We start from the raw sequence: 196,401 nt of genomic DNA on the forward strand, positions 1-196,401 counted from the left end.
CCTCCCGTGGTCCCGCCCACGCCCGATCCCGACCCCGAGCCTGAGAAGCCCGTCGAGCCCGTCGAGCCCGTCGAGCCGACGATCCCGACCGAGGCCCCGAGCTGGGCCACGGCGACGATGAAGTGGGAAGGCCTCCAGATCCACTACCTCGTGCCGATCACGGGTGTGCCGGGAACCACCGTCGAAGCGCTGCTCGACGACAGTCACGGTGGCGGCGGCAGGACCGTCCTGGATGAAGCCGGCCTCGGCGTGATCGACCTCCGGCCCGACATCTGGCAGTTCTTCGATCCTGCGGGCACGAGCGTCGTCTTCCAGTACGTGCTGGAGTCGGGTAGCGCTCCGATCGCCGACACGACGCTCCTCGCCCTCGAGCCCGAGGGCTGGTTCGATCGCGAAGAGCTGCCCTTCCCCGGTGAGGAGCTGCCCCTCCCGGGTGAAGAGCTCCCCCAGCCGGAAGAGACTCTTCCGGCACCGGGAGACGGCACGGGCGAAGAGCCGGTCGACACGACGATTCCGGCGAGCGATGTGGTGTCGGTCGTCGAAGCCCCGACTGTCCCTGCTCCCGCACCTGCACCTGCACCTGCACCTGCACCTGCACCTGCACCGACTGAGCCGACGCCCGCGCCGACCGCACCCGCGCCTGTGGAGCAGACCCCGGTCACGACGCGGGAGACGGTGCTCGCGCCGACCGTCGCCCCGGCCGAGGACGCCGCCACCGCCGAATAGACTGGATCCATGCCCTCGGATCCCGCCCCCGTCCCCGGTGTCGAACGCCCGGTCGTCACCGCCCTCGACATCGTTCGCGTCATCGTCCTGGTCGCCGCCGTGGCGTCCCTCGCGCTGTGGGGCTTCGCCAGCTGGGACCTGCCCTGGAACATCGTCATCGGGATCGGCGCACCTGTCCTCGTGATCCTGATCTGGGCGCTGTTCCTCTCGCCACGACCGGTGCTGCGCGTGCACCCGTTCCTTCGCGCCGCCGTGGAACTGCTGATCTACGTCGGTGTCACGATCGCCTGGTGGTCTCTCGGGCAGGCCCTGATCGGCACCGCCTTCGCCCTGGTCGCCGTCGTCGCCGGCGTCCTGAGCGGCCGCCGCGCCCTGTCGTGAGTATCCCGTCGTGAGCGCGCAGTCGAGCGTCCTGTCCCTGCTGCAGGAGTCGCTCGGGGCGCTCGTGGACGTCAGCGAGGCCGCACTCGACGGGGCCAGGGCCGATCGCTCCGGTCACTCCGCCGCCGGCCGTCCGCTGGCCGTCGTGCACGCGGAGAACGTCGAGCATGTGCAACAGACGATGCGCATCGCCACGGCGACACGCACGCCGGTCGTCGTGCGCGGTGCCGGAACCGGCCTCGCGGGTGGCGCCAACGCCGGAACCGGTGAGATCGTCCTGTCGATGCGGCGGATGACGGCGATCCTCGAGGTGCGCACGGACGACCTCCTCGCCGTGGTTGAGCCCGGCATCCTGAACGCCGACCTCAATGCGGAACTCGCCGGTCACGGCCTGTGGTGGCCGCCCGACCCGGCCAGTCGCGACATCTCCACCGTCGGCGGCAACATCGCCACCGGTGCCGGTGGTCTGCTGTGCGCCAAGTACGGTGTCGTGCGCGACGCGGTGCTCGGGGTCGACCTGGTGCTCGCCGATGGCCGCCTGCTGCACCTCGGGCATCGCAGCGTCAAGGGAGTGACGGGTCTCGACCTCACCGCGCTGGTCGTGGGGTCCGAGGGCACCCTCGGCGTGGTGGTCGGCGCCACGCTCAAGCTGCGCCGGCTCGTCCAGGGCGAGACCTGCACCGTCACCGCCACATTCCCCGCCGTCCGGGCCGCGGCTGCCGCTTCCGCCGCGGTGACCGCCGCGGGGGTGCAGCCGGCGATCATGGAGCTGATGGATGCCGCGAGTCTCGCCGCCGTGCACGCGCTCCTCGCCCTCCCGGCGCCGGCGCCGGGAGCCGCCCAGCTGACCATCCAGACCGATGGCCCGGCAGCCGGTGTCGAGGCCGACGCGATCGCCATGATCCTGAGCGCACACGACGGCATCACCGTGGTCTCGCACGATCGCGAGGAAGGCGAGCGTCTCCTCGCCGTCCGCCGCTCGATGCACGCGGCCATGGCCTCCCTCGGGACGACCCTGATCGAAGACGTCTCGGTGCCGCGCAGTGCGATGCCCGCGATGTTCGACGAGATCGCACGTATCGAAGACGAGTACGCACTCACGATCCCCACCGTCGCGCACGCCGGCGACGGCAACCTGCACCCGAACTTCATCTTCGAGGGGCCGGAGACGCCGCCACACGTCTGGGCCGCCGCTGACGAGCTGTTCCGCGCCGCGATCCGCCTGGGAGGGACACTGACCGGCGAGCACGGCATCGGAGTCCTGAAACGCCGCTGGCTCGCCGAGGAGCTGGGCGACGACCAGTGGCGCCTCCAACGTCAGATCGCCGCGGTGTTCGACCCGCTCGGCATCCTCAACCCCGGAAAGGTGTTCCGTCCCGATGCCTGACATCCATGTGAGCGCCGCGGTGATCATCGACGACGACGACAGGGTGCTCGTCGTCCGCAAGCAGGGCACGACCCGGTTCATGCAGCCGGGAGGCAAGCCGGAGGCCGGCGAGTCGGCCGCGCAGACGCTGATCCGCGAGTTGCACGAGGAGCTCGGTCTGCTCCTCGACGAGTCCGACCTCCGCCCCCTCGGGACCTTCGTCGCAGAGGCTGCCAACGAACCGGGGCACCGCGTCGTCGCCGCAGCGTTCGCCGCATCCGTCGATCCCGGCGCGGTCACGGTCCAGGCCGAGCTCGCCGAGCTGCGATGGATCACCCGGGCCGATGTCTCGACACTGCCGCTCGCACCGCTGAGCCTCGAGCATCTGCTGCCGCTCGCCTGGCCGACGCTCGCGGGGTGAGCCCGTCCGAACGCGTGTCAGACGGGCTCGACTCGCAGAACCTGCGTCAGATGCCCTGCCAGGCGGGCTTGTTGGCGAACGTGTAGCGGTAGTAGTCGGCGAGGGCGAGACGCGACGCCGCCGCCTCGTCGACGACGATCGTCGCGTGCGGGTGCAGCTGGATCGCCGAGCCGGGCAGGAGGGCGGTCAGCGGGCCCTCCACGGCCCCGGCGACGGCCTCGGCCTTCCCCTCGCCGAAGGCGAGCAGCACCAAGTGACGCGCCTTCAGGATGGTGCCGAGTCCCTGCGTGATGCAGTGCATGGGCACGTCGTCGATCGAGTCGAAGAAGCGGGCGTTGTCCTCGCGGGTCTGCTCCGTCAGCGTCTTGACGCGGGTGCGCGACGCGAACGACGAGCCGGGCTCGTTGAAGCCGATGTGACCGTCGGTGCCGATGCCGAGGATCTGCAGGTCGACGCCGCCGGCGGCATCGATGGCCCTCTCGTAGTCGTCACCCGCGTGCTGGATAGTCGCCTGGGCGCCGTTGGGCACGTGGATCCGCTGGGGATCGAGTCCGAGTGGCTCGACGACCTCCCGGGTGATCACCGAACGGTAGCTCTCCGGGTGCGTCGGGTCGATGCCGACGTACTCGTCGAGAGCGAAGCCGCGCACCTGGGACACGTCGCGGCCGGCGAGCTGGGAGCGGAGCGCCTGGTACACGGGCAGCGGAGTCGAGCCGGTGGCGAGGCCGAGAACCGCATCGGGTCGACGAGCGATCAGCTCCACGATCTCGGTGGCGACCAAAGCGCCGGCGGCCTCGGCATTCTCGACGATGACGACCTCAGCCATGCGGAACGATCTCCTTCTCGGTGATGGAAGCGCCGACCAGTGCGGCGCCGAAAGCGGCAGCGGGGGAACCCGCGGGAATCAGTTCGATTCTCTCATCCAGACGGAGCGACCGCATGAACGGTGACGCCTCGGCACCGGCGTGCAGCGCCGCGCGGATACCGCTCTCGAGCCGGTCCCCGAGGGCGGTGAGTCCTCCGCCGATCACGACGGTCTCGACATCGGCGGAGAGCACGAGCACCCGCACCGCCGCGGCGGCGCCGTGGAAGAGGTCGTCGCGGAGCGCGACCGCCAGCGGATCCCCCGCATCGGCCGCGTCGAAGATGTCCCTGATCGGCAGCGCGCCCGGACGCCCCCAGGCCTTGGCCAGGGCGCCTCCTCCGCAGAACGTCTCGACGCATCCGTGCTGTCCGCAGCCGCAGAGGCGTCCGCGCGGGTCGACGGACAGGTGACCGACCTCGCCGGCCGTCCCCCTCGAGCCACGCCAGATGCGTCCGTCGATCACGATGCCGGCGGCGACGCCGGTCCCGAGGTTGAGGTAGGCCATGGAACCGGCGACCCCGCTCAGCACGGCGGCGCCGAGGGCTGCCGCCTTCACGTCGTTCTCCACCCGGAACGGCACGCCGAGCGCCTGCTCGGCCCTCGCCGCGAGGTCCAGGGACTCGACACCGAGATTGACCGCGTGATCGACGCGTCCCGCCTCGGCATCGACGAGTCCGGGGATGCCGATCCCGACCGAGCCCACGTCGGAGAGCGGGAATCCGCTCTCCTCGGCCAGCGCGGCCACGGCCATCACGATGCTCTCGACGACCGCCTCATCGCCCCATCCCGTGGCACGGCGCAGTCGTCCGCGGATGTCGCCGGACGGATCGACCGCCACCGCGTCGATCTTGGTGCCACCGACATCGAGGCCCACTCGTACCCGCCGACCGGAGCGGTCGGCGATGCCTGCGCCCGTCATCGGATGCCGCTCCCGGCAGTTCCGGCGATGGCGGACGTGGCGATCACGAGACTCCCAGCTGTCCGGAGAGCACCATCACGGCGGCTCCGCGCAGGACGATGTCCTCCTGATGGGTGCGGCGCACGACGACGTCCTCGAACACGCCCTCGAGGGTGCGTGCGTGCAGGGTCTCGATCGCGGCGTCGATCAGGACGCCGTCGAGCAGGTCGGCCGGGCCGGAGAGCACGACCTCGGAGAGATCGAGGGCGGCCACGATGGGGGCGACGGCGATCGCCATGCGCGTCCCGGCATCGCGGAGGATATCCTCCCGCGCGTCGGGGTCCGCGTCGAGAGCCGCCCGCAGACGGCTGACGCTGAGCCATGCCTCGAGACAGCCGTCCTTGCCGCAGGCGCAGCGCGGGCCGCCGTCTGTTCCGACGACCACGTGCCCGATCTCCCCCGCGGCGAAACGGCTGCCCAGCAACGGCTGGCTGCCGGTGATGAGGCCGGCGCCGACGCCGCGGCCGATCTTGATGAGCATGAAGTCGGCTTTCGCGTCGCCGAAGGTGTACTCGGCGAGCACTGCGGCGTTCGCGTCGTTGCGCGCGAGGACCGGCAGATCGAGATCGACGCCCAGCTTCGCCTCGAGGGGGAAGTTCGTCCAGCCGAGGTTCGGAGAGCTGAGCACGACGCCATCGGGACGCACGACACCCGGGGTGCCGATGCCGACTCCCAGCAGCGGCTGCGTCGAGGCCTCCACCAGGCTCTGGGCGAGTCCGCGCAGAGCAGCGTACGCGGCCTCCCCGTCTGGCGACTCCGGCCGCGGCACTTCGCGTCGCTCGAGAACGTCGCCGTCGAGGCTCAGCACCGCGCCGGTGAAGGCGTTGGGTCCCGAGAGGTCGAGTCCCACGATCTGGTGGCCGAATCGATCGATGTCGATGAGGATCGGGGGCTTCCCCGGTCCCACGGCCTCGCGGACGCCCATCTCGATCACGATGCCGTCGGCGATGAACTCGGCGACCAGGTCGGAGATGGTGACTCTGGTGAGCCCCGTCTCCCGAGAGAGGTCGGCGCGGCTCATGGCCCCCGCGTGGTAAAGGGTCTGCAGCACCAGTGCGCGGTTGTGCCCGCGGGCGTGCTCGGGAAGGACCTTGGAGCGCGAGCGCAGGTGACGCCCGGGGCCGAAGGCGTGCGCATTCGCACCGACGTACTCTGACGGCGATGCGGAACGCTGTTCATCCGAAACGGACATGTTTGTTAGTAGACCTTACGAACAAAATTTACGCAACCTCCGCTCGCGGACGCGCGAGGAGGGTTACCGAAACGTTACATTACTTTCGATCGTCGGCGACGACCGTGTTCGAGCGCTCGATGAGACGCTCCACCAGCCCTGCGACGATCTTCTCCCGCGCCTCGATCGTGAGAGGCTTCCCCGGCACCCCGGAGCGGCGCTGTCCGGGCTCGGGCCCGTCCAGGGGACGATACCGCACCCCCGCGGCGGCGAGGCGGCGCAGGTGGGTCGGCAGACGCCGTCCGAAGTCGTCGTAGGGCGCGGGATCTCCGCCTTCCCAGAGCCGCTCGGCGATCGCCGACAGACGAGGGAACATGGCGAAGTCGACGCGGTCGCGCGTGGGCAGGTGCTCGCTCCAGACGTTCGCCTGTCCGCCCACCGCGCCGTCCTCGACACGCAGGGTGTACGCGCGCTCGATCGTCAACGGAGGGCCGACCCTGATGGGCTCCTCCTCCGACTCCGACTGGGGATAGTCGAGGTAGACCTCGAGGTCGGGACACGCGACGACCTCGATACCGCGCCGGAGGGCCTCGCGCATCGCCACCGGGCCGCGCCACGCGAGGATGCGGACGCCTTCCGGCACCTCGCCCTCGAGCACCTCGTCCCAGGCGAGAGCGGTGCGACCACGGGCACGGACATGCGCGACGAAGTGCGCCGTGAACCAGGGCTGCACGTCGTGCGGGGTGTCCAGACCGAGGTCGCTCATCCGCTCGGCGGCCGCGGCGCTCTGCGCCCACTCGGTCACCGGCACCTCGTCGCCGCCGATCCCGATCCACTCCGAGTCGAACACGTCGCACAGCGCATCGATCGCCGCGCGCCCGAATGCCAGCGAGGCGTCGGTCGGTGCGAGCGTGCGGGGGTTCACCCCGAAGCGCTCCCAGGCCGCGACGACCGGATCCCCGACATCGACGTTGCCGAGTTCGGGGTATGCGGCCAGGCCCGCCTGAATGTGTCCGGGGAGCTCGACCTCGGGGACGAGGGTCACGAAGCGCGCGTTCGCGTACGCGACGAGATCACGCAACTCCGCGGTCGTGTAGAAACCCTCGTGCACCCCCGGCTCCACCGTCGAGAGCGGCCCGTGACCGAGCTGGGTCGACTCCCGGCGGGCGCCGACCTCGGTGAGACGGGGGTAGCCCGGCACCTCGAAGCGCCAGCCCTGGTCATCGGTGAGGTGCAGGTGCAGGACGTTGAGGTGGTGATCGGCGAGCAGATCGATCAGACGACGGACGTCGTCGACGCTCCGGAAGTGCCGGGCGACGTCGAGCATCGTCCCGCGCCAGCCGTAGGCGGGAGCGCCTTCCCAGACACCCGCGGGGAGGAGAGACGTCTCCCCCTCCGACCCGCGGAGCTGACGCAGCACCGTCGCACCGCGGAACACGCCGACAGGGCTCGCGCCCCTGACCTCCACGCCGGCGGCGCTCACGCTCACCCGGAAGGCCTCCGCGGCGATGCGGCCGCGCGACGCGGCATCCGCGCCGAGCGTCTCATCGACCAGCAGACGGATCGGTGGCAGCCCGTCGTCCTCCCCGCGGCCTCCCAACCGGGCGGCGGAGGCTGCCAGTTCGGATGCCGCGAGGATCGGGGTCGCCTCGGTCCAGGCGAACCGGGGAGCGGACGGATCGATGCGAGAGGCGATGCGCGGCAGCGTCGCCCGATGAGCCGGCGGCGCCATCCGCAGCGCCCGGCCGGGGGCGGCCCCGGTCATGCCTGTCTCCGACAGCACCGGAACTCCGCCGACCAGCACCTCGACGATCCCCTGCGGGGTGGCGAAGGGCGCGTCGAAGGTCGCACCTGCCGCGATGGTCTCGGGATCGAACAGCACCAGGTCCGCGGTCGCCCCGGGCCGGATGATGCCGCGCGGAGCGTCGCCCCGGTCGAGGCCGAGGCGCCGAGCGGGCGTGCCCGCCAGGTGTCGCACCGCCTCCTCGAGGGTGAGGATGCCGAGTTCGCGGACGTAGTGGCCGAGGTAGCGCGGAAACGTGCCGCGTGCGCGCGGGTGCGGTCGGGCGCCGATCAGGATCCCGTCGCTCCCTCCGGCGTGCTGCGGGTGACGCATGATCGCGCGGACGTTGCCCTCGTCGCCGATGTGCATCAGGATGCCGGTCGCCCCGGCATCCTCGATCACGGTGTCGAGCACGACGTCGACGGCCCGACGTCCGCTCGTCTCGGCGATCTCGGCGACCGTGCGCCCGACGAGATCGGCGAGGGCGGGATTCGCCGTGCCGGAGATCTGGATCTGCGTCCAGTCGGCCTTCTCGCCGTGGAACCCGTCGCAGCCGACCTCCTCGAGCTCGACGCGCACGGCTTCCCTGCCGTCCTCGTCGAGCGCGGCGACGGCCCGCAGCAGGTCGCCCGTTCCCGCCAGCCGGCTCGGCAGCAGCGCGGCGAGCGTGGTGGCGCCCGGCAGGTACGGGTAGGTGTCGAGGGTGACGTCGACGCCGTCCGCGATGGCTTCGTCGATCAGCGCGAGCAGTTCGCCCGCGCGGCCCTGGTTCGGGACGAAGTTCATGGTGGCGTGCGTGAGGTGGATCGGGCAGCCGGTGCGCCGACCGATGTCCAGCGCCTCCCGATACGCGTCGAGCGCGCCGCCGCCGTAGCTGCGGGTGTGCGGCGCCCAGTACCCCCCGCGCTCCGCCACCACGCGGCACAGCGCTTCGAGTTCCGCGGTGTCGGCGTACATACCGGGCGTATAGGTCAGGCCGCTCGACATCCCGAAGGCGCCCGCATCCAGGGACTGCCCCAGCAGATCGGCCATCGCACCGACCTCGTCCGCCGTCGCCGGCCGGTTCTCGTGCCCGACGACCATCATCCGGAGATTCCCCTGCGGAACGAGCACGGCGGCGTTCGCGACGGCTGCGGCGTCGATCGCCGTGAGCAGATCGTCCATCGCGCGCCACGGGACGTCGTCCGGCGTCCCGTTCCAGCCGGCGATCTGTGCCGGGATCACGGCGGCGGCGGCATCGTCGAGCGGTGCGTAGCCGAGGCCGTCCTGTCCGAGGACCTCGGTCGTGACTCCCTGCCTGATCTTCGCGTCGTGCGAGATGCCGCGCAGCACGGCGAGATCGCTATGCGCGTGCATGTCGATGAAGCCGGGGGCGAGGACGAGGCCCGACGCCGCGATCTCGACGGTCCCCTCCGGGAGCTCGAGGTCGGCGGCGTCGGATCCGACGCCCCGGATCGCGACGATCCTGGCGCCCTCCACCGCGACGTCGGCCGTGTACCGCTCCGCACCCGTCCCGTCGACGACCGTCGCCCCGCGGTAGATCCGCACGAGCCCGGACGCAGCCTTCTCCGCACTCAGAAGCATGTCGCGACCGCTCCGATCACACGCGGGTCGACGGCGTCGGGGTCGTCGATCACGGCGACCACCCGCCACTTGTCGAAGGCCGTGCACGGGTGGGAGAGCCCCAGGCGGACGACCTCGCCCACCGCGACCGTCGCTCCCTCACCGAGGCGTAGGAAGGCGTGCTGATCGTTCAGGGCGGTGACCTCCCCCGCGACCGTCTGCGGGACCGGGAGATCGAGGTCGAAGGGCACGTCGCGTCGACCGGCATCGAGCAGCGCGAGTCTGTCCTCCGGCTGCGAGAGCACACGCGACCACGCGTGCATCGCCGAGCGGAGCGGCGCCGTTCCGGCCACCTGACCGAACGGCGACATCCGGGAGTAGAACCCGTCGTCGTGGATCTGGAACGCGCCGGAGCGCAGCACCACGTCTGTGTCATGGCCCTGCGTCGCGAGCACGGCCGCCACACGATCGGGGAATGCGCTGCCGCCGGCGCTGAGGACGGGCCGGAGGCCGGAGGCGTACACCAGGCGGGAGTGCAGCTCGATCAGCGTGCGGAGGTAGGAGTCGACCGCCGCGATCGAGGCGTCACCGCGATCCGGCCCGAACGGTCCCTCATATCCGGCCACGCCCGCGAGGCGCAGACCGGGGGCCGCCGCGATCGCGTGCGCGATCCGCTCCCCCTCGTCCACGGTGCGTGCACCGGTGCGCCCCTGTGCGCCGCCCAGCTCGACCAGGACGTCGAGCGGCCGTGCCGCACCGGCCATGGCCGCCGCGAGGATCGCCACTCCCTCGACCGAGTCTGCCCAGCACAGCACCCGCAGCCCCTCGTCGTCGGCGAGCATCTCTCCGAGTCGGCGCACCGCGGCGGGATCCGTGACCGCGTTGGCGATCAGCACCGTCGCGACGCCGGCGTCGACCGCGACCTCGGCCTGCCACGGAGTCGCCACCGAGATCCCCCACGCTCCGGCGTCGAGGAGCCGCTGCCACAGAGCAGGGGCCATCGTCGTCTTGCCGTGCGGCGCCAGCAGGACGCCCTGTTCCTGCGCCCAGGCGAAGACCGTTTCCTCGTTGTGTGCGAGGGCATCCTCGTGAACGGTCAGCACCGGCGTGGGGAGGTCCGAGAGGTGCAGACCGGCACCGGGGACGTCCGACAGGCGGAGGCCGGCGGCCCGCGCGGGGAAGCCCTTCGTCCAGGCGCCGAGAACGGGATCCGGAATTTGTAGAGGCATCTAACAAGGCTACTAGGCTGGCGGCATGACCGCGAAGATCCGAGTTTCCACCGACGCCGCACCCGCCCCCGCTCACACCTTCTCCCAGGGAATCCGCAAGGGACCCTTCGTGCAGGTCTCCGGACAGGGGCCCGTCGACCCCCAGACGAACGAGTACCTCTTCCCCGGCGACGTCGCCGCGCAGACCACCCGCACGCTCGAGAACGTCAAGGCGATCGTGGAAGCCTCCGGCGCGACGTTCGATGACGTCGTGATGCTGCGCGTCTACCTGACCAAGCGCGAGGACTTCCCGATCATGAACGACGCGTACGGCGCCTTCGTCACGGCCCACACCACGAGCGGCGTGCTCCCCTCGCGGACCACCGTCTTCACCGGCCTGCCCCGCGAGGAGATGCTGGTCGAGATCGACGGAATCGCCATCATCGACTGAGTCGCGGCCTGCGGGGAGGGACGATAGCACGGACCGTTGCCTCCCCGTTACCTGCCATCCCGTACCATTGAACGTCAGGACACGTTTGAGAGCCGGGGGGTGAAGTTCGTGACCGATCTGATTTCTGCGCCGGGCGCAGCAGCCGAAGCGCACGGTGACGACTCCACAGAGGTCGTTCCGCCGATCACCGGCGAGCAGCCTCTCGCTTGGGCGCCCGCCGAACCCGCTCCCAGGAAACGTCGTCTCGGCCTGTGGATCGGCCTCGGCGTCGGCGTCGTCGCCCTGGGTGCCGGTGCCGCCTCGATGGTCCTCATCGCCCCCGGCACCACCGTCGCCGGGATCCCGGTCGGATGGATGACGCCGGGTGCGGCCGCCGAAGCGGTCAACGCGCATCTCGCCGAGACCGAGATCACGCTCACCGGAGCGGGAGACGGCACCGTGCTCACGGGTGCCGACCTCGGCGCGACCGTCGATGCCACCGCGCTCGCGGACACCGCCTTCGCCGAGCACCCGCTCTGGAACCTCGGCGCGTGGATGGGAGATCCCGTTCCCGCCGAGATCGCGCTCGACGCGGAGAAGGCGTCGGCCGCACTGCGCGGTGCGGTGCCGACGAGCTTCGAAGACCCCGTGGACGCGGGTGTCGTCTTCGATGCCGCGAGCGGAACCTACGTCATCACCGCGTCCGAGACCGGCACAGGAATCGATGTCGCCGATCTCACCGCCGCCTTCACCGCTGCGGTCGGCGAGGGGAGCAAGACCCTCGAGTACCCCGGCGGTCCGGCCGAGGCTCTTCCCGCGGTGTCGGACGACGACGCCACGGCCACCGCCACCTCGCTCAACACCATGCTCTCGAACATCGGCTTCTACGTCGGCGGGGAGCGGACGGTGCCGATCGATGCCGCGGTCGCCGCGACATGGCTGACCGTCGTCGACGACGATGGCCAGCTGCGCATCGAGGCCGACCCGCAGGCGATCCAGGCCACCGTCGACACCCTTCCTGCGCTGGTCGACCGCGCGCCGGTCAACGCGACCAACATCGTCGACTCCGCCGGTACGGTGCTGCGCGCCGAGCAGGAGGGCGCCACCGGCCGAGCGGTCGGCGACACCTCGGGCATCGCCGAGCAGTTCTCTCAGCAGCTCGGCGCCGGCGACGGCGTCTTCGAGCTCACGGTCGCCGAGACGCCCTTCGAGACGGTGAACCTGTTCCGCCGTATCGAGATCGATCTGGGTTCGCAGCGGGCCTACCTCTTCGAGAACAACGCCGTCGTGAACTCGTGGGCGGTCTCCACCGGTCTGCCCGGCACCTTGACGCCCACGGGCAGCTTCAAGGTGTTCGCCCACACTCGCATCCAGGACATGGGCTGCTACGAGGGCGCCCCGTACTGCACAGAGGATGTGCCCTGGATCACCTGGTTCGCCCCGAACATCGGGTTCCACGGCACCTACTGGCACAACAACTTCGGCCAGCGGATGAGTCACGGGTGCGTGAACCTGCCGATCGATCTCGCCAAGTACGTCTACGACTGGTCGCCCGTCGGCCTCGAGATCTCGGTCTACAACTGACGTCGCCCCGTCCCCCGCTCATCGAGGCGGCCGGCGATGTTCGACGACGACCGAAACGGAGATCGGATGTGTCCGCTCCGGCGTGTTGCCGTGCGACGCGCCGCGAACAGTCTGCTTCGTCTCCGTTTCCGCGCGCCAGGCATTCGCCGGCGGGTACGAAGAAGGGGGCGGATGCCATGGCATCCGCCCCCTTCCGTCGGTTCAGCGCAGTGCGTCGACGATGCCGTTCAGCGTCGCGGAGGGACGCATGACGGCCTCGACCAGCGCGTCGTCCGGGCGGTAGTAGCCACCGATCTCCACCGGCTTGCCCTGCACCGCGTTGAGCTCGGAGACGATGGTCTCCTCGTTCTGCGCGAGGGTCGCGGCGATCGGAGCGAAGGCCGCGGCGAGCTCGGCATCCTTCGTCTGCGACGCCAGCTCCTGCGCCCAGTACAGGCTCAGGTAGAAGTGGCTGCCGCGGTTGTCGATCGTGCCCAGCGCGCGACCCGGGGAACGGTCCTCTTCGAGGAAGGTACCGGTCGCGGCATCCAGCGTCTCCGCCAGCACGCGGGCCTTCTCGTTGCCCGTGCGGTCGGCGAAGTGCTCCAGCGACGCTGCGAGCGCGAAGAACTCACCCAGCGAGTCCCAGCGCAGGTAGTTCTCCTCGACCAGCTGCTGCACGTGCTTCGGCGCGGAGCCGCCCGCACCGGTCTCGAACAGACCTCCGCCCGCGAGCAGCGGCACGATCGAGAGCATCTTGGCGCTCGTGCCGACCTCGAGGATCGGGAACAGGTCGGTCAGGTAGTCGCGCAGCACGTTGCCGGTGACCGAGATCGTGTCGAGCCCGTGGCGCATGCGCGCGAGCGTGTAGCGCGTGGCCTCTTCGGGCGCGAGGATCGTGATCGTGAGGCCCTTGGTGTCGAGCGTCGCCAGACCCTGGTGCACCTTGGCGATGATCTGCGCGTCGTGCGAGCGGTTCGCGTCGAGCCAGAACACGGCGGGGTCGCCGGTGGCGCGCGCACGGGTCACCGCGAGCTTGACCCAGTCCATCACCGGGATGTGCTTGGTCTGCGTCGCGCGCCAGATGTCGCCCTTGCCGACCGTGTGCTCGATGAGCACCGTGCCCTCGCCGTCGAGCACCTGGACGACGCCGTCTGCGGCGATCTCGAAGGTCTTGTCGTGGCTGCCGTACTCCTCGGCCGCCTGTGCCATCAGACCCACGTTGGGAACGGTGCCGATCGTGGCGGGGTCGAGCGGGCCGTTGGCGATCACGTCGTCGATCACGGCCTGGTAGACGCTCGCGTACGAGGAGTCGGGGATGACGGCGAGCGTGTCCGCCTCCTCGCCCTCCTTGCCCCAGAGCTTGCCGCCGTTGCGCACGAGTGCGGGCATCGACGCGTCGACGATCACGTCGCTCGGCACGTGCAGGTTCGTGATGCCCTTGTCGGAGTTCACGTACGACAGGCGCGGGCCCTCGGCGATGGCCTTGTCGAAGGCGGCGGCGATCTCCGCACCGTCCGCGACGTTCGCCAGACCCGAGAGGATCGAGCCGAGACCGTCGTTCGCGTTGAGTCCCGCAGCGGCGAGCCGGTCGCCGTACTCCGCGAACACGTCGGCGAAGAACGCCTTCACGACGTGGCCGAAGATGATGGGGTCGCTGACCTTCATCATGGTGGCCTTGAGGTGCACCGAGTACAGCACGTCATCGGCCTTGGCCGCCGCGAGCGTCTCGGCGAGGAATGCGTCGAGCTCGGCGGCGGAGAGGAACGTGGCGTCGATGATCTCGCGCGGGAGGACCTTGAGTCCCTCCTTGAGCACGGTGACCGTTCCGTCTTCGGCCGTGTGGCGGAAGCTCAGCACGTCGTCGTGTGCCGCGACCCACGAGCGCTCGTTGTGCTTGAAGTCGTCGTGCCCGAGGGTCGCGACGCGCGTCTTCGATCCCGCGGCGAACGGCTTGTTGCGGTGCGGGTGCTTCTTCGCGTAGTTCTTCACCGCGAGCGGAGCACGACGATCGCTGTTGCCCTCGCGCAGGACCGGGTTCACGGCGGAGCCCTTGATGCGGTCGTAGCGGGCACGGACGTCCTTCTCCTCGAGGGAGGTCGGCTCGTCGGGGAAGTCGGGGATGTCGTATCCCTGCTTCTGCAGCTCGGCGATCGCGCCCTTCAGCTGCGGGATGGATGCCGAGATGTTCGGCAGCTTGATGATGTTCGCCTCGGGGAGCGTGGCGAGCCCGCCCAGCTCGGCGAGCGCATCGCCGACCTGCTGCTCCGGTGCGAGCTTCTGCGGGAAGGCGGCGAGGATGCGGCCCGCCAGCGAGATGTCGCGCGTCTCGACCTCGATGCCGGCCTGGCCGGTGTAAGCCTGGATGATCGGGAGGAACGAGGCGGTGGCGAGCGCCGGTGCCTCGTCTGTGTACGTGTAGATGATGGCGTCGTCGGTCACCGGGAGGTACTCCGTTCGCGGGGAAATTTGTCTCGATACCAAGATACCTGAGCGGCTCCGACCCTGCGGCCCCCGCCCGGGCGCGAACGCCCCTCCGTCGTCGACGAGGAACGCCCCGGGTGAAATGTTCGTCCGAAACGTGTACCTCCCCGCGGGAGGGGTTAGCCTGGGAGCATGTCCGAACTGCGCATGGTCGAACTCTCCGCTGCGACGATCGTCGCCGTGAACAACCTGTCGCTCAAGCCCGGGCAGGAGCAGTTCCTCGCTCCCGTCTCCTACGGGATCGCGGCCACCGTCATCAACCCGCAGACGTCCTGGCAGCGGGTGATCCTCGACCGCAACGAGGTCGTCGGCTTCGTCAGCGCGAACTTCGACTCCGAGGCCCCGGAGGAGCACTTCCGCTCCGTGCTCTGGCGCATCAACGTCGACGCGGACGACCAGGGTCGCGGAGTGGGTCGCTACGCCGTCGAGGCTCTCGTCGAAGAGGCGCGCTCGCGCGGGGTCGACCATGTCGACGTGATCTACGAGGCCGGTGAGGGCGGGCCGGAGACGTTCTTCCACCGGGTCGGATTCACGCCCGTGGGCGAGACGGAGTACGGCGAGGTCATCGCCGAGATCCGCATCACGACGTAGACCGGCGGCGGGGTCTCGAATCCCCTCCCCCATCGAGACCTCGTCGCCCTCATCACGCTCGACGGGGAGCGCTCCCATCCCGGGCGGTCCGAAGCCGCTACGCGCCGTCGCGCGGCGGATTGCCGCCGTGAGGCGGAGTACCGTCACGCCCGCGCGTGGTCCATCGGGAGATGACGGATGCCGCGGCACCGGCCGCACGTTCGATGGCCTCGGCGGACCGCGTGATCGCGTCCTGGGCCGACTCCTGCCATGACGGCGACGGCGGCACCTCGCCCGCCTTCACCCTCGCACCGTGCTCTGCCACGTCGAACGCCGTCGCCAACGCCGCCACCGCGTCGCGATAGGCGCCGAACTCGGTCGGGGTCGGCCGCTCGCCCAGGCCCCGCCGGAGTTCGCTCGCGCGCTCCGAGGCGTGCAGGTAGGCGACCGTCGCCGGCTGTCTCACGTCGGTCATCTCGGGGTAGGCGATCTGCCGAGCAGGATCGGTCTCGTACTGCATCCACTTCGCGATCACGGCGTCGTGCTCGGCGCGCAGCCGGTCCAGCGGACGGGGAGCGGATGCGGCGGGGATGGCGACCCGAGCCGCCTGGAGGCGCGCCTGCTTGGCCTTCACGTCGGCCACGCCCGCCCTGACGTCGCGCTCGGCCTCGCGCAGCATCCTCCGGGCGCTCGCCACCTGCTCGGTGGACGCCCGCCCTGCTGCTCGTTCCGCGGCGACCCGCGCGTGCTCGGCACGTGCGATCTTGAGTGCCGCGCGGCGCTCGATGGCCGCGGACTGCGCGAGCCGCAGGTCGTTCCTCGCCGCGTCGTACGCGAGTCGACGGCCGCTCACCGTGCTCCGCCTGCGCAGTCCGATGGCACCGGCCGTTCCTGCCGCGGCCGCGGCAGGCGCGATCCACCACCACTCCGTGACGAGCAGCACCGGGTCCATGCTCCGATGCTACCCACGCATGCGGACCGTCGGTGCACCCGTGCCCGCCTTCCCCGCCCGGCGCTCCTCTCTGCGACCGCGGGTCGGACCCGGGGTCGCAGAGAGGCAGCCGTCCGCATCATCAGACCAGTGTCTCCTGCCAGGCCGCGTGCAGCTGGGCGAACTTGCCGGTGCCGCCGATGAGCGCGGCAGGAGTGTCGTCCTCGATGATCCGCCCGTGCTCCATCACCAGCACCCGGTCGGCGATCGCGACCGTCGACAGGCGGTGCGCGATGATGATCGCGGTGCGGTCCTTGAGCAGCGTCTGCAGGGCGTCCTGGATCAGCCGCTCGGACGGGATGTCCAGTGATGCCGTGGCCTCATCGAGGATCAGCACCGCGGGGTCGGCGAGGAACGCCCTGGCGAACGAGATGAGCTGGCGCTGGCCCGCCGAGACCCGTCCGCCACGCTTGTTCACGTCGGTGCCGTAGCCGTCGGGCAGCGACGAGATGAACCCGTCGGCGCCCACGGCGCGCGCTGCCACCTTGATCTCGTCGAGCGTCGCATCCGGCTTGCCGAGCGCGATGTTGTCGGCGACGGTCCCGCTGAACAGGTAGGCCTCCTGCGTGACCATGACGATCGCGCGGCGGAGGTCCTTCGGATGCAGCGAGCGCAGGTCGACGCCGTCCAGCGTCACGCGCCCCTCCGAGGGGTCGTAGAAGCGCGAGATGAGCTTGGCCAGCGTGGACTTGCCCGCGCCGGTCGTACCCACCAGAGCGATCGTCTGCCCCGCGGGGATGTCGAGCGAGAAGTTCGGGAGGATGGTCTTCTCGCCGTTGTAGCCGAAGGTCACCTCGTCGAACTCGACGTGGCCGCGGGATTCCCACAGGTCGACCGGCTTCTCGGGGTCCGGAACCGTCGGCACCTCTTCGAGCACGCCCGACACCTTCTCCAGCGCGGCGGTGGCCGACTGGTAGGAGTTCAGGAACATCGCGATCTCCTGCATCGGAGCGAAGAAGTTGCGCACGTACAGCACGGCCGACAGCAGCACACCCACGGTGAGCGCCCCCTCGGAGACGCGGATGCCGCCCCACAGCACGACGATGCCGAGCACCAGCGCCGCGACGCCCATGAGGCCGGGCTCGAACGTGCCGAACAGCAGCATCGAGCGACGGTTGACGTCGCGGTACTCGCCCGCGATCTCCTGGAACGCCTTGTCGTTGCGCGGCTCCTTGCGGAACGCCTTCACGGCGCGGATGCCGGTCATCGTCTCGACGAACTGCACGATCACCTTCGCGCTGATCACTCGCGACTCGCGGTAGACGAGCTGCGACCGGGAGTAGAACCACTTCATCAGGAAGAACAGCGGCACCCCGCCGATCGCGAGGATGAGGCCGGACTGCCAGTCCCAGACGCACAGCGCGATGAACGTGAAGAGTCCGAAGAGCACTCCGGAGACGAGCTCGTTCAGACCGCCGTCGAGGAGCTCCTTGATCGAGTCGAGGTCGCTCGTCTGCCGGGAGATGATGCGACCGGACGTATACGACTCGTGGAACTCCAGGCTCAGGCGCTGGGTGTGCAGGAAGATGCGCTTGCGCAGGTCGAGCAGCACCGCCTGCGTGAGCTTGGCCGCGATGATGACGTACCAGGCGATCAGGACGGCGGCGAGCGCACCGGCGAGCAGGTAGATGCCGCCGATCATGAACGTCGGCATCCAGTCGGCGCGCTTCACCGCCTCGGGCAGCGCGCGGTCGAGTCCGATGCTGATCAGGATCGGTCCTGCCACCTGCAGCGCCGTCGACACGATCAGCACCGCGGCGGCCAGCACGATCTGCGGCTTCAGCGGGCGGACCAGGGATCCGAGCAGCCGGAGGGACCGTCGACGGATCTGCCGGCTCTCCTCGCGGGTGTACTCGGAACGATCCTCGTCCTGGGTTCCGGTGATGGCGGAGCTCATCGCTGCACCTCCTTCTCGGTGATCGGGTCTTCGTCGGCGGCCGCCATCCCGAGGCCCTCGCGGACCTCGTCCTCGATCTCGGCCTGTTCATCGCGGATGATCGGGATCGCCCCGGTGCGTGCCGCTTCCTCCGCCTCGAGGCTGGAGATGACGTGACGGTAGTGACGGCTCGTCTTCAGCAGCTCGGAGTGGGTACCCACCGCGGTGACCCGGCCCGCCTCGAGCAGGGCGACGCGGTCGGCGAGCGCGACGGTGGACGGCCGGTGGGCCACGATCATGGCCGTGGTGTCGGCGAGCACATGCCGGAGGGCCTCCTCCACGAGCGCCTCGGTGTCGACGTCGAGCGCCGACAGCGGGTCGTCGAGCACGAGCACCTTCGGCTTCGCCGCGACCGCACGGGCGAGGGCGAGCCGCTGGCGCTGGCCGCCGGAGAGGCTGAGCCCCTCCTCGCCGATCACCGTCTCGACGCCTTCGGGCAGCGTGTCGACGAACGACGCCTGGGCCACGTCGAGCGCTTCACGGAGCACCCGCTCGCCCTCGTCACTGTGCACGTCGAGGTCGGCGCGGCCGAGCAGCACGTTCTCGCGGACGGTCGCCGAGAACAGCGTCGCGTCCTCGAACGCCATCGCGATGTGCTGACGGAGCTCGGCGAGCGGGAGATCGCGCACGTCGACGCCGTCGAGCGTGACCTTGCCGCCCGTCACGTCGTACAGACGCGTGGGCAGGGTGGTGAGGGTGGTCTTGCCACTGCCGGTGAGACCCACCAGCGCCATGGTCTCGCCGGGGCGCAGCACCAGGTCGATGCCGTCGAGCAGGTCGCGTTCGTGGGCGCCCGCGTCCTGGTAGCGGAAGTGCGCGTTCTGGAACGCGAGCTCTCCCCGCGGATGCGCGATGTGCACGGGATTCTCCGGGTCGGTGATGGTGTTGGTCTCGGAGAAGATGTCGAACACGCGGTCGGTCGCCGTGCGGGCGTCGAGCATGAACGAGAACAGGAAGCCGATCGACTCGATGGGCCAGCGGAGCACCACGGCCATCGCGAAGAAGGCGAACAGCTGCGCCTCGCCGATCTGACCCACGGAGATCAGCCAGATGCCGGACATCAGGCTGAGACCGAACGCGATCTGCGGCATGAGGTCGAGCCAGAACCAGATCGACGCGATCGCGCCGGCCTTGCTCATCTCGGTCTCACGCAGCGTCTCGGCCTGGCGGCTGAAGCGGCTGAGGGCGTGCTTGCCGCGTCCGAACGCCTTCAGCACGCGGATGCCGTGCACGCTCTCCTCGACGCTGGTCGCGAGGTCGCCGGCCTGATCCTGGCTGCGGCGGGTGAGGGCGCCGTAGCGCTTCTCGAACAGGTAGCCGCGGATCCACAGCGGGATCGCGGTCACCAGGAAGATCGTGCCCAGGAGCCAGTGCCACCGGAACAGCAGCACCGAGCCGATGACGATCGTGAGCAGGTTGACGACGAGCAGCACGAGACCGAAGGCGAGCCAGCGGCGGATGAGGCCGATGTCCTGCATCATGCGGCTGAGCAGCTGACCGGAGCCCCAGCGGTCGTGGAACGACACCGGGAGGGTCTGCAGGCGCGAGTAGAGCTCGGTGCGCATCTTGTACTCGACCTCGGTGGAGGGATTGAGCACGAACTGACGACGCAGCCAGACCATCAGCGCCTCGCCGAGGCCGAGCGCGAAGACGGCGAGCGCACCCCAGACGATCGCGCCGATCTCCCCGGAGTAGACCGGCCCGCTGATGATCTGTTCGAGGACGATCGGAATCATCAGGGCGATGATCGCGGCGATGAGGGCGCTGGCGGCACCGCCGGCGAGCCGCCAGATGACGGGCTTGACGAAGGGCTTCAGGCGCCACAGTGCGGCTGGAGTGGAAAGGGTCGATGAAGGGGAGGGATTCTGCACGGAAGGCGAGGAGGACATGTCTCTCAGACGAATTTCGTATGGACTGCGGTTGCGGAAGGGGACGGATGCGAGAGCGGACTCGCAGAGTCCGGCATCCGATGAAGAAGGGGCGGGGTGGCTCTAAATGAGCGGACGCGCCGGGGTCGAGCCGAGAGCTGCGATCCGCGCGGTGGCGATCGTGGTCATGGTGTCCTCCTCAGGGGCTCGGCGATGTCGTCCGGTTGGCGCGACAGCCCACCAGCCTATTGCTGTGAACCAGCTGAATGCAAGAGTCATTCCCGATCGATCTCGACGGATTCGCCGAGGGCGATGCATCCATCGAACCCGACCAATGCACGCCGGTGCGTTCGGTGGTTCCGACGAGCCCGTCGCGCCCGGCGCCCCGCAGTATGGGAGCCCCGGGGAACGGGCATGCCACAGCAAGGGAGCAGCGATGCCAGATCGCACCGCCGCGATGATCGCGGACATCCAGCACCTGGTGCGATGCGAGTCGCCGTCGGATGATCTGGACGCCGTCGCCCGCAGCGCCGACACGGTGGCCGAAATGGGTGAGCGCCTCCTCGGAGACGCCCCGGAGCGGCTCACGATCGACGGCCGCACCCACCTGCGCTGGCGGTTCGGCGACGGAGACGGCGTGCTGCTGCTCGGTCACCACGACACGGTGTGGCCGCTCTCGACGATCGTCACCCACCCCGCCTCGATCGAAGACGGCATCCTGCGTGGCCCCGGTTCGTTCGACATGAAGGCGGGCCTGGTGATCGCGTTCCACGCGCTCGCCGCTCTGCCCGACCGCGACGGAGTGACCCTGCTGATCACCGGCGACGAGGAGCCCGGATCGCCGACATCGCGGACGCTGATCGAGGAGGAGGCCCGGCGCTGCGCCGCCGCCCTCGTCCTGGAGGCAGCCGGCCCCGGCGGCGCGCTCAAGACCGCGCGCAAGGGCGTCTCCCGATACGAGGTGCACGTGCGCGGGCGCGCGGCCCATGCCGGCCTGGAGCCGGAGCAGGGCGTCAACGCGACCGTCGAACTCTCGCATCAGATCCAGGCCGTGGCCGAGCTCGCCGCTCCCGACCTCGGCACGACGGTGACGCCCACCCGCATGCGCGGCGGCACCACGTCGAACACGGTGCCTGCGCACGCCTCGTTCATGGTGGACGTGCGTGCGCGCACCGTGATCGAGCAGCAGCGCACTCACGACTCGATCCTCGCCCTCGTCCCCCGGATCGAGGGTGCCGCCGTGTCGATCGAGGGCGGCATCAATCGTCCGCCGATGGAGGCTGCGGCCTCCGCGGCCCTGTTCGCTCGCGCGTGCCGCATCGCGGAGCGTCTCGGCATCCGCGCGCTGGAGTCGATCTCGGTCGGCGGGGCCTCCGACGGCAACTACACGGCCGGGGTGGGCACCCCGACGCTGGACGGCCTCGGTGCCGTGGGCGGCGGCGCGCACGCCGACGACGAGCACGTGATCGTCGCAGAACTGCCCGACCGCACCCGGCTGCTCACCGCGCTGGTCGCAGAGCTCCTGGCCTCACCCGCGCCCTCCCCCGCGTCGGCGTCGGCCCCTGCCCCGGCGTCGGCGTCGGCGGCCCGGCGATGAGCACTCGCGAGGATTTCCGCGTGCGTGCGGAAGCCGATGCCGAGGCCGCACAGAGGGCGTCCGGCCTGCGCATCCGCCTCCTCGACCGCATCGAGGAGCACGCAGCCGTCCGCGCACTCATCGAGGAGGTCTGGCACGCCGGCGAGGGCGCCCCTCCCGTCACCGCCGACCTGCTCAGCGCGATCCGGGTCAGCGGTGGCTACGTCAGCGGCGCGTTCGACGAGCAGGGCCTCGCCGCAGCGAGTCTCGGGTTCTTCGGTCCGCCGTCGCAGCGCCGCCTGCACAGCCACATCACCGGAGCCCTCGCCCGCACCCGCGGCACCGGCATCGGTCACGCGATGAAGCTGCATCAGCGCGCCTGGGCGCTGCGCGAAGGCGTCGAGACGATCACGTGGACCTTCGATCCCCTCGTCCGACGCAACGCGTACTTCAACATCGTGAAGCTCGGCGCGTCCGTCACCGACTACCTGCCGGATCTGTACGGCGCCATGGACGACGCGATCAATCGCGATGACATCACCGACCGCGCGCTCGCGCGCTGGCCCCTGACGCACGCCGGTGTCGTGGCGGCCGCCTCCGGGCGGACGGCATCAATGCATCGCGCGGAGTTCGCCTCCGCCGTCGTCGCCCTGCGCCCCGACCCGTCGGAGAGCCCGGTGCTCGGCGACCGTGACGCCGACCTCGTGCTGATCGGGATCCCCGCGGACATCGAGTCGATGCGGGCCACCGACTCGGCGAAGGCCACGGCCTGGCGCCTCGCCGTCAGGGCGACACTCGGCACCCTGCTCGACGAAGGGGCCGTCGTGCGCGGCTTCGATCGAGACGGCTGGTACATCCTGGACAGAACGGAGACGCCGTGAATCTCGAAGGCGTGGAGATCCTGCACATATCGATGCCGCTGGTCGGCGCCTTCCGCACCTCGTTCGGCACGGAGGCGGTGCGGGACACGCTCCTGCTGCGCGCCGTCGCCGATGATGCCGAGGGCTGGGGCGAGTGCGGGGCGAGCGAGGCTCCGCTGTACTCCGGCGAGTACACGCAGGGCGCGGCGGACGTGCTCCGTCGCCACCTGATCCCCGCTCTGGCGGGAGTGCCCGATCTCGACTCGCACGGCGTCGCCCCGGCGCTCTCGCGCTTCAAGGAGAACCGACTGGCCAAGGCCGCGCTCGAGACCGCGGTCCTCGACGCCGATCTGAAGGCGCGCGGCGTCCCGCTCTCGCACGCGCTCGGAGCGGTGCGCCGCTCCGTCCCCTGTGGGGTGTCGGTGGGCATCGCCGACTCGATCCCCGTTCTCCTGGATGCGGTCGAGGAGTACCTCGCGGCCGGCTACCTCCGCATCAAGCTGAAGATCGAGCCCGGGTGGGACATCGAGCCGGTGCGCGCGGTGCGCGAGCGGTTCGGCGACATCATGCTCCAGGTCGACGCCAACGCCGGCTACGAGCGCGGCGACATCGACCACCTCCTGGCCCTCGACGCCTTCGACCTCTCGCTGGTGGAACAGCCGCTGCCGATGGACGACCTGCTCGGCCACGCCATGCTCGGACGTCGGCTCGCCGCGCCGATCTGCCTGGACGAGTCGATCGTCTCGGCACGCGCCGCAGCGGCGGCGATCGAGCTCAGCGCGTGCCGCATCGTGAACATCAAACCGGGAAGGGTCGGCGGCTACCTCGAAGCCCGGCGCATCCACGACGTCTGCGTCGCCAACGGGGTGCCGGTGTGGTGTGGCGGCATGCTCGAGACCGGCGTGGGACGGGCGGCGAACGTCGCCCTCGCCGCGCTCCCCGGATTCACGCTTCCCGGCGACACCTCCGCGTCGGAGCGGTACTTCGACGAGGACCTCACCGAGCCGTTCCGCCTCGTCGACGGACACCTCACCGTGCCGACCGGCCCGGGGATCGGTGTGTCCCCCGATCCGGACATCCTGGCCGGGGTCACGGTCTCCCGCGAGTGGATCCCGATCCGATGACGTCCGCGCCGTGTCGGCCACGGTGGAGAGGAACGGCTCCCCCGTTTCCCGGCGTCTGCGCGGTGCTAGCCTCACAAGAATGCGAGCCTCGATGAACCATCGGCCCCAGGCGAGTCTCGTCCACGTCATGGAAGAACTCGGCGGAACCCTGCTCGAGGTGATCGCCGGGGAGATCGGCGACGACCGCACGATCGAAGCGGTCGCGATCCACGATCCGCGCGACGAGCCGGAGGCCTCGCGCAACGCGATCGTCCTCGGGGTCGGCCTGCAGGAGAGCGCAGACGTCCGGCAAGTCCTGACCCGGCTCGGTCCGAGCGGGGCGACCGGGCTGGTGGTCCGCGCACCGTTCCTCGCCGACGACGAGGTCGTCGCCGCCGCGCAGCAGACCGGGATCACCCTCTTCTCGCTCGCCCGCGGCACCACCTGGGCGCACCTGGCGGGGCTGTTCCGCGCGCTGATGACACCGGGCGGCCACGACGACGCCCGACCGGTGACCTTCGGCGGCATCCTCGCCGGCGACCTCTTCGCGATGGCGAACGCGATCGCCGCCCTGCTCGAGGCACCGGTCACGATCGAGGACCGCAACTCCCAGCTCCTCGCGTTCTCTCACGCGCAGGAGAGTCAGGCTCCGGCGGCTCCCCGCGGCCGCCAGCTCCCTCCGCACTACACCCGGCTGCTCGAGGAGACCGGTGTGTTCCGTGAGATCACCCGCAGTGACGGCCCTGTCGTGGTTCCCGGCCCCTCGGAAGCTCCCGACGACCGGCGCACGGTGATGCCCGTCCGGGCCGGAGAAGAGCTGCTGGGCACCATCTGGATCGCCTCGCCGAGTCCGCTCAGCGAAGAGCACGTGCGGGTGCTCCGCGAGTCGGCCAAGCTCGTCGCCATGCACCTGATCTGGCAGCGCACCGATGCCGACGTCGAACGGCGCCTCCGCGCGGATCAGCTGCGCAGCGCCCTCGACGGAGGACCAGCGGCCGCGGAGGCCGCACATCGACTCGGTCTCCGCGACGAGCCCTCGATCGTGCTCGCCCTCTCACTGCACGCGCCCGCGACGGATCAGCTCCCCCACGCGGCACTGGCCGCCGAGCGCAAGCGCGTGGCGGATGCGTTCTCGGTGCATCTGATGTTCGCGCACCCCCGGGCGACGGTCGGGCTGATCGGCGAGGTCGCGTACGGTGTGCTCCCGGTCGCGACGACGCACGATGCCGAGGAGAGCGCCATGCGCCTCGCGAACGAGTTCCTCGCCAGGGTGCGCTCCTCACAGCGGCCCTTCATCGGCATCGGGACCATCGTCGAGGAGATGGCCCGGCTGCACCGCTCCCGTTCGAGCGCGGATCGCGCGCTGCGTGTGCTCCGCGCGCATGTCGTCGACCGTGCGGTCGCGCGCCTCGAGGACGTGCATGCCGAATCACTGCTGCTCGAGCTCGCCGCCCCCGCGGACGAGGTGCCCTCGGGACCTCTCGCCCGTCTGATCGCCTACGACGCCTCGCACCAGGCGAGCCTGGTGGACACGCTGCGCGCCTGGCTCGATGCGATGGGAGACGTCACACTCGCCTCGGCGGCGATGTTCGTGCACCAGAACACCTTCCGCTATCGTCTGCGGCGGGTGGCCGAGGTCGGCCGTCTCGACCTCGACGACCCGAACGCCCGCTTCGCGGTGCAGCTGCAACTGCGACTGCTCGCGATCAGATCAGAGCGGTGAGCTGCGCGGCGACGACGTGAGATCGAGCGCGGCCATCAGACACGCCAACCACTCGGCGTCCTGCTGCTGCAGCACTTCGGGGCTCGTCCCGGCGCCGTGTCCCGCGTTCTCGAAGACGTGCAGCAGGATGGGCTGCTCTCCGCGCTGCGATGCCTGCATCCTGGCCACGAACTTGCGTGCCTGCGCGGGAGGACACCGCGGGTCCGTGGCCCCCGCCTGCACGTAGACGAGGGGGAACACCGCGTCCGTCACGAGCTCGTACGGGGAGGAGCGCCGCAGCCGTCGCACGTCGTCGGCGTCGTCCGGGTCGCCCCAGGCCTTGCGGATCACGAACTCGAGGTACGGGATCCGGATCCCGCCGATGAGGTCGAGCAGCGGCGCGCGTGGGAGGACGGCGCGCCACAGCTGCGGATGCTCGATCACCGCGACCCCGCACATCAGCCCGCCGTCCGAGCCGCCGGTGAGCGCGAGCCGGTCCGGCGCGGTGAGGCGACGGTCGATCAGGTCGTGGGCGACGGCCACGAGGTCGCCGTCGCGCACACGACGGTTCTCCCGATCGGCGCCGCGGAACCAGTCGCTGCCGAACTCGCCTCCCCCACGGAGGTAGGCCTGGACCAGCACGCCGCCCGCCGCGACGAAGGCGGCGAGATCGGGCTGGTAGCGCGGCAGCGTCGGGATCCCCGCCGCGCCGTAAGCGGAGATCAGAGCCGGCGCGGGCTCCTCGGGCTCTCGCCCCGCCGGTCGCACCACGTGATAGGGGATCGGCGTGCCGTCTGCGGCGAGCGCCCGCCGGTATTCGACGGTCGCATCGACGGTGATCCGCGGGGCGAGCAGCTCGTCCACGAACGCGTCTCCCGGGCGATGCCGGTACACGCCCCACGACGTAGTGAGCGTGGAGAACGAGAACAGGAAGTCGCCGCTGCCGTCGTCGGGCGTGAGACCGGTGAGCGGGAAGAACGCTCCCCCGAGCGCACCGTCGGCGGGGAGCGGGACGGCGCCCACATCGGTGCCGTCGGCGCGCAGCACCCGCACGCGGGCGGCGGTCTCCTCGAATCCGGTGAGGTACAGGTGCTCTCCGACCGGGTGGATCGCACGCAGCACGGTCTCGCCCTCCGGGACCAGCACGCGCCATCGGTCGGGATCGTCGGGATGCTGCTCATCCAACGGGATCGCGACCACGCGTCCGCGCGCCGCCCCCTGGTCGGTGACGGCGATGTACTCGTCGCCGACGACGTGCCCGGCGACGGTGCCGGCAGAGCCGTCGACGAACGGTCGCCACGGTGTTCCTGCGCGCAGGTCGCGCACGGCGACGGGGACGGGCCGCCCCACACGATGACTCGCGACCGCCCACCGGCCGTCTGTCGAGAACTGCACGCGCGTGTACTCCCGCGACCCGGGCGGGAGGGGGATCTCCTCGAGCACGGACGGCCCCGACACGCCCAGATCATGCCGGTACACGACCTGGTGGAAATCGGCCGCGCCTCCGCGGAGCGCGAGGAACAGGAAGCCGGTGCTGTCAGGCAGCCACGACACCCCGCCTCCCCAGGCGCTGTGCAGCACCTCGGGCGGAGCGTCGTCACGAACGGCACCCGTCGCGACGTCGATCAGACGGACGGTGTTGTGTTCGCTGCCGTCCGTGCACACACCCAGCGCCAGTACCCGACCGTCCGGCGAGGGCGCGAACCACGACAGCACCGCCGGGTGGTCGCCCTCGTCGAACGCCGAGAGCGCGACGAGCGGGCGGCCGGCGAGGAAGGGCCCCGCGCTCATGACGATCGTCGCGCAGCCCTCATCGTCGTCGACGACGCGGAACCACGAGCCACCGGCATACCGGGGCAGATCAGGGCGCACGCCGACGTCGTGCTCCACCACGAGTGCGCGTGCGGCGTCCGTGCATCCCCCTGCCGTCACGGTCTCCGTGGCGAACGCCGCCTGGGCCCGCTGCCAGTCGCGGACCTCGTCGGTCTCCTCCTCGAGCCACCGGTAGGGGTCGGGGATGAGGATGCCGGCGACGTCTTCGACCACGTCGACGATGCGGCTCGACGGAGAGATGCGCCGGGACGGGGAGGGGATGCTCATCGCGTCGCCGTCCGCTCCGGGGCGTCGAGCTCGTCGCGCAGCCGCGCGAAGGCGCCGGGCACCGCGGTCACGCGGCGCAGGTGCACGAGGGCGTCGAAGCTCGCGGGGAAGTCCCCGACCTTCTCCAGGGCGCCGCTCGAGAACATCCCCTCACACCCGCCGAAGAAGCCGGAAGGCGCGAGGGCGAGGTCCACGAACGCGGTGTCGGCGCCGAGCGCGTCGAGCTGTCCCTCGAGCGTCTCCTCGATGCTGCCGGCGACCGTGCCACGCTCGCCGAGGGCGACATCGCAGTCGAACGGGCGCGGCGAGCGCGGGGTGAACGTCACGACGGGTCCGGTGCCGAAGGTCATCCCGATCACCCGGAGGTCATCTCCGAACTCCCGGTCGAGCAGGGCGCCCATCATGTCCCGACCGTCGAGCGGTGTGCGACGGACGTGCCCGTTGTGGGCGTAGAGCAGGATGCGGGCCTCACGCGCGGCGATCCAGCCCACCGTCCTCGCCATGTACTGCTCGCGGGGATACGGTCCGGATTCGCCGTCCCAGGCGAGTTCGCCGAGGAAGGCGTCGATCGAGTCGGCGCACCGTCGGGCGACCTCGTCACCGGCTTCGCGCACACGCAGGACGAGGTCGCGCAGCGCGGCGATGAGATGGTCCCGCTCCTCGGCGGTCATCGAGGCGTAGGCGACCGCGGCCTCCGTCCGTCCGCCGAGATCGCTGACCCGACGCAGCTCGTCGTCCGATCCCCGCGCGGGGATCCGGGCGAGGCATGCCTGCACGGCCGGCCCCGGCGACGTCGACGAGCCGGGGAGGTCCATCCCGTAGAAGCGGACGTCCCCGCCTCCGGCGTTCCATTCCCGCAGCCACGCGAGCTGGCGCTTGAGCTGCGCGGACTCGCCGAAGCCGTACGTGATGCCGGTGCGGGCGATGTCGTCGAGCTCACCCGGCCCGCCGTGGATCCACTCGTCGATGAGCAGGCCCTCGGCGAAGCCGGACTCCAGGACGAACGCGGTGACCCCGTGCTCCTGCACCAGGTGGCGCAGGAGGGCATCGCCGTATGCCGTGAACTCGCTGATGCTGTGTGCCCCCTCGCCGAGGGCGATGACACGTGCATCGCCGATGAGCGCGCCGACCTCCGCGGAGTCGGGGAACTCCGGCCGGGTGAGGTCGATCGCCGGGATCGGCCGCACGAACGGTCTGGTCTGCGCGCTCATCGATGTGCTCCTAGTCCTCTGGCTGCTTCTCGGTGAAGTACCACTGCTCCGGGGAGTAGCTGAACTTCAGCAGGGAGCGGAACGTCGACGGCGGTCCGGAGAGGGTGTCCTTCCAGACGATCAGGGTGTCCGGCGTCGGGAAGAACAGCACCGGGAGGTCCTTCGACAGCATCGTCACCTCGGCGCTGAGCGCATCGGGGGCGGAGCCGAACGTGCTGGCCTCCATCAGTGCGTCGGCCTCCGGGTCGGAGTAGCTGCCGAGGTTGAAACCGCCGCCGGTGTTGAAGGAGCCGTTACTCGTCGGGTAGGCCGTCTGGATGAACGGTCCGAAGTCCTGCATCGACCATTCGTTCGTCGAGGCGGGCGCGTAGCTGTTGCCGTAGTTGGCATACATGTGGTTGAGCGACTTCGTGACGATCTTCGCGTCGATGCCGAGCTTCTTCAGCTGCGAGACGAAGGCGAGATCGCGCGCGCCGACGTAGGCGGGCTCGTTCGCGGAGGCGATCGTGAAGCTGATCTTCTGTCCCTCGGGGATCCCCTCCCCGCACTCGTCCTCGCCGCTGCCGGGGCGTTCGCACACCGTGCCCCCTTCGGCGTCGACCTTCCAACCATGGTCGGTGAGCAGCTTCTCGGCGGCCTCGGGATCGAACGGGTACGGCGCCTTCTCGCCGAAGTCGGCCGGATACGCCGAGTTCAGGCCGCCCGTGCTGTAGTTCTCACTCGCGGTGCCGCTGTGGATGCCACGGCTCTTGATGTAGGCCGGCTGATCGATCAGATGCTGCAGCGCCTGGCGCACGTAGAGCTGACCGATCACCTTGTCGAAGTTGTCGACCGTGTTGTCGAAGTTCAGCACCAGGCCGTCGAAGCGCGAAGGCGCGGGCGCGCCGTACACGTTGTAGCCCTTCTCGCGCAGCTCGTCGATCTTCGACGCGTAGCTCGCGTCGAGGCGTCCGACGGTCAGCGTGCCCGCCTCGTACTGGTTGTAGATCGCCGCCGCAGAGGTGAAGGCCTTGAAGTCCACGCGCTCGATCCGCGCATCGCCCGGCCCCGTGTATTCGGCATTCGGGGTCAGGGAGAAGGAACCGGTCGACGGTTCGAACGCCGCGAGCTGGTAGGGCCCGTTGACGACCTGCCAGAGCGGGTTGGAGGCGAACGTCGACTGGTCCGCCGACTGACCGGTGAGGTAGGCGTAGATCGCCGCGGCGTTCTCCGGCTGCGAGGAGTCGAGGATCGGTCCCCCCGTCTCGGCGATGCTCCAGTCGGCCGACGGCATGACGTAGAGGAGCTGGAGCAGCGACACCAGGTAGGAGGGGTTGTACGCGGTCTCGAACTGCAGCGTGAGCGTGCCGGGCGCGGTGGCGACGGCCGTCACCCCGTCGGGGAACTGTCCAGGGCTGTAGAAGCTCCAGTTCGCGGGGCTCTCGGCGATCGCGGCCTTCAGCAGGTCGAACGAGAAGACCACGTCGTCGGCGGTGACCGGATTGCCGTTGGACCAGGTGTCGTCCTTCATGGCGATGGTGGCGGTGAGCCCGTCATCGCTGAACACCGGCGCCTCGGCGAGGCTGGTCCCCTCATCGAAGGGTTGCCCCTCGAGGCTCGTGCGGTAGAGCGCGCGCCACATCAGGTCATAGCCGATGGTCGTGCCGCCGACCGCGGCCGGCGGGTACGGGTAGATGTAGTTCGGAGTGAGACCGGGTGTCAACGCGATCGTGACGGTGCCGCCGTCGACGGGGGTGCCGCTCTCGTCGGGCAGGGCGTCGTACTTCGAGGAATCGACCGGTGTGCTCGTTCCGGTGCAACCGGTCACGAGCAGCGCGCCGGCTGTTGCCAGCGCGAGGAGGAGGCGCCCTCGCCTCCGCGGAACCTGCGACATGTGCTGTGCTCCTTCTTCGGGTTCAGGATGGGATCGGACGGATCGGGTGGTGCGTTCGTCCGATGCTCCGAGAGTGCAGCATCCCCATCCTGCGCCGTTCAGGGATCCCGACATATTCGTCTCGCACCATCCGTCGACGCCGACACAGGTCCGACATGGGCGCGCCGCTCACACGTCGCGGTGGTCGATGGCGTCGCGCAGCGCATCGCCCAGGAGGTTCAGCGCGAGCACCGTGAGCACGATGCACACGCCGACGGGGTAGATGAGCCACCAGTAGTCCGCCGCCAGGAACGACACGCCGCTGGAGAGCTGGCTGCCCCAGTCCGTGACGGGATAGCTGAGCCCGAAGCCGAGATACCCGAGCGCGGCGAGCACCAGGATCGAGTCGGCCACCTGGAACGTGAGATTGACGATGATCACGCCGAACGTGTTCGGGATGAGGTGGCGGAAGATGAGGCGCCGATTGCTCGCGCCCATCAGGCGGGCCGCCGACACGAACTCGCGCACACGGAGCGACAGCACCTCACCGCGGATGAGTCGCGCCGCGATCAGCCAGGAGAAGCCACCGATCACCAGGCTCAGGGTGAGCGGAGTGGGAGTGAACCGGGCGGCGATGATCAGCACGAAGAACAGGAAGGGGATCGACAGCAGCACATCGACGATGCGCATCATGACGCCGTCGACGACACCGCCGACGAGACCGGCGACCGCGCCGTAGAGCGTGCCGAGCGTCGTGGCGAACACCGCAGCGAGCAGACCGATCTGCAGCGAGATCTGTCCGCCCTGCATCAGCCGGCCGAGCACGTCGAAGCCGTTGCTGTCGGTGCCGAGCGGGAACCCGTCTCCCGGAGGGAGTGCGGCGTTGAGGAGGTCGACATCCGTCTGGTTGGTCGGATAGACGATCGGCCCCAGGAAGCAGAACAGCACGAGGACGACCAGGATGAGCACACCCGCCATGCCCTGCTTGCTGTGCCAGAGCGCACTCAGCACCGCGGACCGGGAGATCGGGTTGCGGGTGGCGAGGACCGGGAGCTCCTCCCCGGTGATCTCGGAACGTGCGGAGCTCACGCGCCCACCTCGATCCGTCGGTCGGCGCGGGCGACCACGAGGTCGGCGACGAGGTTGCCGACGACGGTGAGTGCCCCGCCGATGAGGGTGTACGCGAGCAGCACCGGATAGTCCTCTCGATGCAGGCTGTTCAGGAAGAGCAGCCCGAGTCCCGGATAGTTGAAGACCGACTCGACGATGAGGTTTCCGGCGAGCAGGGTCGGGATCAGCACACCCACCAGCGTGATGATCGGCGTGATGGCGTTGCGGAGCAGATGCCGGGTGAGGACGATCCGCTCGGACGCCCCCTTGGCGCGCGCCACCGTGATGTAGTCCATGCCGAGCTGTTCCAGCGCCGACGATCGCTGGTACTGGGAGAAGACGACGACGTTGGTCACCGCCAGCGTGATGAGCGGCAGCGCCATCGACCGCGGATCGGTGAACACCACCCACGGCGACGTGGACTGCGACGCCTCGGCGGGGAACAGCGGGATCGCCTGGCTGAACACGCCGATCAGCACGAGCGCGATCAGGAACGACGGCGTCGCGTAGAGCAGGTAGGAGACCGACGTCGCGGCCCGATCGACGAAGCGCCCGCGACGGACGGCCTGGAGGATCCCGAGCGGGATGGCGATCACGAGGGCGAGGATCAGGCCGGTGAGGGAGAGCACCGCGCTGCGCGGTGCGTTCTGCAGCAGCAGGGTGCTGACATCCTCGTTCAGCTTGTACGAGCGGCCGAGGTCGCCCTGCAGCAGCTGCCCGAGGTAGTCGATGTACTGGATCAGCACCGGCCGATCGAAGCCGTTCTCCTGGTTGAACGCATCGACGGCGGCTTGACTCGCCTGCTGACCGAGCACCGCGCGCCCCGGGCTGTCCGAGATGAGATGGAGCATCAGGAAGACGACGAGCGAGATTCCCAGGAGCACCACGATCGACACGAGGATGCGGCGGACGACGAACCCGATCACGAGAGCACCGGCTCTTCCGTCGCGACGCCCGTGGGGCGGGTCTTCGGCTGCAGCGGGAAGTGGCAGGCCACGTCGTGATCGGCGCCGACCGCCTCGAGCGTCGGCTCGACCGTCGCGCACAGCGCGGTCGCGAGCGGACAGCGGGTGCGGAAGCGGCACCCGCTCGGGGGATCGAGCGGGCTGGGCAGTTCACCGCGCACGCGCTCCGCGGGGGCGTCCGCATCGGGGTCGGCCACGGGGACGGCCGCCAGCAGGCCGGCCGTGTACGGGTGCGCGGGGCGGGAATACACCTCGGCGGTCTCGCCGACCTCGACCAGCGCCCCGAGGTACATCACCCCGACGCGGTCGACCAGATAGCGCACGACCGCGAGGTCGTGCGAGATCACGACGCTCGAGAGGCCGCGGTCGAGCTGGATCGTTCGCATGAGGTTGAGCACCTGGGAGCGGATCGAGACGTCCAGGGCGCTGACCGGCTCGTCGGCCACCAGCACATCGGGGTCGAGGGCGAGTGCGCGTGCCAGGCCGATGCGCTGGCGCTGGCCGCCGGAGAGCTCGTGCGGATAGCGCTCCAGGATCGAGGCGCCGAGCCCGACGCTCGTGAGGAGCGCGGTCACGTGTTCCTTACGCGCGGCCGCGGTGCCGATGCCCTGGATCGCGAGGGGCTCGCGCAGGATGTCGTCGATGCGCATCTTCGGGTCGAGGGAGGCATGCGAGTCCTGGAACATCATCTGCAGCTTCGCCCGACGGGGCCCGAGCTGTCGGGAACGCAGGCCGGAGATCGACGCTCCGTCAAGGAGGACCTGTCCGGAGGTGGGACGGTCCAGCGCGACGAGCATCCGCCCGAGCGTCGACTTCCCGCAGCCGGATTCGCCGACGAGTCCGAACGCCTCTCCCGCCCGAACCTCGAAGCTCACCCCGGCGACGGCCTTCACCGACCGCTTCCGCCCGAACAGCCCGCGCGCGGAGACGGGATGCTCCTTGCGCAGGTCCACGACCTGCAGGCGCGGCGGGGCGGAGATCGACGAGGCCGCCTCCGGATCGGGCTCGCGGAAGCGGCGCGAGGTGATCGTGACCGCCGTCTCCTGCGCCGGGTTCCAGCACGTGAACGTGTGTCCCTCCCCCGGACCGCTCGTGGAGACGGGTGTCTCGACCCGGCACCGCTCGGTCGCGGCGGGGCAGCGCGGAGCGAACCGGCACCCGACCTGTGGGGAGGCCGGGTCCGGCGGCGAGCCGGGGATGCTGAACAGTTCGAGGTCGCGGTCCTGGGCGAGCGACGGGATCGAGGACAGCAGCGCGTGCGTGTACTGGTGCCGCGTGTGGCGGAAGATGTCTGCCGTCGTCCCGGTCTCGACGAGTCGGCCGCCGTACATGACCCCGACCCGGTCCGCGTGCCTGGCGACGACCCCCATGTCGTGCGTGACCAGGATCATCGCCATGCCGAGCTGATCCTTGAGCCCGCCGAGGAGTTCGAGGATCTCGGCTTGGATGGTCACGTCGAGAGCCGTCGTCGGCTCGTCGGCGATCAGCACCCGCGGTTCGCAGATCAGCGCCATGGCGATCATGACGCGCTGGCGCATCCCGCCGGACAGCTGGTGCGGGAAGTCGCCCATCCGCTCGCGGGGGTGCGGGATGCCGACGAGCGCCAGCATCTCCTCGGCCCGCGCGCGGGCATCGCGCCGCGACATCGTTCGGTGCAGCCGCAGCGGTTCGGCGACCTGATCGCCGATGCTCCTGGTGGGGTTGAGCGAGGTCATCGAGTCCTGGAACACCATGGAGATGTCATTGCCTCGCAGCGCCCGATAGTCCGCGGCGCCGAGTCCGATGAGCTCGGTCCCGTCGAAATCGATCGAACCGCTGGTGACCGCGCTGCCGGCGGGGAGCATGCCCATCACGGCGAGTCCGGTCATGGACTTCCCTGACCCCGTCTCTCCCACGATGCCCAGGGTCTCGCCCCGATGCAGAGTGAGGTCGACGCCGGTGACCGGGCGCACGGTGCGGTCACCGCGGCGGATCTCCACCGACAGGTCTCGAATCGTCAGCATCCCGCGCTCCCTTGCGACTTCGTGGGCGTGCTCGCGGTCCCGGGTCGGGTCCGCCGCTCTCCCGATACTGCGCCACGCGTCGAGCGCAGCGTTCGTTGCGACTGTCGAACGACGACACCGCTGTTCGTCGAAGTCGACGAAGAGCGCGAATCGGACCGAACGCGTGGGGTTTCGCTCAGCCGTGGGCCGTGCGCGTGCCGCCGAGCTCCGACCGGAGGAAGCGCTGCACGTTGCCGCCGAGCACGGCGAGGATATCAGCCTCCGGCCAGCCGCGACGAAGCAGCGCCTCGGTCACGAGCGGGAGTCCGGTCGGCCCCTCGAGACCCGGAAGGTACCTGTCGGCGGGCACCCCCTCGATCGTCGTCTGCACGCAGCACGGTGCCGTGGTGTCGTCCAGCACCTCACGGACGAAGTCCGGCCCCATCCCGACGTGTTCGATGCCGGCGACCGACACCACCCGCTCGAAGTGGTCGATCAGGGTGTCGATCGTGTACTCGCTCGGGTGCAGGTAGGGAGCGAAGAAGTTGACGCACACGACTCCCCCACCCCGTGCGACCCCGGCGATCTGCGCGTCGGTGAGATTGCGGTGGTGGTCGAACAGCGCTCGCACCGACGAATGCGTCGCCATGACCGGACGTGTGGCGAGCTCGAGCACGTGATCGACGCCGCCCGCGCCCAGGTGGCTGATGTCGAACACCATCCCGATGCGCTCCATCTCGGCGAGTGCTCTGATCCCGGTCCTGGTGAGTCGACTGCCGGCGGCGTCCTCGCCGCTGCCGTCGGCGAAGGCGCTGCGCCCGAAGTGCGCGACCGACCCCACCCGCACGCCCAGGCGGTGCACCGTCTCCAGCAGCTCGACGTCGTCGGCGATGCCCGGCATGCCCTCGAGCGCCAGCACCAGCGCGATGCGCCCCTCGGCGATCACCCGATCGATGTCGTCGCCGTCCAGGCACAGTCCCACGGTATCCGCGTTGCCCTCGACCACCCGGTGGGCGGCCTCGATCATGCGCAGGGTGCGACGCAACGCCCCTTCGGGACGATAGACCTCGTCGATGAACACCGGCAGGATCTGCAGATCCACACCGCCCGCCTGCAGCTGCGGGAGCCACTGCGCGCGGAAGAAGTCCGACCACTGCTCCGAGGGGCGACTCGCCACCGCGCACAGCAGGTCGTTGTGCGCGTCCGCGACGACGGCGCGGTGGTGCAGGTCGAGGGCGTCGGCGCGGGTCATGCGTCCATTCTCCGATCGGCACGGCCGGTATGCAGGTACAGCGCGCGGCCGGTCCCGTCATCTCCGAGGAAGGCGACAGGCTGAGGAACGCCCCGTTCGGGTTGCACGGGCAGCAGGACGTCGTGGTGCCAGGCCACGAGCTCCGTACGATACGGCAGATCGCCGAGTTCGGCGACGACACCGTGCGGGGTGCGTTCGAGCAAGAGCCGCCCGTCTGCCGAGCGGCTGATCGTCGTGATCGCGGTGCTCGATGCGTAGCGGCCCACATACCGCTCGACCGCCGCGGGTGCGGGGCCGGTCGGCGTGGGCGTGACGCGCGGCGGGACGTCGGCGAGGTCGTGCAGCACGCGGTCGACGATCGTCGCGAACACCGGATGCGGAGCTCCGCCGTTCGCGAGGATCGCGATGACGAGATCGTGTTCCGGGACCAGCCTCAGCGATGCCGACTGACCGATGGTGTTGCCGTCGTGCCCGATCACCCGAGGACCGCCGCGGTCGAACAGCTCCCACCCGAGGCCCCACGCCGAGCCCTGATCGATGTCGGGGAGCCTGACCTGTCCACGCTGCATCTCGGTGACGGCCGCGGCGGAGAGGATCCTGGTTCCGCCGCGCGCGGTGCCTCCCCGGAGATGCATCCGCCCGAAGGACAGCAGATCTGCGGCGCTCATCGCGAGCACGGACCCGGCAGGGCTGCCCGAACGCTCCATCGCCCACACGCCCGTGGGTGCGAGGGAGCCCGCCTCGTCTTCGAGATGTCCGACGGCGGCCCGGTGCAGGATCGCCTCTGCCGCGTTCACGGCGCCGTGCCGCAGGTCGAGAGGATCGAGCAGGCACCGCCGGAGCACCCGGTCGTACGGCTCGCCGCGCAGCACCTCGACGATCCTGCCCAGGGTGGAGAAGCCGGCGTTGTTGTACGAGAACATCACGCCGGGTGCGAACAGCTGCGGTGTGCCGGCGAGGATCTCGACATAGCGTTCCAGACAGTCGTCACCCGGTCCCGTGTCGACGAAGACGTCGCCCTCGAATCCGGAGGTGTGGCTGAGCAGCTGCCGGATCGTCACCCGCTCGGACGCCGCCTCCTCGGCGACCCGGAACCCGGGGAGCACGTCGCGCACCGCGGCATCGAGATCGAGCCGACCTTCGTCGACGAGCTGCATCACGAGCGTCGCCGTGAACACCTTCGTCACGGAGCCGATCTGGAACACCGAGTCGCGGGTCGCCTCGACTCCGGTCGCCAGGCTGAGCGTGCCGCCCGCCCACGCGGCCACCTCGTCTCCCCTCCCGATCGCCAGGGAGAGCGCGGGAACGCGGTGCGCGGAGACGAGTTCCGGCACGCGCCGTTCGACCCACTCGCGGACGTCTTCGAGCTGCGGCATCCGCCCTCCTCCGTGTCTGCGGACGGGACGAGCCTAGGTCGCGATCACACGCCGGAGTTCGTCGGGATGCACCATCCCGACTCCTCGGGCTGGTGCATCCGGATCAACGAGCGGCGGCTTCGCGCGCCAGGAGGCTCTCCTTGACCTCGAGCCCCCAGGCGAATCCGCCGAGGGTGCCGTCGGTGCGGAGCACCCGGTGGCAGGGCACGAACAGGGCCGGCGCGTTGCGTGCGCAGATCGATGCCGCGGCGCGCACCGCGCTCGGATTGCCCAGCTGCGTCGCGAAGCCGGTGTAGGTGAGGGGCCCGCCCGGTTCGATCGCACGAAGCGCGGACCATCCCGCGAGCTGCAGCGCGGTGCCGGACTGCTTCACGGCGACGGCGTCGATCGCCGCGAGGTCGCCCGCGTAGTAAGCCACGACGGCCGCGGCGGCATCCGTCTCGCCCTCGCGCAGGTCTTCGGGGCGGGTCGCGGCGGGCAACCGTCCGAGGATGGCCTCGACGTCGGACGTCCAACCGGAGGACAGCACGCGCTGGCGCTCGTCGGTGAGGATCGTGAAGGCGCCGTCCGGCGTCTCGATGGTCTGGATGAGGGCGGTCATGAGGTCTCCTTCGTCGTGGTGTCTTCGATGAGGGCGGGGCGTGTCGCGGATGCCGCGCGCCGCGGGCCTGCAGGGCGCACCGGGGCGGCGCGCCAGAGGTGTGCGCTGAGATAGCTGCGCCAGGGTGCCGTGCGCTCCGCCCAGGCCGTGAGCGGTCTCGCCTCCCCGGGGAGCCCCGCGGACGCGGCACCGGCACGCAGCGCGACGTCGCCGGGGAGCAGGATGTCGGGGTCGCCGAGCACGCGCATGCGCACATAGTCGGCCGTCCACGGGCCGATGCCCGGCATCGCCAGTAGTGCGCTGCGCTGCTCGACGCCGTCGTCGCCGACCGTGAGCCGCAGCACGCCGTCGGCGAGTGCGGCGGCGGCACCGGTGATGGCACGGATGCGCGCGGCGGGGCCGCGGAGGACGTCGGCGCCGTGCTCCGCGATGGCCGCCATGGTGGGGAACAGCACCCCGTCTGCGGTGCGCTCCCCCAGCGCGTCTGTGAGAGCAGTGAGCGCGGTGCGGGCGGCGACCACCGTGATCTGCTGTCCGACCATCGCCCGGATGAGCATCTCGTGCGGGTCGGCCGACCCCGGCACGCGGATACCGGGTGTACGCGCCACCAGAGGGGCGAGCTCGGCGTGCGCGGAGAGTGCCTCATCGATCGCCAGCGGGTCGGCGTCGAGGTCGAAGATGCGACGGACGGTCGACACCAGCGGCGCCAGGTCACCCAGCCGTGCGACGCGGGCACGCAGATGGAGACGGCCCGCCTCGTCCTGGCTCACCTCGAACCAGGCGGGGCCGCCCGACATCCGCAGATGCCGGGCGAACGAGGTCACCGTCGTCTCCTCGACACCGGGAACGGCGCGCGCCGCCATCCAGGCGAAGATGCCGCTCGCATCGAGCGGGCCGCGGGAGGGCAGCACGAGGTCGATCGCGCCGGGGACGGCGGAGGCGGGCAGCCGTCGACGCGCCCTGAGCTCACCGGGAGTGAGGCCGAACACCTCGCGGATCGTGTCGTTGCACTGACGGATGCTGGCGAACCCGGCCGAGAAGGCGACATCGGAGATCGGCATGTCGGTGCCGACGAGCAGCATCCGCGCCGTGTGCGCACGGTGCGCCCTGGCCAGTGCGAGCGGTCCTGCACCGAGTTCGGTCGTGAGCAGTCGCGTGAGGTGCCGACTGGAGTAGCCGAGGCGTGCGGCGAGGCCGGGAACCCCTTCGCGCTCCACGACCCCGTCGGAGATCAGGCGCATGGCCCGCGCCGCCGTGTCTCCGCGGAGGTCCCAGGCGGGTGAGCCGGGAGCCGCCTCGGGCAGGCAGCGCTTGCAGGCCCGGTATCCGGCCTCATGCGCGGCGGCGCTGGTGGGATAGAACGTCACGTTCTCCGGTTTGGGGGTGCGCGCGGGGCAGCTCGGGCGGCAGTAGATCCCGGTCGAGCGCACGGCCGTCACGAACTGCCCGTCGAAGCGGGTGTCCCGCGCGCTGATCGCACGGTAGCGCTCGTCGAAGTCGATCACGGGGAAGCTCATGCCCCCACTCTGTCACGCGCCACCGACCTCGACTGGCGGAAATCGGACATCACCGTGGGTGCGTTCCGAGATCGCCTTCTCGCGCCGAGACCCCGACCTGCAGACGTGCGCAGGCCGGGGTCTCGGCGGTAAGCGGGGGTTTCGGCGGGGCGCCTCAGTGGAGGGCGCCTCAGTGGAAGAAGTGACGCTCCCCGGTGAAGAACATCGTGACGCCGGCCTTGCGGGCCGCGTCGACGACCTCCTCATCGCGCACCGAACCGCCGGGCTGCACGATCGCCGTGACGCCGGCATCGATCAGCACCTGGGCCCCATCCGCGAACGGGAAGAAGGCATCGGATGCCGCGACCGATCCGGCTGCGCGGTCCCCCGCGCGCTCGACGGCGAGCCGGCACGAGTCGACGCGGTTGACCTGGCCCATGCCGACACCAACCGTGGCGTTGTCCTTCGCGAGGACGATCGCATTCGACTTGACCGCGCGGCAGGCCTTCCACGCGAAGATCAGGTTCTCCATCTCCTCGTCGCTCGGGCGCTCACCCGAGACGAGCTCCCAGTTCTTCGCGACCGAGACGATGTCGTCCGGGAACCGGTCCGCATCCTGCAGCAGCAGGCCCCCGGAGACGAGGCGCACGTCCATGCGCTCCTGCTGCCAGTCCTGAGGCAGCTGCAGCAGACGCAGGTTCTTCTTCGCCTTGAACACCTCGAGCGCGGCCGGCTCGAACGACGGCGCGACGATGACCTCGGTGAAGATGTCCTTGAGGTTCTCGGCCATCTTGAGGGTCACGGTGCCGTTGGCGGCGATCACGCCACCGTATGCCGAGACCGGGTCGCACTCGTGGGCGCGCAGATGCGCACTGGCGATCGGGTCGAGGGCGTTCGGCGCGGTGGTCGCGATCCCGCAGGGGTTCGCATGCTTGATGATCGCGACGGCCGGCTTGACCATGTCGTAGGCGGCGCGCAGCGCGGCATCCGCATCGACGTAGTTGTTGTAGGACATCTCCTTGCCCTGCAGCTGCGTGGCCTGGGCGATGCCGTGTCCGCCGGCGCGGGTGTAGATCGCGCCGCGCTGGTGCGAGTTCTCGCCGTACCGGAGCGTGGCGAGGCGCTCGGCCTGGATGGTGAGGTGCGTGGGGAGGTCGCCCTCGTCCTGCAGCGTGCCCTCGGCGAACCACGAGGCGACGGCCGTGTCGTAGGCGGCCGTGTGGGAGAACGCACGGGCGGCCAGCTCGCGGCGCTGCGACACCGAGGTGCCGCCCTCGGCGATCGCGGAGATGATGCCGGGGTACGACTGGGGCGAGACGACGATCGCGACGTTGGCGTGGTTCTTCGCCGCAGCGCGCACCATCGCGGGTCCACCGATGTCGATCTGCTCGACCACATCGTCGCCGACGGCGCCCGAGGCGACGGTCTCGACGAACGGGTAGAGGTTCACGACGACGAGCTCGAACGGCGTGATGTCGAGCTCGGCGAGCTGACGCTCGTGGTCCTCGAGGCGCAGATCGGCGAGCAGACCGCCGTGGATCTTCGGGTGCAGCGTCTTGACACGGCCGTCGAGCATCTCGGCGACACCCGTGACGGCCGCGACGTCGGTGACGGCGATGCCGGCTTCGCGGATCGTCGAGGCCGTCGAACCGGTCGAGACGATCTCCACACCGGCCTCGGCGAGAGCTGCGGCCAGGACGAGCAGGTCGGTCTTGTCGCTCACCGAGACGAGCGCGCGCCGGATCGGCACGGTGTCGCGATCGCGGTAGAGCGTGGGGTCGTGGCGGGGGCCGGCCATGATGGGCTCCTTCGTGCGGGGCGTCGGGTGGGGGTCAGGAGGAAGGCTTCAGTGCGAGTTCGCCGGTGGCGATGCCGCGGACGACGTCGATGAGCAGTCGACGTTCGACAGGTTTGATGCGCTCGTGCAGGCTGTGCTCGGTGTCGCCGTCGAGGATCGCGACGCGCTCCTGCGCGAGGATCGGACCGGAGTCGACGCCGTCGTCGACGACGATCACGCTCGCACCGGTCTCGGTCGCGCCGGCCGCGAGAGCGTCGCGGACGCCGTGCGCCCCGGGGAACTCCGGCAGGAACGCCGGATGGGTGTTGATCAGGCGCGGCGAGTACTCGGCCACGAGCGCCGACGGCAGCAGACGCATGAGCCCGCTGAGCACCACGAGGTCCGGGTTCCAGACGGCGAGCTGACGCGACAGCTCCTCACCCCAGGCCTCGCGGCCGTCATGCTCGTGCCACGGCACCGTGAAGCTGGGGATGCCGAATTCCTCGGCATGGGCGAGCCCATCGGCTTCGCGGTCGGCACCGACGACGATCACCCTGGCGGGGAAATCGGGATGACGAGCGGCCTCGAGGAGGGCGCGAAGGTTCGAGCCGGTGCCCGAGATGAGAACGGCGACCGTGAGCACGCGCCCAGTCTACCGGGGCGTGCAGCCCGGTTCTGCCCGCCGGCCGCTGCAAGAGGAGCGCCGTCAGTCCCGCCGATCCCCCCGGCCGGGATCGGGCACGTCGAAGCCGCGCAGATCGTCCAGCGGTGCCGTGTCGTCGAAGGGCGAGGGGTCGGTGCGCGGTGCTCCGTCGAACGGCGATCCGCCTGCCGCGGCGGGTGCGACGCCCGCGTCGAACTCCGTCATCTCGGCGATCCAGCGGTCGGTGCGCTCCTCGGCCAGCTCGTCGCGATGGCGTGGGGAGAGCAGCAGGATCGCGGCGCCGAGGAGAACCTCCAGGCCGAGCGCGAGCATGAACGGCAATGCGGCGGGGCCGACGTCCGACAGTCGGCCGGGACCCATCGACCCGTTCGCGAGCACCGCGGCGAGGCCGGCGATGCCGGCGCTGGCACCCGCGATTCCGACGGCGATCGCGGCGCGCGGCAGCATGCCGAGAGGCGTTCCCTCCCAGACGAGACGCGAGCGCACCGCCCATCCGGCGAAGGCGCCGGCCGCGATCGGCACGAGCACGACGATCAGCATCCAGATCGAGCTGTTCTCCGGCAGCAGCCCGAACACCGGGATGCCGGGTACGACACCCAGCTGCGTGCCGGCCGGCGACACCGCGGTGCCCACGCCGACCGCGAAGCCGGGCCCGGCGAGCCACGACGCCGTCCACACGATCAGCGTCGGCAGATAGACGAGCTGGGCGAGGGTCATCACCGTCGCCCCGAGTGCATCGACGCGGGCGGCCTGGAACAGGGCGACGACCTCGCCGCCGCGGAACAACGTGGTGACGGCGAGCGCCAGCGCGGCGGCGCCGACGACCCCGACGAGGACGAACGCCGCGCCGCGCACGATCGCGGGCGCGACGGGCGCCCAGTCCTCATGCGCATCGAGCCGGTCATGCAGACGGTCGAGGATCCCGCCGTCCCCTTCGTCCCACGCGATCCGGATGCCCCCGCACAGGGCTCCGAAGAGGTAGACGGCAGCGGGGAGGAGGATCGCGAGCGGCAGCGGTGTCTGCACCGCATCCAGTCGTGCCGTCAGCGCCACGCCCGTCGAGATGGCCGCGAACACGACGGCGCCGGACAGCGAGCCGAGCAGCCATGCCCCGGCCGTCGCCGCCCGGCCTCCGGAGCGCGCCGCGAACAGGAGGGTGAAGAGCAGGAACGCCAGGGGCGTGATCGACACCGCGAAGGAGGCCGCCTGCGGTGGGATCGCGAGGGCGACGAGGAGCTCGTCCGGGATCGTGACGGCGAGCGGCACCCCGTGTCCGAACTCCCAGAGGGTGCCCGTGAGCGGCCAGAGCGCGCCCCAGTCAGCGGTGATGCCGAACGCGAGCGTCCACAGCAGCGTCAGCGGCGCCAGCAGCGCGACGAGACCGACCGCTGCCGCGATGGCGGCGTCGAAGGCGGCGAGGAGCGCGACGAGGAGGCGTTGCATAGCGTTTCGAGACTACGACGAGTTGCCGACGAAGCTCTGGGGGCGCGCGTGGGGGTCGGCGACACGATAGCGTTTCTCCGGAGGTTTCCCGATGACAACTGCCCCGCCCGCCCCGGCATCCACCGAGCCCAAGAACTCCCTGGACCGCTTCTTCGAGATCAGCAAGCGCGGATCCACGATCGGCACCGAGATCCGAGGGGGCCTGGTGACGTTCGTCACGATGGCGTACATCGTGATCCTCAACCCGATCATCCTCTCCGGCAAGCCCGATGTCGCCGGCGACATGCTCAGCTTCAACGCCGTGGGGGCCGCCACCGCGCTGACCGCCGGCGTGATGACGATCCTGTTCGGACTCGTCACGCGCCTGCCGTTCGGCTTCGCTGCGGGACTCGGCATCAACGCCTTCGTCGCGTTCTCGGTCGTCGGCCAGGTGACCTGGCCCGAGGCCATGGCGCTCGTGATGATCAACGGCGTCGTGATCGTGCTGCTCGCCGCCACCGGGCTGCGGAAGGCGATCTTCGACGCGGTGCCGTTCCAGCTGAAGATCGCGATCACGGTCGGCATCGGCCTGTTCATCGCATTCATCGGCTTCGTGAACTCCGGCTTCGTCACCGCGACCGGCGCGACGTCGCCGCCTGTCGGACTCGGCGTGAACGGCTCGGTCGCGACCGTGCCGAGCCTGCTCTTCGTGATCACGCTGTTGCTCACCGGCATCCTCGTCGCCCTCAAGATCAAGGGCGGCATGCTGATCGGCCTGATCGGCGGCACGGTGCTCGCGGTCATCGTCGAGGCGATCTGGCACATCGGAGCCCGCGGCTTCGACGACGAGGGCAACGTGGTCAACCCCGGCGGCTGGGGCCTCACGGTTCCCGCACTCAGCGGTTCGCCCGTCGGCATCCCCGACCTCAGCCTGATCGGTGCCGTCGACTTCAGCTTCGACCTGAGCAAGGTCAGCCTGGTCGCGATCGTGATGATCGTCTTCACGCTGCTCTTCACGAACTTCTTCGACGCCATGGGCACCATGACCGGTCTCGCCAAGGAGGCGAACCTCGCCGACGACAACGGTGACTTCCCCCGGATCAAGTCGGCGCTGGTCGTCGAAGGCGTCGGCGCGATCGCCGGTGGTGCGACGTCCTCCTCCTCGAGCACGGTCTTCATCGAGTCGGGCGCCGGCATCGGCGAGGGCGCTCGCACGGGGCTCGCGAACGTCGTCACCGGCGTCGTGTTCCTGATCGCGATGTTCCTGACCCCGCTGACATCGATCGTCCCGACCGAGATCGCCGCCGCTGCGCTGATCATCGTCGGAGCCATGATGATGGCGCAGATCCGCTACATCGACTTCACGGACTTCCGCGTGCTGCTGCCGGTGTTCCTCACCGTCTCGGTCATGCCGCTGACCTACTCGATCGCGAACGGCATCGGCGCGGGTTTCGTCAGCTGGGTGCTCATCCACGCGTTCTCCGGCAAGGCCAAGACCATCAGCCCGCTGCTGTGGGTCGTCGGCGCCGGGTTCCTGATCTTCTTCGCCCGAGGGCCGATCGAGGCCCTCTTCGGCGTCGGGATCTGACACCCGCCGTCACCCTCCCCCTGCCGGGCACACCTGCCCGCCGGCCACCTCCCCTGCCCCGCCCCGGTGCAGGGACAGGTGCAGGGGCAGGGGCAGGGGCAGATGCCGGTGCAGGTGCAAGTGCAGGTGCAGGTGCAGGTGCAGGACGAAACGCCAGATGTCGGACCGTATGCGAGAACGGGTCCGACATCTGGCGTTTCGGCGTCCCCGCGGAGCGGCAGTTCACCCTTGCGCGTAGGCGGCGGCGAACTCCGCAGACGGCTCGATCGGCTCGATCACGTCGATCAGCACCCCGCCGGGCGCCTCGACGATGAAGTGCCGCTGACCGAAGGCCTCGTCCCGGAGGGGCAGGCGCTCCGGGAGGCCGCGCTCCCCCACGAGGCGCGCGTGCGCGGCAGCCGCGTCCGAGACCTCGACGTTGAGCAGCAGCCCGCGCACCGGCTCTCGGAATCCGTCGGGGATGGTCTCGTGCGTGCGATCGAGGATCGCGAGCTCGCCGCCGTCGAAGCGCAGGCTCACGTACCAGTCGGCCTCGAACGTCGTCTCGAAGCCGAGTTCTTCGCGATAGAAGCGCGTCGCCGCGGCGACGTCGTCCACCATCAGCACCGGGTAGAAGCTCGTGATCTCCATCATCTCTCCTTTTACATACAGCGTGTTTGTATCCGTGAGGTTAGGATACATACACCACGCCCGTAAAGGAACCCCATGCCTCGAGCATCCGCCGCCGCCGCCGCCGAGACCGCCCGACGGATCCTGGATGTCGCCACGACGCAGTTCGCCGCGCTCGGATACGCCGCAGCATCGGTCGACGAGATCGCGCGCCTCGCCGGAGTCACCCGGGGTGCGGTCTACCACCACTACACGTCGAAGCCGTTGCTGTTCACCGCCATCGCCGAAGAGCAGCAGCGGATGGTCGCCGCGGCCATCGTGGACGCGACGACCCGCAGTGGTCCGGACGCTGCGCTCCGCGACGGCAGCCACGCGTTCCTCGACGCCATCACCCAGGGAGCGGCATCGCGGATCCTGCTCGTCGACGGCCCGGCCGTGCTCGGTTGGGAGGAGTGGCGGCGACTCGATGCGGAAGGCCCCGAGCAGGAGCTGCGCGCGGGCCTGCGCGAAGCCGGGGCATCCCCCGTGCTTCTGGACGCACTGGCGGCGGCGCTCTCCGGAGCGATGAACGAGCTCGCTCTCTGGCTCGCCGCGCATCCGGATGACGCTGAGGCCACAGTGCGGGCCCACTCCGCACTCGACGGCATTCTGGATGCGGTGACCATGCGCAGCTGACACCCCCGACCGTCGCGCCCCGCACGAAGCTCACGGGAGGCTGGGCGTGCTGCGGGCAGCCGTCCAGGCACCTCGCGACTGACCGAGCCACTCGATGGGCATGAAAGAAGGCCCCGGAGTGGAGTCCGGGGCCTTCAGATCAAGCGTAGCTCAGATCAGAGCGCTTCGATGATCGCGCGCATCAGGTCGGCCGTCTCGGACGGCGTCTTGCCGACCTTGACACCGGCGGCCTCGAGGGCCTCCTTCTTCGCCTGAGCGGTACCGGCCGAGCCGGAGACGATCGCGCCGGCGTGACCCATGGTCTTGCCCTCGGGAGCCGTGAAGCCCGCGACGTAGCCGACGACCGGCTTCGTGACGTTCGCCTTGATGTAGTCGGCGGCACGCTCCTCGGCGTCGCCGCCGATCTCACCGATCATGACGATGGCCTTGGTCTCGGGGTCGGCCTCGAACGCGGCGAGCGCGTCGATGTGCGTGGTGCCGATGACCGGGTCGCCGCCGATGCCGATGGCGGTGGAGAAGCCCAGGTCGCGCAGCTCGAACATCATCTGGTAGGTCAGGGTGCCCGACTTCGACACGAGGCCGATCGGTCCCTTGCCCGTGATGTTCGCCGGCGTGATGCCGACGAGCGCCTCGCCCGGCGTGATGATGCCGGGGCAGTTCGGGCCGATGATGCGGGTCTTGTTGCCCTTGCTCTGCGCGTAGGCCCAGGCCTCGGCCGAGTCGCCGACAGGTACACCCTCGGTGATCACGACGAGCAGCGGGATCTCGGCGTCGACGGCCTCGATCATCGCGTCCTTCGTGAAGGCGCCGGGCACGAAGGCGATCGACACGTCGGCGCCGGTCTCCTTCATGGCCTCGGCGACCGAGGCGAAGACGGGCAGCTCGACGGCGTTGCCGTCCTTATCGGTGTGCGAGACCGTGGTTCCGGCCTTGCGGGCGTTGACGCCACCGACGACCTGGGTGCCGGCCTTGAGCATCAGCGCGGTGTGCTTGGTGCCCTCACCGCCGGTGATGCCCTGGACGATGACCTTGGAGTCCTTGTTGAGGTAGATCGACATTCTTCTCGTCCTTCAGTTTCAGGCGTTGGCGAGCTCGGCGGCCTTGTCGGCGCCCTCGTCCATCGTGGCGGCCAGGGTCACGAGCGGGTGCGCGTACTCGGCGAGGATCGCGCGACCCTCGTCGACGCGGTTGCCGTCGAGGCGCACGACGAGCGGCTTGGAGGCCGTGGCGCCCAGCGTCTCGAGGGCGCCCTTGATGCCGTTGGCGACGGCGTCGCACGCCGTGATGCCACCGAACACGTTGACGAACACGCTCTTGACCTGCGGGTCGCCGAGGATGACGTCGAGGCCGGCGGCCATGACCTCGGCCGAGGCGCCGCCGCCGATGTCGAGGAAGTTGGCCGGCTTGACACCGTTGTGGTTCTCGCCCGCGTAGGCGACCACGTCGAGCGTCGACATGACGAGCCCTGCGCCGTTGCCGATGATGCCGACCTCGCCGTCGAGCTTCACATAGTTGAGGCCCGACTCCTTGGCCTTGGCCTCGAGCGGGTCGGCTGCGTCCTTGTCCTCGAGCGCTTCGTGCTCGGGGTGACGGATCTCGGAGGCGTTGTCGTCGAGCGTGACCTTGCCGTCGAGCGCGATGATGTCGCCCTCTTCGGTGCGCACCAGCGGGTTGACCTCGACCAGCGTCGCATCCTCGCCCTTGTAGACGTCGAAGAGCTTGACGAACACGTCGGAGACCTTCTCGATGAGGTCTTCGGGGAAGTTCGCCGCGCGGGCGATCTCGACGGCCTTCGCCTTGTCGATGCCCGTGAGCGGGTTGACCTCGACGCGTGCGAGCGCCTCGGGGCGCTCGACGGCGAGCTCTTCGATCTCCATGCCGCCCTCGACCGAGCAGAGGCTCAGGTAGGAGCGGTTGGCGCGGTCGAGCAGCACGGAGAAGTAGAACTCCTCGGCGATGCGCGCACCCTGCGCGACCATGACGCGCTTGACGACGTGGCCCTTGATGTCGAGGCCGAGGATGGCCTTCGCTGCCTCGTACGCCTCGTCGGGGGTCTTGGCGACCTTGACGCCGCCCGCCTTTCCACGGCCGCCGGTCTTCACCTGAGCCTTGACGACGACCACTCCGCCGATCTTCTCGGCAGCCGCCCTCACCTCTTCAGGGGTGTCCGCGACGATGCCGGCGAGAACCGGCACTCCGTACTTTTCGAAAACGTCTCGTGCCTGGTACTCGTACAGATCCACTGTGGTTCCTTCACTGGGCTGCTGTCTGGTAATTCTCTCGATGTCGAGACATCGACCAGTCCCCCAGCCTACTACCCCGAACTGGGCGCTCCCGGCGGCCCAAGGGCCGCCGGGAGCGCACATCGGTATGGAGACGGGTTCAGCGAAGCGAGTCGCGGCTGCCCGCCTGGGCGGATCGCGAGCGGGGCGTGGCTTCCTCGTCGTCTTCGAGCTTCGGGGCGATCGGGCCGCCGAGACCGGAGCGCTCGCGGCGCTTCTCGTCGTCTCCGGCTGCTCCGCCCATCATGCCTGGCGCCATCGAGCGACCGCCCGCACCTGCGGTCGTCCCACCGGCGGCACCGGTCGCCGGGCCGGAAACAGCGCCCGCGGCTCCGAGCCCACCGGGTCCGGTCGCACCGCTCATCCCGAGCAGTCCGCGTCCAGCCGTGGCCGCACCCGCACCCGCACCGCTTCCGCCACCGCCGAACAGACCCGCGCCGCCCGCACCACTGAGCGACGCCGAGCGTGCACCCATGAGCGCTGCGGCTCCTGCTCCACCCACGACCGCTGCGCCGAGCGTGCCCGAACCACCGGATCCGCCGGCGAGCAGGCCTCCGCCGCCACCGCCGCCACCTCCGGGGTATCCGGGCAGGGTGCCGCCGTTCGGCGAGTCGACGCTGGGGTTGGAGCCGCCGTTGCCGCCCGAACCACCGTTTCCGTTGCCCCCTCCCGAGCCGCCGTTACCGCCACCAGAGCCGCCGTTGTCCCAGCCGCCGTCGCCACCGCCGCCGGGTACCCACGTGCCACCCGGCTGGGGTGCCACGCTGCCGACGCCGGTTCCGCCCTGCGGCGAGCCGCCCCCTGCAGAGGGCCCGTTGCTGCCGACGGGAGGGACGCGCGAGTCGATGCCCTCGACATCGATAACGGGCGGGGGGATCGAGCCGACATCGACCGCCCGCAGCTCGGGGCTGTCGAACGAGGTCGTCGCTCCCCTGACGAGCTCGCCACGGATTGCCTTCAGCGCGACCATGGCGGCATTCTCTCGCTCAGCGGCGAGCCTCGCCTCTTCCCGCGCGACAAGTTCGCCCGTGTCAGCCGCACCCCATCCGTCCGTAAGCCCCGACAGGTTGCGACCGGCGTCCGCGAGGAATCCTTCCGCTGACGCAGACGGGAGGTCGCGGAGCGCCGCTGCGGCACTCGCAGCCGTGGCGTGGGTCGACGCGTCGAGAGAACTCTTCAGCAGATTGAGCGTTGACTTGATCTGTGTGGTGTTCGACTCCATCCGCACGAGCAAGCCCTCGGCACCCTCAGCCGATTTTCCGCTCCAGCCGGGAATCTCGCGAACGGCCGCGAGCGCGCGACGCAGCTCGTCGACGGCTCTCAGTCTTTCCTCGAGCTGGGGATCGGCGAAGGTAGGCATCGAGGAGAGAGCGCGCAATTCGTCTTCGAACATGGTGGGTGTACATACATTGGGGTTATACATCTCGACGACCTCCGACTCTCTTCTTCCTCGATACCACCGCGGCGACCACCACGATCGCGATGACGACAACAGCTCCACCGCCGATGAGCCAGGGCACTGCCGATGGCTCTCCCCCTGGCGACGGAACGGGGACCTCCGTCGGATCGGGCGCGGCGTAGACCTCGTCCGATGACGGTGACTGATCCTCCTTGAAGAGGGGATTCTCATCCGGATACTGGGTCGGGTCCTCCGCGATGAGCCTTGTGGCGTTCACGACGCCGTGACCTAGGCTGCTGGACCACTCGAGCTCGTGCGGCTCAGACCCGGTGTTCCGGATCAATGACTGCAGCAACTGCGACGAGGATGCATCCGGCCACTTGTCCTTCGCCAACGCGAGCAAGCCGGCGACGACCGGGGTCGATGCGGAAGTACCGGACCATGCCGACATGCCCCACGTGCCGTCCCAGCCCAGGCCCGCTACGTCGATGCCTGGCGCGACGACGTCGACGTCCGCGTTGGTCAGGCCCGAACCGTCGCGCTGCGTCGCCGGCTGCGCGGCTCCGTCGACGGCGGCGACGTTGACCACCCCGTTGACCGTCATGAGCTCGGGGATCGAGGTCGAATCGCTGTTCGGCAGCGCCGTCACGATCATGACCCCCGCGCGAAGTGCGGCCGCGACGCTGTCGACGGTACCTTCGGAGAGTTCGTCGGCGAGTCGCCCGTACCCGCCGGACATCGAGACGATATCTGCCCCCTGCGCGACGGCGTCGTCAAGCGCGGCGGCGATGCTCTTGACCTCGCATGACTCCTGGAGGACCCCGTAGTAAAGCACTCGGCTTCCGGGCGCCAGGCCGACCGGACCGGTTCCACTAGCGGAAGTCCCATTGCCCACTATCAGTGAGGTCGCGGATGTACCGTGCTTCGATGCTTCGACGGCGGAGGTCGCTAGCGGGTCAGGGCATCCATCGATCGGTCGCACCTCGATGTCCGCATCTTGCAGCGTGGGGATGTCCGCATTCAACGCCCCATCGAACACCGCCACCGTGACACCCTCACCGTTGATCCCGGCATCGTGGATCGCCGGGATCCTCATCGCATCGAGGTACCAGAGCGGTCCTTCGGTGCTGAAATCGTCGGCAGCGGCGGCGGACGAGAGACCCGACCCTCCGAGCAGCAGCGCCGCGGTGAACAGCGCCACCGGCCACCGGCGGAGCCGCATCAGTACCCGCCCGACTTGCTACCGCCGTCATCGGTCGAGGAATCCTCGCCCGACGGATCCACGACCGGAGCAGCGGAAGTCGATGTGCCGGCCTCCAGCTGAGCCGTCGTCGTGAGCGAGGGGTCGTCCACGACCTGCGCAATCTGGGACAGCGTGGAGGAGAGGTTCTCTTCGGACTGCTGCTTCTCCTCCACGGTCGACTTGAGAGCGTCACGGAACGCCGCGACGTCTGCGGTGAGCTGACCGATCATCCGCTCGATCTCAGCCGTGAAGCCCGATGCGGAGTCGAGGTAGCTGGCTGTGGTGTTCGTCCGCAGCCCGTCGATCTCCGTGCCGCGCGACCCCACTCCGGCTGCTTCGATGCTCTTGACGAGCGTGTGGATATTCTCGAGCATCTGCTCGAAATCAGCACCGATCTGGGCTGCCATGATCTTCCCCTCCGTCAGGACGCCAGCGCGCCCCGCCCTCCGGCGACCCAGGATAGTCGACATCACCGACGGTGAGGAGTCCGCCCCCTCAGACCACGTGCGGGAAGGGCGACCAGTCGGAGCTGCCACCTGGTCACGAGCGGGACGACCACCAGAGCAGCACCCGTGGCGACGATCACGGGACGCACCGTGACCACCGGGAGCGAACCCCACAGGGCGATGAGGATCGCGCCCGCCAGGACGACGACGAGAACCATCTCCGTCACGACAAGCTGTCGGCGCACCGAAGCACTCTCCGCTGCCAGGGTCGTCTCCCGACCCCGCACTTCGATGCGAGGAGTCCACTGCGCGCCGTCCCACCAGCGCAGGGTGCCGCGTCGTCGCGTCTCGTACCATCCGGCGCCAGCCCCGTCATCGCTCACACTCCTCAGTATGACGGCGGCGCATCGGCGCTACCGCCAGCCGAGGTCTAGGCTTTCGCCATGCACGAATCCGCAGAACTGCGCACCGGCGTCGTCGCCGCAGCGCTCGAACTCTTCAGCGCCCAGGGGTTCGATCAGACGTCGGTGGAGCAGATCGCCAAGGCGGCCGGCGTCTCCCGATCCACCTTCTTCCGCCAGTTCGGAGGCAAGGAGGACGTGGTCTTCGCAGACCACGAGGTGCTCCTGGAGCAGCTCAGAGAGTTCCTCGACGAGGGCCATGACGACCCGTGGGGCGCGGTGTGTGCGGCATCCGAGTCGGTCTTCGCCCACTTCGCACACGACCCGGAGCTCGCCAGGCGCCGCTACCAGATCGTGCGCCAGGTGCCGGTGCTGCGCGAGCGCGAGATCATCACGGTGTTCCGCTACGAGCGGCTGTTCGACGATTACCTGCGCGGCGCCCTCCCCGGCGTCGATCCTCTGGATGCCGTCGGTTTCGCCGCTCTCGTGACGGCGGTGCACAACCACGTGCTGCGACAGCTGCTGCGCGGCCGCAAGAAGGTGCCGCTGGCGACGCTGCAGAATGCGCTGGCCGATGTGCGGCGCCGCTACGGCGTCGCCGGAGATGCCGTCACCGCCCCGGACGACATGGTCGTCGCGGTGTTCCCGCGCTCCATGCCGATCGCCGAGGTCAGTCGCCGGCTGCAGTCCCAGCTCGACTAGCCGCACGAGCTCGACCCGCTGCGGGGTCGTGGAACCGAGTATCGAGGAGTACGATACTTGGTGCCACGAAGGAGCCCCATGAGCACTGCAGCCTCCCCCTTCCCCGGCGAGCGCGTCTCGTCGTACGACATCACCGGACGTCAGGACAGCGACTACTACGCCGTCTTCGCCGACATCCCCGCCGCCGACCGTGAGGCGTGGGACCGCGCGAAGTCCTACGTCGACGAGGTCGCCCCGCAGATGGCTGACGCCTGGGATCGTGCGGAGTACCCGCTCGAGGCCGCGCGCCGAATGGGCGAGATGGACCTCGTCGTCGACGGCATCCAGCACCCGTCACTCACGAGCCTGTCGCCGCTGGCTGCGGGCCTGGTGAACATGGAGATCTCCCGTGGCGACGGCTCGCTGGGCACCATCCTCGCGGTACAGGGCGGACTCGCGTTGCGTTCCCTTGCCCTGTTCGGCTCCCCCGCACAGCAGGAGCGCTGGCTCACTGCTCTCGCCGACGGCTCGGTGCTCGGGTCGTTCGCTCTGACCGAACCCGACCACGGCTCCGACTCCGTCTCGCTGGAGACCGTGGCTCGCCGCGACGGCGACGAGTGGGTCATCCGCGGGACGAAGAAGTGGATCGGCAACGGCGCCTCCGGCGGCATCACGTTCGTCTGGGCCCGCATCGACGACGAGGGCGCCGCCGAGCACGGCGCCGTGCGGTGCTTCCTCGTGGAGCAGGACACCCCCGGCTACACCGGAAGCGTGATCCGCGGCAAGGCCTCGCTGCGAGCGATCCACCAGGCGCACATCGTGCTGGACGACGTACGAGTGCCCCTCGACGCCGTGCTGCCGGGGACGAAGAGCTTCAAGGACGCCTCGACCGTGCTCTACGCGACCCGCTCCGGTGTCGCATGGTCGGCGCTCGGACACGCGACCGCCTGCTACGAGGCGGCACTGGCGTATGCGACCCAGCGGGTGCAGTTCGGCAAGCCCCTCGCGAAGTTCCAGATGGTGCAGGAGCGCCTCACCCACATGCTCGAAGACCTCACCGCCATGCAGCTGTACTGCCGGCGGATGGCAGACCTCGAGACAGCGGGTCAGCTGCGTCCGACCCAGGCGTCGCTCGCGAAGTTCCACAACACGCGTGCCGCGCGTCGGATCGCCTCGACCGCCCGCGACCTGCTTGGCGGAAACGGGATCCTGCTCGAGAACGGCGTGATGCAGCACATGGCCGACATCGAGGCCATCCACACCTACGAGGGCACCGAGAGCGTGCAGGCACTGCTGCTCGGGCGCGACATCACCGGGATGAGCGCGTTCGCCTGAGGCAGGATCCTCGGGTCCGACTCACCGGCGCCGGGCGCTCACGTGGCGCTCTCGGCTCGCCGCCGCTCCGGCGACCGCCTGCACCGCGAGGAGCAGGATGAGCGCCACCACCGGCACGACCCACCCGCCGACAGCGGCGTGCAGGATGCCGAGACCGATCGGACCGAAGCCGGCCAACAGATAGCCGATCCCCTGCGCCATCGTCGACAGGTGCGCCGTGTGCCTCGCGTCCGGCGCGCGGAGCACGATGTACGTCAGCGACAGCGAGATGGCAGCCCCCTGCCCGAGACCGAGCAGGGTCATCCACAGCCACGGGGCGGCTCCGCCCGGCGCGACGAGAAGGCCGATCAGCCCCGCGGCGCAGAGCAGCGCGGAGACCACGACGGGGAGCCACGTGGGCCGCATGCGGCGCATCATCGTCGGCACGAGGAGGGCCGCCGCGATCCCGGGAAAACTGGAGTACGACAGCAGCAACCCGGCATCGGACACCGAGACGCCGGCGTCCTGCAGGATGGTCGGAATCCAGGTGAGGGCCGCGTAGTAGCTCAGGCTCTGCAACCCCATGAAGCCCGTGACCGCCCAGGCGACGGGATCGCGCAGCAGCGCCGACATCCGCGGCTCGTCCCGTGGCTCCACGATCGCGTCGACGGGCGCACCGGGCGCGCCGGCGACCGTCGGCGAATCGGCGACCGTGCGCATCGCTCGCGGAAGCCAGATCACCAACGCGAGCACGGCGGGAATCGCCCAGATCGCCATCGCGCCGCGCCATGAACCATCGAGCGCGGTCATGAACGGCACCGTGAGGGCCGCGGCCGCCGCCGCGCCGAGGAACAGCGCCGTGGAGTACAGCCCCATCATCAGCCCGAGGCGGTGTGCGAAGTCCTGCTTGATGACGGCGGGCATGCACACGTTGGCCACCGCGATGCCCGCACCGACCAGCACCGTGCCCCCGAAGAGCGCCTCGGGCGACGGAAGCAGGCGGATGCCGATACCGACCGCCACGACGACCATCGTCAGCGCCAGCAGCCGGTGCAATCCGATCCAGCGTGTCAGCGTCGGAGTGAGGAACGCGAACGCCCCGAAGGCGAACACGGGGATCGTCGTCAGGAGCCCTGCCGCCGCCGCGGGCATGCCGAGGTCGTGCTCGATCGCGGGCAGCACCGGGCCGACCGATGCGACCCCCATGCGGAGGTTCAGGACGATCATCAGCAGACCGATACCCACGTAGACGCCGGTGAGGACGCCGCCGCGACGGACGGACGGTGCGGTCGCGGGGGTCGGGGCGGTGTCGAACGGTTCCTGCATCGTGGTCATGCATAAAGTCCAGCACCCCTCACACCTGACAGGAAACACGTAAACTGCATGGTGATGTCGAATACTCGCCAATCCCCTCGACTCGTCGATTCGAACCTCGTCGACTTCGGCGCCCTCGCCACCCTGCCGATGGAGGGCGCCTACCGCTTCGCGCACGCCGAGACGTCGCCGCGTCACGCCCATCCGCTCGGGCACCTGGTGCACGCGGCATCCGGAGTGCTCTCCCTGCTCACCGACGACGGCGCCTGGATCGCGCCCTCGACACGCATGGCGTGGGTGCCGGCGGGCGCCGAGCACCGTCATCGCGCGCACGGGCGCACGGATATGCGCATCATCCACCTGACCGATGAGCTCGCCGCGCTGCTCCCGACCGCCCCTGCCGTGCTCGTCGCGACACCGCTCGCCCGCGAGGCCGTGCTGGCGATGACGTCCGACCGCACACGCAGCGACGGAGCCCTGGACCACCTGCGCCGCGTCATCGTCGACGAAGTCGTGACCGCGCCCGAGCAGCCGCTGCACCTGCCCGAGCCCCACGATCCGCGCCTGCGCCACGCCGCCCGCATCGTCGAGGACGACCTCGCCCTGCCTGTGACGCTCGGCGAGCTCAGTGTGCGCACCGGCACCGCCGAACGGACGCTGAGCCGACTCTTCCCGCAGGAGACCGGCATGGGGTACCGGCAGTGGCGCCTCCAGCTGCGCGTGCACCGGGCGCTCGTGCTGCTCGCCGACGGCGCCTCTGTGACCGACACGGCCGCCGCATGCGGGTGGGCCACGACCAGTCAGTTCATCGAACAGTTCACACCGCTCGTCGGGATGACTCCCGGTCGGTATCGCCTGTCGCAGGTCCCAGGGTGACACGACGGGCACATCGGATGCGGTCCCCTCAGACCGGGCGCACCATGCACACGAGACGCTCGCGATCGTCCCAGGAGGGCACGCGCTCGAAGCCCCTCGATTCGTACAGACGCATGGGGCCACCCCGCCAGTCCCACACCGACAGCCGGACCTGCGCGACGCCGAGGGCGGCCGCGTCGTGGAGGGCGGCGTCCAGCAGCGCCGATCCCACCCCGCGTCCGCGCACCTCGGGCTCCGTCCACAGTCGCTTGATCTCCGCCACGTCGTCGCTCACGGAGAGCACCACGACCCCGACGATGCGCACCCCGAGCTGCGCCCCGCACGCGGTGCTCGGCATACGCCGTGGCCGGGTCGTCAACCTCACGGAGGTAGCGCTCGGGAAGCGGCACGGCAGGATCGAGCTCGGCTCCGTGCTCCTGCACGCCTTTCTCGGCCTCGGTCTGCGTCAGGTAGGTGCGCACTGCCGCACCGACCTCGAGCGCATCGGGCCCCGCGAGGTCGGCGAGCCGGATCAACGGCCGGTCGGCCTCTGACCGCGCCTCGGCGCTCACCGTCAGTTGCAGCCGCAGCCGCCGGCCGGAGTCTTCACCATGAAGCACACGTCGCACACTCCGTAGTCGCGCTCCTCGACCGGCTTCGGCGCCTTCGCAGTGCGAGGCGCGGACACCCTCGGAGTCGTCGTGCGCTTCGCGGCGCGCGGCGGGGTGATCGGGAGGAGCTCGGTCGGGTGGCTGACGTAGAAGTACGGCGCCCGCCCTTCGCTCGGCTGCAGACGCAAGGCGACCGCGCCGACGACGACACGCTCGTCTTCGGTGAAACCGTTGGTGTAGGTGCGCCCGATGTGCAGGGGCGCCCCTTCGCCGCGGCGGATCGCTTCGATGTAGCGACCGCGGTCGATCAACGAACTGATCCCGATGCCGTCGACGATGGCTTTGATGAACGCGTGGTTCGACGGATCGATGCGGTGCGCGCGCAACGCTTCCGAGAGCGAACGGTATGGACGGGAGGTGCCTGCGGGGGTCGGCCCCTGTGCTTCTTTCATTTGTTCCAGGATCGCACGCTCAGAGGGGTACGGCCGACCGTTTTCCCTCGCGCCCGTGACAAACTGACCTCATGGCTCAGGCGACGATCATCGGATCCGGCCCGAACGGGCTCGCCGCGGCGGTGACGCTCGCGCGCGCCGGCTACGAAGTGCGGGTGCTCGAAGGCGCCGACACGATCGGCGGCGGTGTGCGCACCCGGGAGTCCACGCTTCCGGGATTCCGGCACGATGTCTGCTCCGCGGTACACCCTGCCGCCCTCTCCTCGCCGTTCTTCCAGGCGTTCGGCCTCGATCAGCGTCTCGAGTGGATCCGCCCCGAAGCCTCCTACGCGCATCCTCTCGACGACGGACGCGCCGCGATCGCCTGGCGGGACATCGACCGCACGGCGGCCGAGCTCGGGATCGACGGACCCGCCTGGATATCTCGGCTGCGCCCCCTGAGCAGCCACATCGACGGCGTCGTCGACTTCACGGGCAATCAGCTGCTGCGCATCCCGCGCGACCCGGTGACCGCCGTGCGCTACGCGATCCGGATGCTGGACCAGGGCACTCCCCTGGCCGCCGTCGCCTTCCGCACGGAGGAGGCCGCGGCCCTGATCTCCGGCGTCGTCGCGCACGCGAACTCGCCGCAGCCCTCCCTCGCGGGCGCCGCAGCCGGACTGCTGCTCGCCGCGCTCGGTCACGCCGGCGGCTGGCCCTACCCTCGCGGCGGTGCTCAACGGATCGCCGACGCGATGGTCGCGGACATCGAGGAGCACGGCGGCACGATCGAGGCGAGCACTCCGGTCGCCGACCTCGCTGCGCTGGACTGGGGCGACCCGCGGCGGGGTGACCTGCTGCTGCTGAACACCTCGCCCCGGCTCGCGCTCACGCACCCCGACGTCCCGGCGGGCTACGCACGGGCGCTCCGCTCCTACCGATACGGTCCGGGAGCGGCGAAGGTCGACTTCGCCCTGGACGGGCCGATCCCGTGGACGAATCCCGATGTCGCCACGACACCGACGGTGCACCTCGGCGGCACTCGTGCCGAGGTCTGGGCGAGCGAGAACGCCGTCGCCGCCGGGCACGTGAGCGCACGGCCCTACGTGCTCGCGGTGCAGCCCTCGGTGCTCGACGAATCCCGTGCTCCGAACGGCAAGGCCGTGCTCTGGGGGTACATCCATGTGCCCCCGGGATCGGACCTCGACCCGACCGAGCTCATCACAGCCCAGGTGGAGCGCTACGCCCCGGGATTCCGCGACCTCATCCTGGCGCACCATGCCGTGCCGGCGTCGTCCAGGGAGGCGCTCGACCCGAACGAGATCGGCGGCGACATCTCCGGCGGGGTGTTCGACATCCGCCAGGCGCTGCGGCGCCCTGTGCTCTCTCCCACCCCGTGGCGCACGCCGATGCGCGGCGTGTACCTGGCTTCGGCCTCGACTCCGCCCGGGCCCTCGGTCAACGGCATGGCCGGCTGGCATGCCGCCCGCACCGCGCTGCTCGACGCGGGGGAACCTGCGACCCTGTCCGACCTGTTCGCCTGACCGACGCCCCTTCCGTCACGGTTCCGCTGCGGCCAGGATGGGAGCATGCGCTACGACATCCCCGCGCCGATGCTCGCCAAGGCGGTCTCCGCGGTCCCCGATCCGGCGAAGACTCCCGGCGGGCTCCTGTACGAGCCGAAGTGGGACGGCTTCCGCGGCCTCATCGCCTGGGACGGCGAGACCGTGGAGATCGGGTCCCGAGGAGCGAAACCCCTCACCCGGTACTTCCCCGAGCTGGTCGACGCGATTCCCGACCTGCTGCCGGGGCCGTGTCTGCTCGACGGCGAGATCGTCGTCGCCACCGGCCCGCACGGGTCGCAGCGCCTGGACTGGGAGGCGCTGAGCCAGCGCATCCATCCCGCCGCCTCACGTGTCGCGAAGCTCGCGGTCGAGACGCCGGCGATGTTCATCGCGTTCGACCTGCTCGCCTTCGGAGAGGACGACCTGCTCACACAGTCCTTCGAGACGCGACGGGCGCGCCTGGAGACGCTCATGGACGCCGTCGAGCACCCCCTGCACATCACGCGCACGACCCGCGATCGCGAAGCCGCCGTCCGCTGGCTCGAGGAGTTCGAAGGGGCGGGACTCGACGGCGTCGTCGCGAAGCCCCTCGATCAGCCGTACGCGCCGGGCAAGCGTGCGCTGTTCAAGATCAAGCACGCCCGCACGGCGGATGTGGTCGCGCTCGGATACCGCATCCACAAGTCGGGATCGGGAGTCGGCTCCCTCCTGGTCGGACTGTACGGCGACGACGGGGTGCTGCGCCAGGTCGGAGGGGTGGCGGCATGGAGCGACGTCCGCCGACAGGAGCTTGTCGAGGAGCTCGCCCCGTTGGTGGAGCGCGACGAGTCCGGCGACGTCGTGACCGCGGAGGGCGAGCGGTCGCGGTTCAGCGGCTCGAAGGACGTGTCGTTCGTGCGTCTGCGCCCCGAGCGGGTGCTCGAGGTGCGCTACGACCAGCTCGAGGGCGCCCGCTTCCGACACACCGTGCAGTTCGAGCGGTGGCGACCGGACCGCGATGCTCGCTCCTGCACCTACGACCAGTTGGACACCGTCGCGGGATACGACCTCGCCGACGTCCTGAGCTGAGCAGGCCGGCGGGCGCGGTCAGTCCTTCGCGACCGGAGTGCCATCCTCGTCCCAGTGGGCCGCGACCTTCTTGCTGGGCTGCACACGGGGCGGTTCCCCCGGCATCTTGGGGAATTCCGGAGGGAACGGCAGCTCCCCCAGCCCGTTCTCCTTGTCACGCTCCCACCATGCGAGCAGCGTGTCGATGCGTCCCGGCGCGTCCGGCATCGCGGACCATGGATCGCCGACCTCCTCCAGACGCTTCGGGATGCTGCGCACCGTGAACGACCTCGGGTCCAGTCCGTCGAGCTCGTCCCACGTGACCGGCGTCGACACGGTCGCTCCGGGAAGCGCGCGAGGGCTGTAGGCGCCGGCCATCGTGCGGTCGCGGTTGGCCTGGTTGAAGTCGACGAAGATCCGCTCTCCGCGCTCCTCCTTCCACCAGTTCGTCGTGACGTGCTCCGGCATCCGGCGCTCCAGCTCGCGTCCCGCGGCGATCACGGCATGCCGCACGTCGAGGAACTCGTGGGTCGGCTCGATCGGGGCGAACACGTGCAGGCCGCGGTTGCCGCTGGTCTTCGCGAACGCCTCGAGTCCCGCCTCGCGCAGCACCTCGCGCAGCGTGTGGGCGGCCGTCACGGCATCCGCGAAGTCCGTGCCGGGCTGCGGGTCGAGATCGATGCGCAGTTCGACGGGGTTGTCGGGGTCGGTGGCCAGCGATGCCCACGGGTGGAAGACGATCGTGTTCATCTGCACCGCCCAGACGATCGCGCTCGCGCGGTTCAGCACGATCTGGGGATGCTGTCGCCCGCTGTTGTACGTCACCGTCACGGCATCGACGAAGTCGGGAGTGCCCTTGGGCGGGTTCTTCGAGAAGAAACCCTCCGCCCGCGCGCCGTCTGCGGGCCCGATACCGTCGCGGAAGCGTTCGAGCGAGACCGGGCGGTTGCCGTTGGCCGCGAGGAAGGGCCCCGCGACGAGCTCGACATACTCGGCCAGCTCTGCCTTCGTGATGCCGAGATCCGGCCACACCACACGGTTGGGGCTGGAGAGCGCGACCTCGCGCTCTCCATCGGAATCGGCGACGGTCAGGGTCACGCGTTCTGAGGCCATGCTCCGACCCTAGAGCGCCGCCCCGACGGACGGAACCCCGCGCACCCCAACGGTGCGCCGGACCCGAATCCGGTCAGTCGCCGAGGTCGACCGCGAGCACGAGGACGGGGGTGAGCGCCTCACGCTCGACGACGAGCGAAGGCCCGGCGGAGTCCACGATCACGCCGGCCATCTCGGAGTGGCTCGTGAGGACCTTCGCCAGCTGGGTCGGCTCGAACGGGAGCGGCCGATCCCCTCGTCCGAGGGCGATGACCTCGAGCGGGTGCGAGAACAGCTGCAGGAAACGGCGACCGTCGGTCGTCTGCGCCTCGGCGATGCCGACCTGGCCGGTGCCGGAACCGTCGTTGACCGCCACCCACATCCGCTTCGTCGCGAGCGCTTCGCCGACCTTCACCGCGGAATCCTGCTCGCGCGGCGCGGCGAGGATGCTCTTGACGGTCATGTCGACGTCAGCCTGCTCGAGCGTCTTCTGCAGAAGTTCGGTCGGGAAGACCACGCGGTGCGGTGCCGAGGCGTTGTCGACGATCAAGCCGGCGAACTCACCGGACACCACCTGCTGCAGCACCGAGGTGACGGGCTGCGCGACGGCCGAGGTCGCTGCGGGGTCGGCCTCGAGCTGCACGGAGTCGCGCACCGCGCGCGCCGAGCTGAAGGCGAGCATGAACTGCCGGTCGTCCGCGTCGCGCACCACGGCGACCGAGAGCGGCTTGCCCTCGCTGATCTGCGCGCGGGCGTCACCGTTCACGCGGATGTACAGGTGACCCTGGAGCGCCTGGCGCATCACTCCGAGCAGCTGGTCGTTCGTCGCCCCCGTCTCGATCTCGGTGAGCGCTTCGCGGAGCAGGACGTTGTCCTTCATCCCGGCGACGGTCTCGGTCTGCTCCGGCGGCAGGGCGGCCGCCAGCGGGAGGCGCCGCTCCTGCGGAGCCTCCGGCTGCGCGGTCGGACGCGGCTGCGCGGTGCGCGGCGCGGATGCCGCAGGCTCAGGCTTCTCGTCGGAGGACGGGAGTGCGACCTCGGGGCCCGCTTCGGCGCCGACGCCGCGGAACGCCTGCACCGAGATGCCGATGGAGGGCGCCTCGACGGGCTGCGCCTCGACGGTCCCGGCGGGATCGCTCACATCGGGCGCGGCGGACTCGGCGGAGACAGCGGGTGTCTCGACAGCGGATGTCTCGACAGCGGGTGCGGTGGGGGCGACGGCATCGTCACCGGACTTCTTGCGGCGGGAGAAGAGGGCCATATGAGCCAGCCTAACCGGCATCCCGGCGTGTGTTCCGCCGTGGCGGAGACTCTGTCGGCGGTGCTAGATCTTCTCGATCGGTGCGACCTTGATGAGGAGCTTCTTCTGCCCCGCCGAGTCGAACCGCACGTGGGCGATGCGCTTGGCTCCCTCACCGGTCACGGCGTCCACCCGTCCCTCTCCGAAGTCGACGTGCCGGATGCGATCGCCCGCGGCGAGCTCGAGGTCGCCGTTGTCGCGCATCTTGGCCGTGACCCGGTTGGGGAACTTGTCCATCGCCGTCGACAGCGGCTTGAGGGAGTCGCGTCCGGGGAGCGCCTTGACCCCGAAGCGGTCGCCGGAGCCCGAGCCGCCGAACCCGCCCTGGCGACGCGCGTTCAGGGCGCGGGACTGCATCCCCCCACGCGAGTTCACGTCTCCCGGGGACTGCCGCCAGTCGATCAGGCTCGCCGGGATCTCCTGCAGGAAGCGACTGGGCATCGCCACGGTGACCTCGCCGAACTGCGCCCTCGTCATGGCGAGGGAGAGATGCAGCCGTTTGCGCGCCCGCGTGATGCCGACGTAGAAGAGTCGTCGCTCCTCCTGCGGTCCGCCCGGCTCTCCAGCCGAGATGCGGTGCGGGATGAGGTCTTCCTCCACGCCCGTGACGAACACCGCGTCGTATTCGAGACCCTTCGCCGTGTGCATGGTCATGAGCGAGACGGAGCCGGATTCATCGTCGAGGTCGTCGGCGTCGGACACCAGGGCGACCTCCGTGAGGAAGTCGACGATCGTGCCCTCGGGGTTGTTGCGGGCGAAGTCGCGGGCGACGGCCACGAACTCGTCGAGGTTCTCGACGCGCGCCTCGTCCTGCGGGTCGCGGCTCGCACGCAGAGCGTCGAGGTAGCCGCTCTGGGAGAGCAGCAGACTCAGGCCGTCGGCCACGCTCGTGGGGGGAGGCACCTCTCCGGTCGCCGGGACCATGATCGCCGTGGCTTCGGCGAGCACGGCGTCGAGCTTGGCGATCGCCGCCTGGATCTTCGGCCCGACGCCGAGCTGACCCGGCATCGACAGCGCATCGCGGAAGCTGATGCCGTGCTCCTCGGCGAACCGTGCGATGGCTGTCTCGGTCACATCGCCGATGCCGCGTCGCGGCTTGTTCAGGACGCGGCGCACCGACATCTCGTCGGCCGGGTTCGCGACCGCGACGAGGTAGGCCAGCGCATCCTTGATCTCGGCACGGTCGTAGAACTTCGTGCCGCCCATGATCTTGTACGGCACCGCCGAACGGATGAAGATCTCCTCCAGCGCACGGGACTGCGAGTTGGTGCGGTAGAAGACCGCCATCTCCGAGTACGGCATACCCGCACGGTGCAGCGACTCGACCTCGTCGGCCACGAACTGGGCCTCGTCATGCTGCGAGTAGCCGGTGAAGCCGATGATGGCGTCGCCGTCGCCCTTGTCGCTCCAGAGCTTCTTGTCCTTGCGGTCGAAGTTGTTGCCGATCACGGCGTTCGCGGCGGACAGGATGTTCTGCGTCGATCGATAGTTCTGCTCGAGCAGCACCACCCGGGCGCCGGGGAAGTCGCGCTCGAACTCGCTGATGTTGCGGATGTCCGCGCCGCGGAACGCGTAGATCGACTGATCGGAGTCGCCGACCACGGTGAGCGAGGCTCCGGGCTCTCCGGCATCGGCGGTGGGAGCGGGGTCGGGCTCGAAGATCATCATGCCGTTGGAGGCATAGGGATCCGGGGCGGCACCGGCGGAGCCGGATACGGGGCGCGTGAGCTCGTGGATCAGCGAGTACTGCGCGTGGTTCGTGTCCTGGTACTCGTCGACCAGGATGTGGCGGAACCGGCGGCGATAGGTGTCGGCGACCTGCGGGAACGCCCGGAACAGGTAGACCGTCTGGCCGATGAGGTCGTCGAAGTCGAAGGCGTTCGCCTTCTGCAGCTGTCGCTGGTAGTCGGCGAAGACCTCGACGAACACCCGCTCGGCCGGATCACTCATGTTGGCCTGACGTGCGTACGACTCCGCGTCGGACAGCTCGTTCTTCAGCTTGGAGATGCGCGATTGCACGGAGGCCGGCGTCAGCCCGTAGGCGTCGGCCTCGTGCTCCTTGACCAGGCGCTTGAGCAGAGCCCGCGAGTCGCCGGAATCGTAGATCGTGAACGACTTCGTGTAGCCGAACTGCTGGGCTTCCCGGCGCAGGATGCGCACGCAGGCGGAGTGGAACGTCGAGATCCACATGCCGCGGGCGGCGTCGCCGATCAGCCCCTCGACCCGCTCGCGCATCTCGCCCGCGGCCTTGTTCGTGAACGTGATCGCGAGGATCTGACTCGGCCACGCCTCGCGTCCGCGCAGCAGCGAGGCGATGCGGCGGGTGAGCACGCTGGTCTTGCCCGATCCTGCACCCGCGACGATGAGCAGGGCGGGGCCGCGGTAGGTGACGGCCTCGAGCTGCTGGGGGTTCAGGCCGGCGAGGAGATCGTCCTGCCCCTCCGCCCCGGAGGAGCGCGGGCCGACGGATCCGGGGACGATGAGGGGAGCTTCGGTCATGGCCCTTCGAGTCTAGGCGGCGGCACCGACACCGCGGCACGGGATGCCTCCGCCGAAGGGCGTCTCACCGACCCGCGGGCCCGTTCCTCGAGGAGAGCGGCGGACAGCTCCCCCGGCGACCGTTCGGCCCCGCCACTCGACGGAGCGGGTCAGAGAGCGATCCGCCATACCCCGCCTACCGGCTCTCCAGGGCGAGACGCCCGGCGAGGAGCACGTAGGTCGCGGCGAACGAGCGACGCAGCCAGGTCATCACCTTCGGCCGACCCAGGACCCGGGCGCGCATCGTGGCCGCGAAGACGCCGTACAGCGCGAAGACGAGGAACGTGAACGCCATGAACACCAGACTCAGACCGACCATCTGCCAGGTGCCGCTCGGGTCACCGGCGGGGACGAACTGCGGCAGGAAAGCGAAGAAGAAGATCGTGAGCTTGGGGTTGAGGACGTTGATGAGGATCGCGGTGCGGATCACGCGCCACGACGAGAGCGGTGCGGCATCCTCCTCTGCCTGGATCAGCGACCTGTCGCGCAGGGTCTGCCAGGCGAGGAACAGCAGATAGGCGATGCCGAGCCACTTGATGGTCTCGAAAGCGACCGCAGAGGCGTTCAGGATCGCGGCGAGCCCGGTGATCGCCGCGATCATGTGCGGGATGACACCGAGCGTGCACCCGAAGGCCGCGATGATGCCGGCCCTGCTTCCCCGCGAGAGCCCCGCCGCGATCGAATACACGGCACCCGTCCCGGGCGTGGCGACGATCACCAGCGTCGTCAGGAGGAAGGCGATGCTCATTCCTCCTCCTTTCGTCGCGGTCGTTCCGCGTCGTCATCCTGTCTACCCGGCTTCTGCCCCCGCGCGCATCCCCCAAAACGGAGACCGCAGCCGCCGCTTGGCATCCTCAGGCGCCCGACCTATCGTGGACTCTGTCTGTTCACCGATCCGGTCGATCAGACGCGCAGATTTCGGGGGGAGCACGATCAGATGGCGGATATCGAAGTCCACAGCGAGGCCTATGCCGCCGCGCGAAGTGCGCTGACGGAGGCCGCGGCGAAGCTCGCGTCCGCGCGGAACAGCGTCTCCTCGGCGGTGCCCGGGATGGCGTTCGGCCCGATCGGCGCCTTCATCCCCCCGGTGCTGAACTCGGTCGGGGCTGTCGTCGAGGGAGCGGCCGGCTTCGTCGGGACGGTCTCGCAGCGCACCGCCTCCGGCGTGGAGAAGGCCGTGGAGGGGTTCCGCACCGTCGACGACGACGGCCGCGCCGATCTCGAGCGCATCGCCGCGGAGGGCTGACGTGAGCACCACCGTCCTGCCGGATGCCGACGCAGCCGCCTCCGCCCTCGCCTCGGGAAGCTGGAGCAGTCAGCTCCCCGCCGGCGGCGGCGCCGGCGACGATTGCGGCGGCGGCCTGCATGGCTTCGCCTCCGAGATCATGCGTTTCGTCCGACCGCTGGAGCAGCTGCTCGAGCAGGTGACGGGCGACCCGGCGGGGCTCTATCAGGCGTCGCATGCCTGGGAGACGTACGCGGGCGATGTGCAGTCGGCGTCCGCGCTCTATCAGCAGGCGCTCACGCAGATCAGCGGCCAGGTGCAGGGGCTGACCGCCCTGGTCGTGGAGGGTTCCCTGCGGGTGCTGACCGCGGCGACGCATTCGATCGCCGACTGGTCGAAGGTGATGAGTCAGGCGCTGCAGCTGTGCGTGCGCGCCGTCGAGGTCATGCGCTCACTGGTGTGCGCCGGATTCGAGCTGCTGTCGACGGTGGGCGGCAGCATCAAGGATTTCCTGTTCGGCAGCTGGCCCTGGGAGCTCGACAAGAAGGCGCAGGTGATCCAGGACTTCGCCGACAACTGCGCGCAGGTCATCTCCGAGGTCACCTCCAACATCGACCGCGCGTTGCAGGCGCTGCGGGAGATGCTTCGACTGGCGACGGACCTCTATCGGGCGATCATCCCGTTCCATCAGCGCCTCGAAGACGTGCTCGGCGAGCTCCTTGAGCAGTTCCCCCCTGGGCAGCTCCTCGGCCCCCTGGGCGGCCTGCCCGGAGCGATCCCGCCCGGCGGCATGGGAGACACCTACGATCCCGGCCCCTCCCCCTACCCCGGCTCGGATCACCGGTTCGTCGGCGACTACGACCTCGGCTACTCCCATCAGTTCGACCTCGGCGCCACCGACATGACCACCGAGCAGCTCAACCAGATGCTCCAGCAGGAGTTCGGTCATGTCTTCCTCCCGTCGCGCGAGGGCGACAACTCGCAGCTCAACATGCAGCTCAGCGGCGAGGGGCAGACCATCAAGACTTCGCTGTTCGGCATGGGCATCCCCGGTGTCACCTCCGGCGACATCGTCGTGCAGCAGGTGACGGACGACGGCTTCGTGATCGCCGCGAAACCGGGACACCCGGAATATCCGGGCGAGGTGGCCTTCCGACTGCGCAACGTCGACGGCCGTGGGGTCTTCGAGGTCACGGGGGCCTACGACGAGACGATCCTCTCCGGCATGGGCTTCCCCGGCAACACCAACCCGGCCTACGCCGGCATCGCGGATGTCAGCATCTGGTCCGACATGCAGTACCGACTCGAGGACATGATGCACTATGGCCGCTAAACGCTGGTTCGCCCTCTCCGTCGTCGCCGTGAGCATGCTCGCCCTCTCGGGGTGCGCGTTCGGAGGCGGCGGCTCGGGGGCCGACGTCCCCCACGATGCGGCATCCGGTGGTCAGACCCTCGCCGAGATGCGCGAGTCGCTCGATGCGCTCCCCGGCATCGTGGTCTCCGAGATCACGGGCGGCGAACGGCCGAACGTCAAGGGCAACACCGGGTACGCGGTCGCCCTCGAGGTCGAACCGGGCTACACGATCGCCGACGGCGCGGCCCTCGTCGACTTCGTCGTCGCCTCCGTCTGGTCGGTGCGCGAGGGCTATATGCCCAACGCCCGGATCGACATCAGCGTGCGCACCTCGTCACCGGAGGGCTTCGACGTGGCGGCGGCGGCGCAGCAGGCCGGTTGGGTCCAAGACGCCGCGGCCGCGCCGAGCGCGTACAGCTCCGCATCCATCGAGGTGGCGGAGAGCAAGGACCAGGGCGCGCGCAATGTCGAACGACTCGGCTCGTGGCCGGGCGAAGCGCCGGAGGTCCCCTCCGGTGTGACCGAGCAGGAATGACGGAGGACGACGTGAACGACGACACGTTCGGCATCGACGACGGCTTCGCCGCGGCGCGGCGGCAGCTCGACGACATCAACCGCCAGGCGCAGCAGAACCGCGAACGCGCCCAGGCCCTGGCTGCCGACGTCGAGACCATCACCGAGTCGGTGCGCAGCCCTCGTGGCGAGGTGACGGTGCGCGCCAGGGTCGGCGGCAAGCTCGCCGGCCTCGAATTCGGTCCGGCGGCCGAAGGACTCGCGCTGCCGGTGCTCGCGCAGCTGACACTCGAGACGATCGCCGAGGCGCAGCACAAGGCGATGTCGGTGCTCGCGGATCGGAGCGCCGATCTGTTCGGCGCCGAATCCGACATCGCGACGAGCCTGAAGTCGGATGCGCGACGCGGCTATCCGACCACCGGACTGGAAAGCTGACGCACCATGGATCTCACGATCGATCCCGACCGGCTCGCCGAGACCGCAGCGAGCGGGCTGGCCTCCGCCACAGCCATCGTGGAGTCTCTCGACGCTCTGGCGGCCGCCTCCGGCGACCTGCGGTCCCGCTGGGAGGGCGAGGCGCAGAGCGCGTTCACCCGGCGCTCCTCCGCCCTGGACGCGCAGTGGCGCCTGCACGCCGGAACCCTGCGGCTCTCTTCGGAACGCGCGGCACGACTCGCCGAGGAGTACCGCCAGGCCGACGCCGACGGCGCGCGGGCCGTGCTCGGGCTCTGACGGTCCTCCTCCGCTCACCGTCGACCGCAGCCGACGCCGATGACGGGGAGGGACCACGATCCGCGCATCCCTCCCCGCTCTCGTGCGTCGGCTCGACGTCAGGTCGTCTGCCGGCGTCGGCGAACCATCAGCACACCGGCGATCACGAGCATCAGCGCGACGGCCGTCGCCGAGATCGGGAGATCGGCACCGGTCGCGGCGAGCCCGCCGGCACCGGCGGAGACCCGGATGTCCGCCCAGCCGAGGAGCGCGCCGTCCGCGGCGAACACCGCGATCCGGTGAGCTCCGAGCGGAGCATCCGTCGGAATCGTCACGGTGATCGCGCCGCTCGCGGTCAGCGTTCCCGTCGCGATCCGTGCGGGGTCGGAGTACATCCACACCTCCGCGTCCGCACCCGCGCTGCTCGCTCCGACCGTCACGACGACCTGCTGACCCCGCGTGGCGACCGACGGGTCGACCGTCACGCCGTTGCGGTTGGCGTCGACGAGACCGGCGCCGGGGAGCGGCGGGTTCTCACCGCCCGGATTGCCGGGGTTCTCTCCCCCGGGAGTGCCGGGGTCGACGCCGGGGAGCGTTCCGGTGCGCAGCGCCTCGGAGGCGAAGCCGTCGGCGAACCACCACACCGGGCGCTGTCCGTCGACCGACAGCGAGGCCGGTGCGGTCGCGAAGCCCTCGTTGTTGATGTCGGGCATGCCGGCAGGACGAGCGTAGTGGGCGATGCCCGGCTGCGCGGTGCCGTTCAGCGTGATCTCCGCCGAGCGTCCCTGGCAACCGTCGTCGCACACGGCCCACAGGGAGTTGCGCACGCTGTCGTAGTCGAGCGCCATGACGCCGGTGAGACCGGGAGCGATCTCCGATACGAGGGTCGCCGCGCCGTCCGCGGCGAGCGCGAAGGCGTAGACGTGCCCGTTGTCCTCCACCGCGACGAGGAACAGCCCGCCGCCGTGACCGGCGTAGTCCGCCGGGGCGTAGGCGGCACCCGTGTTGTCGTCGAAGAGCTTTCCGGCGAGCGCCGTATCCGGCACCCACTGCACGGCCTCCATGCCGAGGTTCGCCCCCACCGCGGGAAGCAGGGCGGTCAGGTCCCACGTCTGCTGAGCGACGAGGTCGCCGTCCGATGCCTCGGGATCGACCTTCAGCACCATGTTCTGGTTCACGCCCTTGGCGCTGTTGTCGCGCTCAGAGGCGACATACACGAAGCCGTCGCCATCGACCGTGATGCCCTCGGTGTCAGGGCCTGCCGCCCCAGGATCCTCGGCATCCTTCGGAAAGCGCACCCGCTTGCCCGCATCCCAGCCGTCGACCTTCTCGACCGAGCCGTCCGCCTGCGCTTCGAGCTTCCAGATGCGGCCCTCCCCGTTGTCGACGGCCCAGAGGAATGCACCGTCGGCGGTCTCCTGCACGTCCAGCCCCGAGCTGTCCTCCAGGAACGTCGGGATGTCGTCGAGCACGCGGACATCGGCCGAACCGGGCCACGTCGCCACGGCGACCTCGCCTGCGCAGAGGTTCGCCGCGCCCTTCGTCGACTCGGTGGTGACGGCGAAGGCGCCCGTCGTGTCGGGGCAGCGCCCCCAGGTGGTGACCGCGTGTCCGTCGCCCCAGGTGGTCTCGTCGATGAGCAGGTCGCCGTCGAAGACACGCACGGCATCTCCGCCGCCCAGACCGAAGCCCAGCCGGTCGCGCTCGATCACGAGGTACTCCCCCGCCCCGATGGTCGTTCCCGTCGGGAGCGTGTAGCCGTGCGCGTCGTCGTCGTCCTTCACCACGATGCCGGACACGTCGAGCGCACCCGAGGTGGGGTTCACGAGCTCCACCCAGTCGTCGGGCGAGCCGCCGTCGGACTCGACCTCGTTGATGCGCACCGGGTTGCCGCAGGCGTTGCGGAGTCCCTTGGTCGAGACCGCGATGTCGACGAAGTCGCCGGAGCCGTCGGCACAGCGCGCCAGGACGCCGGCTGCGTGTGCGGTGTACACGTGCTCATCGACCGTGTTGCCGTTCGCGTCGCGGATCGTCACGGTGTCGCCGTTGCCGAGACCGAAGACGAAGTCCGCCGGCTGATCGAAGACGAGGTAGCCGCCGGGCGGCAGCATCGTTCCGGCGGGAAGCGGCGTGGTCTCTGCGGTGTGACCTGCCGGGTCGCTGTCCATGACGCTCCAGCCGGAGAGGTCGACCGCGGTGCTGCCGGTGTTCACGACCTCGACCCAGTCGGTGGCGTCGCCGTTCGACTCGATCTCGTTGATGACGACATCGGGCATCACGCACGAGTTCGCGGCGCCGGGAGTCGGATGTGCGAGCACGAACGCACCGACACCGTCGGGACAGCGCGCCAGAGTCGCCGCCGCGAAGTCGCCGTCGATCGCCGCGTGCCCCTGCCACGGGAGCGTGTCGTCGATCATCGCGCCCGAGGCATCGTAGAGACGGATCCGGTCGGCGCTGCCGATGCCGATCGGTTCGCGGAACGCGGCCTCGACGCCTCCGGAGAGTCCGATCGTGCCTTCCTCGACCACGAGGAACTGTCCCGCTCCGATCTGCGTGCCTGCCGGGAACTGCCAGCGGTGGTCGTCGGAGTTGTCGCGGATCTCGTACCCCGAGATGTCGAGCGCCTCGGTGCCGGGGTTGTGGAACTCCACCCAGTCGGCCGGCTGCGAGTCGACCTCGTTGATGAGGACGGAGCCGGCGACGGGAGCGACCGCGCAGTCGTTCGCCGTACCGGGCGTCGCCGCAGTCGCATGCGCCCAGGCACCGGTGCCGTCGGGGCAGCGCGCCCACACCGAGAGCGGCGCGGTGTTCGCGTAAGCGTAGGAGTCGACCTCGGTGCCGCTGGGGTCGAAGAGCACGACCTCGTCGCCCTTGCCGAGCCCGAAGGCGAAGTCGACGTCCTTCACCAGTACCAGGAACGCTCCGGGTGCGAGGGCGGTGCCCTCCGGCGCCGTGCCGAAGCTGTCGCGCTTCTCATCGGCGATGGTCCATCCGGTCAGGTCGACCGTCTCGGTTCCGGCGTTGTAGATCTCGACCTGGTCGGCGAGCCCGGTCGCCGCGTCGTCGTAGACGATCTCGTTCAGCACCAGGCTCGGCGCGGCCGGGGCCACCTCGGCGAGGCGGATGCCGGGATCGGCGCCGATCGCGGCGACGGGAGTGGCGAGCAGGGTGGCGGCGCTCACGGCGCACACCGCCGCGACCGCCGCTGCGAATTGCAGGCGGGGCATGGAGGACTCCTGGGTGGCTGGGCCGGAAAGCCCCGGAGACGGGGCCGACCGGAGGGGACTCAGTCGGGTACCCGCCCAGACCACCGATCCCGCGTGTCCGCAGGAAGGCCCTCGGGTGCACGGAAGGTGAACGGGAGGTGGCGATTGCTCCCGTTGCCCGTCGGGCGCAGGTCTCCCGCCGGGGAGGCGGGAGACCTGCGGATCACACCCTTCTTCTGCGCAGGATCAGTGCGCCGGCACCGGCGAGCATCGCCAGGATCGCCGCCACGATCAGCGCGAACGGCGTCGCAGCTCCGGTCGCTGCGAGCGAGTCGGATGCCGCCTCGCCGGATGCTGCGGCCAGGGGCTGACCGGCCGGAGTCGCTTCCCCCTGGTCCGCGCCGGTGCCGCCGCTGCCACCCGTTCCCGGCGCGCCCGGGTCCGTCGTGCCCGGGTCCGTCGTGCCCGGGTCCGTCGTCCCCGGATCCGTCGGTGCGACCGCGCGCAGGGAGAGCGAGTCGCAGAAGCCGATGTCGAGTCCGGTCTCCTTGAGGCAGTACACCTTCGCGGACGTGGCCGATGCGCCCGTGCGGAAGGGCACGCTGACCTGCTGATAGTCCGTCGACACGACCGGCGCGTATGCCTCGGCGGCGCCGCTGTCGTACACCCCGATGCGCACCTCCTCGCCGGCGTTGATCACGCGGGCGTACCCGCTGAGCACATAGTCGGTGTTCGGCAGCAAACCGCTGACGGTCTGCTCCACGCCGCGGTGTCCCGCGATGCTGAGCTGCATCGCGAAACGCGAGTCCCCCTGAGTGGTGTGCGGCACGACGAAGTTGTCGTCATCCGGCCAGATGCTGCGCCAGCTGCCGAACACACCGGATTCGAAGCCGCCGTCGACGAGCAGCTCGCCGGCGGGCGTCTCGACGTCGGGGAGGGGCGGCGCGGCCACGGGCGACCCGCTGAACGCCCCGATGTGCGGTGCTGCCGTGGCAGAGACGGGGTTGCCGAAGTAGTCGCGACCGCCGTTGCCGCCGATCACCCGACCGGCATCGAGGGCCGGCGAGCCCGGACGGAGCGCGTAGGCGGACGCGGTGGCGAGACCGTCCTCGGCGCCGCCCGGTTCCACGAACAGCGGATCGCCGGCGACCCCCGCCGCATCCGAGGCGGGGACGGCGAACCCGGAGTAGAGGTTGTGGGACACCGTGATGCCGCGGTCGGCGTCGAGACGCGTGAGGCCCTTCCCCACGAGGATGTTGTTGGCGAACAGGGTGTTCGCAGGGAGCCGGATCTCGAACTCGCCGTCCGGGTTGTAGAGGGTGTTGTTGTACATCTCCAGGCGCACGCGACCGTTGGCCGAGTTCACGAAGCCCTCGTTCTGCGAGACGTTGTAGCGGACGATCAGGTGGGGCTCGTCGGTCTGGCCGGGTCCGGCGCACGACAGACATTCGAGGTAGAAGCCGCCGGCGTTCTCGTGCGAGTAGTTGTACTGATAGGTGCAGGAGCCGGTGATGCCCCAGTCGCAGTCCCAGCCCATGGAGTCAGGGCCGGGCTGCGTGCGGGCGGACTCGTTGAACTGGAACACCGGATCGATGCTGGTGTACGCCCAGATGCCCGCGATCGCACCGCGGTTCGGTGCGTCGTAGCCCGCGTCGTAACTCACGTTGTGCTCGATGAGCGGGCTGTCCGAGACGCCGACCAGGATCGAATCGGCGGCGGCCCTGGTCACCACGTTGCCGCGGATCACGACATCCGTGTTCCGGCCGATCGTGTCATCGCCGTTGGGCGACCCCGTGAGTGCGATCCCCATGGACCGCACTTCGCGCACGGAGTTGTCTTCGATCAGCACGCCGTCGAAGAATCCGCTCGCGCCGGTCGACTTCGCGGGCAGCTTCACCAGGATGCCTGCCGAGACGTAGCGTCCGTCGGCGAACCGATGCGTGATGCCGGCGACATCCGCGATGTCGTTGCCGACGATCTCGATCCCCGCGTGCACTTCGTCGCCGGTCGCCTCGATCAGGATGCCGCTGCGGACCTGCTCGTCGTCGGCGTCGTTGGTGACCGAGAGGCCTTCGACCCGCCAGTGACTGACATCGCGCAGGGTGACGGCCGCCGGGGTCGCACCTCCGGCGGCGATCACGGGTTTGGCGCCCTCACCGTACGCGCCGAGCACGACAGGAGCGCCGGCGGCGCCGTCGCCGATCGCCTCGAACGAGCCGGTGCACACGGTCCCGGCACGCAGGCGGATGGAGTCGCCGGGACCGAACCCGCCGGGAGGCGGCGCGATCGCCGACAGCGAGTCCCAGGGGCTCTGCGACGTGCCGTCACCGGGCGCCGACGCATCGCAGTCGACGAAGTACCCGGTGTCGGCGGCCGAGGCGGTGGGCGCGCTCACCGTCACCAGTCCGCCCGCGAGGAGGGCGGCGGCGAGGATGACGGCGCCTGTTCGGCGACGTCGAGGGAGAGATGGCAGCGGCAGCATTGCCGTTCCTTTCTTCGGGGGCGCCGGCAGGCGCCCGGGTCAGGACTTCACGGCTCCCGCCGACATCCCCGCGACGACGTATCGCTGCAGGAACGAGAAGACCAGGATCAGCGGGAGCACGCCCAGCAGCGCCGCGGGGAACAGCGTCGTGGGCTCGATGATGTTCGGGTCGAGCTGGGCGTAGGCGGATGCCATGATCGTGCGGTTCTCGGCGCCGGGCAGGAACACCAGCGGCACGATCAGGTCGTTCCACACCGCGAGGGTGAGGTAGGTCGCGAGCGTCGCCGTCACGGGTGTGAGCAGCGGCAGCACGATGCGGAAGAACACGCGGAGTGGTCCGGCCCCGTCCAGCGATGCCGCCTCCTCGAGCTCGACCGGCACCTGCCGCATGAAGCTGGTGTAGAAGAAGACCGCGATCGGCAGGTTGAGCGCGATGTAGATGAGGATGACGCCGAGGTGGGTGTTCAGCAGCTGCAGATCGCGCATCAGCAGGTACAGCGGTGCGATGAGCACGTAGATCGGGATCGAGGTGCCCACCAGGAACAGGCGGTACACCCCCGTGCTCCACGCGCGTCCGATCCGGCTGAGCGGGTAGCTCGCCATGGCTCCGGCGACGACGGTGCCGACGATCGTGCCGCCGACGATGAGGAGCGTGTTGAGCAGGCTGCGTCCGTAGTCGATCTCGTTGAACGCGATCACCACGTTCTCGAACGTCAGCGTGGTGGGGAACCCGAGCGGATCAGCCGCGACGTCTGCGGCGGGGCGCAGCGCGGTCAGCACCGCGAAGGCGAACGGCAGCAGGAGCAGTCCCACGCCGATCCAGAGGACGACGTCGCCGATCAGACGGCCGATGCGCGACGCGGATCGCGGCGCGCCCATGGTTGCGGTGGTCACGTCAGATCCCCATTCCTTCTTCACGCCGTCGCAGGATCGCGGTCACGGCGGTGGAGCAGACGACGACCACCACGAGGAGCAGCACCGCGATCGTGATTCCGTAGGCGAACTCTCCGGCGTTGCCGAAGACCTTGCGGTAGATGAGCATGGTCAGCGTGGTGGTCGCGCCCGCCGGGCCGCCGTTGGTCATGATGAGCGGGAACTCGAAGACCTTGAGCGAACCGATGAGCGCGAGGGTGATGTTCACGGTGAGGGCGGGAGCGAGCAGCGGCCATTCGATCGCGCGGAACCGTCGCCATCCGCTCGCGCCGTCGAGATCTGCGGCCTCGAGCACATCGCCGGGGAGAGCCAGGTAACCGGCGAGGAAGATCGCCGCGGAGTAGCCGGCGAACATCCAGATGTTCACGAGGGCGATGGCCCACAGCGCGGTCTGCGGGTCACCCAGCCAGATGCGCGTGAAGGCGTCGAGCCCGAGGGCGCGCAGCAGCGAGTTCAGGGCACCGTCCGGCGCGTAGATGGCGGAGAAGATCAGCGACGCCATCACCGGGGCCACCAGGGTCGGCAGCATGATCAGCACGCTCACGACCTTGCGGATGCGGGGCCGGTGGTACAGCGCTCTGGCGAAGAGCAGTCCGAGCAGGTTCTGCAGCACGACGACGATCAGCGCGTAGGCGAGTGTGACTCCCAGCGCTCGCCATACCTCGCTGTCGGAGGCCATGCGGACGTACTGCTCGGCACCCACGAAGTCGGAGCGGGGACCGCCGCGACTGTCGGTGAGGCTCAACCACAGCCCGCTGAACAGCGGGTAGAGCAGCAGCAGGCCGTAGATGACGATCGACGGAAGCAGGAATCCGGCCGCGACGACGGGACGTTTGGTGATCATGGTGCTCCTGGATGGTGCGGGTGCGGCGGCGAGCGCCGCCGCACCCGGCTCCTGCTACTCGGTGTGCGCGATGGAGTCGAGCTCGTCGAGGAGCTCGTCCACGGTGATGTCTCCGAGGAAGAGCGCCTGCAGCCGCGAACCGATCTGCGTCTGCACGTCTCCGGCCATCCAGGTGTTCGTCTGCATGAAGCGCGCGTCGCCGGCCTCGTAGGCCGCCACGAACCCGGCGGTGTCCTCGTTCGCGGGCGTCTCCCCGCCGACGAACGGCGAGACCGCGCTCTCGGCCTCGAGGAAGGGCTTCAGGTTCTCGGGCTGGGCCCAGAAGTCGATGTACTTCTGCGCCGCATCCTCGACCTCGGTGGCGGCGTTCATCGCCCACATCGTCCCGGCGAAGACCAGGCCGTTGGAGGTCTCCCCCGCTGCGGCACCCGGCCAGGCGACGAACTCGGTCGGCACTCCGGCCTCGCGCACCGGCGCCAGGTTCCAGGATCCCTGCACCCAGAAGCCGATGTCGCCCTGCGTGTACTGGTTCAGGCCGTCCGACCACTCGTCGACGCCGAGCTCGGTGCGCCAGTCGACGTAGCCGAGCTCGCCGAGCTCCACCAGCTGCTCGACGGCGGGCCGCCAGTCCTCGAACGTGGCATCGCCCGCGAAGAACTCGGCGTCCCAGCTCTCCGGGACCACGGATGCGCCGGCGCCGAGGAACGCGACCGAACCGGTCCATCCGTTGCGGTTGGGCAGGGCGATCGGAGTGTGACCGGCGTCCTGAAGGGCCTGCAGGGCGTCGAGGAAGGCGGGCCAGTCGCCGGGAGTCTCGGTGATGCCGACCTCTTGGAGCAGCTGCGTGTTGGCGAACATGCCCACGCCCACCGCTTCCATCGGCATCGCGAGCAGTTCGCCGTCGTGCTCGGCGAACGGTCGGAGCGAGTCGGTGATGGTGTCGGCCCACGCGCGATCGGAGAGATCGGCGAGGTAGCCCGACTCGCCCCAGTTGGCCAGGAGGTTGCTGTCGACCATGACCACGTCGGCCGAGTCGCCGGCCAGGAGCTCCGGCTGCACGCGCTGCGAGTACGGCTCGTTGGCGGGCAGCGCCTCGAAGACGAGCTCGATCTCGGGGTGCGCCTTCTCGAAGGCCGCGTTGATCTCGGCGACGTTGGCGGGTTCGCCCTCCGTCCCCTTCCATCCGTAGACCGTGAGGACGGTCTGGCCGTCCTCGTTGGTGGTCGGCTCGGCGGCGCCGCATCCGGCCAGCACCAGGGAGGCGAGGACGCCGGTTGCTCCGGCGGTCATCATTCGGGCGCGTGTGTGCTTCCTCATCGAAGGCTCCTTCAAAGGATGTTGTGAAATTGCGAGGTGTTCGGGACCGAAGAGCAATCGGTTGCTTCACTCGGGTAGGTAACCGGTTGCCTAACGCTCGGGATGAAGCTAATATCAATCCGCCGCGCTTGTCAAGCCGGCCCCGCCCCACTGCTTGGAGAGACAGCACCATGAACGACCAGGACCTCATCCCCACCACGACCGAGGGGCGATCATGGTTCGACTCGGCGAGCTTCGGGATGTTCATCCACTTCGACCAGGCCAGTCAGCTCGGCCTCGACCTGTCCTGGCCCCTCGTCGGCCTGCTCTCGGACAGCGGCACGGGGCCGCGGACGGTGACCCCGCCCGACTACTACGCCCACGCCGACGAATTCGACCCGCAGGCCTGGGACCCGGTCGAACTCGCCGAGCGCGCACGCCGCGCCGGGATGCGGTACGCGGTGTTCACCACCAAGCATCACTCGGGGTGGGCGGCGTGGCCCAGCAGGGCCACCGATCTGTCGATCGCATCGTCGCCGTTCGGACGCGCAGGGCGCGACCTGGTGCGCGAGTACGTGGACGCCTTCCGCGCTGCCGGCCTGCGGATCGGCCTGTACTACTCGCTGTCGGACTGGGCGGATCCGGACTATCCCGCATGGCGCCCGGAGTTCGCCCCGTACGCATTCGACGACTACCCGCGCTCGTCGCCGGAGAGCTGGGATCGCTACCTCGCCGGAATGCGCCAGGAGCTCGACGAGCTGTTGACCGACTACGGCCGCATCGACCTGCTGTGGTTCGACGGAGGCTGGGAGCGCACGGCCGAGGAGTGGCGCAGCATCGAGCTCGAGAAGCACATCCGCTCACTCCAGCCCGAGATCGTGATCAACGACCGACTCCCCGGCGTCGGCGACTACGTCACTCCCGAGCAGTCCGCCCCCGCCGACCTGATGTCGGGCCCCTGGGAGGCGTGCGTCACGATGAACACCACCTGGGGATACGTCCCGGACGACCTCGAGTACAAGACGTCCGCAGCGCTCATCCGCACCCTGATCGAGAGTGTCGCCGGTGGAGGCGCGCTCCTGTTGAACGTGGGCCCGGATGCGGACGGTGCCGTCGTCCCGCAGGAAGGCGCCATCCTCGACGACATCGCGGACTGGATGGCCGCGCATCGTGAGAGCGTGATCGGCGCAGGCCCCGGACTCGCGGCCTGGCAGCACTACGGACCGTCCACGCGCACGGGCGACGCCGTCTATCTGCACCTCTTCGGCTGGCCGGACGGCGAGCTCACCGTCCGGGGACTCCCTGTCCGCACCATCGAGGAGGTCACCCTCCTCTCGACGGGCGAGCGCCTCGCGTGGTCGGCGACCGTCGATCCGGCGCACGCCCGCGAGGAGAACCCGCGCGGTCTGCTGACGGTGCCGCTCGGGGACCACCGTCCGGATACGGCGGTCCCCGTGGTCCGCGTGCGGTTCCGGGATGAGGAAGCCGCGGCCGGGGCCCGCGCGGAGAGCTGACCATGGCCCCGTCGACGACTCCGGTCGCAGGCTCCCGAGCGCGCGCAGCGGGCATGATCCTCGCTTTCGCGACAGCCCTCTCGCTGGCCGCCTGCACGCCGCCGGAGCAGGCGCGCAGCCTGCCCACGGGAGACACCGCGGCACTCCACGTCGACGGCACGCCCGTCTCTCTCGACGAGTACACGTCGTGTCTGCGGGAGGAGCTCGCCGGCGTCCTCCTCGATGCCGAGGACGTCGGCCAGGGGAACGACCTCGACGCCGCGACCGTGGAGGGACGCCCAGCCCTCGATGTCCTCCGCGAGCGCGGTGCGGTCGCGTGCGCCGACGAGATCGTGCGCAGGACCCTCGGCGTCCGGCTCGGCGCCATCCCGGACGCGACCCTCGAATCCTCGCTCACCCGCTGGGATCTTCACAACGAGCAGCGACGCGGACGTGCCGATGCGGGCGAGGTCGTCTACGGCCCCCTCGAGCTGTCCTACGAGGACTTCGACGCGATCGAGCAGGCCGAGTTCGCCACCGCCGCGGAGCTGCCCCTGATCGACGCGCTCCTCGCCGACCCGCTCGCCCTGGACGCGGCTGCTGTCGAACTCACCGGCGAACCGGCGCCCGTCGACGAGGCCGAACGCCGGATCGCCGCCCAGGCGGTGGCCAGGGAGCGGATCGAGACGCAGTTGAAGGAGGCATCGGCGGCCGCGTCGATCGACTACGCCGATTGGCTGGACGAACTCGCTGTAGGTTCGATCATTGAGCGCTGACCTTCCGGGAGGAGCATGTCCGACATGAACCGATCTCGCCCCGTGACGTTGAAGGACGTCGCGGCGCTGTCCGGAGTGTCCGTCCCCACCGCCTCGCGCGTGCTCAACGGCGGTGGCACGGTCTCGGAGGCGACGCGCAAACGGGTGTGGGATGCCGCGGAAGCCCTGGACTTCCGTCCCAACTCGCTCGCGTTGTCGCTCGCGCTGGGCAAGAGCTTCGTGGTGGGCGTGCTCGCCCAGAAGGCCACGGGCAACTTCTCGACGCCGGTGATCACGGGCATCGTCGGCGAGCTGAGCAGGAGAGACGTCGCGGTGCTCGTGTACGACGACGGCGAAGACGCGGACTGCCGGGCGCAGAACGTGCGCACGCTGCAGGCACGGCGCGTGGACGGGGTGATCGTCGTGGGTGACGGCACCGACGTGCCGCTGCCGTCGGTCACCGACGCGTTCACCGTCCCCGTCGTCCACGCCTACGGCGTCTCCGACGATCCGCGCGACACCAGCTTCCTGCCCGACGACATCCAGGCGGGCGAGATCGCCATGCGCCACCTGATCTCGCGCGGAGCACGTCGCATCATGCACGTGACGGCGATGGACTACTCCGGTTCGGTGCGCGATCGCCTCGCCGGGGCCCGCCACGTGCTCGATGAGCACGGCATGGACTTCGTCGCCCCGGTGATGCACGGCGACTGGACGACCCCCTGGGGCTATCACGCCGCCCTCGACATCATCGAACGCGGCGTCGAGGTGGATGCGATCTTCTGCGGGAACGACTACATCGCGATCGGGATCTCCCGCGCCTTCGAACGCGCGGGAATCCGCGTACCCGAGGACGTCGCACTGATCGGATACGACCACTGGACCAAGTACAGCGGCAGCCCCGACCACTCCCTCACGTCGATCGACCCCGAGCTCGATCGGCTCGGCAGCGTCACGGTGGAGGCCCTCCTCTCCCCCGATCCCGCTGCGCGCCCCGGTGGCAAGGTGCGCCGCCCCGTGCATCTCGTCCCCGGCATGAGCACGGGTGAGGTCGCTGCGCTCTGGGACACGGAGTTCACGTTCCCCCCGTCGCCCTGATCGACGCCGGGCGACCGGTCGCGTGACTCCCGGCCGTTGCAGATCCGCGGATGACACAATCTCCCCATGCGCACGATCCTCAACATCATCTGGGTCATCCTGGCCGGCTGGGCTCTCTTCCTCGGGTACGTCCTGGCCGGCATCCTGCTGTGCATCCCGATCATCACGATCCCCTGGGCGATCGCCTCGTTCCGCATCGCCGCCTACGCGATCTGGCCGTTCGGCCGCGAGGTCATCAGCAAGCCGACGGCCGGTGTCGGCTCGTTCCTCGGCAACGTGCTGTGGGTGGTCCTCGCCGGATGGTGGCTCGCGATCGGGCACATCGTCTCCGGCATCCTGCTGTGCATCACGATCATCGGCATCCCGATGGGCATCGCCGACTTCAAGATGGTGCCCATCTCGCTGATGCCGCTCGGCAAGGAGATCGTCTCCACTCGTCGGGGCGCGTTCGACCGGCCCGTCTGAACGCACCTCCGCCTACACTGAGCGGATGGATGCCGCCCGCCTGATCGCCTGGGATCAGGAGCTGCGTACGGCACACTCCCGCCTGCGCGCGGCCCTCGCCGCCACCCGTGAGGCCCTCGCCACGGGAGAGGGCACTCCGGATGCCGCGTCCGAACTCGTGCTCTACTGCATCGGCTTCTGCGCGGCGCTGGACGGCCACCACCGGGCCGAGGACCACGCGCTGTTCCCGGCTCTGCGCGCGGAGCATCCCGAGCTCGGTGGGATCATCGGCAAGCTCATGCAGGACCACTCGATGCTCGCCCACCTCCTGGCCTCGCTGCGCACCGCGGCCGAGCGCGGAGACGACGCGGCATCGATCGGGCGGCACGTCGACGGGATCGCCGCGATCATGGAGTCGCACTTCCGATTCGAGGAGCGCGAGATCCTCACCCCGCTGCGCGCGCTGACGCTCGACGGCGATGTGCGGACCGTGCTCGGCCCGCTCTGAACCCGGCCGTTCCTCCGTCGACGCACTGACGGCTCGGGTCAGGAGCGGAAGAAGGCGACGCCCAGGTCGGGGTGATCGACGAACACGCCGTCGATGCCCTGACGCGCGATGACGCTCCACTCCGCTTCGTAGTCGCCGTACGCACCGCGCCCGCCCGGCCCCCGGAACTCCGGCGCGAGAAACGCGTTCTCCGGCCGACAGGTCCAGGTGAACACCTGCAACCCGCGGGCATGGGCGTCGGCGACGATCGTGTTGCCGCGCTCGAGCAGCATCCTCTTGCTCACGCTGATGCCGTCCACCCGGCCGACGAGGCCGTCGAGGCCCTGCGGGGTGACCGTCGCCTTGTAGCTGAGCGCCTGCTTGCCCTCGACGACCAGACGGTCGTAGGGCCGGCCCGACGCTTCGATCAGATAGATGTACGAGGCGGCGATCCCGCGCTCGCGCAGCTGGCCGAGAACCGTCGACTCGAAGCACTCGACGATCAGGGGCAGCTCTCCCTCGGCCCACCCCGTCTCGCGCAGCTCGCGGTCGATGAGGGGCGCGAGATCGAGACCGATGCTCGCGAAGTAGGTGGCGTGCTTGACCTCGAGCACCACGCCGATCTCCCGGCCGTGCTCCGCCGCCCCTTCGCGCACGATGTCGAGCACGTCGCGCAGACGCAGGATCTGCTGCGCGCCGTCGAAGCTCGCGCTCGACGCCCGCACCTCCGGCAGCCGCTCGCGGATGCGCAGGGTCGACAGCTCGGCCCAGGTGAAGTCCTCACTGAACCACCCCGTCAGTGCCTGCCCGTCGACGCGCTTGGTCGTCTTGCGCTCGGCGAACTCCGGGTGCTCGGCGACGTCGGTCGTGCCCGAGATCTCGTTCTCATGCCGCACGATGAGGACGCCGTCCTTCGTGGCGACGACATCGGGTTCGACCGCATCCACCCCCATCGCGAGCGCGAGCTCGTAGGAGGAGCGACTGTGCTCCGGACGATAGCCGGGCGCACCGCGGTGCCCGATGACGAGGGGAGATTTCCTGGGCACGCTCTCAGCGTAGAACACCCCGGGTGCGTGCCCTCCCGGGTATCGTGGAGGGAAGAGACCTACTACCCCCCTTTGGAGTGAGGCCCACCAATGAGCAACTTCGCTTTCAACAACCCTGCTTTCCAGCAGCAGGACCCGCGCAACGTCGCGACGTACCCGGGCGGACCTCAGGCTGCCCAGGGCGCGCAGAACGCCTCGCTCCAGCACGGGGCGATGGACGCCGCGGCCAACGCACAGCTCGAGGGCATGTACGCCGCCCCTCCTGCCGGTGCCATCGAGACCGACCGCATGTCGGTCGAGGACACGGTCTGGAAGACCGCCGGCCTGTTCGCCATCCTGCTCGTCACCGCCGCGATCGGCTGGGTGTGGACGCTGGGCGGCCTCGATGTCCCTCGCTACGACCCGTACAACCCGCCCGCCGTCAGCATGCTGCCGTGGATCATCGGCGCGCTCGGCGGCTTCGTGCTCGCCATGGCCGTCATGTTCACCTCGCGCAAGAAGGTCCGCCCCGCGCTGATCTTCGCCTACGCGGTGTTCGAGGGCCTCTTCATCGGTGGCATCTCCGCGTTCTTCGAGGTCCGCTGGCCCGGCATCGTCTTCCAGGCGACGCTCGCGACCGTCTCGGTCGTCGGCGTGACCCTGGCCCTCTTCGCGAGCGGCAAGATCCGCGCCTCCAAGAAGGCGACCAAGATCTTCATGATCGCGATGGTCGGCTACCTGGTCTTCTCGCTGCTGAACGTCGTCCTGATGTGGACCGGCGTCAACACGAACGCGTTCGGCATGCTGAGCCAGCCGGTCTTCGGCATCCCGCTCGGCCTCATCATCGGTGTGCTCGTCGTGATCATGGCGGCCTACTCGCTGGTGCTCGACTTCGACCAGATCCAGCAGGGCGTCCGCAACGGCGCTCCCCGCAAGTACGGCTGGCTCGGCGCTTTCGGCATCATGGTCACGGTCGTCTGGCTCTACGTCGAGATCCTGCGCATCATCGCGATCGCACGCGGCAACAACTGACAGCTGCGCTTCACGAGGCCCGTCTCCCCCCGGAGGCGGGCCTCGTGGCATACCCGGGGGTGTGCGCGCAAGGGGTTGGCGCTCGGCTCGCGATGTCGGCAGTGTGGTGGTCACGAAGCCCCGGCACCCTGGGGCTCCCGATCCACAGGAGCTGACCATGAGTTTTCTCGGCTTTCTTCTTCTCGGCCTCATCGCCGGAGCCATCGCCAAGCTGATCCTGCCCGGCAAGCAGGGCGGAGGATGGTTCATCACGCTGCTGCTCGGAGTCGTCGGCGCCCTGCTCGGCGGCTGGCTCGGCAGTCTGATCCTCAACCGTCCGCTCACCGAGTTCTGGGACCTGGGCACCTGGCTCCTCGCCATCGCCGGTTCCATCGTCGTTCTGCTGATCTACGGCCTGATCGCCGGTCGCGGCCAGAAGGTCAACGACTGACACCGGCGAATCAGACGCTCAGCGCGTCGCCCGATGCCCGTCCTCTTCGGCTGCCTCGTGCATCCGAAGGGGGCGGGTCATTTCTCTTCCCCGCGCGACTTCCGCTCCAACAGCGTCCGCTCGCGGTCGTTGCCGGCGAGGCCGGCGGCCACGACGAACTCGCTCCGGGCCTCCTCCTCACGCCCGAGCCGACGCAGCAGCTCACCGCGTGTCGCCGGCAACAGGTGGTAACCGCGCAGCACGCCCGAACTCGACAGCTGATCGATGATGCGCAGAGCGGATGCCGGGCCCGTCGCCATCGCGACGGCAGCCGCACGGTTGAGCTCGACCACGGGAGACGGGGAGAGGCGTCCGAGCGCCTCGTAGAGCAGCACGATCCGATCCCAGTCCGTCTCGTCGACGGATGCCGCCACCGCGTGGCATTCGGCGATCGCCGCCTGCAGGCAGTGCGCCCCGCGGCCACGGCCGAGGGTATCAGCGGTGGCCAGGGACGCACGGCCGCGTGCGATGCGCCCGCGGTCCCAGCGCCGACGATCCTGATCGGCCAGCAGCACCGGTTCGCCGTGCCGATCCACCCGCGCGGCGAACCGCGCGGCCGTCAGCTCCATCAGCGCCAGCAGACCATGCACCTCGGGCTCCTGCGGCATCAGCGCGGCGAGCACCCGACCGAGGCGGATGGCCTCGTCGCTCAGCTCCGGTCGCATCCACTCGGGCCCGCTGCTGGCGGCATGGGCCTCGTTGAAGATCAGATACAGCACCCCGAGGATCGCCCCGATGCGCGGGGAGCGCTCCTCGCGGGGCGGCACATCGAAGGGGGCGTTCGCCGCGGCGAGCGTCTTCTTCGCCCGTACGATCCGCTGCTGCACGGTCGCCGTCGGCACGAGGAAGGCGCGGGCGATCTCCTCGCTCGACAGACCCCCGACCACCCGCAGCGTCAGCGCCACCTGCGCCTCCTTCGAGAGCACCGGATGGCACGCGATGAAGATCAGACGCAGCACGTCGTCGTCGACCGCATCCGGGTCCCACAGAAGGTCCCCTCCGCCGGCCTGCTCCCGCTCCAGGTCGTGAGCGAGCAGGGCGACCCGCTCGTCCAGCCGCTCCTGCCGACGCCATCGGTCGATCGCCTTGCGCTTCGCGACGGCGGTGAGCCACGCCGCCGCGTTGCGAGGAACGCCGTCGACGGGCCACTGCCGCAGCGCATCCACCAGCGCCTCCTGTGCCAGATCCTCCGCCAGCCCGAAGTCACCGACCATCCGGGTGAGGGCGCCGACGATGCGTGCGGACTCGATGCGCCACACCGCGGCGACGGCGCGCTCCGCAGACCCGGTGTCGGGTGCGGAGGGCGCCGTGCCGTCGTGTGGGAACGCAGCCATCACTGCTGCGCGCGCTGAGCGGCGTCCTCGCGCCAGCCCGCTTCCTTCTCGATCCACTCGTTGTCGGCGGGGAAGTCCTCCACGCCGGTGACGCGACGCACTTCGAGGAAGGAACCCGGGCCGAGGGGGGCACGGCTCGCCCACTCCGCGGCTTCTTCGCGGGTCGGGACCTCGACGATCCAGAAGCCGTTGAAGAGCTCCTTGGTCTCACCGTAGGGGCCGTCCGTGACGAGCGGCTTCTCGGTGCTGAAATCGACGACGAAGCCCTCGGCCGCGTCGGTCAGGCCCTCGCCCGCGACCAGCACGCCCGCCTTGATCATCGACTCGTTGTACTTGCCCATGGCTTCGATGACCTGCTCGAAAGGCATGTCCTTGTATGCCTCGACGGCCTCGTCGGTCGCGCGCATGATGAGCATGAACTTCATGATGTTCTCCTTGTTCGTGGGCCGTCTCTCGACCCTCTCATCTCTGACGTCGAACGGGAACGGTACGGATCGACATCATCCCGGAATTTCTCTGAAGAAGTTTCTCGCAGCGGCCCGCGATGCGCGCCACGACGCTCTCGAGCTGCGCGAGCTCGCGCTTCCGGTCGCACGTCCTGTCGCTCCGGGCACGCAGAAGCGACAACGACGCGGGGGGGGTGATCCGTGAGCGTCAGGTGCGTCGGGGGGCGCGTTCGGAGATCGCGTCCGCCGCGATCTCGACGAGGCGATGGTCGCGGCTCTCTTCCTTCGCGGTGATCGTGACGACCGCCCCGTGCTTCTCCGCCACGTAGACGTACTGGCCGTACAGTCCGTCGAGGCGCCACCCCTCGCCCGGACCGCTCCAGGTGGCGATCCCGTAGCGCCACGAGTCTCCGCCCCCGCCCGCGCGGGCCCCGGCCGCATGCATGCCGTCGATCCAGCTTCCGCTCACCAGCTGCTGCCCACGCCAGCTTCCCCGATCGCGAAGGACCCGGCCGATGCGCGCGAGCTCTTCGGTCCTCAGCTCGAGCCCGCTGCCGCCGATGATCCAGCCACGCGGGCACCGGTGCCACTGCGGGTCATGGATGCCGAGGGGATCGAACAGCCGCGGGAGGAGCCAGTCGCGCACGTCGCCGACGAGCGCTCCGAGCATCCGCATCGCGACGTAGGTGCTCGCATCGGAGTACTGGAAGACCGCACCGGGAGCCCGAGTCGGCCGACGCAGCATCTCCTGGGCGAGGTCGGGCCACGGAACCTCCTGGGTGCCGAACCATTCGAAGTCGATGCCGCTCGTCATCGTGAGCAGGTGCCGCAGTGTCACGCTCTCGACCCCCTGGCCGAGCCGCAACGTCGGCAGCGTCTCCGCGACCCGCGTCTCCAAGGACAGCAGCCCCTCGTCCACGGCGATCCCCGCCGCGAGCGCACTCACGCCCTTGGAGACCGAGTACACGTTCACTCGATCGTCGCTGCGCCAGCGATGCTGCGCCGCCTCGTCGCCGATCAGCACATGCACGCCGTAGGCGTTCAGGTTCTCCTCGTCGATCCCCGCGATGATCAGGTCGAGGACGGATGCGGCGGAATTCACTTCTCGAGGCTCGCCGTGGTGCCGCTCACTCCGCGCGACGGGACGGACGCCCGGCGACAGAGGCGATCACGGCGGTGAGGGCGTCGAGCGACCGCTGGGGGCTCCAGGCCGCGGCGACCGACGGCGCCTCGGCGCTCAGAGCCGCGAGCCGGTCGGGGTCGGTCAGCAGAGCACGGATCGCCGCGCCCAGCGCATCGACATCACCGCTGGGCACCAGCACGCCACCGCCCTGTTCCAGCACGTCACGGATGCCGTAGCGGGCGTCGTACGACACGACGGGCGCCCCGTGCAGGAGAGCTTCGACGATCGACAGCGGCTGCCCCTCGTAGGCAGTGGCCGTGACGATGAGGGATGCGCGGTCCAGCACGGTGCCGGGAGAATCGGTGTACCCGGCGAGCAGCACCCGATCACCGGCGCCGAGCTCGTCGATCAGTGCGCGCAGTCGGTCTTCTTCCGGCCCACCGCCCCAGATCTCCATGCGAGTGCCTGGCACGTCCGCGGCGAGGAAAGCGCGGATGGCCTGATCGATGCGCTTTCCCGGGGCGAGGCGACCGAGCACCACGACGAGACCGTCTTCGCGCAGGTCGTCTTGGCCCGTCATCGGGGCGATCGGATTCGGCACCACCACGTGTCGTGCCGACTCCCCGAACCGCGCCACCACGTCGTCGCGCTGCGTGGTGGTGGGCCAGATCACCGCATCGAAACGGTCGGTCAGACGGAACCAGCGCGTCCAGAGCGTGTTCATCGGAGCATCCGGGGTGTACGGCGCCTCGACGTGCATGGTGTGGATCGGGTGCAGGATGCGCACGCGCGGATCGGACCAGTCGGCGATGAGCTCGCCGAGCTGCCGGGACTCGCAGATCACGACGATGAGGCGATCGCCGAACGCGGCCGCCACCTGCTCGAGCCAGGCCCGGTACAGCCCGCGGAACCCGTGCAGCGCTCCCGCCACCGCACCCGCGGCGTCGTAGACGAGGACGGGCTCTTCGGTCAGGTGCCAGTCCGGGTTCCCCGGGATCACCGGGAGCGCCGCGAACGGCCGCCCCTCGGCATCCGCCAGCACGCGGTACTCGACGTCGGGATCAGGGCTGACCGCAGCGTCAGCGGCAGCACGCAGCCAGTCGGCCGCTCCCCCGTCGGGAGCCACGGCCTCATCGAAGAGGTTGCGCATCCGCGACGGGTCGACGAGTGCACCCTGTTCGACGAAGGTCTGTCGGTGCGCAGCGTGATCGGCCGCGGTGCCCGGGTCGAACGTGAGCAGCTGCGGGCCCGCGCCGTCGGCCACACCAGCGGCGGCGAGCTGTCGGGCACGCGTGAGCGTCGCGATCGTGTAGCCACCGTCCATCCCCGGGATCAGCCGGCTGGACAGCACCACGTACTCGGCGTCGGGGAGAACCGGCGCCGTATCGGGGAGCATCGCGCTCCCTACTCCCACTCGATCGTTCCCGGCGGCTTCGACGTGACGTCGAGGACGACGCGGTTGACGTCGCGGACACCGTTCGTGATGCGGTTCGAGATCTTCGAGAGCACGTCGTACGGCAGACGCGTCCAATCGGCCGTCATGGCGTCTTCACTCGACACCGGACGCAGCACGATCGGATGGCCGTAGGTGCGACCGTCGCCCTGCACGCCCACCGAGCGCACATCGGCCAGCAGCACGACGGGGCACTGCCAGATCTCCTGGTCGAGGCCCGCCTTCGTCAGCTCCTCGCGGGCGATGGCGTCGGCCTCACGCAGAATCTCGAGACGGTCAGCGGTGACCTCACCGATGATCCGGATGCCGAGACCGGGCCCCGGAAACGGCTGGCGTCCGACGATCGCCTCGGGAATGCCGAGCTCGCGACCGATCGCGCGCACCTCGTCCTTGAACAGCGCGCGCAGCGGCTCGATCAGCTCGAAGTCGAGGTCGTCGGGAAGGCCGCCCACGTTGTGGTGCGACTTGATGTTCGCGGTGCCCGCACCGCCGCCGGACTCGACGACGTCGGGGTAGAGCGTGCCCTGTACGAGGAACTTCACCGGAGCGCCGCCCGAGGCCTTGGCCTCTGCGACGAGGTCGAGCTGCACCTTCTCGAACGCGCGGATGAACTCGCGGCCGATGATCTTGCGCTTCTCCTCCGGGTCGGTCACACCCTCGAGGTGACCGAGGAAGGTCTCTGCCGCGTCGACCGTGATCAGACGCACACCCGTGGACTCGACGTAGTCGTTCTCGACCTGCTCGCGCTCGCCCTTGCGGAGCAGGCCGTGGTCGACGAAGACGGCGGTCAGCTGATCGCCGATCGCCTTGTGCACGAGAGCGGTGGAGACCGCGGAGTCGACGCCGCCGGAGAGAGCGGAGATGACGCGGGCGTCGCCCACCTGCTCGCGGATGCGCTCGATCTGCTCCGCGATCACGTTGCCGCTGTTCCAGTCGGAAGCGAGGCCCGCGCCCTTGTGCAGGAAGTTCTCCAGCACGCGCTGGCCGTGGTCGGAGTGCTTGACCTCGGGGTGCCACTGCACGCCGTAGAAGCCGCGCTCCTCGTTCGCGAACGCCGCGACCTTGGTCGCATCCGTCGTCGCGAGCACGTCGAAGCCCTCCGGTGCCGTGGCGACCTGGTCGCCGTGGCTCATCCAGACGTTCTGCTGCGCGGGCTGGCCGCCGAGCAGCGTGCCGCCGTCGCCCGTGATGACGGCATCCGTCGCGCCGTACTCGCGCAGGCCGGTGTTGGCGACCTCGCCGCCGAGCGTCTGTGCCATGTACTGGAAGCCGTAGCAGATGCCGAGGGTCGGAACACCGAGGTCGAAGACCGCGGGGTCGAGCTTCGGGGCACCCTCCTCGTACACCGACGAGGGACCGCCGGAGAGGATGATGGCCACCGGGTTCTTGGCGGCGATCTCCGCCGCCGTGGCCGTGTGGGGCACGATCTCGCTGTACACGCCCGCTTCGCGGACGCGACGGGCGATCAGCTGCGCGTACTGCGCGCCGAAGTCGACGACGAGCGCAGGACGCTGCTGGGTCTCGGACTGTTCGGTCAACGGACACCTTCCGGGGCGGGGGCGGAGGCCTCGGCGGCCTCTCTGGTGGCGAGATAGGTCTTGACTTCACGGGCGACGACCGCCTCCATGAAGAACGACAGCAGCGGCACGACGCCGCCGAGTGCGAGCAGGATGAACCGCGGGAAGCGCCAGCGCATCAGGCTCCACATACGGAAGCACGCGAAGAGGTAGACGACGTAGAACCAGCCGTGCGCCACCAGGATGAACAGCGAGAGGTTGAACCCGTCGCCCAGCGAGGTCATCTCGCAGGAGTTGGTCATCGGGGCGAAGAGCGACCACCACTGGCAGTCGGGGCCGGCCAGCACGCCGGCGAACCAGAGCGGTCCCCCGGAGCCTCCCATGAAGAGCTCGAGGTGGATCGGCGTGTACTTCAGCACCATCTCGGTCAGCAGCAGGAGCAGCATGACTCCTGTGATGATCGACGCGATCTGGTAGAACTTCAGCGCACCGCGGATCGCCGGAAAGCTGGCGACTTTCGGTTCGGGCATGCGTCCAGTCTAGCCGCCGGAAATTCGTGTCGAATCCGGCCGCGGAGGCATCGGTCAGGAATCGAGAAGCAGGCTCGAAGCCGCCCTCGTAGCGTCGTCGTCATGAACACCACCATCGATTCCCTCACCCTCGACGTCCCCGATGTGGACGCCGCCCGCTCCTTCTACGCGCAGGCTTTCGACCTCGGCGATCGCCTGCGGTTCCGCGCCGCGGAAGCCGACACCTCCGGCTTCCGCGGGTACACCCTCTCCCTCGTCGTCTCGCAGCCGGCGAACGTGCACGCCCTCGTCGATGCGGCTGTCGCCGCGGGCGCCACCGTGATCAAGCCCGCGTCGAAGTCGCTCTGGGGCGTCGGCGGCACGATCCAGGCACCGGACGGCGCGATCTGGAAGGTCGCCACGTCGGCGAAGAAGGACACCGCTCCCCCGAGTCGCGCGGTCGACGAGATCGTCCTCCTGCTCGGCGTGGATGACGTCGTCGCATCGAAGACCTTCTACGCCGACCGCGGCATCCCGGTGGGCAAGAGCTTCGGGCGCAGCTACGTGCAGTTCGACACGGGAGCGAGCCCGATCGGACTCGGCCTGTACCGCCACGCCTCGCTCGCGAAGGACGCGGGTGTGCCGGCGGACGGTTCCGGGTCGCACCGGATCACGGTCAACGGTGTGCTGGGTGCGGCCGTCGACCCCGACGGCTTCGTGTGGGGTCCGGTCGCGGTGAGCGCCTGAGACGTCGCGTTCACCACCCGTGATGGCGAGCGCGCTCCTCGACAGCCTCTACGAGCCGATCGGCGTACGTCAGGCCGTCGTCGTCCGCGAGGAGGTCGGCGCGCGCGGCCACGAAGGCGGCGGCGACCCCGCCTCGGATACGTTCGACGACATCCCGTGCCGTCTGCGCATCGACTCCGAGCGTTTTGGCCGCTTTCAACCAGTGCGTCATCCCGATGCGTGCCATCACGCGCTCCCCCCCGATGGACACCGCGGAGGGCATCGGCTGATCTCCTCTGTAGAGCGCATTGCTTCCGAGGTCGTAGAGGGGCGCCAACCTCATCTGCGTTCCAGAGTGGATGACAGAGTAGTTCTTGGGATGCGCGTCGGTGTTCGCCGCGGCGCAGGTGAAGACGAGCGATTCGAACAGCTCGTTCGCCGCGCGCCGCTGCTCGGACGGCGCGAACGCCCGCACCACGCGAGCGAACTCCTCCAGCCCGGGGCCGCCGTCGGATTGGTACTTAAGCGCGGGGTCGACGCTGAGCGCCTGCGCAAAATCCTCCTGATGGAGCCGGTGGAGCCGATCACCGGCTTGGACGCGGTCATAGCGCTTCGCAACGAAGACGAAGTCGCCGCGGTCCGTGACCATGAGCCCGTGGTCGGCGACCCGCAGCCCCAGACGACGACCGGCTCTCATGGTCAGGAACTCGTTGACGTCGTGACGGCCACCACGTGCTGCGGGCTTGAGGATATGGGTGGTCGGCGTCGAATCGCGCGGAACACCCCATTGGCCGTCGTCTGAGCGGTACAGCGCGAGCTTCGGTTGCGCACCGGCGAGACTCCAGCGGAACTCGTCGTACCTCTCGGACCAATCGCCCGCGGAATCAACCACGGACGCAACGAGTTCGCCGAGGTCGTCGATGAAATGCACGTCACCCGTGCGCGCCGCAGCATCGTCGGACGCTTCGCCCGGAGGCAACAGCTGGAGCGCACCGGCCGTATCGCGTCCGATGTGTCGGAGGAGACCCATCGGGTTCCGGGGACTCGTGTGGTGCGCAGCAGCGATGGCTTCCAGAGTGGCGGGGTTGTCACTCAGCAGCCCTTGCAGGAACGGTCGTGCTGTCCGGTTGCCGTAATCCGCGCCGGCCACGAGGGGCATCGAAATCGAGAGCGGCGTCGCCACGGGCGACAGATCGTTGTCGTATGTGAAGCTGATCGCGCCACGCGCGTTCTGAGAGAACAGGCCGGCGCGCTGACCGTCGACGAACGCGACCAGATCGCCCTGAGCAGAGGGTCCGGCGTTCATCGTCCGCCCTCCCCCTCGCCCCACAACGCACTCAAATCGAACGAGGAATCGCCTTTTACGGGCTCCTGAACGTTCAGTTGCAGTCCGAGAGACTCCACCACCTGCAGAACTCGGCGAAGCGTCGGGTTGTCGAGGCGCCCGGTCTCCAACTTCACCAGCCAGGGCCTGTCGACGCCGGCCCGCTCAGCGAGCTCCGTCTGACTCCAGCCTTGGCGCAGACGCGCGGTTCTCATGACGGCCCCGAGCTGTCTCGCCGAGTGGAATGGCTGACTCTCCATGACTCCTCCTGCTGTGTGTTTAAACACACTATCGCCTTTGTGTCGTAAAAGTAACACTTCGCTTTGTGCGTTTAAACGCGCTTCTCGGTATGTGGCCTGAAACACACAATCGGGAGAGGAGACGACGAAGGCCGCCGGGATCGCTCCCGACGGCCTTCGCCTGTGTCATCCGTCTACCGGATCAGAACCATTCTTCCCCGATCAGAACCACCGGGTCAGGAGTTCCCAGAGCCAGTCGAGGATCGCGCCGAGAATGCCGCCGGCGCGGTTGACGGTGACGGTGGCGGTCGCCGCGTCTCCATCGGCCTGCGACGCCGCGACGGTGTACTTGCCCGACGGCGCGCTCTTCGGCACGGTGACCGAAGTGCTGAACGTGCCGTCGGCGCCCACCTGGACCGTGCCGACCGGAACCGGCTTGCCCTTCTTCGGACGCAGTTCGATGCTCACCGTCTCGCCGGGCACGTAGCCTTCACCGGTGATCTTGAGGCTCTTGCCCGCGGTCACCTTGGACGAGCCGAGGGCGATGGTGCCCGCGAACTCCTCTTCACCGGCGATCGTGAACGGCACCTGCACGGTCGTCCCCGTCCCCGCGACGGCGACGGTGAGCAGCTGCTCGCCGAAGACGCCCGACGGAACCGTGAAGGTCAGCGCGGCGCGCCCGCCCTCGTCGGTGGTGTCGACGACGGCCGGGTCGACCGCGCCGGCCGCGAGCTGCGTGCCGCCGAGCGACAACGACACCTCTCCCGGAGCCGGCTCACCCGCGCTGAACGCCAGCGAGGAGAGCGACACGGTCACCTGGTCGCCGGCGCTGTAGCCGTCGGCATCCGCGGGGCTGACCGCCACACCGACGGCACGCTGGGCGGCATCGGGGCTCGCGGTCTTGTTCGCGTCGAACCAGTCGACCATCGACTGCAGGTCGATCTTGCCGGTGTCGCGCTTGCCCGTGCCCTCCTTGAAGGTGAAGAAGTTGTCCCCACCCGCCGCGAGGAACGAGTTGGCCGCGACCGTGTAGTTCGCCGCGGGGTCGAGCGCTGCGCCGTTGAGCGTGATCGACGTGATCCTCGAACCCTGTGCGGCGGCGGGGTCGTAGGTGTAGACCAGCCCCTCCGAGACACCGAGCTTGAGGAACGGACGAGCCGAACCTGCCGGCTGCCACTGCTCCTCGAGCACGCCCTTGAGCTGCGCACCCGTGAGCGTCAGCGTCACCAGCGTGTTGGCGAACGGCTGGACCGTCGCCGCCTCGCGGTAGGTGACGTTGCCGTCGGGGTCGGATGCTCCGGCCGACGCGTACGTGAGGTTCGCACGGATTCCACCCGGGTTCATGATCGCCACATCGGCGCCCGTGGACCACTTCTGCACATCGGCGACGAAGTTGCCGATGGTGGACTCGCCACCGCGGTTCTCCGTCTTCCCGTCGCTCTGGCGTGCCCGGTTGAAGTCGGCGGTGATGTCTCCGACCTTGATCGCGCCGAGCACATCGGCCTCGGCCTTCGCCTTGGCGACGATGTCGGCCACCTCGGGGACGGCCGGGTACAGCGGCTTGCCCGCAGCGGTGAGGGGCTTGATCTCATTGGTGATCGAGATCAGGTCCTTCGTCTCAGGGTCGACCTTGATGTTCATCAGGCCCAGGTTCTCGCCGTACTGCCCCGCCGAGACGACCGGACGGCCGTCGATCACGTGGTTGTACGCGAGGTGGGTGTGCGCCGAGACGATGGCGTCCACGTCGTCATCGACGCCGTAGACGATCTCGCCGAGGGGCGAATCCGGGGTGATGCTCGACAGCTCGACGCTGGATGCGCCCTCGTGCACGAGCAGGATGACGACATCCGCCTCTCCGTTGGACTCGTCGCCGTCGCGCAGGTCGTCGGCCACCGCGTTCACGGAGTCGACGATGCTGCGGACTTCGAGGTCCTTGATGCCCTCGGGCGAGACGAGCGAGTCGAGGTCTTCGGTGACAGCACCGACGAAGCCGACCTTCACGCCGTCGAGTTCCTTCACCCAGGCCGGGGCGAGCGCGGGCTCGCCGGTCTCGGTGACGAACACGTTCGACGAGATGTACTCCCAGTCCGCGCGTCCCTGCACGCGGTCGCGAAGGTCCTCCCAGCCCTGGTCGAACTCGTGGTTGCCCGCCGCGCTGACATCCAGACCGGCCGCGTTGAGCGCGTCGATCGTCGGGTTGTCGTCGTTGATGAACGAGGTGAACGTCGAGGCGCCGATCAGGTCGCCGGCACCGGCGAAGATCGTGTTCGGGTTCGCCTCGCGGAACTGCTTGACCGCACCGGCCAGGACCGCTGCACCGGCGGCAGCGCCGTCGGCCTCGATCCGACCGTGGAAGTCGTTCACCGTGACCACGTCGATGCTCACCGGGGGGATCTCCGAGGAGACGCCGACGATGATCGGGTCGTGGTCGCTGGAGCGGTAGGGCGTTCCCTGCTCGGTGGCGCCGAACGCGTAGCCGCGGTCGCTCCACTCGGGCGAGTTGATGCCCCACACTCCGGCGCCCGTGATCGACGAGGCGAGCGACGGCGACGCGATCACGTGGTCGAGCGAGCCGAGCTCGCCGTCGAACGTGTACGTGTACTGACCGGAGGCCTTGTCGGCGACGAGGTCGCTCCACCCGTTCGACGTGAACACGTCGATCGGGTCTTCCTTGCCGTAGGCGTTGAAGTCGCCGATCAGCAGCATGTCGCCGCTGCCGGTCGTCTCCTCGAGCTGAGCGGTGAAGGCGAGGATCGCGTTCGCCTGCTTCACGCGGTCGGCGTTGAAGAAGCCCTGGCCGTCGGCCGGCTCCGCGCCGGCGCCCTCGGGCGGCGACTTCGACTTCAGGTGGTTCGCCACGACCGTGACGACGCGACCGTCGATGTCGAACGCCTGCGCGATCGGCTCGCGGGCGTTGCCCCACACGGTCTCGTCGGTGACGGTGATGCTGTCGCCGACACGCTTGACGGCATCCTTCTTGTAGATGATCGCGTTGGTGATGAAGTCGGTCGTCGCCGCGTCGTTCAGGGCGGCGGGCGTGGGCACGTAGCCCCACACGTCGCTGCCCGCATCGGCGTTGAGCCCGGCGACCAGATCCTTGAGGGCCGTGTCGACGGGCTTGCCCAGCTTCACCGAGTTCTCGATCTCCATGAGCGAGACGATGTCGGCGTCCAGACCGTTGATCGCCGCGACGATCTTGGACTTCTGGATCGCGAACTGCGCCGCGTTCGCCGCACCCCGGGCGTTGGAGTTCTCGCTCTTCAGCGTCGTGAAGTAGTTGTAGACGTTGAAGGACGCGACCTGGACGTCGCCACCCACGGCCGGTGCGCTCTCGGTGCGCGGGTTCGTCGCCGTGAAACCGACCTTGAGGTCGGCGGACGAAGAGTCGTCGATCGGCACGACCGGCTGCAGACGCCAGTCGTTGAAGCCCCACTGCAGCACATAGCCGTTGTCGCCGAAGTCGACGGTGTCGCCGTTGCGGACCACCGTGTCCTTCGCGAAATACGGCTGCTCACCGGGGTGTCCGCTGTTGGACACCTGGATGGACCAGCCGTCGTCGAGCAGGACGCGGTTGGCGCGGTTGGCCGCGGCGATCGCTGCCGCCTCGTCGCCGGGACGGGTGGTCTCGGTGCTCTTCACGGCGAGGGCGTCACCGGCGTTCAGCCACAGCGTGCCGAAGTTGAACAGCTGGTGGCTGGAGGCGAGACGGTAGGTCCCCTCCGGAGCCACGTACATGTTCTCGAACTGCTCACGGTCGGCGCCCTGCACCGTCGCGGGCAGCGGCGTGACGGCGGGAACCCCGACGCCGGCGCTGACGACCGCGACATCGGCGGCCGCGGCCGGGTTGATCTGCGTCTGCCCGAAGTACTCGCTGACGGAGCCCGTCACCGAGACGAGGTCGCCGATCGCGAGGGTCGGGGTCAGGGCGTTCAGGAACACGAACACGCCGTCCGAGGCACCGGGAGTCGCATCCGTCGCGCCCCCGGAACCCTGGGTCTGGATGACGATGCCCTTGTAGCCGCCGGTGCGGTAGTCGGCGGTGACGACGCCCTCGACCTGCACGGTCTGGCCGTTCAGCGGGGAGACGTCGGTCGTGCCCTGGACCTCGGCGATGGTGGCCTTCGTCGGATCCGTGCCCGGACCTGTGCCCGGATCGGTCTCGCCGGAGTTCTGCGGGGTGATCGTGGGCGAGAGCGTGAAGTCGGCGCTGTTGACGTCGGTGTCGACGCCGCCGGTGCGGTTGAGCGACTTGACGTCGGTGTTGCCCGTCGGCGCGGTGGCCGCGGTGCCCTCGAAGGTGTTGGAGGTGCCGTAGCCGAGCAGGTCGACCACACCGTCGACGCCCACGACCGAGCCGGGGGTGAGAGTCACCGCCGCCGTGCCCTCGACGAGCGCGAGCGTGCCGTTGGTGCCGCTCGGGGTCAGGGTGCTGACGGCATCCGGGGCGGGCAGCTCGGCGCCGTTCGCCCCGTTGCTGTTGCCCTGCACCAGGTAATAGCCGCCGGCCGGGATGACTCCGGTGAGCGGAGCGACGCCGTTGAAGGCGGCGGAGCCGGTCGCCGATCGATACTGCAGCGACATCCCGTCGAGGGTGATCGGGGCCGAGGTGGGGTTGTACAGCTCGACGAACTTGTTCTTGAACGCCGCTCCCGCACTGCCGCCGGAGAGATACGCCTCGTTGATCACCACCCCCGTACCCGTGGTGTCGGCTGCGGCGGGAACGGCGGCCAGCGAGCCGAGGCTCAGCGCGGCGACGCAGGTCACGGCGAGAGCGCCGATGCGCCCCCGACTTCTACGGTGTGAGACGGGAGCCATGCGGCTCTCGCCATCTGGAGCGGACATCATCGGTGCTGTCTCCTCGATCGGGTTCGACACTGCTCAGGACTGTCACGGCACACAGGGGAAACTCCCAGCATGCTCACATGGTGCGAGCATACGGAGCGGTCCGGACATCCTCAACGGAGTTTTCCGATTCGTCATCCAGCGCTCACCGGATGGCCGGAACGACCCCTGACGAAGGTCTCTAGTGGGGCAGCACGGCGCACAATTGCGCAGGGAATCGCGCGCGGATGCGCGTGCGGTCAGACCGTTCCGGCCGCGGCCTCGTCTTCGAACTCCTCGACCTCGCGTTCCCAGGCGTCCTTCGCCAGGCGGTACCAGAGATAGAACGCGAAGCCGGCGAAGATCGCCCACTCGACCGCATAGAAGACGTTGAGCCAGTTGACCGGCGATATCTCCTCAGGTGCGGGCGACGAGATGTCGACCAGCCCGGCCGTCGCGGTCGTCGAGGCCAGGTACGGGCGATAGACGTCGAGCTCCTCGATGTCGTGCCAGCGGCTGAGCAGTGCGGCCGGCGACATGCGATCCAGCTGGGCGGGATCGGAGTGCGGCGGCACCCGAGGACCCTCATCCGAGATGATGCGTCCGGTGACGGCGACCTCGGAGCCGTCGGCACGCGACTCGAGCTCCTTCACCGCCGCGTCGGCGGTCTTCCGGTCGGGCGCCCAGCCGATCGCGACGGCGATCGAGACACGCTCATCGACCCGCAGCTGACCGGTCACCCAGTAGCCCTGCACATCGTCGTTGAAGCGACTCGACACGACGATGAAGTCCTCGGGGACCCAGGCGCCGGATGTCTCGACGCGCTGTCCCACGAGCGGCTCGGGAAGGTACTCCCCCGGCTCGAGGACTTCCGCGAGCTGCTGCACCTGCTCGGTGGCGCCGGGGGCGGGCGGATCGGTCTCGATCGCGCGCTCCAACTGCCACTGCCCGAGCCAGGCGAAGACGCCGGCGACGAGAAGGCAGAGCAGGAGCATCCCGATCCAGCGTCCCCGGAGCATGACCTCACGGAGAGTCGGGGGGAACGGTGCAGGAGTGGTCACGGTGGAGCGCAGGACCTCAGGCCTCGTAGGGCGCGAGCACGACCTCGACCCGCTGGAACTCCTTGAGATCGGAGTACCCCGTGGTCGCCATCGACTTGCGCAGCGCGCCGATGAGGTTCGCCGTGCCGTCTGCGACGGGCGCAGGACCGTAGAGGATCTCCTCGAGCGTGCCGATACCGCCGACCTCGACGCGGTGGCCGCGCGGCAGCTTCGGGTGGTGCGCCTCGGGGCCCCAGTGGAAGCCGCGGCCGGGTGCGTCGGTGGCACGGGCGAGTGCGACGCCGAGCATGACCGCGTCGGCACCCATCGCGAGAGCCTTGACGATGTCGCCGGAGGTGCCGACGCCGCCATCGGCGATCACGTGCACGTAGCGGCCGCCGGACTCGTCGAGGTAGTCGCGTCGTGCGGCGGCGACGTCGGAGACCGCGGTCGCCATCGGCGCGTGGATGCCGAGGGTCGCGCGTGTGGTCGACGCCGCTCCCCCGCCGAAGCCGACGAGCACACCGGCGGCGCCCGTGCGCATCAGGTGGAGGGCTGCCGTGTAGGTCGCCGCACCGCCCACGATGACCGGGACGTCGAGGTCGTAGATGAACTTCTTGAGGTTGAGGGGCTCGGCGACGCTCGACACGTGCTCGGCAGAGACCGTGGTGCCGCGGATCACGAACAGGTCGACGCCGGCGGCGGCGACGGTGTCGTAGTACTCCTGGGTGCGCTGCGGGGTCAGGGACCCGGCGACCGTGACGCCGGCCTCGCGGATCTCGGCGAGACGGCTGGTGATGAGCTCGGGCTTGATCGGCTCGGAGTACAGCTCCTGCATCCGCACCGTGGCCCGGGCGTCGTCGAGACCCGCGATCTCCGCCAGCAGCGGCTCGGGGTTCTCGTAGCGCGTCCACAGACCCTCGAGGTCGAGCACGCCGAGACCGCCGAGCTGACCGAGCATGATCGCCGTCTGCGGGCTGACGACCGAGTCCATCGGCGCTCCGAGCACCGGGATCTCGAAGCCGAAGGCATCGATCGTCCACGCGGTCGACACGTCCTCCGGGTTGCGCGTGCGCCGGGAAGGCACCACCGCGATGTCATCGAACGTGTACGCGCGACGCGCGCGCTTTCCTCGGCCGAGCTCGATCTCCATGGTCACCCCACCAGCCTACCCGGCGGTCGGACGCCGCCGTGCTGGGAGACTGGATCCGAGCCCGGGAGGCAGCATGAAGACGGAGTCCGCGGATGTCGTGGTCGTGGGAGGCGGCGTCATGGGCCTCGCGGCGGCGTGGGAGCTGACCAGACGGGGCCTCCGACCCGTGGTGCTGGAGCGCTTCGCGCGCGGCCACCGCGAAGGCGCATCGCACGGCGCGACCCGCAACTTCAACAACGCCTATGACGAGGAGCACTACCTCGACCTGCTCGTGCGCGCTCGCGCCGGGTGGGATGCGCTCGGAGAGGTCGACGGCGAACCGCTCCTGCGGCTGCACGGGCTCGCCACCCACGGAGGGCTCGATCTCGACGCGGTGCAGAAGGCACTCGATGCCCATGGCATCCGGTCCGACATCCTCTCCCGCGCCGACGCGCGTGCGCGGTGGTCGGGCATGCGCTTCGAGAGCGACGTGCTGTGGTCGGCGGATGCCGGCGTCGCGCGTGCGGCCGAGACGCTGCGGGAGCTGGAGCGGCGGATCGTCACCGGCGGCGGCGAGGTGCGCTGGAGCACGCCGGTCGCCCACATCGGGGAGGCCACCGACGGCGTCGTGCTCGTCCTCGCCGAGGGCGGTCGGATGCGCGCGGACACCGTCGTCGTGACGGCGGGCGCCTGGACCTCGAAGCTCCTCGCGCGCTTCGGCCTGCCGCGGCTGACCGTCACCGAGGAGACGCCGGCGCACTTCCGACCGCTCGGCGAGGCGACCTGGCCGTCGTTCAACCACTATGCGGATCCGGCCGCGCACCCCGCGACCGTGTACGGCATGCCGACGCCCGGCGAAGGGGTCAAGGTGGGCTTCCATCGCATCGGCGACGAGATCGACCCCGACGCCCGCCCGCACGTGCCCACGCATCAGCGAGCCCTGGCGGACTATGTCCGGGAGTGGGTGCCGGGCCTCGACGCCGAATCCGCCGTGCCGATCAGCTGCACGTACACGTCGACCGATGACAGCACGTTCGTGCTCGACCGTCGGGGACGGATCGTCGTGGGAGCGGGGTTCTCCGGGCACGGCTTCAAGTTCGCGCCGGGCGTCGGCGGGATCCTCGCCGACCTCGCGACGGACACCGCCGCGCGCGCCGCCGCGCCGTTCCGCCTCCCCTGACCCCCGCCGGGCGTCGAGGGGCGCCTTCAGCCGATGCGCGCCACGCGTTCGGCTTCTCTCGCGGCGACGATCCTGCGCAGCCCCGAACTCGAGAAGCGGTGATCCCTTCCATTGAAGTACAGATCGATCCCGCTCTCCTCGCAGTAGGCGCGCCCCGTGAACTCGCTCTCACGGTATTCGTCGCCGATGATGCGCACGTCCAGCTTGAAGGAACGGAGGATGTCCTCCAGGTCCTGCTCGGTGGAGTAGGGAACGATCTCGTCGACGTATTGGCACCCGCGCAGCTGGATGTAGCGTTCCACCACCGTCTGCGTCGGGGCGTTCTTCTCCGGGCGATCGAGCGTCGGATCCATCTGCAGGCCGCAGATGAGGTAGTCGCACTGCCGCTTCGCCTCCGCGAGCATCATGATGTGCCCTGCGTGCAGCAGGTCGAAGGTGGAGAAGGTGATGCCCACGCGAGGACCGGGGTTGTAGTCGTGACTTCTGGTCATCGCGCCATCGTACGCGGAGGGCACGCATCGGAGCTCGCGCTCTCGCCGTCCCCCGATGCGTGATCCCCACCCGGCGTCAGCGAGCGCGCGCCACCCGCTTCTCATCCCACACCGGCGCGTCGGATTCGTAGACCTCGCCGTCCGACCCGAACACGAGGTATCGGTCGAACGATCGGGCGAACCAGCGGTCGTGCGTGACGGCGAGCACGGTCCCCTCGAAACGTGCGAGGGCCTGTTCCAGTGCCTCCGCCGACTCCAGGTCGAGGTTGTCGGTCGGCTCGTCGAGCAGCAGCAGTGTCGCTCCGGAGAGTTCCAACAGCAGCACCTGGAATCGCGCCTGCTGCCCGCCCGAGAGCGAGTCGAAGCTCTGCTGCGCCTGCCGCACGAGTCCGTAGCGGTCGAGTGCGGAGCTCGCGGCGTCACGCGGCATCCCGGCACGACGGTCGTCGCCCCGGTGCAGGATCTCCAGGAGCGTGCGCCCCACGAACTCCGGATGCGCGTGCGTCTGTGCGAACAGCCCGGGCACGACGCGCGCGCCGAGCGTGGCCGTGCCGCTGTGCTCCACCGTGCTCAGCTGCTCTCCCGTCGAGGTCACATGACCGAGTGTGGAATCGGGATCGCTGCCGCCGCGGGCGAGAAGCCTCAGGAAGTGCGACTTGCCCGAACCGTTCGACCCGAGCACCGCGACCCGGTCGCCGTACCAGACCTCGGCATCGAACGGACGCATGAGCCCCGTGAGCTCCAGACGCTGCGCCACCACGGCGCGCTTGCCGGTGCGGGCGCCGCGCAGGCGCATGTCGAAGTCCTGCGCGGGCGGACGCTCCTCGGGAGGCCCCGCCTCCTCGAACTTGCGCAGGCGCGTCTGCGCGGCCTGATACCGGGATGCGAAGCCGTCGTTCGCCGAAGCCTTCACCTTGAGGTTCGCGACCAGGGTGCGCAGCTTCTCGTGCTGCTCGTCCCACCGCCGCCGCAGCTCGTCGAGCCGGTCCATCCGATCGGTCCTGGCCTGCTGATACGTCGAGAACCCCCCGCCGTGCACCCACGCCGTGGCGCCGGCGCCGCCGGGTTCGAGAGTGATCAGTCGGTCGACCGCGCGTGCGAGCAGCTCGCGATCGTGCGACACCAGCAGCACGGTCTTCGGCGTCTGGCGCAGCTGCTCCTCGAGCCACCGCTTGGTGGGGACGTCGAGGTAGTTGTCCGGCTCGTCGAGCAGCAGCACCTCGTCGGGTCCGCGCAGCAGGGCCTCGAGCGCGAGCCGCTTCTGCTCGCCGCCGGAGAGGGTGGTGAGGTCACGATACCTCGCCCGTTCGTACGGCACCCCGAGCGCGGCGACGGTGCACTGGTCCCAGACGGTCTCGTGCTCGTAGCCCCCGGCATCCGCGTACTCGGCGATGGCGGAGGCGTACGCCATCTGGGTATCGTGCTCGTCACGTTCGATCAGCGCGTTCTCCGCAGCCTCGAGGGCTTCGGCCGCCGTGCGGATGCGCGCGGGGGCCACACGCACCAGCAGCTGGTGCACGGTCTCGCCCGCCTCGCCGTGGCCGACGAACTGATCCATGACTCCGAGACCGCCGTCGATCGTCACGACGCCGTCGTCGGCGGCCTGATCGCCGCGGATGATGCGCAGCAGGGTGGTCTTGCCTGCGCCGTTCGGGCCGATCAGCGCACTCGTCGAGCCGGCGCCGACACGGAACGTCGCCTCATCGAGAAGCGGTCTGCCGTCGGGAAGCGTTAAGGAGACGCTGGATACATCGATAGAGCTCACGGTGCGTGGCCGTCCTTCCGCCCGCGCATGCCGAGCCGACCAGGCTATCAGGTGGAGCGGCCAGGCTCCGAACCGCTCTCAGGTGAGGGCGCTCGACGTGGGCACGGGAGCGGCGAAGAGATCCAGCACCGGGCAGTGCGCGTCGACGACCGCACGCAGGTTCTCATACTGCTCGGCACTGTTCGGCCCCGCGATGTCGACCGATACGCGGACATCGTGGAATCCGGCCCGCCCCGACTCGTCGATGCCGAACAGCTTGCGCACATCCAGGCCACCCTCCGCCGTGATCTCGATCTCGTCGATCGTGAGTCCGAGCGCCTGGGCATAGAGGCGATACACGACCACCTGACAGGAGATGAGGGCGCCCAGCGCGTACTCGACGGGGCTCGCCGCCACGTCGTCGCCGGCGAGCGCACCGGGCTCGTCGACGAGGAAGCGGTGCTTCCCCGCGCGGATCTCGGTGGCGACGGAGCCGATGCCGCGTCCGCTGACCCGGTAGGTGAGCTGGGCGTTCGTGTCGTCGGCGGCGATCCGCTCGTTCCATGCGGTGCCGGCGTCGGTGAGCCGCTGCGCGCGTTCGGCCGGAGTGACGTCGGCGATGCCCGCGAGCTGGTCCTGGAGAAGAGTCATGGCCCGACCGTAGCGATCGGGCCGACTGCTGCGCCCGCGCACCGTCACGCGGCTTCACAGCCCGACACGAAGCGTCATCGGAGGGATCAGTCGGCGCGGGTCACGCTCATCAACACCTCGGTGCGCGGAGCGGCGGGCAGGACGAATCGGAATTCCGTTCCCACACCCTCCTGGCTCGTCACATCCATCGTGCCGCCGTGCGCCAGCACGATCGCCCGGGTGATCGTGAGCCCGAGGCCCACTCCCGGGACCGCGTTGCGCGTCGCGGTCGATGCGCGGAAGAAGCGGGTGAACAGCATGCCCTGCTCATCTTCGGGGATTCCGACGCCGGTGTCGGCGATCGAGAACTCCACTCCCCCGTCGACGGCCCGCACACCGGCGGTGACGTTTCCGCCCCGTGAGGTGAACTTGATGGCGTTCGACAGCAGGTTGTCGATGGCCTGCCCGACCCTCCCGGCATCGACGAGCACGGGGAGCGCGTCCGCCCCGACCTCGGCCACGAGCTCGATCCCCTCGCGCTGGGCGTGCGGCCCCGCCGACACCACGGCGGATCGGACCAGCTCGGCGACGTCGGCCTCCTCCCGCTCGAGCGGGAAGCGTCCGGATTCGACCTGGGCCGTGAACAGCAGATCGCCGACGAGGTTGAGCAGTCGCTGCGCGTTGCGCTCGATGATCCCGACGAACTCCTGCTGGTCCGCGGTGAGCGGCTGCGCCGGGTCGTTCTGGAGCAGGTCGAGGAAGCCGATGATGGCGCTGAGCGGTGTGCGGAGTTCATGGGAGATCATCCCGACGAACTCGTCCTTCATGCGTGCGACCTCGACGGCCCTGGTCTCATCGGTGAGCACGAACAGGTAGCCCTGCTGGGCGCCGGCGCCGTCCTTGTGCGGGCTCACGGTCACGCGCGCGGGCACCGTCGTCCCTCCCGCCGTGACCACCTCGATGTCGCCGTCGACCGTGAGACCGGCATCGGCCTGCGCGAAGAGGGCCTTGATTCCGGGCGAGAGATCGGCGTACCCCGGCGGGAGCTCGGCGGTCGACGGCGGGGGTTCGGCGTTGTCGACAGCCAGCATCGACAGGACGGCGGTCGAGAAGAATCGATCGATCCGCACATCCCTGAGCGCCTCGTCGACCGAGAGCCCGAGCAGGCGCACCGCCCCCGGATTCCATGCCGTGACCCGGCCGCTGCAGTCCGTCGCGATGACCGCCTGCGCCGTGATCGACGACCAGAGACTCTCGAACGAGTCGAGGAGTTCGCGGTACTGGCGCTCCTTGTCGCGCAGCTGCACGATCATCGCGACGTTCTCGGACAGGGCCCTGGTTCGTTCCGCCACCAGCTCCTCCGCCTGCTCGACTCGCAGGCGCTGCTGCCGGGAGAGCTGGTTGATGACCGCGGCGACGGCCGAGAACACGAGGGGGCCCACCACTCCACGCAGCCACTCGACAGAAGTCTCCGGCGGGTCGGTGAAGTACGGCATCAGCAGGGCGATCGAGGTGAGCCCGCCGACGACGAAGACCCAGCGGATGCCCGGCGCCGCAGCCAGCCAGACCACCGGCAGGAGCACGAGGGACGAGAAGAGCGAGGTCGCCCCGCCCGTGCCCGTGCGGAAGAGGCCGAAACCGACGATGTCGACGATGGGGATGAGGAGCACGGCCCATCCGTCGTGCACACCGCGCGCCGTGAGCACGGCAGCCAGGACGGTGGCCGCGAGCACGACCGCCACCCCCGCGAGCGCCGCGGCGGCGTGCGTGATCGGCAGATCCGGGACACCCCAGGTGAGCGCCACCGCGATGACCGTCGCGACGAGCGTCGGCAGCTGCTTGAGCAGCGGGGTCGGGTTGTCGAAGACCTGATACCAGCGGTTCTCCGCACGGTCGAGAGGTGTGGCCCTCATCGTCCCACCTGCTCCACGATCCGATGCAGGTCCGCTCCCGTGATCGGCTTCGGAAGCGCGGCATCGGCCGGCGGGTAGTCGGCGGCGTCGAGCACGGAGCTGATCACGAGGAAGCAGTCCGGGAACCGCTCCTGCACCAGTCGCGCACATGCCTGCCCTGAGATCCCCGGGAGGAGGAGGTCGAGCACAGCCAGCGCGGGATCGATGTCGGGGAACGCCGCGATCGCCGACTCCGCGTCACGGGCGATGAAGACGTCGTAGCCCTCGCGATCGAGGTAGCGGCGCAGCAGCGCCGCCTGATCGGGGGCGTCCTCGACGACCAGGGCCAACGGCCTCCCGGTCATCGAAGGAGCAGCTCTCGCACGACGACGATGACGGCGACGACGGCGAGGGCGAGGATCGCCTGCGGGATGAGCCGCCGCTCCCGTCGGGCATCCGCGGCGATCTCCTCCCGCTCGCTGTCGGGTGACGGTGCTGCGGTCATGAGTCGACACGTCCGATCTTCTCGGTCTTGATCCAGGAGGCGTCTGCACGACGCCATTCTTTGATGTAGGAGTCCACGGTGATGGCGCACAGCAGGGAACCGTACCCGCAGATGTAGAGGAGCAGTCCGGCGAAGAACCTGCCACCGGGAAGAGGCTCCACGGCGCGCGCCAGCCAGATCCCGAGCATTGAGATCGGCCCCCACAGGTAGAAGATCACGGCCCAGACGATGCGCGACTGATCGGTCACGGCCAGTCCGAGCGCGGTGAGGGCCGCCTCGAACGCCCACGGGAACAGCGCGATTGCCATCAGGATCAACGCACCGAGTCCGGGGAACATGATCGCCTCGCGCCACGAATGCCGCCCCGTCCGAGGATCCAGCTGGACCGAGTACAGCATCGAGAACAGATAGATGCAGGCCGCCGCGATCCACATGAATCGGAACACGAACTCCGCGATGTCGCTGTGCAGGAGGAGAAGCGCGAGCATGCCGGCCGCCGCCAGGAGCATGAAGGCGGGGAGCAGGAGGATGGTGAACCAGGCGAGCCCGAACCCGAAGCTGCCCAGGTTGTGCTCGCGGCTGGGGCGGAACCAGAGGCTGCGATAGATCGAAGTCAGCTGCACGTTGCCCCGCGCCCAGCGCAGCCGCTGCTTCCACAGGCTGTCGATCGTGCGCGGCTCCTCGGCCAGTACCACCGCGTGGGGCTCGAACACCATCCGTCGTCCGTGCAGCTGCCCCTCGAACGTCGTCATGGTGTCCTCGGCGAGAGTGCCCGTGGGGATCCGTCCTCCGATCGCCTCGAGATTGGCTCGCGAGTGCAGCTGTGCGCCTCCGGCGAGGCAGGCGATCGCGCCGCCCACGTTCTGCACACGGCGGGCCGAGAGCTGCCCGATCACGTATTCGATCGCGATGAACCGTGTGAGGTAGTTGCGGTCGCGACTGCCCTCCGCGATGTAGGCGGTGACGGCCCCGACCTTCTCGTCCGCGAGATGCCTGCTGAGCTTGCGCAGCGAGTCGCGGGCGAAGATCACGTCGGCGTCCATGATTAGCACCGCCTCGGTCCAGGGATCGGCGAGGACCACGTCGAGACCGTGGTTGAGCGTGTGCGCCTTGCCCTCGCCGCCCTTCTCGCGCCGCAGGTGCGCGACGCGACCGGGGTGCGCCTCGGCCTTCGCGGCGACGATGGCCGGGGTGTCATCCGTGGAGGCGTCGTCTACGACGAAGACCCGCAGGCGCTCGGCCGGGTACTCCAGCTGCAGTAGCCGCTCGATCGCCGGGCCGATCACGAGACCCTCGTTCCAGGCCGGGATGATGACGGCGACGTTCGGGTGGTACGGCGCCGCCTTGGCGTAGTGGTTGCGGAAGGCATGCAACGGCAGCAGCAGGAACTGCAGACCGGTGTTGATCACCGGCAGCGTGCCGACCAGGACGCAGATCAGGAGGAGGATGACCAGCGCGCTCTCCAGCCAGGTGAGGTCGGCCATCAGCGGGCCTCCACCGCGGCGAGAAGCGGGATGACACGCGAGTACCTGCCGACCTCCGCCGCCTCGTGGCTGTCTGTGGAGGCGACGATCTCGCCGCCCGCTCGGCGAAGCGCCGTCAGAGCCTCTGCTCCCGGGCAGCCCCACTTCTCGTTGACCTCGACGAGCGTGCCCGTCGCGGCGGCCGCCCGCGCCCAGGCCGCGGTCCGCTGCACCCCCAGGTCGGTCTCCGACAGGCCGATCTTCGGCAGGATCGAGAAGCAGTGGGCGAGCTGGTTTCCGGGATGCCGGTGCATCGTCGCGATGAGCGCCTCGACGAGCTGGTCGAGGACGTCGTCGATCGCCCAACCCGCAGCGATCCGCTCGCGCACGACGGTCGGGCCGAGGGGCCCGTCCGCACCGGGGAACTGATGGTCGGCGATGAGGATCCGATCGATGCCGTCCGGAAGGGCCGGCAAGTCGAGCGCGCCGGTGACATCGAGGATCTTCGCCTCGACGCCGGTGAGCACGGTGAGCCCGTCCGGCACCCGGAGCGCACGGACGGCCGCGAGATACTCGGGCACCCACGTGGTGCTCTGCCGCACGTGGTCGACCAGGCGCAGGGTGGTGAGCCCGGCGTCCATCGCCGCGTCCACGTTCTGGGCGAGCGTGGAGACGGCGTCGTCGGAGAAGGTCGAGTGGACGTGGTGATCGCCGCGAAGCTCCTCGTGGCTCACAGCTCCTCCTGATGCCCCGCATGGTCGGAGACCAGCACCTCGTCGATCTCGACGATCACGTCTTCCAGGAAGCGCACGGATGCGACCTCGCGGAAGGGGATCCGCACCGGCAGCTCGCGCCCCAGGAACAGGTCGGCCACGAGAGAGGGGATGTCGACGCCGGCCGCGATGGTCAGTGGCAGCGCGCCGGGGAACCGCGGGTTGACCTCGAGGAGAACGGCGCGGCCGGTACGATCGCGGCGCAGCTGCACGTTCGCGACACCCACCAGCCCGATCGCCCGCGCGATCGCCGCCGCGGTCTCCTCGAGTTCGGGGTCGCGCACGGTGCGGCCCGCGATCGCCACGCCGGAGTCGACCCTGGCGCGCGTCCGGGGCACCGCGGCGACGACGTTGCCCTCCGCGTCGGCGATGACGTCGACCGAGTACTCCTCCCCTGGGAGGAAGTCCTGCACGATCAGCCCCTCATCCGTGGGCAGTGCCTCGAGCGCGGCCCGGTCGGGCACGAGCCGCACGCCGCGACTTCCCGCCCCCTGACGCGGTTTGGCGAAGACCGGGAACTCCCAGTCGACAGCCTCCGCGTCGCGCCCGGCGAGGACGGTGCGCGGGGTGTGCCCGGTCGGTGCGCACCGTTCGGCGAGGGCGAGCTTGTCGAGCGCGGTGTTCAGCGTGTCGGCCGAGGGAGCGGCGAGCACGGCGGGAGCCAGCTCCTCCCGTCGCCCCGCCAGGGCGATCAGCTCCACATCGACCGTCGATATCACGAGGTCGAGTTCGTCGGCGGCGACCATCCGCGCGATCGCCGGAACGAAGTCGGCGTCCCGGCCCGGCGGCAGGAGACGACGCTGCGCCGGAGGCACCAGGTAGATGCCGCTCGCCCAGCCGTCCATGTCGGCGGCGAACACGATCAGATCGGGGCGGCGCAGGAGCGATCGGATCACGGCCACACCGGCCGGTCCGCCGGCACCTGTCACCAGCACACGCTGCGTCATCAGCTCTCCCGTCGGGTCAGTTCGTGGGCACCGATGAACTCTGCGGTCTCGCGCACGACTTCGAGCGGTTCGACCGCCATACCTCCGCCGAATCGGGACCAGTACCGCGCCGTGGCGGTGACGAACTCGGGTGCGAGGTAGTCGCGGCTCGCGGTCTGCGATCCGAAGCGCTCGAGCAGGCGGAGCTTCTCGTCGAGGTACTGGTCGATCCGGACGAACCGGGTGGGACGGAAGTCGATCGTCGACGACGGACTCTGGTAGCACGCGACCGTGCCGACACGCCGCGTCGCGACGATCGTCGCCTCGCTCACCGCGCGGTGGTCTTGATGACGGTCGTGGCTCGAGTGGGTGTACACGATGGTCGGCTGGATCTCCTGCACGACCTCCTCGATGAGTCGGACCGTGGATCCGCCGCCGGAGATCTCCGTGTCGATCAGGTCTTTCAGGAAGAGCCGTGCACCCAGCATGTCGGCGGTCGCCAGCGACTCGTTCTGGCGACTGTCGGCGTCACCGCCGCGCGCGCCGCGGGAGAGGGTGAGGATCGTGATCTCGTCCTGGGCCTTGGCATGGGCCGCGAGCAGCCCTCCGACGCCGATCTCGACGTCGTCGGGATGCGCGCCGATGGCGAGCACCCGCTCGGGCTGGCGGGCTTCCTCCCTGCGGCGTCGGCCCTCGTCGACCAGACGGGTGACGGCCTCGACGAGCTTGGCGTTGTCGAGCGGCTTGGTGAGGAACTCGTCGGCCTGCGCGCGCAGGGCGGAGACCGCGTACTCGACGGAGACGTGCGCGGTCATCACGACGACGGGGACGGACGGTACCGTGCGCCGCAGCTCGGCGAGCAGCTCGAGGCCGTTCAGCCCCGGCATCTCGATGTCGGTGACGACCACGTCGGGGCGCAGCACCGCGACACGGTCGACGGCGGCTCGGCCGTCTTCGGCGACGTCGACGATGCAACCGGCCCGCCGCTCGAGCACGGTCTTCACGAGCAGGGCGACATCCGGATCGTCATCGACGACGAGGACGCGAGGGGATTCCTCGAGCATGTACAGCTCTCCTTGGGGAGGTTCCCTGCCGATGCGAGCATCGGCGGTGCGAACTCGGCGCCTTCATCACCGAGACCGCAGGGAAAGTCGAGCGGGGTATGTCGATTCTGGCATACGGTGTCGCCGCCTCGGCGGCTGCGTGCCTATGACCCGGCGCGGGCCGCGCGCTTCTCCTCCTGGAACACCCGGATCGCCTCGTAGCGCTCGGCGGATCGTGCGCGTCGCTTCGCCGCCTCGTCATCGCGGTTCTTCGGCGGCGCGGAGGTGACGAGTTCGCCGAGCAACCGGGTCACCACCAGCGCGATCTCGCCGACGGCGCTGTCGAACGCCGCCTGATTGACCCTCGACGGCGCCGTCGTCCCGGAGATCTTGCGCACGAACTGCAAGGCGGCGTCATGGCATTCCTGTTCGGTGGCGGCAGGTTCGAGGTTGTTCAACGGGACGATGTTGCGGCACATACCGGCACGCTACGCCGGGTCGTGGACGGACGGAAGAGGGCGACCCCGAGGAGGGGATGGTGCGGCCGGAGTGCCCTCGCTACGCTCGGGGCTACCGAGCGTGTTCCCTCGTGCGCACCGTCGACAGGACAGAACAGGACAGAACATGACGAATCCCCCGTTCCCCGATCCCCCGTCGCCCGACTCCTCGTCGCCCGACTCCTCGTCGCCCGATTCCCCGGCAGCCGGTGCTTCGACGCCGGCGCCCCCACCGCCCGTGACGGCGGAGACGCCGCCGCCCGCCACCGCTGACGCTCCACCGCCCGCGCCCGCCTGGAACTCCGCCGCGGATGCGGGCTATCCTTCCGCCGCCTCTGCCGCGCCCGCCTACCCGCAGCCGACGCCGACGCCGCCGGGGCGTGTGCTCTCGATCGTCGGCCTCGTGCTCGCCGTCCTGGTGGCACCGGTCGGCCTCATCATCAGCATCGTCGCGGCGGTGAAGCTCAGCAAGGCCAAGGAGCCGAAGGGCCTCGCCATCGCCGGCATCATCGTCGGTGCGCTCATCACGATCTTCTGGATCGTGGTGCTGATCATCGTCTTCACACTCCTCGCCGCCGTGATCGGGATGTGCGCCGAGCTCGGCCCCGGGGTGTGGCAGGTCGACGGCGTGAACTACCGCTGCGGCTGACCGCACGCACGCGAGAACGAGAGAGGGACCGGATGCGCATCGCATCCGGTCCCTCTCTCGGTGGGTTCGACTACTTCTTGTAGTTCGGGGCCTCGACCACGATCTGCACGTCGTGCGGGTGCGACTCCTTGAGCCCCGCCGAGGTGATGCGCACGAACTTGCCGCGCGACTTGAGCTCTTCGATCGTGCGGGCACCGACGTAGAACATCGACTGACGCAGCCCGCCGACCAGCTGATAGGCGACGGCGGAAAGCGGTCCGCGATACGGCACCTGCCCCTCGATGCCCTCGGGGATCAGCTTGTCGTCGCTGGGGACGTCGGCCTGGAAGTAGCGGTCCTTGGAGTACGAGGTCTGCTTGCCGCGGGTCTGCATCGCACCGAGCGAGCCCATGCCGCGGTACTGCTTGAACTGCTTTCCGGACTGGAAGACGATCTCGCCCGGGGACTCGTCTGTTCCGGCCAGGAGAGAGCCGAGCATGACGGCGTCGGCACCGGCGACCAGCGCCTTGGCGATGTCGCCCGAATACTGCAGGCCGCCGTCTGCGATCACCGGGACGCCGGCGGGACGGGCCGCGAGCGAGGCCTCGTAGACAGCGGTCACCTGCGGGACGCCGACACCCGCGACGACGCGCGTGGTGCAGATGGAACCGGGGCCGACCCCGACCTTGACCGCGTCCACGCCGGCGTCGACCAGGGCCTGGGCGCCTTCACGGGTCGCGACGTTGCCGCCGATGATGTCGATGTGCTCGAACGAGGCGTCGGCCTTCAGACGGCGGACCAGGTCGATGACGCCCTGGGACTGGCCGTTGGCGGTGTCGACGACGAGAACGTCGACACCGGCGTCGCGCAGCGCCTCGGCGCGCTCCCAGGCGTCGCCGAAGAATCCGATGGCCGCGCCGACGCGCAGGCGGCCCTGATCGTCCTTGGTGGCGAGCGGGTACTTCTCGCTCTTGTCGAAGTCCTTGATGGTGATGAGGCCCGCGAGCTTGCCGTCCTCGTCGATCAGCGGCAGCTTCTCGACACGGTGCTTCGCGAACAGGGCGATGACCTCCCCTGCAGCCACGCCCACCGGGGCCGTGACGAGATTCTCGCGCGTCATGACGTCTTTCACGAAGGTGGTCTGACGCTCGAAGCCCGAGACGAAGCGCATGTCGCGGTTCGTGATGATTCCGACCAGCTTCCCCTCGGGGTCGACGACGGGAAGACCGGAGATGCGGTACTTCGCGCACAGGTTGTCGACCTCTTCGACCGTCGCATCCTGCGTCGTCGTGATGGGATCGGTGATCATGCCGGACTCGCTGCGCTTCACCCGATCGACGTGTGCGGCCTGGTCCGCGATCGAGAGATTGCGGTGCAGGATGCCGATGCCGCCCTCGCGCGCCATCGCGATCGCCATGCGCGACTCGGTGACGGTGTCCATCGCGCTCGACAGCAGCGGGGTGGCGACGGAGATGCGGCGGGTGATCCGCGACGAGGTGTCTGCCTCACTGGGGATCACATCGGTGTGCCCCGGCAGGAGCAGCACGTCATCGTACGTCAGTCCGACGAAGCCGAAGGGATCGTGCTGTTCCATGGATTCTCCTTCTGCGCGAGTCGCGCATGTCCGAGTGCGAGGGGATGGTCGACGTCGGCCGGTGCGGGGCCGCGGCCCGTATGAAGATTCTAAGCGAGACACGCCCGAGAACATTCCCGACGTCGTGCGACGGCCGGAGGAAGGCGCCCCAGGGTGTAGGTGATTCGCGAATCGCGCACTACGCTCAATTCCGTCGTCCATCCCTGCAGTCGACCCGAGACCGCAGAGACACAGCACTCAAAGTGGAGGTTGCGTGGGACCCACAACAATCGCCGTGCAGCGAAAGCGACCCTGGATGGTCGCCTTCCTCGGTATCCTCATGGCGCTCACCGCGTTCCTGTTCATACCGCCCTCTCCGGCTGCGGCCGAGACGACGGACGACGGGCAGGAGGTCACGGAGTTCTACTTCGCCGGTGTCGTCACCTTCGACGATCAACCCGTCGAGGGCGTCGTCATGTCGATCGACGGCAAGGGCTTCAAGGGCGAGACCGAGACCGATGCCGACGGCAAGTGGCGTCTCTACGTGCCGGACAAGGCGACCTACACCCTGACGGTCGATGAGGAGAGCCTCCCCGACGGTGTGATCGTCGACGCGAGCCAGCTGCCGCCGGGAACCCAGCCGATCGCGGGGACCACCGCCTCGTTCGAGGTCGAGTTCGGTCTCACCGGCACCAAGATCATGAACCTCTTCCTCGGCGAAGGCGAACGCATGACCGTGTCGTTCATCGACCAGCTGCTCTCTCGGCTCGTCGGCGGCATCAACTTCGGCCTGCTGTTGGCACTCGCCTCGATGGGCGCGGCGCTCATCTACGGCACCACGCGACTGTCGAACTTCGCGCACGCGGAGATGGTGACGTGGGGTGGGCTGGTCGCGCTCGTCGTCACCAGCTTCTGGCACCTCCCGCTGTGGCTCGGCATCGCGGCGGCCGTGATCGGAGGAGGCCTGCTCGGCTGGGGCCTCGACGCCGGGATCTGGCGTCCGCTGCGGCGTCGAGGACTCGGGGTCGTACAGCTGATGATCGTCAGCATCGGACTCTCGCTCGCCCTGCGCTACACCTTCCAGTACATCATCGGGGGCGGCACCCGGCAGCTTCCCGGCGCCAGTCCCACGCCGATCCAGTTCGGGCCGATCTCGCTGTCGTACATCGACATCATCGCCATGAGCGTGAGCATCGTCGTCATCGTCGCGGTCGCCTTCTTCCTGACCCGCACCCGCATCGGCAAGGCCACCCGCGCCATCTCCGACAACCCGCAGCTCGCGGCCGCCTCCGGCATCGACGTCGATCGGGTGGTCCGCTACGTCTGGATCCTCTCCGGCGTCCTCGCCGCGATCTCCGGCATCCTCTGGGCGTACTTCCGCCCCGGTGTGAAGTGGGACATGGGCATGCAGATGCTGCTGCTGATCTTCGCGGCGATCACCCTGGGCGGGCTCGGGACCGCGTTCGGCGCACTCCTCGGCTCGCTCATCGTCGGGATCGCCGTCGAGGTGTCGACCCTGTGGATCCCCTCCGATCTGAAGTACGCGAGCGCCCTGGTCGTGCTCATCGTGATCCTCCTCGTGAGACCTCAAGGTCTGCTCGGACGCAGGGAAAGGTTGGGCTGACGCCATGGACTTCGGAAGCATCTTCTCCAACACCGCCACGTACCTCTTCAGCCCGGTCACCATCGCCTACGCGCTGGCCGCGACCGGTCTGGCCGTGCACTTCGGCTATGCCGGGCTGCTCAACTTCGGCATGGCCGCCTTCATGGCGATCGGCGGCTACGGCTACGCCATCTCCGTGCTGACCTTCGGCCTCCCCTGGTGGATCGGCATGCTGATCGGGCTCGTGGGTGGCGCGCTCTTCGCCGTCATCCTGGGTATCCCGACGCTGCGGCTGCGCGCCGACTATCTCGCGATCGCGACGATCGCGGCGGGCGAGATCGTGCGCCTGCTGTTCACCACCCAGGTGTTCGACGAGTACACCAACTCCGCCGACGGTCTCGCGCAGTTCAACGGCGGTTTCCGCGACGCGAATCCCTTCCCGCCCGGCACCTACGGGTTCGGCCCGTGGACGTACAGCGCGAACGACCTGTGGAACCGCGTGTTCGGTCTTCTCGTCCTCGCTCTGGCGGTGCTGCTGGTGTGGGCGCTGATGCGCAGCCCGTGGGGTCGCGTCCTCAAGGGCATCCGCGAGGACGAGGACGCCGTGCGGTCGCTCGGCAAGAACGTCTTCGCGTACAAGATGCAGGCCCTCGTCGTCGGCGGCGTGATCGGCGCGGCGGGCGGCATCGTGTTCGTCCTCCCCTCGGCGGTCGTTCCCGGCAGCTACTCGACGTCGCTGACGTTCTTCCTGTGGACCATCCTGCTTCTCGGCGGTGCGGCCACGGTGCTCGGACCGACGCTCGGCGCCGTGCTCTTCTGGGTGGTGTTCGCCTTCATGGCCAACCTGCTCCCCTCCATGGCGAAGGCCGGTCTGCTGCCGATGTCCGACAGCCAGGCTTCGACGATGGTGTTCATCTTCGTCGGCATCGCCCTCATGCTGCTCGTGATCTTCCGCCCACAGGGCATCCTCGGAGACAAGAGGGAGATGACCTTTGTCAAGTGAACTGACCCCCGACGCGGTCCCCGAATCCGTCGAGGAGACGGCGACCGTCGCCCCCTCGACGGGGAGCATCCGACGCCCGAAGACGACCGGCCTGACGAAGGGCGAGGTCAAGCCGGGAGTCGCCAAGGTCGATCCGATCCTCATCGCGGATGCGGTCCAGCGCCGATTCGGCGGGCTGATGGCCGTCGACGTCGACCACCTCGAAGTGCCCCGCGGTGCGATCACGGCACTGATCGGGCCCAACGGAGCGGGCAAGACCACCCTGTTCAACCTGCTGTGCGGATTCGACAAGCCCAACAGCGGAACCTGGTCGTTCGACGGTACGAGCCTCTCGGGCGTCCCCTCGTTCAAGGTGGCCAGGATGGGCCAGGTCCGCACCTTCCAGCTGACCAAGTCGCTCTCGCTGCTCACCGTCCTCGAGAACATGAAGCTCGGAGCCCCGCATCAGCGCGGCGAGGGTTTCTGGTCCAGCCTGTTCCCCTTCCTGTGGAGGGCGCAGGACACCGAGATCGAGGGCAAGGCGCGGGAGCTGCTGACGCGCTTCAAGCTCGACGCCAAGGAGAAGGACTTCGCGGCCTCGCTCTCGGGCGGTCAGCGCAAGCTCCTCGAGATGGCCAGGGCCCTGATGAGCGACCCGACGCTGGTGATGCTCGACGAGCCCATGGCCGGCGTCAACCCCGCGCTCACACAGTCCCTCCTCGACCACATCCTCGATCTGAAGGAGCAGGGGATGACGGTGCTGTTCGTCGAGCACGACATGCACATGGTCCGCCACATCGCGGACTGGGTGATCGTGATGGCCGAGGGGCGCGTGGTCGCGGAGGGACCTCCCGACGAGGTCATGGAGAATCCCGCGGTCGTCGACGCCTACCTCGGCGCCCATCAGGACGTCGACCTCGGCGCGGTCACGGGACGCATCCCCGTCATCGAGGATGCCGCCGCCATCCGACTCCGCGAGAAGATCGAAGCAGAGGCCGAGGCGGAGCTCGAGGCGACGATCGAGAACGAATCCGGTACCGACGGGAAGGGCGCCGCATGAGCGCGGAAAAGCCGACGAATGCCCCACAGACCGCACGCCAGGACGATGTGGTGGTGCAGCTGACCGACGTCCACGCCGGCTACCTTCCGGGCGTGAACATCCTCAACGGGGCGAACCTCGTGGCCCGCCAGGGCGAGCTGATCGGCATCATCGGACCGAACGGCGCCGGCAAGTCGACCCTGCTGAAGGCGATCTTCGGGCTGGTCAACGTGCGCAGCGGTGGCATCACCGTGAACGGCGAGAGCATCGTCGGGCTGAAGGCCGACAAGCTCGTCAAGCGCGGGGTCGCGTTCGTGCCCCAGACGAACAACGTCTTCCCGTCGCTGTCGATCGAGGAGAACCTGCAGATGGGGCTCTACCAGAATCCGAAGATCTATCCGGAGCGGCTCGAGTTCGTCACCGGCATCTTCGCCGAGCTGGGCAAGCGCCTCAAGCAGCGCGCAGGCTCCCTCTCCGGCGGTGAGCGGCAGATGGTCGCGATGTCGCGCGCGCTGATGATGGATCCCTCGGTGCTGCTGCTCGACGAGCCCTCGGCCGGCCTGTCCCCCGTGCGCCAGGATGACGCGTTCATCCGTGTCTCCGACATCAACAAGGCCGGCGTGACGACGATCATGGTCGAGCAGAACGCCCGGCGCTGCCTGCAGATCTGCGACCGCGGCTATGTGCTCGACCAGGGCAGGGACGCCCACGAGGGAACGGGACGGGATCTGCTGAACGACCCGAAGGTCATCGGGCTCTACCTCGGCACACTCGGCACGGACGCCGCCTGACCCGCAGCCCCGCACCACGAGGAAGGCCCCGGATGCTGGTGCATCCGGGGCCTTCTCCGTGTGTGATCAGTTCGTGCGCGTGATCAGGTTGTCCGCGCCGTACTTGTACGTTCCGATCGAGGCGCCCTGCGGGTCGCCGTTCTCGTCGAACGTGATCTCGCCGGAGTAGCCGTCGTAGTCGGCCGTGCCTCCGTCGTTGATGATCTTCGCGCAGTCGGCGAAGCTGGTGCACTTCTCACCGTCGCCGCTGCCGCCGGAGACCTCGGCCATCTTGGCCGCGATGTCCGCGCCCTCGGTGGAGCCGGCGGCGAGAGAGGCCAGCGCGACGAGCACGACGGCGTCGTATGCCTCGGCCGCGTACGTGAAGTCGTTCACCTCGGGGTTGCCCTCGCCGGTCCAGTAGGCCTGGAGACGGTCGGTGAAGTCATCCTCGAGCGCCGGGCCCGGCTTGGTGCCCTGGGCACCCTCGAGCGAGAACGGGAAGTTCGTGTCGGGCGACGAGCCGTAGTCGGACAGGTTGCCGTCGACCATGTAGAACTTGTCGGGCGAGATGCCGGCGTTCACCAGCAGCGGCGCGATGGTCTTGAACTGGTCGAACGACACGATCGCGACGGCATCCGGGTTCTCGGCCTTGATCGTCTCGACCTGGGCGTCGAACTGACCGTCACCGACGTTGTACGCCGCGCTCGCGACGACCTCGCCGCCGGCGCCCTCGAACGTCGCCTTGATGTTGTCGAAGAGGCCGGTGCCGTAGGCGTCGTTCTGGTAGATGACGCCGAGGGTCTTGTGTCCGTCCTCGGCGATCAGGTTGCCGAGCACCTCGCCCTGCAGCAGGTCGCTGGGTGCGGTGCGGAAGTAGAGGCCGTTGTCATCCCAGTCGGTGAAGTCGGGGCCCGTGTTCGACGCCGAGATCTGGAGGATTCCCGCGCTCACGTTGCCGTCGAGGATGAGGCGGGAGACGCCGGATGCCGCAGCGCCGACGATGGCCGTCACACCGGCGCCCTGGAGCTTGGTGATCGAGGTCTCGTAGGCCTTGGTGTCGGTGTCGCCCTCGTCTTCGGCCGTCAGGTCGATGGTCACACCGGCGGCGGCGTCGTTGACCTCCTGGACCGCGAGTCCGACGCCGGATTCCATGGGCGGTCCGAGGAACGACAGCGAACCGGTCTGCGGAAGCAGCGAGCCGAGCTTCAGCGTCAGGTCGGCGGCCGGCTTGTCGCTGCCGCCGCTCGGCTCCGCGCTCGGTGTGCTGCTGCAGCCGGCGATGACGATGGCGGATGCGCTGAGCAGCGCGATCCCGGCGAAGACCTTCGCGGTGCGCGAGCCCTTCAATGCGTTCATGATGCTCCCTTGCGTAACTGAACGTGGATTGTGACCACAATCGGGTGCTCTAACACTAGAGCGTGACGCCCGCGCACAGGGGGTGCAAGTATCTCGGTGCGTTAACGATCCGACACCGGGTTTTCGGCCTGATGAGACTCGGGATCAGGCTGGCTCGACCCGCGGAATCCTGCGCCCTCGACGGGCGGCGAGCAACAGGTCGACGATGAAGACCGCGATGGCGATCCAGACGATGACGAAGCCGGCCCAGCGTTCCGCCGGCATCGGCTCGTGCAGGACCACGACGCCGATGACGAACTGCATCACGGGCGTGATGAACTGGATCATCCCGATCACCGTGAGATTGATCCTGCGCGTGCCGGCGGCGAAGAGGAGGAGCGGGACGGCCGTGGCGACCCCCGCGAAAGCCAGCAGCAGAGCATGCGGCCAGCCGCTCGTGCCCATCGTGATCGCCGTCGTCTGCGCGACGACGATCAACTGCACCACCGCGATCGGGATCAACCAGAACGACTCGAGCGTCAGGCCGCTGACGGCGTCGACCGCAGGGCCGATCTTCTTCTTGATGAGCCCGTAGACGCCGAACGATGCCGTGAGCGACAGGGCGATCCACGGGAACTCCCCGTAGGCCACGACGATCACGACGACCGCGATCGCCGCGATCCCGATGGCGGCCCACTGCAGCCTGCGGATGCGCTCCTTCAGCACGAAGACGCCCAGCAGCACGGTCGTGATCGGGTTGATGAAGTAGCCGAGGCTGGTCTCGACGACGTTCTCGCTGAGGGTTCCGATCAGGAACACCTGCCAGTTGACGTAGATGAGGACACCCGCGAGCGCCGTCCATCCCAGGAGCTTCGGCTGACGGAGGATGACGCCGAACGCCGCCCAGCCGCGCGTGACCGTGAGCAGCAGCACGCAGAAGGCGAAAGACAGCAGCACACGCCAGGCCACGACCTCCCACGGCCCCGTCGGAACGAGCAGGAGGAAGTAGAGCGGCAGCACGCCCCAGAGGAGGTAGGCGGCTCCGGCGTAGGCGACTCCGGCGGTCTGTGTGGCACGGGTCGTCTCGGGGGGCACCGCACAACCCTATGCCCCCACGGCCGGTGCGAACGCCCCGCTCGGGCCTCCGACGGAGTTTGGCAGGAAACGGTCGCCCCGTGGCGCTACGCAGAAGGGGCCCGGATGCGATGAGCATCCGGACCCCTTCGAGGGCCTTGTCCCGCCCCTCCACGAGGCGCGGGAATCAGGTTCCGCAGATCAGCGGACGACGACCGCCAGGACGTCGCGTGCCGACAGGACGAGGTACTCGTCTGCGCCGAACTTCACCTCGGTGCCGCCGTACTTGCTGTACAGGACACGGTCGCCCACGGCGACGTCGATCGGAACGCGGTTGCCGTTGTCGTCGATGCGGCCGGGGCCGACAGCCACGACCTCGCCCTCCTGGGGCTTCTCCTTGGCGGTGTCGGGGATGACCAGGCCACTCGCGGTGGTCTGCTCGGCCTCGACCTGCTGGATGACGATGCGGTCCTCGAGCGGCTTGATGGAAACCGACACGGTCTACCTCTTCTTTCTTGACGCTGACACGAAAGACTTGTTCGCACTCTCAACCCGAGAGTGCTAATCCAGTCTAGGCGCTCCGCTGGCACTCACGCAATGCGAGTGCCAGCGCGCGCCACCGTTCGCGCCCCGGTGCGGGCAATTAGGCTGAAGGCGTGGAGATGTCCGAGCTGCGCGCCCTGCTGACCCCCGCCGGTCTCGAGCTGCTCGACGCGGTCGGGCCGATCGAATCCACCGCCGACGTCGCCCGCGGCGTCTCGCGACTGCGGGCAGCCGGGCACTCCCCCGAACTCGTCTCCGCCGTCGTCGGGCAAGCGCATCTGCGATCCAAGGCGGTGGCGAAGTTCGGCCCCTTCGCCACGCGCATGCTGTTCACCCGCGCCGGACTCGAACAGGCGACGAGGCTCGGCGTCGCCGCGCGTCACGCGCAGCGCATCCGTCATGCCGGCCTCACCGGCGTCGCCGACCTCGGCTGCGGCATCGGCGGCGACTCGCTCGCCTTCGCCGGAGCGGGGCTCGATGTGCTCGCCGTCGATGCCGACGAGGTCACAGCGGCCATCGCGGCCTACAATCTGGCCCCATTCGGCGAGAGCGCCGCGGTGCGTCACGGCACCGCGGAAGACGCCTTCGCCGCGCTGGAGGATACCGGAACGCGCGCGATCTGGATGGACCCGGCTCGACGCACGTCGGGGCACAGCGAGACGAAGCGCGTCACCGCGGACGACTACTCCCCCTCCCTGGACTGGGCGTTCGACGTCGCTGCCCGGACCCCGACCGGCATCAAGCTCGGACCGGCGCACGACCGCGACGCGCTTCCCGCCGACGCCGAGGCACAGTGGGTGAGCGCCGACGGCAGCGTCGTCGAGCTCGTGGTCTGGAGCGGGGCCCTCGCCAGAGAAGGCGTGCGGCGCGCGGCTCTCGTGATCCGCGACGACCGCTCGCACGAGCTCACCGCGCCCGCGGATGCCGTCGACGAGCCGGTGCGCGAGCTCGGTGCCTTCCTGCACGAGCCGGACGGCGCCGTCATCCGCGCGCGCCTCATCGGCGATGTCGCGCGGAGCCTCGATGCCGGGATGCTCGACGAGCACATCGCCTACCTGACATCGGACGCCGCGCTGACGAGTCCGTTCGTGCAATCGTTCCGCGTGCGCGAGACCCTGCCCGCGAACCCCAAGGCCATCAGCGCCGCGCTGAAGGCGAACGGGATCGGACGCCTGGAGATCAAGAAGCGCGGGGTCGACGTCGACCCCGCCGCCTTCCGCAGGAAACTGGTGCTGCGCGGCGACCAGGAGGCGACGCTGATCCTCGCTCGGATCGGCGACCAGCGTCGGGCGATCCTCGCCGACCGGGTGCCCGCCCCGAGCTGATCGACGCTCAGCCGCCGGTGCCGTCGTTCGGGGTCTCGACCTCGATGGGGTCGCCCGGCGGCCCCGGGATCACGACGGAGTCCCCCGGGACGACCCGTGACACCGGCGCATCCACGGTGACCGTCAGGTACGGCGTCTGCTGACCGGTGAACCGCAGCTCGACGACCGAGACCGACGCCACGGAGCCGTCGGGGGCGACATCGACGACGTGCGTGGAGAGCCCCTCCGTGAGGGCAGTCCCAAACGACTCGCACGCCACCCCCTCCGTGGCATCGACGAGCAAGCACCTCTCCGTCGCGCCCTGAGAGGCGAGACGATCGGCGAGCCACACGGGCTCCCCGCGGAAGGAGCCGACCAGAGAGAGCCCGTGCTCATATCCCTCCGCGGCGAGCGCCTCGGCGCGCAGCCGCTCCTCTCCCTCGAACTGCTCCATGAACGAGGAGGACGCGCTCCAGCGCTGGATGCCGACCATCGGCTCGCCGGCGGTGGAGAGGAAGAGAGAGGCGTATACGGCCTCACCGCCGGAGGCGCCTCCGAAGAGGTCGTCCTCGGCGGAGACCGCGGTGGGAACGGACAGCGTCGCGCCCAGTCCCCGTTCGATCATCGTGGACGGGGCGCAATCGGTCTGCGACTGCGCCCCGACATCCAGGATGAGGCAGATGAGCTCACCGTCGTCCTGCGTCGCGAACCAGGCCAGCGCACCGTCCTTCTGCGCGATCGCACGGACGGAGCCGGGATCGAAGACGTCGGCAGCGAGCTCGGCGCGGCGCTGCTGCTGCTCACCCGTCAGGGGGATGCTCGCGGTCCGCGGGGCGAACAGCGCCCACCCCACACCGAGACCGACCGCGAGCAGGACCGCGACGGCCACGACCGCGGCCGTCGCATGCCGCCGCAGCGTCCCGAGCAGGGTCGCGTCCGGCGTCGGGTCATGCGGGATCGGCGGCGTCCCCTCCGCGTTCGTCTGCGCGGGGCCCGTCTCCGCGGCGTTCGACGCCGCGGTACTCGCCTGGATGGGGCCGGTCTCGGCGGTGTTCGTCGCCACGGTACTCGCCTGGATGGGACCGGCGTCCACGGTATCCGCGACCGGGTGCGGCAGGTGTCCGGTGGGTGCCCCCTCCGATGCGCGCGTCGCCGAGACGTCCCGCACGCCCGCGTCGTGGGCGACGGCCCGCACGTCATGAGCGGTGACCGGTCCGGCGCGGAACGCCGAGAGGCGGGCGTCCTCGAGCTCACGCAGGCGGTCCGACTCCGCCCCGGTCAGCACGCCGCCACGGCCGTAGGCCTTCTCCTGAAGCGCCCGCAGCTCCTCGGACTCAGTCCTCCCCAGCACCGACGACGCCCCCCTCGCGGGTGATGACGAGGTAGGCGGGGCCGCGGTTCGAGTTCATCTCGAGATGCGTCGTCTCGCCGGTCTCGCTGTCGACGACGTTGAGGACGAGGCTGGATGCCTGCTCCAGCAGGGTCTCCGGATCGGCGCACACCGTGGGAGCCTCCGCCGTCGACCCGTCGTAGATGAGGCACTGGTTCTGCGATTCCAACTGCATCCCGGTCCAGACCGGCACGTCGCCGTCGTACCCGACCACCCAGAGCGAGTTGACCTCGAAGCCGTCCTCGACCAGGCGTTCCGCGGTGCGCGTCTCCTCTTCGTTCGCATACGTGACGCCGCTCATGCTCGGGTCGTAGTCGTAGGTGCTGACCGCGACCGCGGGCTCGCCCGCCGCCGTCAGCAGCATCTGCACACTGATCTGGCGCTGCTGATCCTGTTCGCCGCTGACCGAGATCGTGCCGTAGATCCCGGTGTCGGTGATCCGCTCCGTGCGGTCGCAGCTCGGCTGGGTGATGCCGCCCGTACCCAGGATCAAGCAGGTGCGGGCGCGCTCGTCCCGTGTCGCGGTCCAGATGACGGCGCCCTCCTCGACGGCGAGCGCGCGGATGGATCCCGGGTCGTAGACGCCCGCGGAGATCAGGTCGTCCTGCCACTCCTGCTGCTGCGCCGTCAGCTCGACGGGAGCAACGCCGGGCCTGCCGAAGGCCAGCCAGCCGGCCCCGAGCCCGATCACGAGCGCGGCGACGGCGGCGATCGCGAAGACCCGCCAGTGTGCCCGCAGCGCGGTGCGGAGGGATTCGGACGGCGTCGCGGAGCGCTCCGCCCCGTCTGTCATCGCGGGGTCCGGGACCTCCGAGAACGACTCGTGACGGTCCGAGGCGTTTCCGGGGGCGGTGTCGGAGGCGGCGTCGGGGGCGGCGTCGGGGGCGGCGTCTTCCCCCCGCGCCCCGGGGTCACGCCCGAGTCCCGCGATGCCCGGTGCGGCGAGCAGTGCCGCGTCGGGCTCGGCCGTCGAGTGTTCACCCGGGTCAGCGGGCGAGACGATCCGGCGCTCCTCCAGTTCGCGGAGGCGGGCGGCCTCCGTCTCCGTGAGCGCGGCGTCACGGCCATAGGCCCGTGCCTGCAGGGCTCGCAGCTCCGCGAACTCGTCGGCATCCCGCATCAGTTCACCCGAGCCTCTCGAACTGCATACCCGCCCAGACGAGCCATCCCAGGCTGTACACGGTCGCGCAGAGCCCGAGCACGAGCGCCCAGCGCGCGATCGCCCTGCTCTCGACGGGGCGGCGCAGCGACATGATCGCGGCGATGACCGCGACCACGGCGACGGGTATCCCCCAGCCGACGAAGAACGACGTTCCGAGAGCCACGATCGCGGCGAGCAGGGCCCAGGGCGCGAGGCGGGTGTCGTCGATCGTGATCGCGCCGGTCGACGGCTCCCACTCCGTGTCGTCCGGGGCGTCGATGTCGGGACCGCTCGCCACCACCGGCTCGATGCCGACCGGCCCGGTGGGCATCCTGGTGTACCCGTCGCGACGGGCACCGGGGATCCGGGCTGCCCCCGCCGGGTGCTCGACCTCATCGCTGGGCGGTTCGATGCGCGCCGGCGGCGTGGGCATGCCCTTCGCCTCCGGAGGGCCGGGGAGGTCGCTCATGCCGGCACCGCCTCCGCGACCTGGATCTCCGTCACGGGAAGCGTCGAATCCGCCCCGAAGGCCAGCGTGGACGGGCGGCGCCCCGACGAGATCAGTTCGGAGGCGAGCGCCGCGATCATCGCGCCGTTGTCCGTGCACAGCGACAGCGGCGGGATGCGCACCGTGACGCCTGCGGCGGCCGCGCGCTCGAGAGCGACCTCGCGCAGACGGCGGTTCGCGATCACGCCTCCGCCGAGCAGCAGACGGGGCACGCCCAGATCGGCACAGGCGGCGAGCGCCTTCGTGACCAGCACGTCGACGACCGCTTCGCGGAAACTGGCGGCGACGTCGGCGACGGGGACCTCGATCCCCTCGGCCTCGCACCGCTCGACCCAGCGGGCAACGGCGGTCTTCAACCCCGAGAACGAGAAGTCGTAGCGGTGCTTCGCGAGGTCGGAGGCACGGGAGAGACCTCGAGGGAATCGGATCGCGGTCGGATCACCGTCCGCAGCCGCACGGTCGATCTCGGGACCTCCGGGGTACGGCAGCGACAGGAGACGGGCGACCTTGTCGAACGCCTCGCCCGCGGCATCGTCCATGGTCTCGCCCAGGAGCTCGACATCGGTGGTGAGGTCGCGCACGTGCAGCAGCGAGGTGTGCCCGCCGGAGACCAGGAGCGCGATGGTCGGATACTCGAGCGGCGCGGAGTCTGCCGTGACGATGTCGGCGGCGATGTGTCCGACCAGGTGGTTCACGGCATACAGAGGCTTGTCGATCGAGACGGCCAGGCCCTTCGCCGCCCCGACCCCCACCATCAGGGCCCCGGCGAGACCGGGGCCGCTCGTGACGGCGACGGCATCGAGATCGTCGAGGCGCACGCCGGCCTCCGCGAGCGCCGCATCGATGGCGGGCTGCAGCGCCTCGAGGTGCGCCCTGGCGGCGACCTCCGGCACGACGCCGCCGTACCTGGCGTGCTCGTCCATGCTCGACGCGATGGTGTTCGAGAGCAGAGTGCGTCCGCGGACGATGCCGATGCCCGTCTCGTCGCAGCTCGTCTCGATGCCGAGCACCAGCGGTTCGCTCATGTCTTCGCCTCCTCGGCGGTGGGGGCGGACGCCGGATGACGGCGCAGTTCCAGACGCATCACGATCGCGTCGACGCCGTCGGGCTGGTAGTAGTGCGGGCGACGCGCGATCTCCTCGAACCCCTCGGCGAGGTAGAGCCCCTCGGCGGAGGGGTTGTCGGCCCTGACCTCGAGGAACACCTCGCGGGCGCCACGCGCCGCAGCGGCCGCGAGCAGCGCGCGCAGCAGCGCGCGCCCTCTCCCCTGCCCGCGGTGCTCGGCGAGGAAGGCGATGGTCTGGATGTCGGCGTCGGCGCTGCCCTGCAGCGCGCGCACCCCGCCGTATCCGACGACGGCGTCGTCGTGCTCGTCGACGAGGTACCGTCCGTGCGGGCTCGCGAGCTCCGCCGCCATGGTCTCGGAGCTCCAGGCATCCGTCGGGAACGAACGGTTCTCGATCGCCATGATCGCGTCGAGGTCGTCGGGGGTCGCGTCGCGGAGGGTCATGTGCCCACCCGCTTCGGCGCGCCGGGAACAGTCACGTCGGGGTGGCGCATGTAGAGCGGCTCGTCGCCGGTGAGAGTGCGACCGGCGGCGAGCGCCCGCGCCCCCACCCGCGCCAGGTCCGTCGCGGAGAGCGTCGTCACGTCGATGCGGCGGATGCCGTCGAGGTGCGCGTCGGCGTCCGTCGCCCGCACCAGCACGGTCTCGGCGGTCACGACCGGAAGCCCGTCGGAATCCAGGCCTTCGAACACGGTGATGGCGACCTCACGCCGACGGGCGTCCGTGACGATCGCGAACGGTGCGGTCTCGCTCTCGAGCGCGGTGAGGGCCGCCGCGAGGTGGCTGGGGACGGGGATGACCGGAAGTCCGCGTCCGAGCGCGAAGGCCCGGGCTGCGGCGATGCCGATGCGGAGCCCGGTGAAGGGGCCTGGTCCCATGCCGGCGACGACGTGGGTGATCTCTCCGTCCCCCGCCTCCCCGAGCGCAGCGACGAGCAGGTCGCCGATGACCTCGGCGTGGCCGAGCGGGTCGACGGCGCCGGCTTCGGCGCGTCGCCCCCCGTCGGCATCGATGAGGGCGACAGCCGTGCCCAGGGAAGTGTCGACGGCAAGGATCACGACTCCAGATTAGCCGTCGGTCCGCTGGGAAAGCGGTCCGCGGGACCGCGGGATCGTGCGTCAGCCGAGCGGAGCGCGCAGGGGGTAGTCCTGGTCCTCGAGGATCACCTGCGATGCGGCTCCGGTCGTGCGGTTGACGATCACCGGCGCCAACAGGTTCACGCTCACTCCTTCGACCGAGGGGTGAGCGACCACGAGGATCAGCGCGTCGTCGGCCGAGCCGAGCGCGAGGCCGTCCGCCTGCTCGTCCGTGAGGATCGGCGCGTACTCGCTCAGCACCGCCCGCGGATCGACGAGGTACAGGCGCAGCGCGGCGTCGTCGACGGCGCGCATCGAGAACAGCCCGTCGGCGCCGTCGACCGGTGCGAGAGCGAAGTCGACGTGGGGGGCGAGCCCGGGCGGCGGGGCGACGAACGTCAGCGCCGCGGTCATCGCAGGAAGTCCATGAGCGAAGGCTGGAGCACGCGCGCGTTCACGGCGAGCGCCGAGCGATAGACGAGCTCCTGCGCCTGCAGGCGCACGAGCACCTCGATCGAGTCGACATCCTCCACCGCCGTCCTGCGGGACTCGAGGGACACGGAATTCTGCACTGCCGCCTCCTTGGCGCGTTCGATCTGGGACTGCCGGGTGCCGACCGAGCCCTGCACGCCGAGCATGGCGGTGCGACGGGAATCGATCTCGGCCAAGCGCGGGCCGACGTTCGTGCCGGAGCGGAGATCGGTGACGATCTTGTCCACGAGGGCGAACACCGAGTCGTCCCCGGTGCCGAAGACGGCAGCGCCGTCGGTGTCCACGCGCACGGACGCGGCGTCGGACACCCGGCGGGTGACCTCCGCTCCCGGCACCCCGCTGTGGCTGTAGTCGGCGGCGAACGCCGCCGTGTCCGAGGTGCCCGCGAACACGGAACGGCCGAGCAGCCGCGTGTTGGCCTGGGCGAGGAGCTCCTTGCGGATCCCCTCCAGCTCGACGGCCAGCGCTTCCTTGGCGTTCGCGTCGAGGGCGCCGTCGTTCGCCCCCTGCGAGGTGAGGTCGCGGACCCTCCCCAGCAGAGCGGTGCTCGCGGTGATGGCGCTGTCCGCCGCAGTGACCCAGGCCAGTCCGTCGTCGATGTTGCGGGCGTACTGCTCCGTGCGACGCTGCTCGGCATGCAGCGCCAGAGCGGTGGCCGCGGCGGCCGGGTCCTCGGAAGGGGCCGCGAACGCGCGCTGGGAGGTCGCCTGCTCCTGCAGGCGCGCCAGCTCGGAGAGGTTGGACTGCAGTTGGCGCATCGCCGTCTGCGTCATGGCGGATGACGTCACTCGAGAGATCACGGTGCTCCTTCGCTCAGCGTCCGACGAGACCCGTGCGGTTGATGAGCACGTCGAGCGCCTCGTCCACCGCGGTCATCACACGGGCTGCGGCCTGATAGGCGGTCTGGTAGGTGAGCAGGCTGATGGTCTCCTCGTCGCCGTCGACGGCGGCGACCGACTGCTGTGCGCCCACGGCGGCGACCGCTGCGGAATCGGAGAGCTTCGCACGCTGCACGTCGGCGGCCGTCGCGACACCGAACCGGGTGACCTGATCGGACCAGAGCGCATCGGGCGAGCCGGCGCGTCGGCCGATCTGCGAGATCAGATCGGCGTTCGTCGCGTCCAGCGCGCCGGACCCGGGGGCGGCGAGCGCCAGCTCGGATGCCGAGCCGACGGCGACCTGCAGGCCGAGCGCGGCGGATCCGGTGGTCGGCAGCGTGAAGAAGTCGCCGCCCGCCTGCCCCGTGGAGGTGACACCGGCCCGGTGCTGGGTGTTCATGGCGTCGGCGAGCGCCGTCGCCACCTTGTCGTACGTGGCGGCGAGCCCGGCGAGCATGCCGCCGTCGGCCGCCGGTGCGAGGACCGACAGCGCGGCCCCGAGTTCGCCGCCGTCGATCGACGCGGGAAGGTCGGGGGCGGAGGCCCAGGACAGGCTGAAACGCTGACCGGAGTCGATCGCGGCCGGCCCGGTGAGAACGAGATGGCGGGAATCGGAGCCGGAGACGAGGGCGTTGCCCCCGAGACGGACCGTCATCGTCCCGTCGCTCTCGATGGTCGACGCCGCGCCCGACATCCTGGCCACGTTCTGCGCGAGGAGGCTGCGCTGATCCATCAGCTCGTTCGCCGAGCGCCCGGAGGCGAGGGCGTCGCGGATCTCATCGTTGAGCACCGCGATCTGGTCGGCGGCCGCGTTCACCTGGTCGACCGTGCGGTCGGCGGACGCACGCGCATCGCTCCACTGCGTGGCGACGTTGCGGTAGCCGCCGGCGATGTGCGAGGCGAGCTCCTTCGCCGACTCGAGGATGCTGGAGGCCGCTGCCCCGGAGTCCGGCGTGTTCGCGAGGTCCTGCCATCCGGACCAGAACTTCGAGAGCCGGGCCGCCAGCCCGTTCTCGGTGGGTTCCGCCAGCGACGCCTCGATCGTGGTCGCGGCCACCGCGCGAGTGGACCAGTACCCCGAGGCACCGAGCGCATCGCGGACCCTGGCGTCGAGCAGGGCGTCGCCGAGACGGGCGACGCCGTCGATCGAGACCCCGTGTCCCGGCAGCGCTCCGACGCTGAACCGCCCGGTCTGTGCGATCGCCGCGACAGCCGAGGTCGTCACGCGCTGGCGCGTGTATCCCTCGGTCTTCTGGTTGGCGATGTTCTGGCCGACCACGTCCATGCCGCGCCGGGCGGCCGCCAGTCCGCTGGCCGCCGTGTTCAATCCACTGAAGGTCGACATGATCCCCTCTCGGTCACATCTCGGTATCGATGATGCGCGCTGCGTCGTCCCGGGCGCGATCGCCCGTGGTCGTGTACTCGCCGGTGTCGTGTCCGAGAGCGGCGATCGTCTCCTGGGTGGCGCGGAGCACTCCGCTGAGCTGCTCCGCGTTGGCATCGCGCATCTGCTCGACCTCTGCGGCCAGTTTGGAGAGCGCACGCAGATGGTCCGCGAAGACCTCGTGCCACGCGCCCTCCGGCGCGTGCTCGATCAACTCTCGGATCGTCGCCGCCTCGGGAGCCCCCCACTCCTCTGCGACGGCGGCGACCTCGACGGTGCGGGCGAATCCCGCGCCACGCAGCCGGTCGAGCACCTGATCGATCTCACGCGCGGCGAACTGGATCCACTGGGAGCGTCCCGCGGCGAGCAGCAGCTGCTGCTCGTCGAGCTTGAAGAGCAGCATCTCGAGCAGCTCGCGCTCGCGCCACAGCTGTATCGAAAGTTCGTTGGCTCCCATGATCCCCTTTTCCCCAGTGATCGCCCCGCCTGACGACGCGGCCAAAGGTCACTATCGGCAGTCGCCTGCCTAACGTTACTATGTGGAACGGCGGTGAGCAGTTCTCCCCATGTACACGTCACAAGAAGTGTGATATGTGCATCTGCCCACCACCTTGGAACTTCCGGAGTGCATCCAGAGAGGTGGATCATCCCCCATGCCGACGCGCGCTGAGCGCAATGTGCTCATCGAGAGCAACCTCCCCCTAGTCGGATACCTCGCAGCCGAGACCCACGCTCGGGCCACCCACATCCCCCGCGATGAGCTCGCGGCCGTCGGAGCGCTCGCGCTCGTGACGGCAGCCGACGCCTTCGACCCCGCTCTGGGCGTCCCCTTCGGCGCCTACGCACGCCGCCGCATCCTCGGCGCGTTCGCCGACGAGATGCGCGCGATGGACTGGGCGTCCCGCGGCATCCGCAAACGCATCAAGGAGACGGTGGCGGTGCGCGACACCCTCACCGCCGGCCTCGGAAGGACCGCGACCGCCGCCGAGGTCGCCACGGCGATGGGCGTCGCGAAGGAGACCGTCGTCGAAGCGCTCGCCGACGCCGCGCGCACCGTGACGACGCTCGAGGACCCGTCGGCACGTGAGGTCGCCGCGGACATCCCGCTTCCCGAGGAATCGGCCCTGGTCGGCGAGCGACGTGCGGTGCTCGAGCAGGCCGTCGCGGCCCTCCCCGAGCGCATGCGTCGGATCGTGCAGGGCGTGTACTTCGACGAGCGACCGGTCAAGGAGATCGCCGAAGAGCTCGGTGTGACCCACTCCGCCGTCTCCCAGCAGCGGTCCGAGGCGATCCGCCTGCTGCGCGACGCGCTGGACAGGTACTTCGCCGACGGCCCGACGCCGGCCACGACGACGCGGGTGTCCACCGGCGCCCGCGATGCGTACTTCACGCGGATCGCAGATGCCGCCAGCTCCCGGATCGCCGACGTCTTCCGGGAGTCGACACCCGCATAGCCCGAATCGCTGCGCTCTGCTAACGGGCGCGCCTCCTCTGCCGATAGGTGTGTGCGGGAGACCACGGATGGTCTCTCGCACAACAACATTCACGGAGGAGAACCCTTATGGGTATGCAGATCAACACCAACGTGTCGGCGCTCAACGCCTACCGCAACCTGTCGAACACGCAGAACGACCTGTCGAAGTCGCTCGAGAAGCTGTCCAGCGGCTTCCGCATCAACCGCGCGGCAGACGACGCCGCGGGCCTGGCGATCTCCGAGGGCCTGCGCTCGCAGGTCAACGGCCTGAACGTCGCAGCCCGCAACGCCCAGGACGGCATCTCGGTCATCCAGACCGCGGAAGGCGCCCTGACCGAGGTCCACTCGATCCTGCAGCGCGTTCGCGACCTGACCAACCAGGGTGCGAACGACTCGAACAACGCGAAGTCGCGCGAGGCCATCCAGACCGAGATCGGCGCCCTGGCCGACGAGCTCACCCGGATCGCCGACAGCACGAACTTCAACGGCATCAAGCTGCTCTCGGGCGGCGCGACGCTGACGTTCCAGGTCGGTGCGGGTTCCGTCGCCGCCGAGGACCAGATCTCGGTCGCACTGACCGACTTCGACACCCTCGGTGCAACGATCGACACGCTCGCAGCCACGATGACCGACGCTGCGACGTACGGTGCGGCGCTCGCGGGCATCGACACGCAGATCCAGGCGGTCTCGACCGCACGCGCCGGCTACGGTGCGCTGCAGAACCGCTTCGAGTCCACCATCAACAGCCTCAACGTGTCGGCGGAGAACCTCGCTGCTGCTGAGAGCCGGATCCGCGACACCGACATGGCGTCCGAGATGGTCAAGTTCACGTCGGCGAACATCCTGTCGCAGGCTGGTACGGCCATGCTGGCCCAGGCCAACCAGTCGAACCAGGGCATTCTCCAGCTCCTGCGCTGAACCACGCCATGAGGTCCGGGCGCCCACCGGCGCCCGGACCTCATCCGCCCCTGACACGGAAAGGCGATCATGTCGCTCTCGCTCGACGGTCTCGTCTCCGGCTTGAAGACCACAGAGGTCATCAAAGCGCTGATGGATGTGGCCGCCATCCCGCGCTCGCTACTGAAAGCGAAGATGGATGACAAGAACGGCATCGTCAGCCAGCTGCAGACGCTGAACACTGCCGTGCAGAACCTCGCCACCGCCGCTGAGAAGGCCGCGTCACGCGACGGGCTGCTCCGTTTCACGACCACCTCGTCGTCCCCCACCGTCACCGTGGCCACCCGCACAGGGGCCGCTCCCCTCTCGGCCGACATCGTCGTCGACCAGGTGGCGAAGAACCACACCATCGTCTCCGCTGCCTCGAACGGCTGGCCCGACGACCCGCCCGTGATCACCCTCGAGAATGCGAAGGGTGAGCGCCTGCAGGTCACGGCCGACTCCGCGTCGATGCAGGACGTGGCACAGGCCATCAACGAGGCGGGCTTCGGCATCGTCGCCGCCGCCGTCCCTGCCGGACGCGACGCCGACGGCAACGTCATGCACCGCCTGCAGCTGCGGGCGGCCGACTCCGGCGAGGCAGGGCAGTTCCGCGCCTACCGTGGAGACACCGCCGCCGTCGAGGCCGGGACCGCCTCCGATCTCTCCACAGAAGCCGGAGCCGCCGTCATCGCCACCGGTGCCGACGCCCGCGTCCGGCTGTGGGCGGGCACCAGCGCCGAACAGGTGCTGACGTCGTCGAGCAACACCTTCACCGACCTGTTCGACGGTGTCGACATCACCGTCTCCGCGGTATCCGTCGACCCGGTCACCATCGGCGTCGCCGTCGACTCCGAGGCGCGCACCAAGGCATCGGCCGATTTCATCGCCGCGGTGAAAGACATCCTGACCCGCATCGACAACGGGTCGAAGGCGACCGTCGGCGCGAAGCAGGGCGACAAGACCACCCTGGGCGTCTTCACCGGCGACAGCACGATCCGGATGCTGCGCAACGCTCTCGCCGACGCCGTGCAGCATCCGGTCGACGGCACCTCCCCGTCCTCCATCGGGATCTCGACCGACATGTACGGCGTGCTGAGCTTCGACGAGGAGAAGTTCGCCGAAGCGCTCGCGAAGGACCCCGACGCCGTCGCGGGCCTCTTCTCCGGGGTCGCCGCGCGCGTGCAGGAGACGGCGAAGGTCTACTCCGACAAGTACGACGGGCTGCTCACCTCCCGCATCACCGGGCAGGAGAGCGAGGTCAAGAGCCTCGGCGAGCAGATGGAGCGCTGGGACGTGCGTCTCGCGCAGCGCAAGTCGACGCTCGAACGCACCTACGCGCGGCTCGAGGTCATGCTGTCGCAGCTGCAGTCGCAGTCCTCGTACCTCTCCTCGCAGATCGCCGCCCTGCCGGGCTCGAGCTCGAACTCCGGGAAGTGAGCATGAACGCCGCCCTGCGCGCCCAGCAGCGCTACCGCGAGGACGCCGTGCTGTCCGCTCCGCCGGAGCGCCTGGTGACGATGCTCTACGATCGCCTGCTGCTCGACATCGCACGCGGAGAGACCGCCCAGCGGGCCGGGGACTGGGAAGAGGCGAACGCGCAGCTGCAGCATGCGCAGGCGATCGTCTCGGAACTGTCGTCGTCGCTGACCGACGAATGGAACGGGAGCGCAGGGCTGCGCTCGCTCTACGTCTTCCTGTCGCAGACGCTCATCGGCGCCAACATCGGGCGCGACCCCGAGCGCACCCGCGCCTGCCACGAGATCATCGCCCCGCTGCGGGACGCCTGGCACGAGGCCGCCCGCACGGTCGCCGAGGCGCGTTCATGAGCGTCGACGAATGGACCACGATGCTCGATCGCCTCGAGCAGGAAGCCGTGCAGATCCTCGCCGCCGCCCCCGGCACCGCTGCCGACGCCGACCTCACTCCCTGGACACCGCCGTCGACGCCGCTTCCTCCCTCGCTCGCCGACCGCGCCAGGGACGTGGTCGAGCTGCAGCGTTCCGCGATGGATCGCATACGCGACGATCTCAGCGAACTCCGGCAGCATCTGGGCGCCGTTCGTCGCGTTCCGAGCACCCGGCGCAGCGATGCCCCCGCTTATCTCGACGTCGACGGGTGAGATCGCTCCCTAACATCGCGGATCATCCTGCCGATAGAGCAGTGAGAGCAGGGATGGCTCGCACCACTCGGCCAGGGATCGGCCACACCAGCCACACACGGGGAGCCGGTTCGTGTTCGATTCTGTGACCATCAACGCGCTGACGAGCGCGCTCGACGGCCTCGCGCTGCGTCAGCGCGCGATCTCCGACAACATCGCCAACATCAACACCCCGAACTACCACGCCAAGCGCGTGCGTTTCGAGGAGGCGCTCGCCCGCTCGATCGACGCGGGAGACGGGCAGGTCGACGCGACTGTCGGAACCTCGCTCGAACCGACCCGCCTGAACGGCAACAACGTCAACCTCGACACCGAGACGCTGTCCAGCATCGACACGATGCTGCGCTACCAGTTCGCGACGCAGGCCGTGAACGGCTCGTTCACATCGCTGCGCACCGCGATGAGGACCTCATGACCTTCGACGCGATCGGGATCGCCGGCACCGGCCTGACGCTGCACCGCAAGTGGCTCGACGCGATCAGCGACAACATCGCCAACATCAACACCGCCACGGCGACCGACGAAGCGGCGTTCCGCGCCAGATACATCCTCGCCCAGACGAGCGATCAGTCACCCGGCGCGTACGTCGCGGGCACCGTGCAGGGCAGCGCGGAAGGCCGGCTCGTGCATCAGCCCGATCATCCGCTCGCCGACGCGGACGGTTACGTGCGCTACCCCGACATCGATCTCGGGGATCAGATGAGTCAGCTCATCCTCGCCCAACGCGGCTACCAGGCGAGTGCCGGGATCGTCGACCGCGCACGCAACACCTATGAAGCAGCACTGCAGATCGGACGCAGCTGATGGCATCACTCGCCGGCATCGAGGCCATCTCCTCGGGATTCACCCTCGCCCCTCCCGCCCCCGCGCCGGTGAAGGCGGCGGACGACACCGCCTTCGCGAACAGCGTGACCGGTGCGATCGACGAACTGCGTACGCTGCAGTCCGAGTCCGATGCGCTCAAGGTCGCCGCCGTCACGGGTGACCTCGATGACATCCACTCGGCGATGATCGCCTCGTCGCGCGCAGCCGTCACGCTCGAGCTCGTCGCCGCGGTGCGCAACAAGGGCGTCGACGCGTTCACCGAGATCATGCGGATGCAAGCCTGATGCCCCAGGCCGTCACGAACGTGTTCCAGCGGATCGGGCGCGTGATCGCGGGGTTCACACTCGCCCAGCGCACGATCGCGATCATCGGCGTCGCCGTGCTCGCGCTCGGGATCGTCGCCCTCTCCAGCTGGCTCACCCGCCCCACGTACACGCCGCTGTTCTCCGGCATGAGCGCCTCGGACGCGAACGCCGTCGTCGAGCAGCTGCGCTCCTCCTCCGTCCCCTACGAACTCGCCGACGGCGGGGCGACCGTGCTGGTGCCGGAGAAGGACGTGTACGACCAGCGGCTCGCCGCCGCCTCCGCGGGGCTCCCCGGCGCCGGCTCCGGCGGATACTCGCTGCTGGACGACATGGGCGTGACCACGTCGGAGTTCCAGCAGTCCGTGACCTACAAGCGCGCCATCGAAGGCGAGCTCGCCGCCACGATCTCCTCGATCAAGGGGGTCACCGCCGCGTCGGTGCAGCTCGCGATCCCCGAGGAGAGCGTGTTCGTATCGGAGACCGTCGACCCCACGGCATCCGTGTTCGTGGAGACGTCCGGAAGCTCGACGCTGTCGGCGAAGCAGGTGGAGGCGATCGTGCATCTGACCTCCGCAGCCGTCAGCGGCATGAAGCCCGAGAACGTCGCCGTCGTGGACCAGAGCGGCCAGACGCTCTCGGCCGCCGGCGTCGGCGCGGTCGGCGGCGTCGACCAGCAGGCGAACGACTACGAAGCACGGGTGACGGCGAGCGTGCAGCAGATGCTCGACACCGTCGTCGGACCGGGGAACGCCACCGTGACGGTCGTCGCCGAGATCGACCGCTCCGTCAACGAGCGCGTCGACGAGACCTACACTCCGGCGGAAGGCGCTCCCCCGCTCTCCGAGCAGACCAGGACCGACCGGCAGAACGGCTCGAGCTCGAACGCCGGCGTGCTCGGTCCCGACAACATCGCCGTGCCGTCGGCGGACGGCGACGGCACGTCCGAATCCACGGAGACATCGAAGACCAACGCGGTCAACAAGAGCACGCAGAGCACCTCGACCCCGGCGGGAAACCTGTTGCGGCAGTCGGTCTCCGTCGCGGTCGACGCCGGAGCGGGCGGCGACCTCAGCACCGCACAGCTGACCGACCTGGTCGAGACGGCCGCGGGGATCGACACCGAACGCGGCGATGCCATCTCCGTCGAACTCGTCTCGTTCAGCCAGACCAGCTCCGAGGCAGCGCAGGCCGCCCTCCAGGCAGCCAAGGATGCCGAGGGCGCCGAGCGTCAGGCCCTCCTCCTGAACACGGTGATCATCGCCGCCGCCATCGCCATCCCGCTGATCGCCGGCCTCGCCGCGCTCATCATGCGCTCGCGCCGTCGCAGCAGCGCCGCGACCGAGTTCGACCAGCTGTTCGGGGATCGTCCTCCGGCGCTCTCCGTGCTCGATGCCGGCGCGACCGCCGCGATCGATCAGTCGCCCACGACCCCGCTCGCATTCCTCGAGACCGCGCCCGACCCGGAGCCGGAGCCGGATCCCGAACCCGCACAGGTCAGCCTCGAGCGCCGCCGCGCGGAGATCGACTCGCTCACCCGACAGGATCCGAAGCGGACGGCCGAGCTGCTGCGGACCCTCATCGACGACAGGCAGCAGGTATGACCGGACTGACCGACCGGCAGACGGCGGCCGTCGTGCTGATGAACCTCGACCGCGCCCAGGCGATCGAGGTGATGAAACACCTCTCGGAGGCGGAGGCGGAGGCGGTCGCCGCCGAGATCATCGATCTGCAGAACCTGGATGCGGCGACCACCGCCCAGGCACTCGGGCAGTTCCACCGGATCGCGTCGGGGCATCTGCCTCCGGCGCGCGGCGGACGCGACATCGCCGCCGGCCTGCTGGAGGCGACCTTCGGCGCCGAGCGCGCGGCCGCGGTGCTCGGCAGAGTCGGCTCCTCCTCGATGAACTCCTCCTTCGAGTTCCTCGGCTCCGCCGACCCCGCGCAACTGGCGACGCTGCTCGACGGCGAACTCCCTCAGACCGTCGCCCTCGTGCTCGCGCACCTCCCGACCGATCGGGCGGCCGCCGTGCTCGCCGCACTCCCCGACCCGACGCGCACCGATGTCGCCCACGCGATCGCGACGATGGGGACCGCATCGCAGGAGGCCATCGCGATCGTCGCGGACGCGCTCAGGTCCAGGACCGGCACCTTCGCCGCCCGCGACGCCCCCGAGGTCCTCGGCGGCGTCGAGCCACTCGTCGAGATCATCGCCCGCTCCGGGGCCACCGTCGAGAAGGCGCTGCTGGCGAGCATCGAAGACAGGGACAGCGCACTCGCGGAGGACATCCGCTCGCGCATGTTCACGTTCGCCGACATCGTCAAGCTCGACGACCGCGACACTCAGCGCGTGCTGCGGGGCATGGACATCCGTTCCCTCGCACTCGCTCTGAAGGGCGCGCACCAGCCCATCGCCGACCTCATCCGCCGCAACGTCTCCGAGCGCAACAGGGAGAACCTCGACGAGGAGGCCCGCACGCTCGGACCGGTACGCGTGTCGCAGGTCGAGGAGGCCAGGGCAGAGATCGTCCGCACCATCCGTGCTCTCGAGGCGGCGGGCGACATCACGGTGCAGCGCGCCGACGAGGACGAATATGTCTACTGACCCCTTCTCGCCGGTGCTGTTCCCGCGTCTGGATGGCCGCGACGGCGGCGCGGAGCATGCCCGTGCCCGCATGCGGGGCTATGCCGACGGACACGCGGAGGGCTTCCGTGCCGGTCTCGCCGAAGCCGAAGCCGCGCACCGGGCAGCGGACGAGGCCCGCACCGCTCGCGAGGACGCGCAGGCCCGCGAGATCGAGAACGCGATCTCGACGCTCCGTGCTGCCGCCCGGTCGCTGGGCGACCGGGAGCGCGAGCTGACCTCCGCCGCGCAGGAGCAGGTGCTGCGCTGCGCGATCGAACTCGCGGAGCTCATCGTCGTCGGCGAGCTCTCCGACGCCGGCGCCTCTGCGTCCGTGGCCGCGCGACGCGCCCTCGCCGATGCCGGGCCCGACGAGATCCGCGAGGTGCGCCTGCACCCGGACGACCTCCGCACGCTCGAGGGCTCGACGGGCGAGCTGGCATCCGTCGCCCTGATCCCCGACGACACCCTCGACCGCGGCGACGCCGTCGCGATCCTCGCCCACGGCCACATCGACGCCCGGATCGGGAGCGCCCTCGACCGCGCGCGGCGCGCACTCGCCGAGGCCGCGACGTGAGCGCCTGGAGCGCGGTGCTCGACGCGGCGCGACCCGAGCGCGTGGGCGAGGTCTCGCAGGTGCGCGGGCTGAGCGTGCAGGTGCGCGGCCTCGACGGCGCGGTCGGCGACGTGGTGACGCTCGACGGCGTCGACGCGGAGGTCGTCGCGATCGGCGAGGGCGGACTCCGGTGCATGCCGCTCGGCGCGGTCACCGGACTCACGGTCGGGGCTCCCGTGCGCGCGCGCGGTGGCGCCCTGCGCGTACCGACCGGCACCGCGCTCCTCGGACGCGTCCTGGACGGCCTCGGCCGACCGATCGACGGGAAGGGCCCTCTCACCGGGGCTGTCCCCGTGGGCCTCGACCACGCACCCCCCTCGATCATGGGTCGCGATCGGATCGACTCCCCGCTTCCGCTCGGCGTGCGGGCCCTCGACACGCTCGTCAGCGTCGGTCGAGGTCAGCGCGTCGGCCTCTTCGCCGGCTCCGGGGTGGGGAAGTCGTCGCTCCTGTCGATGATCGCGCGCGGGACCGAAGCCGAGGTCACGGTGATCGCTCTCGTCGGCGAGCGCGGTCGCGAGGTACGCGAGTTCATCGAGGACGACCTGGGCCCCGAGGGGCTCGCCCGCTCCGTCGTCGTCGTCTCGACCTCTGACCAGCCCGCGATGGCGCGCATCCGTGCCGCGTACACGGCGACGCGGATCGCCGAGGCGTTCCGGGACGACGGCGCCCACGCCATCCTCATGATGGATTCACTGACCCGGGTGGCGATGGCGCAGCGCGAGATCGGCCTCTCCGCCGGAGAGCCCCCTGCCACGCGCGGCTATCCGCCGTCGACGTTCTCCCTCCTCGCCGGGCTCCTCGAGCGGGCGGGCACCGACAAGCGCGGCTCGATCACCGGCATCTACACCGTGCTCGTCGACGGCGACGACCACAACGAGCCCATCGCCGACACCGTGCGGTCGATCCTCGACGGACACGTCGTCCTCGATCGCGCGCTCGCCCTGTCGGGACACCATCCCGCGATCGATGTGCTCGGTTCGGTCTCGCGAGTGGCAGGCAAGGTCACCGGCCCCGAGCGCAGGTCGCACGCGGCGACGCTGCGCGCCGTGCTCGCCGCCCGTCGCCGCGCGAACGACCTCATCGACATCGGCGCCTATCACGCCGGGGCCGATACCCGCATCGACGCCGCCATCACCCACGAGCGGGCGATCAGCGCCTTCCTCACCCAGCCCCTCGACCAGACGAGCGAGATCGACGAGTCGTGGCGCCGTCTGGACGAACTCGTCGCCGCGTTCGGAGGAGTCTCATGACGCGTTCCTTCTCCCTGGCGGGCCTGCTGCGCGTGCGCGACATCCAGGAGCGCGCGGCCGCCCAGCGGCTCTCCCGAGCGGTGATCGACGCCCAGCACACCGAAGCCCGCGACCGTTCGCTGCGCGCGCATCTGTCCGGTGTCGGGAGCGAAGCGGTCGACGTACGCTCGCTGGCCGCCCTCGCCGCCGCCAGGGTCGCCGGCCGGACCCTGCTCGCCGACCTCAGGACGCTCTCGGAACTGCAGGAGCACACGGTCGATCAGGCGCGCGCCGAGCACGCGGAGGCGCGGAGGGCGATGCGCGGACTCGACCGTCTCGCCCAGGCGCACGCCGTGCAGGTGCGCGCGGCCGAGCTGCACGCCGAGCAGGCCGAGCTCGACGAGATCGGTTCGCGGACCAGAGCGGAGGACGGGTCATGACATCTCTCGGCATCGCCGACATGCTCGATGCGCGCGTTCCTCGGGCTTCCGGACCGGTCGGGGCCTCCCGACAGGTCACCCCGGGGGCAGCGGCCTTCGCCGACGTCATCCAGGAGGCCGCGCGCATCCCCGCCGATGGCACGGAGAGCACCGGCACGTCGACGGACGACGGGCCCGCGGACCCGACGACGTCTCCCTCCCTCCCCACCGCACCGGTATCACCGGCGATCATCCCCTCACCGGAACCGACTGCCCCGACGAGCGCGAGCGACGACGTGAGTGGCGTCGTGAACGGAATCGGCGGCGCCGTCCCCGACGATCCCGCCGTGCGGACGCCGGCGCCCGGGGAAGAGGAGCCGACGGTCCCCTCCGAGGAAGGTGTCACGGCCACCGCCGACGCCACGGACCTCCCCGCTCCGCTGGCCTCCGCCCCGGGGACGGCCGCATCGGCCACCGCCGTCGAGGCCGCCCGCGCACAGCCGCCGCTTCCCGATGCAGCACGGAACCGCCTACCCGCTCCGGGAGCGGCTGGCCCGCTCGGGGCCGCGGCGAGTTCTTCCCCGCTGGAGTCTCCGCTCACCGCTGCGTCCGCCGCCGGTGCGAGCGCGCCGACCGGGGAACCCCTGCCCTCCCCGGTCTCTCGCCTCAGCGTCGCGAGCGGCCCGACGGCCGGTGTCGCCGACCCCGCGGGAGCACCGGGACGATCGAGCCCGGTCTCCGAGCAGAAGACGCTCGACGTGGCCACCGCCATGCCCGACGTCTCCCCGGACGGCGCGACGTCTCCCGCAGGCACGGGCGCGGGTGCGGCATCCGCTCCGACCTCTCCCCCGGTGCCGGCCGCCGCGGCCTCGACCGGAGAGGCGCTCGCCCCGACACCGGTGGTCGCCAGCACCCCTCCGGCTCCCGTACCCGCGGCAGCCGCTCCGGTCGCCGCCTCCGCCGCCCGCCCCGTGCTGCTCCCCCAGCTCACCACCCCCGTGGTGTCGCTGGCACAGGCCCCCGACGGGGACCACAGCCTCACCCTCACCGTGTCGCCGGAGAACCTCGGACCGGTGACGGTGCGCGCGCACATCTCCGGCGGAGCCATCCATATCGAGCTGCATGCACCGAACGATCTCGGTCGTGAGGCGCTGCGCGCGATCCTCGTCGACCTCCGAAGGGATCTCGCCGCCGCCGCACCGCACGCCTCGCTCCTGCTCTCGACCTCCGACGACGCCCCCGGCTCGTCGAACCCGCAGAACCCGGCGAACGGCAACGGCTCGCAGAACGGCGGTTCCGCGAACGGCGCCGCCGGTGCAGGCAGCGGCCAGCCGGGGACCGGCACCTCGGCGGGTCGAGACGCGAACGGCGCCCGTCTCGCGCAGGACACCGCACCGCTGACGCCCGACCCGACAGCGCCCGCATCCCTCGCCTCGCCGCACGGCGGCATCGAAGTCTTCGCCTGATCCGAGAGGAACCCATGACAACGGTCGACCCCATCTCCGGCACCATTCCGCCTTCCGGCGTGCAGACGGGCAGCACCACGCCTCCGACCGCCCGCAAGCAGACGCTCGACTCCGAGGTCTTCCTGAAGCTGCTCGTGACGCAGCTGACCAATCAGGACCCCAGCTCGCCGATGAACACCAACGAGATGATCTCGCAGACCACGCAGCTGGCCTCCATGGAGCAGCTGACGGCGCTGTCGGCCACCTCGACCGAGAGCTTCGCGCTCAGCATGCGCCAGACGGCCGCCGCGCTGATCGGCCACGAGGCGCAGTACGTCGATGAGAAGGGCGTCACCCAGAAGGGCATCGTCACTTCCGTGTCCTACGCCGGCGTGGTCCCGCTCGTCACCATCGGCGAAGCATCCATCCCCCTCGACGCCGTCTCCGGCGTCGCCCTCGTCCCCCGCTCGCAGTCCTGACCAGCCCCTTCCAGAAAGGCATCACCATGCTCCGCTCTCTGTTCGCCGGAATCTCGGGTCTGCGTTCGCACCAGACCATGCTCGACGTCACGGGCAACAACATCGCCAACGTCAACACGACCGGCTTCAAAGCCTCGGCCGTGCAGTTCCAGGACTCGCTCTCGCAGCTCGTGCGCAACTCGATGATGCCGCAGCAGGCCATCGGCGGTCAGAACCCCGCCCAGGTCGGACTCGGCGTGCAGGTCGCCGGCATCAGCACGAACTTCGCCTCCGGCGCGCCGCAGCCCACGGGCGTGCCGACCAACCTGATGATCGCGGGGGACGGATTCTTCGTCGTGCGCTCCGGCGGAGAGACCCTGTACACCCGCAACGGCGGCTTCTCGTTCGACGCGAGCGGCAGGCTGGTCTCGGCCGACGGCGCGCTCGTGCAGGGCTGGACGGCCCAGGGCGGCGTCATCGTCCCCGGACAGGGAACCGGCGACATCACGCTGCCGGTCGGTGCCCTGAGCCCTGCCACGGCGACGACCACGGCACGCGTCACCGGAAACCTGCCCTCCGGCGCCGCTGTGGGCGAGACCCTGGTGCGCGACATCAAAACCTACGATGCCGAGGGCACCGCGACGTCGATGCGCCTCACCTTCACCCGCACCACCACCGGCTGGGACGTCACCGAGCCGGGCGGCGCGACCACGGCACTCACGTTCACCGACGGCAAGCAGCCGGGGGCGTCCTCCATCGTCTCCGGCGGCGTCACGGTCGACCTCTCCGCCGTCACCGGCTTCGCCGACGTCAGCGATGTCGCCATCAAGGAGCAGAACGGCAAGCCCGCCGGAACGCTGAGCTCGTACGCACTGATGAACGACGGCAGCCTCGTCGGCACGTTCAGCAACGGCGACACCGAAGTGCTCGCCCGCGTCGCCCTGGCCGGCTTCGTCAACCCCGGGGGCCTCGAGAAGGTCGGCTCCTCCCAGTTCCGGCCGAGCGGCAACTCCGGTCAGCCGACCCTCGGACAGGCCGGATCCGACGGACTGGGCGGCATCATCAGCGGCGCGCTCGAGATGTCGAACGTCGACCTGTCGCAGGAGTTCACCAACCTGATCGTCGCCCAGCGCGGCTTCCAGGCGAACGCGCGCATCATCACGACCAGCGACGAGGTGCTGCAGGAGCTGACGAACCTCAAGCGCTGATGCTCCGAGGCGCGGCGGCCGCTCGTCACCCTGTGGGCGCGCCGCCGTTCCTCCGTCGTCAGAGCAGCTCGCTCACCAGCTGCTCGATGCGGGCCCGGATGTCGTCGCGGATCGGCCGGACCGCATCGATCCCCTGGCCGGCCGGGTCGTCGAGCTTCCAGTCCTCGTAGCGCTTGCCGGGGAAGAACGGGCACGCGTCGCCGCATCCCATCGTGATGACGACATCGGATGCCTGTACAGCTTCGGTCGTGAGCACCTTCGGCTGCTCGGCGGTGATGTCGATCCCGAGTTCGCTCATGGCCTCGACGGCGATCGGATTGATCTGCTCGGCGGGCATGGAGCCGGCGGAGCGGACGTCGATGCGGTCGCCGGCGATGTCGCGGAGGAAGCCCGCGGCCATCTGTGAGCGACCCGCGTTGTGCACGCAGACGAAGAGGACGGAGGGCTTGGTGGTCGTGTCGATCATGAGTGCTCCTGGTCGGAGGGCGGTCAAGGAAGAAGCTCGTCGACGAGTACACGCACACGGTCGGCGATATCGTCGCGGATGGCGTCCACGCCTGCACGAGAGGCGAGAGCAGGGTCACCCACCGCCCAGTCGTCGTAGCGGACGCCGGGGATGAGGGGGCAGACGTCGCCGCAGCCCATCGTGACGACGACGTCGGCCGCGCGGACGGCGTCGTCTGTGAGCGGCTTCGGGAAGCGGTCGGCGGCCCGGTCGCCCTCGATCTCGGCGAGAAGCGAGCGGACATGTGGGTGGATGACATCGGCGGGCGCGGAGCCCGCCGAACGAGCGATGACCTTGCCCGCTGCGAGCTTGTTGACGAGTGCGGCGGCGAGCTGCGACCGGCCGGCGTTCGCGACGCAGACGAAAAGCACCTGCGGCACGGAGGAGTCGCGGTCCCGGGTCAAATCGGCGAGACGCTGGCGCGCGAAGCGCTCGGTGAGAGGCACGAGCGCCGAGGTGACGCGGGCGCTGCGTGCGAGCGCGGTGTAGGACTCTCGGACGGTCGCGAGAACGACGTCGGCCCCGAGCTCAGGAACCTGCGCTGCGAGCTCTTCCGCGAGGCGAGTTACCCGCGCATCGAAGTCCGGCCGCAGCTGGCCGTCGTCGTCCATCCCTCCGGGCGCGACCGAGGCCGGTGCGAAGGAATCCAGCAATGCGGTGACAACGCTGCGCCGACTCGGGTTGATTCGGTACCAGACCCACGTTCCGCGTCGCTCCGACGTGAGGACATCGACGTCTTTGAGTACCTTGAGGTGGTGGGAGACGGTCGGCTGCGAGACGTCGGCCAGCTCAGCGAGGTCGCAGACGCAGGACTCTCCGCGCGGGTCGGAGGCGATGGCCGACAGCATCCGCAGCCGCAGCGGCTCCGATAGCGCCTTCAGCGTGGCCGCTACCGAGGTGGCGGCTTCCAGCCCGATGGCATGGGATGCGACGGGGTTGCAGGTGTCGGTGTCGGTCGCAACGGTGACGTTCACGACGGCATCCTTTCCGTCGTGTACGGGTCGGTGTGGAACCAGCGGCGGGCTGCCCAGAGCGAGACGTAGACGAGCCCGACGAGAACGGGGACCTCGATCAGCGGACCGACGACGCCGGCGAGTGCCTGGCCGGAAGTCGCGCCGAACGTGCCGATGGCGACGGCGATGGCGAGCTCGAAGTTGTTTCCGGCCGCCGTGAACGCCAGGGTCGTCGAGCGCGCGTATCCGAGCCCCAGTGCCTTTCCGGTGAACAGGCCGAAGAACCACATGGCCGCGAAATACGCCAGCAGCGGCAGCGCGATCCGCGCGACGTCCCACGGGCGGCTCGTGACCTGTTCTCCCTGGAGGGCGAACAGCAGCACGATCGTGAAGAGGAGACCGTAGAGGGCCCACGGACCGACCTTCGGCAGAAAGCGGTCTTCGTACCAGTCGTGCCCCTTCGCACGTTCTCCGAGGAAGCGGGAGGCGAAACCGGCGACGAGGGGGATGCCGAGGAAGATCAGGACGTTCAGCGCGATCTGCCAGACCGAGATCTCCAGGCCCTGCGAATCGAGACCGAGCCATCCGGGGAGGACGGTGAGGTAGAACCACCCGAGGAGCGAGAACGCGACGACCTGGAAAACCGAGTTGATGGCGACCAGCACCGCTGCGGCTTCGCGGTCGCCGCAGGCGAGATCGTTCCAGATGACCACCATGGCGATGCAGCGCGCAAGCCCCACGATGATGAGTCCCGTACGGTACTCGGGCAAATCGGGCAGGAACGCCCACGCGAGGACGAACATCAGCGCGGGGCCGACGAGCCAGTTGAGCACCAACGACGAGACGAGGAGCTTCTTGTCGCCGGCGACAGCGGCGACCCTGTCATAGCGGACCTTCGCGAGGACCGGATACATCATCACCAGCAGACCGAGGGCGATGGGAATCGAGATTCCACCGACCTCGAGGCGGGTGAGCAGGTCGGAGACGCCGGGGACGAAGCGGCCGATGAAGATGCCACCGACCATGGCCAGGCCGATCCATAGCGGCAGCCACCGGTCCAGGGTGGACAGGCGTCGCGTGGTCAGGGCGGTGGTGGCTACGGTCGCGGTGCTCATGCGAGGAGCGCCTCCATCTCATCTCTGCGATGACAGGCTCCGGCCGCGGTCACCGTGCAGAGTCCCATTGCATCGACATGTATCTATATTGACACTTATCGATACTGATGGCAACCGCGGCAGCGACGACAGATGGCCCCCACGACGCCGGTGCCGTGGTCCGCGTCCTTCGCGACACCATCGACGCGAACGTGCGCACCCTGGCGGCTCGACTCGTCAGCGAGATGCGGAGGGTGGGGATCCCTGCGGAAACCCCACCGCTCCGTGTGCGTCGATCAGCCGACGGCGACCGGCCGTGCACCGATCTGCAGGGTCGACGGAGCTGCGCAGCAGCTGCCCGCGTTGTCGTCGAAGCCGCCAGCGCCCCCGCACACGCCGGTGCTCGGGAGGACGAGTTCGCTGCGTCCCGCCGCCTCATGGTCTCCCACGAGGTGCGCGGCGACGCTCCGCACCTGCTCGAAGCCGGTCATCGCGAGGAAAGTCGGCGCCCGGCCGTAGGACTTCGCGCCGACGATGAAGAACCCGTGCTCCGGCTGCGCAAGCTCTCTTGCGCCCGTCGCACCCACGGATCCGCAGGAGTGAACGTTGGGGTCGATCTCGGAAGCGATGCCGGCGACCGCCTCGAGCGCGGGATCGAGGTCGATCCGCAGCTCTCGCAGCATGCCGGTGTCCGGGCGGAAGCCCGTGAGCGCGAACACGCGCCCGACACCGTTCACCTCGCGCCCGTCCTCGGCGGCGACGGTCAGCCCGTCCATGTCCTCCCGGAACTCGGCGACACGGAAGCCCGTCACCAGCTCGACGATCCCTTCGTCGATGACCTTGCGAGCGCGGGACCCGAGAGCAGCACGCTCGGGAAGCTCGTCCCCGCTCCCACCCCCGAAGACGTTCGCCGCACTCCCTCGACGCAACAACCATGTCACGCGAGTTCCCGGGGACCGACGCGCCAGCTCACTCAGGCGCAGTGCGGCATGCGTGGCGGAGTGCCCCGCACCGACCACGACGACATGCGAGCCCGCGAGTTCCGCCACGTCAGCCGGGATACGGTACGAGATCGTGCCCGAAACCGAGGACTCGCCGAGTGCGGGGAACCCGTCGGCCCCCGCAGGGTTCGGAAGCCCCCAGGTACCACTCGCGTCGACGACCGCGCGGGCGATGAGTCGAGATTCGTCGCCGTCAGCGTCGACGGTGTGCACGACGAAGGGCCGGCCCTCGCGTCCTCCGTCGATGACTTTGTCCCGGCCCTGGCGCGCGACTCCCGTGACGGTCGTCGCGTAGTGGACCCGCTCACCCAGAACGTCAGCGAGCGGCGCCAGGTAGCCGCTCACCCATTCCGCACCGGTCGGATACCCGGAAGCGGGCGCGTTCCATCCCGTCGGCTCGAGGAGACGGCGTGCAGCAGCGTCCGTGAGCTCCGGCCACGCCGAGAACAGGCGCACATGTCCCCACTCGGAAACCGCGGCGGCAGCACCGCGCCCGCGCTCGACGACGATCACGTTCTCGCCGCGTTCGACAAGGTGCGCCGCGGCGGCGAGACCCTGCGGGCCCGCACCGATGACGACGACAGGAAGCTCAGACATCACATCTCCTCAAATCGAAAAACATCAATATGAAGACTGTCACCCATCTATCGAAGATTGTCAATGCGTGCCAGAATAGACCCGTGACCCTGCCGACGACAATCGAAGCACCCCGTTGCTGCGTCCCGCCCATCACCCCGTCGATGACCGTCGACGATGCGGAACGCGTTGCGCGCGTGTTCAAGGCACTGGGCGACCCCACTCGGGTCAGGCTGTTGTCCCTCATCGCCGCCGGAGCAGGTGGCGAGGCATGCATCTGTGACTTGACCGAACCCGTTGGCCTCTCACAGGGCACGGTCTCCCACCACATGAAGCTCCTCGCGGATGCCGGGCTCGTCACGCGTGAACAGCGCGGCAAGTGGGCCTACTTCGCCCTCAACGGCGACGCGATGGATGCCGCGGCCGCAGCCCTCCGAGCGGTGTGAGCGTCTCGGTCATCCGAACTCGCGAAGCGCCGAGGTCATCTCGCCGCCGGCATCGCCCGTGTTGACGGTGCCCTTCCACTCGAAGAGGATCGCGTGCACCTCGTCATCCGCACGCGGGCAGTGCTCGACGCCCTTCGGGACGACGAAGACGTGACGACCTTGACGTCGTCGTCGTTGACGCTCGTCAGCCGATGCGGCTGCCAGTGCTCCGTGATGGTCGCCAGGGTCGCCTGCACGTTCCGCGTGTCTTCGTCCACCCGGTCAGCCTCAGCGGCGCGGGATTCACCGGTACTGTCGTCTGAGGGAGAAAGGTGCCGGTCATGAACGCGGTCGACGCTGTCGGCACGATCGCCGAGATCCTGTCCTGGATCGGACTCGGCGTTGGTCTCCCCCTGCTCGTCGTCGTGTTGCTGGTGAAGGTGCACGACGGCTCGTGGCTGCCGCACGAAGTCGTCATCCTCGAAGAGGAGGGCGGCCGGGCGCGCGCCCGCTGGTTCGCCGCCGGCGACTTCTGGGAACGGCCGCTCCGCGCGGACGAGTCCACCCACTGGCGCGGACGGGAGGAGGCAGACGCCTTCCTCAGTGAGCGCCACCCGAGCCTGATGCGGTTCGAACCCCGACGCCCTCTCCTGCATGCGTTCCAGGTGCTCGGCATCACCCTGGCCGGCGTCGGTGCGGCAGCGGTCGCTCTATCGATCGTGCTCCTGTTCGTCGGTTGACGGGTGCGGTGTCCGCGGATCACGATCCCGGGCAGGATGGAGACATGTCCGTCTCCCCTCTCGCCTCACGACCCTGGCTCGACTCCTATGCGGAGGGCGTACCCGCCGAGATCGAGGATCCGTCGCAGACCCTGCCGGAGATGCTCTCGGCGAGCGTGAAGGCCTTCGGCAGACGCCCGGCGCTGGACTTCTTCGGCGCGGTCACGACCTACCGCGAGCTCGGGGAGCAAGTCGAGCGCGCGGCCGAGGGGCTGCGGCGCCTCGGGGTCGGCGCGGGCGACCGTGTCGCTCTGGTGCTGCCCAACTGCCCGCAGCATGTCGTGGCCTTCTACGCCATCCTCCGACTCGGTGCGATCGTGGTCGAGCACAACCCGCTCTACACCGCGCGCGAACTGCGACACCAGTTCGAGGATCACGGTGCACGCCTCGCCATCGTGTGGGACAAGGCCGTCGACACGATCGCCGGCTTCCCGGCAGACCTCAGGGTCGAGCACATCGTGAGCGTCGACATCACCACGGCCATGCCGTTGTCGAAGCGCCTCGCTCTTCGCCTGCCGGTACCCAAGGCACGCGAGTCGCGGGCGAAGCTGACCGGCACCCCGAAGGCCCGGCATCTCGTCGCCTGGAAGAGCCTCGCCGACCACCGGCGGATCTCACGTCGGGTGCCGGGACCGACGCTCGACGACATCGCCCTGCTGCAGTACACGAGCGGGACGACGGGCGTCCCGAAGGGCGCGATCCTGACGCATGCGAATCTCCGCGCCAACGCAATGCAGGGCAGGGCGTGGGTGCCGGGACTCGTCGACGGCGAGGAGACGTTCTACGGTGTCCTGCCGCTGTTCCACGCCTACGGAATGACCCTGTGCCTGACGTTCGCGATGAGCATCGGCGCGCGGCTCGTCCTCTTCCCCGCGTTCGACCTGGGTCTGGTCACGGCAGCGGCACGCGCGACTCCCCCGACCTTCCTCCCCGCCGTCCCCCCGATCTACGACGCTCTCGCTCGTGCAGCCGCCCGCGGGACCATCGACCTCTCGACGGTCCGCTTCGCGATCTCCGGGGCGATGAGCCTCCCGGTCGCCACGGTGAAGCGCTGGGAGGAGGCGACGGGTGGCCTCCTCGTCGAGGGCTACGGCATGACCGAGAGCTCACCGGTCGCGCTCGGCAACCCGATGGGGCCCACCCGTCGTCCCGGCACGGTCGGCGTGCCGTTCCCGAGCACCGAGATCCGGGTCGTCGATCCCGCGGATCCGACCGTCGACCTGCCGTCCGGCGAGGCCGGCGAACTCCTCATCCGCGGCCCGCAGGTCTTCCAGGGGTACTGGGGGCGTCCGAGCGAGACAGCCGATGCCCTGCTGGCCGACGGCTGGCTCCGGAGCGGAGACATCGCCCAGGTCTCGTCCGACGGGTTCGTGAGCATCGTCGACCGTCTCAAGGAGCTCATCATCACCGGCGGCTTCAACGTGTCGCCCAGCGAAGTGGAAGACGCGCTCGTCGCGCACCCCGATGTGGTGGCAGCTGCCGTCGTGGGTCTTCCCCGACCCCACGGCGGAGAAGAGGTCGCCGCCGCCGTGGTGCTCCGCGACGGCGCCGTCCTCGACGTGGATGCGCTGCGCGACTTCTGTCGCACCCGACTCACCCCCTACAAGGTGCCGCGCCGGATCACCGCCGTCGACGATCTCCCCCGGTCGCTCATCGGCAAGGTGCTGCGTCGTCAGGTGCGGGACCGGCTGCTCGCCGATCGCTGAGGCGTCCCGGTCGTAGACCTCCTCCGCCGCGGGCATGGCTAACGCCCCGCGCCCTCCGGCCGACAGTCCCCCTCGACGGCCCAGGACGGGCCGTCGGGTCCGTGCTCTCCGGAACGCGGACGGATCTTTCCAGGATGGAGCCCATGATCGTCCTCACGCGCCTGAACCGTTCGCGGTTCGCGGTGAATCCCGACCTGATCGAACGTGTCCAGGCGACGCCGGACACGACGCTCATCATGGTCGACGGCGCGACCTTCGTCGTCACCGAGACGATGGACGACGTGATCGCACAGATCACCCGCTTCCGTGCCGGCGTGCTCGCCACCGCTGCCGCTCTGATCGCCGCGGCCGGAACCGACGCCGTCACCCCCGACTCCGAGGTCGGTCTCTGATGGATCCGTCCCTCATCCTCGGACTGGTCCTGGCCTTCGGCGCCCTGGTCGCCATGATCAACCTCGAAGGCGCGACCATCGGATCGCTGCTGATCCCCGCCCCGATGGTGCTGGTCTTCGGAGCCACGATCGCCGTCGGCATCGCGAGCGGCACCGTGCGCGATGCACTGCATGCGGTCAAGTCGCTCCCCCGCGCCTTCCGCGGCGAGCGCCGCACCGCGTCGAGCATGATCGACACGGTGGTCGGCTACGCCGAGAAGGCGCGCGCCGAGGGGCTCCTCGCCCTCGAGCAGGGGCTGGAGGACGAGAAGGATCCGTTCCTGCGGCAGGCTCTGCAGAGCATCGCCGACGGCACGGATGCGGAAGACCTGAGGACCCTGCTGGAGGATGAACTCACCTCGACCGCCGCCCGCAACCGCACCGCGTCACGCTTCTACATGACCTTGGGCGGATTCGCGCCCACCGTCGGCATCATCGGCACCGTCGTCTCCCTCACGCATGTGCTGGAGAAGCTCGACAAGCCCGACACCCTCGGTCCCATGATCGCGACGGCATTCGTGGCGACGCTGTGGGGTCTCCTGTCGGCCAACTTCATCTGGCTGCCCATCGGCGGACGCCTCCAACGTCTCGGCGAGCTCGAGCTCGAACGCATGACCGTGCTCATGGAGGGCATGCTCGCGATCCAGGCCGGCGCCCCGCCGCAGTTCGTCGGAGAGCGCCTGCGCGCCCTCGTGTCCGAGCGCCCCTCCGCCCGCTCCGGCCGTCACGCCCGCACCCGAGCAGCCGAGGAGACGGAGCAGGCGTCATGAGCGTCCGTGCCCGTCGCCGCGTGCCCCAGGAGGAGCACAGCGGTCCGGACGAGCGGTGGATGGCATCCTACATGGACATGGTGACCGTCCTGATGTGCATGTTCATCGTGCTGTTCGCGATGTCCACGGTCGACCAGGAGAAGTTCGAGGCGCTCAGCGCCTCCCTCGCCACCGGGTTCGGCCAGGAGCCGTCGGACGACGTCGACGTCACGACGGGTGTCGTCGTTCCTCCGGAGCTGGTCGACGAGAAGGGCCAGGACTTCGCCGACGTCGATCTGGCCGCGGCGCAGACCGAGTTCACCGAGCTCTCCGCGCTGCGCGAGCGCCTGCGACAGGTGCTGGCCCAGAACGGGCTCGAAGCCGACGTCACCTTCACGATCGACGAGCGCGGTCTCACCATCGGCCTCGTCAGCGCCGAGACGTTCTTCACCACGAACAGCACCACGCTCAGCTCGACCGCCGTCCTCGTGCTCGATGCCCTCGGCTCGGTACTGGTGACCACCTCGAACGAGATCTCGGTCGAGGGCCACGCCGACGTCCGCGGATCGGTCGCGCCGTACCCCACCAACTGGGAGCTCTCGGCCGGCCGCTCGACTCAGGTGCTGCGACACCTGGTCGAGGCCTCGGGCCTCCCCCCGGGGCACCTGAAGTCGGTCGGCTTCGGCGACACCCGTCCGGTCGCTGCCGGCGACGCCCCCGAGGCCCTCGCCCAGAACCGGCGGGTCGACATCGTCGTCCTCTCCGACGCGAACGAGGAGGTGCGCGCGCTCATTCCCCAGGCCCAGGCGGGGAAGCCGTCCTCCTGACCCGCCCACTCACCTAACGCACGCCGATCGCCACCCGATAGTCCGGAACGTGGTGATCGAGGACAGCGTGCGCTCCGAGGTGCGCGCGGGAACGGCGACGAAGACCGCCGAAGTCGAGGTGTACGACTTCGGCCGTTCGGCGACCCTCTCGCGTGAGCACATCCGCGCCCTCGAGCTGGCCTTCGAGACGTTCTCCCGACAGTGGTCCGCGCAGCTCTCGGCGAAGATCCACGTGCGCGCCACCATCGCCGTCGAGCACGTCGGGATGATGACCTACGGCGAATACGCCCAGTCCCTCCCGACGACGACCACCATGATCGTGTGCGCGCTTCCCGATTCCGACGAGCGCCTGATCGTGCAGCTGCCCACCTCCGCCGCCACCGCGTGGATCGTGCAGATGGTCGGCGGACGCGCATCCGCCGCCTCGGAGGACCGCACGTTCACCACGATCGAGCAGGCGCTGATCCGGACCCTGATCGTCGACGCGATCGACCATCTCACCGGCGCGCTGGACGGCCTGCTCCCCGCCGGCGTCACCATGAGCGGCATCCAGTACAGCTCCCAGTTCGCCCAGGTCGCGGCGTCGGGGGAACCGGTCATCGTCGCACGGTTCTCGATGCGCCTCGGCGGACGGACCGTGCCGACGAGCGTCATGCTCCCCGCCTCCGTGCTCGCCGGCTTCACCGTGCGCCCCTCCGACGACGAGCGCTCCGGGGCTCCGGGGCGGATCCGTCGCCAGGTCGAGGTCGCGCCGGTCGAGGTCGCGCTGCGGCTCGCGCCGCGGGCCGTCCTCCCCCGCGAGGTGCTGGATCTGTCGGTCGGCGACATCATCGCGTTCCCGCACTCCGCCGACCGCCCGATGGTCCTCGCCGTCGGCGACCAGACCGTCGCCACGGCCGCCGTCGGCAGCGCCGGGGCGCGCTTGGCCTGCGTCGTCACCACCACCATCCCCGATCCCGCCTTCGCCGAGGAGTCCGCGTGACAAGCACCACCACCTACGAGTCCGCCGTCGCCGCCGCCTTCGCTGCGAAGCTGCCGACCGCCTCTCCTCTCGTCGCGCGCGCCTCGCAGGTCTCGGGAGACACGGGCGACGCCGTCATCGTGCAGTTCGTCGGTGAGGCGAGCGCCCGACTGGCCGTCCAGCTGTTCGAACCGGAGATCCTGGTCGACGGACTCGGCGGCGCGCCACTGACCGACCGGCTGCGCGACGCCTTCGAGGCGTCGACGAGCGCCCTCGGATCCGGGGCACTCGGCGACGCGACGATCGGCGACGCCTCCGCCCTGTTCGCCGATCCCGCCGCTCAGCTGTTCGACCTGCAGGACGACGCGGATCACACGATCGGTCGTCTCGCCGTCGTCATCTCGCGCGCCCCGGCCGCGGTCTCGAACTCCTCCCGCCGACTCCACCGCATCGCAGGTGTCGAGATGGAGCTCACGGTCGAGATCGGACGCACCAGGATGGCGGTGCGCGACGTGCTCGGGCTGGAGCCCGGACGCATCGTCGAGCTCGACCGCTCGGCCGGCGCACCGGCCGACATCAAGCTCAACGGCCGCATCATCGCCCACGGCGAGGTCGTCGTCGTCGATCAGGACTATGCGGTGCGCATCACCCGCATCCTCGAGAACGTCGAGGCCTGACCCTGGACGACCTCCTGCTCGGCCTGCGGGTCGTGCTCTCGCTCGCCGCAGTGCTCGGGGTGCTGTGGTATCTGCAGCGTCGCGTCGCGCGCACGCAGGCGCGCCGTCGCGACAGCGAGGCCATCACGGTGCTCGGACGTCAGGGGGTCGGTCCGAAGGCGCAGATCGTCGTGATCCAGACGGAGGATGCCCGCTACGTCCTCGGCGTCACCGAGCACGGCGTCAACGTCGTCGATCGCCTGCCGGTCAAGGCCGGGGGCCCGTCGGAGGAGACCGCCCGTCCGGCCAGGTCGGCGGCCGCCTCCGAAGCGGCGTCCGACGCCGAGGAGTTCGAGCGCATCCTCGCCGCCACCGCCCTCACGGAGACGACGGGCGCGCCGGCCGCGGATCCGATGCTGCGGCGCCGGGTGCGGCATCGGAACGATCCGCTGCGCGGCTCCATCCTCTCCCCCGAAACCTGGCGGCAGACCGCCGAGGCCATCCGGCGCACGCGATGAGCGCCCACCGTGGGCTCGCCGACCGGCGGGCGCTGCGACGATTCGCGCTGCTGCTCGCGACCGCGCTCGCCCTGGTGGTGGTGCTGACGCTCCTCACGGGAACGGCTGCCCATGCGCAGGTGCCGCCCGACGATCCGGGCGAGGGCATCACGATCGACATCAACGGCGTCGACGGCGGCCCCTCGGGCTCGATCCTGACCCTGCTCGGCATCACGCTGCTCTCGGTCGCTCCTGCCCTGCTGTTGATGATGTCGTCGTTCACGAAGATCTTCGTCGTGCTGGCGATGACGAGGAACGCCCTGTCGCTGCCGACCATCCCCCCGAACCAGGTGCTGGCCGGACTGTCGCTCTTCCTGTCGCTGTTCATCATGTGGCCGGTGCTGACCGAGATCAACACGGTCGCGGTGCAGCCGTACATCGACGGCACCCTCACGTTCACCCAGGCCATCGACGTGGGCCAGCTGCCGCTGCAGGAGTGGATGCTCCGCTTCACGCGCGAGGAGGACCTCGCCCTGATGACCCGGATGGCGGGTCAGCCCAACCCGGAAGATCCCTCGAGCGTGCCGATGTACACGCTCATCCCCGCGTTCATGATCTCCGAGCTGCGCGCCGCGTTCATCATCGGCTTCGTGATCTTCGTCCCGTTCCTCGTGATCGACCTGGTCGTCGCGGCCGCCCTCATGTCGATGGGCATGATGATGCTCCCGCCCGTCATGATCTCCCTGCCATTCAAGATCCTGCTCTTCATCCTCGTCGATGGCTGGGGGCTCATCATCCGCGCGCTCCTGGAGAGTTACGGAGGGGTCGGATGAGTCCCGAGGCCGTCATCGACATCGGCACGCAAGGGCTGATCATCGCGGCGAAGCTGGCGGCGCCCGTGCTGGTCACCGCCCTCGTCGTGGGCTTCGCCATCTCACTGCTCCAGTCCATCACCCAGGTGCAGGAGGTGACGCTGTCGTTCGTGCCGAAGATCGTCGCGGTCGGCATCGCGCTGCTCATCGCCGGCAACTGGATGATCGCGGAGATGATCGCGTTCACGAACGAGATGTTCGCCCGCATCCCCTCGCTGCTGAGCGGATGACGACGTGTACATCCCGATCGACTTCGCGTGGCTGGAGGCCACGATGCTCGCCGCCGTGCGCATCACGGCGTTCATCGTGATCGCTCCGCCGTTCTCCTACGGGGCGATTCCGGGGCGCGTGAAGGCGATGCTCGCGATCGGTCTCTCCCTCGCGATGGGTACCGCCGTCGCTCCGGGCTACGAGAACCTCGACACCGGGCCGTTCCTCGGAGCGCTGGTGCTGCAGCTGGTCACGGGCGCACTGCTCGGCTTCCTGGTGCTGCTGTGCTTCTCGGCGCTGCAGGCCGCCGGCAGCCTGATCGACGTGTTCGGCGGATTCCAGCTCGCCCAGGCCTTCGACCCGCACTCGCTCGTGAACGGGGCCCAGTTCACGAGACTCTTCCACCTGACGGCACTGACCCTGCTGTTCGCCTCCGGCGGCTATCAGCTGATCCTGGCCGGGCTCGCCCGCAGCTTCGAGGCCGTCCCCGTCGACGGCATGTTCGCCGCAGCAGGCCCCGCCGAGCTCCTCATCGACGGGGTCTCCCAGATGGTGCTCGCTGCCGTGCAGATCGCAGGGCCGCTGGTGCTCGTGCTGTTCCTCGCCGACGTCGGTCTGGGACTCATCACCCGTGTCGCGCCGGCCCTGAACGCGTTCGCGATGGGCTTCCCGGTGAAGATCCTGCTCACGCTGCTGCTCGCCGGTGCCGTCTACGCCGTCCTCCCCGGCATCGTCGATGCCCTCGCCGGGCAGGCGCTGCGCATGATGCAGGGGGTGCACGAGTGAGCGGCACCGACGGCGGCGAGCGCAGCGAGAAGGCGACCGACAAGCATCTCGGCGAGGCCAGGAAGAAGGGGCGCCTGTCACGCAGCCAGGACCTCACGGCCTGGTTGGGCATCGGCGCGGCGGCGATCACCATGCCCGCGGCCATCGCCCTCGGCGCCTCGGCGGGGACCGAGCAGCTCCTCACCCTGACCTCTCTGGTCGACGCTCCCACACCGGAGGCGGCACTCGCCGCCCTCGGCCGCGGCCTCGCCTCCGTGCTCCCCACCCTCACCGTGATGCTGGCGGCGGTCGCCATCGTCACCCTGATCGGCGCGGTCATCCAGGGAGGAGTGCATCTGAAACCGCTCACCGGGCGCTTCGAGCAGTTCAACCTCGTCAACGGCATGCGCCGGGTGTTCGGCATGCAGGCCCTCTGGGAGGGTGCCAAGGCGCTGATGAAGACCGCGGCGATCGGCATCGCGCTCTGGTTCGTGATCGCGAGCCTGATGCCCGTGCTGACCGCGAGCGGCGCGCACTCGATCTCCCGTCTGCTCGGCATCGCGAGCGAGGGCACGGCCGCCCTGCTGCAGACCGCGATCGGCGTCGGGCTCGCGCTCGCGGTGATCGACATGTTCGTGGTGATGCGACGCAACCGCAAGCACACCCGCATGACCAAGCGCGAGATCCGCGACGAGAACAAGAACTCCGAGGGCGACCCGCTGATCCGCCAGCAGCGGCGTTCGCGCCAGCTCGCCGTGAGCAGGAACCGCATGATCGCCGCTGTCGCCGGCTCGGATGTCGTCGTGGTCAATCCGACCCACATCGCGGTCGCGCTGCGCTACGAACCCGGCCGCGCCGCCCCCAAGGTGGTCGCGAAGGGCAGCGGCGTGATCGCGGAGCGCATCCGTGACGAGGCCGTGCGCGCCGGGGTGCCGCTCGTGCGCGAGATCACCCTCGCCCGCGCCCTGCACGCCGCGTGCGAGCTCGGCCAGGAGATCCCCGAAGACCTGTACAACGCCGTGGCCCGCGTGCTCGTGTTCGTCGATTCGCTGCGACGACGCGGAGCCGCCCGTGGCATCCACTCCCTTCCCTACCGGAGGACCGCATGAGACAGCTGCTTCCCAAGCTCGGGGTGCCGATCGGCGTCGTGGGCATCATCATGCTCCTCGTCGTGCCGGTGCCGCCTTTCCTGCTCGACATCCTCATCATCCTGAACATCATGTTCGCGCTCGTGATCCTGCTCACGTCGATGTTCGTGAAGAAGCCGCTCGACTTCTCGGTGTTCCCCTCGCTGCTGCTCGTGGCCACCCTGTTCCGACTCGGCCTGAACGTCGCCTCGACCCGTCTGGTGCTCGGCGAAGCGTATGCGGGGCAGGTGATCGAGGCGTTCGGCGCGATCGCCGTCGGGGGCTCGCTCATCATCGGCGCCGTCGTGTTCCTCATCCTCGTCGTGATCCAGTTCGTCGTGGTCACGAAGGGTGCCGAGCGCGTCGCCGAGGTCGGTGCGCGATTCACCCTCGACGCGATGCCCGGCAAGCAGATGGCCATCGACGCCGACCTCAACGCCGGGCTGATCACCGATGCGGAGGCCCGCGAGCGCCGCGCCGAGGTGGCAGCCGAAGCCGACTTCTACGGGGCGATGGACGGTGCATCGAAGTTCGTGAAGGGCGATGCGATCGCCGGACTCGTCATCATCATCATCAACATCGTCGGCGGCATCGCGATCGGCATCGTGCAGCATGGGATGACGATCGACGAGGCCGTGAGCACCTACAGCCTCCTCACGATCGGCGACGGGCTCGTCACGCAGATCCCGGCCCTGCTGATGGCGGTCTCCACCGGCATGATCGTGACCCGCTCGACCGCGGAGACGGAGATGGGCACCGCGGCGTCCGCGCAGCTCGGACAGTCCCGCAACGCGTTGATCATCGCCGGATGCGCGGCGATCATCATGTCGCTCATCCCGCACATGCCGATGCTGCCGTTCGTGGCGATCGGCGCTCTCCTCCTTCTCATCGCACAGCGCATCAAGGCGACGCAGAAGCGCGAGGATGCGGCGGCGGCGCAGAGCCCTTCGACCGCGCCGACGGACCAGCCGGAGGAGCTGATCGAGAAGATGCGCGTGCATCCGCTCGAGATCCTCCTCGCCCCGGACATCGTCGACCTCGTGACCGGCGGTCCGGACGACCTGCTGGCGCGGGTGAAGGCCCTCCGCCGCCGCATCGCGCTCGACCTCGGACTGATCACCCCACCCGTGCGCACGCGGGACAGCATCGAGCTGCCTCAGTCGACCTACGTCATCCGCATCGCCGGTGTCGAGACGGGCCGTGGCACGGCGCCTGCCGGCTCCGTCCTCGCGCTCGGACAGGGGCTGGACAGCCTCCCCGGCACCGCGACGCTCGACCCGGTGTTCGGGCTCGAGGGCAAATGGATCCCGATGGAGATGCGCCACAGCGCCGAGTTCGCCGGTGCCACGGTGATCGACCGCGCGAGCGTGATCATCACGCACCTCTCCAGCGTGATCCACGCGCACGCGGCCCGTCTGCTGAGCCGCGAAGACGTGCGGCAGCTCACCGACGCCCTCAAGCAGGCCTCCCCCGCCGCGGTCGAGGAACTCACGCCGGCGCTGCTGTCGCTGGCCGAGGTGCAGCGCGTGCTGCAGGGTCTGCTCGCCGAGCGCGTGCCGATCAACGACCTCAGCCGCATCTACGAGGCGCTGGCGCTGCGGGCCCGGACCTCCACCGAGCCGGAGGGCCTGATCGAGGCCGCGCGGGCCGCGCTCGGCCCCGCGATCGCCGCCCGGTTCGCCGATGCGGGCACGCTGCGAGTGGTGATGATCAACCCGCTCCTCGAGCAGGCGATGCTCGAGAGCCTGCGTCCGGGCGACGAGGGCACCCAGATCGTCTTCGATCCGCAGCGCATGGAGGCCGTCGTGGAATCCGTGAAGCAGGCCGTCTCCTCGGTGCGTGAGGGCGGAGAGCCGGTGCTGGTGTGCGCTCCGTCGCTGCGACCCGCGGTACGCCGACTCGTCTCGGCCCAGACCGACGGCCTTCCCGTCCTCTCGTACACCGAGGCGACCGCCGCCGCCCTCACGATCGAGACGGTCGGCGTCGTGCGGGACATCCCCGCGCCGTCGGTCGGCATCGTCCCGGCAGCACTAGGCTGAACGAATGCTGGTTTTGACGAGGCGGATCGGTGAAAGCGTGCGCATCGACGGCGACATCGAGATCACGCTGCTCGAGATCAAGGGCGACAGCGTGCGCATCGGCGTGCAGGCACCGCGCGAGACGCGCATCCAGCGGACCGAGATCATCGAGGCCGTCGTCGCCGAGAACGTGTCGGCCGCGGCCGAGACGGGTGCCGACGCGGAGGACGCCATCGCCGCAGCCCTCGCCAGAGGTCGCGAGTCCCGCACGCCGTAGTCGACCGCGATCTCAGACCCGCGACAGGTCCTCGGCGGTGGCCCGCTTCCACTGGTCGCCTCCTGCTGCCCGCGCTCTGACCGCCGCCCTGCTCGCCGCAGCGACGAGCGCGTCGTAGTCGAAGCCGACCACGGAGGCGGTCGCCCAGCCGATGCTCGCCGACGATCGGATCCCCGTCACCGTCGTCTCCCTGTCGATCACCGAGACGCGGGTCAGGATCGCTCGCAGGTGGTGTCGGACCGCCTCATCGTTGCCGCGGATGATGACGATCGCTCGGCCGTCCTCCACCCGATCGGCGTCGGCGGAGACCGGCAGGGCTTCCTGGATGTCGTGGTGGAATCGATCCACGATCAGGGTGAACGCCGCCCCCGTCGACGCCTCCCGCAGGTCGTCGGGGTCGTCCAGGCGGATGTCGAGGATGGACCACGGCTGATCGTTCTGTCCCTCCGCCTTCCGGAGCCGGCGGCGCGCCCGCTCCGCGACGTCGTCGACATCGCTCTTCTTCCCCTCCGCCCGCACCATCAGCACGAGGGTGAAAGCGGCGCAGGTGCTGACCACCACGGTGCCGACGGCGTTCATCCCGCGCAGCGCGCTCAGCTGCTCGTCGGTTCCGGCCCCGCCGGAGAGGAGGGCGGACACGGTGCTCACGACCGCGACCACCACGAGCCCGCACGACGCGAGCGCCAGCGGCAGCACGATGTCTCTGACAGCGGTGCGGTCGCGCAGCAGCTCATAGGCCACCAGGCCGCCGTAGACGGCGCTGCCGAGGAAGACGATCTGGAAGGAGGGCAGGTACCACGGCGTTCCTGCCGTCGACATCAGCAGGGCGGGAGCGATCAGGAGGAAGGGGACGACCAGCCACCAGCGCGCCCGCCGCCCGAAGTGCATCCGCAGACCGATCCAGACCAGCGGCTCGAAGCAGAGCAGAAGCGCCGAGGCGGCCCCGCGCAGCATCGGCTCCTCCGTCTGCTGCCCGGCGAGCCACAGGTAGGCCCCGAGCACCCCCAGGCCGAAGGCGGATCCCCAGGTCACGGTCGCCCTGCTCGGGCGCGCGAGCGTGCACAGGCCGACGACCATGACGGTGAGCACGGTGACGACGGCCACCATGCTGGTCGTGACGTCGACGTTGACAGGTACGAGCGGGGTCATGCCTGCGGCTCCTTCGAAGAACGCTGCGGGAAGCGCAGCGTGACCCGGGTGCCGCCCCCGACTTCGCTGGCGACGTCGATGCTGCCGTCATGCGCGCCGACGATGTCGCGCACGATGCCCATGCCGAGGCCCGTCCCGCTGATGCCGGCCCGCACGGCCTTCTCGGTGCGGAAGTAGGGCTCGAACACCCGCGCCAGGTCTTCCGGTGCCATTCCGAATCCATCGTCGACGATCATGAGCTGCGCGTGCCCCGTCGGCGCCACGCCGAGGTCGACGTCGATGCTGCCGCCGGGCGGGGTGTACTTGGCGGCGTTGCTGAGCAGGTTGTCGAGCACCTGCCGCAGCCGGAACGCGTCGCCGGAGATCACGAGGCGCTCCGCCCCCACGATCCGGAGCACCTGCCTGCTTCCCGAGATGACCGGCGCGTACGAAGCCGCGGCGGCTTCGACGAGCTCGCGCAGATCCACGGACTCGAACGGCTCCTGCGCAGTGCGGCTCGTCTGCTGGAGGATGCTCGCGACGAGATCCTGCATGCGCTCGCCCGCATGCGCGATGATCTCGAGCTGCGCGGGGACGCGTCCGGGGAGGTCGTCGCGCTCACGGAGCAGGTCGACGTGACCGACGATCGCGGTGAGGGGGTTGCGCAGCTCATGCGAGACGACCGCGTTGAAGGCCCGACGCTCCTCGTCGACCTCGAGCAGAGCGGTCACGTCGTCGATCACGACGAGCGTGATGTCCACACCCTCTCCCGCGCTGGCCATCGACTGCGTGCTCACCTCGAGCGCGCGCCACTGTCCCGCCCCGTCGAAGAGCCACACCCGTTCGGCGCGCAGCTTCTCGCCACCGGCGGCCCTGGCGAGGGAGGTGCGCGACGGCGAGAGCGCCGTGCCGCGTCTGGCGTCGTACTCGACCGCTGCCGAGGGGAGTGCCGCACCGAAGCGGTCGCGTCCGTAGAGCACGCGGTACGCGTCGTTCATCTGGAGCACGCGTCCCTCCGCGGTGACGACGACGAGGGCGACGCTCAGCGCATCGACGATCTGGATCACCCGCCGTTGGTTCGCCTCCGCCCGCTCCGCGGCGCGGTTCACCTGCTCCGAGCGACGTTGCAGCAGCCGGCGCGCGGCACGCGAGCGCTGTGCGCCGATACGGACGGTCACGCCCAGGAACCCGAGGGTGATGACGAGGGTGAGCAGGCGCAGGAGGATGTCGGCGGGCGCGCCGCTCCGCTCCGCGAACAGCACGAGCGTGGCGCTGATGAACGCGATACCGCCGAGCACCCACGGCATCGTGAAGTACGTCGCCAGCCAGACCACGGGGAAGACCCAGAGGAAGCCGAGCCGGATGTCGGGCGCGTTGGTGGTGAACCCGACCGCGAGGGCGTCCAGGAGGGGCACGGCGACCGCCGCGGCGCGCGGGAGCCGATGCCAGGGCACCGCGAGGGTCAGCAACGTGGTCACGATCACCAGAGCGACCCCGGCGACGATGAGCGGGTTGGCGAATGTCTGCGGTTTGAAGGCGGTGATCATGACGACGATGGCCACGATGCTGCCCGTGAACACCAGCTGCCAGCGCCAGATAGACACAGTGCGGACCATCAGCGCTCACCCTCCCCGTCGAACCTCAGCTTTGCCGCAAGATTACTCAAAGATCGGTCGAGCCCGCTCTTCGGGTGGCCCCGTCGCTCTAGCATTCTGAGTGGGGGCCGATACTGCGACTGGGGAACAACGCAGACGCTGGGGCCAGGCGAGTGGGGATTCGCAGGCAACCGGGACCGCGGCTGGGGAGCCGCGGTCCCGCCCCTCGGTGTCACAGGTCTTCGGCGGGCGTGAGCCGGTAGCCGACACCGCGCACCGTCTCGATGTACCGCGGACTCGTCGTGCTGTCGCCGAGCTTGCGCCGCAGGTTGGCGATGTGCGTCTCGATCGCCCGCTTGTCCGGCTCGCTCACATAGTCGTTCGACCCCTCCGGAGATCCGCGCAGTCCGCGCGCGAGATCGGCTTTGCTGCATACGCGCAGCTTCGCCTCGAGCAGGGCGGCGAGCAGATCGAACTCGGTGGGCGTCAGGTCGATCCGCTTCTGACCGATCAGGACCAGCCGTGTGTCGAGGTCGAGGCTCAGGTCGCGATGCACCCTGCCTCGCCAGGTCAGGACCGTGGCGCCGTCTGCCGCGGGGTCGGGATCCGCCGGGCGCGGAGCCTCGGCGAGGCGCGGATCCGCGAGACGAGGACGTCGGAGCAGCGCTTCGATCCGGGCACGGAGCTCACGCGGCCGGAACGGCTTGACGAGGTACTCGTCCGCTCCGGAGGTGAGCCCGAGGACCACATCGGACTCGTCGGAGAGTGCGGAGAGCATGATGATGAACGTGTCGCTGATCCGCCGGATGCGGCGGGCGACCTCGAAGCCGTCGATGCCCGGCAGGTTGATGTCGAGGGTCGTGATGACCGGACGATTCCGCTCGATGGCCGCGAGCCCCTCCAACCCGGAGCCGGCGAGGACGGTCTCGAAGCCGGCAGCGAGGAAGACCTCGTCCAGGAGCGAGCGCACTCCCGGATCGTCTTCGATGATGACGGCGACGAGTGCGGATGCCGATCCCGCCGTCATGCGATCGTCTCGCGCGTGATGGTGACGATCCGCGGAGCATCGGCGTCGAGCTCCGACGGGTCCAGCGCTGACGGGTCGAGGTCCGAGGCACCGACCGGACGCTCGAGCTCGATATCCCACCAGGAGTCGGCCAACTCCTCCGCCATGCCCCGCCCCCACTCGATGACCACCACCGAACGCCCGAGGTCGAGATCGAGGTCGTCGAGCTCCGCCCCCGATCCGAGCCGGTAGGCGTCGACGTGCACGAGGGGCGCGCGGCCGATCAGGGACGGATGCGTGCGGGCGATCACGAAGGTCGGGCTCTGCACGGGGCCGCGCACACCGAGCCCCTGCGCGAGCCCGCGGGTGAAGGTCGTCTTCCCCGCACCGAGCGGACCGGTGAGGATGAGCAGGTCCCCGGCCTCCAGCTGCTCGCCGATCCGGAACCCCAGCTGCTCCATCTCGTCGGTGGTCGCGATCTCCCGACGACCGAGGAATGCCGGATCGACGCTCATGAGGACCGCCGGGGCACTCGGGGGCCGATGCGCGTCACGATCTCGTAGTTGATGGTGTCCGCGGCGTCCGCCCACTCCGTCGCGGAGGGCACCCCGAGGGTGGGGTCGCCGAACAGCACCACTTCGTCGCCGATCGAGACCGGCCGGTCGCCCACGTCGACCACGAACTGGTCCATCGCGATCCGTCCGACGTTCACGAACCGACGCCCGCCGATCGAGACGGGGAGCTTGCCGGAGGCGTTCCGCGGCACACCGTCGGCATATCCGAGCGGGACGAGGACCAGGGTCGTGTCGCGGTCGGTGCGGTGGTCGTAGCCGTACGAGACGCCCGTCCCCGCCGGCACCCGGCGGACCGCCGCGATCGCGCCACGGAGGGTCATCGCGGGGCGCAGACCGAGTTCGGCGGAGCTGCGGTCGTCGAACGGGGAGAGTCCGAAGAGTCCGACGCCGATCCGCACCGCATCCAGGCGCATCTCCGGGAGGTCGATCGCCGCCGCGGTGGCGGCGATGTGACGGATCTCGGGGCGGATGCCGAAGGATGCCGCCGCGGCGACCCCTTCCTCGAACTTCGCGAGGGCTGCTCGATCGTCTTCCACCGAGGTGTTGGACAGATGGCTGAACAGTCCCACGATGCGCAGGCGTCCGATGCGCTCGAGGCGAGCGGCTTCGGCGAGCACGCGCCCCCAGTCGGCCGGGGCGATGCCGTTGCGCGACAGCCCGGTCTCGAACTTCAGGTGCACCCCGACCGGACGGTCGACCGCCGCCGCGGCGGCCGCGGCCTCGAGCTGGTCGAAGGACGAGATCCCGACCTCGACCCCCTGCGCGGCAGCATGCTCGAACCGCTCCCCCGGCGCGTGCAGCCACGCCATGATCGGCGCGTGCACGCCCTGTCTGCGAAGTTCGAGCGCTTCGGGGATCTCGGCGACCCCGATGCGGGTCGCGCCGGCGGCGAGGGCCGCGACCGCCGCTGTCGCCGCGCCGTGGCCGTAGGCGTTGGCCTTGACGACCGCGATCACCTCGACTCCGGTGAGTCGACGGAAATGCCGCACGTTGTCGGCGATGGCATCGAGGTCGATGGTCGCCTCGCGGAAGGGAACGGTCACAGCGGGTCTCCTTCGGCGACGACGAACGCGGCGGCGAGTCCCGCGTCGTGGGTCAAGGTCAGGTGCAGAGTGCGGATGCCGCGCTCCTCGACGACGGCGGCGGTCGAGCCGGAGAGGACGAAGTGCGGACGTCCGGAGGGTTCGGACGCGATCTCGATCTCGGTCCAGTGCACGCCGTCAGATCCGCCGAGCGCCTTGATCAGTGCTTCCTTGGCGGCGTAGCGCGCCGCGAGCGACGGGAGGCGGAGTCCGCGCTCGGACGGAGCGAAGAGTCGTTCCCGCAACCGCGGCGTCCGTGTCATCGTCCGCTCGAATCGTGGGATGTCCACGAGGTCGATGCCGGTGCCGATGATCACGTGCTCAGCCTATCGAGCATGCCCGGTCGTCGAGCGATTCGTCCGCTCGCTCCGCGCGGTCCGGCTGTTCGCGCGGTCCGCCGCTCCGCGCACCGTCTCCCCGAGCACCGTCTCCCCGAGAACCGTCTCCTCGAGAACCGTCTCCCCGAATGTACGCCGACACGCCAGATGTCGGACGGAACCGGGAAGCACGTCCGACATCTGGCGTGTCGGCCCCCGGTGTGTGCGTCGCGAGGGCATCGTCGGCGAAGGCATCGCGGCGAAGGCGTCGCGGCGAAGGCGTCGTCGCGAAGGCGTCGCGGCGGCGGCGTCGGCGCGGCGAAGTCGCCCCGCGGGACTGGAGGAGCGGAGGTCGAGCGACGCGACTCCGGGACCTACTCGACGGTGACGGACTTCGCGAGGTTGCGCGGCTGGTCGACGTCGAGCCCCTTCGCGGTGGCCAGTGCCATCGCGAAGATCTGCAGCGGCACGACAGCCAGCAGCGGCTCGAACATCGCCCCGGCGAGCGGGATGCGGATGACCTCGTCGGCGAACGGCAGCACCGCGACATCGCCCTCTTCGGCGATCACGATCACCCTGGCGCCGCGGGCGCGGATCTCCTGGATGTTCGAGACGACCTTCGAGTGCACGAGCGCGGAGTGGCGCGGCGACGGCACCAGCACGAACACCGGCTGCCCGGGCTCGATCAGCGCGATCGGGCCGTGCTTGAGCTCACCGGCGGCGAAGCCCTCGGCGTGGATGTAGGAGATCTCCTTGAGCTTGAGCGCTCCCTCGAGGGCGATCGGGTAGCCGACGTGGCGACCGAGGAACAGCACGGAGCGTGTGTCGGCCATCCAGCCGGCGAGCTGCGTGACGTGCTCCTGCTCGCTCTCGAGCACCTTCGCGATCTTCTCCGGCAGCGCGGCCAGCTCGTCGACGTCGACCGACGCGTCCGCGACCGCACCGCGCACCCGGCCCATGTGCAGGCCCAGCAGCAGGAGCGCGGTGATCTGCGCCGAGAACGCCTTGGTCGAGGCGACGGCGACCTCGGGGCCGGCGTGGGTGTAGACGACGGCATCCGACTCGCGCGGGATCGTGGCGCCCTGCGTGTTGCAGATCGAGAGCGTGCGTGCGCCGCGCTCACGGGCGTACTTCACGGCCATGAGCGTGTCCATGGTCTCGCCCGACTGGCTGATCGAGACGACCAGGGTGTCGGCGCCGATCACCGGATCGCGGTAGCGGAACTCGTGGGCGAGCTCGACGTCGACCGCGACGCGCGCCCACTGCTCGATCGCGTACTTCCCGACGAGGGCGGCGTAGGACGCGGTGCCGCAGGCCGTGATGATGACGCGGTTGATGCCGATGAAGAGCTCGTCGAGTCCGTCGAGCTCGGGGATGACGACCTGGCCGTCCTGGATGCGTCCGCGGATCGTGTTGGCGACCGCCTCCGGCTGCTCCGCGACTTCCTTGGCCATGAAGCTCGACCATCCGCCCTTCTCCGCGGCGGCGGCATCCCACGAGACGTCGAACGGCTCGGGGTCGACGGGCGTGCCGGCGAAGTCGGTGACCGTGACGGCGTCCGGGGTGATGGACACGATCTGGTCCTGCCCGATCGCGAGCGCCTTCCGGGTGTACTCGATGAAGGCGGCGACGTCGGAACCGAGGAAGTTCTCCCCCTCGCCCAGTCCGATCACGAGCGGCGAGTTGCGACGAGCGCCGACGACGAGTCCGGGGTGGTCCTGGTGCATCGCGAGGAGCGTGAAGGCGCCCTCGAGGCGGTTCACGACGCTGCGGAAGGCCCGCTGCAGGTCGCCGCCGTTTCCGGCGTACTCGCGCCCCAGGAGGGCGGCAGCGACCTCGGTGTCGGTCTCGCTGCGGAACACCACGCCGTCGGCGAGGAGCTCGTCGCGCAGGGCGGAGAAGTTCTCGATGATGCCGTTGTGGATCACGGCGAGCTTGTCGTGGTCGGCGAGATGCGGATGCGCGTTGCCGTCGGTCGGGCCGCCGTGCGTCGCCCACCGGGTGTGGCCGATGCCGGTCGACCCGTCGGGGAGCGGCGCGTCGACCAGCGAGTCGCGCAGCACGGCCAGCTTGCCCGCCTTCTTGCGCACGCCCAGCGCACCGTCCCCGTCGATGACGGCGACGCCCGCGGAGTCGTAGCCGCGATACTCCAGACGGGCGAGACCGGCGAGAAGGATGTCCTGGCTGGGGCGCGGGCCCACGTATCCGACGATTCCACACATGCGATCAAGAGTAAGGCGGGATTTTTGCGAGTCGTCCGTACTATCTTCGGCGCCCCACCGCGTCGGCATCCGCGGCCCAGAGCGTCAGAGCTTGCGCAGCAGAACGGTCTCGACGTCGTGGTCGGCGCCCTTGCGCAGCACCAGACGCGCACGGTGCCGTGTCGGCATCACGTTCTCGACGAGGTTGGGCATGTTGATCTCGTTCCAGTATCCGAGCGCCGTGGTGATCGCCTCCTCGTCCGTGAGGTGTGCGAACACGTTGAAGTACGACGAGGGGTTGCTGAAGGCGGCCTGACGCAGCGCGAGGAAGCGATCGACGTACCACTTCTCGATGTGCGCGGTGTCGGCGTCCACGAAGATCGAGAAGTCGAACAGATCGCTGACCGCGACGTCGTTCGGAGCGGGCGGGGGCTGCAGCACGTTCAGCCCCTCCACGATGACCACGTCGGGGCGTCGCACCACGACGTTCGCATCCGGGACGATGTCGTAGCGCATGTGCGAGTAGAACGGTGCGCGCACCTCGGTGGCGCCGCTCTTGACCTCGGTGAGGAACTCGATCAGCGCCCGACGGTCGTACGACTCGGGGAAGCCCTTGCGATCCATGATCCCCCGGCGCTCGAGCTCGGCGTTCGGGTACAGGAACCCGTCGGTGGTCACCAGCTCGACCCGCGGCGTTCCCGGCCACCGGCTCATGAGCTCGCGGAGGAGGCGGGCGATCGTCGATTTGCCGACGGCGACCGACCCCGCGACGCCCACGACGAACGGGGTCGTGGTGTCGTCCTCCTGGAGGAACGACGACGTGGCGGCCCCCAGACGCTTGGTCGAGGTCGCATAGAGGCTGAGCAGGCGGCTCAGCGGCAGGTACACCTCGCGCACCTCGGTGAGGGAGAGCCGGTCCCCGATGCCCCGCAGCTCGACGACCTCGGTCTCGGTGAGCGGCTGGTCGAGCCCGGCGGCCAGCCGCGCCCATTCCGCGCGACCGATCTCCCGGTAGGGCGACAGCGGGAGCGTGGGGTCGACGGTGGTCACGGAGTACATCGTATCGGGGGGCGAGTAGTCTCTTCCCGTGCGCCTGGGAGTCCTCGACATCGGATCCAACACCGTCCACATGCTGGCGGCCGACGTCCGCCCCGGTGGACGGCCGCTCGCGACGACGAGCGACAGGACGGTGCTGCGCCTCATGCGCTACCTCACACCCGACGGCGCCATCTCGGAGGAGGGCGTGGTCGCGCTCGAGGCCGCGGTCGCGCAGGCTCGTCGTGTCGCCGAGACCGAGCGCGTGGATGCGCTGCTGGCGACGGCGACGAGCGCCGTGCGCGATGCGCGCAACGGCGCCGACGTCATCGCCCGCATCGAGACTGCGCTCGGCCAGCCGCTGCAGGTGCTCGACGGCGAGACCGAGGCCGAGCTGACCTTCCTCGCGGTGCGCCGCTGGTTCGGCTGGTCGGCGGGGCAGATCCTGCTCCTCGACATCGGCGGCGGTTCTCTGGAGATCGCGGCGGGCGCGGAGGAGCTGCCGGATGCCGCGGCGTCCGTGCCCCTCGGCGCCGGGCGCATGACCGTGCAGTTCCTGCCGAACGATCCTCCGGGAGAGAGCGATGTCGCGAGACTCCGCACCCACGCGGAGACGACCCTCGCTGCGGTGCTTCCGCAGTTCCTCGCACTCCCCCGTCCCGATCACGTCGTCGGATCTTCCAAGGCCATCCGCTCCCTCGCGCGGCTGGTCGGTTATCCCGTGCCCGGCTGGTCGGGGAGCGAGCGGATGCTGCTGCCCCGGGCCTCGCTGGGCTCCTGGATCCCCCGACTCGCACGCCTGCCCGCTTCGGCCAGGCAGGAGCTGCCCGGCATCACCCCCGACCGGACGTTCCAGATCGTGGCCGCCGCCGTCTCTCTGCATGCGGCGATGACCGCGCTCGCGGTGGACGAACTCGAAGTCTCGCCGTGGGCGCTGCGCGAAGGCGTACTGCTGCGATACATCGAGCAGCTGAATTGGAGCGGCGCCCGGGACTGAGCGCCCCTGCGGAGTTCGCCGACACACCCCCTGTTGCCGTTGTGTCGGCGCCGGTATCCTCTGACGAAAGCGCACCTCCCCGGTCACCATCCGGAGATCGGGAAGGCGCGAACCGGGCGAACACCGTCCTCCCGGACGTGCCGTCCCATGGTCATCGGCGTCGGGGGGTGCTGTGAGTCCAGGAAGCGCGAGAGAAGTCGGCTCCGCAGAACTGCTCTCGCACGGTATCGGCGCGCTCGGCGACCGCCCGCCGCTCCGCGCCGTGGAGCGCACACCGGGTCCGGTGATCCTGCTGTCTCTGCACGGCGGCCCGACCGAGCTGGCGATCGACACCGTCGCGGCGCACCCGGACCATGCGGTCTTCGCCTTCGTCGACACGGTGCGCTCACCGTCGACGACCCGGACGGGACCGTGGGCGGCGCTCGAGAGCGGACTCGTGGTCGCCTCACCGGGGATCGCCCGCCGTGTGCGGTGCGAGGGCGCCTGGCGCATCACCGCCGCCTACGTTCCCCGCGCCGCCCTCGGCGCGGTCGGCGCTGCGCTGCCGTCGACGTCCGGAGTCTTCCCGCGTCGACGGCCGTTGGACCGCGCGATGCAGGCCTTCATCGAGCAGATCCTCGCCGCCGAAGACCAGGCGACGGCGATCGAACGGTACGCGATCGAGCGGCTGATCATCGAGATGAGCGACGCGATCCTGCTCGATCGCGTCGGCGAAGCCTCGAGCCGTCGTTCCCCTCGTGCCGCATTGCGAGACAGAGCCGTCGCGGTGATCACGCAGCGGTGCGGCGACCCCGGCCTGAATCCGGCGCTGGTCGCCCGCGAGGTGCAGACCTCTTTGCGCCAGCTCCAGCTGGTGTTCGCCGAGGCCGGGAAGAGCGTGGCGGGAGAGATCCGTCACCAGCGGGCGCAGCTCGCACGATCCCTGCTGATCGACAGCCGTTTCGATGTGCTGAGCATCGAGCAGATCTCGCAGCGCGCCGGCTTCCACTCTCCGATGAGCCTGCGCCGCGCCCTCGACGACGACTACGGCACCACACCGCGCGCACTCCGTGCGCACCGCAGCGCCGATCGGGACGCCGAACGCGAACCGGCCGGCCGCTGAGAGCAGCGACCGGCCGGTTCGAGAGGCTCTGTCAGCAGAGCGCCAGGGCGTCAGAGCGCCAGGCGCTCCTGCACGACCTCCGCGAGGCGTCCGGCGTAGGCGTGCACCGACTCCGCGTCCGCGGCTTCGACCATGACCCGCACCAGCGGCTCGGTCCCGGACTTGCGCAGCAGCACCCGGCCGGTGTCGCCGAGTTCGGCCTCGACGTCGCGGACGGCCTGCAGCACGACCTCGTCGTCGGCGACGCGATCCTTGTCGACGTCGCGCACGTTGATCAGCACCTGCGGGTACACGGTCATGACGGACGCGAGCTCGGCGATGCTCTTCTTCTGCCTCGCCATCTCGGCCACCAGGTGCAGTCCGGTGAGGATGCCGTCACCGGTGGTGGCGTACTCGCTCATGATGACGTGACCGGACTGCTCGCCGCCGAGTGCGTATCCGCCCTCGTTCATGTCCTCGAGGACGTAGCGGTCGCCGACGGCGGTCTGGCGCACCGTGATCCCGTGCTCGCGCATCGCGACATGCAGACCGAGGTTGCTCATCACGGTCGCGACGAGGGTGTCGTCGGTGAGATGGCCGCGCTCCTTCATCGACACCGCGATGATCGCCATGATCTGATCGCCGTCGATGGCGTTGCCCTCGGCGTCGACCGCCAAGCAGCGGTCCGCATCGCCGTCGTGGGCGATGCCGATGTCGGCGCCCAGACGGACGACGGCCTCGGCGAGGTTGTCGAGGTGGGTCGAGCCGACGCCGTCGTTGATGTTCCAGCCGTCGGGATCGGCTCCGATGACGGTGACCTCGGCGCCGGCGTCGCGGAACGTCTCCGGCGATACACCGGATGCCGCCCCGTGCGCGCAGTCGAGCACCACGTGGATGCCGTCGAGCCGGTTCGGGAGCGAACCGAGAAGGTGCACGACGTAGCGGTCCTCCGCGTCGGAGAACCGGTCGATGCGACCGACGCCGGCCCCTGTCGGGCGCAGCTTCTCGCCGGCCATCGCCTCCTCGATGCGCTGCTCGACGACGTCGGGGAGCTTGCGGCCCCCGCGCGCGAAGATCTTGATGCCGTTGTCGGGAGCGGCGTTGTGCGACGCCGAGATCATCACGCCGAAGTCGGCGTCACGGTCGGCGACGAGGAACGCGAGCGCGGGCGTCGGAATGACCCCGGCCTCGAGCACATCGACGCCCGATGAGGCGAGTCCCGCGGCGACGGCCGCGGTCAGGAAATGTCCGGAGACCCTGGGGTCCCGGGCGACCACTGCGGTGAGTCGCTTGCCTTCGGCCTTGCGAGCCTCCGCAGTACGGCCCTGGCCCAGGACGACAGCAGTCGCCTGGGCCAGGGTGAGCGCCAGGTCGGCGGTGAGGATGCCATTGGCGAGTCCTCGCACACCGTCCGTGCCAAAGATCGGCATCGGAGCGGTTGACCTTAACGCTTCGAGTACTGAGGCGCCTTACGGGCCTTCTTGAGTCCAGCCTTCTTGCGCTCCTTGACGCGAGCGTCACGCGAGAGGAAGCCGGCCTTCTTCAGGGTCGGACGGTTGTTCTCCTCGTCGATGCCGTTCAGCGAACGGGCGATGCCGAGGCGGAGCGCGCCGGCCTGGCCCGAGGGGCCACCACCGGAGATGCGCGCGATGACGTCGTATGCACCGGCGAGGTTCAGCACGGTGAACGGGTCGTTGATCAGCTGCTGGTGCAGCTTGTTCGGGAAGTAGTCCTCGATCGTGCGACCGTTGACCGTGATCGTGCCCGAGCCGGGGACGATGCGCACGCGGGCGATGGCCTGCTTGCGACGGCCGACAGCGGCACCCGGGACGCTGAGGACGGGGCGGGGAGCCGCCTCGACCACGTCGGTCTCGGGAGTCGACGTCGAGAAGTTCTGGGGGGTTTCGGTGGTGTCCTGGATGTCAGCCACGAGTATGTCCTTAAGTCTTTACGGCGCTTACTGGGCGACCTGGTCGAGGGTGTACGTCTGCGGCTGCTGCGCGGCGTGCGGGTGCTCTCCACCGACGTAGACCTTGAGCTTCGAGAGCTGCTGACGGCCGAGGCTGTTCTTGGGGAGCATGCCACGGATGGCCTTCTCGACAGCGCGGACCGGGTTCTTCTCGAGGAGCTCGGCGTAGGTGACCGACTTCAGGCCGCCCGGGTAACCGGAGTGGCGGTAAGCCAGCTTCTTCTGGAGCTTCTGACCGGTGAGCGCGACCTTGTCGGCGTTCACGATGATGACGAAGTCACCCGAGTCGATGTGGTTGGCGAAGGTCGGCTTGTGCTTGCCACGCAGGAGCGTAGCGGCGTGCGAGGCGAGGCGGCCGAGAACGACGTCGGTGGCGTCGATGACGACCCAGTCGCGCTGGACTTCGCCAGCCTTGGGGGTGTAAGTGCGCGTCACGATAGTGCTGCTTTCTTGTGTCGAACGGAGAAGTTCGTGAATCCCACTCCGGGGTGGTTCTTCCCGACGGGGAGGAACACGCCAGTGGAGGGCTCACGTTCGGACGATGCCCCTTCTCCGCGGACGGGGAAAGGCACCAAAGGGAAATCATACGCCACCGTGCGCCGTATGCCCAAACCCACGACTCAGTCGGGTGTGACCGTCACGAGGATCGGTCGGTGATCGCTCGCCCCCTGAGGCAGGGTCGTGATGCGCTCGATCTCGAACCCGGACGAGGTGGCGAAGTCGTAGTGACCGCGGAAGACCCGGTAGCGCGTGTAGGTGTGATCGTCGCTGAGCGAGAGCGCGTAGCCGTGGTCCCGCACGGCCTGACCGAGGTTCTCCTTGAAGATCGGATAGTTGTAGTCGCCGACCATCAGCTGGGGCAACCCCTCGCCCAGTGCCGCCAGCTCGGTGAGCGCGGCGCGGATCTGGTGCCGTCGCAGCGAGTTCAGCGCGGTCAGGGGCGCGGCGTGGAAGGACGCGACGATGAAGTCCTGGCCGTCGTCGATGTCGCGCAGCCGCGCCCCCAGCACACGTTCGTGCGCGGGCTTCGCGATGCGGTCGTGCAGCGACTTCTTGAGTCCGAGCATGCGGATCGCCTGCAGGTGGAACGTGCTGGACCGATAGAAGAGCGCGAGGCCGAGGCGGTTGCCCTGCGTGGCATCCGCGAGGACGAGATCTCCGATCCGAGCGGGCAGCGCCGGGACGTCGCACTCCTGCAGGCAGAGGATGTCGGGATCGTGCTCGCCGACGAGCGCCGCGAGCTCCCCTGCTGCGCGATGCTTCTGGAGGTTGTATGAGATGACCTTCATGATCGTCCCCACGCTACTCGTCCCGACCGTGGCCCCGCTCCGGATCGCCGTCGTACCCCCAGCGGATTCCGAGGATTCCCGGGCCGAACCCGTACCGTGCCACATGCACGGATCCGCTTCGCACGGACCGCATCACGCACGTGTAGTCCTCTCCCATCTCCGCATACTCCTCACACCAGCTCGGCTGCGCATCGGGCGGGAACCGGACCCAGATGAGGGTCTCGCGAGCGGGCCGCGACGTGGCGTGCCATGCCGACTGCCGCGATGGATACCCGGCCGGGAAGGTCTCGGTGAACTCCAAGAGAGTCGTGTCCCCCGCGGTGATCGGTTCGTCGAGAGCGATGACCACGCCCGAGAGCAGATGCCCCGGATGCAGGTGCTCCCGGTCGACACGCCCTCCGACGACGTCCGAGATGACGGACAGCACCTCGGTCTCCCGGGGAGCGACGTCGATGAGCGGGATCTCGGTGATGACCCCCTGCGTCGCCTGCACGAGCGAGCGCATGACGATGCGCTCGACCGCGCCGTCGGATCCGACCTGCACCGTCAGCTGGGTGGAGAGGTCGCGCAGCGTCTCCTGAGGAGAGGACCGCAATGCTGCCAGCGTCTCCGCGGTCTCGCGGTTCTCGCGTTCCTCGTCGAAGGGCAGTCGCGGCGGTGGCACCGCGCCGAGCCGCGCGGAGGGTCCGAGCAGCGCGCTCAGGTGACCCCGACGCAGTCTCAGTCGATCCTCGATACCCTCCACGACGCCGAGGGACTGCGCTCCCTCGGGTTGTCTGTCGCCGGAACGCCAGTAACTGAGCGTGGCCATCGACACGACGTTGCCGTCTTCCGCGAGCTGCTGGCGCAGACGAGCGAGGGTGATGCCGCGCTCGGAGACCGCCGCACGCAGAGCCGCCGCGAATGCGTTCGGCCGGTCGGCGGGCGGCGCGGTCATGTCAGCCGCTCGCTCCGTCGCGGCGAGCGCGGGTCTGCGTGGCGCGCGCCGACAGCAGCTCGTCAGCGGGGTAGCCCACCTCGGTCAGGATCAGTCCCCGTGCCGCCAGCACCTTGAACTCGCTGGTCCTGGTGAGGGCGTCGCGCAGCACCACGAGGTCGTCGACGTCGAGGCGCCCCTCCCCCACGGCCACGCAGGCGCCGACGAGCGCACGCACCATGCTGTGGCAGAACGCGTCGGCTTTGACCTCGGCGACGAGCACGCCGTCGGCATCGCGCTCCCAGCGATAGTCGAGCAGGGTGCGGATCGTCGTCGCCTCCTCGCGAGGCTTGCAGTATGCCGCGAAGTCGTGCAGCCCGATGAGGGTGCGAGCCGCAGCATCCATCGCCGGTCCGTCGAGACGACCGCGGACGGTGGTCGTGTCATGGCGGCGCAGCGGATCGAATCCGGTCCGGGTATCGGCGAGACGGTAGCGATAGCGGCGCCAGACGGCCGAGAAACGGGCGTCGAACCCCGCGGGAGCGATCGACGTGCGGGTGACCGTGACGTCGGAGTAGGCGCCGAGCACGCCGCGCATGCGCCCGGCGATGGTCTCGGCGGGCTCCAGCGGCGCACGTCCCTGCCTGGCCTCGATGCGCGACCACTGCTTCTCGTCGAGGTCGACGTGCGCGACCTGACCGCTCGCGTGCACGCCGGCATCCGTGCGACCCGCGACCACGAACTGCACGTCGGAGCCCACGATCCGCGCGAGCGCCGCCTCGAGCGTGCCCTGCACCGTGCGGAGCGTCGGCTGCTTCGCCCACCCGCGGAAGTGGGTGCCGTCGTAGGCGATGTCGAGCCGGATGCGCACGGAGCCAGCCTAGGACAAGCGCGCCGGCGCGACCTTCAGCGCTCGACGAGGATGCCGTCCTCGTCGCTGTAGAGGTGGGCGCCCGGCCGGAACACCACTCCCCCGAACTCGAGCGTGACTTCCACCTCGCCCGTCCCGAGTTTCGTGCTCTTGCGTGGGTTCGTGCCCAGCGCCTTGACCCCGAGGTCGAGGGCGTCGATCGCGACACGGTCACGGATGACGCCGTTGATCACGACACCCGCCCAGCCGTTCGCCACCGCCGAGGCCGCGATCAGGTCGCCCATCAACGCGCGCTCCAGCGAGCCGGCCCCGTCGACCACGAGCACAGCCCCGTCTCCGGGAGCGGCCAGCACGGACTTCACGAGCGCGTTGTCCTCGACGCAGCGGACGGTGCGGATCGGGCCGTCGAACGCCGCCCTCCGCCCGAACGAGCGCAGCTGCAGCGGGAGCGACTGGATGCCCTCCTCGCGCTCGTCGTACAGATCGGCGGTCGCGACCGGCATCCTCAGATCCCTCCGTCGATCGAACGGATCGTCACGGCCGGCTCGTCCGGCACCATCACCTGCGTCTCACGGTTCAGGCTCTCGCCGCGGAAGAACCGCTTGGACCGCGGGAACAGGTACCAGAGGAACATCAGCACGAGACCGAAGGCCAGCGAGCCGACCCCGATCACGAACGTGCCGCCGATGCCGAAGAGGACCGTGTAGCCGTAGTCGACGTCCCACATGTCGATCGCGGACTGGATGAACGCCCACGCCAGCATGAGTCCGCCCAGCAGCGGGAACAGGCCCTTGAAGAAGAACTCACGGGCGGAGGAGGTCAGGTCCTTGCGGAAGTACCAGACGCACGCGAAGCCGGTGATGGCGTAGTAGAACGCGATCGCGAGGCCCAGCGACAGGATCGAGTCCTGCAGGATGTTGTCGCTGATCAGCGTCATCCCCACGTAGTAGACCGAGGCGACGACGCCCATCACGATGGTCGAGAACGACGGAGTCTTGTAGGTCGGATGCACGTCTTTGAACTTCGCCGGCAGGGCACGGTACACGCCCATCGCGAGCGTGCCGCGAGCGGTCGGCAGGATCGTGGTCTGCGTCGACGAGATCGCCGAGATGATCACCGAGACCACCAGGACCCAGCCGAACGGACCGAGCAGTCCGTCCTTGATCGCGAGGAAGAAGTCGTCGGCATTGGCCTCGTTGCCGAGCCCGGTGCCGTCCTCGCCGAGACCGGCGTACATCATGGCCGCGATGGTCACGGCGACGTAGGTGAACAGCAGGATGACCGTGGTGAGCAGCGCAGCGCGGCCCGGGATGCGCTTCGGGTCCTTGGTCTCCTCGTTGAGTGCGAGGCAGGTGTCCCAGCCCCAGTAGATGAAGAGCGCGAGGAGGATGGCCTCGGTGAACCCCGACCAGTCGGTGAACGCGAACGGGTTCATCCACTCCCAGTCGAAGGGGGTCGGGTTGGGCGCGGTACCGGCGAAGAACTGCCAGAGCGCCGTGACGACGAAGATCGCGAGCGCCAGGTACTGGATGCCGAGCAGGATGTTCTGGATCCGCTCGCCGATCTCGACCCCCCGCCAGCTGACCCACGTCATGGCCGCGATGAAGGCGACCGCGACCAGGACCACTCTCCAGTCGTCGTTCTCGAGGTCCTGGCCGATCAGCGACCAGAAGTAGACCGAGGCGATCTGGGCGAGGTTGGCGAGCACGACCATGCCGGCGACGGCGACACCCCAGCCGCCCATCCAGCCCACCCAGGGGCCGAACGCCTTGGTCCCCCAGGTGAAGGTCGTACCGCAGTCGGGAACAGCGTTGTTGAGTTCGCGATAGGCGAAGGCGATCAGGAGCATCGGCACGAACGCGATGATGAAGGCGATCGGCGCCTGCGCACCGACGGCGAGCACCACGAAACCGAGCGTCGCCACGAGCGAGTAGACCGGTGCCGTCGAGGCCAGACCGATGACGGTCGATCCCCAGAGTCCCAGTGTTCCCGCAGCCAGACCCTTGCCGTCGGGTCGTTCCAGATGAATCGGCGTCGTTGCTGCCATGTCAGAACAGTAGGGCCACCGCGGTTATCGCGTCAACGAGTTTCTTCGACCGAGTGAATCCGCAGCAGAAAACGCCCCATCACGACGGAATCCGCAGAATCAGCCCCTTCCGAGCATCCCGTCCGCATGGCGGGCCACCCACTCCATCAGGGGCAGCATCCGCTCCATCAGGTCGCGACCGAGAGGCGTCAGGCTGTACTCGACATGGGGCGGAACCGTCGGCAGCGATTCGCGATGCACCAACCCGTCCTCCACGAGGGTGCGCAGCGTCGAGGCGAGCATCTTCTCGCTGATGCCGTCGACCTCCCGGCGCAGCACTCCCCACCGTCGCGTGCCATCGGACAGGGAGGAGAGCACCAGCACGCCCCACTTGCTCATGATGTGGTCGAGGATGACGCGCGTGCCGCAGTTCTGATCGAAGACGAACGGAGTGGATTCCTTTATCTGCGCGAAACTAACCGTCATGTGGGTACCTTACTTCAAAGTGGGTACCCGTCGATAGGAATGCGGAAGACACATCCGCGGGTTGTCGAGGGTGTCACCTACGAAAGGACCCTCATGACCATCCTCGTCACCGGCGCGACCGGCAACCTCGGCCGCCTCATCATCGCCAGCCTGCTCGAGCGCGGCGCCGACCCGCAGTCGATCGTCGCCGGAGCTCGCGACACCGCGAAGGCCGCCGATCTGGGTGTGCGCGTCGTGCACCTCGACTACACCGACCCCGCATCCGTCGACGCGGCCGTCAGGGGCGTCGACACCGTCGTGCTGGTCTCCGGCTCCGAGGTCGGCCGCCGCGTGGCCCAGCACCGGGCGGTCATCGAGGCCGCGAAGGCCGCCGGCGTCTCCAAGTTCATCTACACGAGCGCTCCGAAGGCGACGACGAGCGACCTGATCCTCGCGCCGGAGCACAAGGCGACGGAAGAGCTCATCGCCGCCGCAGGGCTGCCGGCCGTGATCCTCCGCAACAACTGGTACACCGAGAACTACGCCGCCGATCTCGCCCGCGCCGCCGAGACGGGTGTGCTCGCCGCGGGCGCCGGCGAGGGACGCGTCGCCTCGGCGAGCCGCAGGGACTTCGCGGATGCAGCGGCCGCGGTGGCGCTCGAAGACGGGCACATCGGTGGGGTCTACGAACTGGGCGGCGATGTCGCGTGGACCTACGGCGACCTGGCCACCGCCTTCTCCGAGGTGACAGGACGCGAGGTCACGTACGTGCAGGTGGCCTTCGACGACCAGGTCGCGGCGCTGCGCGAAGCCGGTCTCGACGAGGGCACCGCGGGCTTCGTCGCCGCGCTGGACGCCGGGATCAAGGGCGGCGCCCTCGCCGACGCCGACGGTACGCTCGCGCGTCTGATCGGGCGCCCGACCACTCCGCTCGTCGAGGGCCTGCGCGCGATCGCCTGATCGACGCCGGAAGACCGGGCGCCGCTCTCCCCCAGAGAGCGGCGCCCGGTGGTATCAGCGGCCGGTCACGACACGCCGCGCGATTGCACGTGCGCGACGGTGAGCGTGATGCTCTCCCGACGCAGGCCCCGCGCGCCGAGCACCCCGTCGACGGCGGCGTGCACGGCGTGCATGACGTCGGCCGATCTCGCACCGGCATCCACTCCGAGGGATGCCTCCACCGCGACCGCGTCGCCCACGAAGGCGACAGAGACGATCGGCTCCTCCTCCGCGCGCACCCCGATCGCCTCCGCGCCCGCGCGCAGCAGGTTCGAGATCAGCGATCCGGACCGATAGACGGTCCGCACGCCCGGTGTCGCCCGCACGGCCACCTCGATCGCGGCGGCGAGTCCGTCGCGCCCCTCGGGGGTCATCAGCTCTCCTCCGTCCACGACGACGCCTCCCGGATGTCTCGGACCGCGATGTCGATCGCGACGATGTTCAGCTCGGTGTGCGCCCGGAGGCTGCGGCCGACCTCGGCCCGGAGCTGCGCGGCGACCAGCGGGATCGGCTGCCCGTGCAGCGCGCTCGCATCGATCTCGACCCGGATCGGAGCATCTGCGATCGTCACGTCTCCGTCGAGTCGGCACCGGCCGATGAGCAGACCGGGCACGGCGTTCTCCGCGGAGCGGATGAGACCGCGTACTGCTCCTTCGGTGATCCCGAGCTCCACGTCCGGGTCCGGCGAGTCGAAGGGGATGCGCCGCCCAGCGCGGGCGTCCATGGCGATGCCGTTGAGGATGCGATCGACCCAGTTCTCGTCCACCTCCGGTTCGGCGGCGGTATCCGCGGCGATCAGCTCGGCACCGAGCCCGTGCAGCCGCTCCAGCGCGTCCAGCGCCAGCTGACAGCCGGGCGATTCGTCGATCGAGCGATCGGCTGGCAGGCGTCCGGCGTCGAGGTAGTCGGTGAGCTCGTCGAGCGTGTGCCCGTCGAGATCCGTCGGTTCCAGACCGAGCCGGCGGACTTCCGGTGTCCCACTCTCATCGGTCATCGCCACTCCTCCATCCGTACGATCATGTATTTCCGGGCACGGGCGAGCAGTCCCCGCGCTGTCGACACCGGGATGTCGAGCTCTTCCGAGATCTCCTCGTAGGTGTGGCCGCCGATCTCGCGCAGCACCCAGCACTCGCGCTGCGCGTCGGGAAGCTCGCGAAGTGCGGCCCCGAGGGCGGCGACTCCCGCGCGCACCTCGACGACGGCTGACGGAGAGGCGTGCAGCGGTGCCGGGCGGTCGATCGAGTCGATGTCCACCGCAGGCCGGATGGCGCGGATGCGATCCACGGCCTTGCGACTGACGATCCTCATGAGCCAGCTCTTGACCTTCGCGGGATCCTCGAGCTCTCCGAACCGCTGCCACGCGGTCACGAACGACTCCTGCACGATGTCGTCCACGTCGGCGGAGGCGTTCAGCATCCGCTGCGTGTAGGCGCGCATCATCGGCGTGTACCTGCGCACGAGAACCGCGAAGGCCTCGACATCGCCGTCCATCGCACGCCCCGCGACGATGCCGTCATCCGCGTGTTCGAGTGCCCTGCGAAAGCGTTCGTCTTCCATCCACCCCACCCCTCGATCCGATCCCCTGAGGAATTCGGAACGGACGCCCCACCGGATCGGATCATCTCCTGCCGACCTGGGAGGTATCGGGGAGCGGCTCGGGTGAGCCCCTCCCCCCACCCGTCACTTCTTGAACGCGTCCTTGACGTTCTCGGCCGCGTCACGGACTTCTCCCTTGGCCTGCTCGGCCTTGCCCTCGGCGACGAGCTTGTCGTCGTCGGTGACCTTGCCGACGGTCTCCTTCGCCTTCCCGGCGACCTTCTCCGCAGCGGCCTTGATCTTGTCTTCCGCACCCATGGCGTCTCCTCCTTCTCGTACCGGCCCCGGATCTCGGGGTCGAATCCTCGCGCAGGACCTCCGCGCGTTCGTGTGTCCGGGCGCGATCGCGCCCGTTACCGCACCCGCGTCGGCGACCGGAACCCGTCGCGCCAGCGCCGATCCGACAGGTGCAGCATGATCGGCATACGCACCCCGAGGAGCTCGTCCCACTCGCGGACGGCCGCCTCCGCCGCGGCGACCACCGCACCGAGAGGGGCGCCCGGTCGCACCGTGACGGCGAGCTCGACGGCCCGCGTCCCGCCGATGCGGTAGGCGCCGGTCCGTGCCGAGAGCACATCGGGGCGTCTCATCAGCGGCTCGGTGAGCACCGCTTCTGCCACGTTGCGATCGACCGTCGTCCGCCCGCCGGCGACGTCGACCTCGAGCACCGTCTTCGACCTGCCCCGATTCCGCGTGCCGAGGAAGGCCAGCAGGAGCACGATGAGGATCACGACCGCCGCCGCCGCGATCAGCAGCGGAACGGACACCGTGCCGGCACCCGGAACCTGCCACGTCCACCCGGCCAGTGCGTCCTGGACATCCCGCGCGGCCGACGCGGGTCGCTCGATCCACGCCGGCGGATTCCCTGCGGCGAGGACTCCCGCGGCGACCGCGCCGGCCCCCACGACCAGCAGGACGGCACCGACGACGAAGAGCAGTACGCGGTTCGTCAGCCTGTTCGTCGCATTCATGCGATCACTCCGTTCGCTTCGACGAGCACACGAGGGGTCGCGGTGAATCCGATGCCGACGAGGGTGTCGTCCACTGCCGACTCCGCTGCGGATCGATCGACCGGGATGCCGCTGGTCGGCGTGATCCTGACGGCCACGGTCCGTCGCCCCACGGTGACGGCCACCCGGCTTCTCTCGACGCGGACCCGTCGTGCCACAGCCTCGGCGATCGAGTCTGCGATCACCCCGTCGTCGACGAGGAGGGCAGTCCGTTCCGTCATGCGCGCCCGGCGGGCCCGACGCCCCGGCAGCACGGCGAGCGCGAGAAGCACGAGGGAGAGGACGACGACGACCGCACCGGCCCCGAAAGGCACGACCTGCGGCTGGTCCTGGAGCGCGAGCCCGTCGAGCCAGCGGACGGCTCCGGCGCGGAATCCTCCGTCCACCAGCCACCATGCCCCCGCCACGAGCAGCGCGAGGAGCAGCACGATGCCGATCGCCGCGACCACCGTCGCGGGAGCCGTGCGCGGCGCATGGGTCTCCCGACGGAGAACGCGCCGATACGTCGCCTCTTCCTTCGTCATCTCACCCTCTTCTCGGTGCTCCGGCGGACCCCCGAGTACCGGATGTCCACGGTGCCGACCTCGCGACCGGCCAGCTCCCGCATTCCCTCGATCAGTCCACGCCGGAGCTCTTCACCGCTCTCGACCAGATTTCCTCCGCGCTCCGCGGCCCTCGCCACCGGAACCGTGACCGCGATCCGCAGCGCGCCGCGGCGATCGGACAGCTCCACCCCGACATCGCGGACCGAAACCCTTGCGGCGTCGCGGGCGATACCCGTGGCGAGTCGCTGCAGCGCGCGAGCCGTGAAGGTCGTCCGCCCCGGGACGATCTCCTTCACCGCTTCGACCACGCCGACGGCCGTCATGACGACGAGCGCCGGCCTCGGAAGACGTCGGCGAGCGCGCGCACGTCGATCCGACCGTCGATGATGCGGCCGGCGACCGCGCCGATCAGCATCGCCAGCGCCACGAGCACGAAGGCCCAGAAGCCCAGGACGACCCAGGTCAACGCGAGCACGGCCGCGGCCGCCGCACCGATCACCGACGCGTTCACTGGACTCGCGTCTCCTGCGTGTCGTCGCCCTCGTCGTCGGAGGGGATGTGCACGTCGTTGACGGTCACGTTGACCTCGGCGACCTCCATGCCGACCAGTTCCACCATCGCGCGATGGATGGCCGCGCGGACCTCGTCCGCCACCTTCTGCAGCGACACCGGATACTCCGCGACGATCGTGACGTCGACCGCCACCTGCGTCTCGCCGACCTCGACGCTGATCCCCTGCGACAGGTCGGTCGTGTTGAGCGCATCGCGGATCGCTCCCACCATGCGCGCGGCGCCCCCGCCGAGTGCATAGACGCCGCTGACCTCGCGAGCGGCGATGCCGGCGATCTTCGCCACCACCGCGTCCTCGATCGTGGTCTTCCCCGCAGCAGCCCCCAGCTGCGATGCGACGATCTGAGCCTTGGGCTGAGTGCCACCAGTCACGTTCGCCATCTTGCGCTCCTTCATCCGTGTGTCCGCCTCCGGTGCGGAGAGCGGGTCGCCGTTCAGCGACACCACTAGGACGGATACCGCACGGAGAACGTCACAGATTGATCAGAATTTCTTTTCCTTTCGAGAGCCGTGCCTCACAGTGCACTCCAAGGTTCAGAGTGCAATATTGCACTTCATGAGAGACAGTGCATATTCCTTGCGAGAGCAACGCAAGCGGGAGACGTCTCGTGCCCTCACCGATGCCGCACGTCGGCTGACGACGGAGCGAGGGTTCGCCGGGTTCACGATCGAGGAGCTGTGCGCGGAGGTCGGCGTCTCCCGGCGCACGTTCTTCAACTACTTCGAGAGCAAGGAGAACGCGGTCTTCGGGTTCACGACGATCGACTCCCGCCAGGAGGCTCTCGAAGAGGAGTTCACCGCTCAGGACGGCGACCTCCTCGACGACTTCCTCCAGTTGACGATCCGCCGCTTCGAGCTCTTCAACCCGGTCGAGGACGCCCCCGCGCTGTTCGCCGTGATCGAGCAGGAGCCGCGCCTGCTCAAGGCCGCGTTCGAGCAGCTCGCGAAGAACGAACGGCGCGACATGGGCCTGATCCTCCGCCGTATTCCGGACGCGGCCGATGCCGAGCTCCGCGCCGAGGTCATCGTGCACACGGTCGGCGCACTCGTGCGGATGAGCATGGACCAGCTCCTGCACCACCAGTCCCCCGAGCCGTTCAGCGACCTCATCACGCGGCGCCTCGATCTCGCCCGTTCCCTCTACGCACCATCACAGAAAGACCACTGAATGTCCGCCACCGCCACGAAGGATGCGCCCTTCCTGCTCACGAAGCGCCGCATCTGGATCATCTTCAGCGCCCTCATCGCGGGCATGCTGCTCTCCAGCCTCGATCAGACCATCGTCTCCACCGCCATGCCGACCATCGTCGGGCAGCTCGGCGGCGTCGACCACCAGGTCTGGATCACCACCGCCTACCTGCTGGCCACGACCATCGTGATGCCGATCTACGGGAAGTTCGGCGACGTCCTGGGGCGGCGCAACCTGTTCCTGGTCGCGATCGCGCTGTTCACGCTGGCCTCGGTCGGCTGCGCGTTCGCCACCGACTTCTGGATGTTCGTCGTGTTCCGCGCCCTGCAGGGCCTCGGCGGCGGCGGTCTGATGATCCTGTCGCAGGCGATCATCGCCGACATCGTGCCCGCCAACGAGCGCGGCAAGTACATGGGTCCGCTCGGCGCCGTCTTCGGGCTGTCTGCCGTCGCCGGCCCGCTCCTCGGCGGCTACTTCGTCGACCACCTGACGTGGCAGTGGGCGTTCTACATCAACATCCCCGTCGGCATCGCCGCCTTCATCATCGCGCTGGTGGCTCTGAAGCTGCCGAGCAAGAAGGCCGAGAAGCCGATCGACATCTTCGGCGTCATCTTCCTCTCCATCGCCACCACCTGCCTCATCTTCTTCACCGACTTCGGCGGCGACAAGGAGTTCGGCTGGGACTCGCTCGCCACCTGGGCGTGGGGCGCCGGGCTCGTCGTCGCGGCGACCGCGTTCGTGATCACGGAGTCGCGTGTGCAGGACCCGATCATCCCGCTGAGCCTGTTCCGGAACCCGATCTTCGTGAACGCCACCGCGATCGGCCTGGTGCTCGGGATCGGGATGTTCGCGGCGATCGGCTTCGTGCCGACGTTCCTGCAGATGTCGTCCGGTACGTCTGCCGCGGAATCCGGTCTGCTGATGATCCCGATGATGGTCGGCCTCATGGGCACCTCGATCTTCTCGGGCATCGCGATCTCCAAGACCGGCAGGTACAAGATCTATCCGATCCTCGGCACGATCATCACCGGTATGGCTATGGTCTCGATGACCACGCTGTCGGCGGCGACACCGATCTGGTTGATCTGCGTCTTCCTGTTCGTGTTCGGCGCCGGGCTCGGCCTCATCATGCAGGTCGTCGTCCTGGTCGTGCAGAACGCGGTCCCCGCCGGCGAGATCGGCACGGCCACGAGCACGAACAACTACTTCCGCGAGGTCGGTGCGTCGCTGGGAACCGCGGTGTTCGGCACCATCTTCACCACACGGCTGACCGAGAACCTGCTCGGCGTCTTCGCCGGCGCCGGCGCCTCTCCGGATGCCGCCTCGGAGGCCGCATCGACGATCGATCCGTCGACGCTCAGTTCTCTGCCGGACGAAGTGCGCGAAGGCATCGTCACCGCCTACGCCGACGCGCTGGCCCCGGTCTTCTGGTACCTCGTACCCTTCATCGTGCTCGCACTGCTGCTCTCGCTGTTCCTCAAGCAGATCCCACTCTCCGACCAAGCGGGACTCGTCGCCCGGGGAGAGGCGATCAGCGGCGACGAGGCGGAGCGGCTGGAAGCCGAGCAGCGCGGCGGCGGACGGGCGGAGGCGGTCGCCACGGCGGATGCCGGGTCTGCGGACACCGGCTCGACTCCCCTGGTCCGCTGAGACCTGCGGCCCCTGCCCCCTCTGGAGCAGGGGCCGCAGTCTGTCAAGGGGCTCCCGTTCTCCGCGCGGATCGGTCATCCTGCATCGTGGGGACAGCGAGGAGAATGATGGAGCACGATCCGCACCGGAGGTTCACGCTGGTGGAGGTCAGCGCGACCGATTGGGCGATCCACGATCTGCAGTACCCGGAGAACGACCACCGCAGAGTCGTCTGCACGATCTTCGAGGATGCCCCGACCGAAGTCGAAGTCCTCTGGCGACGCGACCTCCCCCTCGCGCTGCGCTACTCCACGGCCGAAGACGTCCTCGATGCCGTGCGGAGGTTCCAGGACACCTCGCGCGCCACACGCCCCATCCCGATCCCTCATCTTCCCCCGGCGCGAGACTCGAAGAGGTTCCGCAGATAGCACGTCCGACACTCCCCGGAGCTTCCGGATGGACGCGACCGAACGCCGTGCGCCAGACTGTCGAGTAGTCGGCCGCCCCCACCCGCCGACGGTCTGGAGCGCTCCATGTCCACCCCCGCGGCCATGTCCCCTTGGAAGACGTTCTGGGAGAAGGGCGGCTGGTGGCGCGCACTCGTCCTCGCGGCCGTCTACTTCGTGCTCTACGACCTGCTCTCCCTCGCGTTCACACCTCTCGCCCTCCAGCTCGACGATCCGACCGGCGCCGCCGCAGTCGTCGTCTACTACGTCCTGCCGCTCATCGTCGGCGGCCTACTGCTCGTCGCATTCATCACGTCGGTCGGATGGTGGCGCGAGATCTTCGGACCGCAGCCGATCCGCGGCGGGGGCTGGATGTGGATCGCGATCGTCGTCGTCCTGCTCTTCAACATCCTGCGCTTCGCGACGATCGACTACGGCGACGTCGGCTTCGACGTCGTGGCCACCTGGCTGCTGGCCGGACTCCTCATCGGATTCGCCGAAGAGGTACTCACCCGCGGCCTCGTCGTGAACCTCGCTCGCAAGGCGGGATACCGCGAGATCGTGGTCGCGGTGATCTCCGCCGGTGTGTTCGCCGGCCTGCACGCCGGGAACCTGCTGAACGGGCAATCGCTCTTCGCGACGGCATTCCAGCTCGTCTACACCTTCGCGTTCGGCATCCTGATGTACCTCGCCCTCCGCGTGACCGGAACGATCATCGCGCCGATCCTGCTGCACGCCAGCACCGACCCGAGCATCTTCCTGCAGACCGCGCACCCCGCGGAGGGCGCACTCACCGGGGTCGCCGGCTTCGGCAACATCGTGGTGATCGTCACCGGATTCGTATTGATCTTCTTCATCCGCGGCCGCGTCGGCGATGCGAAGCCGTCGTTCGCCGAGGAGCGCGCCGCGTGACGACGCTTCGCTCCTGGTGACACCGCGTCCGGATCGGCCTCGCGATCTCCGGCTGTTCGCCATGCTCGTCGGAATCATCGGCGTCGCCCTGGTGTCGTCGTCGAACGGGAGGGGTCAGGGTCGTCGGATCGGAGAGGAGTGCCGGCGGCGCGCCCGGGTCAGGCCATGATCGCGAGAAGCTCGGGCTCGATCTCGTGCGCGAGGGGCTCACCACGGGCGATGCGCCGCAGCTCGTCGAGCATCGCCTGCGACAGCCTGCCGAGTTCGGCGCCGAGGGAGCCGGCGATGTGCGGCGTGAGCAGCACGTTCTCGGAGGTGTAGAGCGGATGGCCCGCCTCCAGGATCCACGGCACGGTGACGTCGAGGATGGCGAACAGCTCGCCCGCGACGACCCTGCGGGTCAGCGCATCCTGGTCGACGACCTCGCCGCGTGCCGTGTTCACCAGCGTGGCTCCGACCGGCATCAGGTCGAGGCCCCGAGCGTCCAGCAGGTTCCGGGTCGACGGCAGCGATGGCGCATGCACCGACACCACGTCGCTCGTGCGGAGAAGCTCATCGAGAGGGACCACCGTGACTCCGAGGCTGAGGGCTTCGGCGTCGGTCAGATAGGGGTCGTGGACGACGACCTCGAACACGTACGCCCGAAGCATCTCGATCACGATCCGCCCGATCTTGGAGGCGCCGACGATGCCGATGCGCTGGCCGTAGTTGCCCATGCCGGGGAACGTCGCCTCGACGTCGAAGTCATCCTGCAGCTCGCGGTACCGGCGGGCGATGGGGAGCACCCGCTTGCCGGCCAGCACGATCATCGCGACGGTGTACTCGGCGACGGGCACGGCATTCGCTGCAGCGGCCGAGCTCACCCGCACACCGTGTTCGAGGAGTTCGGGGCTCAGATAGGGCTTGACCGTGCCCGCAGCGTGGAGCACCGTCTCGAGGCGAGGTGCTGCCTCGAGCAGAGCGGCGTCGAGTCGCGGGGCTCCCCAGCCGGTGACGAGCACCTCGACATCGGCGAGGACCGCCCGCGCCTCGGCGGACTCGAATTCGGTGACGAAGCCGGCGACGTCCGCCACGGCCTCGTACTCGCGAATCATCGCTTCGGGGAAGACGCGCCCCCGCACCGACGTCGTCATCGCGAAGGCGGTCACCGGGCGCCGGGAGTTCACTTGACGCTCCCTGCGGAGAGGCCCGCCCGCCAGAACCGCTGCAGCATCACGAAGGCGATGATCAGGGGCACGACCGAGACGAATGACCCCGCGATGACGAGGGTCGAGAACTCCGGGTTCTGCTGCACCTGGCTCTGCCACAGGGCGATGCCGACGCTCGACGGGAAGAGCTCCCGGTTCTGCAGCATGATCAGCGGCAGCATGAAGTTGTTCCAGATGCCGACGAACTGGAAGAGCGCGATCGTGACGAATCCCGGCACCAGCATCGGAAGCCCGACCTGCAGGAAGCTGCGGACGGGTCCCGCGCCGTCGACCCGTGCCGCTTCGAGGGTCTCCCCCGGCAGGTAGCCCGAGGAGAACACCCGGGCGAGGTACACGCTGAAGGGGTTGCACAGCGTCGGGATCACGACGGCCCAGATGGTGTTCGTCAGTCCGACCGATGCCGCGAGGAGGTACAGCGGGATCACCGTCGCCGTGTTCGGGATGAGCACGCCGACCAGCACCGAGGCGTAGAGCCCGCGCTTGCCGCGGAACTCGAACTTGTCGAACGCGTAGCCCGCCATGAGCGAGACGAAACCGCCGACGATCGCGCCGATCCCGGCGTACAGGATGCTGTTGCCCAGCCAGCGGAGGAAGATGCCATCGTCCTGCGTGAGCAGCCGCTGCATGTTCGCGAGGAAGTCGGAGCCGAAGGCGAACGCGTTGCCGGAGTACAGGTCGCCCGCATCCTTGGTCGCCGCGAACACGAGCCACAGCAGCGGCAGCACCATGTAGGCGGAACCGAGGATGAGCAGCCCGTTGACGCCGACCCTGGCCGGGAGGTTGCTGCGACCGCCCGCGCGGCGTGCCCGCGGGATGCGTGGCGGGTGGGCGGATGCCGGAGTGTGCGGCACCGGACGGTCGATCACGGCGGTCATCGCGTCGGCTCCTTCGAGGTGAATCGCGTGACGACCCAGGACAGCAGGCCGGCGAGCAGGGCGAGGATGATGGAGGCCGCTGCGGCCTGCGGCAGGTTGTTGCGGTTGAACGCCGCGTCGTATGCCCACATGTTCGGCACCCAGGTACTGGTGACCGCGGTCGTCGCCGAGGAGAGGATCTTCGGCTCGGTGAACAGCTGCAGCGAGCCGATCACCGTGAACAGCAGGGCGACGCCGATGGCCGGCCAGACGAGCGGGGTCTTGATCGAGAAGGCGGTGCGGATCTCTCCCGCGCCGTCGACCTTGGCCGCTTCGAGGATCTCGCGAGGCACGGCCTGAAGTGCGGTGAAGAGGATGATCACGTTGTAGCCCGCCCACTCCCACACCGCGATGTTGACCATCGAGGGGAGCACGAGCTGCCCCGAGAGGAAGTCGATCGCGATGCCGCCCGATTCGAGGGCCTTCACGAGGGGGCTCACGCCGGGGGTGTACAGGTAGGCCCAGATCAGTGCCGCGATGACGCCGGGCACCGCGTGCGGAAGGAACAGCAGCAGCTGGAACGTGCGCTTGGCGTAGGCCACGGTCGCGTCGAGCAGCAGGGCGAGCACCAGAGCCACGACGAGGAGCGAGGGGACGTACAGGAGGCAGTAGAGCGCGAGGCGACCGAAACCGTCGGTGAACGTGCGGTCCGACAGCACCTCGAAGTAGTTGCCGAGTCCGACGAACTCGGTCGTCGCTCCCCCGAACCCGAGGCCGCTGCGCTTCTCGGCGAACAGGCTCATCCCGATCGCGTAGATGACCGGGGCGATTATCGTCAGGGCGAAGAGGACGAAGAAGGGGATCAGGAACACGGAGGCCGTGCGACCGCCCGTCCCCGGGATGGTCTTCCTCGTCCGCGGCTTCGCGGGGGCGGGAGCTGTCATCGTGGTTGTCCTTCGATCTGGTCCGCCGGGCGGGCGGAGTGCCCGACCGCCCGACGGATCCGTCATTCCTTGATGTCGAGGCCGAGCTTCTCGAGCCCGCCGACGGTCGCCTTCTGCGTCGCCGTCAGCGCATCGCCCAACGTCGGCTCCGCGGTGACGGCATCCTTGAGCGCGGTGGCGGTGAGGTCGTACTTCGGCCCCCAGGCCCACGGGCCGAGGTTCGCCGATGCCTCGTCGAAGACTTCGTAGATGTCGTTCGCGTAGTAGTCGGTGGGGGCGACGGATACCGCGACCTCGTTCAGCCCCGGGTAGGCGAGGTAGGCGGTGCCGACGGCCCCGCGTGCCTCGATCGCTTCCGGCGAGGTGACCAGCCACTCCAGGAACACCGCCGCAGCGGCGGCGTTGTCGGAGTTCTCCGGGATCGCGAAGCTGGTTCCCCCGCTCAGCGCACCGGTCGGCTCCCCGTCCCACGACGGCGGAGCGGCCGCGATCCACTTGCCCTGCTGACCCGAGGCCTCGGTGCGGGTCTTGAGCGCGGAGGCGCTCCAGGAGCCGCCCACCCAGGCGTTGACCACTCCGCTGTTCAGATCGGCAGTCCATTCGTCGCTGAAGCCGAGCTGCTTCTTGACCAGGTCCTCGTCGATCAGGCGCTGCCAGTAGTCGGCGACCTTCTGCGACTCCTCGTCGTCGATGGCCACCTTCCAGCTGTCATCCTCGACGGTGAACCACTCGGCTCCGGCCTGCCACGACATCGGCGCCAGCTGGGGCTCGTTGGTGAAGAAGCTCGTGAGATAGGCGTCAGGATTCACGGCCTTGACCGCACGGGCGGCCTCCTCGAACTCGTCCCAGGTCTCCGGCACCCCGACGCCGGCGGCTTCCAGCACGTCCTGGCGGTACCAGATGACCATCGGCGGAGCGTCGTAGGGAAGCGCATAGGCCGCGTCCCCGAACGAGACGAGGCTGCGCACCTGCTCGTCGTACGTGCCGAGCAGGTCACCTGAGACCAGGTCATCCACCGGGGCGAGCTGTTCGGCGGCGACGAAGCCGGGGAGCCGGTCGTACTCGATGCCGACGACGTCGGGACCGCTGCCGGACTCGATGGCGGCGGAGAGCTTCGTGTACCCGCCGTTCGCTCCGTTCGGGATCTCCTCGAAGGTGACGGTGATGTCGTCCTGGCTCTCGTTGAACGCGGCGGCGACATCCGACATGCCGCTGAGGGACGACCAGAAGGTGACCTCGCCCTTCGGGGCGGCGGAGGGCTTCTCGGGCTCGGCGGTCGCACCGCCGCCGGCGCAGCCTGCGACGAGGGCGGAGGTGGCGACCAGGGCCGCCACCGAGAGGGAAGTTCGACGCAGGGACATCGCGGGTTCTCCTTTGAATCGTTGACCGTGCGAATACGATCTTTCGGCACACGGGACGATTCACCAACACGAGGAGAGGTTTTATAACAAAACCTAACAACTACACGCGTCGAACGCTGGAGTCTCGGACGATCAGCGCCGGGAGCATCGCCATCCGCACGGGAGTGTGCGCGACCCCCACCGGCTGCTTCAGACGGTCGATGCACAGTCGCAGTGCCGCATGTCCCAGCTCTTGCTTCGGCGGCGCCACCGCGGTCAGCGACACCGTCGCGAAAGCGGCGACCTCGTCGTCGTAGGCGACGACCGCGAAGTCCTCCGGCACGCGCAGACCGCGCTCGAGCACCAGGTCGAGGAACGCCATCGCATCCGCATCGCCGAGCAGGATCGCCGCGGTGACGCCTGCGGCCAGGCATTCGTCGAGAAAGTCGTCGAGCTCGCGGATGTTCGCGGTGTCCCCGAGTTTCGGCGGCGACAGGTCGCGGCGGAGAATCACGACCGACGCCGGATCCATCGCCGCCATCGCTCGCCGGAATCCGGCATCCAGCCCCGCGACCGTCGCCGCAGGGCGCGCGGCCAGAGCGATCGCCGTGTGCGCCTGCTCAGCGAGATGCCGCACGGCCGTTTCGGCTCCGTGCGCATGATCGGTGCGCACCCATTCCAGCCGTCCGGCGAGGCGGTCCTCGACCGAGCGCTCGACCATGACCACAGGGATCCCCGCCTCCGCGAGCATCCGCTGCAGCGGCGAATCGGCGGCGAGGGTGTCGTGCGGGGTGATCATGAGCGCATCGACACCACTGGCGATCAGCCGTTCCGCCTGTCGGAACTCCTCCTGCGGCGAGTATTGCGAAGCACCGACCACGAGCCGGCAGTTCGCCTCATGAGCGGCCTGACTCGCTCCCCGGATCACCTCCGGGAAGTAGTACTGCGTGGTCGGCACGATCATGCCGATCGTCGCCACGGGACGCGTCCGCGTCTCGCGGGTGTCCCGCGCCCCACGAGACTGCTGCTGGGCGACCTCGAGCGAGACGGCTCCCCCGTGCACGCGCACCAGAAGGTCACGTTCCTCCAACGCGACCAGGTCGCGCCAGAGCGTCATCGTCGTGACGCCCAGCCGGGCAGCGAAGGGAGCACTCGACAGCGAGCCGCGCAGCTCCAGCTCCCGGAGGATCGCGTCGCGGCGGGCAGCGGCGGTCATCTCGTCTTCACGGTGATCAGGCCTCGGCGCTCCGCTGGGCGGAGAGCGCCCATACCTGCTCGATCGGGGTGAAGCCGTCTTCGCCGTCCGGCCCATGGAACCCCTCCACGAACCGTCCGATGTCGGCCTGCCAGGCGTCGTTCTCCGGCGAGGCGTTCACCACCCGCATCGCCGCTTCGAAGTCGTCGCATTCGACGATGTGGAACAGATTGCGACCGGAGCGCCAGATCGTCCAGTCGTGGATGCCGGCGACACCGAACAGGTCCCGAAGCCCTTCCGGGATACGGGCGTGGTGGGTCCGGTAGTCGTCGATCGCACCCTCTGCGATCACCGAGTGCAGTGCGATGCGCATGCTGCTCCTTGTCAATTCACATTCGATTCCCTTGCCACGATAGGCCCCGCTGCGGATGTTAGATTCACGGCATGCGCGCGGAGAGCTCCCGGCTCAGGACACCGGACCACGACCGACCGAGTCGACTCGGCCTCGCGGTCAGCTTCTGGATCCTCATCCCGATGATCCTGTTCGGAGCGCACTGGATGCAGATCTTCGAGTCGTTCGGCGTCGTCGGCTGCGAAGGCGACTGTGATCTGGAGCTCAGCCTCGGCGCCCGGGCCGCGTACCCCTGGGCGGTCGGTGCTTCTGTCGTCGCGGCGGTCGTCGCCGCTGTGGTGTTTCGACTTCGGGGGAAGCCCGCCCATTGGGGTCCTCTGCTCGGCGTCATCCTCGTCCTGCTGTCGGCGATCGCGACCAGCATCGTGTTCCAGGTCGGCTTGGCTCCCATGCACGAGCGCAACGACAGGATCGCGAACGGCGAGGCGCGACCCGGGGCCGCGCCTCCTCTCCCCGACCCCGTCGGCGTGTGGGAGGCGAGTGTGGACGGCGCACCGTCCCTGCGGTTCTCCGCTGACGGGACCGTCACCGGCGACGACGGGTGCAACGACCTGAGCGGCCGTTGGACGCAGGACTCCTCGGGCAGGATCGACCTGGAAGCGCTGCTCCCCCAGACGACGAACGTGTGCGAGGGCGTGGACACGTGGCTGAGCGGAGGACGCTCGGCCGACATCTTCGACGACTACATGTACGTCAACGGCGACCTGGATTCGCCCATCGGTGGCTTGCAACCGGCACGCTAGCTGCTCGGTTCCCACCGCCTGAGAAACAGACACCGCCTGAGAACAGAAAAACCCCGGCGAACCGGGGTTTCAATCTGTAGCAGGAGCGGGGCTTGAACCCGCGACCTCACGATTATGAGTCGTGCGCTCTAACCAGCTGAGCTACCCTGCCGCGAGGCATCCGTCCGCGTGAGAAGAATGCTGCGAGCCCCGAGTCAGGATTGAACTGACGACCCCTTCCTTACCATGGAAGTGCTCTGCCACTGAGCTATCGGGGCGTGCTGCCCCTCGCGGGGCAACCGTACGAGAATACCATCACTGTGGCGTCCTCATGAAATCGAGCCGGTCAGTACGAGGGCCGCCCGGCGTTCTCCTTGAGCCATGGCATCGGATCGATGGTCGTCCCGTTGACGATGAGCTCGAAGTGCAGGTGTGCGCCGTAGGAACGGCCGGTGTTTCCGGTCTTGCCGACGACGGTTCCGACCTTCACGGTGTCGCCGGCCTTGACCTGCAGCGAGCCGTACTGCATGTGCGAGTAGTGGCTCGTGATGACGGACCCGTCGATGACATGGTCGATGTAGACCGTCACACCGTAGGCGCCGCCCTGCTCGGTCGCGATGCGAACCGTGCCGTCGGCGATGGCCTGGATCGGTGCGCCGTTGCCGGGGACGAAGTCGATGCCCTCGTGGAGTCGGCCGCTGCGCATGCCGTACCCGTAGCTCATGCCGACGCCGACGAGGAACGGCCACTGGATGGCCGCCTCCGGATCGTTCGTGAAGATCTCGCCCGAGTAGTTGATGCCCTGCTCGGCGGCGACCTCGACGAGCGAGACCGTGCTGAAGTCGTCGGCACGGGCGAGGGAGTCGTTCTCGACACCGGACGGTGCGACGAAGGCCTGGATCTCGTCGGCCCCTGCTCCGTCTGCGCCGGATGCGGACGTCGAGACCAGCGACAGGGATGCGACCGAGGTTCCCTGCACACCCGCGACGGCTTCAGCGGGAAGGGTTATGGAGACCGCGAGCAGTCCGGCGAGACTCATCACGCCGACGGTGGCGCCGACGGTGGCGACCTTGCGGATGCTGCGGGGCCGCCGTGGGGCGACGTGGGCGGGCGTCTCGGCTTCGGCTGCCGGCGCCTGTCGTGCCGACGTCCGGTCGGATGCCGAGAAGGTCGGGACCGTTCCCGTGGTGCGGAAAGCCCGGGATGCCCGTTCGAAGACATCGTCGTCATCGACGGCGACAGGCGAGGCGGGAACCTCGGCGATGATCGGCTCGGGCGCCGCGGCGATGAACGGTTCCACCGGCGGCTCGGATGCCGGGAAGTCGGACGCCTGACGCTCACGAGCTGCGCGCCGCGAGAGGGGCGCGACGGCGGCGAGGGCGATGGCGGACTCTGCCTCGGAGAGGGGTGCCGTCGTTCCCGCCGCGGGGGCCTCGGAGGCCGTGATGCGGAGTCGGCTGGACCGGCGCGTGGGCACAGAGGCAGCCTGAGGATTCTCTAAGGGCAAAACGTTTCTCTCGGTCGTGCGGCAAGCTCGGGGGCGCAAACTCAACTTTCACCTTCGGGTGGTGAAAGTAACGATCGCATAAACCCTACCGTGATCCCCCTGGGAATGCCATGAATCGGTCACTGTTTCTCGTCGAGGATCGCAACGAGCCGTGCGTGCACGTCACGCCCTCCGGCGATCAGCATCGGTCGCGGCGAATCGAGGTCGATTCGAGAGACGACGCCGCCCGCCTCCTCGACCAGGAGCGCACCGGCGGCATGATCCCAGGGCCGCAATCCCCGCTCGAAGTACCCGTCGAGCCTGCCCGCGGCGACAGAGGCCAGATCGAGAGCGGCGGCGCCCATCCGTCGGAGATCCCGCGCGATGGGCATGACCCGGCTCACCGCAGCGAGGTCTCCCGCGTGCGTCGCGGGGTCGTAGCCGAAGCCGGTGCCGAGCAGCGCACCGGCCGGCGTCTCCTGGGTGACCTGCAGGCGGCTTCCTCCCGACCAGGCTCCGTGCCCTCGGGCCGCTGTGAAGGTCTCGCCGAGCGCCGGCGCGTCGACGGCCGCGGCGAGCGCCTCCCAGGACTCCGGATCGGGTTCGCCCCGGACGGCGGCGATGCTCACGTTGTACGCGGGGATGCCGTAGGCGTAGTTCACCGTGCCGTCGATCGGATCGACCACCCAGGTGATCCCGCTGACGCCGGGTTCGGCACCGGTCTCCTCGCCGAGGAAGCCGTCATCCGACCTCGCCTCGCGGAGCCGGTCGCGGATGAGCGCCTCGACTTCCCGGTCGGCATCCGTCACGATGTCGGCGAGCGTCGACTTGGTCGCTGCCAGGCGGACGCCCTCGCTCCGACGCCTGCGCGCGAGCTCTCCGGCCTCGCGTGCAACCGCCGTCGCGAGCTCGCTGAGCTCGAGTGCGAGCGTCACTGCTCGGTCTGCTGCGGGGCGGGGGCGGGAGGCGGCGGCG

193 protein-coding genes, 2 tRNA genes and 1 pseudogene are annotated in these 196,401 nt (G+C 69.5%); 78 read left to right on the forward strand and 118 right to left on the reverse strand.

Features of this window, described 5'->3' with window-relative positions:
- From CQ042_RS07330 to CQ042_RS07345, 4 genes and pseudogenes are all read left to right on the forward strand, one after another.
- Positions 1–726 (forward strand): annotated as a pseudogene (locus CQ042_RS07330) (hypothetical protein); the annotation flags it as partial.
- Positions 727–735: 9 nt separating this feature from the next.
- Positions 736–1,107: a YrdB family protein gene (locus tag CQ042_RS07335; protein ID WP_105669832.1), complete on the forward strand. Its 372-nt coding sequence runs from the start codon at positions 736–738 to the stop codon at positions 1,105–1,107.
- Positions 1,108–1,117: 10 nt separating this feature from the next.
- Positions 1,118–2,494 carry an FAD-binding oxidoreductase gene (locus CQ042_RS07340; RefSeq protein ID WP_258132119.1) on the forward strand — a complete coding sequence of 459 codons (1,377 nt, stop codon included), beginning with the start codon at positions 1,118–1,120 and terminating at the stop codon, positions 2,492–2,494.
- Entirely contained in the window at positions 2,487–2,894 is a 408-nt protein-coding gene (locus CQ042_RS07345; RefSeq protein ID WP_105669833.1) for an NUDIX domain-containing protein, read from the forward strand. Before CQ042_RS07340 ends, CQ042_RS07345 begins: the two co-directional genes overlap by 8 nt.
- Before the next feature lie 46 nt (positions 2,895–2,940).
- Here CQ042_RS07345 and nagB read toward each other — a convergent pair whose 3' ends face one another.
- The 5 genes from nagB to CQ042_RS07370 form a co-directional block, all read right to left on the reverse strand.
- The gene (gene nagB, locus CQ042_RS07350) at positions 2,941–3,720 is read right to left on the reverse strand and encodes a glucosamine-6-phosphate deaminase (protein WP_105669834.1); all 780 of its coding nucleotides are present in this window, start codon (positions 3,718–3,720) and stop codon (positions 2,941–2,943) included.
- Positions 3,713–4,678, reverse strand: a complete 966-nt coding sequence (locus CQ042_RS07355; RefSeq protein ID WP_105669835.1) for an ROK family protein — start codon at positions 4,676–4,678, stop codon at positions 3,713–3,715. The genes nagB and CQ042_RS07355 overlap by 8 nt, the downstream gene beginning before the upstream one ends.
- A 43-nt stretch (positions 4,679–4,721) precedes the next feature.
- Positions 4,722–5,909 (reverse strand): ROK family transcriptional regulator, encoded by a 1,188-nt coding sequence (locus CQ042_RS07360; RefSeq protein WP_105669836.1) that lies wholly within the window; start codon positions 5,907–5,909, stop codon positions 4,722–4,724.
- A gap of 79 nt (positions 5,910–5,988) precedes the next feature.
- On the reverse strand, positions 5,989–9,255 hold the full coding sequence (locus CQ042_RS07365) for a family 20 glycosylhydrolase (protein WP_105669837.1): 3,267 nt from the start codon (positions 9,253–9,255) through the stop codon (positions 5,989–5,991).
- Positions 9,246–10,463, reverse strand: coding sequence for an alanine racemase (locus tag CQ042_RS07370; protein WP_105669838.1), 1,218 nt, complete (start codon positions 10,461–10,463; stop codon positions 9,246–9,248). The genes CQ042_RS07365 and CQ042_RS07370 overlap by 10 nt, the downstream gene beginning before the upstream one ends.
- 25 nt (positions 10,464–10,488) lie before the next feature.
- Here CQ042_RS07370 and CQ042_RS07375 point away from each other — a divergent pair, with 25 nt between their 5' ends.
- Both CQ042_RS07375 and CQ042_RS07380 read left to right on the forward strand, forming a co-directional pair.
- Positions 10,489–10,893, forward strand: a complete 405-nt coding sequence (locus CQ042_RS07375; RefSeq protein WP_105669839.1) for a RidA family protein — start codon at positions 10,489–10,491, stop codon at positions 10,891–10,893.
- A 108-nt stretch (positions 10,894–11,001) separates the two neighbouring features.
- The gene (locus CQ042_RS07380) at positions 11,002–12,456 is read left to right on the forward strand and encodes a L,D-transpeptidase (RefSeq protein ID WP_258132120.1); all 1,455 of its coding nucleotides are present in this window, start codon (positions 11,002–11,004) and stop codon (positions 12,454–12,456) included.
- Positions 12,457–12,657: 201 nt separating this feature from the next.
- On the opposite strand, the gene CQ042_RS07385 is transcribed toward CQ042_RS07380, so the two are convergent.
- On the reverse strand, positions 12,658–14,877 hold the full coding sequence (locus CQ042_RS07385; protein WP_105669841.1) for an NADP-dependent isocitrate dehydrogenase: 2,220 nt from the start codon (positions 14,875–14,877) through the stop codon (positions 12,658–12,660).
- A gap of 174 nt (positions 14,878–15,051) precedes the next feature.
- Here CQ042_RS07385 and CQ042_RS07390 point away from each other — a divergent pair, with 174 nt between their 5' ends.
- The gene (locus CQ042_RS07390; RefSeq protein ID WP_105669842.1) at positions 15,052–15,510 is read left to right on the forward strand and encodes a GNAT family N-acetyltransferase; all 459 of its coding nucleotides are present in this window, start codon (positions 15,052–15,054) and stop codon (positions 15,508–15,510) included.
- 97 nt (positions 15,511–15,607) lie between these two features.
- Here the strand turns inward: CQ042_RS07390 and CQ042_RS07395 are convergent, their stop codons facing one another.
- From CQ042_RS07395 to CQ042_RS07405, 3 genes are all read right to left on the reverse strand, one after another.
- Positions 15,608–16,441, reverse strand: a complete 834-nt coding sequence (locus CQ042_RS07395) for a hypothetical protein (protein ID WP_105669843.1) — start codon at positions 16,439–16,441, stop codon at positions 15,608–15,610.
- Between the two features lie 121 nt (positions 16,442–16,562).
- Positions 16,563–18,377, reverse strand: a complete 1,815-nt coding sequence (locus tag CQ042_RS07400) for an ABC transporter ATP-binding protein (RefSeq protein WP_105669844.1) — start codon at positions 18,375–18,377, stop codon at positions 16,563–16,565.
- Entirely contained in the window at positions 18,374–20,305 is a 1,932-nt protein-coding gene (locus tag CQ042_RS07405; protein ID WP_105669845.1) for an ABC transporter ATP-binding protein, read from the reverse strand. The genes CQ042_RS07400 and CQ042_RS07405 overlap by 4 nt, the downstream gene beginning before the upstream one ends.
- Positions 20,306–20,720: 415 nt before the next feature.
- On the opposite strand from CQ042_RS07405, the gene CQ042_RS07410 reads away from it, so the two are divergent.
- The 4 genes from CQ042_RS07410 (at position 20,721) to CQ042_RS07425 (ending at position 25,546) form a co-directional block, all read left to right on the forward strand.
- Positions 20,721–21,881: a M20 family metallopeptidase gene (locus CQ042_RS07410; RefSeq protein ID WP_219844829.1), complete on the forward strand. Its 1,161-nt coding sequence runs from the start codon at positions 20,721–20,723 to the stop codon at positions 21,879–21,881.
- Positions 21,882–21,901: 20 nt separating this feature from the next.
- Positions 21,902–22,741, forward strand: coding sequence for a GNAT family N-acetyltransferase (locus CQ042_RS07415; RefSeq protein WP_105669846.1), 840 nt, complete (start codon positions 21,902–21,904; stop codon positions 22,739–22,741).
- Complete coding sequence (gene menC / locus CQ042_RS07420; protein WP_105669847.1) at positions 22,738–23,844, forward strand: o-succinylbenzoate synthase; 1,107 nt, start codon at positions 22,738–22,740, stop codon at positions 23,842–23,844. Before CQ042_RS07415 ends, menC begins: the two co-directional genes overlap by 4 nt.
- A gap of 79 nt (positions 23,845–23,923) precedes the next feature.
- The gene (locus tag CQ042_RS07425) at positions 23,924–25,546 is read left to right on the forward strand and encodes a CdaR family transcriptional regulator (protein WP_219844830.1); all 1,623 of its coding nucleotides are present in this window, start codon (positions 23,924–23,926) and stop codon (positions 25,544–25,546) included.
- On the opposite strand, the gene CQ042_RS07430 is transcribed toward CQ042_RS07425, so the two are convergent.
- From CQ042_RS07430 to CQ042_RS07490, 13 genes are all read right to left on the reverse strand, one after another.
- A complete protein-coding gene (locus tag CQ042_RS07430; protein ID WP_105669849.1) occupies positions 25,535–27,625 on the reverse strand; it encodes a prolyl oligopeptidase family serine peptidase in 2,091 nt (696 codons plus the stop codon). The genes CQ042_RS07425 and CQ042_RS07430 overlap by 12 nt on opposite strands.
- The gene (locus CQ042_RS07435) at positions 27,622–28,836 is read right to left on the reverse strand and encodes an erythromycin esterase family protein (protein ID WP_105669850.1); all 1,215 of its coding nucleotides are present in this window, start codon (positions 28,834–28,836) and stop codon (positions 27,622–27,624) included. The genes CQ042_RS07430 and CQ042_RS07435 overlap by 4 nt, the downstream gene beginning before the upstream one ends.
- 10 nt (positions 28,837–28,846) lie before the next feature.
- Complete coding sequence (locus CQ042_RS07440) at positions 28,847–30,709, reverse strand: ABC transporter substrate-binding protein (protein ID WP_181157488.1); 1,863 nt, start codon at positions 30,707–30,709, stop codon at positions 28,847–28,849.
- A gap of 168 nt (positions 30,710–30,877) precedes the next feature.
- The gene (locus CQ042_RS07445; RefSeq protein WP_258132125.1) at positions 30,878–31,777 is read right to left on the reverse strand and encodes an ABC transporter permease; all 900 of its coding nucleotides are present in this window, start codon (positions 31,775–31,777) and stop codon (positions 30,878–30,880) included.
- On the reverse strand, positions 31,774–32,724 hold the full coding sequence (locus tag CQ042_RS07450) for an ABC transporter permease (protein ID WP_105669852.1): 951 nt from the start codon (positions 32,722–32,724) through the stop codon (positions 31,774–31,776). Before CQ042_RS07450 ends, CQ042_RS07445 begins: the two co-directional genes overlap by 4 nt.
- Positions 32,721–34,766, reverse strand: coding sequence for an ABC transporter ATP-binding protein (locus tag CQ042_RS07455; protein WP_105669853.1), 2,046 nt, complete (start codon positions 34,764–34,766; stop codon positions 32,721–32,723). Before CQ042_RS07455 ends, CQ042_RS07450 begins: the two co-directional genes overlap by 4 nt.
- A gap of 175 nt (positions 34,767–34,941) precedes the next feature.
- On the reverse strand, positions 34,942–35,997 hold the full coding sequence (locus tag CQ042_RS07460) for a dipeptidase (protein ID WP_105669854.1): 1,056 nt from the start codon (positions 35,995–35,997) through the stop codon (positions 34,942–34,944).
- A complete protein-coding gene (locus CQ042_RS07465; RefSeq protein WP_105669855.1) occupies positions 35,994–37,373 on the reverse strand; it encodes a serine hydrolase in 1,380 nt (459 codons plus the stop codon). Before CQ042_RS07465 ends, CQ042_RS07460 begins: the two co-directional genes overlap by 4 nt.
- A 103-nt stretch (positions 37,374–37,476) precedes the next feature.
- A complete protein-coding gene (locus CQ042_RS07470; RefSeq protein WP_105669856.1) occupies positions 37,477–37,974 on the reverse strand; it encodes a methylated-DNA--[protein]-cysteine S-methyltransferase in 498 nt (165 codons plus the stop codon).
- Entirely contained in the window at positions 37,971–39,491 is a 1,521-nt protein-coding gene (locus CQ042_RS07475) for a DNA-3-methyladenine glycosylase 2 family protein (RefSeq protein WP_105669857.1), read from the reverse strand. The genes CQ042_RS07470 and CQ042_RS07475 overlap by 4 nt, the downstream gene beginning before the upstream one ends.
- Positions 39,492–39,660: 169 nt before the next feature.
- A complete protein-coding gene (gene purH / locus CQ042_RS07480) occupies positions 39,661–41,268 on the reverse strand; it encodes a bifunctional phosphoribosylaminoimidazolecarboxamide formyltransferase/IMP cyclohydrolase (protein ID WP_105669858.1) in 1,608 nt (535 codons plus the stop codon).
- Between the two features lie 34 nt (positions 41,269–41,302).
- The gene (gene purN, locus CQ042_RS07485; protein ID WP_105669859.1) at positions 41,303–41,890 is read right to left on the reverse strand and encodes a phosphoribosylglycinamide formyltransferase; all 588 of its coding nucleotides are present in this window, start codon (positions 41,888–41,890) and stop codon (positions 41,303–41,305) included.
- A gap of 63 nt (positions 41,891–41,953) precedes the next feature.
- Positions 41,954–43,354 carry a DUF6350 family protein gene (locus CQ042_RS07490; RefSeq protein WP_105669860.1) on the reverse strand — a complete coding sequence of 467 codons (1,401 nt, stop codon included), beginning with the start codon at positions 43,352–43,354 and terminating at the stop codon, positions 41,954–41,956.
- Positions 43,355–43,445: 91 nt separating this feature from the next.
- On the opposite strand from CQ042_RS07490, the gene CQ042_RS07495 reads away from it, so the two are divergent.
- The gene (locus CQ042_RS07495) at positions 43,446–44,921 is read left to right on the forward strand and encodes an NCS2 family permease (protein ID WP_105669861.1); all 1,476 of its coding nucleotides are present in this window, start codon (positions 43,446–43,448) and stop codon (positions 44,919–44,921) included.
- Between the two features lie 222 nt (positions 44,922–45,143).
- Here CQ042_RS07495 and CQ042_RS07505 read toward each other — a convergent pair whose 3' ends face one another.
- On the reverse strand, positions 45,144–45,554 hold the full coding sequence (locus CQ042_RS07505) for a VOC family protein (protein ID WP_308736978.1): 411 nt from the start codon (positions 45,552–45,554) through the stop codon (positions 45,144–45,146).
- Positions 45,555–45,626: 72 nt separating this feature from the next.
- On the opposite strand from CQ042_RS07505, the gene CQ042_RS07510 reads away from it, so the two are divergent.
- Positions 45,627–46,205, forward strand: a complete 579-nt coding sequence (locus CQ042_RS07510; protein ID WP_105669864.1) for a TetR/AcrR family transcriptional regulator — start codon at positions 45,627–45,629, stop codon at positions 46,203–46,205.
- A 155-nt stretch (positions 46,206–46,360) separates the two neighbouring features.
- Here CQ042_RS07510 and sucD read toward each other — a convergent pair whose 3' ends face one another.
- The 6 genes from sucD to CQ042_RS07540 form a co-directional block, all read right to left on the reverse strand.
- Positions 46,361–47,263, reverse strand: coding sequence for a succinate--CoA ligase subunit alpha (gene sucD, locus CQ042_RS07515; RefSeq protein WP_105669865.1), 903 nt, complete (start codon positions 47,261–47,263; stop codon positions 46,361–46,363).
- 18 nt (positions 47,264–47,281) lie between these two features.
- The gene (gene sucC, locus CQ042_RS07520) at positions 47,282–48,448 is read right to left on the reverse strand and encodes an ADP-forming succinate--CoA ligase subunit beta (RefSeq protein WP_105669866.1); all 1,167 of its coding nucleotides are present in this window, start codon (positions 48,446–48,448) and stop codon (positions 47,282–47,284) included.
- Positions 48,449–48,587: 139 nt separating this feature from the next.
- Positions 48,588–49,910 carry a hypothetical protein gene (locus CQ042_RS07525; RefSeq protein WP_181157489.1) on the reverse strand — a complete coding sequence of 441 codons (1,323 nt, stop codon included), beginning with the start codon at positions 49,908–49,910 and terminating at the stop codon, positions 48,588–48,590.
- Positions 49,903–51,108 (reverse strand): S8/S53 family peptidase, encoded by a 1,206-nt coding sequence (locus CQ042_RS07530; protein WP_105669868.1) that lies wholly within the window; start codon positions 51,106–51,108, stop codon positions 49,903–49,905. The genes CQ042_RS07525 and CQ042_RS07530 overlap by 8 nt, the downstream gene beginning before the upstream one ends.
- A complete protein-coding gene (locus CQ042_RS07535; protein WP_105669869.1) occupies positions 51,108–51,536 on the reverse strand; it encodes a hypothetical protein in 429 nt (142 codons plus the stop codon). Before CQ042_RS07535 ends, CQ042_RS07530 begins: the two co-directional genes overlap by 1 nt.
- A 62-nt stretch (positions 51,537–51,598) precedes the next feature.
- Positions 51,599–51,958 carry a DUF2510 domain-containing protein gene (locus tag CQ042_RS07540; protein ID WP_105669870.1) on the reverse strand — a complete coding sequence of 120 codons (360 nt, stop codon included), beginning with the start codon at positions 51,956–51,958 and terminating at the stop codon, positions 51,599–51,601.
- 60 nt (positions 51,959–52,018) lie between these two features.
- On the opposite strand from CQ042_RS07540, the gene CQ042_RS07545 reads away from it, so the two are divergent.
- Positions 52,019–52,678, forward strand: a complete 660-nt coding sequence (locus tag CQ042_RS07545) for a TetR/AcrR family transcriptional regulator (RefSeq protein WP_105669871.1) — start codon at positions 52,019–52,021, stop codon at positions 52,676–52,678.
- Between the two features lie 78 nt (positions 52,679–52,756).
- Positions 52,757–53,992 (forward strand): acyl-CoA dehydrogenase family protein, encoded by a 1,236-nt coding sequence (locus CQ042_RS07550; protein WP_105669872.1) that lies wholly within the window; start codon positions 52,757–52,759, stop codon positions 53,990–53,992.
- 21 nt (positions 53,993–54,013) lie between these two features.
- Here CQ042_RS07550 and CQ042_RS07555 read toward each other — a convergent pair whose 3' ends face one another.
- Positions 54,014–55,306, reverse strand: coding sequence for an MFS transporter (locus CQ042_RS07555; RefSeq protein ID WP_105669873.1), 1,293 nt, complete (start codon positions 55,304–55,306; stop codon positions 54,014–54,016).
- A gap of 54 nt (positions 55,307–55,360) precedes the next feature.
- On the opposite strand from CQ042_RS07555, the gene CQ042_RS07560 reads away from it, so the two are divergent.
- Complete coding sequence (locus CQ042_RS07560) at positions 55,361–56,161, forward strand: helix-turn-helix transcriptional regulator (protein ID WP_105670013.1); 801 nt, start codon at positions 55,361–55,363, stop codon at positions 56,159–56,161.
- A gap of 28 nt (positions 56,162–56,189) precedes the next feature.
- Here the strand turns inward: CQ042_RS07560 and CQ042_RS07565 are convergent, their stop codons facing one another.
- Positions 56,190–56,465, reverse strand: a complete 276-nt coding sequence (locus tag CQ042_RS07565) for an N-acetyltransferase (RefSeq protein WP_181157490.1) — start codon at positions 56,463–56,465, stop codon at positions 56,190–56,192.
- On the opposite strand from CQ042_RS07565, the gene CQ042_RS20420 reads away from it, so the two are divergent.
- Positions 56,458–56,694, forward strand: coding sequence for a hypothetical protein (locus tag CQ042_RS20420; protein WP_181157491.1), 237 nt, complete (start codon positions 56,458–56,460; stop codon positions 56,692–56,694). The two genes, CQ042_RS07565 and CQ042_RS20420, sit on opposite strands and share 8 nt — an antisense overlap.
- Positions 56,695–56,714: 20 nt before the next feature.
- Here the strand turns inward: CQ042_RS20420 and CQ042_RS07575 are convergent, their stop codons facing one another.
- A complete protein-coding gene (locus CQ042_RS07575) occupies positions 56,715–57,203 on the reverse strand; it encodes a hypothetical protein (protein ID WP_105669876.1) in 489 nt (162 codons plus the stop codon).
- 71 nt (positions 57,204–57,274) lie between these two features.
- Here CQ042_RS07575 and CQ042_RS07580 point away from each other — a divergent pair, with 71 nt between their 5' ends.
- Positions 57,275–58,726 (forward strand): NAD(P)/FAD-dependent oxidoreductase, encoded by a 1,452-nt coding sequence (locus CQ042_RS07580; protein WP_105669877.1) that lies wholly within the window; start codon positions 57,275–57,277, stop codon positions 58,724–58,726.
- A gap of 45 nt (positions 58,727–58,771) precedes the next feature.
- Entirely contained in the window at positions 58,772–59,815 is a 1,044-nt protein-coding gene (locus CQ042_RS07585) for an ATP-dependent DNA ligase (protein WP_105669878.1), read from the forward strand.
- Between the two features lie 18 nt (positions 59,816–59,833).
- Here CQ042_RS07585 and ligD read toward each other — a convergent pair whose 3' ends face one another.
- The 4 genes from ligD to CQ042_RS07605 form a co-directional block, all read right to left on the reverse strand.
- Positions 59,834–60,907 (reverse strand): non-homologous end-joining DNA ligase, encoded by a 1,074-nt coding sequence (gene ligD / locus CQ042_RS07590; RefSeq protein ID WP_105669879.1) that lies wholly within the window; start codon positions 60,905–60,907, stop codon positions 59,834–59,836.
- A 73-nt stretch (positions 60,908–60,980) separates the two neighbouring features.
- Positions 60,981–62,147, reverse strand: coding sequence for an SseB family protein (locus CQ042_RS07595; protein ID WP_181157492.1), 1,167 nt, complete (start codon positions 62,145–62,147; stop codon positions 60,981–60,983).
- Positions 62,148–62,210: 63 nt separating this feature from the next.
- Positions 62,211–64,685 carry an ATP-dependent helicase gene (locus CQ042_RS07600; RefSeq protein WP_105669881.1) on the reverse strand — a complete coding sequence of 825 codons (2,475 nt, stop codon included), beginning with the start codon at positions 64,683–64,685 and terminating at the stop codon, positions 62,211–62,213.
- A gap of 175 nt (positions 64,686–64,860) precedes the next feature.
- Entirely contained in the window at positions 64,861–65,472 is a 612-nt protein-coding gene (locus CQ042_RS07605) for a LysE family translocator (RefSeq protein WP_105669882.1), read from the reverse strand.
- A gap of 189 nt (positions 65,473–65,661) precedes the next feature.
- Between CQ042_RS07605 and CQ042_RS07610 the strand changes: the two genes are divergently transcribed.
- The 5 genes from CQ042_RS07610 to CQ042_RS07630 are packed head-to-tail and all read left to right on the forward strand — an operon-like array spanning position 65,662 to position 68,548.
- Complete coding sequence (locus tag CQ042_RS07610) at positions 65,662–65,970, forward strand: hypothetical protein (RefSeq protein ID WP_105669883.1); 309 nt, start codon at positions 65,662–65,664, stop codon at positions 65,968–65,970.
- Between the two features lies 1 nt (position 65,971).
- Positions 65,972–67,282 (forward strand): hypothetical protein, encoded by a 1,311-nt coding sequence (locus CQ042_RS07615; RefSeq protein WP_105669884.1) that lies wholly within the window; start codon positions 65,972–65,974, stop codon positions 67,280–67,282.
- Positions 67,272–67,838 (forward strand): hypothetical protein, encoded by a 567-nt coding sequence (locus CQ042_RS07620; protein ID WP_105669885.1) that lies wholly within the window; start codon positions 67,272–67,274, stop codon positions 67,836–67,838. The genes CQ042_RS07615 and CQ042_RS07620 overlap by 11 nt, the downstream gene beginning before the upstream one ends.
- Positions 67,835–68,251, forward strand: coding sequence for a YbaB/EbfC family nucleoid-associated protein (locus tag CQ042_RS07625; RefSeq protein WP_105669886.1), 417 nt, complete (start codon positions 67,835–67,837; stop codon positions 68,249–68,251). The genes CQ042_RS07620 and CQ042_RS07625 overlap by 4 nt, the downstream gene beginning before the upstream one ends.
- Positions 68,252–68,257: 6 nt before the next feature.
- Positions 68,258–68,548: a WXG100 family type VII secretion target gene (locus tag CQ042_RS07630; RefSeq protein ID WP_105669887.1), complete on the forward strand. Its 291-nt coding sequence runs from the start codon at positions 68,258–68,260 to the stop codon at positions 68,546–68,548.
- Positions 68,549–68,646: 98 nt separating this feature from the next.
- On the opposite strand, the gene CQ042_RS07635 is transcribed toward CQ042_RS07630, so the two are convergent.
- The 5 genes from CQ042_RS07635 to CQ042_RS07655 form a co-directional block, all read right to left on the reverse strand.
- A complete protein-coding gene (locus CQ042_RS07635; RefSeq protein ID WP_105669888.1) occupies positions 68,647–71,754 on the reverse strand; it encodes a lamin tail domain-containing protein in 3,108 nt (1,035 codons plus the stop codon).
- 202 nt (positions 71,755–71,956) lie between these two features.
- On the reverse strand, positions 71,957–74,215 hold the full coding sequence (locus tag CQ042_RS07640) for an LPXTG cell wall anchor domain-containing protein (RefSeq protein WP_105669889.1): 2,259 nt from the start codon (positions 74,213–74,215) through the stop codon (positions 71,957–71,959).
- 39 nt (positions 74,216–74,254) lie between these two features.
- Positions 74,255–75,109 (reverse strand): carbohydrate ABC transporter permease, encoded by an 855-nt coding sequence (locus CQ042_RS07645; protein WP_219844831.1) that lies wholly within the window; start codon positions 75,107–75,109, stop codon positions 74,255–74,257.
- Between the two features lies 1 nt (position 75,110).
- Positions 75,111–75,992 carry a carbohydrate ABC transporter permease gene (locus CQ042_RS07650; RefSeq protein WP_105669891.1) on the reverse strand — a complete coding sequence of 294 codons (882 nt, stop codon included), beginning with the start codon at positions 75,990–75,992 and terminating at the stop codon, positions 75,111–75,113.
- Between the two features lie 54 nt (positions 75,993–76,046).
- Positions 76,047–77,309, reverse strand: coding sequence for an ABC transporter substrate-binding protein (locus tag CQ042_RS07655; RefSeq protein WP_105669892.1), 1,263 nt, complete (start codon positions 77,307–77,309; stop codon positions 76,047–76,049).
- A 170-nt stretch (positions 77,310–77,479) separates the two neighbouring features.
- Here CQ042_RS07655 and CQ042_RS07660 point away from each other — a divergent pair, with 170 nt between their 5' ends.
- The 5 genes from CQ042_RS07660 (at position 77,480) to CQ042_RS07680 (ending at position 81,586) form a co-directional block, all read left to right on the forward strand.
- Positions 77,480–78,802: an alpha-L-fucosidase gene (locus CQ042_RS07660; RefSeq protein ID WP_105669893.1), complete on the forward strand. Its 1,323-nt coding sequence runs from the start codon at positions 77,480–77,482 to the stop codon at positions 78,800–78,802.
- Positions 78,803–78,804: 2 nt separating this feature from the next.
- Positions 78,805–79,557 (forward strand): hypothetical protein, encoded by a 753-nt coding sequence (locus tag CQ042_RS07665; RefSeq protein ID WP_105669894.1) that lies wholly within the window; start codon positions 78,805–78,807, stop codon positions 79,555–79,557.
- A gap of 24 nt (positions 79,558–79,581) precedes the next feature.
- Positions 79,582–80,634 (forward strand): LacI family DNA-binding transcriptional regulator, encoded by a 1,053-nt coding sequence (locus CQ042_RS07670; RefSeq protein ID WP_181157493.1) that lies wholly within the window; start codon positions 79,582–79,584, stop codon positions 80,632–80,634.
- Between the two features lie 66 nt (positions 80,635–80,700).
- Entirely contained in the window at positions 80,701–81,099 is a 399-nt protein-coding gene (locus CQ042_RS07675) for a YccF domain-containing protein (RefSeq protein WP_105669896.1), read from the forward strand.
- Positions 81,100–81,124: 25 nt separating this feature from the next.
- On the forward strand, positions 81,125–81,586 hold the full coding sequence (locus CQ042_RS07680) for a hemerythrin domain-containing protein (protein WP_105669897.1): 462 nt from the start codon (positions 81,125–81,127) through the stop codon (positions 81,584–81,586).
- Positions 81,587–81,624: 38 nt separating this feature from the next.
- Here CQ042_RS07680 and CQ042_RS07685 read toward each other — a convergent pair whose 3' ends face one another.
- Positions 81,625–82,611, reverse strand: a complete 987-nt coding sequence (locus CQ042_RS07685) for a glycerophosphodiester phosphodiesterase family protein (RefSeq protein WP_105670014.1) — start codon at positions 82,609–82,611, stop codon at positions 81,625–81,627.
- 90 nt (positions 82,612–82,701) lie between these two features.
- Between CQ042_RS07685 and CQ042_RS07690 the strand changes: the two genes are divergently transcribed.
- Both CQ042_RS07690 and CQ042_RS07695 read left to right on the forward strand, forming a co-directional pair.
- On the forward strand, positions 82,702–83,622 hold the full coding sequence (locus CQ042_RS07690) for a Bax inhibitor-1/YccA family protein (RefSeq protein ID WP_105669898.1): 921 nt from the start codon (positions 82,702–82,704) through the stop codon (positions 83,620–83,622).
- A gap of 157 nt (positions 83,623–83,779) precedes the next feature.
- Positions 83,780–84,052 (forward strand): GlsB/YeaQ/YmgE family stress response membrane protein, encoded by a 273-nt coding sequence (locus CQ042_RS07695; protein ID WP_028502343.1) that lies wholly within the window; start codon positions 83,780–83,782, stop codon positions 84,050–84,052.
- Between the two features lie 77 nt (positions 84,053–84,129).
- Here the strand turns inward: CQ042_RS07695 and CQ042_RS07700 are convergent, their stop codons facing one another.
- From CQ042_RS07700 to CQ042_RS07730, 6 genes are all read right to left on the reverse strand, one after another.
- Positions 84,130–85,425: an RNA polymerase sigma factor gene (locus CQ042_RS07700; RefSeq protein WP_105669899.1), complete on the reverse strand. Its 1,296-nt coding sequence runs from the start codon at positions 85,423–85,425 to the stop codon at positions 84,130–84,132.
- Positions 85,425–85,850, reverse strand: a complete 426-nt coding sequence (locus tag CQ042_RS07705) for a YciI family protein (RefSeq protein ID WP_105669900.1) — start codon at positions 85,848–85,850, stop codon at positions 85,425–85,427. The genes CQ042_RS07700 and CQ042_RS07705 overlap by 1 nt, the downstream gene beginning before the upstream one ends.
- A 229-nt stretch (positions 85,851–86,079) precedes the next feature.
- Positions 86,080–86,973, reverse strand: a complete 894-nt coding sequence (locus tag CQ042_RS07715; RefSeq protein WP_105669902.1) for a serine hydrolase — start codon at positions 86,971–86,973, stop codon at positions 86,080–86,082.
- A 25-nt stretch (positions 86,974–86,998) separates the two neighbouring features.
- Positions 86,999–88,390 (reverse strand): glycosyltransferase, encoded by a 1,392-nt coding sequence (locus tag CQ042_RS07720; RefSeq protein WP_105669903.1) that lies wholly within the window; start codon positions 88,388–88,390, stop codon positions 86,999–87,001.
- Between the two features lie 8 nt (positions 88,391–88,398).
- A complete protein-coding gene (gene guaA / locus CQ042_RS07725; protein ID WP_105669904.1) occupies positions 88,399–89,985 on the reverse strand; it encodes a glutamine-hydrolyzing GMP synthase in 1,587 nt (528 codons plus the stop codon).
- Positions 89,982–90,494 carry a DUF3817 domain-containing protein gene (locus CQ042_RS07730; RefSeq protein ID WP_021198891.1) on the reverse strand — a complete coding sequence of 171 codons (513 nt, stop codon included), beginning with the start codon at positions 90,492–90,494 and terminating at the stop codon, positions 89,982–89,984. Before CQ042_RS07730 ends, guaA begins: the two co-directional genes overlap by 4 nt.
- A 102-nt stretch (positions 90,495–90,596) precedes the next feature.
- Here CQ042_RS07730 and CQ042_RS07735 point away from each other — a divergent pair, with 102 nt between their 5' ends.
- Entirely contained in the window at positions 90,597–91,220 is a 624-nt protein-coding gene (locus CQ042_RS07735) for a glyoxalase (RefSeq protein WP_105669905.1), read from the forward strand.
- Between the two features lie 10 nt (positions 91,221–91,230).
- On the opposite strand, the gene CQ042_RS07740 is transcribed toward CQ042_RS07735, so the two are convergent.
- The 5 genes from CQ042_RS07740 to CQ042_RS07760 all read right to left on the reverse strand — a co-directional run bounded on the left by CQ042_RS07740 (position 91,231) and on the right by CQ042_RS07760 (position 99,776).
- Entirely contained in the window at positions 91,231–92,505 is a 1,275-nt protein-coding gene (locus CQ042_RS07740; protein WP_105669906.1) for a HipA domain-containing protein, read from the reverse strand.
- Positions 92,502–92,783, reverse strand: coding sequence for a helix-turn-helix domain-containing protein (locus CQ042_RS20820; RefSeq protein ID WP_105669907.1), 282 nt, complete (start codon positions 92,781–92,783; stop codon positions 92,502–92,504). Before CQ042_RS20820 ends, CQ042_RS07740 begins: the two co-directional genes overlap by 4 nt.
- A 201-nt stretch (positions 92,784–92,984) precedes the next feature.
- Positions 92,985–97,577, reverse strand: coding sequence for an ExeM/NucH family extracellular endonuclease (locus CQ042_RS07750; RefSeq protein WP_258132130.1), 4,593 nt, complete (start codon positions 97,575–97,577; stop codon positions 92,985–92,987).
- A gap of 266 nt (positions 97,578–97,843) precedes the next feature.
- Positions 97,844–98,602, reverse strand: coding sequence for an SURF1 family protein (locus CQ042_RS07755; RefSeq protein ID WP_105669908.1), 759 nt, complete (start codon positions 98,600–98,602; stop codon positions 97,844–97,846).
- Between the two features lie 58 nt (positions 98,603–98,660).
- Entirely contained in the window at positions 98,661–99,776 is a 1,116-nt protein-coding gene (locus CQ042_RS07760; protein ID WP_105669909.1) for a GuaB3 family IMP dehydrogenase-related protein, read from the reverse strand.
- 73 nt (positions 99,777–99,849) lie between these two features.
- Here CQ042_RS07760 and CQ042_RS07765 point away from each other — a divergent pair, with 73 nt between their 5' ends.
- Positions 99,850–100,935 (forward strand): FAD-dependent oxidoreductase, encoded by a 1,086-nt coding sequence (locus CQ042_RS07765; protein WP_105669910.1) that lies wholly within the window; start codon positions 99,850–99,852, stop codon positions 100,933–100,935.
- A 26-nt stretch (positions 100,936–100,961) separates the two neighbouring features.
- On the opposite strand, the gene CQ042_RS07770 is transcribed toward CQ042_RS07765, so the two are convergent.
- The 11 genes from CQ042_RS07770 to CQ042_RS07815 form a co-directional block, all read right to left on the reverse strand.
- Positions 100,962–101,426: an adenylyltransferase/cytidyltransferase family protein gene (locus CQ042_RS07770; protein ID WP_105669911.1), complete on the reverse strand. Its 465-nt coding sequence runs from the start codon at positions 101,424–101,426 to the stop codon at positions 100,962–100,964.
- A gap of 76 nt (positions 101,427–101,502) precedes the next feature.
- Positions 101,503–103,191, reverse strand: coding sequence for an ABC-F family ATP-binding cassette domain-containing protein (locus CQ042_RS07775; RefSeq protein ID WP_105669912.1), 1,689 nt, complete (start codon positions 103,189–103,191; stop codon positions 101,503–101,505).
- Positions 103,192–103,269: 78 nt separating this feature from the next.
- Positions 103,270–103,821 carry an OsmC family protein gene (locus CQ042_RS07780; RefSeq protein WP_105669913.1) on the reverse strand — a complete coding sequence of 184 codons (552 nt, stop codon included), beginning with the start codon at positions 103,819–103,821 and terminating at the stop codon, positions 103,270–103,272.
- 86 nt (positions 103,822–103,907) lie between these two features.
- Entirely contained in the window at positions 103,908–105,713 is a 1,806-nt protein-coding gene (locus CQ042_RS07785; protein WP_105669914.1) for an ATP-binding protein, read from the reverse strand.
- Entirely contained in the window at positions 105,710–106,057 is a 348-nt protein-coding gene (locus CQ042_RS07790; protein ID WP_105669915.1) for a response regulator, read from the reverse strand. The genes CQ042_RS07785 and CQ042_RS07790 overlap by 4 nt, the downstream gene beginning before the upstream one ends.
- Positions 106,054–106,197, reverse strand: coding sequence for a hypothetical protein (locus tag CQ042_RS20425; RefSeq protein WP_181157495.1), 144 nt, complete (start codon positions 106,195–106,197; stop codon positions 106,054–106,056). Before CQ042_RS20425 ends, CQ042_RS07790 begins: the two co-directional genes overlap by 4 nt.
- Positions 106,194–107,681, reverse strand: coding sequence for a glycosyltransferase (locus CQ042_RS07795; protein ID WP_105669916.1), 1,488 nt, complete (start codon positions 107,679–107,681; stop codon positions 106,194–106,196). Before CQ042_RS07795 ends, CQ042_RS20425 begins: the two co-directional genes overlap by 4 nt.
- Positions 107,681–108,394 (reverse strand): PHP domain-containing protein, encoded by a 714-nt coding sequence (locus CQ042_RS07800; protein WP_105669917.1) that lies wholly within the window; start codon positions 108,392–108,394, stop codon positions 107,681–107,683. The genes CQ042_RS07795 and CQ042_RS07800 overlap by 1 nt, the downstream gene beginning before the upstream one ends.
- Positions 108,391–109,380, reverse strand: coding sequence for an ATP-grasp domain-containing protein (locus tag CQ042_RS07805; protein WP_105669918.1), 990 nt, complete (start codon positions 109,378–109,380; stop codon positions 108,391–108,393). The genes CQ042_RS07800 and CQ042_RS07805 overlap by 4 nt, the downstream gene beginning before the upstream one ends.
- On the reverse strand, positions 109,380–110,423 hold the full coding sequence (locus tag CQ042_RS07810; RefSeq protein ID WP_105669919.1) for a response regulator: 1,044 nt from the start codon (positions 110,421–110,423) through the stop codon (positions 109,380–109,382). Before CQ042_RS07810 ends, CQ042_RS07805 begins: the two co-directional genes overlap by 1 nt.
- Before the next feature lie 143 nt (positions 110,424–110,566).
- Entirely contained in the window at positions 110,567–110,881 is a 315-nt protein-coding gene (locus tag CQ042_RS07815; RefSeq protein ID WP_105669920.1) for a DUF2277 domain-containing protein, read from the reverse strand.
- Positions 110,882–111,026: 145 nt separating this feature from the next.
- Between CQ042_RS07815 and CQ042_RS20290 the strand changes: the two genes are divergently transcribed.
- On the forward strand, positions 111,027–111,548 hold the full coding sequence (locus tag CQ042_RS20290) for a DUF4190 domain-containing protein (protein WP_146115365.1): 522 nt from the start codon (positions 111,027–111,029) through the stop codon (positions 111,546–111,548).
- 70 nt (positions 111,549–111,618) lie between these two features.
- On the opposite strand, the gene guaB is transcribed toward CQ042_RS20290, so the two are convergent.
- Positions 111,619–113,121 (reverse strand): IMP dehydrogenase, encoded by a 1,503-nt coding sequence (gene guaB, locus CQ042_RS07825; RefSeq protein WP_105669922.1) that lies wholly within the window; start codon positions 113,119–113,121, stop codon positions 111,619–111,621.
- 295 nt (positions 113,122–113,416) lie between these two features.
- On the opposite strand from guaB, the gene CQ042_RS07830 reads away from it, so the two are divergent.
- The 4 genes from CQ042_RS07830 to CQ042_RS07845 all read left to right on the forward strand — a co-directional run bounded on the left by CQ042_RS07830 (position 113,417) and on the right by CQ042_RS07845 (position 117,515).
- Complete coding sequence (locus CQ042_RS07830) at positions 113,417–114,724, forward strand: branched-chain amino acid ABC transporter permease (protein WP_105669923.1); 1,308 nt, start codon at positions 113,417–113,419, stop codon at positions 114,722–114,724.
- A 4-nt stretch (positions 114,725–114,728) separates the two neighbouring features.
- Positions 114,729–115,706, forward strand: coding sequence for a branched-chain amino acid ABC transporter permease (locus CQ042_RS07835; RefSeq protein ID WP_105669924.1), 978 nt, complete (start codon positions 114,729–114,731; stop codon positions 115,704–115,706).
- Positions 115,707–115,773: 67 nt separating this feature from the next.
- Positions 115,774–116,745 (forward strand): ABC transporter ATP-binding protein, encoded by a 972-nt coding sequence (locus tag CQ042_RS07840; protein WP_105670016.1) that lies wholly within the window; start codon positions 115,774–115,776, stop codon positions 116,743–116,745.
- A complete protein-coding gene (locus CQ042_RS07845; protein WP_105669925.1) occupies positions 116,742–117,515 on the forward strand; it encodes an ABC transporter ATP-binding protein in 774 nt (257 codons plus the stop codon). Before CQ042_RS07840 ends, CQ042_RS07845 begins: the two co-directional genes overlap by 4 nt.
- A 66-nt stretch (positions 117,516–117,581) precedes the next feature.
- On the opposite strand, the gene CQ042_RS07850 is transcribed toward CQ042_RS07845, so the two are convergent.
- The 3 genes from CQ042_RS07850 to groES all read right to left on the reverse strand — a co-directional run bounded on the left by CQ042_RS07850 (position 117,582) and on the right by groES (position 120,404).
- Positions 117,582–118,853 carry an ABC transporter substrate-binding protein gene (locus CQ042_RS07850; RefSeq protein WP_105669926.1) on the reverse strand — a complete coding sequence of 424 codons (1,272 nt, stop codon included), beginning with the start codon at positions 118,851–118,853 and terminating at the stop codon, positions 117,582–117,584.
- 144 nt (positions 118,854–118,997) lie between these two features.
- The gene (rarD, locus tag CQ042_RS07855; RefSeq protein ID WP_105669927.1) at positions 118,998–119,927 is read right to left on the reverse strand and encodes an EamA family transporter RarD; all 930 of its coding nucleotides are present in this window, start codon (positions 119,925–119,927) and stop codon (positions 118,998–119,000) included.
- 180 nt (positions 119,928–120,107) lie between these two features.
- Positions 120,108–120,404 carry a co-chaperone GroES gene (gene groES / locus CQ042_RS07860; protein ID WP_028502311.1) on the reverse strand — a complete coding sequence of 99 codons (297 nt, stop codon included), beginning with the start codon at positions 120,402–120,404 and terminating at the stop codon, positions 120,108–120,110.
- 164 nt (positions 120,405–120,568) lie between these two features.
- Here groES and CQ042_RS07865 point away from each other — a divergent pair, with 164 nt between their 5' ends.
- Entirely contained in the window at positions 120,569–121,774 is a 1,206-nt protein-coding gene (locus CQ042_RS07865) for an SAM-dependent methyltransferase (protein ID WP_374954464.1), read from the forward strand.
- A 7-nt stretch (positions 121,775–121,781) separates the two neighbouring features.
- Here CQ042_RS07865 and CQ042_RS07870 read toward each other — a convergent pair whose 3' ends face one another.
- Genes CQ042_RS07870 through CQ042_RS07915 form a run of 10 tightly spaced genes read right to left on the reverse strand, consistent with a single transcriptional unit; the run spans position 121,782 to position 130,145 of the window.
- A complete protein-coding gene (locus CQ042_RS07870) occupies positions 121,782–123,104 on the reverse strand; it encodes a hypothetical protein (protein ID WP_105669929.1) in 1,323 nt (440 codons plus the stop codon).
- On the reverse strand, positions 123,088–124,263 hold the full coding sequence (locus CQ042_RS07875; protein ID WP_105669930.1) for a hypothetical protein: 1,176 nt from the start codon (positions 124,261–124,263) through the stop codon (positions 123,088–123,090). The genes CQ042_RS07870 and CQ042_RS07875 overlap by 17 nt, the downstream gene beginning before the upstream one ends.
- Positions 124,264–124,267: 4 nt before the next feature.
- A complete protein-coding gene (locus CQ042_RS07880) occupies positions 124,268–124,753 on the reverse strand; it encodes a hypothetical protein (RefSeq protein WP_105669931.1) in 486 nt (161 codons plus the stop codon).
- Positions 124,750–125,817: a tRNA (adenosine(37)-N6)-threonylcarbamoyltransferase complex transferase subunit TsaD gene (tsaD, locus tag CQ042_RS07885; protein WP_105669932.1), complete on the reverse strand. Its 1,068-nt coding sequence runs from the start codon at positions 125,815–125,817 to the stop codon at positions 124,750–124,752. Before tsaD ends, CQ042_RS07880 begins: the two co-directional genes overlap by 4 nt.
- Positions 125,814–126,302, reverse strand: coding sequence for a ribosomal protein S18-alanine N-acetyltransferase (rimI, locus tag CQ042_RS07890; RefSeq protein ID WP_105669933.1), 489 nt, complete (start codon positions 126,300–126,302; stop codon positions 125,814–125,816). The genes tsaD and rimI overlap by 4 nt, the downstream gene beginning before the upstream one ends.
- Positions 126,299–126,916, reverse strand: a complete 618-nt coding sequence (tsaB, locus tag CQ042_RS07895) for a tRNA (adenosine(37)-N6)-threonylcarbamoyltransferase complex dimerization subunit type 1 TsaB (protein ID WP_105669934.1) — start codon at positions 126,914–126,916, stop codon at positions 126,299–126,301. The genes rimI and tsaB overlap by 4 nt, the downstream gene beginning before the upstream one ends.
- A gap of 60 nt (positions 126,917–126,976) precedes the next feature.
- Positions 126,977–127,348: a flagellar assembly protein FliW gene (locus CQ042_RS07900; RefSeq protein WP_105669935.1), complete on the reverse strand. Its 372-nt coding sequence runs from the start codon at positions 127,346–127,348 to the stop codon at positions 126,977–126,979.
- The gene (locus tag CQ042_RS07905) at positions 127,345–128,226 is read right to left on the reverse strand and encodes a flagellin (protein ID WP_258132133.1); all 882 of its coding nucleotides are present in this window, start codon (positions 128,224–128,226) and stop codon (positions 127,345–127,347) included. Before CQ042_RS07905 ends, CQ042_RS07900 begins: the two co-directional genes overlap by 4 nt.
- A 13-nt stretch (positions 128,227–128,239) precedes the next feature.
- Positions 128,240–129,649: a flagellar hook-associated protein FlgK gene (gene flgK / locus CQ042_RS07910; protein WP_105669937.1), complete on the reverse strand. Its 1,410-nt coding sequence runs from the start codon at positions 129,647–129,649 to the stop codon at positions 128,240–128,242.
- A 13-nt stretch (positions 129,650–129,662) separates the two neighbouring features.
- Positions 129,663–130,145 carry a flagellar protein FlgN gene (locus CQ042_RS07915; protein ID WP_105669938.1) on the reverse strand — a complete coding sequence of 161 codons (483 nt, stop codon included), beginning with the start codon at positions 130,143–130,145 and terminating at the stop codon, positions 129,663–129,665.
- A gap of 196 nt (positions 130,146–130,341) precedes the next feature.
- Between CQ042_RS07915 and CQ042_RS07920 the strand changes: the two genes are divergently transcribed.
- The 16 genes from CQ042_RS07920 (at position 130,342) to CQ042_RS07995 (ending at position 143,387) form a co-directional block, all read left to right on the forward strand.
- Positions 130,342–131,142 carry a sigma-70 family RNA polymerase sigma factor gene (locus CQ042_RS07920; protein ID WP_105669939.1) on the forward strand — a complete coding sequence of 267 codons (801 nt, stop codon included), beginning with the start codon at positions 130,342–130,344 and terminating at the stop codon, positions 131,140–131,142.
- A gap of 107 nt (positions 131,143–131,249) precedes the next feature.
- A complete protein-coding gene (locus tag CQ042_RS07925) occupies positions 131,250–132,080 on the forward strand; it encodes a flagellin (protein ID WP_105669940.1) in 831 nt (276 codons plus the stop codon).
- Between the two features lie 69 nt (positions 132,081–132,149).
- Positions 132,150–133,538 carry a flagellar filament capping protein FliD gene (gene fliD, locus CQ042_RS07930; protein ID WP_105669941.1) on the forward strand — a complete coding sequence of 463 codons (1,389 nt, stop codon included), beginning with the start codon at positions 132,150–132,152 and terminating at the stop codon, positions 133,536–133,538.
- Between the two features lie 2 nt (positions 133,539–133,540).
- Positions 133,541–133,927 carry a flagellar export chaperone FliS gene (gene fliS / locus CQ042_RS07935; protein ID WP_105669942.1) on the forward strand — a complete coding sequence of 129 codons (387 nt, stop codon included), beginning with the start codon at positions 133,541–133,543 and terminating at the stop codon, positions 133,925–133,927.
- Positions 133,924–134,220: a hypothetical protein gene (locus tag CQ042_RS07940; RefSeq protein ID WP_105669943.1), complete on the forward strand. Its 297-nt coding sequence runs from the start codon at positions 133,924–133,926 to the stop codon at positions 134,218–134,220. Before fliS ends, CQ042_RS07940 begins: the two co-directional genes overlap by 4 nt.
- Positions 134,221–134,332: 112 nt before the next feature.
- Positions 134,333–134,674: a flagellar basal body protein gene (locus CQ042_RS07945; RefSeq protein ID WP_105669944.1), complete on the forward strand. Its 342-nt coding sequence runs from the start codon at positions 134,333–134,335 to the stop codon at positions 134,672–134,674.
- Positions 134,671–135,063: a flagellar basal body rod protein FlgC gene (locus CQ042_RS07950; RefSeq protein ID WP_105669945.1), complete on the forward strand. Its 393-nt coding sequence runs from the start codon at positions 134,671–134,673 to the stop codon at positions 135,061–135,063. Before CQ042_RS07945 ends, CQ042_RS07950 begins: the two co-directional genes overlap by 4 nt.
- Positions 135,063–135,368, forward strand: coding sequence for a flagellar hook-basal body complex protein FliE (fliE, locus tag CQ042_RS07955; protein ID WP_105669946.1), 306 nt, complete (start codon positions 135,063–135,065; stop codon positions 135,366–135,368). The genes CQ042_RS07950 and fliE overlap by 1 nt, the downstream gene beginning before the upstream one ends.
- The gene (fliF, locus tag CQ042_RS07960) at positions 135,368–136,990 is read left to right on the forward strand and encodes a flagellar basal-body MS-ring/collar protein FliF (protein ID WP_105669947.1); all 1,623 of its coding nucleotides are present in this window, start codon (positions 135,368–135,370) and stop codon (positions 136,988–136,990) included. The genes fliE and fliF overlap by 1 nt, the downstream gene beginning before the upstream one ends.
- Positions 136,987–137,991, forward strand: coding sequence for a flagellar motor switch protein FliG (fliG, locus tag CQ042_RS07965; RefSeq protein ID WP_105669948.1), 1,005 nt, complete (start codon positions 136,987–136,989; stop codon positions 137,989–137,991). Before fliF ends, fliG begins: the two co-directional genes overlap by 4 nt.
- Positions 137,981–138,586: a FliH/SctL family protein gene (locus tag CQ042_RS07970; protein WP_105669949.1), complete on the forward strand. Its 606-nt coding sequence runs from the start codon at positions 137,981–137,983 to the stop codon at positions 138,584–138,586. The genes fliG and CQ042_RS07970 overlap by 11 nt, the downstream gene beginning before the upstream one ends.
- Complete coding sequence (locus CQ042_RS07975) at positions 138,583–139,878, forward strand: FliI/YscN family ATPase (protein ID WP_105669950.1); 1,296 nt, start codon at positions 138,583–138,585, stop codon at positions 139,876–139,878. Before CQ042_RS07970 ends, CQ042_RS07975 begins: the two co-directional genes overlap by 4 nt.
- Positions 139,875–140,297: a hypothetical protein gene (locus CQ042_RS07980; RefSeq protein WP_105669951.1), complete on the forward strand. Its 423-nt coding sequence runs from the start codon at positions 139,875–139,877 to the stop codon at positions 140,295–140,297. The genes CQ042_RS07975 and CQ042_RS07980 overlap by 4 nt, the downstream gene beginning before the upstream one ends.
- A complete protein-coding gene (locus tag CQ042_RS07985) occupies positions 140,294–141,742 on the forward strand; it encodes a flagellar hook-length control protein FliK (RefSeq protein ID WP_105669952.1) in 1,449 nt (482 codons plus the stop codon). The genes CQ042_RS07980 and CQ042_RS07985 overlap by 4 nt, the downstream gene beginning before the upstream one ends.
- A gap of 14 nt (positions 141,743–141,756) precedes the next feature.
- Complete coding sequence (locus CQ042_RS07990) at positions 141,757–142,200, forward strand: flagellar hook assembly protein FlgD (RefSeq protein ID WP_105669953.1); 444 nt, start codon at positions 141,757–141,759, stop codon at positions 142,198–142,200.
- Positions 142,201–142,226: 26 nt separating this feature from the next.
- Positions 142,227–143,387, forward strand: a complete 1,161-nt coding sequence (locus tag CQ042_RS07995; RefSeq protein WP_105669954.1) for a flagellar hook protein FlgE — start codon at positions 142,227–142,229, stop codon at positions 143,385–143,387.
- Positions 143,388–143,445: 58 nt separating this feature from the next.
- Here CQ042_RS07995 and CQ042_RS08000 read toward each other — a convergent pair whose 3' ends face one another.
- From CQ042_RS08000 to CQ042_RS08015, 4 genes are all read right to left on the reverse strand, one after another.
- Positions 143,446–143,853, reverse strand: coding sequence for an arsenate reductase ArsC (locus tag CQ042_RS08000; protein ID WP_105669955.1), 408 nt, complete (start codon positions 143,851–143,853; stop codon positions 143,446–143,448).
- A 23-nt stretch (positions 143,854–143,876) separates the two neighbouring features.
- A complete protein-coding gene (locus tag CQ042_RS08005) occupies positions 143,877–144,866 on the reverse strand; it encodes a metalloregulator ArsR/SmtB family transcription factor (RefSeq protein WP_105669956.1) in 990 nt (329 codons plus the stop codon).
- Positions 144,863–145,960, reverse strand: a complete 1,098-nt coding sequence (gene arsB / locus CQ042_RS08010) for an ACR3 family arsenite efflux transporter (RefSeq protein ID WP_105669957.1) — start codon at positions 145,958–145,960, stop codon at positions 144,863–144,865. The genes CQ042_RS08005 and arsB overlap by 4 nt, the downstream gene beginning before the upstream one ends.
- A gap of 275 nt (positions 145,961–146,235) precedes the next feature.
- Positions 146,236–147,537, reverse strand: coding sequence for an NAD(P)-binding domain-containing protein (locus CQ042_RS08015; protein WP_105669958.1), 1,302 nt, complete (start codon positions 147,535–147,537; stop codon positions 146,236–146,238).
- A 143-nt stretch (positions 147,538–147,680) separates the two neighbouring features.
- Here CQ042_RS08015 and CQ042_RS08020 point away from each other — a divergent pair, with 143 nt between their 5' ends.
- The 15 genes from CQ042_RS08020 to csrA all read left to right on the forward strand — a co-directional run bounded on the left by CQ042_RS08020 (position 147,681) and on the right by csrA (position 159,816).
- On the forward strand, positions 147,681–147,962 hold the full coding sequence (locus tag CQ042_RS08020; protein ID WP_105670017.1) for a metalloregulator ArsR/SmtB family transcription factor: 282 nt from the start codon (positions 147,681–147,683) through the stop codon (positions 147,960–147,962).
- Between the two features lie 320 nt (positions 147,963–148,282).
- Positions 148,283–148,681, forward strand: coding sequence for a hypothetical protein (locus CQ042_RS08030; protein ID WP_105669959.1), 399 nt, complete (start codon positions 148,283–148,285; stop codon positions 148,679–148,681).
- A 44-nt stretch (positions 148,682–148,725) separates the two neighbouring features.
- Positions 148,726–150,426, forward strand: coding sequence for a long-chain-fatty-acid--CoA ligase (locus CQ042_RS08035; protein WP_105669960.1), 1,701 nt, complete (start codon positions 148,726–148,728; stop codon positions 150,424–150,426).
- A gap of 143 nt (positions 150,427–150,569) precedes the next feature.
- Positions 150,570–150,818, forward strand: coding sequence for a flagellar FlbD family protein (locus CQ042_RS08040; RefSeq protein ID WP_105669961.1), 249 nt, complete (start codon positions 150,570–150,572; stop codon positions 150,816–150,818).
- Complete coding sequence (locus tag CQ042_RS08045) at positions 150,818–151,627, forward strand: motility protein A (RefSeq protein ID WP_105669962.1); 810 nt, start codon at positions 150,818–150,820, stop codon at positions 151,625–151,627. The genes CQ042_RS08040 and CQ042_RS08045 overlap by 1 nt, the downstream gene beginning before the upstream one ends.
- Positions 151,624–152,433, forward strand: coding sequence for a flagellar motor protein MotB (locus tag CQ042_RS08050; RefSeq protein WP_105669963.1), 810 nt, complete (start codon positions 151,624–151,626; stop codon positions 152,431–152,433). Before CQ042_RS08045 ends, CQ042_RS08050 begins: the two co-directional genes overlap by 4 nt.
- 49 nt (positions 152,434–152,482) lie before the next feature.
- Positions 152,483–153,415, forward strand: a complete 933-nt coding sequence (locus CQ042_RS08055) for a flagellar motor switch protein FliM (RefSeq protein ID WP_105669964.1) — start codon at positions 152,483–152,485, stop codon at positions 153,413–153,415.
- Positions 153,412–154,071: a flagellar motor switch protein FliN gene (gene fliN / locus CQ042_RS08060; RefSeq protein ID WP_105669965.1), complete on the forward strand. Its 660-nt coding sequence runs from the start codon at positions 153,412–153,414 to the stop codon at positions 154,069–154,071. Before CQ042_RS08055 ends, fliN begins: the two co-directional genes overlap by 4 nt.
- Positions 154,072–154,103: 32 nt before the next feature.
- Positions 154,104–154,568, forward strand: a complete 465-nt coding sequence (locus tag CQ042_RS08065) for a flagellar biosynthetic protein FliO (RefSeq protein ID WP_105669966.1) — start codon at positions 154,104–154,106, stop codon at positions 154,566–154,568.
- Positions 154,565–155,380, forward strand: a complete 816-nt coding sequence (gene fliP, locus CQ042_RS08070) for a flagellar type III secretion system pore protein FliP (protein ID WP_105669967.1) — start codon at positions 154,565–154,567, stop codon at positions 155,378–155,380. The genes CQ042_RS08065 and fliP overlap by 4 nt, the downstream gene beginning before the upstream one ends.
- A complete protein-coding gene (gene fliQ, locus CQ042_RS08075; RefSeq protein WP_017828226.1) occupies positions 155,377–155,649 on the forward strand; it encodes a flagellar biosynthesis protein FliQ in 273 nt (90 codons plus the stop codon). The genes fliP and fliQ overlap by 4 nt, the downstream gene beginning before the upstream one ends.
- Positions 155,650–155,653: 4 nt before the next feature.
- Positions 155,654–156,415: a flagellar biosynthetic protein FliR gene (locus CQ042_RS08080; protein WP_105669968.1), complete on the forward strand. Its 762-nt coding sequence runs from the start codon at positions 155,654–155,656 to the stop codon at positions 156,413–156,415.
- Complete coding sequence (locus CQ042_RS08085) at positions 156,412–157,503, forward strand: flagellar biosynthesis protein FlhB (protein WP_105669969.1); 1,092 nt, start codon at positions 156,412–156,414, stop codon at positions 157,501–157,503. The genes CQ042_RS08080 and CQ042_RS08085 overlap by 4 nt, the downstream gene beginning before the upstream one ends.
- Positions 157,500–159,560 (forward strand): flagellar biosynthesis protein FlhA, encoded by a 2,061-nt coding sequence (locus tag CQ042_RS08090; RefSeq protein WP_105669970.1) that lies wholly within the window; start codon positions 157,500–157,502, stop codon positions 159,558–159,560. The genes CQ042_RS08085 and CQ042_RS08090 overlap by 4 nt, the downstream gene beginning before the upstream one ends.
- A 4-nt stretch (positions 159,561–159,564) precedes the next feature.
- A complete protein-coding gene (csrA, locus tag CQ042_RS08095; protein WP_105669971.1) occupies positions 159,565–159,816 on the forward strand; it encodes a carbon storage regulator CsrA in 252 nt (83 codons plus the stop codon).
- Positions 159,817–159,828: 12 nt separating this feature from the next.
- On the opposite strand, the gene CQ042_RS08100 is transcribed toward csrA, so the two are convergent.
- The 8 genes from CQ042_RS08100 to coaA all read right to left on the reverse strand — a co-directional run bounded on the left by CQ042_RS08100 (position 159,829) and on the right by coaA (position 168,779).
- Positions 159,829–160,965: a hypothetical protein gene (locus CQ042_RS08100; RefSeq protein ID WP_105669972.1), complete on the reverse strand. Its 1,137-nt coding sequence runs from the start codon at positions 160,963–160,965 to the stop codon at positions 159,829–159,831.
- On the reverse strand, positions 160,962–162,560 hold the full coding sequence (locus CQ042_RS08105; RefSeq protein ID WP_105669973.1) for a cell wall metabolism sensor histidine kinase WalK: 1,599 nt from the start codon (positions 162,558–162,560) through the stop codon (positions 160,962–160,964). Before CQ042_RS08105 ends, CQ042_RS08100 begins: the two co-directional genes overlap by 4 nt.
- Before the next feature lie 211 nt (positions 162,561–162,771).
- A complete protein-coding gene (locus CQ042_RS08110; protein ID WP_105669974.1) occupies positions 162,772–163,566 on the reverse strand; it encodes a response regulator transcription factor in 795 nt (264 codons plus the stop codon).
- Positions 163,563–164,060, reverse strand: a complete 498-nt coding sequence (gene tsaE, locus CQ042_RS08115; protein ID WP_105669975.1) for a tRNA (adenosine(37)-N6)-threonylcarbamoyltransferase complex ATPase subunit type 1 TsaE — start codon at positions 164,058–164,060, stop codon at positions 163,563–163,565. Before tsaE ends, CQ042_RS08110 begins: the two co-directional genes overlap by 4 nt.
- The gene (alr, locus tag CQ042_RS08120; RefSeq protein WP_105669976.1) at positions 164,057–165,163 is read right to left on the reverse strand and encodes an alanine racemase; all 1,107 of its coding nucleotides are present in this window, start codon (positions 165,161–165,163) and stop codon (positions 164,057–164,059) included. Before alr ends, tsaE begins: the two co-directional genes overlap by 4 nt.
- A complete protein-coding gene (locus CQ042_RS08125; RefSeq protein ID WP_105669977.1) occupies positions 165,160–165,519 on the reverse strand; it encodes a holo-ACP synthase in 360 nt (119 codons plus the stop codon). The genes alr and CQ042_RS08125 overlap by 4 nt, the downstream gene beginning before the upstream one ends.
- A 374-nt stretch (positions 165,520–165,893) precedes the next feature.
- The gene (glmS, locus tag CQ042_RS08130) at positions 165,894–167,741 is read right to left on the reverse strand and encodes a glutamine--fructose-6-phosphate transaminase (isomerizing) (RefSeq protein ID WP_105669978.1); all 1,848 of its coding nucleotides are present in this window, start codon (positions 167,739–167,741) and stop codon (positions 165,894–165,896) included.
- Positions 167,742–167,825: 84 nt separating this feature from the next.
- Positions 167,826–168,779, reverse strand: coding sequence for a type I pantothenate kinase (gene coaA, locus CQ042_RS08135; RefSeq protein WP_105669979.1), 954 nt, complete (start codon positions 168,777–168,779; stop codon positions 167,826–167,828).
- Positions 168,780–168,807: 28 nt separating this feature from the next.
- On the opposite strand from coaA, the gene CQ042_RS08140 reads away from it, so the two are divergent.
- The gene (locus CQ042_RS08140) at positions 168,808–169,752 is read left to right on the forward strand and encodes a Ppx/GppA phosphatase family protein (RefSeq protein WP_105669980.1); all 945 of its coding nucleotides are present in this window, start codon (positions 168,808–168,810) and stop codon (positions 169,750–169,752) included.
- Between the two features lie 172 nt (positions 169,753–169,924).
- Positions 169,925–170,854, forward strand: a complete 930-nt coding sequence (locus CQ042_RS08145) for a helix-turn-helix domain-containing protein (RefSeq protein WP_146115366.1) — start codon at positions 169,925–169,927, stop codon at positions 170,852–170,854.
- A gap of 50 nt (positions 170,855–170,904) precedes the next feature.
- Here the strand turns inward: CQ042_RS08145 and glmM are convergent, their stop codons facing one another.
- The 9 genes from glmM to CQ042_RS08190 form a co-directional block, all read right to left on the reverse strand.
- On the reverse strand, positions 170,905–172,263 hold the full coding sequence (glmM, locus tag CQ042_RS08150) for a phosphoglucosamine mutase (RefSeq protein WP_105669982.1): 1,359 nt from the start codon (positions 172,261–172,263) through the stop codon (positions 170,905–170,907).
- A 14-nt stretch (positions 172,264–172,277) separates the two neighbouring features.
- Entirely contained in the window at positions 172,278–172,763 is a 486-nt protein-coding gene (gene rpsI / locus CQ042_RS08155; protein ID WP_017828210.1) for a 30S ribosomal protein S9, read from the reverse strand.
- Between the two features lie 27 nt (positions 172,764–172,790).
- A complete protein-coding gene (gene rplM, locus CQ042_RS08160; protein ID WP_105669983.1) occupies positions 172,791–173,237 on the reverse strand; it encodes a 50S ribosomal protein L13 in 447 nt (148 codons plus the stop codon).
- A 185-nt stretch (positions 173,238–173,422) separates the two neighbouring features.
- Positions 173,423–174,091, reverse strand: a complete 669-nt coding sequence (locus tag CQ042_RS08165) for an endonuclease/exonuclease/phosphatase family protein (RefSeq protein WP_105670018.1) — start codon at positions 174,089–174,091, stop codon at positions 173,423–173,425.
- Between the two features lie 13 nt (positions 174,092–174,104).
- Positions 174,105–175,028 carry a hypothetical protein gene (locus CQ042_RS08170; RefSeq protein WP_105669984.1) on the reverse strand — a complete coding sequence of 308 codons (924 nt, stop codon included), beginning with the start codon at positions 175,026–175,028 and terminating at the stop codon, positions 174,105–174,107.
- Position 175,029: 1 nt separating this feature from the next.
- Positions 175,030–175,878 (reverse strand): tRNA pseudouridine(38-40) synthase TruA, encoded by an 849-nt coding sequence (gene truA / locus CQ042_RS08175; RefSeq protein WP_105669985.1) that lies wholly within the window; start codon positions 175,876–175,878, stop codon positions 175,030–175,032.
- A 35-nt stretch (positions 175,879–175,913) separates the two neighbouring features.
- Positions 175,914–176,381, reverse strand: a complete 468-nt coding sequence (rraA, locus tag CQ042_RS08180) for a ribonuclease E activity regulator RraA (protein ID WP_105669986.1) — start codon at positions 176,379–176,381, stop codon at positions 175,914–175,916.
- 2 nt (positions 176,382–176,383) lie between these two features.
- Positions 176,384–177,925, reverse strand: a complete 1,542-nt coding sequence (locus tag CQ042_RS08185) for an APC family permease (RefSeq protein WP_105669987.1) — start codon at positions 177,923–177,925, stop codon at positions 176,384–176,386.
- Positions 177,926–178,024: 99 nt separating this feature from the next.
- Positions 178,025–178,390, reverse strand: a complete 366-nt coding sequence (locus CQ042_RS08190; protein WP_105669988.1) for a helix-turn-helix domain-containing protein — start codon at positions 178,388–178,390, stop codon at positions 178,025–178,027.
- Between the two features lie 93 nt (positions 178,391–178,483).
- On the opposite strand from CQ042_RS08190, the gene CQ042_RS08195 reads away from it, so the two are divergent.
- On the forward strand, positions 178,484–179,329 hold the full coding sequence (locus tag CQ042_RS08195; RefSeq protein WP_105669989.1) for an SDR family oxidoreductase: 846 nt from the start codon (positions 178,484–178,486) through the stop codon (positions 179,327–179,329).
- A gap of 65 nt (positions 179,330–179,394) precedes the next feature.
- On the opposite strand, the gene CQ042_RS08200 is transcribed toward CQ042_RS08195, so the two are convergent.
- From CQ042_RS08200 to CQ042_RS08240, 9 genes are all read right to left on the reverse strand, one after another.
- On the reverse strand, positions 179,395–179,742 hold the full coding sequence (locus CQ042_RS08200) for a hypothetical protein (protein WP_105669990.1): 348 nt from the start codon (positions 179,740–179,742) through the stop codon (positions 179,395–179,397).
- Positions 179,742–180,362, reverse strand: a complete 621-nt coding sequence (locus CQ042_RS08205; RefSeq protein ID WP_105669991.1) for an Asp23/Gls24 family envelope stress response protein — start codon at positions 180,360–180,362, stop codon at positions 179,742–179,744. Before CQ042_RS08205 ends, CQ042_RS08200 begins: the two co-directional genes overlap by 1 nt.
- Positions 180,359–180,925, reverse strand: coding sequence for an RNA polymerase sigma factor (locus tag CQ042_RS08210; RefSeq protein ID WP_105669992.1), 567 nt, complete (start codon positions 180,923–180,925; stop codon positions 180,359–180,361). Before CQ042_RS08210 ends, CQ042_RS08205 begins: the two co-directional genes overlap by 4 nt.
- A 123-nt stretch (positions 180,926–181,048) precedes the next feature.
- The gene (locus CQ042_RS08215) at positions 181,049–181,222 is read right to left on the reverse strand and encodes a CsbD family protein (RefSeq protein ID WP_105669993.1); all 174 of its coding nucleotides are present in this window, start codon (positions 181,220–181,222) and stop codon (positions 181,049–181,051) included.
- A gap of 95 nt (positions 181,223–181,317) precedes the next feature.
- Positions 181,318–181,935, reverse strand: coding sequence for a hypothetical protein (locus CQ042_RS08220; RefSeq protein ID WP_105669994.1), 618 nt, complete (start codon positions 181,933–181,935; stop codon positions 181,318–181,320).
- On the reverse strand, positions 181,932–182,498 hold the full coding sequence (locus CQ042_RS08225) for a hypothetical protein (protein ID WP_105669995.1): 567 nt from the start codon (positions 182,496–182,498) through the stop codon (positions 181,932–181,934). Before CQ042_RS08225 ends, CQ042_RS08220 begins: the two co-directional genes overlap by 4 nt.
- Positions 182,495–182,842: a hypothetical protein gene (locus CQ042_RS08230; RefSeq protein WP_105669996.1), complete on the reverse strand. Its 348-nt coding sequence runs from the start codon at positions 182,840–182,842 to the stop codon at positions 182,495–182,497. The genes CQ042_RS08225 and CQ042_RS08230 overlap by 4 nt, the downstream gene beginning before the upstream one ends.
- Complete coding sequence (locus CQ042_RS08235; RefSeq protein WP_105669997.1) at positions 182,839–183,030, reverse strand: DUF2273 domain-containing protein; 192 nt, start codon at positions 183,028–183,030, stop codon at positions 182,839–182,841. Before CQ042_RS08235 ends, CQ042_RS08230 begins: the two co-directional genes overlap by 4 nt.
- Positions 183,027–183,470, reverse strand: a complete 444-nt coding sequence (locus tag CQ042_RS08240; protein WP_258132142.1) for an Asp23/Gls24 family envelope stress response protein — start codon at positions 183,468–183,470, stop codon at positions 183,027–183,029. The genes CQ042_RS08235 and CQ042_RS08240 overlap by 4 nt, the downstream gene beginning before the upstream one ends.
- 175 nt (positions 183,471–183,645) lie before the next feature.
- Between CQ042_RS08240 and CQ042_RS08245 the strand changes: the two genes are divergently transcribed.
- From CQ042_RS08245 to CQ042_RS08260, 4 genes are all read left to right on the forward strand, one after another.
- On the forward strand, positions 183,646–184,257 hold the full coding sequence (locus CQ042_RS08245; protein WP_105669998.1) for a TetR/AcrR family transcriptional regulator: 612 nt from the start codon (positions 183,646–183,648) through the stop codon (positions 184,255–184,257).
- Positions 184,258–185,928, forward strand: coding sequence for an MDR family MFS transporter (locus tag CQ042_RS08250; protein WP_105669999.1), 1,671 nt, complete (start codon positions 184,258–184,260; stop codon positions 185,926–185,928).
- A gap of 104 nt (positions 185,929–186,032) precedes the next feature.
- Positions 186,033–186,335, forward strand: a complete 303-nt coding sequence (locus tag CQ042_RS08255) for a hypothetical protein (protein WP_258132143.1) — start codon at positions 186,033–186,035, stop codon at positions 186,333–186,335.
- A gap of 105 nt (positions 186,336–186,440) precedes the next feature.
- A complete protein-coding gene (locus CQ042_RS08260; RefSeq protein WP_105670001.1) occupies positions 186,441–187,265 on the forward strand; it encodes a CPBP family intramembrane glutamic endopeptidase in 825 nt (274 codons plus the stop codon).
- 158 nt (positions 187,266–187,423) lie between these two features.
- On the opposite strand, the gene CQ042_RS08265 is transcribed toward CQ042_RS08260, so the two are convergent.
- The 6 genes from CQ042_RS08265 to CQ042_RS08290 form a co-directional block, all read right to left on the reverse strand.
- A complete protein-coding gene (locus tag CQ042_RS08265) occupies positions 187,424–188,431 on the reverse strand; it encodes a hydroxyacid dehydrogenase (RefSeq protein ID WP_219844832.1) in 1,008 nt (335 codons plus the stop codon).
- On the reverse strand, positions 188,428–189,348 hold the full coding sequence (locus CQ042_RS08270) for a carbohydrate ABC transporter permease (RefSeq protein ID WP_105670002.1): 921 nt from the start codon (positions 189,346–189,348) through the stop codon (positions 188,428–188,430). The genes CQ042_RS08265 and CQ042_RS08270 overlap by 4 nt, the downstream gene beginning before the upstream one ends.
- Positions 189,345–190,271, reverse strand: a complete 927-nt coding sequence (locus tag CQ042_RS08275) for a carbohydrate ABC transporter permease (RefSeq protein ID WP_105670003.1) — start codon at positions 190,269–190,271, stop codon at positions 189,345–189,347. The genes CQ042_RS08270 and CQ042_RS08275 overlap by 4 nt, the downstream gene beginning before the upstream one ends.
- A gap of 62 nt (positions 190,272–190,333) precedes the next feature.
- Complete coding sequence (locus CQ042_RS08280) at positions 190,334–191,632, reverse strand: sugar ABC transporter substrate-binding protein (protein WP_105670004.1); 1,299 nt, start codon at positions 191,630–191,632, stop codon at positions 190,334–190,336.
- Positions 191,633–191,732: 100 nt separating this feature from the next.
- Positions 191,733–192,827 carry a substrate-binding domain-containing protein gene (locus tag CQ042_RS08285; protein WP_181157499.1) on the reverse strand — a complete coding sequence of 365 codons (1,095 nt, stop codon included), beginning with the start codon at positions 192,825–192,827 and terminating at the stop codon, positions 191,733–191,735.
- A gap of 16 nt (positions 192,828–192,843) precedes the next feature.
- A complete protein-coding gene (locus CQ042_RS08290; RefSeq protein ID WP_105670006.1) occupies positions 192,844–193,179 on the reverse strand; it encodes an L-rhamnose mutarotase in 336 nt (111 codons plus the stop codon).
- Positions 193,180–193,250: 71 nt separating this feature from the next.
- Here CQ042_RS08290 and CQ042_RS08295 point away from each other — a divergent pair, with 71 nt between their 5' ends.
- Positions 193,251–193,961, forward strand: a complete 711-nt coding sequence (locus CQ042_RS08295; protein ID WP_105670007.1) for an META domain-containing protein — start codon at positions 193,251–193,253, stop codon at positions 193,959–193,961.
- Positions 193,962–194,038: 77 nt separating this feature from the next.
- Here CQ042_RS08295 and CQ042_RS08300 read toward each other — a convergent pair.
- From CQ042_RS08300 to CQ042_RS08315, 4 genes are all read right to left on the reverse strand, one after another.
- Positions 194,039–194,112, reverse strand: a tRNA-Met gene (locus tag CQ042_RS08300).
- A 34-nt stretch (positions 194,113–194,146) separates the two neighbouring features.
- Positions 194,147–194,218: transfer RNA gene (locus CQ042_RS08305), tRNA-Thr, on the reverse strand.
- Positions 194,219–194,286: 68 nt separating this feature from the next.
- A complete protein-coding gene (locus CQ042_RS08310; protein WP_258132144.1) occupies positions 194,287–195,417 on the reverse strand; it encodes a M23 family metallopeptidase in 1,131 nt (376 codons plus the stop codon).
- Between the two features lie 149 nt (positions 195,418–195,566).
- On the reverse strand, positions 195,567–196,361 hold the full coding sequence (locus tag CQ042_RS08315; protein WP_105670009.1) for an inositol monophosphatase family protein: 795 nt from the start codon (positions 196,359–196,361) through the stop codon (positions 195,567–195,569).
- Positions 196,362–196,401 lie beyond the last annotated feature (40 nt).

Source organism: Microbacterium sp. MYb62, from assembly GCF_002979475.1.
In the GTDB taxonomy this organism is placed as follows: domain Bacteria; phylum Actinomycetota; class Actinomycetes; order Actinomycetales; family Microbacteriaceae; genus Microbacterium.

Bases quoted from the DNA above. Each gene is read 5' to 3' on its own strand.
- CQ042_RS07335 (WP_105669832.1), top strand. From the start codon at position 736: ATGCCCTCGGATCCCGCCCCCGTCCCCGGTGTCGAACGCCCGGTCGTC.
- CQ042_RS07345 (WP_105669833.1), top strand. From the start codon at position 2,487: ATGCCTGACATCCATGTGAGCGCCGCGGTGATCATCGACGACGACGAC.
- nagB (WP_105669834.1), bottom strand. From the start codon at position 3,720: ATGGCTGAGGTCGTCATCGTCGAGAATGCCGAGGCCGCCGGCGCTTTG.
- CQ042_RS07355 (WP_105669835.1), bottom strand. From the start codon at position 4,678: ATGACGGGCGCAGGCATCGCCGACCGCTCCGGTCGGCGGGTACGAGTG.
- CQ042_RS07360 (WP_105669836.1), bottom strand. From the start codon at position 5,909: ATGTCCGTTTCGGATGAACAGCGTTCCGCATCGCCGTCAGAGTACGTC.
- CQ042_RS07365 (WP_105669837.1), bottom strand. From the start codon at position 9,255: ATGCTTCTGAGTGCGGAGAAGGCTGCGTCCGGGCTCGTGCGGATCTAC.
- CQ042_RS07370 (WP_105669838.1), bottom strand. From the start codon at position 10,463: ATGCCTCTACAAATTCCGGATCCCGTTCTCGGCGCCTGGACGAAGGGC.
- CQ042_RS07375 (WP_105669839.1), top strand. From the start codon at position 10,489: ATGACCGCGAAGATCCGAGTTTCCACCGACGCCGCACCCGCCCCCGCT.
- CQ042_RS07390 (WP_105669842.1), top strand. From the start codon at position 15,052: ATGTCCGAACTGCGCATGGTCGAACTCTCCGCTGCGACGATCGTCGCC.
- CQ042_RS07395 (WP_105669843.1), bottom strand. From the start codon at position 16,441: ATGGACCCGGTGCTGCTCGTCACGGAGTGGTGGTGGATCGCGCCTGCC.
- CQ042_RS07400 (WP_105669844.1), bottom strand. From the start codon at position 18,377: ATGAGCTCCGCCATCACCGGAACCCAGGACGAGGATCGTTCCGAGTAC.
- CQ042_RS07405 (WP_105669845.1), bottom strand. From the start codon at position 20,305: ATGTCCTCCTCGCCTTCCGTGCAGAATCCCTCCCCTTCATCGACCCTT.
- CQ042_RS07410 (WP_219844829.1), top strand. From the start codon at position 20,721: ATGCCAGATCGCACCGCCGCGATGATCGCGGACATCCAGCACCTGGTG.
- CQ042_RS07425 (WP_219844830.1), top strand. From the start codon at position 23,924: ATGCGAGCCTCGATGAACCATCGGCCCCAGGCGAGTCTCGTCCACGTC.
- CQ042_RS07430 (WP_105669849.1), bottom strand. From the start codon at position 27,625: ATGAGCATCCCCTCCCCGTCCCGGCGCATCTCTCCGTCGAGCCGCATC.
- CQ042_RS07435 (WP_105669850.1), bottom strand. From the start codon at position 28,836: ATGAGCGCGCAGACCAGACCGTTCGTGCGGCCGATCCCGGCGATCGAC.
- CQ042_RS07440 (WP_181157488.1), bottom strand. From the start codon at position 30,709: ATGTCGCAGGTTCCGCGGAGGCGAGGGCGCCTCCTCCTCGCGCTGGCA.
- CQ042_RS07455 (WP_105669853.1), bottom strand. From the start codon at position 34,766: ATGCTGACGATTCGAGACCTGTCGGTGGAGATCCGCCGCGGTGACCGC.
- CQ042_RS07460 (WP_105669854.1), bottom strand. From the start codon at position 35,997: ATGACCCGCGCCGACGCCCTCGACCTGCACCACCGCGCCGTCGTCGCG.
- CQ042_RS07465 (WP_105669855.1), bottom strand. From the start codon at position 37,373: ATGCCGCAGCTCGAAGACGTCCGCGAGTGGGTCGAACGGCGCGTGCCG.
- CQ042_RS07470 (WP_105669856.1), bottom strand. From the start codon at position 37,974: ATGACCGCCCTCATCCAGACCATCGAGACGCCGGACGGCGCCTTCACG.
- CQ042_RS07475 (WP_105669857.1), bottom strand. From the start codon at position 39,491: ATGAGCTTCCCCGTGATCGACTTCGACGAGCGCTACCGTGCGATCAGC.
- purH (WP_105669858.1), bottom strand. From the start codon at position 41,268: ATGGCCGGCCCCCGCCACGACCCCACGCTCTACCGCGATCGCGACACC.
- CQ042_RS07490 (WP_105669860.1), bottom strand. From the start codon at position 43,354: ATGCAACGCCTCCTCGTCGCGCTCCTCGCCGCCTTCGACGCCGCCATC.
- CQ042_RS07495 (WP_105669861.1), top strand. From the start codon at position 43,446: ATGACAACTGCCCCGCCCGCCCCGGCATCCACCGAGCCCAAGAACTCC.
- CQ042_RS07505 (WP_308736978.1), bottom strand. From the start codon at position 45,554: ATGATGGAGATCACGAGCTTCTACCCGGTGCTGATGGTGGACGACGTC.
- CQ042_RS07510 (WP_105669864.1), top strand. From the start codon at position 45,627: ATGCCTCGAGCATCCGCCGCCGCCGCCGCCGAGACCGCCCGACGGATC.
- sucD (WP_105669865.1), bottom strand. From the start codon at position 47,263: ATGTCGATCTACCTCAACAAGGACTCCAAGGTCATCGTCCAGGGCATC.
- CQ042_RS07525 (WP_181157489.1), bottom strand. From the start codon at position 49,910: ATGTATAACCCCAATGTATGTACACCCACCATGTTCGAAGACGAATTG.
- CQ042_RS07530 (WP_105669868.1), bottom strand. From the start codon at position 51,108: ATGCGGCTCCGCCGGTGGCCGGTGGCGCTGTTCACCGCGGCGCTGCTG.
- CQ042_RS07535 (WP_105669869.1), bottom strand. From the start codon at position 51,536: ATGGCAGCCCAGATCGGTGCTGATTTCGAGCAGATGCTCGAGAATATC.
- CQ042_RS07545 (WP_105669871.1), top strand. From the start codon at position 52,019: ATGCACGAATCCGCAGAACTGCGCACCGGCGTCGTCGCCGCAGCGCTC.
- CQ042_RS07550 (WP_105669872.1), top strand. From the start codon at position 52,757: ATGAGCACTGCAGCCTCCCCCTTCCCCGGCGAGCGCGTCTCGTCGTAC.
- CQ042_RS07555 (WP_105669873.1), bottom strand. From the start codon at position 55,306: ATGACCACGATGCAGGAACCGTTCGACACCGCCCCGACCCCCGCGACC.
- CQ042_RS07560 (WP_105670013.1), top strand. From the start codon at position 55,361: ATGTCGAATACTCGCCAATCCCCTCGACTCGTCGATTCGAACCTCGTC.
- CQ042_RS20420 (WP_181157491.1), top strand. From the start codon at position 56,458: ATGCGCACCCCGAGCTGCGCCCCGCACGCGGTGCTCGGCATACGCCGT.
- CQ042_RS07575 (WP_105669876.1), bottom strand. From the start codon at position 57,203: ATGAAAGAAGCACAGGGGCCGACCCCCGCAGGCACCTCCCGTCCATAC.
- CQ042_RS07580 (WP_105669877.1), top strand. From the start codon at position 57,275: ATGGCTCAGGCGACGATCATCGGATCCGGCCCGAACGGGCTCGCCGCG.
- CQ042_RS07585 (WP_105669878.1), top strand. From the start codon at position 58,772: ATGCGCTACGACATCCCCGCGCCGATGCTCGCCAAGGCGGTCTCCGCG.
- ligD (WP_105669879.1), bottom strand. From the start codon at position 60,907: ATGGCCTCAGAACGCGTGACCCTGACCGTCGCCGATTCCGATGGAGAG.
- CQ042_RS07595 (WP_181157492.1), bottom strand. From the start codon at position 62,147: ATGGCCCTCTTCTCCCGCCGCAAGAAGTCCGGTGACGATGCCGTCGCC.
- CQ042_RS07600 (WP_105669881.1), bottom strand. From the start codon at position 64,685: ATGACCGAAGCTCCCCTCATCGTCCCCGGATCCGTCGGCCCGCGCTCC.
- CQ042_RS07605 (WP_105669882.1), bottom strand. From the start codon at position 65,472: ATGAGCATCGCCTTCCTCCTGACGACGCTGGTGATCGTCGCCACGCCC.
- CQ042_RS07610 (WP_105669883.1), top strand. From the start codon at position 65,662: ATGGCGGATATCGAAGTCCACAGCGAGGCCTATGCCGCCGCGCGAAGT.
- CQ042_RS07620 (WP_105669885.1), top strand. From the start codon at position 67,272: ATGGCCGCTAAACGCTGGTTCGCCCTCTCCGTCGTCGCCGTGAGCATG.
- CQ042_RS07625 (WP_105669886.1), top strand. From the start codon at position 67,835: ATGACGGAGGACGACGTGAACGACGACACGTTCGGCATCGACGACGGC.
- CQ042_RS07630 (WP_105669887.1), top strand. From the start codon at position 68,258: ATGGATCTCACGATCGATCCCGACCGGCTCGCCGAGACCGCAGCGAGC.
- CQ042_RS07635 (WP_105669888.1), bottom strand. From the start codon at position 71,754: ATGCCCCGCCTGCAATTCGCAGCGGCGGTCGCGGCGGTGTGCGCCGTG.
- CQ042_RS07640 (WP_105669889.1), bottom strand. From the start codon at position 74,215: ATGCTGCCGCTGCCATCTCTCCCTCGACGTCGCCGAACAGGCGCCGTC.
- CQ042_RS07650 (WP_105669891.1), bottom strand. From the start codon at position 75,992: ATGATCACCAAACGTCCCGTCGTCGCGGCCGGATTCCTGCTTCCGTCG.
- CQ042_RS07655 (WP_105669892.1), bottom strand. From the start codon at position 77,309: ATGAGGAAGCACACACGCGCCCGAATGATGACCGCCGGAGCAACCGGC.
- CQ042_RS07660 (WP_105669893.1), top strand. From the start codon at position 77,480: ATGAACGACCAGGACCTCATCCCCACCACGACCGAGGGGCGATCATGG.
- CQ042_RS07665 (WP_105669894.1), top strand. From the start codon at position 78,805: ATGGCCCCGTCGACGACTCCGGTCGCAGGCTCCCGAGCGCGCGCAGCG.
- CQ042_RS07670 (WP_181157493.1), top strand. From the start codon at position 79,582: ATGAACCGATCTCGCCCCGTGACGTTGAAGGACGTCGCGGCGCTGTCC.
- CQ042_RS07675 (WP_105669896.1), top strand. From the start codon at position 80,701: ATGCGCACGATCCTCAACATCATCTGGGTCATCCTGGCCGGCTGGGCT.
- CQ042_RS07680 (WP_105669897.1), top strand. From the start codon at position 81,125: ATGGATGCCGCCCGCCTGATCGCCTGGGATCAGGAGCTGCGTACGGCA.
- CQ042_RS07690 (WP_105669898.1), top strand. From the start codon at position 82,702: ATGAGCAACTTCGCTTTCAACAACCCTGCTTTCCAGCAGCAGGACCCG.
- CQ042_RS07695 (WP_028502343.1), top strand. From the start codon at position 83,780: ATGAGTTTTCTCGGCTTTCTTCTTCTCGGCCTCATCGCCGGAGCCATC.
- CQ042_RS07700 (WP_105669899.1), bottom strand. From the start codon at position 85,425: ATGGCTGCGTTCCCACACGACGGCACGGCGCCCTCCGCACCCGACACC.
- CQ042_RS07705 (WP_105669900.1), bottom strand. From the start codon at position 85,850: ATGAAGTTCATGCTCATCATGCGCGCGACCGACGAGGCCGTCGAGGCA.
- CQ042_RS07720 (WP_105669903.1), bottom strand. From the start codon at position 88,390: ATGCTCCCCGATACGGCGCCGGTTCTCCCCGACGCCGAGTACGTGGTG.
- CQ042_RS07730 (WP_021198891.1), bottom strand. From the start codon at position 90,494: ATGCCCGAACCGAAAGTCGCCAGCTTTCCGGCGATCCGCGGTGCGCTG.
- CQ042_RS07735 (WP_105669905.1), top strand. From the start codon at position 90,597: ATGAACACCACCATCGATTCCCTCACCCTCGACGTCCCCGATGTGGAC.
- CQ042_RS07740 (WP_105669906.1), bottom strand. From the start codon at position 92,505: ATGAACGCCGGACCCTCTGCTCAGGGCGATCTGGTCGCGTTCGTCGAC.
- CQ042_RS20820 (WP_105669907.1), bottom strand. From the start codon at position 92,783: ATGGAGAGTCAGCCATTCCACTCGGCGAGACAGCTCGGGGCCGTCATG.
- CQ042_RS07750 (WP_258132130.1), bottom strand. From the start codon at position 97,577: ATGGCTCCCGTCTCACACCGTAGAAGTCGGGGGCGCATCGGCGCTCTC.
- CQ042_RS07755 (WP_105669908.1), bottom strand. From the start codon at position 98,602: ATGCTCCGGGGACGCTGGATCGGGATGCTCCTGCTCTGCCTTCTCGTC.
- CQ042_RS07760 (WP_105669909.1), bottom strand. From the start codon at position 99,776: ATGGAGATCGAGCTCGGCCGAGGAAAGCGCGCGCGTCGCGCGTACACG.
- CQ042_RS07765 (WP_105669910.1), top strand. From the start codon at position 99,850: ATGAAGACGGAGTCCGCGGATGTCGTGGTCGTGGGAGGCGGCGTCATG.
- CQ042_RS07770 (WP_105669911.1), bottom strand. From the start codon at position 101,426: ATGACCAGAAGTCACGACTACAACCCCGGTCCTCGCGTGGGCATCACC.
- CQ042_RS07780 (WP_105669913.1), bottom strand. From the start codon at position 103,821: ATGACTCTTCTCCAGGACCAGCTCGCGGGCATCGCCGACGTCACTCCG.
- CQ042_RS07785 (WP_105669914.1), bottom strand. From the start codon at position 105,713: ATGAGGGCCACACCTCTCGACCGTGCGGAGAACCGCTGGTATCAGGTC.
- CQ042_RS07790 (WP_105669915.1), bottom strand. From the start codon at position 106,057: ATGACCGGGAGGCCGTTGGCCCTGGTCGTCGAGGACGCCCCCGATCAG.
- CQ042_RS20425 (WP_181157495.1), bottom strand. From the start codon at position 106,197: ATGACCGCAGCACCGTCACCCGACAGCGAGCGGGAGGAGATCGCCGCG.
- CQ042_RS07795 (WP_105669916.1), bottom strand. From the start codon at position 107,681: ATGGCCGACCTCACCTGGCTGGAGAGCGCGCTGGTCATCCTCCTCCTG.
- CQ042_RS07805 (WP_105669918.1), bottom strand. From the start codon at position 109,380: ATGACGCAGCGTGTGCTGGTGACAGGTGCCGGCGGACCGGCCGGTGTG.
- CQ042_RS07810 (WP_105669919.1), bottom strand. From the start codon at position 110,423: ATGCTCGAGGAATCCCCTCGCGTCCTCGTCGTCGATGACGATCCGGAT.
- CQ042_RS07815 (WP_105669920.1), bottom strand. From the start codon at position 110,881: ATGTGCCGCAACATCGTCCCGTTGAACAACCTCGAACCTGCCGCCACC.
- CQ042_RS20290 (WP_146115365.1), top strand. From the start codon at position 111,027: ATGACGAATCCCCCGTTCCCCGATCCCCCGTCGCCCGACTCCTCGTCG.
- guaB (WP_105669922.1), bottom strand. From the start codon at position 113,121: ATGGAACAGCACGATCCCTTCGGCTTCGTCGGACTGACGTACGATGAC.
- CQ042_RS07830 (WP_105669923.1), top strand. From the start codon at position 113,417: ATGGTCGCCTTCCTCGGTATCCTCATGGCGCTCACCGCGTTCCTGTTC.
- CQ042_RS07835 (WP_105669924.1), top strand. From the start codon at position 114,729: ATGGACTTCGGAAGCATCTTCTCCAACACCGCCACGTACCTCTTCAGC.
- CQ042_RS07845 (WP_105669925.1), top strand. From the start codon at position 116,742: ATGAGCGCGGAAAAGCCGACGAATGCCCCACAGACCGCACGCCAGGAC.
- CQ042_RS07850 (WP_105669926.1), bottom strand. From the start codon at position 118,853: ATGAACGCATTGAAGGGCTCGCGCACCGCGAAGGTCTTCGCCGGGATC.
- CQ042_RS07865 (WP_374954464.1), top strand. From the start codon at position 120,569: ATGTCCGAGCTGCGCGCCCTGCTGACCCCCGCCGGTCTCGAGCTGCTC.
- CQ042_RS07875 (WP_105669930.1), bottom strand. From the start codon at position 124,263: ATGCGGGATGCCGACGAGTTCGCGGAGCTGCGAGCCCTGCAGGCACGG.
- CQ042_RS07880 (WP_105669931.1), bottom strand. From the start codon at position 124,753: ATGAGCGACCTCCCCGGCCCTCCGGAGGCGAAGGGCATGCCCACGCCG.
- tsaD (WP_105669932.1), bottom strand. From the start codon at position 125,817: ATGAGCGAACCGCTGGTGCTCGGCATCGAGACGAGCTGCGACGAGACG.
- rimI (WP_105669933.1), bottom strand. From the start codon at position 126,302: ATGACCCTCCGCGACGCGACCCCCGACGACCTCGACGCGATCATGGCG.
- CQ042_RS07900 (WP_105669935.1), bottom strand. From the start codon at position 127,348: ATGACCGCGGCGCTGACGTTCGTCGCCCCGCCGCCCGGGCTCGCCCCC.
- flgK (WP_105669937.1), bottom strand. From the start codon at position 129,649: ATGTCGACCTTCAGTGGATTGAACACGGCGGCCAGCGGACTGGCGGCC.
- CQ042_RS07915 (WP_105669938.1), bottom strand. From the start codon at position 130,145: ATGGGAGCCAACGAACTTTCGATACAGCTGTGGCGCGAGCGCGAGCTG.
- CQ042_RS07920 (WP_105669939.1), top strand. From the start codon at position 130,342: ATGCCGACGCGCGCTGAGCGCAATGTGCTCATCGAGAGCAACCTCCCC.
- CQ042_RS07925 (WP_105669940.1), top strand. From the start codon at position 131,250: ATGGGTATGCAGATCAACACCAACGTGTCGGCGCTCAACGCCTACCGC.
- fliD (WP_105669941.1), top strand. From the start codon at position 132,150: ATGTCGCTCTCGCTCGACGGTCTCGTCTCCGGCTTGAAGACCACAGAG.
- fliS (WP_105669942.1), top strand. From the start codon at position 133,541: ATGAACGCCGCCCTGCGCGCCCAGCAGCGCTACCGCGAGGACGCCGTG.
- CQ042_RS07940 (WP_105669943.1), top strand. From the start codon at position 133,924: ATGAGCGTCGACGAATGGACCACGATGCTCGATCGCCTCGAGCAGGAA.
- CQ042_RS07950 (WP_105669945.1), top strand. From the start codon at position 134,671: ATGACCTTCGACGCGATCGGGATCGCCGGCACCGGCCTGACGCTGCAC.
- fliE (WP_105669946.1), top strand. From the start codon at position 135,063: ATGGCATCACTCGCCGGCATCGAGGCCATCTCCTCGGGATTCACCCTC.
- fliF (WP_105669947.1), top strand. From the start codon at position 135,368: ATGCCCCAGGCCGTCACGAACGTGTTCCAGCGGATCGGGCGCGTGATC.
- fliG (WP_105669948.1), top strand. From the start codon at position 136,987: ATGACCGGACTGACCGACCGGCAGACGGCGGCCGTCGTGCTGATGAAC.
- CQ042_RS07970 (WP_105669949.1), top strand. From the start codon at position 137,981: ATGTCTACTGACCCCTTCTCGCCGGTGCTGTTCCCGCGTCTGGATGGC.
- CQ042_RS07980 (WP_105669951.1), top strand. From the start codon at position 139,875: ATGACGCGTTCCTTCTCCCTGGCGGGCCTGCTGCGCGTGCGCGACATC.
- CQ042_RS07985 (WP_105669952.1), top strand. From the start codon at position 140,294: ATGACATCTCTCGGCATCGCCGACATGCTCGATGCGCGCGTTCCTCGG.
- CQ042_RS07990 (WP_105669953.1), top strand. From the start codon at position 141,757: ATGACAACGGTCGACCCCATCTCCGGCACCATTCCGCCTTCCGGCGTG.
- CQ042_RS07995 (WP_105669954.1), top strand. From the start codon at position 142,227: ATGCTCCGCTCTCTGTTCGCCGGAATCTCGGGTCTGCGTTCGCACCAG.
- CQ042_RS08000 (WP_105669955.1), bottom strand. From the start codon at position 143,853: ATGATCGACACGACCACCAAGCCCTCCGTCCTCTTCGTCTGCGTGCAC.
- arsB (WP_105669957.1), bottom strand. From the start codon at position 145,960: ATGAGCACCGCGACCGTAGCCACCACCGCCCTGACCACGCGACGCCTG.
- CQ042_RS08015 (WP_105669958.1), bottom strand. From the start codon at position 147,537: ATGTCTGAGCTTCCTGTCGTCGTCATCGGTGCGGGCCCGCAGGGTCTC.
- CQ042_RS08020 (WP_105670017.1), top strand. From the start codon at position 147,681: ATGACCGTCGACGATGCGGAACGCGTTGCGCGCGTGTTCAAGGCACTG.
- CQ042_RS08030 (WP_105669959.1), top strand. From the start codon at position 148,283: ATGAACGCGGTCGACGCTGTCGGCACGATCGCCGAGATCCTGTCCTGG.
- CQ042_RS08035 (WP_105669960.1), top strand. From the start codon at position 148,726: ATGTCCGTCTCCCCTCTCGCCTCACGACCCTGGCTCGACTCCTATGCG.
- CQ042_RS08040 (WP_105669961.1), top strand. From the start codon at position 150,570: ATGATCGTCCTCACGCGCCTGAACCGTTCGCGGTTCGCGGTGAATCCC.
- CQ042_RS08045 (WP_105669962.1), top strand. From the start codon at position 150,818: ATGGATCCGTCCCTCATCCTCGGACTGGTCCTGGCCTTCGGCGCCCTG.
- CQ042_RS08050 (WP_105669963.1), top strand. From the start codon at position 151,624: ATGAGCGTCCGTGCCCGTCGCCGCGTGCCCCAGGAGGAGCACAGCGGT.
- fliP (WP_105669967.1), top strand. From the start codon at position 154,565: ATGAGCGCCCACCGTGGGCTCGCCGACCGGCGGGCGCTGCGACGATTC.
- fliQ (WP_017828226.1), top strand. From the start codon at position 155,377: ATGAGTCCCGAGGCCGTCATCGACATCGGCACGCAAGGGCTGATCATC.
- CQ042_RS08090 (WP_105669970.1), top strand. From the start codon at position 157,500: ATGAGACAGCTGCTTCCCAAGCTCGGGGTGCCGATCGGCGTCGTGGGC.
- csrA (WP_105669971.1), top strand. From the start codon at position 159,565: ATGCTGGTTTTGACGAGGCGGATCGGTGAAAGCGTGCGCATCGACGGC.
- CQ042_RS08100 (WP_105669972.1), bottom strand. From the start codon at position 160,965: ATGACCCCGCTCGTACCTGTCAACGTCGACGTCACGACCAGCATGGTG.
- CQ042_RS08105 (WP_105669973.1), bottom strand. From the start codon at position 162,560: ATGGTCCGCACTGTGTCTATCTGGCGCTGGCAGCTGGTGTTCACGGGC.
- CQ042_RS08110 (WP_105669974.1), bottom strand. From the start codon at position 163,566: ATGACGGCGGGATCGGCATCCGCACTCGTCGCCGTCATCATCGAAGAC.
- tsaE (WP_105669975.1), bottom strand. From the start codon at position 164,060: ATGAGCGTCGATCCGGCATTCCTCGGTCGTCGGGAGATCGCGACCACC.
- glmS (WP_105669978.1), bottom strand. From the start codon at position 167,741: ATGTGTGGAATCGTCGGATACGTGGGCCCGCGCCCCAGCCAGGACATC.
- coaA (WP_105669979.1), bottom strand. From the start codon at position 168,779: ATGTACTCCGTGACCACCGTCGACCCCACGCTCCCGCTGTCGCCCTAC.
- glmM (WP_105669982.1), bottom strand. From the start codon at position 172,263: ATGCCGATCTTTGGCACGGACGGTGTGCGAGGACTCGCCAATGGCATC.
- CQ042_RS08165 (WP_105670018.1), bottom strand. From the start codon at position 174,091: ATGAAGGTCATCTCATACAACCTCCAGAAGCATCGCGCAGCAGGGGAG.
- CQ042_RS08170 (WP_105669984.1), bottom strand. From the start codon at position 175,028: ATGACCGCGCCGCCCGCCGACCGGCCGAACGCATTCGCGGCGGCTCTG.
- rraA (WP_105669986.1), bottom strand. From the start codon at position 176,381: ATGCCGGTCGCGACCGCCGATCTGTACGACGAGCGCGAGGAGGGCATC.
- CQ042_RS08185 (WP_105669987.1), bottom strand. From the start codon at position 177,925: ATGGCAGCAACGACGCCGATTCATCTGGAACGACCCGACGGCAAGGGT.
- CQ042_RS08190 (WP_105669988.1), bottom strand. From the start codon at position 178,390: ATGACGGTTAGTTTCGCGCAGATAAAGGAATCCACTCCGTTCGTCTTC.
- CQ042_RS08195 (WP_105669989.1), top strand. From the start codon at position 178,484: ATGACCATCCTCGTCACCGGCGCGACCGGCAACCTCGGCCGCCTCATC.
- CQ042_RS08200 (WP_105669990.1), bottom strand. From the start codon at position 179,742: ATGACCCCCGAGGGGCGCGACGGACTCGCCGCCGCGATCGAGGTGGCC.
- CQ042_RS08205 (WP_105669991.1), bottom strand. From the start codon at position 180,362: ATGACCGATGAGAGTGGGACACCGGAAGTCCGCCGGCTCGGTCTGGAA.
- CQ042_RS08210 (WP_105669992.1), bottom strand. From the start codon at position 180,925: ATGGAAGACGAACGCTTTCGCAGGGCACTCGAACACGCGGATGACGGC.
- CQ042_RS08215 (WP_105669993.1), bottom strand. From the start codon at position 181,222: ATGGGTGCGGAAGACAAGATCAAGGCCGCTGCGGAGAAGGTCGCCGGG.
- CQ042_RS08220 (WP_105669994.1), bottom strand. From the start codon at position 181,935: ATGAATGCGACGAACAGGCTGACGAACCGCGTACTGCTCTTCGTCGTC.
- CQ042_RS08225 (WP_105669995.1), bottom strand. From the start codon at position 182,498: ATGACGAAGGAAGAGGCGACGTATCGGCGCGTTCTCCGTCGGGAGACC.
- CQ042_RS08230 (WP_105669996.1), bottom strand. From the start codon at position 182,842: ATGACGGCCGTCGGCGTGGTCGAAGCGGTGAAGGAGATCGTCCCGGGG.
- CQ042_RS08240 (WP_258132142.1), bottom strand. From the start codon at position 183,470: ATGGCGAACGTGACTGGTGGCACTCAGCCCAAGGCTCAGATCGTCGCA.
- CQ042_RS08245 (WP_105669998.1), top strand. From the start codon at position 183,646: ATGAGAGACAGTGCATATTCCTTGCGAGAGCAACGCAAGCGGGAGACG.
- CQ042_RS08250 (WP_105669999.1), top strand. From the start codon at position 184,258: ATGTCCGCCACCGCCACGAAGGATGCGCCCTTCCTGCTCACGAAGCGC.
- CQ042_RS08255 (WP_258132143.1), top strand. From the start codon at position 186,033: ATGATGGAGCACGATCCGCACCGGAGGTTCACGCTGGTGGAGGTCAGC.
- CQ042_RS08260 (WP_105670001.1), top strand. From the start codon at position 186,441: ATGTCCACCCCCGCGGCCATGTCCCCTTGGAAGACGTTCTGGGAGAAG.
- CQ042_RS08270 (WP_105670002.1), bottom strand. From the start codon at position 189,348: ATGACCGCCGTGATCGACCGTCCGGTGCCGCACACTCCGGCATCCGCC.
- CQ042_RS08275 (WP_105670003.1), bottom strand. From the start codon at position 190,271: ATGACAGCTCCCGCCCCCGCGAAGCCGCGGACGAGGAAGACCATCCCG.
- CQ042_RS08280 (WP_105670004.1), bottom strand. From the start codon at position 191,632: ATGTCCCTGCGTCGAACTTCCCTCTCGGTGGCGGCCCTGGTCGCCACC.
- CQ042_RS08285 (WP_181157499.1), bottom strand. From the start codon at position 192,827: ATGACCGCCGCTGCCCGCCGCGACGCGATCCTCCGGGAGCTGGAGCTG.
- CQ042_RS08290 (WP_105670006.1), bottom strand. From the start codon at position 193,179: ATGCGCATCGCACTGCACTCGGTGATCGCAGAGGGTGCGATCGACGAC.
- CQ042_RS08295 (WP_105670007.1), top strand. From the start codon at position 193,251: ATGCGCGCGGAGAGCTCCCGGCTCAGGACACCGGACCACGACCGACCG.